Origin of the sequence: Paraburkholderia sp. RAU2J (assembly GCF_003634845.1) — a bacterium.
Lineage (GTDB): Bacteria > Pseudomonadota > Gammaproteobacteria > Burkholderiales > Burkholderiaceae > Paraburkholderia > Paraburkholderia fynbosensis.
The window spans coordinates 2,351,782-2,582,467 of sequence record NZ_RBXG01000001.1 but is presented as its reverse complement, the minus strand read 5'-3'; the positions used below and the strand labels follow the sequence as shown (position 1 = coordinate 2,582,467).

At 62.7% G+C, this 230,686-nt stretch carries 196 protein-coding genes, 4 tRNA genes, 3 rRNA genes and 7 pseudogenes (2 of these 210 running past the window's edge); 87 read left to right on the top strand and 123 right to left on the bottom strand.

Going from position 1 to position 230,686, the window contains the following annotated elements; all coding sequences use genetic code 11:
* Positions 1-401: pseudogene (locus tag B0G69_RS41770) on the top strand (IS66 family transposase); its annotated part reaches 676 nt to the left of the window's first position; the annotation flags it as partial.
* 372 nt (positions 402-773) lie between these two features.
* On the opposite strand, the gene rrf reads toward B0G69_RS41770, so the two are convergent.
* The 6 genes from rrf to B0G69_RS11810 form a co-directional block, all read right to left on the bottom strand.
* A 5S ribosomal RNA gene (gene rrf / locus B0G69_RS11835) occupies positions 774-887 on the bottom strand.
* 201 nt (positions 888-1,088) lie between these two features.
* Positions 1,089-3,969: ribosomal RNA gene (locus tag B0G69_RS11830) — 23S ribosomal RNA — on the bottom strand.
* 384 nt (positions 3,970-4,353) lie between these two features.
* Positions 4,354-4,429 (bottom strand) — tRNA-Ala (locus B0G69_RS11825).
* Positions 4,430-4,483: 54 nt separating this feature from the next.
* Positions 4,484-4,560, bottom strand: a tRNA-Ile gene (locus B0G69_RS11820).
* A 66-nt stretch (positions 4,561-4,626) separates the two neighbouring features.
* A 16S ribosomal RNA gene (locus B0G69_RS11815) occupies positions 4,627-6,159 on the bottom strand.
* The 16S, 23S and 5S rRNA genes sit together here with 2 tRNA genes alongside, the layout of an rRNA operon.
* A gap of 469 nt (positions 6,160-6,628) precedes the next feature.
* Positions 6,629-7,744, bottom strand: coding sequence for an AI-2E family transporter (locus B0G69_RS11810; RefSeq protein ID WP_121317131.1), 1,116 nt, complete (start codon positions 7,742-7,744; stop codon positions 6,629-6,631).
* 260 nt (positions 7,745-8,004) lie between these two features.
* Between B0G69_RS11810 and B0G69_RS11805 the strand changes: the two genes are divergently transcribed.
* The 4 genes and pseudogenes from B0G69_RS11805 to B0G69_RS11790 all read left to right on the top strand — a co-directional run bounded on the left by B0G69_RS11805 (position 8,005) and on the right by B0G69_RS11790 (position 11,924).
* Positions 8,005-9,219: a DUF2863 family protein gene (locus tag B0G69_RS11805; RefSeq protein WP_121317129.1), complete on the top strand. Its 1,215-nt coding sequence runs from the start codon at positions 8,005-8,007 to the stop codon at positions 9,217-9,219.
* Positions 9,220-9,434: 215 nt separating this feature from the next.
* A pseudogene (locus tag B0G69_RS11800) lies at positions 9,435-10,312 on the top strand (response regulator transcription factor).
* 112 nt (positions 10,313-10,424) lie between these two features.
* Positions 10,425-11,099 carry an energy-coupling factor ABC transporter permease gene (locus tag B0G69_RS11795; protein WP_121317125.1) on the top strand — a complete coding sequence of 225 codons (675 nt, stop codon included), beginning with the start codon at positions 10,425-10,427 and terminating at the stop codon, positions 11,097-11,099.
* A gap of 168 nt (positions 11,100-11,267) precedes the next feature.
* Complete coding sequence (locus tag B0G69_RS11790) at positions 11,268-11,924, top strand: hypothetical protein (protein WP_121317124.1); 657 nt, start codon at positions 11,268-11,270, stop codon at positions 11,922-11,924.
* 109 nt (positions 11,925-12,033) lie between these two features.
* Here the strand turns inward: B0G69_RS11790 and B0G69_RS11785 are convergent, their stop codons facing one another.
* Positions 12,034-13,188 (bottom strand): M14-type cytosolic carboxypeptidase, encoded by a 1,155-nt coding sequence (locus B0G69_RS11785; RefSeq protein ID WP_121317122.1) that lies wholly within the window; start codon positions 13,186-13,188, stop codon positions 12,034-12,036.
* Positions 13,189-13,223: 35 nt separating this feature from the next.
* Positions 13,224-14,006: a peroxide stress protein YaaA gene (yaaA, locus tag B0G69_RS11780; RefSeq protein WP_121317119.1), complete on the bottom strand. Its 783-nt coding sequence runs from the start codon at positions 14,004-14,006 to the stop codon at positions 13,224-13,226.
* A 57-nt stretch (positions 14,007-14,063) separates the two neighbouring features.
* Between yaaA and B0G69_RS11775 the strand changes: the two genes are divergently transcribed.
* Positions 14,064-14,561: a putative toxin-antitoxin system toxin component, PIN family gene (locus B0G69_RS11775; protein WP_121317117.1), complete on the top strand. Its 498-nt coding sequence runs from the start codon at positions 14,064-14,066 to the stop codon at positions 14,559-14,561.
* 150 nt (positions 14,562-14,711) lie between these two features.
* The gene (locus B0G69_RS11770; protein ID WP_121319330.1) at positions 14,712-15,884 is read left to right on the top strand and encodes a pyridoxal phosphate-dependent aminotransferase; all 1,173 of its coding nucleotides are present in this window, start codon (positions 14,712-14,714) and stop codon (positions 15,882-15,884) included.
* A gap of 118 nt (positions 15,885-16,002) precedes the next feature.
* On the opposite strand, the gene B0G69_RS11765 is transcribed toward B0G69_RS11770, so the two are convergent.
* Positions 16,003-16,650, bottom strand: a complete 648-nt coding sequence (locus B0G69_RS11765) for a glutathione S-transferase (RefSeq protein ID WP_121317115.1) — start codon at positions 16,648-16,650, stop codon at positions 16,003-16,005.
* Positions 16,651-16,788: 138 nt separating this feature from the next.
* Between B0G69_RS11765 and B0G69_RS11760 the strand changes: the two genes are divergently transcribed.
* The 6 genes from B0G69_RS11760 to B0G69_RS11735 all read left to right on the top strand — a co-directional run bounded on the left by B0G69_RS11760 (position 16,789) and on the right by B0G69_RS11735 (position 23,275).
* On the top strand, positions 16,789-18,357 hold the full coding sequence (locus B0G69_RS11760; RefSeq protein ID WP_121317113.1) for a 3-hydroxyacyl-CoA dehydrogenase: 1,569 nt from the start codon (positions 16,789-16,791) through the stop codon (positions 18,355-18,357).
* On the top strand, positions 18,354-19,142 hold the full coding sequence (locus B0G69_RS11755; RefSeq protein WP_121317111.1) for an enoyl-CoA hydratase: 789 nt from the start codon (positions 18,354-18,356) through the stop codon (positions 19,140-19,142). Before B0G69_RS11760 ends, B0G69_RS11755 begins: the two co-directional genes overlap by 4 nt.
* Positions 19,143-19,186: 44 nt before the next feature.
* Positions 19,187-19,903: a histidine phosphatase family protein gene (locus B0G69_RS11750; RefSeq protein WP_121317109.1), complete on the top strand. Its 717-nt coding sequence runs from the start codon at positions 19,187-19,189 to the stop codon at positions 19,901-19,903.
* 20 nt (positions 19,904-19,923) lie between these two features.
* The gene (locus B0G69_RS11745; RefSeq protein WP_121317107.1) at positions 19,924-21,030 is read left to right on the top strand and encodes a phosphotransferase; all 1,107 of its coding nucleotides are present in this window, start codon (positions 19,924-19,926) and stop codon (positions 21,028-21,030) included.
* 124 nt (positions 21,031-21,154) lie between these two features.
* Positions 21,155-22,414, top strand: coding sequence for an acyl-CoA dehydrogenase family protein (locus tag B0G69_RS11740; protein ID WP_121317105.1), 1,260 nt, complete (start codon positions 21,155-21,157; stop codon positions 22,412-22,414).
* A gap of 159 nt (positions 22,415-22,573) precedes the next feature.
* A complete protein-coding gene (locus tag B0G69_RS11735; protein WP_121317103.1) occupies positions 22,574-23,275 on the top strand; it encodes a glutathione binding-like protein in 702 nt (233 codons plus the stop codon).
* A 143-nt stretch (positions 23,276-23,418) separates the two neighbouring features.
* On the opposite strand, the gene B0G69_RS11730 is transcribed toward B0G69_RS11735, so the two are convergent.
* From B0G69_RS11730 to B0G69_RS11585, 30 genes are all read right to left on the bottom strand, one after another.
* A complete protein-coding gene (locus tag B0G69_RS11730; protein ID WP_121317101.1) occupies positions 23,419-23,895 on the bottom strand; it encodes a MaoC family dehydratase in 477 nt (158 codons plus the stop codon).
* Entirely contained in the window at positions 23,892-24,350 is a 459-nt protein-coding gene (locus tag B0G69_RS11725; RefSeq protein ID WP_121317099.1) for a MaoC family dehydratase, read from the bottom strand. The genes B0G69_RS11730 and B0G69_RS11725 overlap by 4 nt, the downstream gene beginning before the upstream one ends.
* A 35-nt stretch (positions 24,351-24,385) precedes the next feature.
* Complete coding sequence (locus tag B0G69_RS11720) at positions 24,386-25,513, bottom strand: acyl-CoA dehydrogenase (RefSeq protein WP_121317097.1); 1,128 nt, start codon at positions 25,511-25,513, stop codon at positions 24,386-24,388.
* Positions 25,514-25,523: 10 nt separating this feature from the next.
* On the bottom strand, positions 25,524-26,720 hold the full coding sequence (locus B0G69_RS11715; RefSeq protein WP_121317095.1) for an acyl-CoA dehydrogenase family protein: 1,197 nt from the start codon (positions 26,718-26,720) through the stop codon (positions 25,524-25,526).
* Positions 26,721-26,768: 48 nt separating this feature from the next.
* Entirely contained in the window at positions 26,769-27,191 is a 423-nt protein-coding gene (locus B0G69_RS11710) for a DUF1178 family protein (RefSeq protein ID WP_121317093.1), read from the bottom strand.
* Between the two features lie 256 nt (positions 27,192-27,447).
* The gene (locus B0G69_RS11705) at positions 27,448-27,972 is read right to left on the bottom strand and encodes a DNA-binding protein (protein ID WP_121317091.1); all 525 of its coding nucleotides are present in this window, start codon (positions 27,970-27,972) and stop codon (positions 27,448-27,450) included.
* Between the two features lie 54 nt (positions 27,973-28,026).
* Positions 28,027-28,272, bottom strand: a complete 246-nt coding sequence (locus tag B0G69_RS41765; RefSeq protein ID WP_121317089.1) for a hypothetical protein — start codon at positions 28,270-28,272, stop codon at positions 28,027-28,029.
* Between the two features lie 332 nt (positions 28,273-28,604).
* Positions 28,605-29,189 carry an NUDIX hydrolase gene (locus B0G69_RS11695; RefSeq protein WP_121317087.1) on the bottom strand — a complete coding sequence of 195 codons (585 nt, stop codon included), beginning with the start codon at positions 29,187-29,189 and terminating at the stop codon, positions 28,605-28,607.
* 43 nt (positions 29,190-29,232) lie between these two features.
* Positions 29,233-29,529: a DUF2818 family protein gene (locus tag B0G69_RS11690; RefSeq protein ID WP_006052890.1), complete on the bottom strand. Its 297-nt coding sequence runs from the start codon at positions 29,527-29,529 to the stop codon at positions 29,233-29,235.
* On the bottom strand, positions 29,529-31,001 hold the full coding sequence (nuoN, locus tag B0G69_RS11685; protein WP_121317085.1) for an NADH-quinone oxidoreductase subunit NuoN: 1,473 nt from the start codon (positions 30,999-31,001) through the stop codon (positions 29,529-29,531). Before nuoN ends, B0G69_RS11690 begins: the two co-directional genes overlap by 1 nt.
* Before the next feature lie 25 nt (positions 31,002-31,026).
* The gene (locus tag B0G69_RS11680; protein ID WP_121317083.1) at positions 31,027-32,517 is read right to left on the bottom strand and encodes an NADH-quinone oxidoreductase subunit M; all 1,491 of its coding nucleotides are present in this window, start codon (positions 32,515-32,517) and stop codon (positions 31,027-31,029) included.
* A gap of 14 nt (positions 32,518-32,531) precedes the next feature.
* Positions 32,532-34,598 (bottom strand): NADH-quinone oxidoreductase subunit L, encoded by a 2,067-nt coding sequence (gene nuoL / locus B0G69_RS11675; protein ID WP_121317081.1) that lies wholly within the window; start codon positions 34,596-34,598, stop codon positions 32,532-32,534.
* Between the two features lie 17 nt (positions 34,599-34,615).
* Entirely contained in the window at positions 34,616-34,921 is a 306-nt protein-coding gene (gene nuoK, locus B0G69_RS11670; protein ID WP_013339863.1) for an NADH-quinone oxidoreductase subunit NuoK, read from the bottom strand.
* Between the two features lie 21 nt (positions 34,922-34,942).
* The gene (locus B0G69_RS11665; protein WP_121317079.1) at positions 34,943-35,629 is read right to left on the bottom strand and encodes an NADH-quinone oxidoreductase subunit J; all 687 of its coding nucleotides are present in this window, start codon (positions 35,627-35,629) and stop codon (positions 34,943-34,945) included.
* 203 nt (positions 35,630-35,832) lie between these two features.
* Positions 35,833-36,321, bottom strand: a complete 489-nt coding sequence (gene nuoI / locus B0G69_RS11660; RefSeq protein WP_012432383.1) for an NADH-quinone oxidoreductase subunit NuoI — start codon at positions 36,319-36,321, stop codon at positions 35,833-35,835.
* 15 nt (positions 36,322-36,336) lie between these two features.
* Entirely contained in the window at positions 36,337-37,401 is a 1,065-nt protein-coding gene (nuoH, locus tag B0G69_RS11655; RefSeq protein ID WP_121317076.1) for an NADH-quinone oxidoreductase subunit NuoH, read from the bottom strand.
* On the bottom strand, positions 37,402-39,735 hold the full coding sequence (nuoG, locus tag B0G69_RS11650; RefSeq protein WP_121317074.1) for an NADH-quinone oxidoreductase subunit NuoG: 2,334 nt from the start codon (positions 39,733-39,735) through the stop codon (positions 37,402-37,404).
* A gap of 127 nt (positions 39,736-39,862) precedes the next feature.
* Entirely contained in the window at positions 39,863-41,191 is a 1,329-nt protein-coding gene (nuoF, locus tag B0G69_RS11645) for an NADH-quinone oxidoreductase subunit NuoF (RefSeq protein ID WP_121317073.1), read from the bottom strand.
* Positions 41,188-41,673: an NADH-quinone oxidoreductase subunit NuoE gene (gene nuoE / locus B0G69_RS11640; protein ID WP_121317071.1), complete on the bottom strand. Its 486-nt coding sequence runs from the start codon at positions 41,671-41,673 to the stop codon at positions 41,188-41,190. The genes nuoF and nuoE overlap by 4 nt, the downstream gene beginning before the upstream one ends.
* A gap of 131 nt (positions 41,674-41,804) precedes the next feature.
* Complete coding sequence (locus tag B0G69_RS11635) at positions 41,805-43,058, bottom strand: NADH-quinone oxidoreductase subunit D (protein ID WP_121317069.1); 1,254 nt, start codon at positions 43,056-43,058, stop codon at positions 41,805-41,807.
* 9 nt (positions 43,059-43,067) lie between these two features.
* Positions 43,068-43,670, bottom strand: coding sequence for an NADH-quinone oxidoreductase subunit C (locus B0G69_RS11630; RefSeq protein WP_121317067.1), 603 nt, complete (start codon positions 43,668-43,670; stop codon positions 43,068-43,070).
* Between the two features lie 21 nt (positions 43,671-43,691).
* Positions 43,692-44,171 (bottom strand): NADH-quinone oxidoreductase subunit B, encoded by a 480-nt coding sequence (locus B0G69_RS11625; RefSeq protein WP_006052903.1) that lies wholly within the window; start codon positions 44,169-44,171, stop codon positions 43,692-43,694.
* 63 nt (positions 44,172-44,234) lie between these two features.
* Positions 44,235-44,594, bottom strand: a complete 360-nt coding sequence (locus tag B0G69_RS11620; RefSeq protein WP_007175615.1) for an NADH-quinone oxidoreductase subunit A — start codon at positions 44,592-44,594, stop codon at positions 44,235-44,237.
* A 163-nt stretch (positions 44,595-44,757) separates the two neighbouring features.
* Positions 44,758-44,842 (bottom strand) — tRNA-Leu (locus tag B0G69_RS11615).
* Between the two features lie 114 nt (positions 44,843-44,956).
* Positions 44,957-45,352, bottom strand: a complete 396-nt coding sequence (gene secG / locus B0G69_RS11610) for a preprotein translocase subunit SecG (protein ID WP_121317065.1) — start codon at positions 45,350-45,352, stop codon at positions 44,957-44,959.
* Positions 45,353-45,433: 81 nt separating this feature from the next.
* Positions 45,434-46,216: a triose-phosphate isomerase gene (gene tpiA / locus B0G69_RS11605; RefSeq protein ID WP_121317063.1), complete on the bottom strand. Its 783-nt coding sequence runs from the start codon at positions 46,214-46,216 to the stop codon at positions 45,434-45,436.
* A gap of 122 nt (positions 46,217-46,338) precedes the next feature.
* Complete coding sequence (locus tag B0G69_RS11600; RefSeq protein WP_121317061.1) at positions 46,339-47,355, bottom strand: NAD(P)H-quinone oxidoreductase; 1,017 nt, start codon at positions 47,353-47,355, stop codon at positions 46,339-46,341.
* A 200-nt stretch (positions 47,356-47,555) separates the two neighbouring features.
* Positions 47,556-49,703 (bottom strand): polyribonucleotide nucleotidyltransferase, encoded by a 2,148-nt coding sequence (pnp, locus tag B0G69_RS11595; RefSeq protein WP_121317059.1) that lies wholly within the window; start codon positions 49,701-49,703, stop codon positions 47,556-47,558.
* Between the two features lie 365 nt (positions 49,704-50,068).
* Positions 50,069-50,341 carry a 30S ribosomal protein S15 gene (rpsO, locus tag B0G69_RS11590; RefSeq protein ID WP_121317057.1) on the bottom strand — a complete coding sequence of 91 codons (273 nt, stop codon included), beginning with the start codon at positions 50,339-50,341 and terminating at the stop codon, positions 50,069-50,071.
* 200 nt (positions 50,342-50,541) lie between these two features.
* Positions 50,542-51,867, bottom strand: coding sequence for a branched-chain amino acid ABC transporter substrate-binding protein (locus B0G69_RS11585; RefSeq protein WP_121319328.1), 1,326 nt, complete (start codon positions 51,865-51,867; stop codon positions 50,542-50,544).
* 185 nt (positions 51,868-52,052) lie between these two features.
* Between B0G69_RS11585 and B0G69_RS11580 the strand changes: the two genes are divergently transcribed.
* From B0G69_RS11580 to B0G69_RS11570, 3 genes are all read left to right on the top strand, one after another.
* Positions 52,053-52,604 carry a hypothetical protein gene (locus B0G69_RS11580; protein ID WP_121317055.1) on the top strand — a complete coding sequence of 184 codons (552 nt, stop codon included), beginning with the start codon at positions 52,053-52,055 and terminating at the stop codon, positions 52,602-52,604.
* A gap of 233 nt (positions 52,605-52,837) precedes the next feature.
* Positions 52,838-53,473 (top strand): carbonic anhydrase, encoded by a 636-nt coding sequence (locus tag B0G69_RS11575; RefSeq protein ID WP_121317053.1) that lies wholly within the window; start codon positions 52,838-52,840, stop codon positions 53,471-53,473.
* Positions 53,474-53,573: 100 nt separating this feature from the next.
* Entirely contained in the window at positions 53,574-55,154 is a 1,581-nt protein-coding gene (locus B0G69_RS11570) for a SulP family inorganic anion transporter (RefSeq protein ID WP_121317051.1), read from the top strand.
* A 157-nt stretch (positions 55,155-55,311) separates the two neighbouring features.
* Here the strand turns inward: B0G69_RS11570 and B0G69_RS11565 are convergent, their stop codons facing one another.
* The 6 genes from B0G69_RS11565 to B0G69_RS11540 all read right to left on the bottom strand — a co-directional run bounded on the left by B0G69_RS11565 (position 55,312) and on the right by B0G69_RS11540 (position 62,428).
* Entirely contained in the window at positions 55,312-56,859 is a 1,548-nt protein-coding gene (locus tag B0G69_RS11565) for a 2-isopropylmalate synthase (RefSeq protein WP_121317049.1), read from the bottom strand.
* Positions 56,860-57,223: 364 nt separating this feature from the next.
* A complete protein-coding gene (pssA, locus tag B0G69_RS11560) occupies positions 57,224-58,096 on the bottom strand; it encodes a CDP-diacylglycerol--serine O-phosphatidyltransferase (protein ID WP_121317047.1) in 873 nt (290 codons plus the stop codon).
* 23 nt (positions 58,097-58,119) lie between these two features.
* Positions 58,120-58,758, bottom strand: coding sequence for a phosphatidylserine decarboxylase (locus tag B0G69_RS11555; protein ID WP_042327503.1), 639 nt, complete (start codon positions 58,756-58,758; stop codon positions 58,120-58,122).
* Positions 58,759-58,899: 141 nt separating this feature from the next.
* Complete coding sequence (gene ilvC / locus B0G69_RS11550) at positions 58,900-59,916, bottom strand: ketol-acid reductoisomerase (RefSeq protein WP_006048219.1); 1,017 nt, start codon at positions 59,914-59,916, stop codon at positions 58,900-58,902.
* A gap of 145 nt (positions 59,917-60,061) precedes the next feature.
* Positions 60,062-60,553, bottom strand: a complete 492-nt coding sequence (ilvN, locus tag B0G69_RS11545) for an acetolactate synthase small subunit (RefSeq protein ID WP_025602412.1) — start codon at positions 60,551-60,553, stop codon at positions 60,062-60,064.
* A gap of 111 nt (positions 60,554-60,664) precedes the next feature.
* Complete coding sequence (locus B0G69_RS11540) at positions 60,665-62,428, bottom strand: acetolactate synthase 3 catalytic subunit (protein WP_121317044.1); 1,764 nt, start codon at positions 62,426-62,428, stop codon at positions 60,665-60,667.
* Between the two features lie 364 nt (positions 62,429-62,792).
* On the opposite strand from B0G69_RS11540, the gene B0G69_RS11535 reads away from it, so the two are divergent.
* The 10 genes from B0G69_RS11535 (at position 62,793) to B0G69_RS11490 (ending at position 70,530) form a co-directional block, all read left to right on the top strand.
* Positions 62,793-63,356, top strand: coding sequence for an RNA polymerase sigma factor (locus B0G69_RS11535; protein ID WP_121317042.1), 564 nt, complete (start codon positions 62,793-62,795; stop codon positions 63,354-63,356).
* Positions 63,353-63,778, top strand: coding sequence for a DUF3619 family protein (locus B0G69_RS11530; protein ID WP_121317041.1), 426 nt, complete (start codon positions 63,353-63,355; stop codon positions 63,776-63,778). The genes B0G69_RS11535 and B0G69_RS11530 overlap by 4 nt, the downstream gene beginning before the upstream one ends.
* Positions 63,779-63,794: 16 nt before the next feature.
* On the top strand, positions 63,795-64,553 hold the full coding sequence (locus tag B0G69_RS11525; protein ID WP_121317039.1) for a DUF3106 domain-containing protein: 759 nt from the start codon (positions 63,795-63,797) through the stop codon (positions 64,551-64,553).
* An 11-nt stretch (positions 64,554-64,564) separates the two neighbouring features.
* Positions 64,565-65,086 (top strand): RDD family protein, encoded by a 522-nt coding sequence (locus B0G69_RS11520; RefSeq protein ID WP_121317037.1) that lies wholly within the window; start codon positions 64,565-64,567, stop codon positions 65,084-65,086.
* A 272-nt stretch (positions 65,087-65,358) separates the two neighbouring features.
* Complete coding sequence (locus B0G69_RS11515) at positions 65,359-66,300, top strand: UDP-2,3-diacylglucosamine diphosphatase (protein WP_121317035.1); 942 nt, start codon at positions 65,359-65,361, stop codon at positions 66,298-66,300.
* A gap of 41 nt (positions 66,301-66,341) precedes the next feature.
* Complete coding sequence (locus B0G69_RS11510; protein ID WP_121317033.1) at positions 66,342-67,373, top strand: glycosyltransferase family 1 protein; 1,032 nt, start codon at positions 66,342-66,344, stop codon at positions 67,371-67,373.
* Positions 67,374-67,392: 19 nt separating this feature from the next.
* Complete coding sequence (locus B0G69_RS11505) at positions 67,393-68,031, top strand: diacylglycerol kinase (RefSeq protein ID WP_121319326.1); 639 nt, start codon at positions 67,393-67,395, stop codon at positions 68,029-68,031.
* Between the two features lie 312 nt (positions 68,032-68,343).
* A complete protein-coding gene (locus B0G69_RS11500) occupies positions 68,344-69,069 on the top strand; it encodes a TetR/AcrR family transcriptional regulator (RefSeq protein WP_121317031.1) in 726 nt (241 codons plus the stop codon).
* A gap of 2 nt (positions 69,070-69,071) precedes the next feature.
* Positions 69,072-69,656, top strand: a complete 585-nt coding sequence (locus tag B0G69_RS11495; RefSeq protein WP_121317029.1) for a TIGR00730 family Rossman fold protein — start codon at positions 69,072-69,074, stop codon at positions 69,654-69,656.
* A gap of 127 nt (positions 69,657-69,783) precedes the next feature.
* Positions 69,784-70,530 (top strand): SDR family oxidoreductase, encoded by a 747-nt coding sequence (locus B0G69_RS11490; protein WP_121317027.1) that lies wholly within the window; start codon positions 69,784-69,786, stop codon positions 70,528-70,530.
* A 124-nt stretch (positions 70,531-70,654) separates the two neighbouring features.
* Here the strand turns inward: B0G69_RS11490 and B0G69_RS11485 are convergent, their stop codons facing one another.
* The 15 genes from B0G69_RS11485 to B0G69_RS11415 all read right to left on the bottom strand — a co-directional run bounded on the left by B0G69_RS11485 (position 70,655) and on the right by B0G69_RS11415 (position 86,703).
* Positions 70,655-71,311, bottom strand: coding sequence for a DUF924 family protein (locus B0G69_RS11485; protein WP_121317024.1), 657 nt, complete (start codon positions 71,309-71,311; stop codon positions 70,655-70,657).
* On the bottom strand, positions 71,304-71,717 hold the full coding sequence (locus B0G69_RS11480) for a group II truncated hemoglobin (RefSeq protein WP_121317021.1): 414 nt from the start codon (positions 71,715-71,717) through the stop codon (positions 71,304-71,306). Before B0G69_RS11480 ends, B0G69_RS11485 begins: the two co-directional genes overlap by 8 nt.
* A gap of 27 nt (positions 71,718-71,744) precedes the next feature.
* Positions 71,745-74,243, bottom strand: a complete 2,499-nt coding sequence (locus tag B0G69_RS11475) for an FtsX-like permease family protein (protein WP_121319324.1) — start codon at positions 74,241-74,243, stop codon at positions 71,745-71,747.
* Between the two features lie 89 nt (positions 74,244-74,332).
* A complete protein-coding gene (locus B0G69_RS11470) occupies positions 74,333-74,944 on the bottom strand; it encodes a DUF4126 domain-containing protein (protein ID WP_121317019.1) in 612 nt (203 codons plus the stop codon).
* A gap of 330 nt (positions 74,945-75,274) precedes the next feature.
* Positions 75,275-75,595 carry a quaternary ammonium compound efflux SMR transporter SugE gene (gene sugE / locus B0G69_RS11465; RefSeq protein ID WP_121317017.1) on the bottom strand — a complete coding sequence of 107 codons (321 nt, stop codon included), beginning with the start codon at positions 75,593-75,595 and terminating at the stop codon, positions 75,275-75,277.
* Positions 75,596-75,705: 110 nt separating this feature from the next.
* Complete coding sequence (kdpE, locus tag B0G69_RS11460; RefSeq protein WP_121317015.1) at positions 75,706-76,404, bottom strand: two-component system response regulator KdpE; 699 nt, start codon at positions 76,402-76,404, stop codon at positions 75,706-75,708.
* Positions 76,397-79,279 (bottom strand): DUF4118 domain-containing protein, encoded by a 2,883-nt coding sequence (locus B0G69_RS11455; RefSeq protein ID WP_121317013.1) that lies wholly within the window; start codon positions 79,277-79,279, stop codon positions 76,397-76,399. The genes kdpE and B0G69_RS11455 overlap by 8 nt, the downstream gene beginning before the upstream one ends.
* A 120-nt stretch (positions 79,280-79,399) precedes the next feature.
* Positions 79,400-79,978, bottom strand: coding sequence for a potassium-transporting ATPase subunit KdpC (gene kdpC / locus B0G69_RS11450; RefSeq protein ID WP_121317011.1), 579 nt, complete (start codon positions 79,976-79,978; stop codon positions 79,400-79,402).
* A 36-nt stretch (positions 79,979-80,014) separates the two neighbouring features.
* A complete protein-coding gene (gene kdpB, locus B0G69_RS11445) occupies positions 80,015-82,126 on the bottom strand; it encodes a potassium-transporting ATPase subunit KdpB (RefSeq protein WP_121317009.1) in 2,112 nt (703 codons plus the stop codon).
* Between the two features lie 77 nt (positions 82,127-82,203).
* The gene (kdpA, locus tag B0G69_RS11440) at positions 82,204-84,009 is read right to left on the bottom strand and encodes a potassium-transporting ATPase subunit KdpA (protein ID WP_121317007.1); all 1,806 of its coding nucleotides are present in this window, start codon (positions 84,007-84,009) and stop codon (positions 82,204-82,206) included.
* Entirely contained in the window at positions 84,006-84,098 is a 93-nt protein-coding gene (kdpF, locus tag B0G69_RS11435) for a K(+)-transporting ATPase subunit F (RefSeq protein WP_121317005.1), read from the bottom strand. The genes kdpA and kdpF overlap by 4 nt, the downstream gene beginning before the upstream one ends.
* Complete coding sequence (locus tag B0G69_RS11430; RefSeq protein WP_121317003.1) at positions 84,095-84,208, bottom strand: potassium ABC transporter ATPase; 114 nt, start codon at positions 84,206-84,208, stop codon at positions 84,095-84,097. Before B0G69_RS11430 ends, kdpF begins: the two co-directional genes overlap by 4 nt.
* Positions 84,209-84,390: 182 nt before the next feature.
* Positions 84,391-85,365, bottom strand: coding sequence for a quinone oxidoreductase (locus tag B0G69_RS11425; RefSeq protein ID WP_121317001.1), 975 nt, complete (start codon positions 85,363-85,365; stop codon positions 84,391-84,393).
* A 74-nt stretch (positions 85,366-85,439) separates the two neighbouring features.
* Entirely contained in the window at positions 85,440-85,829 is a 390-nt protein-coding gene (locus tag B0G69_RS11420) for a methylglyoxal synthase (protein WP_121316999.1), read from the bottom strand.
* A 94-nt stretch (positions 85,830-85,923) separates the two neighbouring features.
* Entirely contained in the window at positions 85,924-86,703 is a 780-nt protein-coding gene (locus B0G69_RS11415) for an SDR family oxidoreductase (RefSeq protein WP_121316997.1), read from the bottom strand.
* Positions 86,704-86,964: 261 nt separating this feature from the next.
* Here B0G69_RS11415 and upp point away from each other — a divergent pair, with 261 nt between their 5' ends.
* Positions 86,965-87,615: a uracil phosphoribosyltransferase gene (gene upp / locus B0G69_RS11410; RefSeq protein ID WP_121316995.1), complete on the top strand. Its 651-nt coding sequence runs from the start codon at positions 86,965-86,967 to the stop codon at positions 87,613-87,615.
* Positions 87,616-87,682: 67 nt separating this feature from the next.
* On the opposite strand, the gene B0G69_RS11405 is transcribed toward upp, so the two are convergent.
* Entirely contained in the window at positions 87,683-88,105 is a 423-nt protein-coding gene (locus B0G69_RS11405; protein WP_121316994.1) for a type II toxin-antitoxin system HicB family antitoxin, read from the bottom strand.
* Positions 88,106-88,889: 784 nt separating this feature from the next.
* On the opposite strand from B0G69_RS11405, the gene B0G69_RS11395 reads away from it, so the two are divergent.
* The 8 genes from B0G69_RS11395 to rng all read left to right on the top strand — a co-directional run bounded on the left by B0G69_RS11395 (position 88,890) and on the right by rng (position 96,507).
* Positions 88,890-89,618, top strand: a complete 729-nt coding sequence (locus tag B0G69_RS11395) for a YebC/PmpR family DNA-binding transcriptional regulator (RefSeq protein WP_121316992.1) — start codon at positions 88,890-88,892, stop codon at positions 89,616-89,618.
* A 296-nt stretch (positions 89,619-89,914) separates the two neighbouring features.
* Entirely contained in the window at positions 89,915-91,213 is a 1,299-nt protein-coding gene (gene purD, locus B0G69_RS11385; protein WP_121316988.1) for a phosphoribosylamine--glycine ligase, read from the top strand.
* A 238-nt stretch (positions 91,214-91,451) separates the two neighbouring features.
* A complete protein-coding gene (hemF, locus tag B0G69_RS11380) occupies positions 91,452-92,375 on the top strand; it encodes an oxygen-dependent coproporphyrinogen oxidase (protein WP_121316987.1) in 924 nt (307 codons plus the stop codon).
* Positions 92,376-92,428: 53 nt separating this feature from the next.
* Positions 92,429-93,145, top strand: a complete 717-nt coding sequence (locus B0G69_RS11375; RefSeq protein ID WP_241991360.1) for a nicotinate-nucleotide adenylyltransferase — start codon at positions 92,429-92,431, stop codon at positions 93,143-93,145.
* Positions 93,146-93,149: 4 nt separating this feature from the next.
* Complete coding sequence (rsfS, locus tag B0G69_RS11370) at positions 93,150-93,608, top strand: ribosome silencing factor (RefSeq protein WP_121316985.1); 459 nt, start codon at positions 93,150-93,152, stop codon at positions 93,606-93,608.
* A 66-nt stretch (positions 93,609-93,674) separates the two neighbouring features.
* Positions 93,675-94,145: a 23S rRNA (pseudouridine(1915)-N(3))-methyltransferase RlmH gene (rlmH, locus tag B0G69_RS11365; RefSeq protein WP_121316983.1), complete on the top strand. Its 471-nt coding sequence runs from the start codon at positions 93,675-93,677 to the stop codon at positions 94,143-94,145.
* Positions 94,146-94,398: 253 nt separating this feature from the next.
* Positions 94,399-95,028 (top strand): Maf family protein, encoded by a 630-nt coding sequence (locus B0G69_RS11360; RefSeq protein WP_121316981.1) that lies wholly within the window; start codon positions 94,399-94,401, stop codon positions 95,026-95,028.
* A 9-nt stretch (positions 95,029-95,037) separates the two neighbouring features.
* Positions 95,038-96,507: a ribonuclease G gene (gene rng / locus B0G69_RS11355; protein WP_121316979.1), complete on the top strand. Its 1,470-nt coding sequence runs from the start codon at positions 95,038-95,040 to the stop codon at positions 96,505-96,507.
* 190 nt (positions 96,508-96,697) lie between these two features.
* Here the strand turns inward: rng and B0G69_RS42935 are convergent, their stop codons facing one another.
* The gene (locus tag B0G69_RS42935; protein ID WP_121316977.1) at positions 96,698-97,183 is read right to left on the bottom strand and encodes a nuclease-related domain-containing protein; all 486 of its coding nucleotides are present in this window, start codon (positions 97,181-97,183) and stop codon (positions 96,698-96,700) included.
* Entirely contained in the window at positions 97,180-98,031 is an 852-nt protein-coding gene (locus tag B0G69_RS11345; protein ID WP_121316975.1) for a hypothetical protein, read from the bottom strand. The genes B0G69_RS42935 and B0G69_RS11345 overlap by 4 nt, the downstream gene beginning before the upstream one ends.
* A 264-nt stretch (positions 98,032-98,295) precedes the next feature.
* On the opposite strand from B0G69_RS11345, the gene B0G69_RS11340 reads away from it, so the two are divergent.
* From B0G69_RS11340 to B0G69_RS41750, 4 genes and pseudogenes are all read left to right on the top strand, one after another.
* A complete protein-coding gene (locus tag B0G69_RS11340) occupies positions 98,296-99,309 on the top strand; it encodes a hypothetical protein (RefSeq protein ID WP_121316972.1) in 1,014 nt (337 codons plus the stop codon).
* Between the two features lie 9 nt (positions 99,310-99,318).
* Positions 99,319-99,735, top strand: coding sequence for a DUF4279 domain-containing protein (locus B0G69_RS11335; RefSeq protein WP_121316971.1), 417 nt, complete (start codon positions 99,319-99,321; stop codon positions 99,733-99,735).
* A 15-nt stretch (positions 99,736-99,750) separates the two neighbouring features.
* Positions 99,751-100,674: a hypothetical protein gene (locus B0G69_RS11330; protein WP_121316969.1), complete on the top strand. Its 924-nt coding sequence runs from the start codon at positions 99,751-99,753 to the stop codon at positions 100,672-100,674.
* A 296-nt stretch (positions 100,675-100,970) separates the two neighbouring features.
* Positions 100,971-101,141, top strand: a pseudogene (locus tag B0G69_RS41750) (integrase); the annotation flags it as partial.
* Between the two features lie 42 nt (positions 101,142-101,183).
* Here B0G69_RS41750 and B0G69_RS42695 read toward each other — a convergent pair.
* Positions 101,184-101,441, bottom strand: a pseudogene (locus tag B0G69_RS42695) (nuclease-related domain-containing protein); the annotation flags it as partial.
* A 141-nt stretch (positions 101,442-101,582) separates the two neighbouring features.
* Between B0G69_RS42695 and B0G69_RS11315 the strand changes: the two are divergent.
* Positions 101,583-101,996 carry a DUF4279 domain-containing protein gene (locus B0G69_RS11315; protein WP_121316967.1) on the top strand — a complete coding sequence of 138 codons (414 nt, stop codon included), beginning with the start codon at positions 101,583-101,585 and terminating at the stop codon, positions 101,994-101,996.
* Between the two features lie 711 nt (positions 101,997-102,707).
* Here the strand turns inward: B0G69_RS11315 and B0G69_RS11310 are convergent.
* Positions 102,708-105,458 (bottom strand): LuxR C-terminal-related transcriptional regulator, encoded by a 2,751-nt coding sequence (locus B0G69_RS11310; RefSeq protein WP_241991307.1) that lies wholly within the window; start codon positions 105,456-105,458, stop codon positions 102,708-102,710.
* Positions 105,459-107,003: 1,545 nt separating this feature from the next.
* Here B0G69_RS11310 and B0G69_RS11305 point away from each other — a divergent pair.
* Positions 107,004-107,963 carry an EAL domain-containing protein gene (locus B0G69_RS11305; protein ID WP_158608934.1) on the top strand — a complete coding sequence of 320 codons (960 nt, stop codon included), beginning with the start codon at positions 107,004-107,006 and terminating at the stop codon, positions 107,961-107,963.
* Positions 107,964-109,623: 1,660 nt separating this feature from the next.
* On the opposite strand, the gene B0G69_RS11300 is transcribed toward B0G69_RS11305, so the two are convergent.
* The 7 genes from B0G69_RS11300 to B0G69_RS11265 all read right to left on the bottom strand — a co-directional run bounded on the left by B0G69_RS11300 (position 109,624) and on the right by B0G69_RS11265 (position 124,637).
* Complete coding sequence (locus B0G69_RS11300) at positions 109,624-112,842, bottom strand: ATP-binding protein (protein ID WP_241991306.1); 3,219 nt, start codon at positions 112,840-112,842, stop codon at positions 109,624-109,626.
* A gap of 92 nt (positions 112,843-112,934) precedes the next feature.
* Positions 112,935-113,600: a response regulator transcription factor gene (locus B0G69_RS11295; RefSeq protein WP_121319320.1), complete on the bottom strand. Its 666-nt coding sequence runs from the start codon at positions 113,598-113,600 to the stop codon at positions 112,935-112,937.
* Between the two features lie 1,682 nt (positions 113,601-115,282).
* Positions 115,283-116,605, bottom strand: a complete 1,323-nt coding sequence (locus B0G69_RS11290) for an HlyD family efflux transporter periplasmic adaptor subunit (RefSeq protein ID WP_241991305.1) — start codon at positions 116,603-116,605, stop codon at positions 115,283-115,285.
* Entirely contained in the window at positions 116,602-118,710 is a 2,109-nt protein-coding gene (locus tag B0G69_RS11285; protein ID WP_121316957.1) for a type I secretion system permease/ATPase, read from the bottom strand. The genes B0G69_RS11290 and B0G69_RS11285 overlap by 4 nt, the downstream gene beginning before the upstream one ends.
* Entirely contained in the window at positions 118,707-120,131 is a 1,425-nt protein-coding gene (locus tag B0G69_RS11280) for a TolC family outer membrane protein (RefSeq protein ID WP_147440722.1), read from the bottom strand. Before B0G69_RS11280 ends, B0G69_RS11285 begins: the two co-directional genes overlap by 4 nt.
* Positions 120,132-122,299: 2,168 nt before the next feature.
* A complete protein-coding gene (locus tag B0G69_RS11270) occupies positions 122,300-123,565 on the bottom strand; it encodes a BNR repeat-containing protein (protein WP_121316950.1) in 1,266 nt (421 codons plus the stop codon).
* Between the two features lie 61 nt (positions 123,566-123,626).
* Positions 123,627-124,637 carry an IS30 family transposase gene (locus B0G69_RS11265; protein WP_241991359.1) on the bottom strand — a complete coding sequence of 337 codons (1,011 nt, stop codon included), beginning with the start codon at positions 124,635-124,637 and terminating at the stop codon, positions 123,627-123,629.
* A 594-nt stretch (positions 124,638-125,231) separates the two neighbouring features.
* Between B0G69_RS11265 and B0G69_RS11260 the strand changes: the two genes are divergently transcribed.
* From B0G69_RS11260 to B0G69_RS11250, 3 genes are all read left to right on the top strand, one after another.
* Positions 125,232-125,690, top strand: coding sequence for a CopG family transcriptional regulator (locus B0G69_RS11260; protein WP_121316948.1), 459 nt, complete (start codon positions 125,232-125,234; stop codon positions 125,688-125,690).
* 84 nt (positions 125,691-125,774) lie between these two features.
* Entirely contained in the window at positions 125,775-126,893 is a 1,119-nt protein-coding gene (locus B0G69_RS11255; RefSeq protein WP_121316946.1) for a PHB depolymerase family esterase, read from the top strand.
* 29 nt (positions 126,894-126,922) lie between these two features.
* Positions 126,923-127,111, top strand: a complete 189-nt coding sequence (locus B0G69_RS11250; protein ID WP_121316944.1) for a hypothetical protein — start codon at positions 126,923-126,925, stop codon at positions 127,109-127,111.
* 148 nt (positions 127,112-127,259) lie between these two features.
* Here B0G69_RS11250 and B0G69_RS11245 read toward each other — a convergent pair whose 3' ends face one another.
* The 3 genes from B0G69_RS11245 to B0G69_RS11230 all read right to left on the bottom strand — a co-directional run bounded on the left by B0G69_RS11245 (position 127,260) and on the right by B0G69_RS11230 (position 128,785).
* On the bottom strand, positions 127,260-127,559 hold the full coding sequence (locus B0G69_RS11245; protein WP_241991304.1) for a mechanosensitive ion channel family protein: 300 nt from the start codon (positions 127,557-127,559) through the stop codon (positions 127,260-127,262).
* Positions 127,560-127,603: 44 nt separating this feature from the next.
* Positions 127,604-128,113 carry a GAF domain-containing protein gene (locus B0G69_RS11240; RefSeq protein WP_121316942.1) on the bottom strand — a complete coding sequence of 170 codons (510 nt, stop codon included), beginning with the start codon at positions 128,111-128,113 and terminating at the stop codon, positions 127,604-127,606.
* A gap of 246 nt (positions 128,114-128,359) precedes the next feature.
* On the bottom strand, positions 128,360-128,785 hold the full coding sequence (locus B0G69_RS11230; protein ID WP_121316938.1) for a TOBE domain-containing protein: 426 nt from the start codon (positions 128,783-128,785) through the stop codon (positions 128,360-128,362).
* Positions 128,786-129,054: 269 nt separating this feature from the next.
* Here B0G69_RS11230 and B0G69_RS11225 point away from each other — a divergent pair, with 269 nt between their 5' ends.
* The 4 genes from B0G69_RS11225 to B0G69_RS11210 all read left to right on the top strand — a co-directional run bounded on the left by B0G69_RS11225 (position 129,055) and on the right by B0G69_RS11210 (position 133,219).
* Complete coding sequence (locus tag B0G69_RS11225) at positions 129,055-130,692, top strand: SH3 domain-containing C40 family peptidase (protein ID WP_121316937.1); 1,638 nt, start codon at positions 129,055-129,057, stop codon at positions 130,690-130,692.
* Positions 130,693-130,862: 170 nt separating this feature from the next.
* Entirely contained in the window at positions 130,863-131,336 is a 474-nt protein-coding gene (locus B0G69_RS11220) for a VOC family protein (RefSeq protein WP_121316936.1), read from the top strand.
* 58 nt (positions 131,337-131,394) lie between these two features.
* Positions 131,395-131,871 (top strand): VOC family protein, encoded by a 477-nt coding sequence (locus B0G69_RS11215; protein WP_121316935.1) that lies wholly within the window; start codon positions 131,395-131,397, stop codon positions 131,869-131,871.
* Positions 131,872-132,010: 139 nt separating this feature from the next.
* The gene (locus B0G69_RS11210) at positions 132,011-133,219 is read left to right on the top strand and encodes an MFS transporter (protein ID WP_121316934.1); all 1,209 of its coding nucleotides are present in this window, start codon (positions 132,011-132,013) and stop codon (positions 133,217-133,219) included.
* 411 nt (positions 133,220-133,630) lie between these two features.
* On the opposite strand, the pseudogene B0G69_RS11200 reads toward B0G69_RS11210, so the two are convergent.
* Both B0G69_RS11200 and B0G69_RS11195 read right to left on the bottom strand, forming a co-directional pair.
* Positions 133,631-134,149 (bottom strand): annotated as a pseudogene (locus tag B0G69_RS11200) (DUF308 domain-containing protein); the annotation flags it as partial.
* 182 nt (positions 134,150-134,331) lie between these two features.
* Positions 134,332-135,255: a recombination-associated protein RdgC gene (locus B0G69_RS11195; RefSeq protein ID WP_121316932.1), complete on the bottom strand. Its 924-nt coding sequence runs from the start codon at positions 135,253-135,255 to the stop codon at positions 134,332-134,334.
* A gap of 232 nt (positions 135,256-135,487) precedes the next feature.
* On the opposite strand from B0G69_RS11195, the pseudogene B0G69_RS41740 reads away from it, so the two are divergent.
* Both B0G69_RS41740 and B0G69_RS11185 read left to right on the top strand, forming a co-directional pair.
* Positions 135,488-135,712, top strand: a pseudogene (locus B0G69_RS41740) (ester cyclase); the annotation flags it as partial.
* A gap of 80 nt (positions 135,713-135,792) precedes the next feature.
* The gene (locus tag B0G69_RS11185; protein WP_121316931.1) at positions 135,793-136,113 is read left to right on the top strand and encodes a hypothetical protein; all 321 of its coding nucleotides are present in this window, start codon (positions 135,793-135,795) and stop codon (positions 136,111-136,113) included.
* A gap of 98 nt (positions 136,114-136,211) precedes the next feature.
* On the opposite strand, the gene B0G69_RS11180 is transcribed toward B0G69_RS11185, so the two are convergent.
* Positions 136,212-137,057: a glycosyltransferase family A protein gene (locus tag B0G69_RS11180; protein ID WP_121319316.1), complete on the bottom strand. Its 846-nt coding sequence runs from the start codon at positions 137,055-137,057 to the stop codon at positions 136,212-136,214.
* 425 nt (positions 137,058-137,482) lie between these two features.
* Between B0G69_RS11180 and B0G69_RS11175 the strand changes: the two genes are divergently transcribed.
* Positions 137,483-138,778: an O-antigen ligase family protein gene (locus B0G69_RS11175; protein ID WP_121316930.1), complete on the top strand. Its 1,296-nt coding sequence runs from the start codon at positions 137,483-137,485 to the stop codon at positions 138,776-138,778.
* Between the two features lie 272 nt (positions 138,779-139,050).
* Here B0G69_RS11175 and B0G69_RS11170 read toward each other — a convergent pair whose 3' ends face one another.
* The gene (locus B0G69_RS11170; protein ID WP_241991303.1) at positions 139,051-140,130 is read right to left on the bottom strand and encodes a glycosyltransferase family 4 protein; all 1,080 of its coding nucleotides are present in this window, start codon (positions 140,128-140,130) and stop codon (positions 139,051-139,053) included.
* Between the two features lie 212 nt (positions 140,131-140,342).
* On the opposite strand from B0G69_RS11170, the gene B0G69_RS11165 reads away from it, so the two are divergent.
* Complete coding sequence (locus B0G69_RS11165; protein WP_121316929.1) at positions 140,343-141,380, top strand: glycosyltransferase; 1,038 nt, start codon at positions 140,343-140,345, stop codon at positions 141,378-141,380.
* 135 nt (positions 141,381-141,515) lie between these two features.
* Here the strand turns inward: B0G69_RS11165 and msbA are convergent, their stop codons facing one another.
* The gene (msbA, locus tag B0G69_RS11160) at positions 141,516-143,318 is read right to left on the bottom strand and encodes a lipid A export permease/ATP-binding protein MsbA (protein WP_121316928.1); all 1,803 of its coding nucleotides are present in this window, start codon (positions 143,316-143,318) and stop codon (positions 141,516-141,518) included.
* Positions 143,319-143,631: 313 nt separating this feature from the next.
* Here msbA and B0G69_RS11155 point away from each other — a divergent pair, with 313 nt between their 5' ends.
* Positions 143,632-144,402, top strand: a complete 771-nt coding sequence (locus B0G69_RS11155) for a glycosyltransferase family 2 protein (protein ID WP_121316927.1) — start codon at positions 143,632-143,634, stop codon at positions 144,400-144,402.
* Between the two features lie 88 nt (positions 144,403-144,490).
* Here the strand turns inward: B0G69_RS11155 and dnaE are convergent, their stop codons facing one another.
* Positions 144,491-148,048, bottom strand: a complete 3,558-nt coding sequence (gene dnaE, locus B0G69_RS11150; RefSeq protein ID WP_121316926.1) for a DNA polymerase III subunit alpha — start codon at positions 148,046-148,048, stop codon at positions 144,491-144,493.
* A 42-nt stretch (positions 148,049-148,090) separates the two neighbouring features.
* Entirely contained in the window at positions 148,091-148,267 is a 177-nt protein-coding gene (locus B0G69_RS40995; RefSeq protein ID WP_158608933.1) for a hypothetical protein, read from the bottom strand.
* Positions 148,268-148,440: 173 nt separating this feature from the next.
* Between B0G69_RS40995 and B0G69_RS11145 the strand changes: the two genes are divergently transcribed.
* Both B0G69_RS11145 and gluQRS read left to right on the top strand, forming a co-directional pair.
* Positions 148,441-149,304 carry a sulfurtransferase gene (locus B0G69_RS11145; RefSeq protein ID WP_121316925.1) on the top strand — a complete coding sequence of 288 codons (864 nt, stop codon included), beginning with the start codon at positions 148,441-148,443 and terminating at the stop codon, positions 149,302-149,304.
* A 31-nt stretch (positions 149,305-149,335) separates the two neighbouring features.
* Positions 149,336-150,223, top strand: a complete 888-nt coding sequence (gene gluQRS / locus B0G69_RS11140) for a tRNA glutamyl-Q(34) synthetase GluQRS (protein WP_121316924.1) — start codon at positions 149,336-149,338, stop codon at positions 150,221-150,223.
* A gap of 117 nt (positions 150,224-150,340) precedes the next feature.
* Here gluQRS and B0G69_RS11135 read toward each other — a convergent pair whose 3' ends face one another.
* The 6 genes from B0G69_RS11135 to purT form a co-directional block, all read right to left on the bottom strand.
* Positions 150,341-151,822, bottom strand: coding sequence for a DEAD/DEAH box helicase (locus B0G69_RS11135; RefSeq protein WP_121319312.1), 1,482 nt, complete (start codon positions 151,820-151,822; stop codon positions 150,341-150,343).
* 394 nt (positions 151,823-152,216) lie between these two features.
* Positions 152,217-153,653 (bottom strand): aldehyde dehydrogenase family protein, encoded by a 1,437-nt coding sequence (locus tag B0G69_RS11125; RefSeq protein WP_121316923.1) that lies wholly within the window; start codon positions 153,651-153,653, stop codon positions 152,217-152,219.
* 117 nt (positions 153,654-153,770) lie between these two features.
* Complete coding sequence (locus B0G69_RS11120) at positions 153,771-155,423, bottom strand: acetolactate synthase large subunit (RefSeq protein WP_121316922.1); 1,653 nt, start codon at positions 155,421-155,423, stop codon at positions 153,771-153,773.
* A gap of 253 nt (positions 155,424-155,676) precedes the next feature.
* Positions 155,677-156,045 (bottom strand): MliC family protein, encoded by a 369-nt coding sequence (locus B0G69_RS11115; RefSeq protein WP_121316921.1) that lies wholly within the window; start codon positions 156,043-156,045, stop codon positions 155,677-155,679.
* A gap of 129 nt (positions 156,046-156,174) precedes the next feature.
* Positions 156,175-156,387, bottom strand: coding sequence for a DUF6726 family protein (locus B0G69_RS11110; protein ID WP_121316920.1), 213 nt, complete (start codon positions 156,385-156,387; stop codon positions 156,175-156,177).
* A 157-nt stretch (positions 156,388-156,544) separates the two neighbouring features.
* Positions 156,545-157,759, bottom strand: coding sequence for a formate-dependent phosphoribosylglycinamide formyltransferase (gene purT, locus B0G69_RS11105; protein ID WP_121316919.1), 1,215 nt, complete (start codon positions 157,757-157,759; stop codon positions 156,545-156,547).
* A gap of 293 nt (positions 157,760-158,052) precedes the next feature.
* On the opposite strand from purT, the gene B0G69_RS11100 reads away from it, so the two are divergent.
* Entirely contained in the window at positions 158,053-158,592 is a 540-nt protein-coding gene (locus B0G69_RS11100) for an META domain-containing protein (protein ID WP_121316918.1), read from the top strand.
* 300 nt (positions 158,593-158,892) lie between these two features.
* Positions 158,893-163,293 carry a DNA translocase FtsK gene (locus B0G69_RS11095; RefSeq protein ID WP_121316917.1) on the top strand — a complete coding sequence of 1,467 codons (4,401 nt, stop codon included), beginning with the start codon at positions 158,893-158,895 and terminating at the stop codon, positions 163,291-163,293.
* A gap of 166 nt (positions 163,294-163,459) precedes the next feature.
* Here the strand turns inward: B0G69_RS11095 and B0G69_RS11090 are convergent, their stop codons facing one another.
* Positions 163,460-164,794, bottom strand: a complete 1,335-nt coding sequence (locus B0G69_RS11090; RefSeq protein ID WP_199731183.1) for a lactonase family protein — start codon at positions 164,792-164,794, stop codon at positions 163,460-163,462.
* A 219-nt stretch (positions 164,795-165,013) separates the two neighbouring features.
* Here B0G69_RS11090 and B0G69_RS11085 point away from each other — a divergent pair, with 219 nt between their 5' ends.
* Positions 165,014-165,166 (top strand): DUF3096 domain-containing protein, encoded by a 153-nt coding sequence (locus B0G69_RS11085; RefSeq protein ID WP_007175701.1) that lies wholly within the window; start codon positions 165,014-165,016, stop codon positions 165,164-165,166.
* A 268-nt stretch (positions 165,167-165,434) separates the two neighbouring features.
* Here the strand turns inward: B0G69_RS11085 and B0G69_RS11080 are convergent, their stop codons facing one another.
* The gene (locus B0G69_RS11080; RefSeq protein WP_121316915.1) at positions 165,435-165,680 is read right to left on the bottom strand and encodes a hypothetical protein; all 246 of its coding nucleotides are present in this window, start codon (positions 165,678-165,680) and stop codon (positions 165,435-165,437) included.
* 229 nt (positions 165,681-165,909) lie between these two features.
* On the opposite strand from B0G69_RS11080, the gene B0G69_RS11075 reads away from it, so the two are divergent.
* Entirely contained in the window at positions 165,910-167,799 is a 1,890-nt protein-coding gene (locus B0G69_RS11075) for a glycoside hydrolase family 15 protein (RefSeq protein WP_121316914.1), read from the top strand.
* Between the two features lie 180 nt (positions 167,800-167,979).
* Positions 167,980-169,257, top strand: coding sequence for a polyhydroxyalkanoate depolymerase (gene phaZ, locus B0G69_RS11070; RefSeq protein WP_121316913.1), 1,278 nt, complete (start codon positions 167,980-167,982; stop codon positions 169,255-169,257).
* Positions 169,258-169,367: 110 nt separating this feature from the next.
* Here the strand turns inward: phaZ and B0G69_RS11065 are convergent, their stop codons facing one another.
* Entirely contained in the window at positions 169,368-170,000 is a 633-nt protein-coding gene (locus tag B0G69_RS11065; RefSeq protein WP_121316912.1) for a TetR/AcrR family transcriptional regulator, read from the bottom strand.
* 239 nt (positions 170,001-170,239) lie between these two features.
* On the opposite strand from B0G69_RS11065, the gene rsxB reads away from it, so the two are divergent.
* From rsxB to B0G69_RS11050, 3 genes are all read left to right on the top strand, one after another.
* A complete protein-coding gene (gene rsxB / locus B0G69_RS11060) occupies positions 170,240-171,094 on the top strand; it encodes an electron transport complex subunit RsxB (RefSeq protein WP_121319310.1) in 855 nt (284 codons plus the stop codon).
* A 20-nt stretch (positions 171,095-171,114) separates the two neighbouring features.
* Complete coding sequence (gene nth, locus B0G69_RS11055) at positions 171,115-171,759, top strand: endonuclease III (RefSeq protein ID WP_121316911.1); 645 nt, start codon at positions 171,115-171,117, stop codon at positions 171,757-171,759.
* 109 nt (positions 171,760-171,868) lie between these two features.
* Complete coding sequence (locus B0G69_RS11050) at positions 171,869-172,303, top strand: DUF1841 family protein (protein ID WP_121319308.1); 435 nt, start codon at positions 171,869-171,871, stop codon at positions 172,301-172,303.
* A gap of 148 nt (positions 172,304-172,451) precedes the next feature.
* On the opposite strand, the gene B0G69_RS11045 is transcribed toward B0G69_RS11050, so the two are convergent.
* Positions 172,452-172,835, bottom strand: coding sequence for a c-type cytochrome (locus B0G69_RS11045; protein ID WP_121316910.1), 384 nt, complete (start codon positions 172,833-172,835; stop codon positions 172,452-172,454).
* A 60-nt stretch (positions 172,836-172,895) separates the two neighbouring features.
* Entirely contained in the window at positions 172,896-173,264 is a 369-nt protein-coding gene (locus tag B0G69_RS11040) for a c-type cytochrome (protein ID WP_121316909.1), read from the bottom strand.
* Between the two features lie 492 nt (positions 173,265-173,756).
* Here B0G69_RS11040 and B0G69_RS11035 point away from each other — a divergent pair, with 492 nt between their 5' ends.
* From B0G69_RS11035 to B0G69_RS11015, 5 genes are all read left to right on the top strand, one after another.
* The gene (locus B0G69_RS11035) at positions 173,757-174,599 is read left to right on the top strand and encodes a MoxR family ATPase (protein ID WP_020065319.1); all 843 of its coding nucleotides are present in this window, start codon (positions 173,757-173,759) and stop codon (positions 174,597-174,599) included.
* 97 nt (positions 174,600-174,696) lie between these two features.
* A complete protein-coding gene (locus B0G69_RS11030; protein ID WP_121316908.1) occupies positions 174,697-175,872 on the top strand; it encodes a VWA domain-containing protein in 1,176 nt (391 codons plus the stop codon).
* Positions 175,873-175,922: 50 nt separating this feature from the next.
* On the top strand, positions 175,923-177,143 hold the full coding sequence (locus tag B0G69_RS11025; RefSeq protein ID WP_121316907.1) for a benzoate/H(+) symporter BenE family transporter: 1,221 nt from the start codon (positions 175,923-175,925) through the stop codon (positions 177,141-177,143).
* 289 nt (positions 177,144-177,432) lie between these two features.
* The gene (tal, locus tag B0G69_RS11020; RefSeq protein WP_121316906.1) at positions 177,433-178,386 is read left to right on the top strand and encodes a transaldolase; all 954 of its coding nucleotides are present in this window, start codon (positions 177,433-177,435) and stop codon (positions 178,384-178,386) included.
* 250 nt (positions 178,387-178,636) lie between these two features.
* Positions 178,637-179,056, top strand: coding sequence for a VOC family protein (locus tag B0G69_RS11015; RefSeq protein ID WP_121316905.1), 420 nt, complete (start codon positions 178,637-178,639; stop codon positions 179,054-179,056).
* 23 nt (positions 179,057-179,079) lie between these two features.
* Here the strand turns inward: B0G69_RS11015 and B0G69_RS11010 are convergent, their stop codons facing one another.
* The 6 genes from B0G69_RS11010 to B0G69_RS10985 all read right to left on the bottom strand — a co-directional run bounded on the left by B0G69_RS11010 (position 179,080) and on the right by B0G69_RS10985 (position 185,405).
* Positions 179,080-180,204, bottom strand: a complete 1,125-nt coding sequence (locus B0G69_RS11010) for an FUSC family protein (protein ID WP_199731181.1) — start codon at positions 180,202-180,204, stop codon at positions 179,080-179,082.
* A gap of 162 nt (positions 180,205-180,366) precedes the next feature.
* Positions 180,367-181,917, bottom strand: coding sequence for a sodium:solute symporter (locus B0G69_RS11005; RefSeq protein WP_121316903.1), 1,551 nt, complete (start codon positions 181,915-181,917; stop codon positions 180,367-180,369).
* Positions 181,917-182,156: a DUF3311 domain-containing protein gene (locus B0G69_RS11000; RefSeq protein WP_121316902.1), complete on the bottom strand. Its 240-nt coding sequence runs from the start codon at positions 182,154-182,156 to the stop codon at positions 181,917-181,919. Before B0G69_RS11000 ends, B0G69_RS11005 begins: the two co-directional genes overlap by 1 nt.
* A 592-nt stretch (positions 182,157-182,748) precedes the next feature.
* On the bottom strand, positions 182,749-183,672 hold the full coding sequence (locus B0G69_RS10995) for a spermidine synthase (protein WP_121316901.1): 924 nt from the start codon (positions 183,670-183,672) through the stop codon (positions 182,749-182,751).
* 504 nt (positions 183,673-184,176) lie between these two features.
* Positions 184,177-184,701 (bottom strand): DNA-deoxyinosine glycosylase, encoded by a 525-nt coding sequence (locus tag B0G69_RS10990; protein ID WP_121316900.1) that lies wholly within the window; start codon positions 184,699-184,701, stop codon positions 184,177-184,179.
* Positions 184,698-185,405, bottom strand: coding sequence for a chorismate lyase (locus tag B0G69_RS10985; RefSeq protein ID WP_121316899.1), 708 nt, complete (start codon positions 185,403-185,405; stop codon positions 184,698-184,700). Before B0G69_RS10985 ends, B0G69_RS10990 begins: the two co-directional genes overlap by 4 nt.
* Positions 185,406-185,574: 169 nt before the next feature.
* Here B0G69_RS10985 and B0G69_RS10980 point away from each other — a divergent pair, with 169 nt between their 5' ends.
* Together B0G69_RS10980 and B0G69_RS10975 are read left to right on the top strand one after the other, a co-directional pair.
* Complete coding sequence (locus B0G69_RS10980) at positions 185,575-186,078, top strand: OmpA family protein (protein ID WP_121316898.1); 504 nt, start codon at positions 185,575-185,577, stop codon at positions 186,076-186,078.
* Positions 186,079-186,285: 207 nt separating this feature from the next.
* The gene (locus B0G69_RS10975; RefSeq protein WP_121316897.1) at positions 186,286-186,558 is read left to right on the top strand and encodes a hypothetical protein; all 273 of its coding nucleotides are present in this window, start codon (positions 186,286-186,288) and stop codon (positions 186,556-186,558) included.
* A 130-nt stretch (positions 186,559-186,688) separates the two neighbouring features.
* Here the strand turns inward: B0G69_RS10975 and htpG are convergent, their stop codons facing one another.
* Positions 186,689-188,587, bottom strand: a complete 1,899-nt coding sequence (gene htpG / locus B0G69_RS10970; RefSeq protein ID WP_121316896.1) for a molecular chaperone HtpG — start codon at positions 188,585-188,587, stop codon at positions 186,689-186,691.
* A 126-nt stretch (positions 188,588-188,713) separates the two neighbouring features.
* Complete coding sequence (locus B0G69_RS10965; RefSeq protein WP_121316895.1) at positions 188,714-190,168, bottom strand: PLP-dependent aminotransferase family protein; 1,455 nt, start codon at positions 190,166-190,168, stop codon at positions 188,714-188,716.
* Positions 190,169-190,443: 275 nt separating this feature from the next.
* Here B0G69_RS10965 and B0G69_RS10960 point away from each other — a divergent pair, with 275 nt between their 5' ends.
* The 6 genes from B0G69_RS10960 to B0G69_RS10935 all read left to right on the top strand — a co-directional run bounded on the left by B0G69_RS10960 (position 190,444) and on the right by B0G69_RS10935 (position 198,230).
* Complete coding sequence (locus tag B0G69_RS10960; RefSeq protein ID WP_121319306.1) at positions 190,444-191,172, top strand: VOC family protein; 729 nt, start codon at positions 190,444-190,446, stop codon at positions 191,170-191,172.
* A gap of 76 nt (positions 191,173-191,248) precedes the next feature.
* The gene (locus tag B0G69_RS10955; RefSeq protein ID WP_121316894.1) at positions 191,249-192,445 is read left to right on the top strand and encodes a PLP-dependent aminotransferase family protein; all 1,197 of its coding nucleotides are present in this window, start codon (positions 191,249-191,251) and stop codon (positions 192,443-192,445) included.
* Between the two features lie 52 nt (positions 192,446-192,497).
* On the top strand, positions 192,498-192,962 hold the full coding sequence (locus B0G69_RS10950) for a RidA family protein (protein WP_121316893.1): 465 nt from the start codon (positions 192,498-192,500) through the stop codon (positions 192,960-192,962).
* Positions 192,963-193,171: 209 nt separating this feature from the next.
* On the top strand, positions 193,172-194,074 hold the full coding sequence (locus tag B0G69_RS10945; protein ID WP_121316892.1) for a PhzF family phenazine biosynthesis protein: 903 nt from the start codon (positions 193,172-193,174) through the stop codon (positions 194,072-194,074).
* Positions 194,075-194,524: 450 nt separating this feature from the next.
* Positions 194,525-196,879 carry an EAL domain-containing protein gene (locus B0G69_RS10940; protein WP_121316891.1) on the top strand — a complete coding sequence of 785 codons (2,355 nt, stop codon included), beginning with the start codon at positions 194,525-194,527 and terminating at the stop codon, positions 196,877-196,879.
* Positions 196,880-197,021: 142 nt separating this feature from the next.
* Positions 197,022-198,230: a chromate transporter gene (locus B0G69_RS10935; RefSeq protein WP_121316890.1), complete on the top strand. Its 1,209-nt coding sequence runs from the start codon at positions 197,022-197,024 to the stop codon at positions 198,228-198,230.
* Positions 198,231-198,372: 142 nt separating this feature from the next.
* Here the strand turns inward: B0G69_RS10935 and B0G69_RS10930 are convergent, their stop codons facing one another.
* The 3 genes from B0G69_RS10930 to B0G69_RS10920 form a co-directional block, all read right to left on the bottom strand.
* Positions 198,373-198,831, bottom strand: a complete 459-nt coding sequence (locus B0G69_RS10930) for a CopD family protein (RefSeq protein ID WP_121316889.1) — start codon at positions 198,829-198,831, stop codon at positions 198,373-198,375.
* Positions 198,832-199,097: 266 nt separating this feature from the next.
* Positions 199,098-201,419 (bottom strand): DNA topoisomerase IV subunit A, encoded by a 2,322-nt coding sequence (parC, locus tag B0G69_RS10925; protein ID WP_121316888.1) that lies wholly within the window; start codon positions 201,417-201,419, stop codon positions 199,098-199,100.
* A 75-nt stretch (positions 201,420-201,494) separates the two neighbouring features.
* Positions 201,495-203,480, bottom strand: coding sequence for a DNA topoisomerase IV subunit B (locus B0G69_RS10920; protein WP_121316887.1), 1,986 nt, complete (start codon positions 203,478-203,480; stop codon positions 201,495-201,497).
* A 54-nt stretch (positions 203,481-203,534) separates the two neighbouring features.
* Between B0G69_RS10920 and B0G69_RS42690 the strand changes: the two genes are divergently transcribed.
* On the top strand, positions 203,535-203,666 hold the full coding sequence (locus B0G69_RS42690; RefSeq protein ID WP_277873537.1) for a hypothetical protein: 132 nt from the start codon (positions 203,535-203,537) through the stop codon (positions 203,664-203,666).
* Between the two features lie 331 nt (positions 203,667-203,997).
* On the opposite strand, the gene B0G69_RS10915 is transcribed toward B0G69_RS42690, so the two are convergent.
* Complete coding sequence (locus B0G69_RS10915; RefSeq protein ID WP_121316886.1) at positions 203,998-205,935, bottom strand: ATP-binding cassette domain-containing protein; 1,938 nt, start codon at positions 205,933-205,935, stop codon at positions 203,998-204,000.
* Positions 205,936-206,194: 259 nt separating this feature from the next.
* Positions 206,195-206,596 (bottom strand): DUF4399 domain-containing protein, encoded by a 402-nt coding sequence (locus B0G69_RS10910; RefSeq protein ID WP_121316885.1) that lies wholly within the window; start codon positions 206,594-206,596, stop codon positions 206,195-206,197.
* 326 nt (positions 206,597-206,922) lie between these two features.
* Here B0G69_RS10910 and B0G69_RS10905 point away from each other — a divergent pair, with 326 nt between their 5' ends.
* Positions 206,923-207,114, top strand: a complete 192-nt coding sequence (locus B0G69_RS10905; RefSeq protein ID WP_042327611.1) for a rubredoxin — start codon at positions 206,923-206,925, stop codon at positions 207,112-207,114.
* 644 nt (positions 207,115-207,758) lie between these two features.
* Here the strand turns inward: B0G69_RS10905 and B0G69_RS40625 are convergent.
* The 6 genes and pseudogenes from B0G69_RS40625 to B0G69_RS10875 all read right to left on the bottom strand — a co-directional run.
* Positions 207,759-207,992 (bottom strand): hypothetical protein, encoded by a 234-nt coding sequence (locus B0G69_RS40625; RefSeq protein ID WP_147440721.1) that lies wholly within the window; start codon positions 207,990-207,992, stop codon positions 207,759-207,761.
* Positions 207,993-208,012: 20 nt separating this feature from the next.
* Positions 208,013-208,435: a hypothetical protein gene (locus B0G69_RS40620; protein WP_147440720.1), complete on the bottom strand. Its 423-nt coding sequence runs from the start codon at positions 208,433-208,435 to the stop codon at positions 208,013-208,015.
* A gap of 555 nt (positions 208,436-208,990) precedes the next feature.
* On the bottom strand, positions 208,991-209,530 hold the full coding sequence (locus B0G69_RS10890; protein WP_121316882.1) for a PAAR domain-containing protein: 540 nt from the start codon (positions 209,528-209,530) through the stop codon (positions 208,991-208,993).
* 8 nt (positions 209,531-209,538) lie between these two features.
* Complete coding sequence (locus B0G69_RS10885; RefSeq protein WP_241991302.1) at positions 209,539-210,111, bottom strand: hypothetical protein; 573 nt, start codon at positions 210,109-210,111, stop codon at positions 209,539-209,541.
* 222 nt (positions 210,112-210,333) lie between these two features.
* A complete protein-coding gene (locus B0G69_RS10880; protein ID WP_121319304.1) occupies positions 210,334-211,086 on the bottom strand; it encodes a DNA adenine methylase in 753 nt (250 codons plus the stop codon).
* Between the two features lie 8 nt (positions 211,087-211,094).
* Positions 211,095-211,579: pseudogene (locus B0G69_RS10875) on the bottom strand (site-specific integrase); the annotation flags it as partial.
* A gap of 213 nt (positions 211,580-211,792) precedes the next feature.
* Between B0G69_RS10875 and B0G69_RS10870 the strand changes: the two are divergent.
* Positions 211,793-211,867: transfer RNA gene (locus B0G69_RS10870), tRNA-Arg, on the top strand.
* A gap of 195 nt (positions 211,868-212,062) precedes the next feature.
* Here the strand turns inward: B0G69_RS10870 and B0G69_RS10865 are convergent.
* Entirely contained in the window at positions 212,063-213,088 is a 1,026-nt protein-coding gene (locus B0G69_RS10865; protein ID WP_121316880.1) for a 3-hydroxybutyryl-CoA dehydrogenase, read from the bottom strand.
* A complete protein-coding gene (locus B0G69_RS10860) occupies positions 213,088-214,191 on the bottom strand; it encodes an NAD/NADP octopine/nopaline dehydrogenase family protein (protein ID WP_121319302.1) in 1,104 nt (367 codons plus the stop codon). Before B0G69_RS10860 ends, B0G69_RS10865 begins: the two co-directional genes overlap by 1 nt.
* A gap of 219 nt (positions 214,192-214,410) precedes the next feature.
* Between B0G69_RS10860 and B0G69_RS10855 the strand changes: the two genes are divergently transcribed.
* Positions 214,411-215,439, top strand: coding sequence for an AraC family transcriptional regulator (locus tag B0G69_RS10855; RefSeq protein WP_121316879.1), 1,029 nt, complete (start codon positions 214,411-214,413; stop codon positions 215,437-215,439).
* Entirely contained in the window at positions 215,423-216,484 is a 1,062-nt protein-coding gene (locus B0G69_RS10850; RefSeq protein ID WP_121316878.1) for a LysR family transcriptional regulator, read from the top strand. The genes B0G69_RS10855 and B0G69_RS10850 overlap by 17 nt, the downstream gene beginning before the upstream one ends.
* Before the next feature lie 18 nt (positions 216,485-216,502).
* Here the strand turns inward: B0G69_RS10850 and B0G69_RS10845 are convergent, their stop codons facing one another.
* A complete protein-coding gene (locus tag B0G69_RS10845) occupies positions 216,503-217,597 on the bottom strand; it encodes a porin (protein ID WP_121319300.1) in 1,095 nt (364 codons plus the stop codon).
* Positions 217,598-218,021: 424 nt separating this feature from the next.
* Here B0G69_RS10845 and B0G69_RS10840 point away from each other — a divergent pair, with 424 nt between their 5' ends.
* On the top strand, positions 218,022-219,446 hold the full coding sequence (locus B0G69_RS10840; RefSeq protein WP_121316877.1) for an MFS transporter: 1,425 nt from the start codon (positions 218,022-218,024) through the stop codon (positions 219,444-219,446).
* A gap of 181 nt (positions 219,447-219,627) precedes the next feature.
* On the opposite strand, the gene B0G69_RS10835 is transcribed toward B0G69_RS10840, so the two are convergent.
* The 4 genes from B0G69_RS10835 to B0G69_RS10820 form a co-directional block, all read right to left on the bottom strand.
* Positions 219,628-220,707: an acyltransferase gene (locus B0G69_RS10835; protein WP_121316876.1), complete on the bottom strand. Its 1,080-nt coding sequence runs from the start codon at positions 220,705-220,707 to the stop codon at positions 219,628-219,630.
* Positions 220,708-220,887: 180 nt separating this feature from the next.
* Entirely contained in the window at positions 220,888-221,595 is a 708-nt protein-coding gene (locus B0G69_RS10830) for a glutathione binding-like protein (RefSeq protein ID WP_121316875.1), read from the bottom strand.
* Positions 221,596-221,894: 299 nt separating this feature from the next.
* The gene (locus B0G69_RS10825; protein ID WP_121316874.1) at positions 221,895-222,116 is read right to left on the bottom strand and encodes a hypothetical protein; all 222 of its coding nucleotides are present in this window, start codon (positions 222,114-222,116) and stop codon (positions 221,895-221,897) included.
* Between the two features lie 248 nt (positions 222,117-222,364).
* The gene (locus B0G69_RS10820; RefSeq protein WP_121316873.1) at positions 222,365-222,556 is read right to left on the bottom strand and encodes a CsbD family protein; all 192 of its coding nucleotides are present in this window, start codon (positions 222,554-222,556) and stop codon (positions 222,365-222,367) included.
* A gap of 176 nt (positions 222,557-222,732) precedes the next feature.
* Here B0G69_RS10820 and B0G69_RS10815 point away from each other — a divergent pair, with 176 nt between their 5' ends.
* From B0G69_RS10815 to B0G69_RS10795, 5 genes are all read left to right on the top strand, one after another.
* Positions 222,733-223,053, top strand: a complete 321-nt coding sequence (locus B0G69_RS10815) for a hypothetical protein (protein WP_121316872.1) — start codon at positions 222,733-222,735, stop codon at positions 223,051-223,053.
* A 280-nt stretch (positions 223,054-223,333) separates the two neighbouring features.
* Positions 223,334-224,614, top strand: a complete 1,281-nt coding sequence (gene dcm, locus B0G69_RS10810; RefSeq protein ID WP_121316871.1) for a DNA (cytosine-5-)-methyltransferase — start codon at positions 223,334-223,336, stop codon at positions 224,612-224,614.
* A 68-nt stretch (positions 224,615-224,682) separates the two neighbouring features.
* Entirely contained in the window at positions 224,683-225,129 is a 447-nt protein-coding gene (vsr, locus tag B0G69_RS10805) for a DNA mismatch endonuclease Vsr (protein ID WP_121319298.1), read from the top strand.
* 183 nt (positions 225,130-225,312) lie between these two features.
* The gene (locus tag B0G69_RS10800) at positions 225,313-225,816 is read left to right on the top strand and encodes a YbhB/YbcL family Raf kinase inhibitor-like protein (RefSeq protein ID WP_121316870.1); all 504 of its coding nucleotides are present in this window, start codon (positions 225,313-225,315) and stop codon (positions 225,814-225,816) included.
* 123 nt (positions 225,817-225,939) lie between these two features.
* Positions 225,940-227,382, top strand: a complete 1,443-nt coding sequence (locus B0G69_RS10795; RefSeq protein ID WP_121316869.1) for an MFS transporter — start codon at positions 225,940-225,942, stop codon at positions 227,380-227,382.
* Positions 227,383-227,541: 159 nt separating this feature from the next.
* On the opposite strand, the gene otsA is transcribed toward B0G69_RS10795, so the two are convergent.
* From otsA to B0G69_RS10775, 4 genes are all read right to left on the bottom strand, one after another.
* Entirely contained in the window at positions 227,542-228,972 is a 1,431-nt protein-coding gene (gene otsA, locus B0G69_RS10790; protein WP_121316868.1) for an alpha,alpha-trehalose-phosphate synthase (UDP-forming), read from the bottom strand.
* A gap of 231 nt (positions 228,973-229,203) precedes the next feature.
* Positions 229,204-229,416 carry a hypothetical protein gene (locus B0G69_RS10785; RefSeq protein WP_121316867.1) on the bottom strand — a complete coding sequence of 71 codons (213 nt, stop codon included), beginning with the start codon at positions 229,414-229,416 and terminating at the stop codon, positions 229,204-229,206.
* 150 nt (positions 229,417-229,566) lie between these two features.
* Positions 229,567-229,803, bottom strand: a complete 237-nt coding sequence (locus B0G69_RS10780) for a hypothetical protein (RefSeq protein WP_121316866.1) — start codon at positions 229,801-229,803, stop codon at positions 229,567-229,569.
* A gap of 112 nt (positions 229,804-229,915) precedes the next feature.
* On the bottom strand, positions 229,916-230,686 hold the 3' portion of the coding sequence (locus tag B0G69_RS10775; protein WP_121316865.1) for a sigma-54 dependent transcriptional regulator. It continues 630 nt past the right edge of the window; the window shows 771 of its 1,401 coding nt (coding positions 631-1,401); the start codon falls outside the window, past its right edge; the stop codon is at positions 229,916-229,918.

The following is a 230,686-nucleotide window of genomic DNA, read 5'->3' as shown; positions in this document are numbered from 1 at the left end:
GTATCGGCGCGCTATGCAGGATTGAGGACGCGATCGGGGGCAAACCTGCCATGCGCATCGTCATGAACACGCGCGGCCGCTATTCGATCGATTCTATGCGTGGCTCGCATCTACGCTGGAAACGCTCTCGCGCAAAACCAACACGAGCCGAACCATTCTTTGTGCGCTGAACCGGGGGGAAGTGCCCATGCGCTGTTGCGATAACGGTCGGCTCGAAATCGACAACTGCCAGTCGAACGCACGGTTGCAATCTGTAACTCGTTGGTACCGCAAGGATTAACGGCATCCATCCAGAGGCGTATCCGCGCTTCGTGCTTGCACGTATCGCAGGTCGCCCGGTTAACCGCGTTGACGAACTAGAGTTATGGGTCATCGCCGATCGGCTCCGCGTCACAGTTTGACGATCTCAATCGCAGTCAAGACATTGCTGGATACGCGTTTACGGAACTGGAGCAGTCCGGCGATTACAACGGTTTCTGGCGCAAGGGAAGTAGTGACCGGCACACGGCAACGTGTGAGGTGTCGCCGCTTGTATTGTGCTGCCGGGCGCGTGATGGGGCGGGTGATGTGATTGGCGGGGAGTGTACTCGCCGCCATTTGGAACGGTTGGCTTATGCGGATGCGCTGAGGATAGGGGAACGCTGAGGTGCCGTCCGGAGCAACGTGCGAAGCGCCTGCCCGGGCCGTTGTCCTCTATTCCGTCCGGTGCCCTGCCGCGCCGTAAACGCAGAAACCCCACCTTTTGGGGGTGGGGTTTCTGTTGCTGCTGGGGAGCCTGACGATTACCTACTTTCACACGGGCAATCCGCACTATCATCGGCGTGGAGTCGTTTCACGGTCCTGTTCGGGATGGGAAGGGGTGGGACCGACTCGCTATGGTCATCAGGCATGACTTGTTGTCGTGTCGCCTCTGGGGGCGGCACAACCAATCGGGAAGAAGTAGTGTCTGGTGATGCTCACCAGAGGAGGCGGGCTGTGTTGTTCGAGGCACAACACTGATCTCAACCTGGGTGTCTGTTGCCCCCTTCGGGGGTGGGATGTCCATAAGTGCCGAAGCACTGACGGTCATCGCAAAACACACCTGTTATAGGATCAAGCCTTACGGGCAATTAGTATCAGTTAGCTTAACGCATTACTGCGCTTATACACCTGACCTATCAACGTCCTGGTCTTGAACGACCCTTCAAGGGGCTCGAAGCCCCGGGGATATCTCATCTTAAGGCGAGTTTCCCGCTTAGATGCTTTCAGCGGTTATCTCTTCCGAACATAGCTACCCGGCGATGCCACTGGCGTGACAACCGGTACACCAGAGGTTCGTCCACTCCGGTCCTCTCGTACTAGGAGCAGCCCCCTTCAAATATCCAGCGCCCACGGCAGATAGGGACCAAACTGTCTCACGACGTTTTAAACCCAGCTCACGTACCTCTTTAAATGGCGAACAGCCATACCCTTGGGACCGGCTACAGCCCCAGGATGAGATGAGCCGACATCGAGGTGCCAAACACCGCCGTCGATATGAACTCTTGGGCGGTATCAGCCTGTTATCCCCAGAGTACCTTTTATCCGTTGAGCGATGGCCCTTCCATACAGAACCACCGGATCACTATGACCTGCTTTCGCACCTGCTCGACTTGTCGGTCTCGCAGTTAAGCACGCTTATGCCATTGCACTATCAGCACGATTTCCGACCGTACCTAGCGTACCTTCGTACTCCTCCGTTACACTTTGGGAGGAGACCGCCCCAGTCAAACTGCCTACCATGCACTGTCCCCGACCCGGATCACGGGCCAAGGTTAGAACCTCAAACAGACCAGGGTGGTATTTCAAGGTCGGCTCCACGCAGACTGGCGTCCACGCTTCACAGCCTCCCACCTATCCTACACAGACCGGTTCAAAGTCCAATGCAAAGCTACAGTAAAGGTTCATGGGGTCTTTCCGTCTAGCCGCGGGGAGATTGCATCATCACAAACACTTCAACTTCGCTGAGTCTCGGGAGGAGACAGTGTGGCCATCGTTACGCCATTCGTGCAGGTCGGAACTTACCCGACAAGGAATTTCGCTACCTTAGGACCGTTATAGTTACGGCCGCCGTTTACCGGGACTTCAATCAGGAGCTTGCACCCCATCATTTAATCTTCCGGCACCGGGCAGGCGTCACACCCTATACGTCCACTTTCGTGTTTGCAGAGTGCTGTGTTTTTATTAAACAGTCGCAGCCACCAGTTTATTGCAACCCCTTCACCCTTCTGGCGCAGGCCAGTCAGGCTACCGGGGCGTACCTTATCCCGAAGTTACGGTACCAATTTGCCGAGTTCCTTCTCCCGAGTTCTCTCAAGCGCCTTAGAATACTCATCTCGCCCACCTGTGTCGGTTTGCGGTACGGTCCTGTTAAACTGAAGCTTAGAGGCTTTTCTTGGAACCACTTCCAGTTGCTTCTTCACCGAAGTGAATGGCCTCACACCCTTGAATTGCGCGCCCGGATTTGCCAAAGCGCCTTCTCCAATGCAAGGACCGGGACTTCCAACACCCGGACAACCTTCCGCGATCCGTCCCCCCATCGCATTTAACAATGGTGCAGGAATATTAACCTGCTTCCCATCAGCTACGCATTTCTGCCTCGCCTTAGGGGCCGACTCACCCTACGCCGATGAACGTTGCGTAGGAAACCTTGGGCTTACGGCGAGGGGGCCTTTCACCCCCTTTATCGCTACTCATGTCAGCATTCGCACTTCCGATACCTCCAGCACACTTTCCAGTGCACCTTCGCAGGCTTACGGAACGCTCTCCTACCATGCACATAAATGTGCATCCGCAGCTTCGGTATATTGCTTAGCCCCGTTACATCTTCCGCGCAGGACGACTCGATCAGTGAGCTATTACGCTTTCTTTAAAGGATGGCTGCTTCTAAGCCAACCTCCTGACTGTTTTAGCCTTCCCACTTCGTTTCCCACTTAGCAATATTTGGGGACCTTAGCTGGCGGTCTGGGTTGTTTCCCTCTTGACACCGGACGTTAGCACCCGATGTCTGTCTCCCGTGATTGCACTCTTCGGTATTCGGAGTTTGCTATGGCGTAGTAATCCGCAATGGACCCCACAACCATGACAGTGCTCTACCCCCGAAGGTGATACACGAGGCACTACCTAAATAGTTTTCGGAGAGAACCAGCTATTTCCAGGTTTGTTTAGCCTTTCACCCCTATCCACAGCTCATCCCCTAACTTTTCAACGTTAGTGGGTTCGGACCTCCAGTACGTGTTACCGCACCTTCATCCTGGCCATGGATAGATCACCTGGTTTCGGGTCTACACCCAGCGACTGAACGCCCTGTTCGGACTCGCTTTCGCTACGCCTGCCCTAATCGGTTAAGCTTGCCACTGAATGTAAGTCGCTGACCCATTATACAAAAGGTACGCCGTCACCCCCTTGCGAAGGCTCCGACTGTTTGTATGCATGCGGTTTCAGGATCTGTTTCACTCCCCTCCCGGGGTTCTTTTCGCCTTTCCCTCACGGTACTGGTTCACTATCGGTCGATCACGAGTATTTAGCCTTGGAGGATGGTCCCCCCATCTTCAGACAGGATTTCACGTGTCCCGCCCTACTTCTCGTACACCCAGTTCTTCCTCGCTGTTTTCGCTTACGGGGCTATCACCCGCTATGGCAGCACTTTCCAGAGCCTTCAGCTAACAGTGAAGATAAAGAGTACAGGCTGGTCCCATTTCGCTCGCCACTACTCTGGGAATCTCGGTTGATTTCTTTTCCTGCGGTTACTTAGATGTTTCAGTTCACCGCGTTCGCTTCGCATGACCTATGGATTCAGTCATGGATACTCCATTCGGAGTGGGTTTCCCCATTCGGACATCTTCGGATCAAAGCTCGTTTGCCAGCTCCCCGAAGCTTTTCGCAGGCTACCGCGTCCTTCATCGCCTGTGATCGCCAAGGCATCCACCACATGCACTTGTTCGCTTGACCCTATAACGGGTGTGTCTTGCGGCCCGCGTTAGCGCTTTAGCGCTTACGCGGGGCTCATCCCCGAAGGGGACAAGGTTCCCGAAGGACTCTCCAGTTCACATTCCGCTACAGGTTGAGTATTCGTGTTGCGCCGTATTCCAAAGCAATCTTTCGATCACTTAAAAAATACATTGATACAATCACAACCCTGATTCACCTACCCGCACACCCATCTCCAGGTGTGCTTTCGTGAATCTCTTTACTACTTCTTCCTGATTGTTAAAGAACGACAGCCGATCGCGCAATCCGTGATTGCGTATCGCTCTGACTGGCTCAATCGCCAATGCTTGTTTCACTACACCGCCAACTCCCGTTAGCGCATGCAGACAAACCAGCATTGAGGATTGGTGGAGGATGACGGGATCGAACCGACGACCCCCTGCTTGCAAAGCAGGTGCTCTCCCAGCTGAGCTAATCCCCCAGTCATGCAGATACCCCAGAGGTTTTTAGCCGGTCAGCTCACCAGACAAGACTTTGGTGGGTCTGGATGGATTCGAACCATCGACCCCCGCCTTATCAAGACGGTGCTCTAACCGGCTGAGCTACAGACCCCTGAGTCTGTCTTTTTCACAGCCGATAAGCGTGAGCGCTCAACACTTCTGACGCGCTTAGCTCGAGAAAGGAGGTGATCCAGCCGCACCTTCCGATACGGCTACCTTGTTACGACTTCACCCCAGTCATGAATCCCACCGTGGTAAGCGCCCTCCTTGCGGTTAGGCTACCTACTTCTGGTGAAACCCACTCCCATGGTGTGACGGGCGGTGTGTACAAGACCCGGGAACGTATTCACCGCGGCATGCTGATCCGCGATTACTAGCGATTCCAGCTTCACGCACCCGAGTTGCAGAGTGCGATCCGGACTACGATCGGTTTTCTGGGATTGGCTCCACCTCGCGGCTTGGCAACCCTCTGTTCCGACCATTGTATGACGTGTGAAGCCCTACCCATAAGGGCCATGAGGACTTGACGTCATCCCCACCTTCCTCCGGTTTGTCACCGGCAGTCTCCCTGGAGTGCTCTTGCGTAGCAACTAGGGACAAGGGTTGCGCTCGTTGCGGGACTTAACCCAACATCTCACGACACGAGCTGACGACAGCCATGCAGCACCTGTGTTATGGCTCCCTTTCGGGCACCCCGGCCTCTCAGCCAGGTTCCATACATGTCAAGGGTAGGTAAGGTTTTTCGCGTTGCATCGAATTAATCCACATCATCCACCGCTTGTGCGGGTCCCCGTCAATTCCTTTGAGTTTTAATCTTGCGACCGTACTCCCCAGGCGGTCAACTTCACGCGTTAGCTACGTTACCAAGTCAATGAAGACCCGACAACTAGTTGACATCGTTTAGGGCGTGGACTACCAGGGTATCTAATCCTGTTTGCTCCCCACGCTTTCGTGCATGAGCGTCAGTATTGGCCCAGGGGGCTGCCTTCGCCATCGGTATTCCTCCACATCTCTACGCATTTCACTGCTACACGTGGAATTCTACCCCCCTCTGCCATACTCTAGCCCGCCAGTCACAAATGCAGTTCCCAGGTTAAGCCCGGGGATTTCACATCTGTCTTAGCGAACCGCCTGCGCACGCTTTACGCCCAGTAATTCCGATTAACGCTTGCACCCTACGTATTACCGCGGCTGCTGGCACGTAGTTAGCCGGTGCTTATTCTTCCGGTACCGTCATCCCCCCAGGGTATTCGCCCAAAGGATTTCTTTCCGGACAAAAGTGCTTTACAACCCGAAGGCCTTCTTCACACACGCGGCATTGCTGGATCAGGCTTGCGCCCATTGTCCAAAATTCCCCACTGCTGCCTCCCGTAGGAGTCTGGGCCGTGTCTCAGTCCCAGTGTGGCTGGTCGTCCTCTCAGACCAGCTACAGATCGTCGCCTTGGTAGGCCTTTACCCCACCAACTAGCTAATCTGCCATCGGCCGCCCCTTGAGCGCGAGGTCCCGAAAGATCCCCCGCTTTCCTCCGCAGAGCGTATGCGGTATTAATCCGGCTTTCGCCGGGCTATCCCCCACTCCAGGACACGTTCCGATGTATTACTCACCCGTTCGCCACTCGCCACCAGACCGAAGTCCGTGCTGCCGTCCGACTTGCATGTGTAAGGCATGCCGCCAGCGTTCAATCTGAGCCAGGATCAAACTCTTCAGTTCAAACCTGTTACTGTTTTTCGGTCTCTTTCGAAACCGGTCGCTCACTCAACGTACTGACGAAGTGTCCGACCATCTCCCGATGGTCAAACCTTCCTTTCATTACTGTGTGAGACTTGATACTTCCGCTTTTACAGCAGATTCCGCAGAATCCACCGTCGCGTCACGCATCAAGCGCCCACACTTATCGGCTGTTAATTTTTAAAGATCGACCCGCTCACGCACAGCACCCACTTCAACCACCCGGCACTGCGTCGTTCTGCGTCGCTGCATCCGCAGCAGAGAAACGAGATTATGGAGAACTTTCGCAGCAGCGTCAACAGGTTTTTATCACTTGCCCAACCTGCCCACCGCGCTGGAAGCCTTGCCACTGCTGGCTTTCCCGCTTCTCCGTGCCCCGGCATCCGAAGCACGAAAGAGCGGAATTCTAGCGAGCCCCAGGAGGACTTGCAAGCGTTATCTCAAACTTTGTTCAAGGCGTCTTTTCTATGCGGCGCGGTTCCTCGACCGCAGGCTCCTTCAGATCGGGCGCCAACGCACGCGCACCCGGCGAGCCGATCGTCCAGTCGTGGAGCACGGTGTACGCAACCGCCAGTAAAGTCGGTCCGATGAAAACGCCGAGGAAACCGAACGCCAACGCGCCGCCCAGGATACCCAACATCACCAGAATGAGCGGCATGTCGCTGTTCTTGCCGATCAGAATCGGCTTGATCACATTGTCAGACATGCCGACTGCCAGCACACCCCACACCACCAGAAAGATCGCCCAGCCGGTCTCGCCGCCGTGATACAGCCAGATCGCAGCAGGCAGCCACACGATCACCGGACCGCCCGGTATCACCGACAGGAAAAATGTCGCCAGTCCAAGCAGCGCCGGCGCCGGCACCCCCGCGATCCAGCAACCGAAACCAGCCAGAACCCCTTGCACGAGCGCGGTACCAAGAATCCCGTAGACCACCCCCTTCACCGTGCTGCCCGCCAGCGCCAGCAGATAGTCGGCGCGCTCGCCGGCGATGCGCCGCATGCCCGCATTGAGCCACGCAGCTGCACCCTCTCCGCCCGTATAAAAGAAGAAGGCGAGCACGATGCTCAACGCCAACAGCCCCAGACCGTGCGTCACAGCAATCGCCGCCGCCAGAATCCACTTGCCGGCCGGCGCAGCGAGCGTGCGCAACTGCGCGATCAGTTCGGAATTGCTACTGGTCAGATGCTCCCAGAAGGCCAGGATATTCGAACCAATCAGCGGAACCCGACCGACCCATGGCGGCAGATCAGGCAAGCCATCCTCGAAGAGCCTTTGCACCAGCGAAACGATCTCGTGAACGTGCGCGCCGAACGCAAAACCCGCATAGACGAACGGCCCCAGCACAACCACCAGAATGATGAGCACGATCAAAGTGGCGGCCCATTTGCGCCGCCCGCCGAGCGCGGCGGCAAGCCGCCGGTAAAGCCCCCACGAGCTATAACTGAGAATCGCACCCCACAGCAATGCGGTCGTGAAAGGCGCCAGCACCAGCAGCGAACCGCCCACCAGAATAATCAGCGCGAATACAGCGGCAAGACGTTCGATCAGCTGGTCTGATTTCACGACGAATCTCCTCTTGCGCCAAACCACGGCGGCAAATTGACCTACGCTTGTCAGGCGCCCCACTGAACGCCGTCAGTATAGAAGCGAGTCCCGCCCTCGGGGGTGTCTTATACCATCCGGCTAAGTCGATGTGCGGCTCGCGCGACAGACTGATTTTTCGTGTGGAAACGTCCTAATCCATCCGGCATTGCCGGCCAAGCAATATGACGGCATAGAAAAGACTAGAATATAAGGTTCTCTGCCCCCCAATTTCCGGATTTATGCGCTCGCGAATCGCCAAACGTCTCCCCCCCGACGCCGACAAGCTGGTCGGTCTCTCGCTCGCGCTTTTCGCGTCGGGCAGCCGCACTGAGGACCGCTTCTGGGAAGCAAAGCTTGATGCACTGCTCGCCAGGATCGTCCGCAACGCCAATCAGACCACGCTTGACGCCGCGCTCGATCATCTGCAGCAGAATCATCCCGATGCCTATGGCGCGCTCGCCGATATGGCGGAAACCCACAGCGAATCGTTCGTGATCGAACATGACGGCGTGCCTTATGAAGCGCTGTTGATCGCGGCGCCCGTGCTCGCCTGGACCCGCTACATGATTCCGTCCGGCCCACTCAAAGCCGAGGCGGCCGACGCGCTGCGCGCACACCTGCAAGCGCACGTGCTTGCCGCCAACACCCGCGTCGCGATGGCACCGTTTCTGTACAGCATCGACCAGTTGCCGCGCCATCACGTCGAAACGTGGCGCCTCGCCCAGCAACTGGCTCAGGCGGCGATGGGCGGCGGCAACGTCAAGCTCAATTTCACCGAACTGCCGGAAACCTCGCCGATTCTGGCCGACCCGCGCTTCCTGCTCGCCATCGTCGCAGCGCCGGTGGGCGAGCCGACGTTCCGCTGGCAGGAAGAAGAGCACGGCAGCCGGATCGAGCGCGGCCAATGTCTCGAACAATGGACGACCCAGGGCGGCGCCAACCTGTCACTGGTGCTGCCGGGCTGCGAATTCGAGTGTCTGTTGCCGGATGCGTACTACTCGGCCTGCCGCGACGCTGACGAAAGCGTGCGCCCTCACACGGTGCGGACCGCCGTGCGTTATCTATTCGACACAATTGGAGCGGCACCGCAGGAATTGCGCGCGGTTGTCGCGGGCTTCGGCGAACGCCGCATCGACGAATACCGCGTCGGCTTTACGCGCCGGGGCAGCAATGACGTGATTTACGGCGTCGTGTGGCCGCTGTACGGCCGCGAGAACGGTGAACCTGGCATCGACGAAGAACCGCAAGAGAGTTCAGCGTCCGATGATCCGCTCGAGGAAATCGTCGCGCTGCTCAAGGAGACCGGCGTGACCGACGTGCGTCGCCATGCGGGACGCTTCGAGCCGGAATATTGCGATGACTGCGGCGTACCGCTTTATGCGGATCCGCTCGGCGAAATCGTCCACGCCGAAATGCCCGAGGACGCGGATCCCGCGCAGCCGCATTTCCACTGAGCATAAGCGCGGCCGTGCCGCGCGTTGCCCGAGAGAGAAAAAGCCCCGCTCAGCGGGGCTTTTTGTTTGGTGGCGCATGCTTCTTATGCCTTTCGGACAGGCCGTCAAACGGAAGGGAATTTGTCATCATAGAGACGGCGACGCATTGGATGCGTCTGGCTCATACACCGGACGGATACGTCGCGCCACTTCGCCCGATTCATCTGGAGACATGCATGAGATTCTCGATACTCAACTCAAACGCTGAACGACGTGATGGACTCAAAGCATTACTGCGGCAAATCGACCGACTGGCGCGCTTTACCGAAGCCCAGGATTGGCGCCAGATCGAACGCACCTTCAAGCGTCACCGGCCCGATCTGCTCGTGATCGACTGGCAGGACTGGATGTCGATCGCGGATGCCCGCGAACTGCTCAGCCACTACCCCGATCTGCGCGTCGCAGTGCTAACCGACGACATCTCGCCCATCATCGTGCGAGCGCTCATGGACGAAGGCGTGCTCGGTGTCGTGCCGCGCGATACCGATCCGTGTCTGATTGTGCGCGCCTTCGAAATGGTGCTGCTCGGCGGCCACTACGTGCCGCCCGGCGCGCTCGCCCTCGATCCCCCGCTGCCGCCCGATACCGCCATCCGCGAATTCGACGCGAAGAATCCACCGCCACGCCGCAACCGGCTTTCCAGTGGACTGTCGCCGCGCCAGGAGCAGATCATGCGCTGCGTCCATATGGGCAGCACCAACAAGATGATCGCGCGCACCCTCGGCATCAGCGAGGGCACGGTCAAGATCCATCTGACCAGCATCTTCCAGCAACTCGGCGCGCCCAATCGCGCCGCCGCGGTCGCGCTTTACAACGGCTGGCTGACGAACCATCTGCAGGTCTTACGCAACAACGGCGAAGGCTCGACTCGTCCGCTGATGGGACAAGCCGGCGTCATTCCGCTGCGGCGTCACAAACGGCGGCGCTTCCAGTATCCGTTGCCGGCTGGCGACACAAGCGCCCCGCTGCCGATGGCGGCCGAGCCCAACACGACCTACGGCGACGCACCGGCCGCGGACTAACGTCGCAGCCGCTCGCACGCGGTTCGGCATGACGATCGTGACCACGTGCGCAGCGGCCTGAAGACACCCTCGACGGCAGCGTTTGTATCGGCTGGCATGGAATCCGCTCACACCTTTTCTCGTCCAACGAGTAATATGAGACACATGGGTTTCCTCTACACACCGCTTCCGTTCTGGGTCGCTGTCGGTGGCTGGATCGCCACCGCGATAGTGGTCGCGCTCGCGCTGTGGAAAAATCCTTTCAAACGACTTCAGGACGGCACACTGCAGCATGTCTGGCTTGCGATCATCGTCGCTGTGTCGGTGCTGTGGGCGAGCAATGCCTGGCTCGACGACGGCACCGTGATGCACCTGCTCGGCGCCACGCTCTTTGTCACGCTATTCGACTGGGCGCTGGCAGTGATCGCGATGGCCGTCGTCACGGGTCTTGCCGCCGTGATCTTCGATGCGCCCTGGCAGGGCATCGCACTAACTTTCCTCGTGTACGGTGCGGTGCCTGTCGGCATCTCGACTCTGCTCCAGCGCATCAGCATTGCCTGGTTGCCGCGCAACCTTTTCATGTTTATCTTCGGCCAGGGTTTCGTTTCGCCCGCAATTGCCGTGTCGCTCACCGCAGCCGCGGCGCTTGGCGTCCACATCGCGCTTGCCGATGGTTCGACGATGGTGGTGCCCGCCGGCTACGTGTTCAGCGTGTTTCTGCTTGCCACCGGCGAGGCCTGGTTCACGGGCATGTCGACCGCGTTGATTGCGGTGTACCGCCCTGCGTGGGTCACCACGTATGATGTGCGCCGATACCGGTTGGGCGGCCCGCGCACCTGACACCGGCGAATGTCTAACGGATTTAGGCAGCGCTCGGCCGCGTAGGCATATCGGGCCTACCGAAGTCGCGCACCAGCCCAGGACAAAATTATTTGTGTCAGGATTGAACTCCCCGCTCCCGGCGGGCATCTTACTTGCCTCATATCCTCTTCGCGTCTAAAGAACTAGATGGATCGCACCAACGTACCGCGCCGATTGCTGCGCCTGGTCGGCCGGTTGGCGACAGTTGCAGCGAGTCTTTCGCTCATCTGCGCCGCTCCCGCATTCGCCGATCAACTCGAACAGCACAACGACCTCGTCAACAAATTTGTCAATGATCTGCACGCCGACCCGCTAGTCGCGGACTGCGCCGCTCACGGCGACTTTGTCGCCGGCACTTCGACCGCCTTCGACCATGTTGATTTTCCACCCAGCTCGTTCGACAGCGCGCACGCGTCGGTCACGCCCTGGAACGATTCGTTCGATGAAGGCAAGCAGCGCGTCAAGGTCGAGAACATCGTCACCGTCGAAGGGATCGGTGTCCGTCAGAACGGGGAAGGCGACCCTACCGCACTGAAATTCCGCTGCGGCTATGTCGGCGCCCAGATGCTCGCATTCAGCTGGAACGATCCTGTGCCACCGGCTCGCGCCCGCAGCGCGGAGCCGTCAGGATCGCGAGCCGCGTCGGGCAAGCACAAGAGCACCACGGGCAAGCACTCCGCGAGCGGCAAAACGACGAAGAAAGCGATTTCGAAGCCGTCCAAGACAAGCTCGGGCAAGTCGTCGAAAGCGACGTCGAGCAAGTCGACCGCCAAAAAAACGACGGTGAAGAAGAAAACCCAATGACGGCGCCGCCGCGGCATCGATTCATCCGCCCGCGCCGCCACGGATAGCGGCGGCCCAATGAAAAGGAGGCGCACACGTCACCGTGTGCGCCTCTTTTTTTCAGCGTCGTTCAGGCAAACGTCTCCACGTGCCGCAAAATCGCCTGCAACATCGCGGCGCCAAGCGACGCGCTGCGCTCGCCGTTCCAGCCCACCCGCTCGTCGGGCAGATTGGCGTTGTCCTTGAACGGCATCTCCAGCGTCAGCGACAGGCAACCGAATTCGTTACCGATGTACTTCGACGCAAGCTTCAGCGCATCCTCGCGATACTTGCTCGCGGCATAGCCGTACTTGTCCTGGAAGTCAGGGCTCGCGTGCTTGAATGCTTCGATGAACGCTTTCTGGTCCTGACCTTGCCGTTCGGTGAAACCCGGCAGCATTTCGGAACCGGCCACGAACACATAGGGCAGCGCTTCGTCCCCGTGGATGTCGAAGAACAGGTCGCATCCCGTCGCGTGAATCGCGTCGCGCACCAGCAGCACTTCAGGACTGCGCGCGGCGTCCGGCTCCATCCACTCGCGATTCAGGTTCGCACCGGCCGCGTTGGTGCGCAGATTGCCGTGCACGCTGCCGTCCGGATTCATGTTCGGCACGATGTAGAACACCGCGTGATCGTAGAGTTTGCGCGCAACCGGATCGCCCGCCCAATCGCCCCAGCCCACGAGGCGTTTGACGAGACCTTCGATAAACCACTCGGCCATCGTCTCGCCAGGATGCTGGCGCGCGATCAGCCAGATCTTCTTCTTGGGCGTGTCGCCGGTTTGCGGCGTGCCGAGCGTGAGCAGCGACATCGGCCGGCCTTCGACGCTCGTGCCCAGTTCGGTGAGCGTGGCCTGCGGCATCTGCTGCACGGCGCCGAGAAACTCCGAATGACGCTCTTCGCTATACGGCTCGAAATACGCGTAGTAGATGCGATCGAAATCCGGCGTGTGATCGATCGTGAGCACGCGGCCGTCGTACGAGGTCGGCACGCGAAACCAGTTCACCCGGTCATAGCTCGCCACCGCCTGATAGTCGCGCCAGCCTTCGGCGAACGCGCACGCGGCGGCATTCTCGAAAGTCATCACGCAGCGCGTGCCCGCCGCGCCCGACACGCGGAAATAGAACCATTGCGCAAACTCCGCGTGGCTGTCCGGCCGCACGCGCAGACGGATATTGCCGGCGTCCTCGCAGGACAACACTTCAATTGCGCCGGCGTCGAAATTGCTCGTAATCGATAACGTCATGATGTTCTTCCCTGCCTCCCTGCACGGTGCAACGCTTATTCAGCGACGCGGCGGCGGAACACGTAAGTGGAATCGTTCGAAGCCGCGGCGTCGAACCCGTAGCCTTCGGAGTCGAATGCCTTCAACTGCTCGGGCCGCTCGAGGCGGTTTTCCACCGCGTAGCGCGCCATCAGGCCGCGCGCGCGCTTTGCATGGAAGCTGATGATCTTGTAGCGGCCGCCTTTCCAGTCTTCGAACACCGGCGTGACGACGGGCGCGTCGAGCAGCTTCGGCTTGACCGATTTGAAATACTCGCCCGACGCGCAATTCACCAGCACGCGCGACGCCTTGGCGTTCTTCTTCATTTGCGCGTTCAACGCCTGCGTGATGCGCTCGCCCCAGAACGCGTACAGATCCTTACCGCGCGGATTGGCGAAACGCGTGCCCATTTCGAGCCGGTACGGCTGCAGCAGATCGAGCGGACGCAGCAGGCCGTACAAGCCGGACAGCACGCGCACGTGATTCTGCGCATAGTCGAGGTCGGCCGACGAGAGCGTCTTCGCGTTGAACCCTTCGTACACGTCGCCGTTGAATGCGAGCACTGCCTGCTTGGCGTTGTGCGTGCCGAACTGCGGCGACCATTCGGCGTAACGCTGGAAGTTGAGGTGCGCGAGCTGATCGGAAATGTCCATCAGCGAAGCGATCTGCGCGGGCGACAAACGGCGCAATCCGCCGATCAGTTCGGCCGCGTCGTCGACGAAATCGGGGATCGTGTGTTTGCTGACGTGCGGCGGGGTTTCGTAGTCGAGCGATTTCGCCGGCGACAGAACGATTATCATAGAGGCTTGCAGGCACGCCGTGCCTGGCGGTCAAAGACGAAAGCCAGATTGTAACGAATGCCCGGTTCCCATGCCTCACACGGCGCTTTGCGCGTCGTCCTCGATTCCAATGTCTGGATCGATATTCTCGTGTTCGACGACCCGCACACGCGGCCGATCGCGGCCGCACTCGAAAGCGGCGCGCTGGCCGCGCTGATCGACGCGCGCTGCCTCGCCGAACTCACCTTTGTGCTCGACTATCCGCAATTCGTGCATCGGAACGTGGACAAGGCCGCCGCGCTCGCGGTCGTCGCACGTCTCGCGCAACTCGTCGAACCCGCTGCGCCCGCGGAGGACGCCAAGCCCCTGCCCAAATGCAAAGACCGCGACGACCAGAAGTTTCTCGAGCTCGCGCATGCCGCGCAGGCGGACTGGCTGGTGTCGAAAGATCGCGCGGTGCTCAAGCTCGCGAAGCGGATTGCGCGTGATTTCGGCTTCCAGATCGCGCAGCCGGCGCCGTTCGTTGCCGCAATCGGCGCTTCGATGCGCGCCGTCGGCGAGCCGGCCCCCGCATGACCCCGGCGGCATGACACCCTGGCCAAACGGCCAACGCGCAGCCCGTGGCGCGCACAGAGCGCCGCGATTCCCTACAATCAGGCTTCGTCCTTGTCGACGCCTCCGTTCGTCGATTTCGCCAACCCACTCGCCCACGCTCCGGACAGCGCCATGAATGCACCGCACGATACGCCCATGAGTCCCTCGTTTCCGTCTCGCCTGCCGAACGTCGGCACGACGATTTTCACCGTGATGAGCGCGCTCGCCGCCGAGAAAGGCGCCGTGAATCTGGGCCAGGGCTTTCCCGACTTCGGCTGTGACCCGCGCATTGTCGACGCGGTCGCGAACGCGATGCGCGATGGCCACAATCAGTACCCGCCCATGACCGGCGTCGCACCGCTGCGTCAGGCGATTTCGGACAAGATTGAGAACCTGTACGGCCGCCGCTACGACGCCGCGAGTGAAATCACCGTCACGGCAGGCGCCACCCAGGCATTGCTCACCGCGATCCTCTGCACCGTCCATCCCGGCGACGAAGTGGTCGTGATCGAGCCGACCTACGACAGCTATCTGCCGTCGATCGAACTGGCCGGCGGCAAGCCCGTCTTCGTCACGCTCGAAGCGCCCGACTACGCGATCCCGTTCGACAAACTCGCCGCTGCGATCACACCGAAAACGCGCCTGCTGCTGATCAACACACCGCACAATCCGACCGGCACGGTGTGGCGCGCCGAAGACATGCGCAAGCTCGAAGAGATCGTGCGCGGCACCAACGTACTGATCCTGTCCGACGAAGTGTATGAGCACATGGTCTATGACGGTGCGCCGCACGAAAGCGTCGCGCGTTATCCGGAACTCGCGCAGCGCAGTTTCGTGGTGTCGAGCTTCGGCAAGACCTATCACGTGACGGGCTGGAAAGTCGGCTACGTGGCGGCGCCCGCCGCGCTCACCGCCGAGTTCCGTAAAGTGCACCAGTTCAACGTGTTCACGGTCAATACGCCGATGCAGATCGGTCTCGCCGACTACATGAAAAACCCGGCGCCGTATCTCGACCTGCCGGCGTTCTATCAGACAAAGCGCGACTTCTTCCGCGCGGGCCTCGCGAATTCGCGCTTCAAGTTACTGCCGTGCACGGGGACCTACTTTCAGTGCGTCGACTATTCGGCGATCAGCGATCTGCCCGAAGCCGAGTTTGCCCAATGGCTGACTGGCGAGATCGGCGTCGCGGCCATTCCGGTCTCAGCCTTCTATCACGAGGCGCACGAATCGGGCGTGGTGCGCTTCTGCTTTGCCAAACAGGAAAGCACGCTCGCCACCGCGCTCGACCGGCTGGCGCGACTCTAGGATGTTCCGCGCGATGCTGCGAACGAACCCATGTTCCCCGCCATCGCGCGCCGCGGCCAACGCGTGTGTTGCCGCTTGCATCGCATGCATCGGCCCATTTCAGCGGCGGCGCCTGCGCTCACGCGGAGCGCGTCGCCGCGATATACGCCTTGCGGTCTTCGGTCACGCGCTGCGCGGCCGGCCGGGCGCCGACCGTCTTCACATAGCTCTTCCAGTCGATGCCCGCGTCGAGCAGAAAATCGCGGCCGTAGATGGCCTGCGTCGCCATGCCCACGAGCGGCAAGCTCACATACCCTGCCGTGTCCGCGACGCCGAAGCGCTCGCCGCGCAAATACGGACCGAACTTCGCGATCCGCCCGAAGCCGGCGATGTGATGCGCGAGCAACTTCTCGACACGCCCTTTGGTCGCATCGCTCACCGTCCCGCCGAAGAACGCTTCCTTGTAGAGATTGCGCACGGTCAGTTCGAGATGCACGTCGACGAACATGATCATCTCGCGCTCCTTGGCCGCCTGCCACGGGTCAGCGGAGAAAATCGCCTTATTGGGAAAGCGCGCGGCCAGATACTCGACGATGCATTGCGATTCGCACAGATCGCCGTCTTCGGTTTGCAGGTAAGGCACCTTGCCGAGGGGCGAATGCGCGAGCACGGCCTCGTCCTGGCTCGGCAGCACCAGCACCTCTTCGAACGCAATGCCGTGTTCGAGCAGCACGAACTTTACTTTGTTGTAGTAGTTGGACAGCGCGAAACCGCAGAGCTTGATCATCGGGTGTCTCCTTGCTTCGAGTTGCATGAGACCGCCTGTCACTGCCGACGCGACAGCCAAACCAACGGCCTTCGAACAATCATCCAGTAAATTGCACGATCGTGCTATTCTAAAATAACCATGGAGTCGAGCCTCACAATGAACTCTCGCAATTTCAGCATCGAGACTATCGGCGTTGTCGGCACCGGCGCAATGGGCCGTGGCATTGCGCAAATCGCCGCGCTCGCGGGTCTCAAGGTGCGCCTGTACGACAGCAACCCCGCCGCCGTCGGCGCTGCGCGCGATTATCTCGCCGAGACTTTCGCCAGGTTGACGGCTAAAGGCAAGCTCGACCAGGCACGCTCGCTCGCCGCGCTGGCCAACGTGAGCGGCGCGCAGGCGATTGGCGAGCTGGCGGGCTGCGACCTGGTCGTCGAGGCGATCGTCGAAAAGCTCGATGTGAAGCAGGCGCTCTTTCGCGAACTCGAAACCGTGGTGAGCGGCCGTTGCGTGCTGGCCTCCAACACATCGTCGCTATCGATCACGGCGATTGCCGCCGGTTGCACCGATCCGTCACGCGTGGTTGGCTATCACTTCTTCAATCCCGTTCCGTTGATGAAGGTGGTCGAGGTGATCGACGGTCTGCGCAGCGACCCCGCGGCGGGCGACGCGCTTATGGATCTCGCGCGCCGCATGGGCCACACGCCGGTGCGCGCGAAGGACATGCCCGGCTTCATCGTGAATCACGCGGGCCGCGGCATGAACACCGAGGGCTTGCGCGTGGCAGGTGAAGGCGTCGCGAGTTTTGCGGAGATCGACCGCATCATGCGCGAACAGGCGGGCTTTCGCCTCGGGCCATTCGAATTATTGGACCTGACCGCGCTCGATGTCTCGCATCCCGTGATGGAGTCGATCTACCATCAGTTCTATGAAGAGCCGCGCTTCACGCCGTCGCCGATTACCGGCACGCGGCTCGCCGGCGGACTGCTCGGCCGCAAGACGGGTGAAGGCTTTTATCGCTACGAGGACGGCAAGCAGCAGGTGAGCGCCGAAGCGCCCGCACCGACGGCACTGCCGCCCAGCGTATGGATCAGCAAGCGTTATCCACAAGCTCATGAGGCCGTCGTGCAACTCGTCGGCCAAGCCGGCGTGAAGCTCGACGACGGCGCCACACCCGCATCGGACTCGCTGATCGTCGTGACGCCGTTCGGCCACGATGCGACGACGGCCGCCGTCGACGAAGCGCTCGACGCGAGCCGCGTGGTCGCCATCGACGCCCTCTTCCCGCTTGTCGGCGCACAGCGCCGCACGCTGATGACCACCCCGGCCACCACACGCGCCGCACGCGACGCCGCGCATGCGTTGTTCGCCGCCGATGGCGTGCCCGTCACCGTGATTCGCGACTCGACGGGCTTCGTCGCGCAACGCGTGGTGGCGACGATCGTCAACATCGGCTGCGACATCGCGCAAAAGCAGATCGCCACGCCCGAGGACATCGATCTCGCCGTCACGCTCGGTCTCGGCTACCCACGCGGCCCGCTTGCGCTCGGCGACGCACTCGGCGCCAGCACCATCCTCACGATCCTGCGCAACATGTTAAGCGTGCTCGGCGACCCGCGTTACCGTCCGTCGCCCTGGCTCGCACGGCGCGCGCAACTCGGTCTGCCGCTCACGCAACGCGACGCAGCGGACATTCAAACGAAGACGCAAAAGGAGACCCTCGCATGAGCGCCGAACTGCTGACCTCGCGCCCGACCGAAAGCGAATCGACGCTGGTTCTCACGCTGTCGAACCCCGGCGCGCGCAACGCGCTTCATCCGGACATGTACGCGGCCGGCATCGAAGCGCTCGACTCGGCAGAGCGCGATCCGTCGCTCCGCGCAATCGTGATCACCGGCGCCGACAACTTTTTCTGCGCGGGCGGCAATCTGAACCGCCTGCTCGAAAACCGCGCGAAAGATCCGTCCGTACAGGCGGAGAGCATCGATCTGCTCGGCCAGTGGATTTCGGCGCTGCGTCTGTCGTCGAAACCGGTGATCGCCGCGGTCGATGGCGCCGCCGCTGGCGCGGGCTTCTCGCTCGCCCTCGCGTGCGACCTGATCGTCGCCGCGGACGACGCCAAATTCGTGATGTCGTACGCACGCGTGGGCCTCACGCCCGACGGCGGCGGTTCGTGGTTTCTCGCCCAGGCACTGCCGCGCCAATTGGCCACCGAAGTGCTGATCGAAGGCAAGCCGATCGGCGCCGTGCGTTTGCATGAACTCGGCGTCGTGAACAAGCTGGCCAAGCCGGGTGCGGCGCGCGATACCGCGGTTGGCTGGGCCGACGAGCTCGGCAAGATCTCGCCCAATTCGGTCGCGCGTATCAAGGGGTTGATCGGCGCGGCCGGCACGCAACCGCTCGCCGAGCATCTGGTCGCGGAGCGCGACAGCTTCGTCGCTTCGCTGCATCACCGCGAAGGGCTCGAAGGGATTTCCGCGTTTCTCGAAAAACGTGCGCCGGTCTACAGATGACCTGCGAGTGAACCGCGATTGAACGAGGAGTGAATCCAGCGACCATGCCTGACTACCAACTGCCCAAACGCCGCCGCATCTTTCTGATGCGGCACGGCGACGTCACCTACTTCGACGACTCCGGCCGTGCGATCGATCCCGAGACCGTGCCGTTGAACGCGAACGGCCGCGAGCAGGCGAGCGCGGCGGGCCGCGTGTTCGCCGGGCAACAGGTGCGCTTCGATCGTGTGATCGTCAGCGGTTTGCCACGCACGGTGGAAACCGCTCAGCGCGTGCTGGCCGAAACGGGCCAGCAGATCGAACTCGAGGTCGAGCCCGCTTTGCAGGAGATTCGCGGCGGCAAGCTCGGCAGCATTCCAATGCAGGACCTGGAGGCCGCGTTTCTCGGCGTGTTCGACGGCATCGTGCCGGAAAGCACGCGCTTTCTCGACGGCGAAACCATCGGCGCGTTGTTCGACCGCGTGCTGCCGGCAGTCGCGGCGCTGCGCGAAGACAACTCGTGGGACACCATGTTGCTGGTCCTGCACGGCGGCGTGAATCGCGCGATTCTGTCGCACGCGATCACCGCGGGCGGGCGCACGTTCTTCGGCCACCTGGCGCAGGCCACCGGCTGCATCAATGCGCTCGATGTCGGCGCGGCGCCGCGCGACTGGGTGCTGCGCGCGCTCAACTATTCACCGCCGTCGCCGCTGCATCGCGATGTCCGCAACACCACGATGGAAATGCTCTACGCACAATTCATTCAATACAAGCGTAGCTGAACCCGATCTGGAGGAGACACATGGCGCAAGCCACACCGACTGGCGAACCCGCACACAAGCCGGACTATTCGGCCTTCGAGGGCACGCGCCCGCTCAACGAGCGGCAGCGCTTCGACACCGACGCGCTCGCCGCATGGCTCACCCGGCAGGTGGACGGATTTGCCGGACCGCTCACGCTCGAGCAATTCGCGGGCGGCCAGTCCAATCCCACGTTCAAGCTCGTTACGCCGTCGCGTTCGTATGTGATGCGCGCGAAGCCAGGGCCTGCGGCGAAACTGCTGCCGTCCGCGCACGCCGTCGAACGCGAGTACCGCGTGATGCGCGCGCTCGCCGACACCGACGTGCCGGTCGCGCAAATGCTCGCGCTGTGCGAGGACGAAAGCGTCATCGGCCGCGCGTTCTACGTGATGGAGTTCGTCGAGGGCCGCGTGTTATGGGACCAGTCGCTGCCCGGCATGACGCCCACCGGGCGCGCGGCGATCTACGACGAAATGAATCGTGTGATCGCGGCGTTGCACAGCGTCGATGTCGAGGCCGCAGGTCTTGCCGACTACGGCAAGCCGGGCAATTACTTTGCACGGCAAATTGGCCGCTGGAGCAAACAGTACCTGGCGTCCGAGACCGAACCGATCGACGCGATGCAGCGCCTGATCGACTGGCTGCCGCAGCATATGCCGGCCGAGACCGGTGGACGCGCATCGGTCGTGCATGGCGACTACCGGCTCGACAATCTGATCTTCCATCCGCACGAACCGCGCGTGCTCGCGGTGCTTGACTGGGAACTGTCCACGCTCGGCGATCCGCTCGCCGACTTCGCCTATCACTGCATGGCATGGCATGTCGATCCGGCGCAGTTCCGCGGCATCGCCGGTCTGGATTGGGCAGCCTTGGGTATTCCCGATGAAGCGCAGTATGTCGCGCGTTACTGCCAGCGCACTGGCTTCGAGATTCACGGCGACTGGAATTTCTATCTGGCCTACAACATGTTCCGCATCGCCGCGATCCTGCAAGGGATCATGAAGCGCGTCGTCGATGGCACCGCGGCCAGCGCGCAGGCGCTCGATGCGGGACGTCGCGCGAAGCCGATGGCCGAGCTTGCGTGGCGCTATGCGCAGAAGGTGCGCTGACTGAATTCGCGCGCGGGGCCGGGTGTCCGGGGCGAGGCTGCGGGGCGTACGCTCCGGGCCAGGCGTCCCGGACCACGCGCTCCGAACCCCCATCATCCGCTGTCCGTTATCCGCGAGGTCCTAGATGAATTTCGATTACACCCCGAAGGTTCAGGCGTTGCGCGAAAAGCTGCTCGCCTTCTTCGACGAGCACATTTATCCGAACGAGCAGGCGTTCTATGGGGAGATTGCGCGCAATCGCCAGAACGGCAACGCATGGGTGCCGACGGATCTGATCGAGCAACTCAAACAGAAGGCACGCGACGCCGGCTTGTGGAACCTGTTCCTGCCCGACTCCGTGCGCGGCGCCGGGCTGACGAATCTCGAATACGCGCCGCTGTGCGAGATCATGGGCCGCGTGCCCTGGGCGCCCGAAGTGTTCAACTGCAACGCACCCGATACCGGCAACATGGAAACGATCGAGCGCTACGGCAGCGAGGACAACAAGCGCGAGTGGCTCGAACCGCTGCTGCAAGGCCATATCCGTTCGGCGTTTCTGATGACGGAGCCGGAAGTGGCGTCGTCGGATGCGACCAATATCCAGACCAGCATCGTGCGCGATGGCGATTACTACGTGATCAACGGCCACAAGTGGTGGTCGTCGGGCGCGGGCGATCCGCGCTGCAAGATCTACATCGTGATGGGCAAGACCGATCCGGACGCGCCGCGCCATCAACAGCAGTCGATGATCCTCATCCCCGCCGACGCCACCGGCATTACCGTGCACCGCCCGCTGACCGTCTTCGGTTACGACGACGCACCGCACGGCCATATGGAAATCACGCTCGATAACGTGCGCGTGCCCGCCACCAACATGCTGCTCGGCGAAGGCCGCGGCTTCGAGATCGCGCAAGGCCGGCTCGGGCCGGGGCGCATCCATCACTGCATGCGCTTGATCGGCCTCGCCGAGCGCGCGCTCGAACTGATGGCGAAACGCTCGCTGCAGCGCGTCGCGTTCGGCAAGCCGGTCGCGGCGCAAGGCGTCACGCAGGAACGCCTCGCCGAGGCGCGCTGCATGATCGAGCAGGCGCGCCTGCTCACGCTGAAAACCGCCTACATGATGGACACGGTCGGCAACAAGGGCGCGCGCGGCGAGATCGCGATGATCAAGGTGGTCGCGCCGAACATGGCGTGTCAGGTGATCGACTGGGCGATCCAGGCGCACGGCGGCGGCGGCGTCAGCGACGACTTTCCGCTCGCGTATGCGTACGCGTCGGCCCGCACGCTGCGCTTCGCCGATGGTCCCGACGAAGTGCACCGGAACGCCATCGCCAAACTCGAACTCGCGCGTCATATGGATGCGGGCGCGGCCGCTCGTGTGGAGATGCCGGTCACGCGGGTTTGAGCGCGCGCGCGATTGAGCCGGCGTCAATGCACGGCTCGAAGGGGTCGTAGCGTCGAGTGTGATTCGCGGCGGCGCAAGCAGCATCGTGCGAACTATGCTCTAATTTTCGTCAATGGCGGCGCCTTGTTTCGGCGCCGCTTTCACGAACAAGGAGCCAGGATGATCGACGTCTATAGCTGGGCGACCCCGAACGGCCACAAGGTCCACATCATGCTCGAGGAGACGGGCCTCGCGTATACCGCACACGGTGTGAATATCGGCGCGGGGGACCAGTTCAAACCCGAATTTCTCGCCATCAGTCCGAACAACAAGATCCCGGCGATCGTCGATCCCGACGGCCCGAAAGGCGCCGACGGCAAACCTTTCGCGCTGTTCGAGTCGGGCGCGATCCTGATTTATCTCGCCGAGAAAGCCGGCAAATTCCTACCGGCCGATCCAGCCGCGCGCTATTCGGTACTGCAATGGCTGATGTTCCAGATGGGCGGCCTGGGTCCGATGCTAGGGCAAACGCACCACTTCCGCCTCTACGCGCCCGAGCCGATCGAATACGCGATCAACCGCTACACGAACGAGACGCGACGCCTGTATGGCGTGATGGACACGCAACTCGGCAAGACGCGGTACCTCGCGGGCAACGACTATACGATCGCGGACATCGCGGCGTTTCCGTGGACCCGTTCATGGAAAAATCAGGGCATCGACCTCGATGCGTTTCCAAACGTGAAGCGCTGGCATGAGGAGATTGCGGCGCGGCCGGCGGTGATGCGCGGCGTCGAAGTGCTGGCGTCCGCCCGTGTACCGCTGATGGACGACAAGGCTAAAGAGATGCTGTTCGGCGCGACGCAGTACGCGAAGCATTAGTCATTTCCGCTGCACCGGCAGGGGCATTGCCGTTTCTTCGGCTCAGCCAATTGCTCATTGCTCATCGCTCACTGCTGCGAAAAAAGCGCGAGCCGGCATGCATGCCGGCTCGCGCTTTTTTACGACATGTCCGCGCTGAAACGCTAAAAGTAATGCCGCGTGATGAACTCTGCCACACACACCGGCCGTTCGCTGCCCTGCCGCTCCAGCGTCACGCTCCATTGGACTTGCACGCCGGCGTTATCGACATCCGTGACCGCCTCGACCGCGAATTTCGCGCGCAGTTGCGAGCCGACCAGTACCGGCGATGTGAAGCGCACGCGGTTCAGGCCGTAGTTGACGCCCATGCGTTGTTCGATCGCGACCGTCTTGCCGAGCAGAGCCGGAATCAACGACAACGTCAGAAAACCATGCGCGACCGGACCGCCGAACGGCGACTCGCGCCGGGCGCGTTCCGGGTCGACATGAATCCATTGATGGTCATCGGTGGCCTCGGCGAAACGATCGACCTTGGCCTGATCGACGATCAGCCATTCGCTAACCAGCGGCTCCGTGCCGATCAGCGCACGCAAAGCCGCCGCATCAGGCAGGGCCGCCGCAGGCGCCGCGACGGCCGTCATACCGCGGCTCCCGGACGACGTAGTCCAAACATGCCCTTCGAGCGCACCGTGATCACCGTTTCGCCATGCTGATTGATTCCCTCCCAGCGCGTCGACACGATGCCGCGATCCGGCTTGCTCTCCGATACACGCTTGTCGATCACGACGTTCATCATCGTGATCGTGTCGCCGACACGCACCGGTTTTAACCAGCGAATCTCGTCGATACCGGGCGAGCCCATCGACGTCGAGCCCGCCAGCACGTTGCGCACCAGCATGCCCATCATCACCGAACAGGTGTGCCAGCCGCTTGCCACCAGCCCGCGAAACGGCGACTCGGCCGCCGCCACCTCGTCCAGGTGGAACGGCTGCGGGTCGAACTTCTGCGCAAACTCGATGATCTCTTCACGCGTGAACGTGTGCTTGCCGACTTCCGTGGTCGTGCCGGCGTCCATGTCCTCGAAACTCAATCCCATCGTCGCACCTCTTTTTATCCGGTTGAATGGGTTGATCAGGCTTCGGCCGTGATGAAGCCAGGCAGCGCGGCGAACCGCGCGAGATGATGATCGACATCGCCCAATGTGGTTTCGATGATGGCGAGGCGCTTGAACAGATGCGCCGCGGCCACTTCGTTCGTGACGCCCATGCCGCCATGCAACTGCACCGCCTGTTGCCCGACGAAACGCGCGGCCTGACCGACCCGCACCTTCGCGGCGGAAATGGCGCGGCGACGCTCATCCACGTCTTCGCTCGAATAGCGCATCGCGGCCAGATAGGTGATCGAGCGCGCCTGCTCGGCGTGGATCAGCATGTCGACCATGCGATGCTGCAACGCCTGGAAGCGCGCGATCGGCTGGCCGAACTGCTGCCGCGTCTTCGTGTAGTCGACCGTGGCGAGATTCAGCGCGTCGAGCGCGCCGATCGCCTCTGCGCACAGCAGCAATGTGCCGTAGTCCGCGATGTGTTCGAGCGCTGCCGCGCTTGCATGTTTGCCGGCGAGCCGACGTGCGGGCGTGCCGTTGAACTCGAGCGTCGCGGCGCGTTGCCCGTCGATCGTGCGGTAATCCGTGACCGCGACGCCGGCCGCGTCGCGCGCAACGACAAAGAGCGCGATCTCGCCGTTCAGACGGGCCGGCACGATCCACGCATCCGCTCGTGCCCCGTGCAGCACGACCGATTTCGTCCCGGTGAGGGTGTGCTGCTCGCCCTGCCCGCTTGCTGTCGTCTTTAGTTCGAACAGGTCGTAGCGCGTGTGCGGCTCGTGAAATGCCACGGCCAATTTGAGCTGGCCTTGCGCCGCGCGTTCCAGCAGCGATGCGTCTTCCCCCTCGCCCGTGCCCGCGAGGCGCAGCGCCTCGATGCCCACCGCGGTCGCCCAATACGGCTCGACGACCAATGCGCGGCCAAGTTCCTGCATCACCACCAGCATGTCGATCGGACCGCCGTTGAAGCCGCCCTGCCTTTCCGGCACCGGCAGCGCGGTCAGACCCAGTTCGGTAAAGGCCGCCCAGTGCGTATCCGACACGCCGGACTCCGAGCGCACGATCGCCTGGCGCGCTGCGAACCCATAGTTCTTATCCAGATAGCGGCGCAGCGCGTCGGCGAATTGCTGCTGCTCGTCGTTGAAAGTGAAGTCCATGCGCCGCTCCTCAAAGTCCGAGAATCATCTGCGCGATGATGTTCTTTTGAATTTCGTTCGAACCGCCGTAAATCGACGTCTTGCGGTAGTTGAAGTAGTAGGCGGCCAGCGGCGCGGCATCGTCGTCGCCAGCGAGGCTGTGCTCGCGCTCGCCTTCGAGGAACGGCACGTCGAACGGTGCCGCGAGCGGCCCGACGGCATCGAACATCAGTTCGGTCAGCCCCTGCTGCACTTCCGTGCCTTTGATTTTCAGCATCGACGCCTCCGGTCCCGGCCCACGTCCGCCGGCCTCATTGGCGACCACGCGTTGCACGGTGACTTCGAGGGCCATCAACTCGATCTCGAGACTCGCGACTTTGGCAGCGAATACCGGGTCCTGCAGCAGCGGTTTGCCGTTCTTTTTCTGATTCAGCGCAACGCGTTTCAGGAATGCGAGTTCGCGCTTCGACGAACCGACGCGCGCAATGCCCGTGCGCTCGTGGCCGAGCAGATACTTCGCATAAGTCCAGCCGCGATTCTCTTCACCGACCAGATTCTCGACCGGCACTTGCACGTCTTCGAAAAACACTTCGTTGACTTCGTGATCTTCGTCGAGCGTGATGATCGGCCGCACCGTGATGCCCGGCGTCTTCATGTCGATCAGAAGGAAAGAGATGCCCTCCTGCTTCTTCGCGCCGCTGTCGGTGCGCACGAGGCAGAACATCATGTCGGCGTACTGACCCAATGTGGTCCAGGTCTTCTGACCGTTGACCACGTAGTGGTCACCAACGCGCTCGGCGCGTGTGCGCAACGACGCCAGATCGGAACCGGAGCCCGGCTCGGAATAGCCTTGGCACCACCAGTCCGTGCCGTCGAGAATGCGCGGCAAATAGTGGCGCTTCTGTGCGTCGTTACCGTATTTCATCAGCACCGGCGCGACCATCGACACGCCGAACGGCAGCACCGAAGGCGCGCCGATACGCGCGCACTCTTCTTCCCAGATGTGCCGTTGGGTCGCGTCCCAGCCCGGGCCGCCGTATTCCCGCGGCCACGCAATCGCCGACCAGCCGCGGGTGCCAAGCAGCTTGTGCCAGCCTGCGAAGTCTTCGCGGCCAAGACGCTTGTGATTGAGTACTTTGTCGCCTAGCTCGCGAGGCAGGTTCGCTTCGAGCCAGGCGCGGATGTCGGCGCGGAATGCGTCGTCAGCGGGGGAATAGTCCAGATTCATGCGTCGTGTCTCCTGGCCGCCACCATCCGCCGCCACGGAGCCACTGCGCTATTGCAGCGGTTCCTTCAGAGCAGCCGGGACCGGAAGCGGCATCACTTCGATGCCTTCTTCGACCAAGGCACGCGCGTCTTCAGGTGTCGTGACACCGCGAATGTTGCGTGCCGGCGCTTCGTTGTAGTGAATGCGCCGCGCTTCCTCGGCGAAGCGGTCGCCCACGTTCTCGGTCTTTTCCAGTACCTCGCGCAACGCACGCATGACACGCGCCTGCATTTCGCCTGCGCCCGCCGGCTTTGCGTCGGTCGCGCCCGACAGATTCAGGCGCGGGGCCGACGGCAAACGGCTGACTTCATTCGCACCGCAGATCGGACATTCGACGAGCTTGCGGGACTGCTGCGACTCGAAGTCATCAGCCGAAGCAAACCAGCCTTCGAACCGATGGCCATGCGGACACTGTAAATCGAGGACCTTCATGTGGAATCAGGGCTTGCGTGCCAGTTTAGCGCAAAACGGAATTTTGTGAACGGTCGTTCGAAAATTATTACGGACGCCGCATCTACGTCAGATGCTGCGGATAAATCCGACGCGGTGCGCGATTTTAACGCTTTGTGCAAAGGGCTGCCGAAGGCAAGCTGATGTATGAGACGGAAGCCAGCCCGGACATAAAACGGAGTCGCCACAGTATTCGGCCTCCGCGGTCTTCACGCGCTAGCCGCCGCCGTCATGGCTTCTATGACACGAGACTCGCGAGCTCGCAGTTGAGCCGTGGTTCGAGTTGATGCGCTTGCCTGGCAAGGTTGATCTGCTTCGCCGATTTTGCGACGTCCGACACGTCGGCCTTGATGTCATACCCACCGCGCTCGGACAGCCACTCAAGAATGTCCGACAGATGCCATACCGATGCACTGCCCTCGTGGACCGGTGGCGGGAAGTCGATTGAGTGGCTCAGCATCAGCTTGCGCATGTTTTGCCGCGACACGCCTGCAACCTCGGCAACGTCAGTGAGACCGACGAAATCAGGACCCGCTTCGACGAGCCGCGCTGACGGCACTACTCGTTTGATATCTTTGAGCGCACTGACCAATGCCTCGAACGCAGACCCCGCTTCGCGAGAAAAAAGCAGCGCGATGCGGCCAGGTTGCCCCACGCCCACTGTTGCGTCGTCGCACCCTGCTTCGCCCAGACGTTCGACGATCTCGTCGGAATCGCAATCCTCCGCCGCGAGCCGGTACTTCAAGGTGAACACATATTCCATACGTTACTCCTGCGTCATTCAGCCTTAACCCTTCCCTGTCGAACAGCCATGCCGCTACCGGCGAGCCGAACAGTTGTCGACGATGCGCCGCAAGTGCCTTGCGTGGTTGCCGGGATTCTTTGGCGTACTCCAGACACTCGATATGCAGAACTCTCCGCAACGACATTCCGCGTCGTTGTAAGGACAGTAGATTTTTCCCCACGCGTGGCCTTTACCACCGCGTTGAACCCGCCAGCCGTGTTGCTCCGCATGGGCCAATGCGGCCTCGATCTCTTTCTTGGCGTGCGTTCCTCTCACCATCGACACCCTCCCAATTTAGCTGCTTCCAATGAGGTTGTCAAATGACAACCTCATTGGAAGCCAACCCAGCCTCGCCCGCATGCTTCGTTATCCAAATCAAACAGGGCGCGCCCGCCATCCCTCGGAAGATCCATACTAGTGCTACGGTAAGCGCTTGGCGAGACAGCCGGATGGCATAGGAAAGCGGCACCTTTTTTCAGATGCGCAAAAAACCCTCGCTCGATATCGCGGCGCCTACCAAACACAAAGCCCCTGCCGGTCATGGACCGACAGGGGCTTCTCCAGCAGACTTCAAACCGACGCGCGCCACACACGCATCGCGCCTGACAGCGTCACTCCGGCGCCGCCATCGCCCACTCGCCCGAGAGCACCTTCTCCAGCCAGAACGTGCCGATGATCGTCTTCACATCGGTGATCTTGCCAGTGCGGACCCACTCGGACATCTCGGCCACGGTCGCGGTGAAGAGCTCGAGGAACTCGCCTTCGTCCAGCTTGCGCTCGCCCGCCGTCAGACCGCGCGCGATATAAATGTCGATAAACTCGGTCGAATAAGAAATGATCGGGTGAATGCGCGTCAAATACACGTATTCACGCGCGGTATAACCGGTTTCCTCTCGCAGCTCGCGTATCGCGCACGCCAGCGCACCCTCGTTCGGATCGAGCTTGCCGGCCGGATACTCGACCATGACCTTGCCCATCGGATAGCGGTACTGGTTTTCCAGCAGCACGCGGCCGTCGTCGAACAAAGGAATCACCATCACGGCGCCCGGATGCTGCACATATTCGCGGGTCGCGTGCTTGCCGTCCGGCAGTCGCACGGTATCGCACTTGAGCGTCAGAAACGGCCCTTCATGGACCGTCTTGCTGTCGACACAGGTCTCGGTAAGCGCGGCGTCGTGATTGGGAAGTTCAGCCATATGCGGACCTCGGGACAGCTTGGTGCGCGACGGCGAGACGCCGTCAGCGGCGTTTGACGAGATATTGGAAGGTAAAGCCAGGGAAGGCGAACACGACGAACAGGGCGAACGTGATCGCATAAAACTGCCAACCCTGTTCGAAGCGGTTCCCCGCGCGCGCCTCGAGCAGAAAACCGAGCGCGCCGACCACGAAGTACAGCACGATCAATTCAGCGATTCGGACCCACGCGCTCTTCTTCGCCGCTTTCAACGGCACCGCGGCGAAGAGACGCTGATTCAGGAAAGGCAGGTTGGCGCCGACGAGCGCCAACAGCACGATAAACCAACCCGCAGCCGACATCAGAGCAGCAGCGTGTGCTGGATAGCCTGCAGGCAGGCGCGCAGCAGCGGGTCCGGGACGATACCGAGCACCAGCACCGCGACACCGTTGAGCGCGAGCAGCCCACGCGTGCCGGTGTCGGCGACGATCGGCGATTTGTCTTGCGGCTCGTCGAAGTACATCAGCTTGACGATACGCAGGTAGTAGAACGCGCCGAACAGCGACGTGATCACCGCCAGCACCGTCAGCCAGGTCAGGCCGGCGTTCATGGTTGCCTGCAGCACCGCGAGCTTCGCGTAGAAGCCGACCGCGGGCGGAATGCCAGCGAGCGAGAACATCATGATCATCATCACGAACGCGAACACCGGGCTGCGCTGATTCAGGCCCTTGAAGTCCTCGAGCGTGTCCGCTTCGAAATCGCGGCGCGCCAGCAGCATGATGACGCCGAAGGTGCCGAGCGTCGTGATCAGGTAGACGATGCTGTAGAACATTGCCGAGCCGTACGCGCTCGCGGCGCCCACGGTCTTCTGGTCGACCACGCCGGCCAGCAGACCGAGCAGCACGAAGCCCATGTTCGAGATCGCCGAGTAAGCGAGCATGCGCTTGACGTTGCGTTGCACGATACCGGTGATGTTGCCGACGATCAGCGACAGCGCCGCCAGAATCACCAGCATCTGCTGCCATTCGACCGCGAGCGGCAGCAGGCCCATCACGAGGAAGCGCAGACCCCACGCGAATGCCGCCACCTTCGGGCCGCCGCCGACGATCAGCGTCATCGCCGTCGGAGCGCCCTGATACACGTCAGGCACCCACATGTGGAACGGCACCGCGCCCATCTTGAACGCCACGCCCGCCACGATGAAAATCACACCGAACAGCAGCACGCCCGGATCGTAATGGCTCGAGCCGATCGCCTTGAACACTTCGTTCAGGTCGAGCGAGCCGGTCGCGCCGTACAGCATCGAGATGCCGTACAGCAGGAAACCGGAAGCCAGCGCGCCGAGCACGTAGTACTTCATCGCAGCTTCGTTCGACTGCGGCACTTCGCGGCGCAGCGCGATCACAGCGTAGAGTGACAGCGACATCAGTTCCAGACCGAGATACAGCGTCAGGAAGTTGTTGCCGGAGATCATCACGAGCTGGCCGAGCAGCGCGAACATGCCCAACAGGAAGAAGTCCCCGCGGAACAGATTGCGATCTTCGAGGTAACGGCGCGAATAAACGATCGATACCGCGTAGCCGAGCGACACCACCGCCTTCATCACGCTGGCGAACGGGTCCACCACGTACATGTGGCCGAAGAAATAGTGCACTTGCGGGTCGAACGCATTCACCGCAAACCAGACGCCGGCAACCAGCGAAGAAAAGAATGCGATGAAATACGTGGTACGGCGACCGTCCTGGCCGACGAACGTGTCGTTGAGCCACGCGACGACAACGGCGAGCATCACCAGTGCGTCGGGCAACAGAGCAGTCATAGGGGCGTTTTGCATGGTCTTTAAATTCCTCCGCTCGGCGTTACTGAGGCAACGGCAGCTTTGACTGCGCAACGTGGGAGAGGAGGTTTTCCACGGATACGTGCATCACATCGGTAAAGGGCTTCGGATACAGGCCCATGAACAGCGTCAGTGCGGCGAGCACTGCCAGCATGAAAAATTCGCGGCGGTTGATGTCGAGCAGGCTCTTCACATGATCGTTGGCGATCGCGCCGAAGTACACGCGCTTGTACATCCACAGCGTGTAAGCCGCGCCGAGAATCAGCGTGACCGCCGCGCCGCCCGCGATCCAGAAGTTGTACTGGACGGCCGCCAGAATCACCATGAACTCGCCGACGAAACCGGAGGTGCCCGGCAAGCCGCAGTTGGCCATCGCGAACAGCATCACGAACGCCGCGAATTTCGGCATGACGTTGACGACACCGCCGTAATCGGCGATCTGACGCGAGTGCATACGGTCGTACAGCACGCCGATGGTCAGGAACATCGCGCCCGACACGAAACCGTGCGAGATCATCTGCACGATCGCGCCTTCCGCGCCGAGCTGATTGAAGATGAAAAAGCCGAGCGTGACGAAACCCATGTGCGCGATCGACGAATACGCGACCAGCTTCTTCATGTCGGCCTGCACCATCGCGACGAGACCGATGTAGATCACCGCGATCAGCGACAGCGTGATGACGACCGGCGCCAGAAAGTGGCTCGCGTCCGGCGTGATCGGCAACGAGAAGCGCAGGAAACCGTATGCGCCCAGCTTCAGCATGATCGCGGCCAGCACGACCGAGCCGCCCGTCGGCGCTTCCACGTGCGCGTCAGGCAGCCACGTATGCACCGGCCACATCGGCACCTTCACGGCGAAGGCCAGGAAGAATGCTATGAATATCAGCACCTGAGGCGTCATTGCGATCTGTGCGTGCTGCCACGTGGCGAGATCGAACGTGCCGGTCTCGTTGTACAGGTAGAGCAACGCGACCAGCATCAGCAGCGAGCCCATCAGCGTGTACAGGAAGAATTTGAACGCCGCGTACACGCGGTTCGCCCCGCCCCACACGCCGATGATGATGTACATCGGGATCAGCGTCGCTTCGAAGAACACATAGAACAGCATGCCGTCGGCCGCGCTGAACACGCCGACCATGATGCCCGACAGGATCAGGAACGCGGCGAGGTACTGCGCGACGTTCTTCGTGATCACTTCCCACGCGGAGATCACGACGATCACCGTGATCAACGCGGTCAGCACAACGAACCACATCGAGATGCCGTCGACACCCAGGTGGTACGAGATGTGGAAGCGCTCGATCCAGCTCGCCTGTTCGACGAACTGCAGATCGGCGGTGCTCGAATCAAAACTCGTGATCAGCGGGATCGTCACGATGAAGCTAACGACCGAGCCGATCAGCGCAATCCAGCGCGCGGGAGCCGGGTTCCGGTCGGAACCGATAGCCAGGACCAGGAGACCGACGAGGATCGGTAACCAGATCGCGATGCTGAGGATCGGATAAGTGTGCATGAGTGTCCCTCGCCTTATTTGCCGCCGAGCGTTACAAACAGGGTCAGGAGCCCCAACATGCCGATAATCATGGCAAACGCGTAGTGGTAGATGTAGCCGGATTGGAGGAAGCGGATCACGCCGGCAAACCAGCCGATAAAGCGTGCGCTGCCGTTGACGATGCCGTCGATCACGACGACGTCGCCTTCCTTCCAGAGACCACGGCCAATTGCCACGGCGCCCCGCGCAAACACGACTTCGTTGATCTTGTCCATGTAGTACTTGTTATCGAGCAACGTGTAGATCGGGCCGAATGCGCGCTTGATGACAGCCGGCAGATCCGGGCGAACCAGGTACAGGAACCACGCGACCACCACACCCGCGAGCGCGAGCCATACCGGCAGACCCGACACCGAGTGCAGACCCATCGACGCCCAGCCGCGGAACTCCTCGGCCATCTCGTGCAGCGCCGGATGGTTTTCGCTGATGTAGATCACCTTGTCGAACGCCACGCCATGCTGGAAGAAGTCACCGAACAGCATCGGACCGACGCCGATCGCACCGATCACCACCGACGGAATCGCCAGCAGCACCAGCGGCAGCCACACCACCCACGGCGTTTCATGCGGCTCGTGCGCGTGGTCGTCGTGACCATGACCGTGATCGTCATGGCCATGAGCGTGATGCCCATGCGCCGCGGCTTCCGCGCCCATCGGCGATTCCGGATGCTTCGGACCGCGGAAACGCTCCTTGCCGTGGAACACCATGAAGTACATACGGAACGAATACAGCGCAGTGACGAACACGCTCGCCACCACCGCGAAGTACGCGAAACCCGAGCCCGGCAGATGCGACAGCTTCACGGCGTCGATGATCGAGTCTTTCGAGTAGAAGCCCGAGAAGAACGGCGTACCGATCAACGCCAGCGAACCGACCAGCGACGTGATCCACGTGATCGGCATGTACTTGCGCAGGCCGCCCATGTTGCGGATGTCCTGATCGTGGTGCATGCCGATGATCACCGAGCCCGCGCCGAGGAACAGCAGCGCCTTGAAGAACGCGTGCGTCATCAGGTGGAACACGGCGACGGAGTAAGCCGACGCACCAAGCGCGACCGTCATGTAACCGAGCTGCGACAGCGTGGAATAAGCCACCACGCGTTTGATGTCGTTCTGGACGATCCCGAGGAAACCCATGAACAACGCGGTAATCGCGCCGATGACCATGACGAACGACAGTGCCGTGTCCGACAGCTCGAACAGCGGCGACATGCGCGTGACCATGAAGATACCCGCCGTCACCATGGTCGCCGCGTGAATCAGTGCGGAAATCGGCGTCGGGCCTTCCATCGAATCCGGCAGCCAGACGTGCAGCGGGAACTGCGCCGACTTACCCATCGCGCCGATGAACAGGCAAATGCAGGCCACCGTCAGCAGACCCCAGTCCGTGCCCGGGAAGCTCAATGCCGCGAGTTCGGTGCGCTTCGCGAACACGTCGCCGTAGTTCATCGAGCCGGCGAACGCGAACAGCAGGCCGATACCCAGCAGGAAGCCGAAGTCGCCGATGCGGTTCACGATGAACGCCTTCATGTTCGCGTAGATCGCGGTCGGACGAGTGAAGTAGAAGCCGATCAGCAGATACGACACCAAACCCACCGCTTCCCAGCCGAAGAACAGCTGCAGGAAGTTGTTGCTCATCACGAGCATCAACATCGAGAACGTGAACAGCGAGATGTACGAGAAGAAGCGCTGGTAGCCGTCCTCGTCGGCCATGTAGCCGATCGTGTAGATGTGCACCATCAGCGACACGAAGGTCACCACGCACATCATCATGGCCGTCAGCGAGTCAACCAGGAAGCCGATCTCGAACTGCGTCTTGCCGATCGCCATCCATTGATAAACGGTCGCGTTGAAGCTCGCGCCGTCCAGCACCTGGAAGAACACGATCGCCGACAGGATGAACGAGATCGCGACACCGAGGATCGTGACCGAATGCGCGCCCGCTCGCCCCACCGCTTTGCCGAACAGCCCTGCAACCAGGCAGCCGGCGAGCGGTGCCAGCGGGATCGCCAACAACAGGTTTTCATTGAGTATCGTGGACATAACCGCTTTTCCTGAAATTAACCTTTGAGCTGATCGAGATCCTCGACATTGATCGTGTCGAGGCTACGGAACAGGGTCACCAGAATTGCGAGACCGATCGCCGCTTCCGCGGCTGCAACCGTCAGCACGAAAAAGACGAAGATCTGGCCATGCACGTCGCCCAGGTAATGCGAGAACGCGACGAAATTGGTGTTCACCGCGAGCAGCATCAGTTCGATCGCCATCAAGATGATGATGACGTTGCGGCGGTTCAGGAAAATGCCGACGACGCTAATCGCAAACAGGATCGCGCCGAGGACAAGGTAATGGGCAAGGGTCAACATGATTTTCTATCTCCTGTCCGCTCAGCTGTTCTTGGCAGAGGCCTGTTCGGCCGCTGCCGCCGCTGCGGCGGCTTCTTCTGCCGCGACGGTTGCCGCGGTTTTTTCCGACGCCATCTTCACCACGCGCACACGGTCCTGAGCACGCACCTTGACCTGCTCGCTGACGTTCTGGCGTTTGCTATCTTTCTTGTGGCTCGTGGTCAGTGCGATCGCCGCGATGATCGCCACCAGCAGCACGAGGCCGGCGATTTCGAACGCGAAGATGTAGTCGGTGTAGATGACCTTGCCGATCAGGCGGGTGTTCGACCAGTCGCCCATACCGTTCGCGGCCGCCGTGGTGTCACGCAGCGCGGTGCCGGTTGCGCCGTAGCCGTGCCACAGGATCAGTGCGGTTTCGATCACGATGATCGCGCCCACCAGCGTGGCCATCGGCACAAAGCGTTTGAAGTCTTTGCGCAGTACGTCGAGATTGATGTCCAGCATCATCACGACGAACAGGAATAGCACCATCACCGCGCCGACATAGACCAGCACCAGCAGGATCGCAAGGAACTCGGCCTCCAGCAGCATCCAGATCGCGGCTGCGTTGAAGAACGCCAGCACCAGAAACAGTGCGGACGACACCGGGTTGCGCGAGGTGATCACCTTCAGCCCCGAGACAACCAGGAGCAGCGCGAAGATGTAGAACAGTACGGTCGTGAATTCCATGATTACCGGTTCATCGTTAGGCCATCGTCAGGCATTGTTCTTTGGCACGCGTGGTTAGCAAAAGCGGACGATACCGCCAGAACTGCCGCACAGGTGCGCCGTGCCGCGGCGTTCAGGCCGCGGCGTCCGGCCCGACAACAGGCCGTGTTACTGCTTTTACTGCTGCATTTACTGCCGCGCTTATCCCTTAACCGGGAAACGCTTCAACGATACGGTGCGTCGGCTGCCTTGTTCGCAGCGATCTCCGCTTCGTAGCGATCGCCGACGGCCAGCAGCATGTCCTTCGTGAAGTACAGGTCGCCGCGCTTTTCGCCGTGATACTCGAGAATGTGCGTCTCGACGATCGAATCGACCGGGCAGCTTTCTTCGCAGAAACCGCAGAAGATGCACTTGGTCAGGTCGATGTCGTAGCGCGTCGTGCGACGGGTGTTGTCCGCACGCGTTTCCGATTCGATCGTGATGGCGAGCGCCGGGCACACCGCTTCGCACAGCTTGCAGGCAATGCAGCGCTCTTCACCGTTCTCATAGCGGCGCAGCGCATGCAGACCACGGAAACGCGGCGAGATCGGGGTCTTCTCTTCCGGGAACTGCACGGTCACCTTGCGCTGGAACGTATAACGTCCGGTCAGTGCGAGGCCCTTGAGCAATTCCGTGAGGAAGAAGGTCTTGAAAAAATTTTGGATTGCGGTCATGGGTTCATCCGCCCTTTATTTCCAGATGTTCAACGGCGACATGATCCAGAAGCCGACCACCACCAGCCACACCACGCAGACCGGAATAAAGACTTTCCAGCCGAGACGCATGATCTGGTCATAGCGGTAGCGCGGGAACGTGGCGCGCGCCCAGATGAACACCGACAACAGCAAGAAAACCTTGAGGACGAGCCAGAAGATGCCCGGGATGAACGACAGAAACCCGAACGGAGCGCTCCAGCCACCAAGGAACAGCGTTGCAGCCAATGCCGAGATCACGATCATGTTGATGTACTCGGCGAGGAAGAACAGCGCGAACGCCATCCCCGAGTAATCGATCATGTGGCCCGCGACGATTTCCGACTCGCCTTCCACCACGTCGAACGGGTGACGGTTCGTTTCGGCGATGCCCGAGATGAAGTACACGACGAACATCGGCAACAGCGGCAGCCAGTTCCACGACAGGAAGTTCAAGCCGTGCGACGCGAAGAAGCCTTGTTCCTGCGAACCGACGATGCCCGACAGGTTCAGCGTGCCGGCCGTCATCAGCACGACGACGAGCGCGAAGCCCATCGAGATTTCGTATGACACCATTTGCGCCGCGGCGCGCATCGCGCCGAGGAACGCGTACTTCGAGTTCGACGCCCAACCGGCCAGAATCACGCCGTACACGCCGATCGACGAGATCGCCATTGCATACAGCAGACCCGCGTTGATGTCGCCGAGCACCGCGCCCGCCTGGAACGGAATCACCGCCCAGACCGCGAAGGCCGGCACGACCACCATGATCGGCGCGATCAGGTAAATCCAGCGGCTCGCCTGGGCCGGCTGAATCACTTCTTTCAGCAGCAGCTTCAGCACGTCGGCGATCGGCTGCAGCAAACCTGCGGGGCCGACGCGGTTCGGGCCGAGACGCACGTGCATCCAGCCGATCAGCTTACGTTCCCAAAGAATCAGGTAAGCCACGCACAGCAGGATCGCGACGGCTACCACCAGGATGCGCACTAGCGCCCACACCGTGGGCCATGCCACACCGAGAAGCTGGGTGCCGCCCGAGTTGATCGTATCGAACAAGCTCATTTACGCCTTCTCCACCACCAGTTCACCGAACAGGCTGCCCAGCGCTGCACCGGCAGGCGTAGCCGCCGATACGCGGACGACCGTCTCCGCAAGATTCGCGTCGCGCACGGCCGGCAACTGCACCGATTGCTCGCCCTGGCGCACGCGCACTGCGTCGCCTTCCTTCAAACCCAGTTTGTCGAACAGCGCGGCCGGCAGGCCGACCGAGTTCGCCGCGCGTGCCGCCGCCGTGAGGTGCAGCGAATCCGCGCGACGCGCCAGCGCGTCGGCGTGATAGATCGGTACGTTGGCGATGCGCTCAAACTTGCCTTCGGCCGCGTTTGCCGCCTTGGCACGCGCCACTGCAACACCCGTCCTGTTCGACAGACGTGAGCTCAGATCGCCGTCGCCGAGAGCGGCCACGCGCACTTCTTCTGCCGTGTCGAATTCGAAGCCCGGTACGCCGAGCAGGCTGCCCAGCACGCGCAACACTTTCCATGCCGGACGCGTGTCGCCCAGCGGGCGCACGACGCCGTTGAAAGTCTGAGCCGTCCCTTCGGCGTTGACAAACGTACCGGCTGTTTCGGTGAACGGCGCGACCGGCAACAGCACGTCGGCGTATTCGGCGCCAATCTGGAACGGCGACATCACCACGACCATTTCAGCCTGCTTCAGCGCGGCAAGCGCCTGTGCCGGGTTGGCCGTGTCGAACTCCGGCTCGACGTTCAGCAGCACATAGCCCTTGCGCGGTTGCTCGAACACTTCGCGAGCGTTCAGACCGCCTTCTCCCGGCAGCGCGTTCACGAGATGCGCGCCGACCGTGTTGGCCGCTTCCGTGAGGAAGCCGAGCGTCGCGCCCGTTGCGTCCGCGATCCACTGTGCGGCAGCGTGAATGACCGCGAAGTCCGGATGACGGACCGCGACGTTACCGAGCAATACGAGACGGCGTTCGCCAGTGGCTAGCGACTTCGCGACCTGCCTGCTGGCGTCCGTAGGCTGCGTGCCGGCAAACGCTTCAGGCAGTGCAACGCCGTTGGCTTCCGCAATCGCGCCCGCGATACTGGCCAGCGCGTCCAGCCAGGCCGACGGGGCCGCGACCACGCGTTGCGCTTGCGGAATCAATGCGTCTTCGCTGCTGGCTTGCACGAGCGTGAGCTTCGCGCCGTTCTTCGCCGCCTGACGCAGACGCGCTGCGAACAGTGGATGATCGCGACGCAAATCCGAACCGATCACGAGCGCCGCATCGACGTTCGACAATTCGGCGATTGCCGTACCCAACCATGGCGCGCCGTTGGCCGGTGCGGAGAAATCCGACTGACGCAGACGGAAATCGACGTTCGGCGTGCCGACCGCTTGCGCGAGCTGCTTCAACAGGAACAGTTCTTCGACCGTGCTGTGAGCGCTGCCGAGCGCGGCCAGCGCGCTCGCGCCGTGGTCGCCCTTGATGCCCTTCAGGCCCTTGACCACGTACTCGAGCGCGGTCTGCCAGTCGGTTTCGACCCAGTTGCCGCCTTGCTTGAGCATCGGGTGCGTCAGACGCTCGGGGCTGTTCAGGGCTTCATACGAAAAGCGGTCCTTGTCCGAAATCCAGCATTCGTTGATGGATTCGTTTTCGAACGGCAGAACCCGCATCACGCGATTGTTCTTCACCTGCACCACGAGGTTCGCGCCGACCGAATCGTGCGGGCTCACCGACTTGCGGCGCGACAGCTCCCACGTACGGGCGCTGTAACGGAACGGCTTGCTGGTCAGCGCACCGACCGGGCACAGATCGATCATGTTGCCCGACAGTTCAGAGTCGACCGTCTTGCCGACGAACGAGGTGATTTCCGAATGCTCGCCGCGGCCCAGCATGCCCAGTTCCATCACGCCGGCAATTTCCTGGCCAAAGCGGACGCAACGCGTGCAGTGGATGCAACGCGACATTTCTTCCATCGAGATCAGCGGGCCGACGTTCTTGTGGAACACCACGCGCTTTTCCTCGCTATAACGCGACGCCGACTTGCCGTAACCCACGGCCAGATCCTGCAACTGGCACTCGCCACCCTGGTCGCAGATCGGGCAATCCAGCGGGTGGTTGATCAGCAGGAATTCCATCACGGCTTGCTGGCCCTTGACGGCCTTGTCCGACTTGGTGCGCACGATCATGCCCGCCGACACCGGCGTCGCGCATGCGGGCACGGCCTTCGGCATCTTCTCGACATCGACCAGACACATCCGGCAGTTGGCCGCAATCGACAGCTTCTTGTGATAGCAGAAGTGAGGAATGTACGTGTCGACCTTATGCGCAGCCTGGATCACCATGCTGCCTTCAGGCACCTCTACTTTCTTGCCGTCTATTTCAAGTTCAACCATGATGGTCAATCTTCCTTAACCTGTTACCGCTCAATCGTTCGCCTGTTCATCGCCGTGTCAGGCGATGAATCCCGCGGTTGACGTGTTCGTCTGGTGGTTATCTGGTGAGCCAGCCCAGCTGACCAACTCAAGCGGCCACTGTTTCCGTCGCCGCCGCCGCGCCGGCATGACCGCCGGTGAGGCAATGCTTGTGGGCGACGTGATATTCGAATTCGTCCCAGTAGTGCTTGAGCATGCCGCGAACCGGCATGGCCGCCGCGTCGCCGAGCGCGCAAATCGTGCGGCCCATGATGTTTTCCGCGACCGAGTTCAGCAAATCGAGATCCTCCGGACGGCCGAGCCCATGCTCGATACGATGGACGACGCGGTACAGCCAGCCCGTGCCTTCACGGCAAGGCGTGCATTGACCGCACGACTCTTCGTAATAGAAATACGACAGACGCAGCAGCGAGCGCACCATGCAGCGCGTTTCGTCCATCACGATGACCGCGCCCGAACCGAGCATCGAGCCGGCCTTGGCGATCGAGTCGTAATCCATGTCGGTCTGCATCATCATCTCGCCCGGAATCACCGGTGCCGACGAACCGCCAGGAATCACGGCCTTGATCTTCTTGCCGCCGCGGATGCCGCCGGCGAGTTCCATTAGCGTGGCGAACGGCGTGCCGAGCGGAATTTCATAATTACCCGGACGCTCGACGTCGCCCGACACCGAGAAAATCTTCGTTCCGCCGTTGTTCGGCTTGCCGATTTCGAGGTAAGTCTGCGGACCGATCGCAAGCAGGAACGGCACTGCCGCGAACGTCTCGGTGTTGTTGATCGTGGTCGGCTTACCGTACACGCCGAAGCTCGCCGGGAACGGCGGCTTGAAGCGCGGCTGGCCTTTCTTGCCTTCCAGCGATTCGAGCAGCGCGGTTTCCTCGCCACAGATGTAGGCGCCGTAACCGTGATGCGCATGCAGTTCGAACGAGAATCCCGAACCCATGATGTTCTCGCCGAGGAACCCGGCGCGGCGCGCTTCGTCCAACGCCTGTTCAAAGCGTCGATAGACGTCGAAGATTTCGCCGTGAATATAGTTGTAGCCGACCGTGATGCCCATCGCGTACGCGCCGATGGCCATGCCTTCGATCAGCGAGTGCGGATTGAAGCGCAGGATGTCGCGGTCTTTGAACGTGCCCGGTTCGCCTTCGTCCGAATTGCAGACGAGATACTTCTGCCCCGGGAACTGACGCGGCATGAAGCTCCACTTCAGACCGGTCGGGAATCCTGCACCGCCACGGCCGCGCAGACCCGACGCCTTGACGTCGGCAATCACCTGCTCGGGCGGAATCTTTTCTTCCAGAATGCGGCGCAGCTGGGCGTAACCGCCGCGCGCCACATAGTCTTCGAGATGCCAGTTGTCGCCGTTCAGGCCGGCGAGAATCAGCGGTTTGATGTGACGATCGTGTAAAGACGTCATTTCGAAAGTTCCTCGAGCAGCTGGTCGATCTTCGCGCGGCTCATGAAGCTGCACATGCGATGGTTGTTCACCAGCATCACCGGCGCGTCGCCGCACGAACCCATGCACTCACCTTCTTTCAGGGTGAACTTGCCGTCGGGCGTGGTTTCGCCGAAGTCGATGCCGAGCTTCTGCTTCAGATAATCAGCGGCGCTGTCGGAACCGCCGTCCGGGCCGAGCTGGCACGGCAGGTTCGTGCAGAGCGTGATCTTGTGCTTGCCGACCGGCGAGGTCTCGTACATCGTGTAGAAGGTAGCCACCTCCTGCACGGCGACCGCCGGCATGCCGAGATAGTCCGCGACGAACTCCATGAGTTCGGGCGACAGCCAGCCATGCTCTTCCTGAGCAACGGCCAACGCCGACATCACGGCGGACTGTTTCTGATCGGCGGGATACTTCGCGATCGCACGATCGATTTCTTTCAGGCCTTCAGCTGAGATCATTTTCAGACACGACTCTTTCAATTCCTACCGAACGAAAACCCGTCGCTCATTCATGCTGCGACAGACCCGGCGTTCCTTTGCTTGACGCGTGTCCCCGGTGCAATCTGAAGACACGCGCCGATGAATACGTCCTAGCGATCCACTTCGCCGAACACGATGTCCTGAGTGCCGATGATCGTCACGGCGTCGGCGATCATGTGGCCGCGCGCCATTTCGTCCAGCGAGGACAGGTGCGCATAGCCCGGTGCGCGAATCTTCAGGCGATACGGTTTGTTGGCGCCGTCCGAAATCAGATAGATGCCAAACTCGCCCTTCGGATGCTCGACCGCCGCGTAGGCCTCGCCTTCGGGAACGTGGAAGCCTTCCGTGAAGAGCTTGAAGTGGTGAATCAGCTCTTCCATGTTCGACTTCATGCCGACGCGCGACGGGGGCGCAACCTTGTGATTGTCGATCATCACGGGGCCTGGATTCTTGCGCAACCACTCAACGCACTGTTTCACGATGCGTATGGATTGGCGCATTTCTTCGACACGCACCAGATAGCGGTCATAGCAGTCGCCGTTCACGCCGACCGGAATGTCGAAATCGAGCTTGTCGTAGACTTCGTACGGCTGCTTCTTGCGCAAATCCCATTCGATGCCCGAGCCGCGCAGCATTGCGCCGGTCATGCCGAGCTGCAGTGCACGTTCCGGGCTGACCACGCCGATGCCGACCAGACGCTGCTTCCAGATCCGGTTGTCGGTGAGCAGCGTTTCGTATTCGTCGACGCACTTTGGGAAACGCGTGAAGAAGTCGTCGATGAAATCGAGCAGCGAACCTTGACGGTTCTCGTTCATCTTCGACAATGCCTTCGCATTGCGGATCTTCGAAGCCTTGTACTGCGGCATCGCATCGGGCAAATCACGATAGACACCACCCGGACGATAGTAGGCCGCGTGCATCCGTGCGCCGGACACTGCTTCGTACACGTCCATCAGGTCTTCGCGTTCGCGGAACGCATACAGAAACACCGCCATCGCGCCGACGTCGAGCGCATGCGCGCCGATCCACATCAGATGGTTCAGCACGCGCGTGATCTCGTCGAACATCACGCGAATGTATTGCGCGCGCACCGGCACGTCGATGCCGAGCAGCTTTTCGATCGCCATCACGTAGCCGTGCTCGTTGACCATCATCGACACGTAGTCGAGACGGTCCATGTACGGCACGGACTGGATGAAGGTTTTGGTTTCGGCGAGCTTTTCAGTCGCGCGATGCAGCAGCCCGATGTGCGGATCGGCGCGCTGGATGACTTCGCCGTCGAGTTCGAGCACGAGACGCAGCACACCGTGCGCTGCCGGATGCTGAGGGCCGAAGTTGAGCGTGTAGTTCTTGATCTCTGCCATGGCGTTCTCTTAGTGTTTCAGACCGCCATAGCGATCCTCGCGGATCACGCGCGGCGTGATTTCCCGCGGCTCGATCGTCACAGGCTGATAGACGACGCGCTTCTCTTCCGGGTCGTAACGCATTTCGACGTAGCCGGAGACAGGGAAATCTTTACGGAACGGGTGACCAATGAAACCGTAGTCGGTCAGAATGCGGCGCAGGTCCGGGTGGCCTTCGAAAACGATGCCGTACAGGTCGAATGCTTCGCGCTCGTACCAGTTGACCGAATTCCAGATTTCGACGGCGGACGGCAGGATCGGCACTTCGTCGTCCGGGGCGAACACGCGCAGACGCAAACGCCAGTTGTTCTGCACCGACAACAAATGCAGAACGGCTGCGAAACGCGGGCCGTCGTAAGCGCCGTCGGCGTAAGTCTGATAGTCGACGCCGCACAGGTCCACGCATTGCTCGAAACCGAGCGAGCGGTCGTCCCGCAGACGCGTTGCCACGTTGAGGTAGTCGCTTGCCTTCACGACGATCGTCAACTCACCGATCGCTTCGGTGGTGCTCAGCAGGAGGCCGCCAAAGGCCGCCTCGAGGTTCGCTTTCAGGGTCTCGAGTTTGCTTGCCATATTGTGGGGGAGGCGTTGGCCTTATTGACGGGCGATGGTGTTGGTGCGGCGAATCTTGGCCTGCAACTGGATCACGCCGTAGACCAGCGCTTCAGCGGTAGGCGGGCAACCCGGCACATAGACGTCGACCGGCACGATCCGGTCGCAGCCGCGCACTACCGAATACGAGTAGTGGTAATAGCCGCCGCCATTCGCGCACGAGCCCATCGAGATCACCCAGCGCGGCTCGGCCATCTGGTCATAAACCTTGCGCAGAGCGGGCGCCATCTTATTGCACAGCGTGCCGGCGACGATCATCACGTCCGACTGACGCGGACTGGGACGAAACACCACGCCGAAGCGGTCGAGGTCGTAACGGGCAGCGCCCGCATGCATCATCTCGACCGCACAGCACGCAAGACCGAACGTCATCGGCCACAACGAGCCGGTGCGCGTCCAGTTGATCAGTTTGTCTGCCGTGGTGGTGACAAACCCTTCCTTCAAGACCCCTTCGATACTCATTTGCTTTCCACTCCAGACGGGGCGGCAAGCCTTGGCCACCCACGCAAACCGGCGATTAATCCATCATTCCCAGTCGAGGCCGCCCTTCTTCCAGATATAGGCAAAACCAAGCAGGAACTCGAGCAGGAAAATCATCATTGCCATGAAGCCCGGCCAGCCGATGTCACGCAAGGCCACGCCCCACGGGAACAGGAACGCGGTTTCAAGGTCGAAAATGATGAAGAGAATGGCGACGAGGTAGTAGCGCACGTCGAACTTCATGCGCGCATCTTCGAATGCTTCGAAGCCGCACTCGTACGGTGCGTTTTTCTCGGTATCAGGCTTGTTGGGACCAAGGATCTTACCGATACTGACCAGCGCTACGCCTAAACCGGTGCCTACAATGAGGAACAACAAGACGGGGAAATAGGCTGCGAGGTTCAAGACTATCCTCAATCGGTTGGTTCTAAAGTGCCGCCAAGAGCATAGCACTCCTGACGCGAAATCACTTCCGAAACGCACATGCCGCAAGCCCAACGCAAGCCGTGCCCTGAAAGTGAAAATGCCAGCCGAAGCGAAGCAAGCGGCTGGCATTTAGATAACATTTTGGTGCCGACGGCGAGACTCGAACTCGCACAGCTTTCGCCACTACCCCCTCAAGATAGCGTGTCTACCAATTTCACCACGTCGGCACTGCATGCAATCCGGGAAAACAACTTGTAAAACCCGCGAATCGCTTCAAGACTTGGATTGTAACTTGTTTAAACAGTTTGTTCAACGCACAAAAGGCGCTTTGAACGAAAATTTTATTTCGGCACACCGGTAGCCGGAACGGACGCCGGCGAGGCAGGCGATGCCGGCAGTGCAGCCGAGCCAGCGACCGGCGCGGAAGCGCCGGGCGTGGCCGTCGGCGCAGCCGGTGCGGTCACCGCCGCGCCCAGCAAGCCCGCGGAAGGTTTCGACCGATACGCGCCAAGATAAGTGAGCGCGAGCGTCGTGACAAAAAACACTGCGGCGAGCACGGCCGTCGTCCGCGACAAAAAGTTGGCCGAACCGGTTGCACCGAACAGGCTGCCCGATGCGCCGCTACCGAAAGCAGCGCCCATATCGGCGCCTTTGCCGTGCTGCAGCAAGACAAGGCCGATGACCCCAAGAGCCGACAACAGCTGAACGACGATAATCAATGTTTTCAAATACAGCATCACACTCACCTGAGTCTTATTTAACCGCGCCACACACAGTGTGTTTCGCGGGATGGGGTCATCCTCGACAAGGCGCCCTGCTTAACCGGCGACGCTGGTTGCAGCCGCCGCCTTGCAGATCGCCAGGAAATCCTGGTCCTTCAACGACGCGCCGCCGATCAGGCCGCCGTCGATATCCGGTTGACGGAACAATTCTTCCGCGTTTTCCGGCTTTACGCTGCCGCCATACAACAGCGGCACATCCGCCACCGCCACGCCCTTTGCCGCCAGACGCCCGCGCAGAAACGCATGAACTGCCTGCGCCTGGGCCGAGCTTGCGCTCTTGCCGGTGCCGATCGCCCAGACCGGTTCGTACGCGACGACCAAACGGGCCGCCTCCTGCACCGACAGCTTCGCCAGCACTTCATCCAGCTGGGCGCCGACCACCTGCTCGGTCGAACCGGCTTCGCGCTCTTCGAGCGTTTCACCGACGCACACGATCGGCGTCAAACCTGCTTCCAGCGCGCGCTGCGTTTTCACCGCGACCAGCTCGGCGCTTTCGCGATGATAGGCACGGCGCTCCGAGTGACCGACGATCGCGAACGTCGCGCCGAAATCCGTCGCCATGGGTGCCGCCACTTCACCGGTATAGGCACCATGCGTGAACGCTGACACGTCCTGCAGGCCCCACACGACCCGACTGCCTTCCAGCAACGATTGAGTCTGCGCAAGATACAGACTCGGCACACACACGCCCACGCGCACGTCGGCCGGCAGATCGCCCGCGCCTTGCGCCACAGCCTGCAACAGCGTGGCATTCGCAGCGAGACGCCCGTGCATCTTCCAGTTACCGACTACCAGTTTGGCTCGTTGTTGTTTCGACATCGTCTCGTCTAGTCTTGGCGGGCGGACTTTGTTTGCGCTTACAGTCCGCCGTTCGGATTCATTCGGCGTGCGCAAAACGCGCAATTTTACTGCGTGGGGTGGATCGGGTCAAACCGACCGTGTCAAGCGCCCTCACCCCAAGCCAGTACGATCTTGCCGACGTGCGTGCTGCTTTCCATCAGTGCATGCGCGTCAGCGGCCTGCGCGGCCGGAAACACGCGGTGCACGACAGGCTTGATACGGCCCGCTTCGAGATGCGGCCACACCTGCTCTTTCAGTCGCGCGGCGATCTTCGCCTTGAATTCGATCGGCCGTGGACGCAGCGTCGAGCCGGTCACGGTCAAACGGCGGCGCAGCACCTCGTTCAGATTCAGCTCCGCCTTCGCGCCACCCAACAAAGCGATCACGACGATGCGACCACCGTCGGCGAGCGCCGCGAGTTCGCGCGGCACGTAGCTGCCCGCCACCATGTCGAGCACCACGTCGACGCCACGATCGTTGGTCAGCGACTTGATCACTTCGACGAAATCTTCCGTCTTGTAGTTGATCGCCCGCTCGGCGCCCAGCGCCTCACATGCACGGCACTTTTCATCCGACCCGGCAGTGGCGAACACGCGAAAACCGAGCGCATGCGCAATCTGGATCGCCGTCACGCCGATGCCGCTCGAGCCGCCCTGCACCAGCAGCGTTTCGTTCGGCGCGCCCTCGCCCTTGCCGAGTTGCGCGCGATCGAACACGTTGCTCCACACCGTGAAGAAAGTCTCCGGCAGCGAAGCCGCCTCGACGTCCGACAAACCCGCCGGCACCGGCAAGCACTGCAACAGCGGCGCGGCCACATATTCCGCGTAACCGCCGCCCGCCAGCAAGGCACACACACGGTCGCCGATTTTCAAACCAAACGGGTTGTTCTTTTCGTCGATCGCACCGCCGACGATCTCACCCGCCACCTCCAGCCCCGGCAGATCCGACGCACCGGGCGGCGGCGCATAGCCGCCCTTGCGCTGGAACACATCCGGACGGTTGATGCCGGATGCCGCCACCTTGATCAGCACCTCACCCGCTTTCGGCTGCGGCGTGGGTCGTTCCGCCAGCTTGAGGACGTCCGGCGCACCGAATTCGGTGATTTCGATCGCTTTCATCTGCGTCAACTCCAAGATTGGATTGCGTTGCATACCCGTTGCTCACCGCGACGGACGCGAATCGTCCGACCTACGGCAAAGCGCCCGACGCAAACAGAGTACCCGCTTGTCGCCATTTGCACTCATCTGCAACGCAATCCACCCTGCATGAAAAACGGCCGGCGCGCATTCGCGCTGCCGGCCGTTGCTCCGCTACCGCATTACTGCGGCGTCGGCTCGCCTTGCGGCGCGCCGTCCGCGGCGTCGTTCAGCAATGCCTTGGCCGACAAACGCACGCGGCCCTTCTCGTCCGTTTGGATGACCTTGACCTTGACCTGCTGGCCGTCCTTCAGATAGTCGTTGATGTCTTTGATGCGCTCGTTGGCGATTTCAGAGATATGCAGCAGACCGTCCTTGCCCGGCAGGATGTTCACGATCGCGCCGAAATCGAGCAGCTTGAGCACGGTGCCTTCGTACACCTGGCCCACTTCGACTTCCAGCGTGATGTTCTCGATACGCTTCTTCGCTTCGGCCATCCCTTCGCTGCTCGTGCTCGCGATGGTGACGACGCCGTCGTCGGAAATATCGATCGTCGTGCCGGTTTCTTCGGTCAGCGCGCGGATCACCGAACCACCCTTGCCGATCACGTCGCGGATCTTTTCCGGGTTGATCTTGATGGTGATCATGCGCGGTGCGAACTCCGACAACTGCGTGTTCGCGCCCGACACCGCCGAGGTCATCTTGCCGAGGATGTGCATACGGCCTTCCTTCGCTTGCGCGAGGGCGACCTGCATGATTTCCTTCGTGATGCCCTGGATCTTGATGTCCATCTGCAGCGCGGTCACGCCTTGCTCGGTACCCGCCACCTTGAAGTCCATGTCGCCGAGGTGATCTTCGTCGCCGAGGATGTCGGTCAGCACGGCAAAACGGTTGCCTTCGAGGATCAGGCCCATCGCGATGCCGGCGACGTGTGCCTTCATCGGCACGCCGGCGTCCATCAGCGCGAGGCAGCCGCCGCACACCGAAGCCATCGACGACGAACCGTTCGACTCCGTGATTTCCGACACGACGCGGATCGAGTAGCCGAATTCGTCGGCGCTCGGCAGGCACGCAGCCAGCGCGCGCTTGGCCAGACGGCCGTGACCGATTTCACGGCGCTTCGGCGAACCGACGCGGCCCGTTTCGCCGGTCGCGAACGGAGGCATGTTGTAGTGGAGCATGAAGCGTTCGCGGTACTCGCCTTCAAGCGCGTCGATGTTCTGCTCGTCGCCCTTCGTGCCGAGTGTGGCAATCACCAGCGCTTGCGTTTCGCCGCGCGTGAACAGTGCCGAGCCGTGCGTACGCGGCAGCACGCCGGTACGGATTTCGATCGGGCGCACGGTGCGCGTGTCACGGCCGTCGATACGCGGCTCGCCGTTCAGGATCTGCGTGCGGACGATCTTCGCTTCGATGTCGAACAGCACGTTGCCGACGGTGGCCTTGTCGGCTGCCGGCGTACCGCTTGCCGCTGCGTCTTCTTCGAGCTTCGCCGACGTCGCTGCGTAGACTTCCTTCAGCTTGGCCGAACGCGCCTGCTTGTCGCGGATCTGGTAAGCGGCGAGCAGGTCGGCTTGCGCCAGTTCCGTCACGCGTGCGATCAGCGGCTCGTTCTTCGCCGCCGGTTGCCAATCCCATTCCGGCTTGCCGCCTTCGCGGACCAGATCGTGGATCGCGTCGATCGCGATCTGCATTTGCTCATGGCCGAACACCACGCCGCCGAGCATCACTTCTTCGCTCAACTGCTGCGCTTCCGATTCCACCATCAGCACCGCGCGCTCCGTACCGGCGACGATCAGGTCGAGCGCCGATTCCTTCATTTGCGAACGCGTCGGGTTCAACACGTATTCGTTGTTGATGTAGGCCACGCGTGCTGCGCCGACCGGGCCGTTGAACGGCAGACCGGACACGGCGAGCGCCGCTGACGCGCCGATCAGCGCGGGGATGTCGGCGGGGATTTCCGGGTTCAGCGACAGGACGTGGATCACGACCTGGACTTCGTTGTAGAAGCCTTCCGGGAACAGCGGGCGCAGCGGACGATCGATCAGGCGCGAGGTCAGCGTTTCGCCTTCCGACGGACGGCCTTCGCGGCGGAAGAAGCCACCCGGGATCTTACCGGCGGCGTAGGTCTTTTCGAGGTAGTCGACGGTCAGCGGGAAGAAGTCCTGGCCCGGCTTGGCCGTCTTGGCGCCGACCACGGTTGCCAGCACGACGGTGTCTTCGACGTCGACGATCACCGCACCGCTCGCTTGGCGAGCGATTTCGCCGGTTTCGAGGCGAACGTTATGTTGTCCCCACTTGAACTCTTTGACGATCTTATTGAACATAGTCATTGCTTTCCTCATCGTAATGCCGCGCGGACCAGAAGCGGCGCGGCAACGCCAGACCGGCGCCACATGGGAAGAGTAGTGTTATGCCATTCCAGAGAACCACGCGCTGCGTCGGGTACATGCGTGAACCGCTGGAATGACACAAAGCTCCGCCCTGGGGCCCGGCCGTGTTTCTTTTTTGCTGCTTGCTCTACTGCTTTAACTACTGCCTGGGTTACTGCAAATACTGCTCTTGCCTGCCCCCGCTGCATGAACCGGCACGCCACTGCGGACGACAGGCGATGCGCATCACGTGAAGCGCATCGTGCAAAAACAAAATGCCTGTATCAGTGAACCTGACACAGGCATCTTGCTGAACGACTGGCCGATTACTTACGCAGACCCAGCTTCTCGATCAGGCTGCGGTAACGATCCGCGTCCTTGCTCTTCAGGTAGTCGAGCAGCTTACGACGGCGGCTCACCATGCGCAGCAGACCGCGGCGGCTGTGGTGATCTTTCGCGTGTGCCTTGAAGTGAACGGTCAGTTCGTTGATGCGGGTCGTGAGCAGCGCGACCTGAACTTCGGGGGAGCCGGTGTCGTTAGCTGCGCGTGCGAATTGCGCAACGACTTCGGACTTCTTGCTTGTTTCAACTGCGGACATGTCTATTTCCTTGAGAACTGGACAGGCGGTCACGGAAGAAAGGCCGTGCCGTGGATTACCCCGCATGCAGGACAGAATCACACCCCTGCCTCACAACGGGACGCGTATTGTAGCACAGCGCGAACCAGCCGCGAACCCAGCCGAGCCGGGCGAACCGTACCCAACCGCGTGCGCGCGACGCCCTAGCACGCCCGCCGGCGTCAGGGCCGCCGCATCTTGCAAACGGTCGGCGCGACGGTGCGCTCGGGCGGCAACGCCAACACCGTGCGAAAGCCGTAGCCGGAGCCTTCGTTGTCGAAGCGCACGCCCGGCGTGCCGGCTTTGTCCATCTCCATCACATACAGGGGCTGAATCAGCTGATGGTCGTCGGCGCGCATCCACGATGCGTGAAAGCCGTTGTCGAAGCGCAGCCCCTCCAGCGCGCGGGCGACGGCTGTGGGATCGGCGCTGCCGGCCCGGTTCATCGCCGCGGCAAGGGTTTCGATCATCAAGGGCATGCGCAGCACCGGGTAGTCGTCCTGCGCGGCGGAGAAACGGGTCCGGAACGCGGCGTACCAAGCGTCGGAAGCGGCGCCGCCCGCGTTCGGGTGCCAGTCGGCGACCGCAATCACGTGACCGACGCCCGCGTCGCCCAGCGCCGCTGGCGCCCCGAGGCTGTTGCCGTAGAAGGTGTAGAACTTCGTGTCCAGCCCCTGCTCACGCGCCGCCTTGACGAGCAGCGTCAGGTCGTTGCCCCAGTTACCGGTGATCACCGCGTCGGCACCGCTCGCGCGGATTTTCGCCATGTAGGGCGCGAAATCCTTGACGCGGCCGATCGGATGAAACTCGTCGCCGACCACCGCGATATCCGGGCGCTTCGCCGCCAGCGTTGAGCGCGCGAGGCTGCTGACGTCGTGGCCGAAGCTGTAATCCTGATTCAGCAGATACACCTTCTTCACCGCCTTGTCGCGCTGGATCACGTCCGCCAGCGCGTCCATGCGCATGCCTGCGTGCGCGTCGAAGCGGAAATGCCAGAAGCTGCAATTGGCGTTGGTGAGCGCGGGGTCGTCGGCGGAATAATTGAGGAACAGCGCGCGGTTGCCCGGCTCGCGGCTGTTCTGCTTGTTGATTGCGCCGATCAGCGCGGCGGCGACCGCCGAACTGTTGCCCTGCATGACGTAGCCGATATGGCGGTCGGCGGCCGCGCGCAGTTGCGTGAGCGCATCTTCGGCGCTGCCCTTGCTGTCGAGTACGACCAGTTCGAACGGGTGAGCGCCGTCGGCGAGCTTTACGCCGCCCTGCGCATTCACCTGCTCGACGCCGAAGCGCAGATTGCGCTCGACCGCCGCGCCCGCGTTCGCGAACGGCCCCGACATGCCTTCGATAAGCGCGAGCCGGATCGGCGCACCGGCGGGCTTCGTCGCCGCGTTTGCGGTCGAATTGGCGCCCGGGTTCGCCGCCGTCTGGGCCGCCGCATAAGCCGCCGCGGCCATCGAAATCGCCGCCAGCGCCGCTGCCGCCCGCCGTTGCCACATCGCCATCGTCATTGCCCCGCCTGAATCGTCGAAGCGCGGATCATAGGACGTACCGGACGGAATAAGCAAGCCGGCACAGCCGTTATCGCACCAGGCGCACGGCGTGCGCGCGAAGCGCAGATCCTTTGCCACAGCGCGTGTCAAAATGATGCGTCTCGATGATAAAAACCGCTACTCAAACACCATCGGAGGAATTCATGTTGAACCGTCATCACGCCACAGCGGCCCCGAGCGCAGCGCCGGCCGCCGGACGTCTGCGCCGCGCGGCGCTCGTCTGCCTGAGCGCGTTGACGCTCGCCGGCTGCGCGCAGCCCTGGCAGCAGTATCAACAGGGAGCGGACGAATCGACCATCGTCGCGCGCCTCGGCCCGCCGCGCGAAGTCTACGACCTGCCGAACGGCGGCAGACGCCTGATGTGGCCAACCCAGCCGATGGGCGAAACGACCACCGCCGCCGACATCGACGCGGCCGGCAAGATCGTCAACGTGCGCCAGGTGCTGCAACCCAACGAGTTCTATCGGGCCGAAATCGGCAAATGGACCAGGAGCGACGTGCTGGTGAATTTCGGCCGCCCGGTCGAAACCACGTATTTCCCGTTGATGAAGCGTGAAGTCTGGACGTATCGCTACCTCGAAGACAACGTCTGGTACATGATGTACAGCTTCTATTTCGACGAACAGGGCATCGTGCGGCTCACGCAGAAAACGCCTGACCCGTTGCACGATCCGGGCCGCCGCAACATATTCTGAGCGCTTGCCCGAACGCTATGCGCGAGCATCTACGAAGCCGCCTTCCCCGAGGCGGCTTTTTTTATTTATTTATTGTGCATACCCGCGAATTTTGTTCGGGCACAGCCGATTTATTTTTTGATAGAAAGGCATTCGTAAGCATGAATTTGGCGCCGGCTCCCTGAAGAGCAGCAGGGCACAGCCCCGTGATCCGGCACCGAATGGGTGCTCTCTCACTTACGGAGCCGCTATCGATGAACCGTCCCAAACGTCTGCTGGTCGCCAACGTTGCATGGGCGCATGAAACCGCCGCGCGCAACCCCGGTTTTTTTCGTGATCTGGTGCGTGGCCAGAACCCTCATGTGCTGTGGATCGGCTGCTCGGACAGCCGCGTGCCCGCCGAAACCATCACGCATTGCGAGCCCGGTGATCTGTTCGTCCACCGCAACATCGCCAACCTCTTTCATCCCGGCGACGACAACTCCGCGAGCGTCCTCGAATACGCGGTGCGGGTGCTGAAGGTCGGCCATGTGATCGTCTGCGGCCACTACGGCTGCGGCGGCGTGCGCGCCGCGCTGTTGCCGCCGGACCCGGGGCTGCCGCACGTGAATCGCCGGATCGCGCCGCTCTGCGCGCTGGCGAAGACGCATCGCGAGGAACTGCATGGCCATGCGAGCGAACGTGAGCGTGTCGATCGCCTCGCCGAACTGAACGTGCTCGAACAGGTACGCCGGCTGCGCGCGAGTCCGATCGTGCTGGAAGCCGATCCGGCGCCGCTCGTCCACGGCTGGATCTTCGCGCTCGACGACGGGCGCATCAAGGTCCTCACGTCCGGCTATGAAGCCGACGACGCGACGACCTGCACGACCGCCGCCCATAGCGCCGCCTAGCGCACAGCGCAGTGCGCCGCGTCGTTCGAACCGCCGCTGGAACCGAAGCCGGTCCAGCCCTTTCCGGCCATCTGCCGCCATCCCTTACCGCACCGACACCATGAACCTTCAGGCTTTTTTCTCCACGTTTCAGCGCGATCTGCTAGCGGGCACGGTCGTTTTTCTGGTGGCGTTGCCGCTCTGTCTGGGCATCGCCAATGCCTCGGGTGTCGAACCGTTCGCCGGGCTGGTATCGGGCATCGTCGGCGGGCTGGTGGTGGCCGTGCTGAGCGGCTCGCGCCTGAGCGTGAGCGGACCGGCGGCGGGTCTCGTCGTGATCGTCGTCGACGGTATCGCGCAACTTGGCAGCTTTTCCGCCTTCCTGCTGGCCGTGCTGCTGTCCGGCGCGATCCAGTTCGGCTTCGGCATGCTCAAGGCCGGCCGGTTCGCCGCCTATGTGCCGTCGCCGGTCATCAAGGGCATGCTCGCGGCCATCGGCGTGCTGTTGATCGTCAAGCAATTTCCCCTCGCGCTTGGGTGGGTCGGCGCTCACGCGTCGTCCGCAGCGCAAGCCGCAGCTCAGGCGGCCGGCACGGTCGCGACACGGTTCGGCTCGATCTCGCTGACGGCCGGCTTGATCACGTTGCTGTCGCTCGCGATCCTGGTCGGCTGGGAAACCCGCGCGCTGCGTCGCTTCGCGCTGGTGCGCCTCGTGCCGGCGCCGCTCGCGGTGGTGCTGCTGGGAATTGGCGCGACGTTGCTGCTGAGTCTGCTGGCGCCGTCGCTCGCGCCGCCTGCCGAACATCGGGTCGCGCTGCCTTCATTGGAATCGTTCGCGGCGCTGCGGCTCGCGCTCGAATGGGCCGACTTCGGGCCGCACTTCGCACAACTCGTCAATCCCGACGTCTGGCGAGTCGCCATCACGCTCGCGATCGTCGCGAGTCTTGAAACGCTGTTGAGCCTGGAAGCGGTCGAGCAGATCGATCCCGAACGACGCGCCGCGCCGCCGGATCGTGAGTTGAAGGCACAAGGCGTGGGCAATCTGATCGCGGGCGCGATCGGCGGCCTGCCGATCACGTCGGTGATCGTGCGCAGCTCCGCCAACGTGCACGCGGGTGCGCAGAGCCGGCTGTCGGCGATCATTCACGGCGTCCTGCTGCTGGTCAGCGTGTTTGCGCTGACCAGCGTGATCAATCTGATTCCGCTCGCCTGCCTTGCGGCGATCCTGATCTTCACGGGGCTGAAGCTCGCCAAACCGTCGTTGTTCGTCGCTATCGCAAGGCAGGGGTTCGCGCCGTTCGCACCGTTCATCGTCACGCTGCTCGGCGTGCTTGCGACCGACCTGCTGATCGGCATCGTGCTCGGCATTCTGTGCAGCGTGCTGCTCGCGCTGTATGCGAACCTGCGCAGTCCGCTCGTGCTCGCGCAACATGGCGATCACTATCTGCTGTCGTTCCGCAAGGATGTGTCGTTTCTCGGCAAGGTGCCGCTCAAGCATTACCTGCAGCAGATTCCCGACGGCGCGACCGTGATCGTCGACGCGACGCGCGCCGATTTCGTCGACCACGATGTGCGCGAGTTGCTCGACGCGTTCGTCGTCGATGCGCCGCGCCGCGGGATCGCCGTCGACGTGCGGCATCAGGTTCAGGCGCAGGCTCGCGCGGCACGCGGCTGGTCGATGCGGCGCACGGCGGCGGAATAGTTGGCGGGACATCCAGATACACGCAAAACGCCGCGCTGATGGCGTCATGGCATGCGCACAGCAATCCCGGCGCACCCAAACAAAAGCCCCGCGCCTGCAACGGCACGGGGCTCTGCTTCGGCATAGACGGTCACGCCATCAGCGCGCCGCGCTCGCGTCACTCCGAGCGTTGCGGATTCAACTTGTCGACATTCGAATACAGCTTGTTGAGCGCCGAGATATAAGCCTTCGCGGAAGCCGCGACGATATCCGGATCGGTGCCCACGCCATTGACGATGCGCCCGCTCTTCGACAGGCGCACGGTCACCTCGCCCTGTGCCTGAGTGCCGGTCGTGATCGCGTTGACCGAGTACAGCAGCAGTTCCGAGCCGCTGCCCACTTCCGTTTCGATCGCGTTGAGCGTGGCATCGACCGGGCCGTTGCCACGCGCCTCGCCGGTGATTTCCTTGCCTTCCACCGAGAACACGACCTTCGCGTGCGGCTGCTCGCCGGTTTCCGAATGCTGCGAGAGCGCCACGAACTTGTAGTGCTCCTTCTGCTGCGCTTCGGCCGATTCTTCAGTGACGATCGCGATGATGTCCTCGTCGAAGATTTCGGCCTTGCGGTCGGCCAGTTCCTTGAAGCGCGCGAACGCGGTGTTCAACTCCGCCTCGCTGTCGAGCGCGATGCCGAGTTCCTGCAAGCGCTGCTTGAACGCATTGCGGCCCGACAGCTTGCCGAGCACGATCTTGTTCGCGCTCCAGCCCACGTCTTCGGCGCGCATGATTTCGTAGGTGTCGCGCGCTTTCAGCACGCCGTCCTGATGAATGCCGGACGCATGCGCGAACGCGTTCGCGCCGACCACCGCCTTGTTCGGCTGCACGACGAAACCGGTGATCTGCGACACCAGCTTCGAGGCCGGCACGATCTGCGTCGTGTCGAGGCCGAGTTCGAGGCCGAAGTAATCCTTGCGGGTCTTCACCGCCATCACGATTTCTTCGAGCGAGGTATTGCCTGCGCGCTCGCCGAGACCATTGATCGTGCACTCGACCTGGCGCGCACCGCCGAGCTGTACACCGGCCAGCGAGTTCGCCACCGCCATGCCGAGGTCGTTATGGCAATGCACCGAAAACACCGCCTTGTGCGAGTTCGGAATGCGCTCGCGCAGCGTCTTCACGAGTTGGCCATACAGTTCCGGCACGCCGTAGCCGACCGTGTCCGCGATGTTGATCGTGGTCGCGCCTTCGGCGATCACCGCTTCGAGTACGCGGCACAGGAAATCCATGTCCGAGCGGCTGCCGTCTTCCGGCGAGAACTCGACGTCGTCCGTGAATTTGCGCGCAAAGCGCACCGCCAGCTTCGCCTGCTCGAACACCTGGTCGGGCGTCATGCGCAGCTTCTTTTCCATGTGCAGCGGCGACGTCGCGATGAACGTATGGATGCGGAAATGATCGGCCGGCTTGAGGGCGTCGGCAGCGCGCTGGATGTCCTTGTCGTTCGCACGGGCGAGCGAGCAGATCGTGCTGTCCTTGATCAGCCCCGCGATCGTCTGGATCGAATCGAAGTCGCCGTTCGAACTTGCCGCGAAGCCGGCTTCGATCACGTCCACTTTCATCCGTTCGAGCTGCTTGGCGATGCGGATTTTCTCTTCCTTCGTCATCGACGCGCCGGGCGATTGCTCGCCGTCACGCAGCGTCGTGTCGAAAATGATCAGTTTGTCGGACATGTCGGGGCTCCTCAGGAGTCTTCAGATGGGGGATCGGATAGTGGAGTTCGGGTGTTTTGCGTGCGCTGGAGACGCTCGGCCGCAGACGCGGCACACGGAGGGCGAAATGATTGTCGACGATCAGCGCGGCAGCCGCGCCGGCACTCGCACGTGGGGACGGTGTGCCGGCTTGCCGAGGCTCGCATTGCGACTCAAATGCGAGCCTGAACGCACGTTATCCGACGACTATAGCGGCATTCCCGCCGCCACGCAATTGGCGTCGGACCTGCCTTGGAAGCGTCGCCAGACGGGCCTGGCAAAGGAAAACGGCACCCCGAAGGATGCCGTTTTTGCATGTCGTGGCCAGCTGGAAAGCCGCAGGCCGTTACCTGTCGTGCGCCACCGAGCGCGCTGGATTCGCCCTGCCCCGCAACGCCTGGTAGCCCCAGAACACATAGCCGGACAGACCATACAGCACGAAGAGGCCGAACAGCATCAGCGGCGGATCGGACGACACCAGCACGAACGCGACCACGACCAGCAGGATCACGCCGAACGGCACGCGATGCCGCACGTCGAGTGCCTTGCCACTATAGAACGGCGCATTCGACACCATCGTCACGCCGGCGTAGATGGTCAGCACGAACGCGACCCACGGCAGCCAGACCAACTTCAGCGGCACGCGGTTGTCGGTGGCGAGCCAGACGAAACCGGCGATCAGCGCCGCCGCAGCCGGGCTCGGCATGCCCTGAAAGAAACGCTTGTCGACCACGCCGATGTTCGTATTGAAGCGCGCAAGCCGCAACGCCGCGCCCGAACAGTAGACAAACGCCGCAAGCCAGCCCCAGCGGCCGAGGTCCTTCAGAATCCACTCATACATGACGAGCGCGGGCGCGACACCGAACGACACCATGTCCGACAGGCTGTCGAACTGCTCGCCGAATGCGCTTTGCGTATGCGTCATACGCGCGACGCGACCGTCCATGCCGTCGAGCACCATCGCCACGAAGATCGCGATGGCCGCGATTTCGAAGCGCACGTTCATTGCCTGCACGACGGCAAAGAAGCCGCAGAACAGCGCCGCCGTCGTGAACGCGTTCGGCAACAGATAAATGCCGCGCTTTCTCAGGAACTGCTGACGCTGCGCGCGCCGGCTCTCGACGGCAGGCGACTCCGCCACCATCGGCTTGTTGCGGCGGAACGGACGCGGCAGCGGCCCGCCGCTATTACGGGGTCGACGCGGTTTGAATGCGGCCATTCGAAAACCTCCTGTGTGCCGCTTTAGAGTTCAGCGAGGATCGTGGACGATGCGGACACCTTCTCGCCGATCGACACACGCGGACGGCTGCCCACCGGCAGATACACGTCGACGCGCGAGCCGAACCGGATGAACCCGTAACGCTGGCCACGGGTAAGCGGCTCGCCTGCCCTGACGTAGCAAAGAATACGCCGCGCGATCAAACCGGCAATCTGCACCGACGTCACCGTCTGGCCGCCGGCCATTTCGATCACCACCGCATTGCGCTCGTTCTCAGTCGAAGCCTTGTCCACCGCGGCATTCAGATAGGCGCCCGGGAAGTATTCGACCTTGGAGATCGCGCCATCCACCGGCGAACGCTGCGAGTGGACGTTGAAGACGTTCATGAACACGCTGATCTTCAGCGCTTCACGATTCGCGTACGGATCGTGCGCGGTTTCGACTGCGACGATGCGGCCGTCGGCCGGGCACAGCACGGCGTTCGCCTGGGTGGGAATCGGGCGGGCCGGATCGCGGAAGAACTGCACGATGAAAATCAGGATCAGCCAGAACAGCCATGCAATCCCGAACCCCGCGAAGGCGTGAACCAGTAATGCAACGACAGCCGCGATGGCGATGAACGGCCAGCCTTCTCGCGCGATGATCGGATGAGGGTAATTCATGGATGGCTTCTGTATTTTTGTAAAACCGTAGGATAGCAAAAGCCGCCCAGGGTTCAGCACCCTTGGACGGCTTTTTGATTTGTCCGGCCGCTGCGGCACTGCATCAGCAGCACACCGCGCCGGACTCAAGCAGCAATTCGCTTAGTTCTTCGACTGGTCGACCAGCTTGTTCTTCGCGATCCACGGCATCATCGCGCGCAGCTTCGAGCCGACCTGTTCGATCTGGTGCTCGGCCGTCAGACGGCGGCGCGATTGCAGCGTCGGTGCGCCTGCCTTGTTTTCGATGATGAAGCTCTTTGCGTACTCGCCCGTCTGGATGTCGGTCAGCACGGCCTTCATCGCCTTCTTCGTTTCAGCCGTCACGATACGCGGACCCGTCACGTACTCGCCGTATTCGGCGTTGTTCGAGATCGAGTAGTTCATGTTCGCGATGCCGCCTTCGTAGATCAGGTCGACGATCAGCTTCAGTTCGTGCAGGCACTCGAAGTACGCCATTTCCGGCGCGTAACCCGCTTCCACCAGCGTTTCGAAGCCGGCCTTGATCAGGTCGACCGTACCGCCGCACAGAACAGCCTGCTCGCCGAACAGGTCGGTTTCCGTTTCTTCGCGGAAGTTCGTTTCGATGATCCCGGCACGGCCGCCGCCGTTCGCCGCTGCGTACGACAGCGCGATGTCACGTGCTGCGCCCGACTTGTCTTGCGCGACAGCGATCAGGTGCGGCACGCCGCCACCTTGCGAGTAGGTGCCGCGAACCGTGTGGCCCGGCGCCTTCGGCGCGATCATGATCACGTCGAGGTCGGCACGCGGAATCACTTGACCGTAATGCACGTTAAAGCCGTGCGCGAATGCCAGCGCCGCGCCTTGCTTGGCATTGGCGTGCACTTCCTTCGCATAGACTTCGGCGATCTGCTCGTCCGGCAGCAGCATCATGACGACGTCCGCGCCCTTGACGGCTTCCGCCACTTCCTTGACTTGCAGGCCGGCGTTCTCAGCCTTGCTCCACGATGCGCCGCCCTTGCGCAGACCGACCGTGATGTTCACGCCGCTTTCCTTCAGGTTCAGCGCGTGCGCATGGCCTTGCGAGCCATAGCCGATGATGGTGACTTGCTTGCCCTTGATCAGGGAGAGGTCGGCGTCCTTGTCGTAGAAAACTTTCATGTCGGTTCCTTGGCTAAATTCGATGAATCAGTGAAATGCAAATACTGCGAATAGTGTGTTGCTGGCCGGGTTCGTGATGTACTGCCGGACCTCGATCGAAACGTTTGGTCACGGCGCCCCAGGCACGACACCCGGGCGCCGCGCGTCAGACCTTCAGAATGCGCTCGCCGCGCCCGATGCCCGAGCTGCCCGTACGGACCGTCTCGAGAATCGCCGTGGAATCGAGCCCTTCGATGAAAGCGTCGAGCTTGTCGCTCGCACCCGTCAGTTCGATCGTGTAGGTCTTTTCGGTGACGTCGATGATGCGGCCGCGGAAAATATCCGACATCCGCTTCATTTCCTCACGTTCCTTGCCGACCGCCCTCACCTTGATCAACATCAGCTCGCGCTCGATGTGGGCGCCCTCGGTAAGGTCGACCACTTTCACCACCTCGATCAGGCGGTTCAGATGCTTCGTGATCTGTTCGATCACGTCGTCCGAGCCAATGGAGACGATGGTCATGCGCGACAGCGAACGGTCTTCGGTCGGAGCCACCGTCAAGGTTTCAATGTTGTAGCCGCGTGCCGAGAACAGACCCACCACGCGTGACAACGCGCCCGGTTCGTTTTCCAGCAGGACGGAAATGATGTGTCTCATGATTCGCTTCTTCCAGATGTTTGTCGATGTCTGCGAGCCGCCTCGCGCCCCTTCGTCCGCGTTCGCCCTTCGTGAAGGCGCGCGTGACGAAGCCGGCGTCGGAAACGGTCGCTATAGATCTTCCGAACCCATGAGCATCTCGGTGATGCCCTTGCCGGCCTGGACCATCGGCCAGACGTTTTCGGTCGGATCGGTCTGGAAATCGAGAAACACCGTGCGATCTTTGAGGCGCAGCGCTTCCTTCAACGCCGGCTCGACGTCGGCCGTGCGTTCGATACGCATGCCGACGTGGCCGTACGCTTCGGCGAGCTTCACGAAGTCCGGCAGGGCATCCATGTACGAATGCGAATAGCGCTTGCTGTATTCGATCTGCTGCCACTGGCGCACCATGCCCAGATAGCGGTTGTTCAGCGAAATGATCTTCACAGGGGTGTCGTACTGCTTGCAGGTCGACAGTTCCTGGATGCACATCTGGATCGAACCTTCGCCCGTGATGCAGAGCACGTCGTCGTCCGGGTGCGCCATCTTCACGCCCATCGCCGCCGGCAGGCCGAAGCCCATCGTGCCGAGGCCACCGGAATTGATCCAGCGGCGCGGCTTGTTGAACTTGTAGAACTGCGCGGCCCACATCTGGTGCTGGCCGACGTCGGAACACACGAAGGCATTGCCGTCGGTCAGTTCCCACGCCTTTTCCACCACGTACTGCGGCTTGATGATGTCGCTCTTGCGGTCGAACTTCAGGCAGTCTTTCGCGCGCCAGGCTTCGATGTCCTTCCACCAGTCGGCGAGTGCCTCGGTGTCCGGGCCATGCTCGGCCGTCTGCAACTGCTCGATCAGTTCTTTGAGCACTTCCTTCACGTCGCCGACGATCGGAATGTCGACCTTGACGCGCTTGGAAATGGAAGAAGGATCGATGTCGATATGGATGATCTTGCGCGGACGCGACGCGAAGTGCGTCGGGTCGCCGATCACGCGGTCGTCGAAGCGCGCGCCGATCGCGATCAGCACGTCGCAGTGCTGCATCGCCATGTTGGCTTCGTACGTGCCGTGCATGCCGAGCATGCCGAGGAATTTTTTGTCGCTCGCGCGGTAGCCGCCCAGACCCATCAACGTGTTGGTGATCGGGTAGCCGAGCAGGTCGGCGAACTGATTCAGCTCACGCGATGCATCCGCGAGAATGATGCCGCCGCCGGTGTAGATGTACGGACGCTTGGCCGACAGCAACAGCGAGACCGCCTTGCGGATCTGGCCGGAGTGGCCCTTGGTCACCGGGTTATACGAGCGCAGCGAAACGCTCTTCACGGGTTCGTACTGGCAAGGCGCTTTCGACACGTCTTTCGGAATGTCGATCAGCACCGGGCCGGGGCGACCAGTACGGGCGATATAGAAAGCTTTCTTGACGGTGGCGGCGAGATCGCGCACGTCCTTCACGAGGAAGTTGTGCTTCACGCAAGGACGCGTGATGCCGACCGTGTCGCACTCCTGGAACGCGTCCTGGCCGATCGCGGCAGTCGGCACCTGGCCGCTGATCACCACCATCGGAATCGAATCCATGTAGGCGGTGGCGATGCCGGTCACCGCATTGGTGACGCCGGGGCCGGAGGTCACGAGGCACACACCGACCTTGCCGGTGGAGCGCGCATACGCGTCGGCGGCGTGGACCGCGGCCTGCTCGTGGCGTACGAGGACGTGCTGGAACTTGTCCTGCTTGTACAGCTCGTCGTAAATGTAGAGTACCGAGCCGCCGGGATAGCCCCAGATGAACTCGACGTCTTCGTCGGCCAGTGCCTTCATGAGCACGGTGCCGCCAATAGAGTCAGCTTCCTGATGGGGAGTCGTATCCGACGTGGAGAATTCCGCGCTGGGCATATTCATTTATTCACCTTTCGAATTTTCGGCAAAAAATTGATCGGGTGCTCTCTGCCGGGCTTGTGGCTCGGGTTCAAGCGGCGCGTCCAGTTGACAGGTGAGCTTCTTGGGCCACACCTCAATTGAGACAAGTCACTTATGTTGCGAACCAGCGACGATATCTGCAGACGCCTGCGCGGTCAAGCAAATATTGCCTTGGCGCCCTGTCCCCGAATCTCGATATTGACCAGAATTGACCGAAATCCTGTCATGCAGATGCAAGGTGAGCCACGTTTCGCCCCGAGCCGCGCAAAAGTTTGTTAGCATCCGCGGGCTTTACGACATTTTTCGACCGATTACGCGCACGCTCGCTGCGCCGACCCCCAAACGGATGGCATCAGACAAGGAACTCGCCGATTTTCTGGCGGGCGTCGAAAGGCGCGCATTCAAGCAGACGGTCTACGCCGTGCGGGACGACGACGCCTCGCTCGATATCGTGCAGGACGCGATGATCAAGCTCGCCGAAAAATACGGCGACCGTCCGCCCGCCGAGTTGCCGCTGCTGTTTCAGCGTATTCTGCAGAATGCGATGCACGACTATTTCCGTCGTGCCAAAGTACGCAATACGTGGGTTAGCCTGTTCTCGTCGCTCGGCAATGCCGACGACGACGAATTCGACCCGCTGGAAACCTTCGAGGCCCAGCAAGGCTCGGCCGGGGCCGAGAGCAACGAGCGGAAACTCGAGCGCGAGCAGATCCTGCAGTCGATCGACGACGAGATCCAAAAATTACCGGCACGTCAACGGGAGGCGTTTCTCATGCGTTATTGGGAAGATATGGATGTCGCCGAGACTGCCGCCGCGATGGGCTGCTCCGAAGGCAGTGTGAAGACGCACTGTTCGCGGGCCACCCACACGCTGGCGCAAGCGCTCAAGGCCAAAGGAATCACCCTATGAGCTCCCTCGAAACCAAAGAACTCGAGTTCGCGCGCCAGGTGCGCCGCGCGCTCGACGAAAACGCCGCCCGCATTGCCCCCGCCACCGTCGATCGACTCGCCGCGGCGCGCCGTGCCGCGCTCGCCCGCAAGAAGCCCGAAGCCGTCAGCGCGCCGGTGCTGGTGCCCGCTTTCGCCGGCATGCCGTCCGGTCTGCCGCAAGTCGAAGTCCCGCAGCGCCGCCGTTCGCCGCTGCGCCGCTTCGCGCTCGCGTGGCCGCTCGCCGCGCTGGTCGTGAGCCTCATCGGCATTGCCTACTGGGAAGACCAGCAGCGCACCGCCGAACTCGCCGATATCGATGCCGCCATGCTTAGCGACGACCTGCCGCTCAATGCCTATCTCGACCACGGTTTCAACGCGTACCTTTCACGCGCCCACCACTGAGCGGGAGATTTTTCGGGTGAGTTACAAGCGCGGCCTGGCCGTTGTTTTCGGATGTGCGATCGCGGCCCTGGTGTCGTTCGCCGCGACGTATCCGCGCTTTTACCCGAGCCCCTCGCCCGTCAGCGCACACTCGGCCGGCGGCAACGCCACGGCCAGGACGCCCGCTCCCACCCTCGCCGTCGAATTGCCGAGCCTGCCCGGCAGCAAAAGCCCGATGGCGTGGTCGCGCCTCACCTCGGCCGAACATCTCGCGCTCGCGCCGTTCGAAGCCCAGTGGGATTCGTTCAGCGACGAACGCAAACGCAAGTGGATCAAGATCGCGTCGCGCTATCCCAAGATGTCGCCCGATGCGCAAAAGCGCCTGCATGAGCGCATGAGCGAATGGGTGCGCATGACGCCCGACCAGCGGCGCGTCGCACGCGAGAATTATCAGGTGTCGAAGGAATTGCCGCGCGAGGCTCGTCAGAACGCGTGGAAGGCCTATCAGCAGTTACCTGAAGAACAGAAGCAGCGGCTGGCCGCGAGCGAGCGCAAACGGCGGCCGAGCGTCGTCAGCGCGCCGCCGTCGGCGCGCAACGAAATCAAGGGTCTCGACCGGATCGTCAATGCGCGCGAGCGCGGCGCAAGCAGCGTAGCGGCGGCGAGCGCCGTTGCGGCCGCATCGTTGCCGGTGCCGGCCGCCGCGCCCGCGATTCCGGCCGCGGGCAGCTTCGTGCCCGCCACGCCGCTGCCGGTGTCACCGGCCGAGGCGCCGTCGCTCTTCAACGGCTCCTGATCCGGCTCCCCGTGTCCCAGACGCTCACCACCTCGACACCGCCCGCCGATGCATCCCGCATCGCCCCCACCGTTCGACGGCGCCTCGCCGCGCTGCTCTACGAAGCGCTGATCCTGTTCGGCGTGATGTTCGTCGCCGGCTATCTGTTCAGCACGCTGACGCAGCAACGCAACGGGCTCACCCATCACAACCTGCTTGCCGCATGGATCGGCCTCGTGGTCGGTCTGTACTTCGTCTGGTTCTGGACTCACAGCGGCCAGACCCTGCCGATGAAAACCTGGCGCTTGCGGGTCGTCGCCGCCGACGGCGCGCCGCTGTCCACGGGACGGGCGATCGCCCGTTACGTGCTCGCGTGGCTGTGGTTCCTGCCGCCGCTCGCGCTGCATCCGCTGCTCGGGCTGCGCCTGCCGCAGACGCTGGCGATCGCCGGCATCTGGTTCGTGCTGTGGGCCGCGACCGGCCGCTTCGACCCGCAGCGTCGGTTCCTGCACGACCGGCTCGCGGGTACGCGCGTGATTGCCGCCGCACGCTGAGCGAACGGCGCACTCACCCTCCGGGCGGCTGTGTCTGTCCGGCATGCCCGGCAGTCCATGAAATAGCCGTTCACGCAGTCACCTCCCGCCTGGCCGCGCAAGCGAGGCCAAGCATGCCAACCACGCTCTTCTGCCGCGCACCCTAAGCGCATCGCTCCGCCGCGCGATCCACACCTCACCCCACGCCGTAGTAATAAGAACTTCTCATGACTGTCACGGCACGGTCACGCGCGCCCGGCTCAATACGGGCACCGCAACTCGACGCGTGAGCCATGGACCCCAAAACGTCCGCGACTTCCCTGTTCCGCCAGACCGGCCCGAGCGTCGACACCGTCGCGTTCCGCCCGGACCCCATCCCCACTCACCACGGCTTGCCGTTGCCCGTGGCGCCGCCTCTCGACGCGCACGCCGCCCATCCCGAAGACGAGCACGCCGACCCGCACCGTTACCGCACCATCTGGCTGTCCGACATCCATCTCGGTTCGAGCGGTTGCCAGGCGCCCTATCTGCTCGACTTCCTGCGTCATAACGAGTCGGAGTATCTGTACCTCGTCGGCGACATCATCGACGGCTGGCAGTTGAAGAAGGGCTGGTACTGGCCGCAGGCGCACAACGACGTCGTGCAGAAGGTGCTGCGCAAGGCCCGCAAAGGCACCCAGGTCATCTACGTGCCCGGCAATCACGACGAAGCCGCGCGCCAGTTCTGCGACCTCGCATTCGGCGACATCCACGTGCGCGGTGAAGCGTTTCACACGACGCTCGCTGGCAAGCGGCTGTGGATCGTGCATGGCGATCTGTTCGACGGCGTGATCCAGCACGCGAAGTGGCTCGCGTATCTCGGCGACACGCTCTACACGATGATCCTCGTCCTGAACCGCTGGTTCAACCGCATCCGCAGCAAGCTCGGCTTTCCGTACTGGTCGCTGTCGCAGTACCTGAAGCATCAGGTGAAGAACGCGGTGAACTTCATCTCGTCGTTCGAAACGGTGATGACCGACGAAGCGCGCCGCCGCGGCTGCGACGGCGTGGTCTGCGGACACATTCACAAAGCCGAGATGCGCGACATCGACGGCGTGCTGTATTGCAACGACGGCGACTGGGTCGAAAGTCTGTCGGCACTCGTCGAGACCTATGAAGGCGAACTCAAGGTGATCTACTGGACCACGCTGCGCGCGCCGCAAGCCGGCACGCAGAAGGCCCGGGCGACCGCGTAGTCCCCCTAACTTCCTTTGGACCCGAATCGAGGAACAAGCCGATGAAGATCATGATCGTCACCGACGCATGGGAACCGCAGGTCAATGGCGTCGTGCGCACGCTGAAGAACACCACGCGCGAGCTCACCGCGCTCGGCCACCACGTCGATCTGCTGACGCCGCTCGAATTCAAAACCATTCCCTGCCCGACTTATCCGGAGATCCGTCTGTCGCTGCTGCCGCGCCGCAAGCTGCGCGAGCGCATCGACACGTTCGCGCCCGACGCGTTGCACATCGCCACCGAAGGTCCGCTCGGCATGGCCGCACGTGCGTATGCGCTGCGTCACAAGCTGCCGTTCACGACCGCCTATCACACGCGCTTTCCGGAATACGTGCAGGCGCGTTTCGGCATACCGCTCGCCGCGACCTACAAGTTTCTGCACTGGTTTCACAAGCCATCGCTGGCCGTGATGGCGCCCACGCCGGTGGTCAAGCAGGACCTCGAAAAATTCGGCTTCACGAATGTCGTGCTGTGGACCCGCGGTGTCGACCTCGAGATCTTTCATCCGATGGACTCGAAAGTGCTCAACTCCGCGCGGCCGATCTTTCTGTACGTGGGACGCGTGGCGGTCGAGAAGAACGTCGAGGCGTTTTTGAAGCTCGACCTGCCCGGCTCGAAATGGGTCGCCGGCGAAGGACCCGCGCTCGGCGAGCTGAAGTCGCGCTATCCGCAAGCGAATTATCTCGGCGTGCTCACGCAGGCGGAACTCGCGAAGGTGTACGCGGCAGCCGACGTCTTCGTGTTCCCGAGCCGCACCGACACCTTCGGGCTCGTGCTGCTCGAAGCGCTCGCATGCGGCACGCCGGTGGCGGCCTATCCGGTCACCGGTCCGATCGACGTGCTGGGCGACGGCGGCGCGGGCGCGATGCACGAGGATCTGCAAGAGGCCTGTCTCGAAGCGCTGAAGATCGATCGCCATCATGCGCGCGCATGGGCGGAGCGCTTCTCGTGGGCGGCGGCTTCCGCGCAATTCGCCGCGCATCTGAAACCACTGCCGCATGCGTCGTATCATGAGGAAAGCGCCGCCGCCTGACGCGGCGCGCGAGCCCTCCATGCGAACCAGCCAATCCACCCAGGCCACGCTGAGGCGTGCGTCGAACGGCGCGCTGCGCGCCGTCAATGCCGAGCGCGATGTCGGCCACGACGTCAAACACGACCCCACCGGCATCGAGCCGTTCGACGATGTCGGCGAACCCGGCGCGCCGGATCATGCGGACGCTGCGCACGATTCAAACGGCATCGACAGCACCGCACACGAGCCGCTCAGCCCCGACGATCCGCTCACGCCCCTGCCGTTCAATCCGTACAAGGGCAACCGCGGCCTCACCCGCGCATGGCACGCGATGAAAAATTCGCTGGCCGGATTCCGTGTCGCGATCCGTGAGGAAAGCGCGTTTCGCCAGGAACTCACGCTCGCCGCGATCCTGATTCCGTGCGGCCTGCTGGTGCCGGTCGAGCCGGTGTCGCGTGTGCTGCTGCTCGGCTCGGTGCTGCTGGTGCTGATTGTCGAGCTGTTGAATTCGAGCGTGGAGGCGGCGATCGACCGGATCTCGCTCGAACGCCACGAGTTGTCACGCCGCGCGAAGGACCTCGGCAGCGCGGCCGTGATGGTCGCGCTCGGCATGTGCGTGATGACGTGGGCGCTGCTCGTCGGACCGCTCGTCGCGCGTTGGCTGCGCGCATGGCTATGACAGCGCGCCGCGTAGCGGCCGCAAGCGTTTGAAACGCTGTCCCACCGCCATCGCAGCCTGTTTCTGTTGCGCGCCAACCCTCGCCGAGGATGAAAACCCTGACGATCCGCTTGGTATAAGAACGCTCGGTTTATAATCGTTTGATAGTCTCATGAGACAACGCCGGGCCGCCCGGCGTTGTCTTGCTCCCGCGGGGGCCCTGTCGCCGAGCGGCAGGTTTGCAGGCGCTCATATACCAACCGCAACCGGGTGGACCACGCAGCAGCGGCACGCCGCCGCGCGATCATCCCGGCATAACCAGGGCCGGACGACATGGAAGCCAAACCTCCCCGCCGCACGCGCGAACGGATTCTCGAACTGTCGTTGAAGCTGTTCAACGAAATCGGCGAGCCGAACGTCACGACGACGACGATCGCCGAGGAAATGGAAATCAGTCCAGGCAACCTGTACTACCACTTCCGCAACAAAGACGACATCATCAACAGCATCTTCAGCCAGTTCGAGCAAGAGATCGAAAAGCGTCTGCGCTTCCCCGAAGACCATCGCGCGACTATCGACGAAATGTGGTCGTACCTGCAGTACATGGTCGATTTCACGTGGCGCTACCGCTTCCTGTATCGCGACCTGAACGACCTGCTCGCACGCAACCGCACGCTCGAAACGCACTTCAAGCAGATCATCAGCCACAAGGTGCGCTTTGCGAGCCAGTTCTGCGAGCAGCTCGTCGCCGACGGCGAGATGGTCGCCACGCCGCAAGAAATGCATGTGATCGCCACCAACGTCGGCGTGATCGGCACGTACTGGCTGTCGTATCAATTCGTGATGAATCCGCGCAAGTACAACGAGCAGGAAGCGATTCGCGCGGAGCTGCATCAGGTGAGCGTGCAGATCGTGTCGCTGATGGCGCCTTATCTGCGCGGCCGCTCGCGGCAGCTTTTCGACGACCTCGTGTCCGGCAAGCTGCCCAAGCGCGAGTTCTACGATTACCTGCCGCCCAAGGAAGGCGCCGCGCCCCGCAACGAATCGAAGGACGTGTGAGTATGAAGTCGGTGTGTGTGTATTGCGGCTCCTCCAACGGAGCCAAGCCGTTGTATACGGAGGCGGCGCGCGCATTCGGCCGCGCGCTGGTGCAGGCTGATCTCGCGCTGGTCTACGGCGGCGGCAAGGTCGGGCTGATGGGTGTGATCGCCGATACGGTGATGGCCGAAGGTGGCCGCGCGATCGGCGTGATTCCCGAGCTGCTGGTCAACAAGGAAGTCGGCCATAACGGGCTGACCGAACTGCACGTGGTGCCCGACATGCACCATCGCAAGAAGATGATGGCCGACCTGTCGGACGCGTTCGTCGCGATGCCGGGTGGCGCGGGCACGCTCGAAGAGCTGTTCGAGGTCTTCACGTGGGCGCAGCTCGGCTATCACCAGAAAGCGGTGGCAGTGCTGAATATCGACGGCTTCTACGATCCGTTGATCAAGCTTCTGCAGCACACGGTCGACGAAGGCTTCATGCGCCAGACCTATTTCGACATCCTGCAGATCGATGCCGACCCGGCCGCGCTGATCGGCAAGCTGCAACGCTATCAGCCGCCCGCAAGCGACAAGTGGGCGATCAAGCGCGACGCGGTCTGACGCGACCCGGTCTCACGCGACGCGTTTGATGGCAGGGGCACACCGATTGATTCCCGCGCGCGCACCCGGGCGCTCGTCCCACCGGCTGCGCCGTTCGCGCGGCCCTCACCCGAACGATGAGGTTGCGATGACGAAAGCCGTTCTGATCACCGGTGGCAGCCGCGGCATTGGCCGCGCGAGCGCGTGTCTGCTTGGCGCGCGCGGCTGGTGCGTCGGCGTGAATTACGCGCGGAATCTGGCCGCCGCGGAGGCCACCGTCGCCGAAGTCGAGCGCGCCGGCGGCCGCGCCGTGGCGATCGAAGGCGACGTCGCGAACGAAGCCGACGTCATCGCGATGTTCGACACGCTCCAGCAGAAGTTCGGCCGGATCGATGCGCTCGTCAACAACGCGGGCATCGTCGCGCCGTCGAGCGCGCTCGCCGACATAGACCTCGCGCGCCTGAAGCGCATGTTCGATGTCAACGTGCTCGGCGCATACCTGTGCGCGCGCGAAGCCGCGCGGCGCATGTCGACCGATCGCGGCGGCGCGGGCGGCGTGATCGTCAATATCTCGTCGGCGGCGGCGCGCCTCGGCTCGCCGAACGAATACGTCGATTACGCCGGCTCGAAAGGCGCGGTCGACACGATGACGCTCGGCCTCGCCAAGGAACTCGGCCCGCGAGGCGTGCGCGTGAACGCGGTGCGCCCCGGCCTGATCGACACCGAGATCCACGCCAGCGGCGGCAAGCCCGAGCGCGCCGCGCAACTCGGCGCGACCACGCCGCTCGGCCGCCCGGGCAGCGCGGATGAAGTCGCTGAAACGATCGTCTGGTTGATGAGCGACGCGGCATCGTACGTGACCGGCGCGTTGATCGACGTTGCCGGTGGACGCTGAGTCGCTTGACGCGCGCATACCCGCGCCGTGGTTTGGCCGTGTTTTTTGCGCGCGGGCTTCGGCGAGCGGTTCCGGCGACGTTAAGCCGACCGGCCACGCGGTTGACGAGGCGCAGTTCGCGGCCTTAGAACGACGAGCCGGGTTCGCGCAGAAACGCGCGCTCCTCGTCCGTCGACGAGCGCCCGAGCACCCCATTGCGATGCGGAAAGCGCCCGAAGCGCTCGATGATTTCCGCATGCCGCACGGCGAACCGGTAGTACGACTTGCCGCCGGGTTCCGCTTCCAACAGTTTGAACAAACGCAGCGATTCGCGCTGGCTGGCGAGCGTCTCGTCGTGTTCGAACGGCAGATAGGCGAACGCGCGATGATGCACGGTCGGCAACAGGCGATCAGCGCCGCTTGCGATCATCTGTTGCGCGATGCGCAGTGCTTTCTGATCGGCGGCGAACGCTCGCGGCGTGTTGCGGTGGCAATTGCGCGAGAACTGGTCCAGCACGATGATCAGCGCCAACGCGCCGAGTGGCGTGGCCTGCCAATGGTCGGGCGAGGTGGCGCTTGCAATGTCGCCCGATGCATCAACCGCCGCGTCAATCAAGGCGCCAAAGCGTTCCCGCAACATCGCATCGAATGCTTCGTCGCGGGAAAACCAGCGTTTGTGCTCCTCGCCGAAGTGCGGTGCATCCGGCGCATCGAACCAGCAGTCGAGAACCGCGCGCGCTTGCGGCGCGAGGCCCAGGTAGTCGGCGGACGTCGAGTATGTCGCGCCGGATGCGTCAGCCATTGCGGTTGCGCATCCAGTCGGCGGTTTCGAAAAACGAACCGAGCAGACGCTCGCGCAGCGCTTCGGCGAGGCCGATATCCTCCATCGCCCATGCCATGCATCTGAGCCACTGATCCCGCTCGCTCGATGCGATCGCAAACGGCAAATGCCTTGCGCGCAGACGCGGATGGCCAAAGCGGCTGATGTAGTGATCCGGGCCGCCGAGCCAGCCGCACAGGAACCAGAAAAACTTGTCGCGCGAACCCTCGAGCGATTCCGGATGCAAAGCCCGAATGCCGGCGAAATCCGCTTCCAGATCCATCAGGTCGTAAAACCGGTCGACCAGTTCGCGTACGCGCGCTTCGCCGCCTACCAGATCGAAGGCCGTCGGCTGCGCCGCGGACACTTCGTCGTTCAAATCGCTCATAACCTGCTCATCAACGGATAAGAAAAATCACGCATCCCGCAGCGACTGCAACGCGGGCCGCGCCAACACATGCCGCAAGCTCAGCCAGCCGCCGACACCGGCACAGGCGACGCCCGCGGCGATCCCCGCCGGCAGCAGCCACGGATTGAAGCTCAGATAGAACTCGAACACCCGCGTGGCCAACACCCAACCGATGATCTGCGCGCCCACAGCGGCCATCGCCCCGGCCAGCGCGCCCACCGCGACGAACTCGGCAATCTGCACTGCGCGCACCTGGCGATGCGACGCGCCGAGCGCGCGCAGCAGCGCGGATTCTCGCATACGCTCGTCGCGCGTGCCGGCGAGCGCCGCGTACAACACCAGCACGCCTGCCGCCAGCGTAAACGCGAACAGGAACTGCACCGCGCCGATCACCTGCTGCAACACGCGCTGAATCTGTGCGAGGATCGGACCGGTGTCGATAGCCGTGAGGTTTGGATAAGCGCCGATCAGGCCGTCGATTGTCGTCTGCTTTTCCTGCGGCAGATGAAAGCTCGTGATGAAGGTGGCCGGGAAATCCTGCAACGCGGCGGGCGGCATCAGCACGAAGAAGTTGACCTTGAATGACCCCCAGTCGAGCTTGCGCACGCTCGTCACCGGCGCGTCGATCTGCAAGCCGGTCACGTCGAAGCGCAGCACGTCGCCGGGCTTCACGTTGATCAGCTTGGCGAGCCCCTGCTCGATCGAGATCTGCGGTGTCTTCGTGTCGCCGTACCAGGTGCCGGCGGCGATGCGGTTGTCGTCGGGTAACTCGGTCGTGTACGACAGATTGAATTCGCGGTCCACGAGGCGCTTCGCGTCGTTGCCCTTGAACGAATCCGGATTGACCGGCTTGCCGTTGATCGCCGTGAGCCGCCCGCGCACCATCGGCGAGAGCACCGTGCCCGGCACGCCGTGCGTGTCCAGATAGTGCGTGACCGCGTCGCGCTGGTCAGGCTGGATGTCGATGATGAATTCGTTCGGCGCATCCGGCGGCGTCGACTTGCGCCAGCCTTCCACGAGGTCGTTGCGCGTCATCGCGATCAGCAGCAGGCACATGAGGCCGATGCCGAGCGCGGTGATCTGCAACGCGCTCGCGCCGCTGCGCCGCTCCAGCGACGCCAGCGCATAGCGCCAGCCGATTCCCGCGTTCACGCGCTCGCTGCGCACGAGGCGCGCCGCGCCCCACAGCGCGAGCCGCGCGATGCACGCGAACACCAGCAGTCCGCCGGCAAACCCGCCCGCAACGATCCCGCCGAGCTTCAACTCGCCCGCCGCGACGATCAGGAGCGCGGCGAACAGCACGATGCCGAGCACGTAGGCGGCCCACGCGGTGCGCCCCGCTTCGCCCCACTCACGGCGCAGCACGCGCACCGGCGGCACGCGCGTGAGCGGCAACAGCGGCGGCAGCGCGAAGCCGAGCAGCAGCACGAGGCCAGCCGCGATGCCCTGGAGCGCGGGCCAGACGGTCGGGTACGGCAGCGCGACGTCGATCAGACTGCCGAGCCACCTCAGCAACGCGAGATGCCCGAGATAACCGAGCGCGACACCGAGCGCGCCGCCGATCACACCAAGCCCGACGAACTCCAGCGTGAACAGCGCGCGCAGCGCGGCCTGGCTCACGCCGAGACAGCGCATCGCCGCGCAGCCGTCCAGATGCCGGCGCATGTAGCGGTGCGCGGCCATCGCAATCGCCACGGCCGCGAGCAGCGCGGTGAGCAGCGACACGAGCGTGAGGAAATGACTCGCGCGATCGAGCGTCTGGCGCACTTGCGGCTGGCCGTCCTGCAATGATTCGAGCGCAACGCCGCGCATCTTGCCGTCGTCCACCTTGCCGTGCGCGAACTGTGCGAACTTCGCCACCGACGCGTCCGCGCCCGCCACCAGCAGCCGGTAAGTCACGCGGCTGCCGAAGGTGATGAGGCCGGTCGACTGCACTTCGTCGGCGCGCAACATCAAACGCGGCGAGAAGTTGACGAACGAAAAGCCGCGGTCCAGTTCGCGGGTGATCAGCGCGCCGATCGTGAAGCTGCGATTGCCGACTTTCACGGTGTCGCCCACATGGACCTTCAGCGCGTCGAGCAATGCCTGATCGACCCAGACGGTGCCGGGCGCGGGAATCGATTGCGCGGGATGGTCCGGCGCGCCGGGCGCCGCCGCGATCCGCAACGCGCCGCGCAACGGATAACCCGGCGACACCGCCTTGATCGCGGCAAGGCGCGAGACCGGCTGCGCGCCGGACGCGCCGGTCGAATTGATCATGCTGGGGAAGATCGCCGTGCTGGCGGTGTCCAAACCGAGCGCTTTGGCTTGCGCGGCGAATTGCGGATCGACCGGATGATCGGCGCGCACGATGAAATCGGCGGCGATCATGCGCCGCCCGTCGCGCTCGAGTCCCTGATGCAAGCGGTCGGCCAGAAAGCCGACGCTCGACAACGCCGCGACGGCCAGCACCAGCGCCAGCAGCAGCATCGTCAATTCGCCGGCGCGCCAGTCGCGCGCCGTCATGCGGATGGCCTGACGCAGCAGATCTCTGCCGCCGAACCGGCGTGCGGGCGTCGGGTTAGCGCGCGCCAAGGAACCCCGTATCGTATCGCTCAATCGTGCCTGCTCCTGGCAAAACGCGACACCATGTGCGTGGCCATGCCGCGAAAGCCGCCCTGCACGCCGCGCCAGAGCCGCGGCAGCGCCCAGCCCGCCAGCACCAAAAAGCCCACCATCAGCACGAGGAACACGAGCGGCACGAACAGCGCGAGCAGCATGCCGCCGAACACGAGACCGTCCTCGGCGGTCGAGGTGACCACATTCGACACCGGCTCAGGCGACAGATTGATCAGCGCGCGCGTGCCCGCCTTCGCCAGATGCGCTGTGCCCGCCAACGTGCCGCCCGCGAGCGCGGCGACGGTCAGCAGCGCCGGATCGGCATGGCCGAGCGCGCCGGCCGCCAGCACGGCGCCGGCCGGAATGCGGATGAACGTATGGACCGCGTCCCAGAGCGAATCGAACGCGGGAATCTTGTCGGCGAGGAATTCGGTGAGCGTCAGCACGGCGGCCGCGCCGATTACCCACGGCGAGGACAGCGCGGACAGCGTATCGGGAAGATGGATGAAACCGAGGCGTTCGAACACGCCGGCGAGCAGAACCGTCAGATAGAGGCGCAGACCGCTGCCCCACGAAAGGCCTGCAGCAAGCGAAAGTGATTCAAGCATGGCCGCCTCCAGGCGCGCTGTGCGTGCCGGACGCGTCGGCGGGCCGGGACAGGAGAAGCCCCACACCGAAGTCGTCAGACCCGCGCCAAGCCGGCCGCGCCATGGAGGCCGCGGGCAATGTCAGGTTGGATTCGGTTTCATTATAGCCACCTTAATTCGTCGGACGTAGAGCGGCGAATAATCGGCGGCGCCGGTGTGGCCGCGGGGCAGACGCCGGTGCGCTCACCCAGGCTCACCCAGGCTCGGCCAGATTCCCCCCTTCCCTTCACCCGGCTTTGTCGCGCGGGACCGGCCAGCGGGGCTCCCACGCGCGAGCTCGCAGCCGGGCCTTCAATGCCCCGACGACAGCTTCAGCCCGATCAAGCCAATCACGATCAGCGCCGCGCTGGCGACGCGCGCGACGCTCAGCGCCTCGCCCATCATCACGACGCCGAAGATGAATGCGCCGACCGCGCCGATCCCCGTCCACACGGCATAGGCCGTGCCGAGCGGCAGCTGGCGCATCGCGACGGCGAGCAGCGCGAAGCTGCCGAGCGCGGTCACGATCGTGAACACGGACGGCCACAGCCGGGTGAAACCTTCGGAGGTTTTGAGGCCGGCCGCCCACGCGACTTCGAGCAAACCGGCAATCAGGAGAAGCAACCAGGACATGAGACAGCTCCATGAAAAAATGGGGCCGTCCCCGTTCGTAGCAAAGCGTAAGGTCGTCCTTACAGAGCGTAATTATATCGAAGCGACGTGCGCGCCGCTTCGCGGGCGGCTCACACTGCGCCCACCAGCCGATAACCGACGCCGGTTTCCGTGATGATATGTTCCGGCTGCGCCGGATCGCGCTCCAGCTTGCCGCGCAGATGCGCCATGTAGATGCGCAGATAGTGATGGCTCTCGACATGCGAGGGCCCCCACACGTCGCGCAGCAGTTGCCGGTGCGTCAGCACGCGCCCGGCATGGCGCACGAGCGTCGCGAGCAGCCGGTATTCGATCGGCGTCAGATGGACCGCGGCGCCGTCGCGCGTGACCTGGCGCAAGGCGAGATCGACGATGACCGCGCCGAAGTGCACCTGCGGCGACTCGTTCGCGCCGCCATGATTGCGCCGCCGCATCTGCGCGCGGATGCGCGCGAGCAGCTCGGACACGCCGAAGGGCTTGGTCAGATAATCGTCCGCGCCGGCGTCGAGCGCGGCGACCTTCTCGCTCTCCTGGGTGCGCGCCGACAGCACGATCACCGGCAGTTCGCTCCAGCCGCGCAGTTCGCGGATGACGTCGAGACCGTCGGTGTCGGGCAGGCCGAGATCCACGATCACCAGATCCGGCTTGCGGGTCGCGGCTTCGACCAGACCCTGCTTGCCCGTTTCGGCGTCGTGCACGACGATGCCCTCGCCTTCCAGCGCGGTGCGTACGAAACGGCGAATCTGCTTTTCGTCTTCAATCAGAACAACGGTGATGCTCGGCTCACTCATGGGTCGGCTTGGCCAGCGGGTTGAGGGTGGCGGCGCGCTCGGCGCCGGTGTGAGGGTCGGCGAGGAGATCGGCATGCGCCGGCGGCTCGGCGCCTTCGTCTTCCAGCGCATCCGGCGCGTCGGGCGGCGTGTGCGCCGGCAGCGTGAACCAGAAGCGCGCGCCTTCGACGCGGCCGTCCGCTGCGAGCCGGTTGAGCGCGCCGATTGTACCGTCGTGCGCCTCGACGATCGCGCGGCAGATCGCGAGCCCCAAGCCGATGCCCGGCTTGGCCGACTCCTTCTCGCCGCGCGTGAATTTCTCGAACACGCGCGCTTCCATGCCGGCGGGCAGACCGGGGCCGTCGTCGTCGATGGTGACGCGCACGGACGGCATGCCGTCCGCGTCGATGCGTTGCGCGCCGATCGTCAACGGCGTCCCCGGCGCGGTGTACTTGGCCGCGTTCTCGAACAGGTTCGAGAAAAGCCGCTCCATCAGCACGGCGTCGAGATCGAGCAGCGGCAGATCGGCGGGCAGCCTGACCTGCACCGGATGACCCGCCAGCACGCGTTTGCACGCACGCAGCGCCGCGCCCACCGTTTCTTCGAGCAGCGTCCACTGCCGGTTCAGTTGCAGACTGCCCGCCTGCAGGCGCGCCATGTCGAGCAGATTGGTGACGATGCCGGTCATGCGCAGCGCTTCCTCGTGAATCGCGTCGACGAGGTCGTCGGCCGGTTGCATTGGCGCACCTGCGTCAGTGGGGGTCTTGCGCGTTTGCGCCAGCATCGACGAAAAGCCGACGATGGTGGTCAACGGCGTGCGCAGATCGTGCGAGATGGCGGAGAGCAGCGAGTTGCGCAGGCGCTCCGACTCCATGTTGACGAGCGCATCGCGCGCGATGTCGACGTAATGCACCCGCTCCAGCGCCAGCGCGATCTGCGCGGCGAACGCGTCGAGCATGCGTTGCTGCTCGGGCACGTCCAGCTCGCGCTCGTCGCGCAGCACGACCGCGAGCACGCCGCGCGTGCGCATCGGCGCCTTCAGCGGCAGATACAGCGCGGCAGCGGCGGGCAAAGTGTCGGTGCCGTGACCGGCCGGCTTCTGCTGATCGTAGACCCACTGGCCGACGTCGAGGTCGAGCAGTTCGCCTTCGAGCGTGATCGCCGCGTCAGGGTCCTCGATTTTCTGTTTGACGTGATCGACGCTATCCGGCAACAGGATCGCGACGCGCGCGCCGAACACCTCGCTCACGTGCCGGCTGCCAATCGCGACGATCTGCTCGGTGGTCAGCGCCGCCGCGAGTTCGCGCGCCATCGCGTACATGGCGCCGGTGCGTTGCTCGCGGCGTCGCGCGACGCTCGCCTCGCGGCGCAGGCTCGAAGTCAGATGGCTGATCACGAGCGAGGTCAGCAGCATGCCGAAGAAGGTCAGCAAGTACTGCGTATCGGACACCGACAGCGACATGCGCGGCGGCACGAAGAAGAAATCGAACGCGGCCACGCTCAGGAACGACAGCACGACGCCCGGCCCGCGCCCCAGCTTCGCCGCCGTGAAGATCACGCCGAGCAGATACAGCATCACGAGGTTGGCCAGATCGATACGGTCGATCAGCTGGCTCGACAGCAGCGTGACGGCCGCACAGATCAGCAGCGCGAGCCCATACGCACGCGGCGGCGAACGGCGTTCGCGCGCCTCGCTCAGCGCCTCGCGCCATGCGTTCGCGGTGGTATTCAACAAGCGCCGCGGCTCACCGCCATCACGTTCCGCCGACGCGCGAATCAGCGTGAGATCAAGCTCGCCCGCCCGTTCGGCGATGCGCTCGCCGAACGGCCGGCGCAGCCAGCGCCTCGGACCCGTGCGCGACGAAGCGCCCGCCACCAGCTTCGACACATTGCGCGCCTGCGCATAGCCGGTCAGCGCAGCGACCGCATCGGCGCCCGCGAGCGTTGCGGTTTCAGCGCCGAGTTCAGCGGCGAGCTTCAACGCGTTCAACGTGCGTTCGCGGCGCGCATCGGACAGACGTTGCAACGCCGGCGTTTCCACATAGACGGCGAGCCAGTCGGCCTTCAGGCTGGCGGCGAGGCGCGCCGCCGCGCGCACCAGCGCGGGCGCTTCCGGGCCCGGCCCCACGCACACCAGCAAGCGCTCGCGCGCCTGCCAGACGCGCTGGATCGAACGGTCCGCGCGATATTCCCGCATCTGCGCATCGACGCGGTCCGCGGTGCGGCGCAACGCCAGCTCGCGCAGCGCGATCAGATTGCCCTTGCGAAAGAAGTTGCGCACCGCGCGCTCGGCCTGCTGCGGCAAATACACCTTGCCGTCGCGCATCCGGTCGAGCAGCTCCTCGGCGGGCAGGTCGACCAGCGTGACTTCGTCAGCGCGATCGAACACGCGGTCCGGCACCGTCTCCCACACGCGAATGCCGGTGATCTGGCCGACCACGTCGTTCAGGCTTTCGAGGTGCTGGACGTTGACCGTCGTATAGACGTCGATGCCCGCGTCGAGCAGTTCGTGGACGTCCTGCCAGCGCTTCAGATGGCGCGCGCCCTGCACGTTCGAATGCGCCAGTTCGTCGACGAGAATCAGCTGCGGCTTGCGCGCGAGCGCGGCGTCGAGATCGAACTCGCCGAGCTTGCGGCCGCGATACTCGATATGCGCGAGCGGCAGCACGTCGAGGCCGTCGAGCAGCGCGGCGGTCTCGCTGCGACCATGCGTTTCGGCGATGCCGACCACGACGTCCGCGCCTTCGTCATGGCGGCGGCGCGCGGCCTGCAGCATCGCGTAGGTCTTGCCCACGCCGGCCGACGCGCCGAAGAAAATCTTCAGCCGGCCGCGCAGACGTTTTTCTTCATCGCGCTGCAGCTTGTCGAGCAGTTCGTCAGGATCGGGGCGGTTCATGCTCAGTGGTTTTCATAGTCGTGCGAGCGGCGCTACCCGCATGGTGGCACGGTCGCCGCCGGCCCGCAAATAGCGGCTCGGCCGGGGTGCCGCGAAGGAAAATAACAATGGCAAAGGCCTTTAGCCGCGTGTCATTTCGTCGAGCGCCAGATTCAGTTTCAGCACGTTCACGCGCGGCTCACCGAGAATGCCGAACTGGCGGCCGGTCGTATAACGGTCGACCAGCGCCTGCACGTCGTTCGGCGCGAGCTTGCGCGCGGCCGCGACGCGCCCGATCTGATAGTCCGCGGCCGCCGGGCTGATCTCCGGATCGAGACCGCTGCCCGACGAGGTCACCAGATCGACCGGCACCGGGTTCGACATATCCGTGCCGGCCGCCTTCAACGCGTCGAGACGCCCCTTCACTTCGTCGAGCAGCGCCGGGTTGGTCGGCCCGAGGTTCGACCCGCTCGAACCCTGTGCGTTGTACGGCATCGGGCTGGTGGCCGACAAACGGCCCCAGAAGTACTGCGGCGCGTCGAACTGCTGGCCGATCAGTTGCGAGCCGACCAGCTTGCCGTTCTGTTCGATCAGGCTGCCGTTCGCCTGATCGTGGAAAGCGGCCTGACCGAAGGCGGTCATCACCGCGGGGTAAGCGAGACCCGTGAACACGGTGAGCACCGCGAAGATCACGAACAACGGACGAAACAGATTTTTCATGATGAATGATTCCTTTGCTTTCGAAGCACCCGGGCTTCAGACCCAGCCGAACGCGGCCAGCACCATATCGATCAGCTTGATGCCGATGAACGGCACGATGATCCCGCCCAAACCGTAGACCAGCAGATTGCGCCGCAGCAGGATCGCCGCGCCCAGCGCGCGATAACGCACGCCCTTGAGCGCGAGCGGAATCAGCAGCACGATCACGAGCGCATTGAAAATCACCGCCGACATGATCGCCGAGGCCGGCGTGGCCAGGTGCATCACGTTCAGCGCGTTCAGCGCCGGATAGGTGGTCGCGAACGCGGCCGGAATGATCGCGAAGTATTTGGCGACGTCGTTGGCGATCGAGAACGTGGTGAGCGAGCCACGCGTCATCAGCATCTGCTTGCCGATCTCGACGATCTCGATCAGCTTGGTCGGATTCGAATCGAGGTCGACCATGTTGCCAGCCTCTTTCGCGGCCTGCGTGCCGGTGTTCATCGCCACCGCGACGTCGGCCTGCGCAAGCGCCGGGGCGTCGTTGGTGCCGTCGCCGGTCATCGCGACCAGCCGTCCTTCGGCCTGGTGCGCGCGAATCGTCGCGAGCTTCGCTTCGGGCGTCGCTTCGGCGAGGAAATCGTCGACGCCGGCTTCGGCGGCGATCGCCGCCGCGGTCAGGCGGTTATCACCGGTCACCATCACCGTCTTGATACCCATCTTGCGCAACTCGGCGAAGCGCTCCTTGATGCCGCCCTTCACGACGTCCTTCAACTCGATCACACCGAGCACGCGCGCGTTCTGCCCGGTGAGCTTCTCGGCCACGACGAGCGGCGTGCTGCCGCGCCGCGCGATCTCGGCTACCGCGTTGCTGACTTCGTCCGGGAAGCGGCCGCCGTTACCTTCGACGTAGTGCTTCACCGCGTCGGCCGCGCCCTTGCGGATTTCGCGGCCCGGCGCGCCGGCGCTGTCGTTGGGCGGCAGGTCGACGCCGCTCATCCGCGTTTGCGCGGTGAATGCGAGGAACAGCGCATGCAGCGCGGCCATGTCGCGTTGGCGGATGTTGAAGCGCTGTTTGGCGAGCACGACGATGCTGCGGCCTTCCGGCGTTTCATCGGCGAGCGACGAGAGCTGCGCGGCGTCCGCGAGCGCTTCTTCGGTCACGCCCGGCGCCGGCACGAACTGCGATGCCTGACGGTTGCCGAGCGTGATCGTGCCGGTCTTGTCGAGCAGCAGCACGTCGACGTCGCCGGCGGCTTCCACCGCGCGGCCCGAGGTGGCGATCACATTGGCCTGCATCATGCGGCTCATGCCCGCCACGCCGATCGCCGACAGCAAACCGCCGATGGTGGTCGGAATCAGACACACCAGCAACGCGACCAGCGCGGTGATCGTCACCACGTGGCCCGCTTGCGCGGCCTGCACCGAGAACATCGAGAACGGCAGCAGCGTCGCGGTGGCAAGCAGCATCACGATGGTCAGCGCGACCAGCAGGATCGTCAGCGCGATTTCGTTCGGCGTCTTCTGACGTTTCGCGCCTTCGACCATCGCGATCATGCGGTCGAGGAACGCCTCGCCCGGATTCGCCGTGACGCGCACGACGATCCAGTCCGACAGCACGCGCGTGCCGCCCGTCACCGACGAAAAGTCGCCGCCCGACTCGCGGATCACCGGCGCGGATTCGCCGGTGATCGCCGATTCGTCGACCGACGCGACGCCGTCGATCACTTCGCCGTCGGCCGGAATCACGTCGCCGGTTTCGACCAGCACGACGTCGCCCTTGCGCAGATCGGACGCCGTCAGAATGCGGATCGGCGACTTCGGATGCGGCTCGTTGAGCTTCTTGGCCATCACGTCTTTCTTCGCGCTGCGCAGCGACGCAGCCTGGGCCTTCGAACGGCCTTCGGCGAGCGCTTCCGCGAAGTTCGCGAACAGCACGGTGAACCACAGCCACAACGTGACCGCGAGAATGAATCCCGCGGGCGCCTCGGCCTGGCCGCCGAGCGCGGCGACCCACAGAATGGTCGTCAGAATGCTGCCGACGTACACGCAGAACATCACCGGATTGCGAAACTGTGTGCGCGGCGTGAGTTTTTTGAAGGAGTCCACGATCGCCGGACGCAGCAGCGCCGGGTCGAACATGGACCTCGTTGCATTATGTTCAGTCATTGAATCCTCGAATACCGTTATCGCGTAACGTGTGCGTGGTCAATCGTTGGCCGCCCGTGTCACGTCGATGGGCCGCCTCAATGCGCGCCCATCATCATCAGATGCTCGACACCCGGACCCAGCGCGAGCGCCGGCACATAAGTCAGCGCGCCGACCAGCAACACCGTGCCGAGCAGCAGCACGACGAACAGCGGGCCGTGCGTCGGCAGCGTGCCGCCGGTCACGCCGATGCGCTTCTTCGCGGCGAGCGAGCCGGCGATCGCAAGGACCGGAACGATCGTGCCGAAGCGGCCGAACCACATCGCGATCGCGGTGAGCCAGTTGTAGAACGGCGTGTTCACGGAAAGCCCGGCGAATGCGCTGCCGTTGTTGTTCGACGCCGAGCTGAACGCGTAGAGGATTTCGGAGAAGCCGTGCGCGCCGGGATTGAAAATGCCGGCCCTGCCCGCGCTGCTCAACACCGCGATCGACGTGCCCACCAGCACCAGCAGCGGCGTGAGCAGCACGACGATCGACACCATCTTCATCTCGTATGCCTCGATCTTCTTGCCGACGTATTCGGGCGTGCGACCGATCATGAGGCCCGCGACGAACACGGCCAGCATCGCGAACACGAGCATCCCGTACATGCCGGAGCCCACGCCGCCGAAGATCACTTCGCCAAGCTGCATCAGCAGCATCGGATAGAGGCCGCCGATCGGCGTCAGCGAGTCCTGCGTATTGGCGACCGCGCCGCACGACGCTGCCGTGGTCGCGACCGTGAAGATGCCCGACTGCGCGATGCCGAAGCGGGTTTCCTTGCCTTCCGCATTGCCGCCCGACTGCAACGCATTCGCCGACTGGTCGATATGCAACGCCGTGAGCGCCGGATTGCCGCCCTGCTCCGCGCCGATCTCGCCGAACACGCAGACGCCGAAGCCGATCGTCATCGCCGCGAGCACGGCCACGCCCTGCTTGCGGTCACCGATGACGCGGCCGAACACCAGCGCGAGCGCGGCGGGGATGAGCAGCATCGAGAAGATCTCCAGGAAGTTCGAGAACGGCGTCGGGTTTTCGAACGGATGCGCCGAGTTGCCGTTGAAAAAACCGCCACCGTTGGTGCCGAGCAACTTGATCGCTTCCTGCGACGCCACCGGGCCCATCGCGATGGTCTGAGTCTTCACCGGCGTATCGACCGTGACCGGGTTGCCCTTCGCGTCCTTTACCGGATTGCCTTGCGCATCGAGTTTCGGCGCGGCGTAGGTGGTGGTTTGCAGCGTCGGCACGTCCTGATAGGCCTTGAAGTTCTGGATCACGCCCTGGCTCATCAGCACCGCGGCGGCGATCATCGACATTGGCAGCAACACGTACAGCGTCACCCGCGTGATGTCGACCCAGAAGTTGCCGATGGTTTGCGCGGTGTGACGCGCGAAGCCGCGGATCAGCGCGATCACGACCACGATGCCGGTCGCTGCAGAGAGGAAGTTCTGCACGGTCAGCCCGAGCATCTGCGTCAGATAGCCGACGGTCTGTTCAGGTGAATAATCCTGCCAGTTCGTGTTGGACACGAAACTCACCGCCGTGTTGAACGCGCTGTCGACCGACATCGCGCCGAACTGCTGGGGGTTGCCCGGCAGCCAGCCTTGCGCGCGCAACAGCACGTAAAGGAAAGCCACGCCGAGCACGTTGAACGCGACCGTGGCGATCGCGTAATGTTTCCAGCCCATTTCCGTCGAAGGATCGACGCCCGCGATGCGATACAGCAAACGCTCGAGCGGACCGCCCCAGCGGAGCACGCGCGAGCTGCCGTCCATCACCGCGCCCAGATAACGGGCCATCGGCACCGCGGCGGCCAGCAGCACGACGATGAACAGGCCCGCCTGCAGGACATTGTTCGAGTTCATTCAATGTCCTCCGCGCGCAACAGCGCATAGACCAGATAAACAAACAGCAACGCGGTGGCCGCGCCGGACAACCAGAGGGTCCAGGTCATGACCGCGCTCCCTGGCCGCGACGGAACTGCATCAACTTCTCGCAGCCGCCGATCAACGCAAAGGTCAGCGCGGCAAACAGCACCAGCCCCCCGACATAGAACACATCCATTTTTGTTCTCCACTCACGGACTTTGGATAGATGCAACGGTATGCCGTGGCGCGTAAAGGACGGGTCAAAGGTAACGGTGCGCGTATAAAGATCGCGTAAACGGACAAGGCCGCTCCATCCCGTGATGGAGCGGCCTTGCTTGTTGGACCGTGTCGAGACGGCCGCGCCCTGCTAACCGGCGCTTACGGCAGCAGCACCGTCGAGCCCGTGGTGCGGCGTCCTTCGAGGTCCGCGTGCGCCTGACCGACGTCCGCCAGCGCGTAACGCTGGTTGATGCTCGTCTTGACCTTGCCCGACGCGAGCACGTCGAACAGTTCCGCCGACATCGCCTCGTAATCGGCACGCTTGGCGATATAGGTGAAGAGCGTCGGGCGCGTGAAGAACAGCGAGCCGCGTCCGGCGAATTCCGACGAATCGAGCGGCGGCAGGGGCCCCGATGCATTGCCGAAGCTCACGAACATGCCGAGCGGCGCCAGACAGTCGAGCGAGCCCGTAAACGTGTCCTTGCCGATCGAGTCGTACACCACCGGCACGCCCGCGCCGTTGGTGATCTCGCGCACGCGCTTCGTGAAATTCTCGCGCGTGTAGACGATCGCATGGTCGCAGCCATGCGCTTTCGCGATCTGCGCTTTTTCATCGGAGCCGACCGTCCCGATCACGGTCGCGCCGAGCGCCTTGGCCCACTGGCACGCGAGCAGACCCACGCCGCCCGCCGCGGCCTGAATGAGGATCGTGTCGCCGGCCTTCACGGGATACGTGCGGCGCAACAGATATTGCGCGGTCAGGCCTTGCAGCATCGCCGAGGCGGCCTGCTCGTCGCTCAGCGCGTCGGGCACCTTGACGACCTGCGAGGCCGGCAGCACGCGCTCCTGCGTATAGGCGCCGGGCGGGCGCGCCACGTAGGCGACGCGGTCGCCCGTTTTCAGGCCGCTCACGCCCGGGCCGACCGCGCTGACCTCGCCGGCGGCCTCCATGCCGAGGCCTCCCGGCAATGGCAGCGGATACAGGCCGGTGCGGAAATACACGTCGATATAGTTCAGCCCGACCGCCGTCTGCCGGATGCGAATCTCGCCGGCGCCGGGCTCGCCCACTTCGATGTCGACCCATTTCATCACTTCCGGGCCGCCGGTTTTGTCGAATCGGATTGCTTTGACCATCACGTCTCCTTGAGGGCAGGTGTTATTCAAACGTTGTTCGCGTGTCGTTCAGATCACCGCGCGTGCGTGCGCCGTCAGACCTGCTGCGTGAGACGCATGGTCAGCACGTCGAGCACCATGCGCGCGGTCGAGATGTTGGTCGCGCACGGAATGTTATGCACGTCGCACGCGCGCACCAGCGCGTTGATGTCCGGTTCGTGCGGCTGCGGCGTCATCGGATCGCGCAGGAAGATCACCATGTCGACCCGCCCTTCCGCCAGTTGCGCGCCGATCTGCAGGTCGCCGCCGTGCGGGCCCGACAGCATTCGCTCGACCGTCAGGCCGTGCGCGTCGGCGATGCGCCCGCCGGTCGTGCCGGTCGCGATGATGTCGCAGCGCCGCAGCGTATCGACGTATTCGCCGGCCAGTTTGACGATGTCGTCCTTCTTGTGATCGTGCGCGATCAGCGCAATGCGGGTGGTCATGACGTAAGACTCCTGAAACCGTTGTTGTGATTGTCGTCGTTGTGATGATGCTGGGTGGCAATGCCGGCGCCACTGCTGCGGCATTGCCACACGTTCAGAACGTGCCCGGATACGCGCCGCCGTCGATCAGCCAGTTCTGTCCGGTGATGTACCCGGCATGCACGCTGCACAGGAACGCGCACGCGCGGCCGAATTCGTCGCGGTTGCCGAAGCGGCCGGCGGGGATCGTCTTCATGCGCTGCTTACGCGCGTCGTCGACGGAAATGTTTTGCGCCTTGGCCTGTGCCTCGAACGTGACCGCGATGCGGTCGGTGTCGAACAGGCCCGGCAGCAGGTTGTTGATCGTCACGCCGGTCGGCGCGACCTTGCGCGCGAGCCCCGCGACAAAACCGGTGAGCCCCGAACGCGCGCCGTTCGACAGGCCCAGCACGTCGATCGGCGCTTTCACCGCCGAACTCGTGATGTTGACGATGCGGCCGTAGCCACGCGCGCTCATCGAGTCGATGGTCGCGCGGATCAGCTCGATCGGCGTGAGCATGTTGCTCTCCAGCGCGCGGATCCAGTCCTCGTGCGTGAAATCGCGGAAGTCGCCAGGCGGCGGGCCGCCCGCGTTGTTGACAAGGATGTCGGGCTGCGGACAGGCGGCCAGCGCGGCAGCCCGGCCGGCGGGCGTGGTGATGTCGCACGCCACCGTTTTCACTTCGACGCCGCTCTGCCTGCGAATCTCGGCCGCGGTCGCCTCCAGCGTTTCGGCGGTGCGCGCGACGATCGTCAGGTTGACGCCCTCGGCGGCCAGCGCTTGCGCGCAACCGCGTCCCAAACCCTTGCTGGCCGCGCAAACCAGCGCGGTGCGTCCTGCGATTCCCATGTCCATGGATGCGTCCTCGTGACGTTGTGCCGGCGCATCGGCGCGCCCGGCGTTGCAAAGTTCTCCCCGATTCTAGAAGAATCAGTGCTGGACTGGGCCGGGCGCTGCGCTTGCCGATCGCAATCTCCGGTATCTGCGAGCGGCACTCTTTCGGTAAACTTGCGCCGTGGCGCGTCCGCCGGCCAGCCGCATTGCGGCGGGCGGCGCGCCGAACCGATCTCCGATCGCCCCCGATTTGATCTCTCTTGCGCCGCTTGCGCCCCCGCCATGACCCAGGACAGCCGCTTTCCCAATCTTTTCATCCTCGATCACCCGCTGATCCAGCACAAGCTGTCCCATATGCGCGACCGGGACACCTCGACGCGCACGTTCCGCGAGCTGCTGCGCGAAATCACGCTGCTGATGGGCTACGAGATCACCCGCAACCTGCCGATGACCACGCGCCGCATCACCACGCCCCTCGTCGACATCGACGCGCCGGTGATCGCCGGCAAGAAGCTCGCGATCGTGCCGGTGCTGCGCGCGGGCATCGGCATGTCGGACGGCCTGCTGGAACTGGTGCCGTCGGCGCGGGTGGGCCACATCGGCGTGTACCGCGCAGACGATCACCGCCCGGTCGAATATCTGGTGCGCCTGCCGGACCTGGAGGACCGCGTGTTCATCCTGTGCGATCCGATGGTCGCGACAGGCAACTCCGCCGTGCACGCGGTCGACGTGCTCAAGCGCCGCAACGTGGCCGCCGAGAACATCATGTTTCTCGCGCTGGTGGCCGCGCCCGAAGGCGTGCAGGTGTTCCAGGACGCGCATCCGGACGTCAAGCTGTACGTCGCCTCGCTCGATTCGCACCTGAACGAGCACGCGTACATCGTGCCGGGTCTGGGCGACGCCGGCGACCGGCTGTTCGGCACGAAGAATTGAGGGTAGGTTGAAAAAAAGCGCTGGCGGCGCAGCGCACGCGACGAGCGGCATTCGTGTGGCTGCCGGGCTACGCGGGCACGAGGGATAACTCGAGCCGCTTGCCAAGCGCTGCCAGCGCGCACGCAATCGTGTCGATCTTGGTGGCATGGCCGAGATCGATCACTCGCTGAACATCTTGTGGCCGTGTGTGAAGGCGCCGCGCCAATTCGGAGGCTGTCACTTTTTGCGCGAGCATTTCGTTGAGCAGCAACACTTTCGCCGCGAGACTGGCGGGCAGTTCGATCAACTCTTCGCCGCGCCGTGGTTTGGACGGCAACGGAGCCTGACGCTTGTCTTCAAAGTAAAAGTCCATCGCCGTCGCCAATGCGTCGGCAGCCATGTCGCGCGCTTCTTCGAGCGTGCCGCCACAGGTCAACGCCTCCGGGATATCGCGAAAGGAAACAGTAAAGCCGGCCTCGTCTGCTTCAATGCGGGCGGGATAACGAAACATAGGTATTCTCCGTGGTCCCTTGACGGGAAAAGCCCAAGCGGTGAAGGCGCGGTGAAGCCCCGCTCGGGGCTTGCGTCTATTTGCATATCAGTTGCTTGAGAATTGCTCCACGAAGCGGCTCCGAAATCTCGTGAGCGGGATGCCTCGGCAGCGTGGTCTGCCGACCGTTCAGATATACCTTCAAAAGCTTGCTGCCTTGCTCAACAGTCGCCCTTGGTCAGCGAGCCAACGCCGGAACCCGCTTTGCTTCACCGGCCCTCCTGCGTCCAGGAACACACGCCAAATATAAACATAAATGTTTATATTCTCGATACCAGAGAAAGCATCCGATGACGCGAAGCGGACCCGGCACGCCAGAAAACGGCGCCTGTCGCCTACTTTTGCCTGCGCCACCCTCTGCCGCCCCTCTGCGGCGTGATAAAATTCGAATCCGCTCAAAGAACGGCTCAACCTGCGTCACCGTCTGCACCGCCGCTTCGCGCATCGCGCCTTTGACGCGGCACTCGCCAGGCTAGTGCCGGGTTTGCCGCACGCCAGCCGCCCCGCTTCATCCGCGCAGCCACCTCTGGTCCGCCAAGGCGGGCGCAAGAGCCGGCTGAAGACGGTTCGACACGGGCGGCCAGCTGGGAACGGTCGGCTGCAAGCGGCAAGTCCGGACAGGCAGCCGCCGGGCGGTCCCACACCAGACGCTTTGACATCGAGGCGCGCGCAACGCAAGCGCCCGACATCGCAACGACAATTGCACTATGCGTGCGCCCCGCTGGCGCGCGCGACGGAGAAAGGTATGGCGGGTCATTCGAAATGGGCCAACATCAAGCATAAAAAAGCAGCGGCCGATGCCAAGCGCGGCAAGGTCTGGACGCGGCTCATCAAGGAAATCCAGGTCGCGGCGCGCATGGGCGGCGGCGACATCGACTCGAACCCGCGTCTGCGGCTCGCCGTCGAAAAGGCGTACGACGCCAACATGCCGAAGGACAACGTCAACCGCGCGATCCAGCGCGGCGTGGGCGGCGTGGACGGTGCGAGCTACGAGGAAATCCGCTACGAAGGCTACGGCATCGGCGGCGCGGCGGTGATCGTCGACACGATGACCGACAACCGCACCCGCACGGTCGCGGAAGTGCGTCACGCGTTCTCGAAGAACGGCGGCAACATGGGTACGGACGGCTCGGTGTCGTTCATGTTCGATCATGTCGGCCAGTTCCTGTTCGCGCCCGGCACGCCGGAAGACAAGCTGATGGAAGCCGCGCTCGAAGCCGGCGCCGACGACGTCGTCACGAACGAAGACGGCAGTATCGAAGTGCTGTGCCCGCCGAACGATTTCCCGAAGGTGAAGACCGCGCTCGAAGCCGCAGGCTTCAAGGCCGAGTTGGCCGAGGTCACGATGAAGCCTCAGACGGAAGTCGAGTTCACGGGCGACGACGCCGTGAAGATGCAGAAGCTGCTCGACGCACTGGAAAATCTGGACGACGTGCAGGAAGTCTATACAAACGCCGCGATCGCCGACGAATGAGCGTGCTCCGGCAGCGCGCGGCGCGCGGGTTCGTCCTGATCGAACCCGAACCCGGCGCCGCGCTGCCGGCTGGCCCTCGCGTTGCCGCTTATTGCTGTTTTTTGCCGCTGAACGGGCGTTTTGAACACGGGTGCAGCGTTGCGCGCCCGCCAGGCCATCGTCACTCGGGCTCGTCCCGGCTTCGGTCCGCGGGCTTCCTGGCCGGCGCAGGCCGACCCGGCGCGAATCTCGCTCTTTATTGCACGGCTGAGCTTTCCGCTTCAGCCGTTTATGGTTTTTAAGTCTCGGGGATTCACATGAAGTTACTCGTCGTCGGTTCCGGCGGTCGCGAACATGCACTCGCATGGAAGCTCGCGCAATCGCCGCGGGTTCAGCTCGTCTACGTCGCGCCGGGCAACGGCGGCACCGCGCAGGACGAGCGTCTGCGCAACATCGACATCACCGAGCCAGCCGCGCTCGCCGATTTCGTCGAACGGGAACAGATCGCCTTTACGCTGGTCGGGCCGGAAGCGCCGCTCGCGGCCGGCATCGTCAACCTGTTCCGCTCGCGCGGTCTGAAGATTTTCGGGCCGACCAAAGAGGCCGCCCAGCTCGAAAGCTCGAAGGACTTCGCGAAGGCGTTCATGAAACGCCACGCGATCCCGACCGCCGAATACGAAACCTTCGCCGACGTCGCCGCCGCGCATGCGTATCTGGACGCCAAGGGCGCGCCGATCGTCATCAAGGCCGACGGCCTCGCCGCCGGCAAGGGCGTGGTGGTCGCGCAGACGCTGGAAGAAGCGCATGCCGCGGTCGACATGATGCTGTCGGACAACAAGCTCGGCGATGCCGGCGCGCGCGTCGTGATCGAGGAATTCCTCGCCGGCGAGGAAGCGAGCTTCATCGTGATGGTCGACGGCAAGCACGTGCTGCCGCTCGCGTCGAGCCAGGACCACAAGCGTCTGCTCGACGCCGACCAGGGTCCGAACACCGGCGGCATGGGCGCGTACTCGCCCGCACCGATCGTCACGCCGCAACTGCATGCCCGCGTGATGCGCGAAATCATCCTTCCGACCGTGCGCGGCATGGAGAAGGAAGGCATCCGCTACACCGGCTTCCTGTACGCCGGTCTGATGATCGACGCGCAAGGCAATCCGAAGACGCTCGAATTCAACTGCCGCATGGGCGACCCCGAAACGCAGCCGATCATGGCGCGTCTGAAGGGCGACTATTCGAAGGTGGTCGAGCAGGCGATCGCCGGCACGCTGGATACGGTCGAACTCGAATGGGACCGCCGCACCGCGCTGGGCGTCGTGATCGCCGCGCACAACTATCCGGACACGCCGCGCAAGGGCGACCGCATCAACGACATCCCCGCGGAAACCTCGGATTCGGTCACCTTCCACGCCGGCACCACGCTCGCCGACGGCAAGCTGACGACCTCGGGCGGCCGGGTGCTGTGCGTGGTCGGTCTGGCGGACTCGGTGCGCACCGCGCAATCGGTCGCATACGAGACGATCAACCAGATCTCGTTCGACGGCATGCAGTATCGCCGCGACATCGGCTACCGTGCGCTGAACCGCAAACACGACACGCGGACCGAGGGCAAGCAGTAAAAGCCACCACCCCACTCGCCCGCCGGCGGCGCCAACGGCGCTACACTGCGGGCGCGACCCAGCGGGTTTTGCGCGCCCACCGCAGCCGCTGGGCCGGGCGAGGCGAAAGGCCGCCGCCCGACGCGAAAAACACCGTACGCCGCGCCTTCGCAGGTTTTCTCCCTGACGCAGGCCCGGCCGTCGCCTTTCCCGAAGAACCCGCGGTACGACGAGCGTGCCGCCCCCAGCATCCGCATTCATGACTGATTCGAGCTACGACACACAGGCCGTGCGCAACTGGCTGCAAGGCCTGCAAACGCATATCGCTGACACGCTCGGCGAGTTTGACGGCACGCCGTTCGCCACCGACGCATGGCAGCGTGGCCCGGGCGAAAAGCTGCGCGGCGGCGGCTATACGCGGATTCTCGAAGGCGGCAAGTTCTTCGAACGGGCCGGCATTGGTTTCTCGGACGTCGCGGGCGACGCGTTGCCGGGTTCGGCAAGCGCGGCGCGTCCGCAACTGGCCGGGCGCGGCTTCGAAGCAATGGGTGTATCGCTCGTGCTGCACCCGCACAATCCGCACTGCCCGACCGTGCACATGAATGTGCGCCTGCTGATCGCAACCAAGGCCGGCGAAGAGCCGATCTTCTGGTTCGGCGGCGGCATGGACCTGACGCCGTACTATGGCTACGAGGAAGACGCGCAGCATTTCCATCGCACCTGCCGCGACGCGCTGCAGCCTTATGGCGCGGACCTTTACCCGAGTTTCAAGCGCTGGTGCGACGAGTATTTCTTCCTGAAGCATCGCAACGAAGCGCGCGGCATCGGCGGGATTTTCTTCGACGATTTTTCGGCGCCGGGCTTCGATCAATCGTTCGCGATGGTGAGGAGCGTCGGCGATGCGTTCCTCAAAGCCTACCTGCCGATCATCGAAAAGCGCCGCAACATTCCGTACGGTGAAGCGGAGCGTGAATTCCAGGCATACCGGCGCGGCCGCTATGTCGAGTTCAATCTGGTCTTCGACCGTGGCACACTGTTTGGACTGCAGAGCGGCGGACGCACGGAATCGATCCTGATGTCGATGCCGCCTGTGGTGAACTGGCGCTACAACTGGCATCCCGAACCGGGCACGCCGGAAGCGCGTCTTTACAGCGATTTTCTCGTACCGCGCGAGTGGGTGTGACGCGCATTGCGCGCACCACGCCCTTCCACGCGGCCACGACAAAGGATCTTCACCTGAAGCCGAACGCTCATCCCGTTGCCCTGCCTCGCCGGATCGGTCTGCTAGGCGGGACCTTCGATCCGATCCACGACGGCCACCTCGCGCTCGCGCGGCGTTTCGCCGAGGTGCTGCAACTGACCGAGCTGGTGCTGCTGCCGGCCGGCCAGCCGTGGCAGAAAGCGGACGTGTCACCGGCCGTGCACAGGCTCGCGATGACGCGCGCGGCCGCCGGCACGCTGGCGCTGCCGGGCGTGACGGTACGCGTCGCGACTGACGAAATCGATCACGACGGCCCGACCTATACGATCGACACGCTGCAACGCTGGCGTGAACGCGAAGGTGAGGACGCATCGATCGCGCTTCTGATCGGCGCGGATCAACTCGTGCATCTCGATACATGGCGCGACTGGCGGCGCCTGTTCGAGTTCGCGCATATTTGCGCGGCCACCCGGCCCGGTTTCGACCTCGCGTCGATTCCACCGGCGGTCGCTCAGGAAATCGACGCGCGCCGTGCCCGCGCCGACGTTCTGCAAGCCACGCCTTGCGGCCACTTGCTGATCGATACGACGCTTGCGTTCAACGTCTCAGCCACCGACATTCGCGCGCATCTGCACGAGCAGGTGAGCCAGCGGCTCGCCCTCGCGGGCGGCGAACAGCAAGACCAGGCCGCGAGCCATGTCCCCACCGCGGTGTGGGACTATATTCTTCAACATCATCTGTACCACCGGTAACCCTATGGATATTCGCAAACTACAACGCGTGATCGTCGACGCTCTCGAAGACGTCAAGGCGCAAGACATCAAGGTGTTCAACACCAGCCACCTGACCGCGCTGTTCGATCGCGTGGTCGTCGCGAGCGGCACCTCGAACCGGCAAACCAAGGCCCTCGCGTCGAGCGTGCGCGAAAGCGTGAAGGAAGCCGGTGGGGACATCGTCAGCACCGAGGGCGAGGACATCGGCGAATGGGTACTGGTGGATTGCGGCGACGCGATCGTCCACATCCTGCAACCGGCGCTGCGCCAGTACTACAACCTCGAGGAAATCTGGGGTGACAAGCCGGTGCGCATCAAGCTGTCCACGCCCGATCCGTTCGGCGGCGCGCGTTCGAGCGAGCCCGACGACGAGGACGAAGAAGACGAAGACACACCGGCCGTGAAGAAGCCCGCGCGCAAGAGCGCGGCTCGTCGCAAGTAAGCCGGCTTTGCTGGCTGGCAACTCGTAGACCTCGGTTCGCGATTTCCTTCGTTCATTGCCTCGCTGATGAAACTGCACATCCTCGCCGTCGGCCACAAGATGCCGGACTGGATCGCCACCGGCTTCGACGAATACGCCAAGCGCATGCCGCCCGAGCTGCGCATCGAACTGCGCGAGATCAAGCCCGAGCAGCGTTCGTCCGGACGGTCGGCGGAAAGCGTGATGGCCGCCGAGCGGCAGAAGATCGAAGCGGCGTTGCCGAAGAACGCCCGCATCGTCGCGCTCGACGAACGCGGCAAGGATTGGACCACGATGCAGTTGGCCAACGCCCTGCCGACCTGGCGGCAGGACGGCCGCGACGTGGCCTTTCTGATCGGCGGTGCCGACGGGCTCGATCCCGATCTGAAGGCGCGCGCCGATATGCTGTTGCGCGTGTCGAGCCTGACTTTGCCGCACGCGATGGTGCGCGTGCTGCTCGCCGAACAGCTTTACCGCGCGTGGACCATCACGCAAAATCATCCCTATCACCGCGTGTGAGCGGACGCGGTGGCCGAGCGGGCGCGCGGTTTTGGCGCGTTGCCGTTGAGGGCATGTTGCCGGGCCCGTTGCAGGTCTTCGTTGCCGTCCTGGTTATCCGCGTCGGTCGACGTGCATGGCCGATCGTTTGCGTCGACTCGTGCTCCAGAATGCGTGATCGATGCACCCGATCGACGCCCGCCCCGCGCGCCCGTCGCGCGATCATCTCCCGTTCCTCACACATTCCCAGCCATCCGCTTCATCGAGACCGTTCATGCCCACGCCCGCCGCCTCGCTGCATCCGCTCGTCTATCTCGCATCGCAAAGCCCACGCCGCCAGGAGTTGCTGCAACAGCTCGGCGTGCGTTTCGAACTGCTGCTGCCACGCCCCGATGAAGATGCCGAAGCGCTCGAAGCCGAGTTGCCCGGCGAATCCGCGCACGACTACGTGCAGCGCGTATGCATAGCCAAGGCACACGCCGCACGTGCGCGGCTGGTGGCCGGCGGCCATGCGGCGCGGCCGATTCTCGTGGCCGATACGACCGTCACGATCGACGACGCGATCCTCGGCAAACCCGTCGATACCGACGATGCCGTCGCGATGCTCACGCGTCTCGCGGGCCGCGCTCATGAAGTGCTGACCGCCGTTGCCGTGATCGACGCCGAGGGCGCGTTGCTGCCCGCCGCGCTATCGGTGTCGAAGGTGCGCTTTGCTGCAGTGCACGCAGACGCGATCCGTCGTTATGCGGCGAGCGGCGAGCCGCTCGGCAAAGCCGGCGCCTATGGCGTGCAGGGACGCGCCGCGGAGTTTATCGAACATATCGACGGGTCCTATTCAGGTATCATGGGTTTGCCGCTTTTTGAAACCGCTGCCCTCCTGCGTGCAGCGCGCATCGACTTCTAAAATAACACCATGAATGAAGAAATCCTGATCAATGTCACGCCGCAGGAAACGCGAGTCGCGCTCGTCCAGCAAGGCGCCGTCCAGGAACTTCACGTCGAACGAACGCTGTCGCGCGGACGTGTCGGCAATGTCTATCTCGGCAAGGTCGTCCGCGTGTTGCCGGGCATGCAATCCGCCTTCATCGACATCGGTCTCGAACGCGCCGCGTTTCTGCACGTAGCCGATATCTGGCACCCGCGCATTGCCGGCGAGCCGCAACATCAGGCGCCGCATCAGCCGATCGAAAAGATCGTGTTCGAAGGCCAGACGCTGATGGTGCAGGTCGTGAAGGACCCGATTGGCACCAAGGGCGCGCGGCTCTCCACGCAAGTGAGCATTGCCGGGCGCACGCTCGTGTATCTGCCGCAGGAGCCGCATATCGGCATCTCGCAGAAGATCGAGAGCGAGGCCGAGCGCGAAGCGGTGCGCGCGCGTCTGACCGCCGTGCTGCCCGCCGACGAGAAAGGCGGCTACATCGTGCGCACGATTGCCGAAGATGCGACTAGCGAAGAGCTTGCCGGCGACGTCGCGTATTTGCGCAAGACCTGGGCGACGATCATTTCGCAAGGTCAGCGCATGCCGCCGACCAGCCTGCTGTACCAGGATCTGAATCTCGCGCAACGCGTGCTGCGCGATTTCGTCAACGATGAAACCTCGCGCATTCAGGTCGACTCGCGCGAGACGCATCAGATGCTCGCCGATTTCGCGGCGGAGTTCACGCCGGCCGTATCGTCGAAACTGCATCACTACACCGGCGAGCGGCCGCTCTTCGATCTCTACAACATCGAAGCCGAGATTCAGCGCGCGTTGTCGCGCCGCGTCGATCTGAAGTCGGGCGGCTATCTCGTGATCGACCAGACCGAAGCGATGACCACCATCGACGTGAACACCGGCGGTTACGTCGGTGCGCGAAACTTCGACGATACGATCTTCAAGACCAACCTCGAGGCCGCGCACACGATCGCACGGCAATTGCGGCTGCGCAATCTGGGCGGCGTGATCATCATCGATTTCATCGATATGGAAAACATCGAGCATCGCGACCAGGTGCTCGGTGAGTTGAAGAAGGCTTTGTCGCGCGATCGGACGCGAGTGACGGTGAATGGCTTCTCGCAACTCGGGCTGGTGGAGATGACGAGAAAGCGCACGCGCGAGTCTTTGGCACACGTGCTGTGCGAGCCGTGCCCGGTTTGTCAGGGTAAGGGGCAAGTCAAGACGCCGCGAACGGTTTGCTATGACGTGCTGCGCGAGATTCTGCGCGAGTCGCGGCAGTTTAATCCGCGCGAGTTTCGTGTGGTGGCGTCGCAGCAGGTGATCGATCTGTTTCTTGAAGAAGAGTCGCAGCATCTCGCGATGCTGATTGATTTCATTGGCAAGCCGGTATCGTTGCAGGTGGAGTCGAATTTGAGTCAGGAACAGTACGACATTGTTTTGATGTAAGGTAATTGACGTTTGTTTACGTTCATCAAAACCCCCGAAAAGCCTTTGCTGTAGGTCGTTTCAGGGGAAATCGACTTAATCGCCGTTGATCGCCGCACAATGGAAGCGCGCCTCTGATGGACAGCTAGAAAGCGCATTGTTCCGGAGTAACGATCTTGGCCCGAATCCTAAGCAACCTTCTCACCGACATTCAGATCCGCAAGTGGGTGCGCGCAGGCGTGGCCGTGGCGAAGTCGGACGGTGGCGGATTGACCTTTGCTCTTTCGACCGCCGGCGCCGCAACATGGGTGCTGCGCTTCAACCACGGCGGCCGGCGGCAAGAGGTGGCGTCCAGCAATCTGCCGTCGCCGGCGAGGATCGCCTGCGCACACAGCCACGCCTGATCGTATGAGTCTTGGATAGCGGCAGCGAAGTCCTTACGCAACTGGCCGTCGTTGCCGCGGCGTGCCTCCAAGGTCAGCCTCTTCGATTTTGCTTGAACGATGATCAGCCGATCGCCGAAAACCACGAGCACGTCGATTTCGCCGATGGTCGTCCCTTTGCTTTGGGCCAGATGCACATTGCTGTGTACGCGTTCCATTCCGAACACGCTCGCTAGGCGCCGAGCGGCGAACGCCTCCGTCAATGCGCCTCGGTGTTGCGCGGCGGTTGCCTGATAGGCCTTGTCGGCCATCATTCAATAAAACGGAGACTCATACAGGGACCGCAGATGCTGTAGTGCTGAAACAGAAGCACCCTGTCGCCGCCAGCAGCCAGTAGCGGCGTCGCGTTCAGCGCGTTGAAATCCCCCAGCGACTGGAACTGGGTGTTGTTGCCGCGTAATGGAAACGCTTCGAGGAACGCTCGTACTTGCTCAATAGGCAGGCCGGATCGGAGCGCGATCTCGTCCGGCGACTGCTCGAAGGCTGAGAGCCAGCTCAACGGCGAGACCCCTGATTTCTTCATCGCGTTGAAGGCCTGGGTCACCTTTTCGTCAACTAGCGCACACATCGTACGGGCGATCGTCTGCGCTTGAATGACGGAGAACCCCTTGATTTCGACTAGCCAAGGATTGTCGGCGCTGTATTTCTCCGAGACTAGTTCCCGATACTGGAAACTGTAGGCCGACTCGCCACCGTAAAAAATGGGTTCTCGCAGAGCTTCACCACGCCGGATGTCGACGTCCCGCTGTCCGGCCTTGCCGGCATCCATCATTGCTTCCCGAATCGGAAATCCCACGGCCTCGTGCAGTTCCTCCATGAGGCGGTCGGTACGATCGACGGATCCCTGCAAGATGCTCGCAGTAGGTTGCGAAAACTCGATTGGCCCCCGCACGAGCAGCCCAAGGATCGTGGTGATTTCCGTGCGAATGAGACGCTCCCGGCCGAAAAGTCTCTCCAGGTCCGAGGCTTTCATCGCGTTCGCATAGGTCACCAGGTTATCGCGATAGCAGATTTGTGCGATTGCGTGAACGTAGCCTGGCGCGCGCGTGAGAGCAGCCAGATCAACAAATACCTCCGCTTCGCTGCGAGGAGTTTTCTTCATCCGCTCAATTCTCCAAGAACATCGACGGCAAGCAACTACTTTACGGTGTCATGCCCTGCGAGGTCCATGGTCGATTTACGGCGACGGACAGGGTAAAGGGCAATACGCCGGTTCCCGGCTGGGCAGCGCGATTCCTTGATATGGAGAACCAGATAACGCGCATCGCTGCGCTGACAACCCACCTATGGCATGACGGCCATATCCCAAAAACATAGCGCGGCAATCATCTGCTAGGTTTACGCCGTCACAAACAGAGATCTCCATATGTCTTGGAACACGCTTGAAATTCCGCTGGAGTGCGGCTGGCAATGCACACTGCATCCCGCCAGCCAGTATCACAGCATGGAGCGGGAACGGCGCAGTCGCCTGTCCTGGGATCGAGACAGCCGCCGCTCGCGAGGCGGGTCGTCGTCGTTCATGAGCGATGACAGGCGCGACGAAGAAGAGGACGCGCGCAGGCAGCTTGAACAGGACCAGCGGGATTTCAACCGGTATTTCCGGCCACGCCTTGACCTACGGACGATTACGGGCGGTCAGGCTCTACGCGCAATCCAGACCTATGCGCGCGATGCGCTGAACCTCGCGCACTGGAACCTGCCGACCGACAATGCCGGCATCGAGCGCGTGCTCAGGCAGGCCGTCGCGGACGAGCGCCTGGTGCCGGTGGTCCACCGCGATCGGCACTCCGGGCTGGCCCGTGTGTGCAGCCCCAGCCCGGCACCGCTGCGCTGGCCGGCGTCAGGGGGTGGAGGTGAACCCTACTGGAGTCGCTCACCCAATCTGTTCCCTCCCGGCACCACCTCATTCAACGGCGAGCCGGTCCTGTCCGGCCCGTACGATCCCGCTACCATCGAGGTGAGACGGATAGCCGCGCGCGCCGCGATGTCCAGCAGCAGTAGCGGCCGAGGCTTCGACCTGCTCGGCGTGGTCGAGTCGGTGGCCGGAGCCGCGCTTGGTGACAGCGACAGCACAGACGACGAGGCTGAGGTCGCAGGCGCGGAAACGACCAGCGACACATCTACACCACTCGGCGATGTGCAGCCGTTCGAGTACACGCCGGATGCGGTAAGCGGTGACGTGGAGGAGCTGGCCGGTACGACCAACGAGAAATACGCCCGGAAAATGTTCGGCTACGACAGTTCCACCTTCCGCGAAATGATCCACAGATTCAAAAAGACCAACGGTATCGGGCCGAATGATGACCTTGAGTTTGAAGAAAACGGAGACGTGTATTTCAACGGGGACTACCTTGACAACTTTCATGGCTACGACAACTGAGGGGCGGGAATGACGGACAGACTTGTTGCATCGGCGAGCTTCACGATAACGGGCGATCATGTCTTGCCAGAATGGTGGACGGGGTATTTCGGCGTGTCGCCAGACGTGGCAGTGACCAAAGGGGAGCCGCTTCACGATCCGACAGGGCAGGGCCGCACGTTGATGCGGCGGACGGGTGTATGGGGAATTGATAGCGAAAAGGCAGTGCGCAGTGATAGCCTGGAGCCGCACCTACGCTACCTAATTCAACGCTTGGCATTGCCACGGGGCGACTTGAAAGCACACATTGAAAGCGCGGGAGCGAAAGTGCGCTTTTTCTGCTATTGGGTCAACGAATCAGGTGACCGTGTGCCCGACGTGCCTGACGACATTCGCGCGATGATGGAAGCCGTGGGCGGCACCATTGAGATTGACGAATACCGCTAGAACTCTGATTCATCAATGGCACATATGAACCTGCTTTCGCTCGAATCCTTCGAAACCTGGGCCCCTCCCCTTATCACGACTTTGGAGCGTAACCATAATGTCCTTCTAGACTGGGAAACCGATGGTCATCAATATCCGGCGCCGGCCTTCGATAGAGCAATAACCGAGGTAGGCGAAACGCTAAAAAGCTACTCAATTCGGGGCTGGCACTGTACCCGTCTGACTGACGCGGAAGTTGCAGCGATTCTCTCGAATGGTGCGCACCTGCCAAACGCCGAAACCCTCAATCAGAGGGTAGATATGATTGTTGCGGCCGGGTTGCTTTCGGCAGAGATAGCCGAGCGCCTGAAGGCGAAAAACCAAGCGGGCGATAGTAATCGAGCCGGCAAACTATGGTTCTGCTTTTATGCTCCGAAACTTGCCGGTGAAGGTGGAATCGGCCGCTTTTTCCGTCATTGGGGCGGTGAGGCTCTGTACAACTATCATGAGGACAACTGTGTCACGTCGCCGCCCCTGCGCGTAATCGGGACCCCGCGCGTCGTCGTTGCGGAAATTCCTATCGCGTTTCTGTCAAGCACGTTTGGGCTTGCCACCCATGTGACACGACGCTTCCTGACTGAGCGCGGGCATGATGTCGAACAGGCGGAACGACAAGAGGGTTATGTTGTCCGGCCTCTGCCGTCGAGCGCGATTCGCGAGGTCGTCACGCTTCACAGCTCCGAGTTCAGCAGGCTGACTGGCTGCGACGACTGGAGAGAGCCACCCTTGTCGCGCGCCCGCCGCACTAGGCGAAGATATTTTCAGTGGCCCCACTCCCACTTTCTTTTTTGGTGGGTTGGTCGGTGCTACCACCGACAAAGCCACCAAACCCTTACGGACCGGGCAATTTTGGTGGGATACCGCCTCCGTTCCCGTCGCCGAGATGGCGATCCCCGGTGACTACCGAATAACAAAAGCGCTCTTCCTATGGGTAGCTAGATGGGTAGCTAGCATGATAAATCGCAAACATTTCGCCACTAGTTTTATGATAAATAACGATATTTTCGAATGCACAGGAGCAGTACGATATTGTTTTGATGTAAGGTAATTGACGTTTATTTACGTTCATCACCCCCCGGAAAGCCTTTGCTGTAGGTCGTTTCAGGGGAAATCGACTTAATCGCCGTTGATCGCCGCACAATGGAAGCGCGCCTCTGATGGGTAGCTAGAAAGCGCATTGTTCCGGAGTAGCGATCTTGGCCCGAATCCTAAGCAACCTTCTCACCGACATTCAGATCCGCAAGTGGGTGCGCGCAGGCGTGGCCGTGGCGAAGTCGGACGGTGGCGGATTGACCTTTACTCTTTCGACCGCCGGCGCCGCAACATGGGTGCTGCGCTTCAACCACGGCGGCCGGCGGCAAGAGGTGGCGCCCAGCAATTCTGCCGTCGCCGGCGAGGATCGCCTGCGCACACAGCCACGCCTGATCGTATGAGTCTTGGATAGCGGCAGCGAAGTCCTTACGCAACCGGCCGTCGTTGCCGCGGCGTGCCTCCAAGGTCAGCCTCTTCGATTTTGCTTGAACAATGATCAGCCGATCGCCGAAAACCACGAGCACGTCGATTTCGCCGATGGTCGTCCCTTTGCTTTGGGCCAGATGCACATTGCTGTGTACGCGTTCCATTCCGAACACGCTCGCCAGGCGCCGAGCGGCGAACGCCTCCGTCAATGCGCCTCGGTGTTGCGCGGCGGTTGCCTGATAGGCCTTGTCGGAACGTTATCTTTCATGATGACGGGAGCGTCGAATTCAATGGTCAGATGCTAGACGACAATATCCACGACTATGCCCCATAACCAGAAGCCAACCGATATGCCCCACGCACTTGCTCACGCGACGTTCATCATTTCCGGCGATTCCGTCAACCCGGAGTTTTGGACATCCTATTTCGGCGTGCAACCCAATCGCTCTATCACGAAGGGACAGCCTTACCAGCTCCCATCGGGCAAGCTGAGCCCGCATCCCGGCAAATTCGGCCTTTGGGCCGTTGAGAGTAAAGTCGCGGTACGCAGCGATTGCCTCGGCCCGCATTTGCAATACATCAAGAACTATCTTGTCTTGCCCCGCGCCGATTTGCACGACTTGGTGCGCGAGCAAGGGGGCAAGATGGCCGTGTGGTGCTACTGGATGAACGAGACCGGCGACCGCGTGCCGGATGTGCCTGACGACATTCGCGCGACGATGGAAGCCATGGGCGGCACCATTGAGATTGACGAATACCGATAGAATTCTGATTCATCAATGACACATATGAACCTGCTTTTCGCTCGAATCCTTTCCACACTTATAGTTGCTTTGGGTCACTGATACCCGGTCACGGGTGAGCCGGAATACCAACACACTGAGCAGCACAAACGGACAGCCGGCACAGACCGACAAGAGAAAGCCGACCCGCGATGGTCGGCTTTTTTATTTGCTTTGAGCTACTGAGCATAGCCGGCCTATCTCGTCAACAACTTCCCTTCTCGATCCGCCAGGTCTACGCCGCCATAAGCTACGGGACCTATCTGTGAGCAGTTCTGAACGTAAAACAGACGCGTCGCAGTGGGAGATAATGTACAGCAAGGATGGATACGAAGGCGGCCGCATCTTCTCACCTCCGAACCGATGCAAGCGGCTGCAGAAGGCAAGAAGTTTTCCGAACGCGCGTACGCCGATGTATCAGCCTGGGATGCCGCGCTCGTCCAGCGCGTCCGCTCGTTTTCGGGGCGAAACTTCATTGGCACCAGCGATTGGGGAAGGATGGCGCCGACCTTGAGGGCATACAGACATTGCAGACCTTGCAGTCCACGGTTCGCGGCAAGAGTGTCGTGTTAATCGCCGAGCAATCCCCCATTGAGTGCGATAAAGATAGGGCGGAGAACCCTACACCCCTCGGCGATGCGCTCCTCGCCTGAGCCCACCTGATCAGCAGGAGATCGTTTTTCGGGGGCAAGGTCACCGCTCTAACTGGTCGCACGGTGTTCCCCCACCCTGAGATCCAAGAACGCTCTGCACAGCTTCGATCCGTGAGCCTACATTGAGCTTTTCAAAAATGTTCTTCAAATGCCACTTGACTGTCTCGGGCGCTAGTTTCAGTGATCGACCGATTTCCTTGTTCGAAAGACCGCGCGCTACGTAGCGGACTATTTCAAATTCTCTTGCACTGAGAACATCCGGCGACGTCGTCACCAGCTGAACTGGTTCCTGAGACGCAGGTGGCACATTGTCGAGTTCATCGAAAGCTGCCAGCAATCGATCGATATATGCCATTTGTGAAGTAGAGATATTCCCTGAGGATCGGCGAAACCGCTGCAGCAACGTGCGCATCGGCGGCCCTTCATCTACGAAGCTATTAACCATGCCAATCGCTTCTCCAACCCGCAATGCGTGGTCGAGTGCAGCAAGCGCATCGCCGGAAGCGTTACATTGCTCGAACGCGCGGGCTAGGAGCAAGGAAACGATAGCCTCCGAATAGCGCCAACCCATAGCACCCAGCTTATCAAGCAGAAGCGTAAGAAAAATAACGGCCTTGTCAGCAAGATCCTCCGCAATGAGAACCCTCGCCCGCACGAGGCAGTAGCTTGTCCAGGTTTCCAAAGCGGCCCCCGTGCGCCCTTCCCACATCTTTGGCAAGCTCAGGCTTAGTTCTCTGGCGATCTGGCTGGCCCGCGCAACGTTGCCCTCGTCCAGAAGCAACTTCACAATTTCAGCATCGCACGCCACCCTGAGTCGTGGCCATCGTCGGGTGATGGCGACTTGCCGACTGCCTTCGAGAACCGTCAATGCGCAATCTGTCTCTCCGCTGCGGCACATCAGCCGTGACACAGAAAGCGTATGTTGCACCAGCGCACCTAGCGGCGCCGCATCCAATGCGAGGGTCGCGCGACCCGCGACTATCTTCCTTGCTTGCGGAAGTTCGTTGCACTCATAGTAAATCGATGCCAGGCAACCGGCCAGCCAGGTTGCGCCGGCCGATGACGCGCCCAGAACATTTTCGGCACGCTCAAACGTCTCCTCGAAAATCTGCCGTGCTTCAGACAACTCGCCATGTAAAAGGGCAGCAAGACCGTACATAGCGCCTCGAAACATATCCGAGTAGGTCGATCCTTGACAATATTCCACCCGGTCCTCGGCGGCATTCCATATGCGACGTATTTGGCCAAACTCTCCCCTATACATCAAACCAAAGAATTGCGCGGCTTGTACGTAACACTTTACCCATGGTGCCGACGGTGTCGTTGAGGTCTCTACGGCATGCACGAGTTCAAGCACATGCTCGCTATCGTCACTATTGCTGGCAATTAGCGCGCTGATTGCGCTAATCTCCGCACCTGCAACTTCTGCGTTCATGTCGCCTTGACCGCGAAGCCCACGATTAAATTCCTCAACAAGAGCATCAATTTCCCTCGTGGCGCGTGTCGTTTGAAGCGACAATGCGAGCGCCCACGCTTTCGCGAGGCGCAAACGTAATCGTCGCTGGAGAACATCCGGTGGAAGTTTCCCAATCCAGCCGAGCAGTGTGTACGGATCACCGCGCTCCAACATCTCCATTGCACAATGCTCAGCCCACTGCGCCGCCTGCTCGAATTCGCCCGCAGCCAAAGCGTGTGTGACTGCCTGGGGCCAGAGACGTGCACCAGCAAACCATTGGCACGCGCGTTGATGCAGCACGGAAACCTTTTGCGGCATCAGATGAACAAGACGCCGTCGAAGTGCATCGGACAGCAGCACGTGACAGCGATACCAATCCCGCGTCTGATCCAGCGGCTGGATAAAGACGCTATGCCGTTCGAGCCATTCAAGCTTTTGCCCGCTTCCGCCCTCGCCGCCCATGATGGCATCGCATACGGGAGCAGTGAGCCGATCAAGAATCGACGTGTATAGCAAAAACTTAAGCATCACCGGCGGCAAATGCGCGAGCACCGTATCGTTCAGGTAGTGGTCGATTCCAGAACAGGTTCCTGCAAGGTTATTGGCGATCTTGGCTGCATCACCCATCTGACCTGCCGCAAGAGAAACCAATTGCAAGCCGATCACCCACCCTTCAGTCGCCTGATTCAAAAGTTCAATGCTACTTTGGTCAAGCGGCACCATGCCTGCCTGAGCGAAAAACTCCCTTGCATCGTGCACCGAGAATCGGAGATCGTCGACACCGATACGCATTAGCTTCTCGGGTGTTCTGAGTTGACCAAGTGTCAAGCCTGGCTCACCGCGCGCGCCCAGTAACACATGCATGTTTTCGGGTGCATAACGCAACAGCCGGGAAACAGTGGCAAGAACAGACTCCGTGTTCAGGCGGTCGACGTCATCCAGCACGAGGAAAACGCTCCGGCCGTACGCAGCAATCCCGTTCAGAAGTACTGAGATGACTGTCCTGATAGGCGTGCCCGCATCGTTATCCAGGAGCTGTTGCGCCTGCTGGGCGATGCTATCGGACGTTCTGGAAAATGCAGCTACCAGATATGCGCCGAACTGCTGAGGATCGTCGTCTTCTTCGTCAAGACTCAGCCATGCAACAGGATGCTTTTTTTTCAACGCCACTTCTCGCCACTCAGCAAGCAATGTTGTCTTGCCGAAACCCGCTGGTGCGGTCACGACGGTCACGCTGCGAGATGGTCTCTCATCAAGCTGACTGAGCAACGCAACACGTCGCACATAGCCTGACGGAATGCGTGGCGGGATCATTTTAGTCTGGATCAACGACATGTTCCATTCGCGACCAGTACCGTCTGAACATGCGCCCATGAAATATCCCTCTCCTTTCCCATCGACTGGCCGTGGGAAACTTCCATTGTTTCCCACGGTACTTTTTATGCGAGTGCTAAGCCCGTACGCGGCGGCCTTGTATTTTTACAATAAAGCACGAGCGAAGTAACAATCCGTCGATTTTTGGGATACGTTTATCGAGATAACAATCGACGAAAGCGCTACTACTCAAGCCACTCACTATCGTAGTCGATTAGCATGCCGAAATCTCCTTCAATCACACCCCCCAACTCCCTCGCGGTTGCCATGACGCGACATCTCACACGAAGAGGCTCGTCCTGATCGTTGCGTCGCGACCGGCTCCGCTCACGGACGAGCGCCAATGCGACAGATTCTGGTGAGGAGTCCGCAGAGCAAAATCCAGCTTCCCGACCCGTCAAGAAAAGCAGCTCTTCCGGACGACACCGGATCTCGCACCGTATTCGCACTTTCAGAGTGAGGTCGGCAAGGAATAGCTTCTAGCGGTTGATGTTTCCAGCAGTGCCGAGAGTTCCTTCAGGGCATCGTCCCGCAGGCGTAGGTCGTTTTTTGTGGCAGCAAGGACCGCACGAACGAAGGTCCACATATACAAAAGCCGCAAGCTTTACGACGCGCCTTTGCCCCAACACCGAGCGGTAGCATCAATCGTGTGCGCATGCGCCGACGGCCAATCTGATGTCGCTTGCGACGCATCAGTCGCGCCGACACCCGCGCTCAGAGAGACGGAGATTCCGATGATCAGTTCGTTGATTCCGCGCATCAGCGACGCGTCCGCTCCGCTTACTAGATGCGTCCGGTAACACCCGCCCGATCGCGCGACGCCAACAATTCGTACCTGCTGAGGGACAGGCAATGCATGCATACGATCGACCATTACGCTGCGCACAGCAAGTTCCGCTTTGTTGAGCATGCCACCAAGAACTTTTATACAACTTGATCTGATTCAGGCGCACATCGAACGCATTCGACCGCCGCGCTCGCCATTTTCGCCTGGAGTGCAGGCGAGTGCGTCCGTCGGTTCACATCGTCATTTTCCTGATTTCCTATCGGAACTATCGCCAGCTCAGGCCTCGAGGATAGCATTCATCCGGCCGTCCGAATTTACGCGGCCGCGGTCAATCCGCTTGGATATGTGTCAATAATTCACAATACACTCCAGGAGACTGCGTATCATTTTTCAAGAAGATTCGCGAGTGCGAAGCTTTCTACCATTAGTCTATTTTCGTCCATTTGATAGTTCGTCATCAATGATTCCGTTTGGTTTAGTGGTTCTTTCCGCGATCACGGGTCGATTACGGAAAGACGGATGAGGGCCGTCGGTCTGGCCTCTTTGACTGCCGCGCAATCCTGTCAACGTGGTCGCGTCTAATGTGACATTGCTCTGCGAAGATGGAGTTGGGCCTGCCGCAGCGGGTATAACGCGCGGGACCAGGTCAATTGCTCCAATGACCGACAGACTGGTTTGACCTTGCTTCGAGGTACTTTGACCGGATGGGGGCTACGCAAATGCAGGAAACGAACGCGAAAATCTCTTATGAGCAGTTGCTCGACGACTTGCAAACTTCCTCCGCGCTGATTGGCGAGTCCAGGTCGGGTCTATTAGGTCATTCCTTGACTGCTTGTGTCAAAGTACTAGATCCCTCTCCTCCGGGGACGCTTACGGATCGTACTGAGGTCGATCACCTCGACATCGTCGATCAGCTTGAGCGCGGATTGGAACGAAACGAATTCATGCTCGTTTTCCAGCCAAAACTGCGAGTGCCAGAGGAAAGACTATCTGGTTTTGAGGCCTTGTTGCGCTGGCGTCATCCCGTCCACGGTATCTTGACACCTACATCGTTCATCCAGACCGTAGAAAGCTCCGGCCTATCGGGGCGTTTTACCGATTTTCTTTTGGAAAAATCCGCAGAGACGCTCTCTGACTGGGCTGCATGCAAATACACTACGCTGTCGCTCACAATCAGTCTTTCGCACCAAGAATTAACGCGAGGGAATCTGCCAGGAAAGTTGCTCGCGTTGCTCGCTTCTCATGCCGTTGAACCGGCAAAACTGCAAGTGCAGCTGACGGAGTCCACCGAATCCGGGCCGCTCGATGTACTTTTGGCTGCAGTCGATTCAATACGTGAAACGGGCGTTCAAGTTGCGATTGGCGACTTCGGAGCTGGAGGCTGGCCACCATCCATCTTGCATCGGCTGGCAGTCGATGTTCTAAAGATTGACCGATCATTGATTAGCGGCGTTCCCGGAAGTTCAGAGGCAACGAACGTCCTGGAAGTACTTGTTCGACTTGGTCAACGCCTTGGGAAGCAGATCGTTATCGATGGTATCGAAAACGAAGCGCAGCTCACTTGGACAAAGAGCATGGCAAATGTCGACTGCCAAGGTTCCTATATTTGCATGCCAGTTCATGCAGCGCAGATCGATGATCTTGTCGAGGGGCACGGCCTCGCAATGAGTTCACGATAGATCTGACTGTGGTGACGCTCGCGGCCGTTCAGAAGTAGTATTCATATCGGGATGACCTCCTTGCGACACAAGGTTTCAGTTTTTCCGCTCGTGGATTCTAAACGGTACGTTGAAGCGCGCCGCATCGATAGGTACAGATAGTTCAGTAGCCAGTTGAATTTCCTGCAGCCCTCCTTCCGGTTTAAACCGATTCCATGACAATTTTGTATGACATCATACAGGTGAGAACATTTCATATAAATTCGATATAAAAAAGAAATCCACAGGCCTAATCTGTGGTTCAACATCCCTTCCACGCACAGAGATATCTATGAGCCCATCCAGCCTGATTGAGGTGACGAATTTGCACAACCGCGCCGGTCTTTCGCGTCACAGTCACTTCCGCCTGCAACCGTTTCGCCTTACCGCTTCGCTGCGAAAGCTGTTCGCTATCCTCTTACACAACAGACTTTCTGATTGATTGTTTACGGCTACCGTTGCGTGGCCGCCGAAAATTGGTTACCAATCCAGCCTTGACGGTACTTGCTCATGAACTCCTTACACGCCCTGATAGTGCTATCTGCAATGTTGGTTTTGTATTGCACCGTTGTTGCGTGGTTTGACTAGCAGGTTGCTGAAACGTTGTTGCGGCGACGTATGCCATCCGTTTCAACAAAACTGATTCTTGAGCTGTCACCGGATTTGCGTGTCATGCGGCGACGTCCCTAGCTGCATCATAGTAACTGTCAACACATCCTGTATTTGACGTACCGAAGTATTTTCCGCCACTGCATCGTGCTCGGCCATCAACCCGCGACTCGACACTCAATGGCGGCTGACTTACATGCGAATATCTAATCACAGACCCCTTGGTTGAAACGGATTTACTGATGGTTGTCTCGGGTAGCATCCTAGCTCATTCCTGATCGAGTCATGTGATGCCAGAGGGGCGTGATAAGTTTGGCAACGCTATTCATCGGCTGTCTGCTGGACATGTCAGTTAAACCGCAAGAGTATGTGTGCGGTCTCTACTCGGCCTGCGAAGCATAACTCTCCCATGGACAAGATTCTCATTCATGCGACGTGCAGGTCCGTAAGGTCTGTTTGACAACTCCACGCTCAATGATCCGATGCACAAGGTCCGATTAGCGGCGATACGGACATGACGTTTGCTGACGATTGAGCAATCGTTCGTCATTCATGCCTGGAAGGCGGGTGAAGTCGTATTTCATCCAGTCAAACGGCTGCATTTCGATTGATGGGTTGTTGGAATGATCATGGAATTGAATACCGCCCGGACCTCAGCGAAGTGCGCTCGGCCTGCACGTCGCAGAACGCAAGAGCCTTTGCTCTGACATCCGGTTGACGCCACTGACCCAGTTCGGGCCCGCGTTCGGGTATTACAACGAGCGCCATTCTCCTGGCGCGAGTTCGGCGGCAGGGCCGATCATCACAGATCGTCGCACAGGGACCCATTGACCGCATAGATATCAGCGCAGGATCGGTGTAATGGAACCAATCGACGATCACCATGGTGGCGCCACCAGCGCCGTCCAGTGGAGGTAGTTTTAACTTTGCCAAGTGGGCACGCTTTACCCGTTTTTTGAGCGAATCGCCCATGACCAACCGACGGTTCGACTCCTCTGAATATCGTCAGGCGCCGGCGGTAGAGGAAATCTGATCATCCGCACGGCAACACACTTAACTTGCAATAATGCTCGCCTGAAGAGCGCATTTCTACGAGGGCATCGGCAATTGTCAACGCCTGCCGTTCAATGTCGGCAGTCCAAACCTCCGTCTTGGAGATAGTTGCGCGCAGGTCCTGACAACGTTGGAGAAGCAGCGACGGTCCTAGCACCGAGAGCCCCCCCGCCACCCCGTGCGCCCACCTTCGAAGCTGCGCGACACTTTGCGCCTTGACTACTGAATCCAGTTTCGCGACATCCAAATTTGTCTGCTCGACAAATGCCGCCGAATAATCGGTCGGCACAGCGGGTAATCTGGGTACGACCGCCTTGGCGTCTGTCAGGGCATCGCGACCATCTGGATTTGCCGCGGCATCGAGAACCCTCGTCAGTATCGACAGGGATACCGGCTTGGTGAGGTAGTCAGAGAATCCCCGAGCCCTGCCTTCAGCGATGTCGTCCGGATGAGCGCTCGCGCTGACGGCATAAATCGGCGTTGAGACGCTTTTGTTCCGAACTGCATCAATCAACTGAAATCCGTTCAGGACAGGCATATCGATATCAGTCAGCACGATGTCCACCGACCGTTTCGAAAGCATCGACAGCGCCTCGCTGCCATTGACGGCCTCGATGACGTTTGCACCCAAGGTGCTAAGCTGGTCACGCAACAAACCCCGATTCAATAGATTATCTTCTGCAATCAGCACGGTCAATTTTTCGAAATTACGTCTGGCAGGCCCTGCTTCTTTTGCCTTTTTTGTGAGCGTCCGATCAAGGACAGCGGACTCCAGCATCTGCGTAGCCGTCCTGATTCCTGAGAGGCTGTAGACTGAAACTGCCACGCCACCGTTGTCGCTCGGAATCGGCACCAGAGGACCATCCTGCCCCACCCACACGATACTGGCCGGATTTCCCCACCACCGAATGACATCAGCCGGGTCAAACTCATCCGCGACAAGCAGATAATCATAGCGACCATGATTAACGGCGTGACGTGTATCTGTAAAAACAGTCACGGTGGCCGCCTCCGGATCAAACAGATTTGTCAGCCATTCCCTATATTCGTTAGCATGGCAAATAATAGCCGGATTGTAGTTCTGCAAAGTCCAGTCCGCTCCATTTGGCGTGCCGTCCATCGAACGAAGCGGAAGCGTAACCGCGACGCGGGTTCCCACTCCGACGGTGCTTTCCATCATGACGAACCCTCCCATCAACTCGCAAAGCCTTGCGGTAATGGACAGCCCAAGTCCGGTTCCTCGCGCCTGCCCAAGGCGATTGCTATCCCCTTGCATAAACGGCTGGAATAGTTGCGTTTTGAGCTCGTCCGGTATGCCGATGCCCGAGTCGGCAATGCTGATCGCTAGCGACGAGTCAATCCACTGCACCCGTACTACAATCTTTCCGGACTGCGTAAACTTGAAGGCGTTGCTCAAGAGATTTGTCACGATCTGCGATACACGTATCGGATCGAAAAGCAATCTTGAAGGCACGGCTCGATCCAGAACAACATAGAATTTCAAGCCTTGCCTGACGGCGAGATGCGCATGCGAAAGGACAATGCGACCTATGAGATCTGTCACAGATCCCCATGTTTTATTAAGCCTCAATTCCCCCACATCGATTTTCGAAAAGTCCAGTACATCATTCACGACGTGCAACAGCCCAGCAGCGGAGATCTGCATGGCATGCAAACGCGCCTCCTGCTCTGGTACAAGCGGTCCGAGCTTGAGCAGTTCGATGTTACCGACGAGCGACGCCAGCGGTGTGCGAATCTCATGGCTCATGGAAGCAAAAAAACTCACTTTTGCTTTCGCGGCGACTTCTGTGGTCCGCTTGGCTTCACGGAGCGCCTGTTCGGCGAGAACATGTTGAGTCGTATCGGCGATCGCGCAAAACAGGACATCTTCACGGTTGAGGATCGCGGGTGCGTAGGTAATCTCCAAGTGCAGGCTGTTAAGCCCCTCCCTCTCGATAGGGAATGAGAACTGGAAGATCTTCGCGCCTTCCGCTAGGGAGAAAGAGGTGTTATCGATGCCCTGTTTTTGAAATTCCCGGCTCAGTGCTGCTGGCAGTTTCATATTCGTGTTCGCGATTCTCAGTACATCACGAGCGATCTTGTTTGCCAGCACGATTTCCGAGCCGTCTTTCCGGACAATGCACAAACCGACAGGCGTGGCATGCACCAGAAGGTGATTGAGCAATTCGCTTTCAAGCGCGCGAGCGGCCTCCGCATAGGTCCGAGTCAAAAACTGATAGTTCCAGTAACGGAACATGGCAAGCAGGAGAATCACCAGCGCTACTGTGGTGGAGAGCACCAGAATAAGTCCGCATCGCATCTCAACGATCTGTTGGCGCAACGGCACAATGCGAAGGATATGCCCGAAACCAAACATCGGCGCCGGCCGTCGCATCACCCAGCCATCGCTGGGAATCCAATGGAAGTGGCCATACTGAAGCGTGCTCGCGCCTGTCCTTGTGTCTATCTCTGCCGCCTGTTCCGGCGTAACGTGTCCGATAGCTACTGTCCCGCTATTCGTCACTACGACGGGATCGGAAATCGAGGTGTCGTCGGTGCCAGGTTGAAGAACGTCTTTCAGATCTAGCGTGGTCACCACCATGGCGTAAAGCGCGCCATCCTTGAGGACAAGAGACGCCCCAATCATCCGCGACAAATCGCTTCCCGTTGTTTTGGGCGATCGCAGCCAGACGATGCGCTTTTCACGCGCAGCGATGAGCGGATCCAGTGCCAGGGAACGATATTTTTCAAGGACCGCGTCGACCACTTCCCGGGCTCTTCCCTTCGATAACGAGTTGTAGGCACGTGATGGCTGTGGTTGAAAAGCGTGCCCATATATCGCGTGCCCATCCGTCAGAATCAACTCGAAATTGAGTTTCGAACCTGCCGCCAGAAAAAGCTGCGCTGCCGCCGCGCAACTCGACATGAGGATCGACCGCGGCCCTTGCATGGGAACGCCAGCGACACACTTGTCGTCGGCGTGGTGGGGTGTCTCAGGCAGGAGAACGCCGCTTGCCCGAAGCGCGATGATCACGCTGACCGTCGTGAGCAGGTTGTTTCGTTCCTGCAGCTCGTGGGCGAGATTCTGTATGGCTAGCCGCGTAGCCCTTTCCTCCTGGTCGAGCGAATCAGCCAGTCGCCCTGCGATCGTCACAACGGCTGCGGCAAACGCGCCGATAATCAACAGGATGATTACCATCGAAAAAACGCGCCGCTCCCGCTTTAAATTTCTTTCTATCGAATGGAAGGCATGTAGAGCAGGATCCCATGCACTCCTGGACATCAATCGCATCAGGTCAGTCCCTGCTCTTGCGCATACTTCACCAGATCCGCGTTAGTCTCCACATGTAACTTGCGCATGGCCGAACGCTTTTGCGTAGCCACCGTGGTCGCTGTGCGATTGAGCTGTTGGGCGATCTGCGTGACAGACAGCCCCATACCAAACAGGCGAACAACCTCGAGTTCCTTCGGGGAGAGGTCCGGAGCCCTGAGAAATCCTTCCGCGGTATTGCCATCCTGAACGAGCCACTGGGTAATGCCTGGAGATAGAAATGTGCGTGCGTTCAAATCCGAACGCACCGTGACGCAAGCCTGCTCGATTACTGCCGATTCCTCGTCCTTACCCACGATGCTCGCGACGCCCATCTTGCAAAGCTTTTGCAATACTCCGCCGTTAGTGAGCATTGTAAAAACAATGATCGGCGTAGAAGGGTAATTCCGCCTGAGTCTCGCGATAAGGCGAAGTCCGTCTTCGTCGGCGGTGCCCCTCTGCATCGAGAAATCCGTAACGATCAGATTGCATTCGACTCCCGTGAGTATTTCCAGAAGCTCAGTCCCGGATTTAACGATCGCGGCGATTTTGAAGCCGGGAATCGCGTCGATTGTTTGGGCAACGGCCCTGCGAACGACCGCATGATCGTCCGCCACCACAACGTGGACAATGCGCGTAGAGTTCATAAGGATGACATACCGATTGAAAATGCAATTGATTTCGTCGGATTGATGTTCTTCATCATCGTATTCCGCCAGAACGTGCCAAACAGGCCGTCGAATTTGCCCCTTCGGCAACTCCGCGGAGCGCAATGGTGCCTGCGACGGGAGCGATTTCATGAGCGAGTACCGCCTGCAAGGAGACACCGCAAGTCGCGCGCAACGATGAACGTTCCGGCGACTGTGCAATCGCAGACCCTATATGCGACATGCCAGCTATCGGATCAGGCGTTTCATCTGCACATGTATAGGGAATCATTTCGGCGGGGACGAGACAATCTGAAGGATGCGGTAGACGGTCTATCCTGACATTCGATAAGTCGGCCAGCATTTCAAGCCGACTATGGTTGCCAACCCGCCGACGAACATGGCGCCAATGCGAAGCATGGCACCGCAAGGAGCGACGCGGCGAGTCACCACGATAGCAGGACTGCACAGCGCGGCACCTGCCCACACGCGCTTTGCCTGCAAAAGTTACCGGGCAAATTGGCAATTCAGCAGAAAGTCGCATGCGGGAACCTTGTGCATACTGATCGATCGTCCCGATTCGGGGCTTTCAGCATCCCGCCAGATGAATGACAACGTCGGTCGGACCTGCGGGCATCAATAGGTTAAAGCATGAGCGGATTCAAGAAATAGCGCTGCGTCGATGCCATAGTCGATAGGTAGCCGTGAGAGGCCTGCGTACGTTACAGGCTGTTGAGTATTTCTTATCCACCAGTGAAGATCGCCAGCGAGCCGAAGTCACGCGGACACATACGGTGCGAAAGTAACTTCAAACGTCTTTCTTACCGAGATCTTTCACGCATCAAATGAACCGTACTATTGTGGCGTATGTCGAATTAATTTTTGTCACGAAATGTCAATTTTTCGTCGGCACCGACACGCTCCTACCGAACATGCGGTCTGGACACGATCGACTGTAAGGCGAAATCACCCGTGGAGAAAAAGCATTAGCCGAACGCGTGAAGCCCACTGTCGATCATGGGTTGTGTAGCGGCAGGAACTGAACCGCGCCGAGTTTTGTGGAGGCTCCAACTTTTGAGAGAATGGAGCCATGAACTAGAAGGCAACCGGGTTTTCCCCGGAAGTGCGGGAACGCGCAGCTTAAACCGACCGGCCTCCACGATTCCCGCCGCGATTCGGCTCATCGAGCAAGGAAGAGCCGTGGACGGCAACCCGCACGCGTGCGTTCACGTTCGCCAATGGAAGCAAAGTCGTTGTCAGGGCGCATGAACCGATGCTAACGGACAGCGACGGTCTCACGTTCAGGCGGTTCCTGACGGTGCCCGTTGTGACGTTGGTCAGCACCGCTGGCAAGGTCGTAGTCGGGTTCAGTGTCGGTGGCGGTGGCCCACCGGGGCTGCCGGGTGAGCGGGTGGAGTGGTTGGCGGACTCCCTAGCTCGATAGCGGTCGCAAGGAGCTATCACACTGATATGCACGGCACAATTGAATTCCATCGCGGGAAAGCGATGACAGTGATTGAGGGACCCGGAATTTTTCATCTCCCGCTTTCACGCGACTGCCGCGACAGCGTGGAAAAACGCTTTAGCCCGTGAATTGCGGATCAACAATCTCGGACTGCTTAAGCCAACGCAGCTACCGTAAAAAGACAACCGCCCGGCAGAGACGGGCGGTCCTGATGATATTACCGCTCGCGCAACGCTTCTTTCCCCCTGTTCAACGGCTTCATCAGATAGGCGAGTACGCTTTTGCGTCCGGTCTGGATGTCCACCGTTGTTACCATCCCCGGCACGATTGAAAACATCTTCCCGGCCTTGTTCACGAGATGGTCGGCGTCCGTACGAATGTAGACGCGGTAATAGTAAACATCCCGTTTGACATCGTCCTGAATTGTATCCGGCGAAATTACAGTCACCTTCCCCTTCAAGCCGCCGAAGATCGAATAGTCATACGCGGTAATCTTCACCGATGCGTCCTGCCCAGGATGCAGGAAGGCAACATCGCGTGGTGAAATACGTGCCTCAACCAGCAACTTGTCATCCAGCGGCACGATTTCCATCAGCTTCCCGTTCGGCGGAATAACACCGCCCAAGGTGGTGATCGCAATATCTTTCACGATACCTCGAACCGGCGACGTAAAGGTCAAACGGGTAAGCGCATCCTCGCGCCCTCGCGTAACTGAGCGTTGCGTTTCAACTTCGGCATTCGCCTTTGCAAGTTCCTCCCGAGCCTTGACCAAGTAGTCATTGCGCAAGTCATTCTGCTTGCCTTCCAGCTCATTGATCTGCCGCTTAAGCCGCAAGACTTCCACCGCACTCGCGGCGCCCTGCGCCACCAGTGGCTCGGTCAGAGAAAGCTCGCGGCGCACTAGTACAAGAGTCTGTGATAGATCGTTGAGGCTGCTGGAAAGTCCATCACGCCGCGAACGATAGAGCGCGGTCTCGCTTCGAACCAGATTGGCATCTTCCTGAACGTGCTCGGGAAATGTCAGCGGCGTACCATTCACTTCGGCCGCAAGCCGGGCTGCCATTGCCTCTGACGCACGCAGCTTCGATTCGCTTTCGTCGACGGTCGATTCGGTTCGTGTGCGATCCAGTTGAGCCACCACCTCGCCGGCGTTCACGATATCGCCTTCCTTGACCGGCAGCTTCACCAGGATTCCCCCCTCCAGCGACTGAATGACCTGCTCTTTGGACGTCGGAACGATCTTGCCTGTCCCACTGGAGACCTCATCCAGGTTAAAAAACGCCGCCCACGCCAGAAACGTGACGATCAGCCCCGCGATCAACCATGTCACCAGCGACGACTTTGGCAATGGCGAATCAGACCGCGCAGCAATGGGATGCGCCGCAGGCACCGAGCCCGGCAACTTCGTCGCCATGCGGCGCGGACCACCCGTTACTTCACCATGCGCCGTCAACTGTGTCCGGTTAGCCGCGTCAGCCGACGGTCGGTTTCCTTCCGGTTTCTTTTTAATCCCGTCAGGCCGATTTTCAACTTCGCTCATCTGGACAGTGCTCCTAGTACTTTTTCCTTGCTGCCGTCCATCACGATCTGCCCGGCATCCACAACGATGACCCGATCAACCATCCTGAGCACCGACATGCGGTGGGTCGCTACGACAAACGTGCGAGGACCAAGCCACGCTCCCAATTCTTCGATGACGTGGTGCTCGCTCATTTCATCGAAGCTCGCCGTTGGCTCATCGAGCAGCACGATCGACGGCTCCCGCAACAAGGTCCGCGCCAGCAGCAGCGACTGGCGCTGGCCGCCGGAGAGCCCCAATCCCCCTTCAAGGACCATCTCATCCAGACCATTGGGACGCGACTCGACGAATGCCATCGCACCGGTCATGCGGAGCACCTTCAGCACTGCCTCGTCTGTGGCAAGCGGCATACCAAGCACAATGTTGTCTCGGACCGTTCCATGGAACAGTCGGGAGTTCTGGGTCAAAAGACCCATGTCTCGTCGCACGTCAGCTGGATCAATCAGTCCCAGCTCCGTGCCGTCCAACGTAATGCGTCCCTGTTGGGGCGCTTGCAGTCCAGCAAGCATTTGCAACAGCGTCGACTTGCCCGCGCCCATGCGACCGAGCAGTGCAATCTTCTCCCCTTTGCCGATATGCAGCCGTGCGATCGACAGCGCCGGCGCCTTATCGTCCTTGCCATACTGGAAGCGCGCGCCCTCGATCAAGTATTCGCCGCGCAGCGAAGACCGCTGAACCAGTTTCGACCGGTCCGGCTGATCGACCGGACGTGCCATCAGCTCATCCAGGCCATTGCGGGCTACCTTAGCCTGCTGCCACCGCGCAAAGAGAGAAGAGAGTTGGGCCAGCGGCGAAATCATCCGTGACGCGAGAATCGACGTGGCCACGAGAGCGCCCGTTGTCATTTCGCCTTTCATCACCAGAAAGCTTCCGCACAGAAGCACCAGCGCGTAAGTAATGCTCTGCACTTCCTGCGTCCACGTCATGAGCAGGCTGGTCAGAAAACGCTGGCGCATGCCAACACCCGCGGCCACGCTGTTGACGTTATTCCACTGATTCTGGAAACGTGGTTCCGCACGAAGCAACTTGATGTCTTCAATACCTTGCACAGCTTCCACGAGCATCGCGTTCCGCAACGCCGACTCGCGCATGCCCTCATTGGAAAGACGAGCCAGCGGACGTTGGATCAACAGCCCAGGGACGACGAGAAGGGGCACGGCTGCCAGGGCTACGAAAACGAGCGAGCCGCCGACTGCCCACAACACAACCAGAAATAGGACAAAGAAAGGCAGATCGGCGAGCGCTCCAACCGTCGTCGACGTCAGCAATTCGCGCACCTGATCGAGCTCACGAACCTGGGCAATGAAGCTTCCTGTGGACTTCGAGCGGGCATCGTTCCGTATCCTTAGCGCGTGCCCAAACACGACGTCAGATATCTTCAGATCGGCGCGCTTTCCGACGACATCGGAAATATGGGTCCGTGCTACGCGGAGGCCAAATTCAAATGCAATCGCAATCATCACTCCGCCAAACAGTACCCATAGCGTGGGTTCCGACTGCGACGGAACCACGCGATCATAGATCTGCATGGAGAAGGTCATGCCGGCCAGCGCAAGCAGGTTGGCAAAGAGCGACGCCAGGATGACGTCACCGTAGCGGCGCCAGTCGCGCAGAGCGATCTCCCAGAACCAGTTCGCCCGGTACGGTCGGATATAGTCATCCACCCGCGCATCCGCAACCGAATTCTGGGGCCGAAGGATCGCGATGCGCTTTGCGCGCGAGCGAACGTCATCGATCGACATCGCTGTTTCAAGCCCGATATCACCACTGATCAGCACACCAAATTTCCCGTGCCCGTCGGATGTGTGCAACACCCCCACGGAGCCGTCATGGCATTCAATAACGAGAGGCAAGCGCCACGGGTCAAGTTGATCAACAGAGAACGGGCATAGACGCAGTTCAAGTCCTGCCTGTCGGGACATATGCTCAAGTACCTGATCGATCGGCGCGCCCTGTTCCCAGGCTAACGAAACGCGCACGCTCTCGGCAGAGGCCGAGAGTCCGTAGTGGCGTGCAACGGCAAGCATTGCATCCAGCCAACGTGTATATTGAATTGGCAGACTCATGGAAGCACATCCATCCCTTGCACAACGGTTTTGTTAAGGCCATAGAACTCACGACCGGCTCCTGTAGCGGCAACGTAGCCAACCAAGTTGATCCAGAAATCATGCTTGACTGACTCCTCGTCAGAGACTGCCTGGAAAAACTCCTGCTCCGCGTTGAGAAGATCCAATATCGAACGCGTACCAAGCTTGTATTGTTCGCGATAAAGATTCCGTGCTTCCGTAATGCTTCGCTTGCGCCTCTCCAGGACGCCGAATCGGCCTTTAGCACCAATCGCGAGTTCTCTGAAGCTGCGCGCGTCGTCGCTACCGTTGAGGCGCGCGACCTGAACCCGCGAACGTGCAGAAGCGAGCGCATTATCCGCTGCCTTTATCTGTGCGCTTAGTGCACCACCCTGGAAGACCTTCCAGGACACGTCGAGCATGATCGACCTATAAGATCCATCGGGCACATAGGTGGACGGATTGACGCCGCTAAGACTTTTGTTTTGCGAGATATCAAGCGTAAGTGTGGGCCAGCGCTGCGCCTTGGCAACGTCAAGCTGTGCAATAGCCGACTCCATGTCTGCTTTGGCGGCTAGCACATCCGGTATGCCGTCCGTATTTGGATCTGGATTCAGCGCCACCAGCGCGGCCTTATCTTCCGGAAGCGATGCGATCGTGCCGGCGAACCGACCACCGAGCAATGTACGCAAATGTTCAAAGGCCTGCGCTTTTTGCGCGCTTACCTGCAGCAGGTCCGCCTGCGCACTCTGGACTCGCGATTCAGCCTGGATAGGATCAGAGCGCGTACTGACTCCTGCGTCAGCCCGACGCTGCGACATAAGAAGCACTTTCTCAACAGCCGTAACCTGTTCCTTCGCAATCTGCTCCAGCACCTGATAACGGTGTGCGTTGATCACTGCCCCGGCGGTTTGCTGCGCGATCGTATCGATCTGCTTGAGAACGGTGGCCTGTTGGCGGCTTACGCCGGCCTTCGCCTGGTCAACAGCGCCAGATACCTTGCCAAAGTCGAACAGCATCTGGGAAACCGAAACGCTCGTGGTATTGCCCGTACCCGTCAAGGTGGAATTGCCACCGCCAAGCCCTGCCGTGATCTGGGGAAAGTATCCTGCGCGCGCAACGTCGATGGCGCTGGTTGATTCAGCCAGTGTCGCAATCGTGTCGGCAATTGATGGATGACGGCTAACGGCGATGGCGACAGCGTGGTTTAAATCCAATTCTCGATCTAATATATCGGCATCCAGATTAACTTCCGCCTGATCGCCAGCAATCTGCTTCTCGAGTGCTGCGGGGTCGAGCCGGTTGGCACCCCAGTCAAACTTGCCAGAGGGAGCACGAGGCTGACCCGGAGCCTCCGCCATAACAGGCCCGGAGCAAAGAACGAAACACAGGCATGCTGCACCCGACAAATTCAATTTCACAAAAACTCCTTACCGATGCGTCGCCAGGAAATCGTCAAACACGTGGCGCAAAGACTCAATAGCAACGGGCTACTCTGTTGTAGTAAAACTGAGGTAGGACAAAGCGGTCGAATTCTCGAGAACCTCTTTGATCGAGCTATCAGCAGGAGAAGATATCCCGTAGATGCCTGGGCGTCGGGGCAAAAGTTGTGTTGCCGCCACTGGGCTCGCCTAATTGTCTTTGATGCTGCTGAGGGACATGTATTCATGTCGCCGCGTGTGGTTTCCAATATCTCAACACTCAGTCAGAGCGTGGCTCCTTGCATGCCCCTGACGCCCACCCGCTCAATATAAATCGCGAAATGCTTATGTGAAGCCCACGTCCGCCAATCGCATTGTTACTCTATTCCGGAGCACTCTCTATAGAACGCGTTCGATTTCTCAGTCCGAAGTACGTTATGAACCTTGCCTGTGGTCTGCCGATATTCAAGCTGTCCAGCCTGCCGTAGCGGCCAGAGCGAAAAACGACAGGCGCCATGCGCGCTTGCAGTGGCGCGCGGCGATGCGCCGGATTGCCTGATGTAGAAAGAACCTTCGATGAGATGTCGTGTGCGACACAGAGGTTTGTTTAGCGCACGTCGCATGCACCGACTCGTGCACGACGCTACGCGCCAACGCACAATCATATAGCCGGTGTCGTAAGCTTTATCGGCCACGACGTTTTCAGGTTACGGGTTCAGGAAGAACCACAGCATCCCCGGATTGTCCCTACAATTTTCCTTGCGGCTCGCGCTGCGAACTACGCGATGCTGCCACAGCAACTCCTGGCATTCGTCGCTTTCGCACTGGCTACCGCAGTCCAAATAGGCATCAACGACGCTCCTTCGTTTCTCCCCTCCCTATTCCGCGGGCCGCGAAGCCGAAAAATAAGGCGACCAGGCTCATGCAGAGAACGAAGACAATATCCATCGCAACCAGCCACCAATCGAGCTCTCTGAAATACCATATGCAAAACAGTACAACACAAAACATCGTAAAAAATAGCGACAGCAGAAACAATATCGAGTTGTCCAACCAATTGCAAACAGCGACTATCTGCCCTCTGCGCGTCGATTTAATCGATGTTGCACAGACTTTCATCTACAAAACTTCCATAGGCCACTTCGATCTCCGTGGGTCAAACAGGACAATACCCTCGGCCACCCATCTCACCGCGTAGTCAACGACTGACCCACTCATTCAACAAGGGTCAGCGCGGCACAATATGTTTTCATTCGAAATATTTACTGAAGAACTTCTCACCAAATAGCCAGTGGTTCAATGTACCTCACTGCGCCCGGAATTGACATCGAAGGAATTCGAAATCATGAGGTCAGCTGCACGGCGCAGGCCCTGTCTGGTGGATCACATGACCAGAAATAATGGAGGACCAAATCATCCAGCAATACAGATCTCCGGTCGCTCGCTCAGCGCGACATTGCCCGACATGGTCCGACTTTGCATGACCCGGATCCAAGCACTCACTTTCGATGCGAATCTGCCGGCTGACTTGGAGTGCGTCGGGGAACACTACATTGGCACGCCGCAAACGAGCGTTCGTATGAAGAAGATCACAGTAAGGGGCGCCGCACGGGCTTTTGGGTAGCCTGATGGTCCCGCGCGAGGCGACCGAACCGGTTCAAGCTGCAAAAGCTTCGCTGTACCACACTCCCTCGGTCGCAACAGTGTAAGTCCTTTGCCTCACTCCAGCTTGATCACCTGCAGTTCCATGTCGTTATCGCGTCCGGCCTGCGCAGCGTCTTCGCCGTGTATCCACGATTCGCAAATGCCACCTCGACGGTTTGTCTCGTTACCAACCGGACCTGGCCCCCAGCTCTGCCACTTGCGCGCGCCTGTTCATTCGTCCGCGTTCGCGCACCATCAACAACTACCCCAAATTATCGCCCGCAATGTGGACCCTGCCACCGCGTTTGCGCTTGCTTCTGTCATTGCCCGAACCGCACGCTGGCTGCTTTCGCAGGCTGACTGCATCTGTGGGGCCGTCCAGGATGGCCCCACTGATTGCCCCTGCAGTGCGTGCGCTACACGTATGATCGAACACAGGTCAAGACAATGTTCTCGAAGCTGGCCGCGTAGAACCTGCGATTCGCGCAGCCAGGTGCGGCCTGGCGGATGCACGTAGCAGAAATTCACCGATCGCTGTTCGGCACCAGATAAAGACCCGAAACAAACCGGCATCCCGCCGACGACCCTGCCGCCTGACATTCTCGCGGCCGGTCGTGATTGTCTGGCGGGAGCGAACCCCACACAAGCGAATACGAGGGTGGCGATCCTCCATTATCTGCAACAGATGCGCGCGTAAAACGGAAAGGAGCTGGGAAGCTGGGAACCGGAACCGCTGCCTTCCACGGGGTTGCTGCGGAAATCTGGGTCGCATTCATCCCGCTGGCGTCAAATGCATATGTCTGCGTTCCATCCCATAAGCTGTAAAACGTTTCTGTCAGCACGTGGCCGGTGCGCGAGACGCCGGAGAATGATATTTTTGCGTCGATCGAACCCGTTCCGGCAAACTCCCAGCGTTGACTCCAGTGCGTAACTGGACCGATATGCCAATGCGTACCTTTCAGAGAGGCATGAAAGATCTGCGAATGGCCATCGGCGTCGTACTTCTGATATGAAATGATGGGCTCATCGCGAAGGCCGAATCCAAGCTTGATGTTATTGAAAAGTCCGGCCTGGGTCGGAACGCGATCGACCAACGTCTCGCTTGACGGCGTCAACGGAAGTTTGACTCGGGTCCCTCGTGCATTGAACCAGTTGACCAGATCGGGAGACCGCGCATAAGAGACGTTGAAGTTCGTCCTTGCATCTGGTGTTTTCCGCCAGACCCAGGCAACATGAAACACGCCCTTGCTGTCACGCTCGAATACAGTCGGATAGGCGCTCGACGAATCCGCGCCCGATCCGCTCGCGAATAGCGGCGTGTTAAACAACCTCCGCCATTGGTTTCCATCGAATCTATCGATGACATGATTGCCGTTGCCGCTTGCGCCCTCCCTATAAACAAAGTACAACTTGCCGTCTTTTGTCTTCAGGAAGGCAGGATACGTCACTCTCGATTCGTCCGATCCCGTCAGAGTGCGTTCTAGCGCGACAGTCGACACATCTCCCACAGTTTTCGTGCGAGCGTACACCAAAGGGGTGCCATGCTCATTTCCCGAGACATGCACGAGCCCGTTGCCGTCAATCGCCAAGGAGATGTAATTGTGCGCGTCCCACCCAGCGAATCGGCTATTGAGTCGCTGCTTCTTTATCGAGCCATCGGTTAGGTCAATCTGCGCCACCGACAGGTAGCGATCTACATCGTAATAGCCTACGTAGATTTTTGAACCGCTCTGCATCGCCGAAAACGCTACTCTTGTACCGGCCCATACACCGTCTATCCGCAGTGGCATAAAGCGCGCGTTTTTCGTAGCGAAAACCTGGCGGTTTCAAGAGTGAAGCGCAACAGCGGGTTTAATGTTTAGAGCGTTGAGGTTGACTTGCTGAAGCAAGGGTCGCGGCGAAGACCTCGAATGGCGAATGGAAAGCATGAGTTGCACGAGGTCGGCTGTTCAGACTGTCGGCGATAGCGTCAAGTTCGTCCTGACTGTAGACCGAAAGGTCCGTGCCTTTGGGCAGATACTGGCGCAGCAGCCCGTTGGTGTTTTCGCAAGTGCCGCGTTGCCAGGGACTGTGCGGGTCGCAGAAGTACACCTTCACGCCGGTTGCGGCGGTGAGTTCTTTATGCCGCGACATTTCTTTGCCCTGGTCGTAGGTGAAGCTCTGCCGTAATGGCGCAACAATCGAATTGAGTTTGGCGGAGAAGCCGGCCAGCGCTGAAGCAGCGGTGGCATCTTCCATCCTGGCAAGCAGCACCAGACGGCTGGTCCGTTCGACCAGTACGCCTACCGAGGACTGGTTGCCGGCACCCTTGATGAAGTCGCCTTCCCAGTGCCCAGGCAGCAGTCGGTCTTCGATTTCGGGCGGCCGCACATGAATACTGACCATGTCGGGAATCTGTCCGCGCCGGTCTGTGCCCCGTGTACGCGGCATGCGCGTGCTGTCGCCATGGCGCAGGCACGCAATGAGCTGACGGCGCAGTTCGCCGCGCGGCTGGGCATAGATAGCCGTGTAGATGGTTTCGTGCGAAACCTGCTGGGTCGGGTCAGTCGGATACATACGCTTCAGTGTGCCCGATATCTGCTGGGGTGACCATTTCCACTCGAGCAGAGTGAGAACGATGCGCCAGCAGACGCTTTGCAGGCAAAGCTTTGTGGGGCTGCGACCCGCGCTGCGGCGTGCGGCACTGAGCGCTTCGGCCGACACGGACGCGTAGCCAGCAGGCAAGCTGTTTCGCGCCAGTTCACGGCTAACGGTGGCTGGCGAGCGCCCAAGTATCCGGGCCATGGCCCGGATACTTGAACCCTGCAGATGCAGGCTTGCAATGGTCAGACGCTCTTCAGGCTGAAGTTGCTGGTACTGAATTCTCGCGCATCGCAACACCTTCTACGAGACAAGTGTTGCACTTCAGATTTGAGGCCGCCAAGGGATTCGATAACTCCGGCCACTTCTTCGGCGGCGCCCACTGCACGAATGAATTTACCGCAGTAACCATCGCACCGACTCGACGGGACAGTCTGGACCCGACACCAGGCCCAGGGCAACGATCATCGGCAAGCACGTTGAACGGTTGATTTCCCCAGGCGGGAGTCCCGGTCGCCGCCTGATTCTCGCGATTGCGCCGAGCCGTGCAAACCGACCCGGACATGCAATACGTCCTCATCGATGAACCCATCATTGAGCAGGCGCCTGGTCATCACGTTCGATGCCTTTGTCACTTCTCGTGCTGAACTCGAACGAACGCGTCGATGCCAACGCAGTAGCCGGCATTCGCTACCACGGCAGGCCCCGCTTCGTAGGCTTCGACCATGCCCAGCATCATGCCGCGGTTTCGTCAATATGGCCCCGACGGCACTGCTGCAACAGATCTCCCCGACGCTGCGCCGGCCCCTCTGACCCTCAATTTCCCATTTGACGCCCATCGATCGAGAGGCGTATAACCATCCCATTGGATGTTATATGGATGGCGTCAGGAAGCCCACTGGAGTCAACGTGCCCAAACTCAATCTCGTCGACAGCTCCCGCCCCAAAGGCGGCGAAACCGAGAAAATCACCATCAACCTCGGCCCGATCGACCTCGGCCAGATCGATCTGCTGGTCGAAGAAGGCTTTTACACGAATCGCACCGACCTGATCCGCACGGCGATCCGCAATCAGCTTGCCGTGCACGCGCAGGTCGTCACGGAAACCGTGACGCGCCGCGCGATGGTGCTCGGCTTGCAGCACTTCTCGCGACAGGATCTCGAAGCTGCTCAGGCCGCGCACGAGCAGTTCGACATTCACGTACTCGGCCTCGCCAGCATCGCCGCCGATGTGCCACCCGAACTCGCGGCAGCCACCATCGCGTCGGTCGTCGTACTGGGTGCATTTCACGCGTCGCCGGCGGTCAAAGCGGCGCTTGCCGGCCGCATCAGCTAGGGGTTTCGCTCGACTCATCGCATCGCTGAACTCGGCATGTCGCCGGTTCACTCATGCCACCACACAAAGGCAATGCAACCCACCATGAACATGAACGAAGATTTCCTGAAGTCGATGAAAGACGCCTTCGATCTGCTGCGTACGAAAGGTCCCCAGGAAGCGACCGCCGCGGTTCAACGCGCGCTCGCGGGCGCCAACGCTCAGGGGCGCCACGCACAGACAGCGCAAACGCAAGCGACGGCAAGCGATTGGACGCGAGCCTGGACCGACGTTCAAACCGGGACACACGCACAGGCGCGGCCACACCGCCACGCGCGCCCGCACGCCCCTGCCCCCTACACAATCGACGCCGACACACCCGGCGCCTTCAGCGCTCACACTTTCAGCAATAGTGCGGGCCAGCGTCAATACAAGCTGTACGTGCCGGCTGTCTACAACCAAGAACCGATGCCCTTGATCGTCATGCTGCACGGCTGTACGCAGAATGCCGACGACTTCGCGGCCGGCACGCGCATGAACGAAATGGCAGAGCGTCACGGCTTCATCGTCGTATATCCGAATCAATCGCAAGCGGCCAATCATTCGAAATGCTGGAACTGGTTCAAGCCTGCCGATCAACAGCGTGAGCACGGTGAACCGTCATTGATCGCGGGCATCACGCGCGAAGTGATGACGCGCTATCGCGTCGATGCCGCGCGCGTGTACGTGGCGGGTCTATCGGCGGGCGGCGCGATGGCGGACATCATGCTGAAGACCTCGCCCGATCTGTACGCCGCCGCCTGTGTGCATTCCGGGCTCGCCTACGGATGCGCGAAGGACCTGCCCTCCGCGCTCGCCGCGATGAAGGGTGGCAAGCCGTCGCGCGCCCGCATGCGTGCCGCACCGCAGCGCCCGCTGATCGTGTTTCATGGTGATGCGGATACGACGGTACATCCGTCGAACGCCCTTGAGCTCGTTGCGAGCTTCGAGGCAAACGCCACGACGGTCGCCCCGCCGCCGGCGGCGGGTGCGTCAGGAAATGGACGTACTGCGACGTTGCAGCGACTCGTCGCGGAGAACGGCGTCGAAGCGGAGTATTGGTCGATACACGGCGCGGGGCACGCATGGGCCGGCGGCAGTCAGCGCGGCTCGTACACGGACCCGGCCGGGCCGGACGCCACAGCGGAAATGCTGCGATTTTTTCTCGCTCATCCACGGGCGTAACAAGCGGCGCAGGCGCGACGAGCAAGCGCTTGAACACAGCGCTTCGCTTCGGCTCACCTCAGGCACCGACCCAGCTCGAGGTTCGTGAAGCGCATATCGCGGACGTGGCGTGTTTCGCGCCATCCGCAGTCGAAGTCGACGCGGTAATCGCCTCACTCGCCGACGCTTACATCAGGACGCGCATGTGCGACGCCGAGTCGGCACATAACCGCCTGTAAGCAACTTTAGGCACGCGCGAGCCAAAAACAGCAGGAGGTTCGTGGACCCCGCACCACAACCGCTGGCGCCTTTGTCGCTCAAGGCACTCGAAGCGGACCGCGCGAGAGCGCGCCTCGTATGCCGCGCTCCAACCGCGCGCCACTGTCCTCAGGCCGCCACCGGGCACCCTGCCTGTTCAAGCGCCGCCTGTGCATGCGCCTGCAAATCGCCGCCGGCGAGCGGCACGTCCGGCGTACGCACCCATGCGGCGATGCGCAGTGTCGCACCGCCGTCGTCCGGATAACCGGCGACTGTGACGACCGGCGCAAGCGTCGCGCCGCTCAACACACGCGGGTCGTCGGCGATCAGTTTCTTCAGTTCGCCGATCGCAGCATCGACGTCCTTGCGCTCGGCCAGTTCTACTTCGACCTCGATGCGCTGCGTGCCACCGCTGCTGTAGTTGATCACCGGATTGCCCTACTCCCTGCACACGCGCCCATATACCCCGTCGCTCAGGACCCAGCCGCCGCGCGCGGCAACGCCGCTTCGATGAACACCGCACACAACGCTTCCATCCCCTTCGCGTCTTCCGCATCGAAGCGCGCGACGACCGGGCTGTCCACATCCCACACGCCGATCAACATGCCGTCCGGCGCGACGAGCGGCACGACGATTTCGGATTGCGACGCCGCATCGCAGGCGATATGGCCGGGAAACTCGTGCACGTCGCGCACGACCTGGGTTTGACGGGTCTGCGCGGCCGTGCCGCACACGCCCTTGCCAAGGGCGATGCGCACGCACGCGGGCTTGCCCTGAAACGGTCCGACAACCAATTCGCGGCCATCGTGAAAGTAAAAGCCCGCCCAGTTCAGATCGCTCAGCGAATGAAACACGAAGGCGGAAAAATTTGCGGCGTTGGCGATCCAGTCGGTTTCGTCGGCGAGCAGCGCGCGCGCCTGGGCAACCAGTTCGTCGTAATGCGCGGCTTTGGACAGAGGCGAGGCGGAGGAGACTTCGAACATGACGGCGTCCGTGATGAAAGCGGGAAGAGAACAGCAAGGGTGTGCAGTTTAAAGCAAGCGGGCGGTTAGTTCAGGGTGCGACGCGTCACTGCGCGGCGCGATGCCGTGTCGTGTCGTGTCGCTGCGTACCGTGCCCCGCCGAGCTTGCCGCGCCTTGCATGGCGCGCGCCGCCCACACGCGTCAGCCTCGCCAGTTTCCCGCCGATCACAAGAAACCCGCACCGCGCCGGACCTTCGATCACCGACTTACTGATCGACGCCAATAATCACGCTCGACGCCTTGAAAATCGCGGTCGCCGCTTTACCGCTCGCGAGGCCGAGCCGCCCGACGCTCTCGTTGGTGATGATCGCCGCGATCTGCGCGCCGCCCGCGCTGATCGTGACTTCCGAGTTCACTGCACCCTTCGTCACCGCCGACACCGTCCCGGCGATGCAGTTGCGCGCCGACACCTGGTTCTTCGCGACGTCGACCATCACGATCACCGACGACGCCTTCACCAGCGCAAACGCCTTCTTGCCGGCTGCGAGGCCGAGCGAGGTCGCGCTGCCATGCGTGATGATCGCGACGATCTCCAGACCGTCCTGAGTGCGCAGCGTGACTTCGTCGTTCACGGCGCCGTGTTTGACTTCGGCCACTTCGCCGGCGAATTGATTGCGCGCGCTGGTTTGCATGTCGTGCTCCTTGGTTGATCAGGGCGCCTCGCACTAACATTGCGAGGCGGGGATTCAGGTATGAAACGGCTAGTGGGATGCTGGCCGGCTGCGGCCCGGCGCATGAGGTGCGCTCACGTGTGGCCGCGCTGAGCGCTCCGAATCAGCATGAAAACACAGAAGCGTCGTGCATGAGCATGCATAACGCAGCGCCGGCACAACACCGCGCAATACGGCGCGCGTCGCGAACACCTTATCATCGTGTCCTTCGATCCTCCACGCCGAGCCCCATGTCCGTTGCCGTCCTGTCCCGCTTCGCCGCTTCATGGCCGAACGCGTGCCGCGCCGCCGCGCTGTGCGCCGCTCTCACGACGCTCGCCGCATGCAGCACCCCGCCGCCGCGCGCCGCGCACGCACCGGTCGATACCGTTACGCTGTTTCCGCTCGCCGGTTACGACCAGGACGTCGATCACTGGCTCAAACCGGACGACGCAGGCTATGACCAGCCGTTCCTCAGCGCGGCGGATCAGCAGGCGCATTTCAAGGCGCTCTACGCGCGCTACTTCGGCACCGGCGCGAACGCAGCATCGCCGTGGAATCCGGCGTACGTAAGCACGCGCGTGTATCGACAGCAGGGCGTGGACATTGCGGCATTGCAGCAGCGCCGCATCGCCAGATTCGACAACACCGGCAGGAGCGGCGCTGCGCTCGGCTATGGCGAGAACTTCCGCCCGCACGACAAGGCATGGATCGAGGCGATCGCACAGAACATGAACGTCGGGCAGTTCACGCAAGCGCCGGCCTATCAACCCGGGCGCCGTGCAATTGCCACCACCAACCTGATGGTGCGCGAACTGCCGACCACCGATCCCTCGTTCTACGACCATCGTCTGGCCGGCGAAGGCTATCCGTTCGACAACCTGCAGATTTCGGCCACGCGACCGGGCACGCCGCTGTATGTGCTGGGCAGCAGCGTCGACGGCGCGTGGCATTACGTGCAGACGCCCGACGTCCAGGGCTGGGTGCGTAGCGACGGCGTCGCGATGGCCGACGACCACTTCATCGACGCATGGCGCGCCGCGGCCGGCAAATCGCTCGGCGCGGTGACGCTCGCATCGGCGCCCGTGCGCGACAGCCGCGGCATGTTCCGCTTCGACGCGCCGGCGGGCACGATGTTGCCGTTGCTGCCGTCGTCGTCCTCCTCGCCGGCGCGAATCGAGCGGCAAACGTCCGCCGACGGAACGATCAGCGAGACCGGCAACCAGGCCGCGAGTGTCACCTCGCCCCCCGCGATGCGCGAAGTGCTCGTCCCGGTCCGCGATGCCGATGGCCGCGCACTCATCCGCACCGCCACGCTGAGCGAAGCGCAAATCGCACCCATGCCGCTCGCCGCCACACCGCGCCATCTGGCGATGCTGATGAAGACGCTGATCGGGCGCCCGTATGGCTGGGGCAACAGCGGGCTCTACAACGACTGTTCGTCGGAACTGCAAAGCATCTTCGCCGCATTCGGCGTGTGGCTGCCGCGCCATTCGTCGACGCAGATGAGCGCGGGGCACATGATCGACCTGTCCGCCTCCACGCCTGCGCAGCGGCTCGACTATCTCGCCCGGCACGGCGAGCCATTTCGCACGCTGATCTACATCGGCGGCCACGTGATGTTGTACATCGGCAATACGGCGCGCGACGGCGTCACGGTGCCGGTCGTCTATCAGGACGTGTGGGGCTTGCGGCCGGCCGACAACAGCCGGCGCGCGGTGATCGGCGGCTCGGTGATCCTGCCGCTCTTCGAGCACATCCCCGAGGACGCCACGTTGCAATCGCTAGCGGCCACGCGCACGTTCCAGATCAGCATTCTCGGCACGCCGGACGCCGTTCTGCCACCGCCGTCATCCGTGCCGCCGGATGAAGACAATCCGGCCGGTTGAATGGCTTCTGACGGGTTCTGGCGGGTTCCGGCGCAACTCGCGGCCCCACCCCGAAAATATTTTTTCCGGAGTGTCGATTCAACCGCCCTGGACTCGTCGTAACGTTGAAGACCTGGCGCACGCAGCCAGTCTTTCAACTCGCGAACCTGTTACTTCAAGGAGTCACCGTCATGACCAGCGCCGCCGTCAAACCGATCCCCGACGGGATGCACTCGCTCACCCCGTATCTGATCTGCGCCAACGCCGCGGAAGCCATCGCGTTCTACACGAAGGCCTTCAACGCCGTCGAACAGTTCCGCCTGCCGGGGCCGGGCGGCAAGGTGATGCACGCCTGCCTGAAGATCGGCGACTCCATGCTGATGCTGACCGACGAGTGGCCCGACCATCAGGCATTCGGCCCGAATACGCTCAAGGGCACGCCGGTCACGATTCACCACTACGTGCAGGACGTCGACGCCAGCTTCAACCAGGCCGTCGAGGCCGGCGCGACCGTCCTGATGCCGGTCGCCGACATGTTCTGGGGTGACCGCTACGGCCAGTTGCAGGACCCGTTCGGCCATCGCTGGTCGCTCGCCACGCACACCCGCGATCTGAGCGCGGAAGAAATCCAGCAGGCCATGGCCACGATGAAATGCGACGGCTGACGCGTCAGTAAAGCGAAAGCAGCGCAAGCCCGATCCGCCTGGCAGGAGGAGAACCGTCATGCAAAAGATAGCGCCGTGCCTGTGGTTCGACGGCAATGCGGAAGACGCGGCCCGCTTCTATACGTCCGTGTTTTCCGCTTCGCGCATCGCCACCACGATGCATTACACGGACGCCGGACCGGGCCCGGAGGGCGACGTGCTGGTCGTCACGTTCGAGATCGAAGGCCAGGAGTTCATGGCCCTGAACGGCGGCGCGCAATTTCCGTTCACCCCGGCGATTTCGCTGTTCGTGCATTGCAGTTCGCAGGCGGAGGTCGATCACTACTGGTCGAAGCTCCTCGACGGCGGTAAGCCGTGGCAATGCGGCTGGCTGCAGGACCGCTTCGGCGTGTCGTGGCAGATCGTGCCCGATGCGCTCGGCGATATGCTGCGCGATCCGGACACCGCGAAAGCAAGCCGCGTGATGAAAGCGATGATGCAAATGGTCAAGCTGGATGTCGCGCAACTGGAGCATGCGTATCGCGGTACAGCGTAAGCAGTCCTCGCGCCGCCCACCGGCCACGTCACACCGCCCACGCGGTGTTGCGGCCGACGGGCGGCGCGGCTCGCTGCGCGACTGGCGCAGTCATCTTTGATAGCATCGGTGTCGACCCATAAACGACGGAACATCCACGGTGCGCGTCAATCATCAGGCTTTCTTCTGCTCGCTGTTTGTCGCGCGTCTCGCCGATCAGATTCTGCTGTTTCTCGTTCCGCTCGTCGTGTTCCAGACGACGCGCCAGGTCTCGTGGTCGGGCCTCGCGTTCTTCATCGAAACGCTGCCGCGTTACCTCGTGTTCCCTTTCTTCGGCGCGCTGTGCGACCGCATTGCGCCGCTCAGACTGATGCGAGTCAGTCAGACCGTGCGGGCCCTGACGTGCTTCGGCGGCGTGCTCGCGTACCTGCTGTTTGGCGGGATCGGCTGGCTGATCGCGCTCTCGGCGATCTGCGGCGTGTTGACGAGCCAAGGGCTGGTGGCACGCGAGGTGATGCTGCCGCAAATCTTCAGCACACAGCAGTTTCAACGCGTGCTCGCCTACTCGCAACTCGCCGACCAGTTGGGCTTCGTCCTCGGCCCGATGCTGGCCGCGCTGCTGCTCGGCTGGTGGCGTTGGGAATGGGTGGTCGGCGCCACCGGCGTGCTTTTCGCCGCCGCCGATGGCGCGCTGCTGCTGTGGCGGCGCACGAGCGGCTTCGAGCCCGGTCATCCGCCGCCCGGTCTCGCGGGCCACTGGACCCGGCCGCTGCGCATCGCGCTGCGCCATGTGCTGGTGTTGCCGGGTCTGAAGAAGCTCGTGCTGCTCGCAGCCGCCGAAAACCTCGTGATCGGCGTGACGCTCGCCACGTCGGCCGCGATGGTGACCGGCTATCACGCGCAATCGAACCACTACTATGCCGCGCTGCAATCGGCCGGCGCGGTCGCCACGGTGCTGATCCTGTTGACCATCGCGCGAACCGCATGGCCGGCGAGGATGCTCGGCCGGGTCGCGTTCGCGGCGATCTGCGCGGGTGGCGTGATCGCCGGTGCGAGTGCCGCGCCCCGCGGTTACGCGCTCGGCTTCCTGCTGATCGTCGGCTTCGACAAGATGTTCAACGTCTACATTCGCGGCGCGCGCCAGCGGATCATTCCGCCGGAGGACTACGGCAAGACGACCGGCGTGGTGATCCTGCTGAACAACCTGACGCAGCCGCTCGCCGGTCTGCTGGTTGGTGTGTTCTCGGCGCGCACGCAAACCGGACCGTTGATCCTCACGCTGTCGCTGGCGATGGGCGGCATCGGCGCGGCGGTGTCGCTCGGCTCTTCGTTGCTGCGACGCAAGCGCGCGCTGGCACTGGGTGAATGACGCGCATTCCAATTAATGGCATGCGCAGCGACGCAATCGACACGTATTTAATTCACGAATTTTATTCGGACTATTCAGCATTTATCTGGGCGGCAGCACGCCGCGCTCCATGACGAGCGGCGCCAACCGGTTGCAGTCCGGCCTGTATCAGGACGCCGCGCATTCGCTCGCCTGGGGGTCGAGCGCGCTCGGCACGACTCCGATTTCGTTGACGCTCGACAAACCATTGACCGGCTCGAGCGCATCGGCGACGGTGAATTTCTACGGTCTCGTCACCGCCAACGTCAGCACCACTTATTCGCAGACCCTGAGCCAAACCTCGCTGAACTTCGGCTTCTTCCTGCTGATCGCGCCGGGCTGCGCCGCACTGACGACGAGCGCCGGCAGCTTCGGTTTCACGGCCAGCGCGACCGGGTTCGACGCGAGACGCCGTGCACGTGTGCTCAGCAGAATCAGATTCCAGCCGCCGAACATCAGCCCGAGGCCGAGACAGTACGGCACGGTGCCCACGTAGTGCGTCGGGAACGGTTGGAAGAAGAAAATCGCCAGCGCGATTTCGAGGCTGCCGCCGATGATCGCGAGCCGCCATGTGCGATAGCGGACCACCCGCGCCGAGACGATCTGCAGCAAGCCGTCGGCCAGAAACAGCATGCCGAAGATCATCGACAGAATGAAATGGCCGTGGTGGTGGCCGGCGAGAATCAGCGCTGCGGCAAAGCTGAACGCAAAGCCCTTCACGTAGCGCAGCGTGCGTTGCCCGCCCATGCCGGTCCACGCGACGGCCAGCGTGCAGAGTCCTTCGAGCAGCAGCAGTATCGCGAACGGCGTGATCGGAAAATAGAGCGCGTTATCGAGCGCGTCGATGAATATCACCACGCCGAGCAGGGCACTCAGCCAGCCGATGATCCAAAACGATCGCCAGCGAAGCAGGCACGCTGCGCGAGATCACAGCCGGACTGATTCGCGAGCTTGTCGCGCACCGCCCTGCAGCGCGACGGCCCGAGCGTGAAGACCCGATTGGACCACGCCGGATTCAGATACCGCTGATCCAACGGGTCGATGCCAGCGCGTCAACCCACGACGCGCCGGTCCTTGCCGAACCACCAGGCGGATCAGGCCGCCGCAGCCTGCGGGAGCGCGTCGCCCTGCTCACCGCCCAATGCGTCGAGCAGATCGGTCAACAGGCGGTCGAGTTCGGCGGTCATCAGCGTGACGTCGGAATCGAAACGCTCGTCGTCGTTCTGCGCGGTCGGGTCGCTCGCTTCCTTCAGCACGTCGAGCGGCGCGATGCGCTTGATCGTCAGCGAAGGCGTCAGCACGAACGACACGCGGTCGTTCCACGTCATCGCGAGGCGCATGCACTGCTTGCCCGCTTCGATATGGCGGCGCATATCTTCGGTATCCAAAGTATGTCCGACGTAGCGTACGGTGGCGTTGCCTTCAGTGGGCGAGCGCAGCTCGGTGTCCTGGTCGAGCGTGAAGCCCGCCGGGCCTTCGCCGCAGAGGAGCCATCCGGTCATCGCCGCGACCGGCGACTGCGTGACGCGCACCGTGCCGAGCGGCAGTTGATCGATCGACTTCACCAGCAGACCGCGCACTTCGTCGGCGACCGTTTGTGAAGCCGCGTCGATCACGAGCCAGCCGTTCTTGCAGTCGATCCACACGCGCGTGTCGCGGCGAATGCTGAACGCGCGCGGCAGCAGTTCGTCGGTGACCTGCTCCTTCAGTTCGCGCATCTGCTTGCGGCCGGGTTTGAAGCCCTGCTGTTCCTCGAGTTCGAGCGCGCGCGCCTTGGTCACCTGCGTGACGACCGACGCGGGCAGGAGTTTCTTTTCGGTGCGGAACACCAGCAGCATCTGGCCGTTGAGCGCGTACACCAGCGAATCGTTGTCGCGCGGCGACGCCCAGCCGTGGCTTTGCATCTCGACGCTATTGCCGGGGGCAAACGCGTGCGGCGCGAGCCACTTCTGCATCTGTTCGGGGGTGACGGACCACGGAGCGGGAAGACGGTGCAACTGAAGGTTTTTGAACCACATGGGCGAGGTCGTTTCCGGGCAAAGCGCGCCATTCTATATGACGGACGCACGCGGGCGTCGGGGCGGACCCGCTTGATCCGGCCAGGATTTTCAAATTGAAAGTGGAAATCCTTTTGACCGTCAGGCCGATTATTAAATCGTGGTGGTCAGCCGGAGCATCTGTTTCATCCACTTACACTTCTCTGGAGCACCCATGTCCATCTCACCGGTTTCGTGCCTCCTTCGTCACGTCATGCTGGCCATCGGACTCGCCGCCACCCTGAGCGCTTACGCCGCGAGCGATGCCGCCCTGCCCGCGCCGCACCACTTCGCCGTCGATGCCGCATCAGCGCAAAACAATGCCGTTGCGCAGGCCGCGCGCCGCTACGCCGCGTTCTGGAACACCGGCGACGAAGCCTGCGCGAAGCTCGCGCTGTCGCCGGCGTTCATCGACCGCACGTTGCCGGACGGCCGGGTTTTGCCGTATCCGTCTTCGAGCGCGTTTCGCTCGCGGATCACCTAGACTTTTTGGTAGACACGACGAAGACGGAGGCGGCCATGGCCGATGAAACCGCACCCTGGCAAATGGTGGAATACGAGGGCTTCGAAATACACGTGGCGCCGCTGCCAAAGACCCCGCCCGACGAAACCAGGCCGTCAGCCGCGGCTGATAACCGCTACACGTATGTCGGCTATGTCTGTCATCCGGGCGCCGATCCGGCGATTCCCGGCCATGCCGTGCCGTTCCATGCGGACGGCGAGGAGAGCTTCGCCAGCAAGGACGACGCGCTCTTCGAAGGGATGCATGTGGGACGCAGCATCGTCGACGGCACGCATCCGGATCTGACGGTGTTGCCGCTGGTGACGGGCGGCGTGTGACGGACTGGCCGTAGCGGCGTGGACTGCTGCGGGCCGACGCCTAGCCCGCGAGGTTCGGGCGCGCGTCTGAGTGCCCGCTCACGCACGACAAGACGCCGTCAGCTGAACGCCCGCTTGATCCGCGATTTCAACAGCGCGCGGCGCAGGCGCCCGGTGCGCTCGGGCTCGCTCACCGCCGCGCCGCCCTCGACAGCCGTGCCGCGCCGCAGATAGTAGCGGTCGAACGTGGCTTGGGTCATGCCCCACTTGTTCAGGAACTGACGGCGCCCGTCGTTCTTGACGACCTTGCCGGTGCTCTTCTGCTGGAAGTGATACACGAGACTGTCGCCGACGCCGAGGAAGACGCGGCAGCCGGCGTCCCACAATTTCATCGAAAAGTCGTTGTCGCTGCTCATGCCGGGACTCAATTCGCTGCTATAGCCACCCACCTTGTGCCACCAGTCGCGATGCACGAGCGTCGGCGGCCATGTCGCGCCGCGCCAGTCGGCGCGCGCCATGCCGGGCGCGGCGGCGACCAGTTCGTCGGCGCGGAAAGTCTCCACGTCGCGGCCGAAGTTGCGCACCACCACGCACGGATTGCCGGAATCGACCGGCTCGACCATCGTGCCGGACAGCATGAACAGGTTGTCGGCGGGCATCTGGGCGAGGCGTTTGACGAGCGCGTCGTCCCAGCCGGGGCAGCAATACATGTCGTCGTTCATGTAGACGATGTAATCGTGTGTCGCGCGCGCCGCGGCGATATTCACCGCGTGGCAGATGCCGATGTTGCCGGGCGACGCGGTATGTTCGATGCCCTCGTCGCGCACCCAGGCGAGCGTGCCGTCCGAACCGTCGTTGACGTGCACGATGATCTGATGCGCGTGCGTCGAATGACGCCGCAGGCTCTCGATCACGAGGCGCAGGTAAGGCAGGTTGTTCCAGGTCGGGATGATGATTGAGAACATCGATTCGGTCCGTTGAGCCGGGTGCGGGCACGACATGCGCCGCGCGCCGGCCATGAGTTTCGCGGGATTGTACCGCCGCGGCGCGCCCGTACGACAAATAGCCGGGCGCCGGCCGCCGGGCCGCGGCCACGTGGGGCCGCTTACGCCGAGCGCAGAGCGCTGCGCGCAAGCTCACGCAGACCGCCACGCCAATCGCCACAAGTGCCGCGCCGCCTTGCGCTCGCGCCCTTTACCCGCCGATTTCCTGCGCCGTGTCGTGGGCCCGCCTTGCCGCACCTTTCCGCGTGCAAACTGCAAGCATTTTGCAAGGAGGGGCACGGTTATAATCCCGTTCGCTCTACCGTCTTGAAAAACGTCTCTCAATGGTCCGGCTCCCCCTGCAACTCCACCACCGGAACGGTAGTGTTCATACAAATCGTTGCCCTATGATTTTTGCTTCCAGTCTGGTCTGGCTCTGCACAGCCCTGCTGTTTCTCGCGCCCGCGGTCAATCTGATGTGGCGCGGCGGCACCGGCTACTGCTTTTTCGCAATTCTCGCGCTGGCGCTCGGCGCCGCCGTCGTCAACCGGCGCATGCCGGGCTATTTTTCGGCGCTGCGCACCTATCGCTGGTTCACCATCGGCATGCTGGCGCTAGTCGTCGCGGTCGCCGCGCAGCAATTGCTATTCGGCTACTGGCTGCCCCGGCAATTCGACGCGCTGTCGCGCTTCGTGCTCGCGCTGCCGATCTTCCTGCTGCTGCGGCAATTGCCATCGCGCAATCTGCGCATGATCGGCTGGGGCTGCGCGGCCGGCGCGCTGGCGGTCGGGCTCTGGGGGATCATCGATCAGCCCCCTGGCGGCTGGACCGATGCGAATCGTCTGAATAATTCCTACACGAACGCGATTCCGTTCGGCGATACCGCGCTGCTGCTCGCTTTCCTGTCGGTCTTCACGCTCGGCTGGGACAAGCCGCGCGACTGGCGCGTGCTGGTGCCGCGTGTGCTCGCGCTGGTGGCGGGCGGCTATGCGTCGTATCTGTCGGGCACGCGTGGCGGCTGGCTGGCCGTGCCCGTGTTCGTGGTGCTGCTCGGCATGCAGTACCAGTGGTTTGCGCACAAGAAGCGTCTGCTGATCGCGACGCTGGCGATCGTGCTCGTGGCCGGCACGCTACTGTCGACCGAGCGCATCCAGAAGCGCCTGAGCGAAGTGTCGACCGACGTCTCGATGATGCACAAGGGCGAGGATTACACCTCGGTGGGTCTGCGCCTGCAGTTGTGGAACGCGTCGCGGCTGATTTTCATGCATCACCCGGTATACGGCGTCGGCAAGGGACATCTGGCCGAAGAGCTAGGCGTGATGGCGCGGCGCGGCGAAGTGAAGGCCGAGATCGTCAACGAGCGCGCCCATAGCGACTTTTTCTCGGCGCTCGCCGAGATGGGCGCGATCGGCGTGGCGGGCCTGCTGCTGTTCTACTATGGGATCTCGGTCTATTTCTGGCGGCATCGGCATTCGGCCGACCCGGCGATCCGCGCGGCCTCTTACGCGGGCCTCGCGGTCGCCACCAGCACTGTGATTTTCGGGCTGACCATCGACGTGCTCGTGCCGATCATGGTCACGGTGCTGCTCGCGTTGCTGGTCGCCACGCTGCTCGCGGTGGTCGATGCAAGAAAGCGCGAACTGCAGAGCGCGCTGGCGCCGGCCTTACATGCGGCTCGCCGCGCTGGCGGCGTCAAGGTCTGAAGGCGGACGGGGTTTCGTGAGCGGGCGCCCGGCGGGGCCCGGGCCGGCTTGCTCCCACCTCTGCCGATCCGGCGTTTTCCCGCACCCGCGCCTGCACGCTGGCCGCGCCCGCCTTCGGCGCGAGGCGTGCCTCAGAGGCATCAAGGCCCGAGGTCGTGCGTGAGTCGCGCCAGCGGGCGCCCGGCGGATTCGGACCGGCTTGCTCCCCTTACCGCCAATTCGGCGTGCTCCCGCGCCCGTCGCTGGCCCAGCCGCACATCAGCTGATCAGTTTCACCGCGTGAACAGCTCATAAAGCGCGGCAACATGCGCATCGACGCTCGGGTCGTACACCAGACTCTCGAGCGGCCGCGCGATCCGCGCGCCGCCTGCGCGCACCCGCTCCACCGCCTGTCCGATCGCGCGCTCGAAACTCCCGCCAGACTGCCTCGAGAACGCGATCTTCGCCGCGCCGGTGACGGTCTCCGCCGAGCCGACGTTGTCCGCGATCACGAGCGGCGTGCCGCACATCACCGACTCGACGCCGACGAGACCGAACGGCTCGTACGCCGACGCGACGACCGTGAAGTCGGCGGCCGCGAACAGCTTCTCGATCTCCTTGCTGTAGCCGACGTAGCGAATCGTCTCACTGGTCTTAGGCACCGGCCGGCCGGCGACGACAAGGCACACCGGCAACGTGGTCCGCGTGAAAAACGCCTCCAGCAGCGGATAGCCTTTGCGCTCGTGACTGGTCGACGAGAACACGAAGATCACACGGTCTTCAGGCAAGTCGAGCTGGCGGCGCACCGCCGCGCGGGCTTCGTCGGTGAGCGGCTGGAAGCGCGCGGTGTCGACCGGCGGATAGATGACGTCGATACGCTGCGCCGCCACGCCGTAAAAGTGCTGCAGCTCGCGGCTCATCAGTTGCGAATGCGCGATGATCGACCGCGCCTGCGTGTAGACGCGCCGCTCCATGTCGATCTGCCACTCATCGCTGCGGCGCGCGCTGCGCCCGGCGGCTTCAAGCGAGCCCGGATGCGTGCCGCCGCACAACGCCACATCGGCTTGGGTAGAGTGATTGATCGAAAACACGCAGGCGGGGCGGTGCCGTTTGAGCCGCTGCTTCAGCCGCCAGTCGAACGCGAGATTGCGCAGCTTGCGCGGCGCCCAGCGCACGTTCAGCGGCTGCGCGTCGATCCATGCCGCTTCGGGCAGGCTTCGGTCGATTTCGCGGGCGAACAGCGTCGGACGCAAGCCCATCCGATGCAGGCCGGCGATCACGTCGCGCGTATAGCGTTCGGCGCCGCCGCTGTTTTTCAGCGCCTGGGTGGTCAGCGCGATGTCGGTGAGTGGGCGGCGGGTCGGGTCGGACAAGGATCGGATCTCGGTGAAGGGCGCACGCGGCGCACATGCGGTGTCAGGCGGGTTGCACACGGGCATGGACACGCAGCGCCACGCGGGCCGGTTGGTCGTAAGCAGCGGCAATTGTAAAGGATGCCTGCCGCGGCGCTGCGGATCGAAGCCGCAATCCCGCAGCCGCGTCTGCACCGATTAAAATCTAGCCCAATCGCAACCGCTCCCACTCCATGACCGATAGCCTGCCGCCTCACCCGTCCCCCGCGGCGCCCCACGCCACGCCGGGCACCGAACGCCCGCTGGTCACGATGCTGCTGATCGCCTACAACCAGGCCGGACAGATCGGCGATGCCGTGCGCAGCGCGCTCGCGCAGACCTATCAGCCGCTCGAAATCATCATCTCGGACGACGCGTCCAGCGACGCGACCTTTACTGCGATCGAAGCGGCGCTCGCCGGCTACCACGGTCCGCATCGGGTGATCACGCGGCGCAACGCGGCCAACCAGGGCATCAGCGCGCACCTGTCGCAAATCGCGCAACTGGCGCACGGAGAGCTGCTGTTCGTCGCCGCGGGCGACGACATGTCGGCGTCGACCCGCTGCGAGCGGGTGGTCGACTTCTGGCTCGCGCACGAGCGCCGCCCCGATCTGATCGCCACCGACCTCGCCGACATGGACGAGGCAGGCCAGCTTCACGAGCGGCTGAGCCCTACCGAACTCGACGCCTATCGCAGTTTCGACGACTGGCTGGCGGGCCGCCCATGGCTGATCGGCGCGGCGCACACCTGGTCGCGGCGGCTGTTCGAGCGCTTCGGGCCGATGCTGCCGGGCGCCGCGGCCGAAGATCAGATCATGGTGCTGCGCGCTATCCTGTCGGGCGGCGCCATGAGCCTGCGCGAGCCGCTGGTGCGCTACCGGCGCGGCGGGCTGTCGCGCAAACGCCGCTATGGTTCGGTGGATGAGCTGATCGCGCGGATACGCCAGAGCAATCGTTACGGACTGGCGGAACTGGCGCAGTTGCAGCGCGACGCCGGGGTGGCCGGGGTGGGCGAACGCATGCGCGCGGCGATGGCGCCCAAGCTCGCGCGTGAGCAGTTCATCCACGCGATGTTCGAGGCAGGCAGTCTCGGCGAGCGCATCGGTTTGCTGATGCGCAGTGCCGGCGTGAAGCTCGGGCTGCGCATTCGGATGTTTCTGTATGCGAGCTGTCCGGCGGTGTACGCGCCGGGCATCTGGCTCAAGCGCGTGGTGCGCAAAGACCGTCGCTGAAATCGCGCGTTGCAATTGCGGTGCGCCGCGCGACGGACGATGCCGGCCGAAATGTGAAAAGTATTTCCCCGTTCAACGGGGCGATGAAGACGCGACGCTCAGCCACCAGACCGGGCGTCGCTCGAACCGGTCTGATCAGGCCGCGTTCTGCTGGAACTGGATGCGGTGCAGATGCGCATACAGCCCATCCTGCTTCAGCAACTCACGATGGCTGCCGCGCTCGACGATGCGCCCTGCTTCCAACACGAGAATCCGGTCGGCGCGTTCGATTGTCGACAGACGGTGCGCAATGACCAGCGTCGTGCGGCCCTTCATCAACGTTTCCAGCGCGGACTGCACGTGGCGCTCGGATTCGGAATCGAGCGCGGAAGTGGCTTCGTCGAGAATCAGGATCGGCGCGTCCTTGTAGATCGCGCGCGCAATCGCCAGACGCTGCCGCTGGCCGCCCGAGAGCATCATGCCGTTGTCGCCGACCAGGGTCTCGATGCCGTTCGGCATCGCCTCGACGGTGTCCCACAGGTTGGCCGCGCGCAGCGCCGCCCTGACCTTCTGCGCATCGGCAGTCTGGCCGTACGCGACGTTGTTGGCGACCGTGTCGTTGAACAGCACCACGTCCTGGCTCACCATCGCGATCTGGCCGCGCAGCGCGTGCAGATCGTATTCCGGCAGCGGCACCCCGTCGACCAGAATCTGGCCGCCGGTCGGATCGAAAAAGCGCGGCAGCAGATTCACCAGCGTGGTCTTGCCGCTGCCCGACGGCCCCGCGAGCGCGACCATTTCGCCCGGCGCTACCTTGAACGACACGTGATCGAGCGTGTGGCGTTTATGCGTGGCGCTCGTGCCGTTGGTGCTGTAATTGAACGACACATCGCGGAACTCCACCTCGCCGCGCGCGCGCTGGAGCGGCTTGCCGCCGCCTTCCGGCTCGGAGGGCTCGTCGATCAGACCGAAGATCAGCTCGCAGGCCGTCATGCCGCGCTGCAGCGGCTGGTTCACGTCCATCAGATGCTTGAGCGGCGAAATGATCAGCAGCATCGACGTGACGAACGCGACGAAGCCGCCCACCGTGGTCTGGTCCGACGACGACTGCACCACCGCGATCGTAATCACGACGGCGAGCGCGATCGACGCGAGGAACTGCGTCAACGGCTGTGCGAGACCACCGGACACCGTCATGCGCATCGCGTAGCCGCGCAAGCGCTTGCTCATCGTCGTGAAGCGGTCGATCTCGTACTGCTCGCCGTTATGCACCTTGACGACCTTGTAGCCGCCGACCGTCTCTTCGACGATGTACGACAGCTCGTTGGTCAGCAACTGATGTTCGCGGTTCAGGCGCCGCAGACGGCGATTGATCTTGCCGACCAGCCAGCCGATCCCCGGCAGCAGCACCGCGACGATCAGCGTCAGTCGCCAGTTCAGATAGAACAGATAGCCGAGCAGGAAGATCACCGTCAGCGAGTCGCGCACGAGCGTCACCATCACGCTCAGCAGCACGTTGAGAATCTGGTTCACCTCGAACACGATCGCGTTGATCACCGTGCTCGCGGTTTCGCGCTGGAAAAACGCAACGCTCGTGTGGATCATCCGGTTGAACATCTTCAGACGCAGGTCGAGCAGGATCTTGTTCGACACGTATGCGAGCAGATAGCCGGACGCGTATTGCGACACGCCGCGAATGAGCGCGAGGCCGATCACCGCGACCGGCACGAACCACTTGGCGCTGTCGCTCGCGTGCGCGCCGAAGCCTTTGTCCAGCAGGGGTTTGAGCAAGGCGGGGATGGCGGCGTCGGTGCCGGCGCTGACGGCCATCGCGACGATCGCGCCGACCACCACCCACAGCAGCGGCTTGATGTACGGCCACAGGCGCCGGAAGACGACGGCCGGCGACGACGCCTCACCTGAACCGATGGGTTTGCTTAACGTTGGCTTCGCGCTCAAGGAATCCTCTGTGAATGCGGGACAGCAACCGCGCAGCGCACCGGACGGGCGTTGCGCGGTTATCAAAAAAGAGCATTGTAATCGGTTGGGGGTGGAGGCCGGGGGGAGTGGATGGGTTTGGGGTGTGGTGGCCATTGGACGTGACAACTGGCAAAGCCAGGCGCGCGACGGCCGACGCTCCACGCGCCGCGCCCAGCGCTTGGGTGTGGGGCCGGATGAGCGAGGCTGTGTATACTCGCGAGACTCGTTTGCGCCACTAGCCTCCATCATTCCGCGTTCCTCGCCACTCGAACCCAGCCCACGCAACTCAGGTATGCAAGAAACCACCCTCGGCGTCGCCATCATCACCCGAAACGCGGCGGGGCGGCTGGCCGAATGCCTGCAAGCCGTGGCCTTTGCCGATCAGATCGTCGTGATCGACGGCGGCAGCACCGACGGCACCGCCGACATCGCCCGCGCGCACGGCGCCCGCGTGATCGAACAGACCGACTGGCCCGGCTTCGGTGCGCAAAAGAACCGCGCGGTCGACGCGCTCAGCACGAGCTGGATTCTGTCGATCGACGCCGACGAGATCGTCTCGCCGGAACTGGGCGTGGCGATCCGCGCGGCGCTCATCGCACCCACCGCCGACGTCTACGCGGTGGACCGGCTGTCGAGTTTTTGCGGCCACTGGATACATCACAGCGGCTGGTATCCGGACTGGATTCCGCGTCTGTTCAAACGCGGGGCCGCGCGTTTCTCCGACGACCTCGTGCACGAGCGACTCGTGTTCGACACGCCCGCGCAACGTCTGACCGGCAAGCTGATGCACTACTCGTACGAGGACTTCGAAGGCGTGCTGCGCAAGCTCGACGCGTATTCGACGGCGGGCGCGCAGCAACGTCACGCGGCGGGGCAACGCGGCAGCTTCGGCAAGGCGCTCGGGCGCGGCGCGTGGGCGTTCTTGCGTACCTATCTGCTGCGGCGCGGTTTTCTGGATGGCCGCGCCGGCTTCATGATCGCGGTGTTCAACGCGGAGACGGTTTACTACCGGTTTTTGAAGCTGGCGCGTTTGAGCGAAGAGACGCGGCGCGGCAGGGGGTGAAGGAAAGGCGGCGCGGGGTAATGGCGCTCAATGCGGACCGGCGTCTGTCCGCCCGAACTGCGCGGACCGCGCGGACTCAACCCGGACCTCAATAAACGATCTCGATCGAGCTTCCCGCAAACTCGCCACGCAACGCGGCGAGCAGTTCGTCAGTCGGCTTCACACGCCAGGCATCGCCCAGACGCATTTCACCTTGCGCATTTTCGCTGCGATAAACCACCTGTACAGCCAGGCCGTTCGGGATCTGCACCGCCTGACGCTGACGGCCATTGTCGTTGCCATAACCGCCGCCGTTGCCGCGCGATGATGCTGCCGGCGCGGGAGCCGCCTGCGGCTCGTCCTTGCCGGCGCTATGCGCTTCGAGCACGCGGCGCAACGCCAGCGCATCCGCATTGCCGTTCATCTGCACCTTCACGGCTTCCGCGTAACGGCAGCGCGCGCGGCCCAGGTCCATGACCGTGTCGACGGTAAAGCGGATGCCGCCCGTGAACGCGTCGTTACGCGCCTGGCCTTGCACCACCAGCAGTTCGTCTTCCTTGAAGAGTTGCTTGTGCGCTTCGAAGGTCTCGTTGAAGACCGTCACTTCGCACTGGCCGGTGCCGTCGTCGAGCAGCGCGATCAGCATCTTGCCGCGCTGGGTCATCTGCGTGCGCAGCGACGCGATGACACCCGCGACCAGCTTGTCGCGCCCTTCCTTCAAGTCGCCGATCTTCTGGCGCACGAAGCGGCGCACTTCGTCCTTGTACGCGTCGAACAGGTGGCCCGACAGGTAAAAGCCGAGCGCGGCCTTCTCTTCCTGGAGTTTCTTCTTTTCCGGCCATTCCGGCTCGTCGACCAGTTCGTGACCCTGCGACGGCGCGTCGCCCATGTCGAACAGACCCGCCTGCAACGCATTGGCGCTCGCCTGCTCGGCCGCTTCCATCGCGAGCGAGACCGACGCGATCAGTTGCGCGCGATTCGCATGCAAGGTGTCGAACGCGCCCGCGCGAATCAACGCTTCAATGGTACGGCGATTGACGATACGGCGATCGACCCGGTTGCAGAAATCGAAGATGTCGATGAACGGCCCTTCTTCGCGCGCGCGCAGGATCTCTTCGATCGCGTTCTGGCCGCTGCCCTTGATCGCGCCCAGCCCATAACGGATTGTTTTCGAGCGCTTGCCGTCGGCTTGCGCGACCGGTTCGAAGCGATACGCGGACAGATTCACGTCCGGCGGCAACACGGCCATCTTGTTCGTCAGACAGTCTTCGAACAGGATCTTGACCTTGTCGGTATCGTCCATGGCGAGCGACATATTCGCCGCCATGAATTCCGCCGGATGGTGCGCCTTCAGCCACGCGGTGTAGTACGCAAGCAGCGCATACGCGGCAGCGTGCGACTTGTTGAAGCCGTAGCCCGCGAATTTCTCCATCAAGTCGAAGATTTCGTCGGCCTTCTCGGCGGTGAGCCCGTTCTTCGCAGCGCCCTGGCGGAACAGTTCGCGATGCTCGGCCATTTCCTCGGCCTTCTTCTTACCCATCGCGCGACGCAGCAAGTCGGCGCCGCCCAGCGAATAGCCGCCGATGATCTGCGCCATCTGCATCACCTGCTCCTGGTAGACCATGATGCCGTAGGTCTCTTTCAGAACAGATTCGACGCGCGGATCCGGATACTCGACCACTTCGCGGCCGTGCTTACGCGCGCAGAAGCTCGGGATCAGGTCCATCGGGCCGGGACGGTACAACGCGACCAGCGCGATGATGTCCTCGAAGCGGTCGGGCTGCGCGTCTTTCAGCATGCCCTGCATGCCGCGGCTTTCCAGCTGGAACACCGCGACCGTATTCGCTTTCTTGAGAACCGAGAACGACGCCGGATCGTCGAGCGGCACCTGGCCGAGCGACCAGTCCTGCTTCGACGGATCGAGCCGGCGGATATAGCGCTCGGCCCAGTCGAGAATCGTCAGCGTGGTCAAGCCCAGAAAGTCGAACTTCACGAGGCCGACCGCTTCGACGTCGTCCTTGTCGTACTGGCTGACGACGCCGCTTTCGTCGCCCTGTGTGTAGAGCGGGCAGAAATCGGTCAGCTTGCCGGGGGCGATCAGCACGCCGCCCGCGTGCATGCCGACGTTACGCGTCAAGCCTTCGACGCGCTGCGCGAGTTCGATCAGCTGGTGCACTTCGTCTTCGTTGTCGAAGCGCTCCTGCAACAGCGGCTCTTCCTTCATCGCGTCGGCGATCGTGACGTGCTTGCCCGGCTTGAACGGAATCAGCTTGGCGATCCCGTCGGTGAACATGTAGCCGAGATCGAGCACCCGGCCGATATCGCGCACCGCCGCTTTCGCGGCCATCGTGCCGAACGTCGCGATCTGCGACACGGCGTCCGCGCCGTATTTCTCCTTCACGTACTGGATCACACGATCGCGGCCGTGCTGGCAGAAGTCGATGTCGAAGTCGGGCATCGACACCCGCTCCGGATTCAGGAAACGCTCGAACAGCAGGTTGTAGCGCAGCGGGTCGAGATCGGTCACGCCGAGCGCGTAGGCGACCAGCGAACCTGCGCCCGAGCCCCGGCCCGGCCCGACCGGCACGCCGTTGTTCTTCGCCCAGTTGATGAAGTCCGCGACGATCAGGAAATAGCCCGGAAAGCCCATCTTGATGATCGTGCCGCACTCGAATTCGAGGCGCTGGTAGTAGGTTTCGCGCTGCGCGGCACGCTCGGCCTCGTCCGGGTACAACTGTTCGAGACGCTTTTCGAGGCCCTCTTTCGACAGCTGCACGAGATAGTCGTCGAGCGACATGCCATCGGGCGTCGGGAACAGCGGCAGCTTCGGCTTGCCGAGTTCGAGCGTGAGATTGCAACGCTTTGCGATCTCGACGGTGTTGGCGAGCGCCGACGGAATATCCGCGAACAGCGCGGCCATTTCCTCCTGCGTGCGGAAATACTGCTCGGCCGTGAAGCGCTTCGGGCGGCGCGGATTCGCGAGAATGTCGCCCTCGGAAATACATACGCGCGCTTCGTGCGCAGTGAAGTCGTCGGGCGTCATGAACTGCATCGGATGCGTGGCGACCACCGGCAATTTCAGCGATGCCGCGAGCGCAACCGCCTGCTGCACGTATTGCTCGCCGCCCGGCTGGCCGCAACGCTGCAACTCGATGTAAAAGCCTCCCGGGAACACCTTCGCCCAATGCAGCGCGTTGCGCTTCGCCGCTTCCTCGTTGCCGGCCGCAAGCGCGAGGCCGACGTCGCCATGCTGTGCGCCCGACAACGCGAGCAGCCCAGCGCCCAGCCCGGATTCGAGCCAGCCGGCTTCGAGTTCCGCGCGGCCGCGATACTGGTTCGTGAGCGATGCCTTGCTGAGCAGTTCGCACAGATTCAGATAGCCGCGCCGGTCCTTGACCAGCAGCAGCAAACGGGAAGGCTTGTCGCGGTCGTCCGGATTGGTGATCCAGACGTCGCAGCCGGCAATGGGTTTGACCCCTTTGCCGCGGGCTTCCTTGTAGAAACGGACGAGGCCGAACGCGTTGCCGAGATCGGTCAGGGCGAGCGCGCCCTGGCCGTCTTTGGCCGCGGCCTTGACGACGTCGTCAAGACGCACGATGCCATCGGCAATCGAGAATTCGGAGTGAACGCGGAGATGAACGAAGCGGGGATCTGACATGGGCGACATTGTAACTCCACCCTTCCGCCGTGTTCAGCGCAAAACCACGCGTTAGCCGTCCGGCTTAAGACGCGAACGCGGCAGCGCCACGGCGCGGGCGTTTCGCAGCATGACGCGCCGCTTCAGCGGCAGGCTCGACATGCGGTGACGACAGGAGACGGCACCACGCGGCACCACGCGGCACCACAAATTGCCGGCCGATTTGAGCTGGCGCAATCGGCTGGCCATTCGGCAGAGTCCGGGGAAACGCCGGGTTGAGGGATAATAGCGGTTTCGCCCTTTTCGACGTGGCCGCGACACCCTGGCTTCGCCCACCTGTTCCGGGCCCCACGCGGCGGCTCATCGCCCCCCGCGCTTCGCCACGCCGGCCACTTCATACCGCTGCTTACCGCTGAACACACATGAGTATCGTCAATCTCGCCGCATATCATTTCGCGACCATCGAAGACACCGCCGCCTGGCGCCCGCTCGTCACTGAACGCTGCAACGCGCTCGGCCTGCGCGGCACCGTTCTGCTCGCGCCGGAAGGCATCAACCTGTTCGTCGCCGGCGCGCGCGAACACACCGACGCCTTCATCGACTACATCCGTCACGATGCGCTGTTCGAGGGCAAGTTCGCGAACCTGCAATTCAAGGAAAGCCTGTCGGACAAGCAGCCGTTCACGCGCATGCTGGTCAAGCTCAAGCGCGAAATCATCACGATGAAGAAACCGGCGATCCGTCCGGAACTCGGCCGCGCGCCGTTCGTCGACGCCCCCACGCTGAAGGCCTGGCTGGACCGCGGTCACGACGATGAGGGCCGCCCGGTGGTGATGCTCGACACGCGCAACGCATTCGAAGTGGACGTCGGCACGTTCGACGACGCGCTCGACTACCGCATTACGAAATTCAGCGAGTTTCCCGAGGTGATCGAGAACAATCGCGCCGATCTCGAAGGCAAGACGGTGGTGTCGTTCTGCACCGGCGGGATTCGCTGCGAGAAGGCCGCGATCCACATGAAGGAAGTCGGCATCGAGAACGTGTACCAGCTCGAAGGCGGCATCCTCAAGTACTTCGAGGAAGTGGGCGGCGCGCATTATCACGGCGACTGCTTCGTGTTCGATTACCGCACCGCGCTGAATCCGCAATTGCAGCCTACCGCGACCGCGCAATGCTTCGGCTGCCGCGCCGTGGTCACGCCCGAAGCGCAGCAATCGCCGCTGTACGTTGCAGGCAAGAGCTGCCCGGCGTGTCATCCGGACAGCAAGGCGGCGCGCGCGGCGTGATGGTGGCGGCGCACGAGAACGCCACCCGGCCATGACCTATCGCGGACGCTTTGCACCGTCGCCTACCGGGCCGCTGCATTTCGGCTCGCTGGTCAGCGCGCTGGCAAGCTGGCTCGACGCCCGCGCGCATGAGGGCACCTGGCTCGTGCGGATCGAAGACGTCGACCGGCCGCGCACCGTGCCGGGCGCCGCCGACGACATTCTCGCGACCCTCGCGCGCTTCGGCATGCAGGCCGACGAGGCACCCATCTGGCAAAGCCGGCGCACGGCGCGCTACGAGCAGGCGCTGGAGCAGCTGAAGCCGACCGGTCTGATCTATCCGTGCGGCTGCACGCGCAAGGAAATCGCCGACTCGCTGCTGCACGCGCACGCGCGCAACACCACCCTCGCGTACCCCGGCACCTGCCGTCACGGTCTGAACGGCAAACCGGCGCGCGCCTGGCGGCTACGCGTGCCTGACGGCGCTGCTGCCGTGATCGCGTTCGACGATCGCTGGCAGGGCGAGCAGACGCAAAACCTCGCCACCGAAGTCGGCGACTTCGTCCTGAAGCGCGCGGACGACCAATGGGCGTATCAGCTGGCGGTGGTGGTCGACGATGCGGACGCGGGCATCACGCACGTCGTACGCGGCGTGGATCTGATGGATTCGACGGCGCGGCAGATTTATCTGCAACGCTGTCTCGGTGTGTCGACGCCGCGGTATCTGCATGTGCCCGTCGTGACGAACGAACTCGGCGAAAAGTTGAGCAAGCAGAATGGCGCCACCGCGCTCGACAGCGACAGGCCGCTCGAATCGCTCAGCGCCGCGGCGCGCCATCTGGGACTCGGCGATCTGAACGGCCAGGCCCACACGACGCTGGAGGGCTTCTATGCCGCCGCCACCACGGCATGGGCCCGGCGAATGGGCGTCACAAAATAAAAAGCGCTTCGCAGTTGAAACCGCGAAGCGCTTGAAATGCTTGAGACGTTTAAACCACCGAAGCGTCTGAAGAACCTTGCAAGGCGTCGAAAAGGCGCTAACCCTTCCGCGCCAGCATCACGACGACGAGGTCGACTTCCTCGGCATCCCAAACCCGCCCAGCAATGCCGCCAACGGCTGCTTCGAGCCCGACTTCTGCGGCGCGGCCGTTGCTGCCGCTTCTTCGATCTTGCGCAGCGAAGACGGCGACGGCTCATACGGCTTGAGGAAAAAGTCATCCACCGGCTGCGCGCGATGGTGATGCGGCCGGTCGAACGAGCCCGATGACGGCGCGCCCGTACGACGGCGGCTGCCGCGCTCGTCGCGACCCTCACGGCCATCGCCGCTGCGCTCGCGGCGCGGCGCGCGCTCTTCGTGGTGATGACGCACCGGCGCTGCAACGGTCAGGCGTTGCACATCGAGAGGCCGCTTGATCAGCTTCTCGATATCGGCAAGCTGCTTGCGCTCGTTCGGGCTGCACAGCGACAGCGCGTCGCCCGACGCCCCGGCACGCCCGGTACGGCCGATCCGGTGCACGTAATCTTCCGCGTTGAACGGCAGGTCGAAGTTGATCACTGCGGGCAGTTCAACGATATCCAGCCCGCGCGCGGCGACGTCGGTCGCCACCAGCGCTTCGATCTCGCCGCGCTTGAACGCGTCGAGCGCCTGCATACGCTCGTTCTGCGAGCGGTCGCCGTGAATCGCGGTCGCCACCACGCCGTCGCGTTCGAGGCTGCGCGCCAGCCGGCTCGCGCCGATCTTGCTGTTGCAGAACACGAGCACCTGCTTGAGGCTGCGCTCGCGGATCAGTTGCACGACCGCGCCGGTCTTGTCGCCCTCGGCGACTTCGTAGACGACCTGCGTGACGTTGGTCGCGGTCGAGTTGCTGCGCGCGACTTCGATAGTCTGCGGGTTGCGCAGATACGTGGCCGCGAGCTTCTTGATTTCGCCCGAGAAGGTGGCCGAGAACAGCAGCGTCTGACGTTCCTTCGGCAGCAGGTTCAGGATGCGCTGCAGGTCCGGCAGGAAGCCCATGTCGAGCATCCGGTCGGCTTCGTCGAGCACGAGGATCTGCACCTGGCCCAGGTTGGCGGTTTTCTGCTGCACGTGATCGAGCAGACGGCCCGGCGTGGCGATCAGGATTTCGACGCCGCGGCGCAGTTGCTCGGACTGCGGATTCATATCCACGCCGCCGAACACCACGGCGCTGCGCAGCGCCGTGTGCTTCGCATATGACTGCACGTTGGCGGCGACCTGGTCGGCGAGTTCGCGAGTCGGCGTGAGGATCAGCGCGCGCACCGGATGGCGTGCGGGCGATGCGCTCGTGCTCGCCTGCGGCAGCAGCCGCTGGATGATCGGCAGCGAGAAGCTCGCGGTCTTGCCGGTGCCGGTCTGCGCGGCGCCCATCACGTCACGGCCGGCCAGCACGACGGGAATCGCCTGCGCCTGGATCGGCGTTGGCGTGGTGTAGCCCGATTCTTTGACGGCTTTCAGGATGTCGGGCGCGAGACCGAATTGATCAAAAGTCGCAGTGCTGGGCGTGACGGCTGTGTCGGACATGGTGGCTTTCGCTAAAAATGCGCTTGGCGCGGTGCGCGCGGCAGCGGTCGAAACCGCAGAGGGCATCAGGATGAAGGCGGAGCCACGGCGTTCCGCACGGGACCCGTCAGTGCTTCGGGAAAACTGCGGCCGGCTCCGGCCGGCGGAAACACCCGCCGGAAAGGCCGGTATTGTAGCACTTCAGCAAAAACACTCATGGCGCATGTGGCGGCTTTCTGCTTACGTCGCCGAAAGCTCGTCGCGAGGGCTCGTCGCGCGAGCGCCGGCGGATCGCCGCCGGGCGGCCGCCCGCCTCGCTCGCGAGCGTAGTGCGCGCAGGCGACAATTGCGTGACAGGAGAGGCGTGCGCGACCGGTGCCTGCCCTACCCCGCTCACTCCCCAGCGCCACGCCCCTCACCACGTCTCGCGCATCACCATCAAACGCATCTCCGTCATATCTTCGATCGCGTAGCGCACGCCTTCGCGCCCCAGCCCCGAATCCTTCACGCCGCCATACGGCATGTTGTCGACCCGGAACGACGGCACGTCGTTGATCACCACACCGCCGACTTCCAGCGCGTCCCACGCGCGATGCGCGTGCGCGAGCGAATCGGTGAACACGCCCGCTTGCAGACCGAAGTCGCTGTCGTTGACCGTCGCGAGGGCGGCCTCGAAATCGTCGAAGCGCTCCAGGATCGCGACCGGACCGAAGGCTTCCTTGCGGTACAGATCGGTGCCGCGCTTCACGCCTTCGAGCAGCGTGGCCTCGAACATCGCGCCGTCGACCTTGCCGCCCGCGACGATTGTCGCGCCCGCCTGCACCGCGCCGTCCATCCAGCCAGCGAGGCGTTTGGACTCCGATTCGGAGATCATCGGCCCGACGAAGGTCTTTTCGTCTTTCGGATCGCCCATCACCAGCGACTTCGTTTTCGCGATCAGCTTCTCACGCAGCGCGTCGTACACCTTCGCGTGCACCAGAATCCGCTGCACGCCGATGCAGCTCTGCCCCGACTGATAGAACGCGCCGAACGCGAGCCGCTCGACCACGTAGTCGAGCTTGCCGCCCTGATCGCCGTCGACGATCGCGGCCGCGTTGCCGCCCAACTCCAGAATCACTTTCTTCTTGCCGGCCTTCGCCTTGAGATCCCATCCCACCGCCGGCGAACCGGTGAACGAGAGCAGCTTGAAACGCTCGTCGGTAGTGAACAGATCGGCGCCATCGCGATGCGCGGGAAGGATCGAGAACGCGCCTTTGGGCAGATCGGTTTCCGCGAGAATCTCGCCCATGATCAGCGCGCCGACCGGTGTACGGCTCGCCGGCTTCAGCACGAACGGCACGCCCGCGGCAATCGCCGGCGCAACCTTGTGCGCGGTCAGGTTCAACGGAAAATTGAACGGCGAGATGAACGAGCACGGCCCGATCGGCACGCGCTTCACGTAGCCGTGATAGCCCTTCGCGCGCGGTGAAATCTCCAGATTGACGATCTCGCCGTCGATCCGCACGCTTTCCTCGGCAGCCACCTTGAACGTGTCGATCAGGCGCGTGACCTCGCCTTTCGAATCGTTGATCGGCTTGCCCGCCTCGATGCACAGCGCGAGCGCCAGTTCGTCATAACGTTCGCGAAAGCGCTTCACGCAGTGTTCGAGCACCGCCTGACGCTTGAACGGCGGGAACGCGCGCATGGCGGGCATCGCATCGACGGCGTGGCCGATCGCCTTGTCGATCGCTGCCGCGTCGGCCATCGCGACGCGGGTCGCCACTTCGCCGCTGAATTTATCGGTGACTTCGAGATCGGTGTTGGCCGCCACCGCCTCGTTGGCGAGGTAGTACGGGTAAGTCTTCTTCAACATGACGCGTTCTCCTTGATCCGATGCCTGACGGCAGCAGGAAGCTGCAAGAGCAGTGTCAGTAGTAGCGGCGGCACCGCGCGCAAGCGCCATGCCGCCCGCTTCCGGTTCAGACGAAACTCACAGTTGCGCGGACAGCCGCTTGATCTCGCGGTTGAGCACGCGCTCGTTGTCCGAGTAGTCGATCGGCACATCGATCACGTGCACGCCGGGCGTCACGAAACATTCGCGCAGCAACGGCGCGAACTCCGCGGCCGATTCGATCCGATGCCCCTTCGCGCCATAGCTCTGCGCATAGGCGACGAAATCCGGATTGGCGAGCGTCATGCCGTAGTCGGGGAAATTCATGTTCTCCTGCTTCCAGCGGATCATCCCGAACGCGTCGTCGCGCAGGATCAGGATCACCAGATCGAGCTTCAGACGCACCGCCGTTTCCAGTTCCTGCGAATTCATCAGGAAGCCGCCGTCACCGCACACGGCCATGACCTTGCGATCCGGGTGCACGATCCTCGTGGCGATTGCCGACGGCAAGCCCGCGCCCATCGACGCGAGCGCGTTGTCGAGCAGCAGCGAATTCGGTTCATGCGCGCGGTAGTAGCGGGCGAACCAGATCTTGTACATGCCGTTGTCGAGACACACGATGCCGTCCACCGGCGTGGTCTCGTACACGTCGTTGACGATCCGCACCGGGTACATCGGGAAGCGGTCGTCGTGCTGACCTTTGACCAGGTGCGCCTCGAAGTGCTGCTTGATCTCCTTGAAGCGCGTGAAGTCCCAATGCTCCTGACGCTCCTTGAGGCTTTCCTTCAACTGCCACACCGCGTTGGCGATGTCGCCGACCACTTCGATCTGCGGGAAATACACCGTGTCGACTTCCGCGCCGAGAAAGTTGACGTGAATCACCGTCTTCTCGCCCGCTTCGCCGCTGCGCATGAAGAAAGGCGGCTTCTCGATCACGTCGTGGCCCACGTTGATGATGCAGTCCGCGTGCTCGATCGCGCGGTGCACGAAGTCGCCGTCGGACAGCGTCGCATTGCCGAGCCACATCGGATGCGATTCGTCGATCACGCCCTTGCCCATCTGCGTGGTGAAGAACGGTATGCCGATCTGGTCGACGAACTCGCGCAGCATCTTCGTGGTGGTCTTGCGGTTGCCGCCCGCGCCGATCATCAGCAACGGATGCTTCGCGCCGATGATCGCCTCGACCGCGCGCGCCACCGCTTTTTCCTCGGCGACGGGGCGGCGGCTGAAGCTCTTCGGGATCGGCTTGCCGTCGCCCTCTTCGTGCGCGACGTCTTCGGGCAATTCGAGGTGCGTGGCGCCGGGCCGCTCTTCCTCGGCCTGCCGGACCGCCTCGCGCACCGCCGCCGGAATGTTGCTGATCGACACGATCTGCCGCGTGTACTTGGTGAGCGGCTCCATCATCCGGACCACGTCGACGATCTGGAAATGGCCCTGCTTGCTCGACTTGATCGGCTTTTGTCCGGTGACCATCAGCATCGGCATGCCGCCCAGCTGCGCATACGCCGCGGCGGTCACGAAGTTGGTCGCGCCGGGGCCGAGCGTGGCGAGACATACGCCGGTGCGGCCGGTGAGGCGTCCATAAGTGGCGGCCATGAAGCCGGCCGCCTGTTCGTGGCGCGTGAGGATCAGACGGATTTTCGAGCGGCGCAGCGATTCGAGCAGATCGAGATTTTCTTCACCGGGGATGCCGAACACATACTCGACACCTTCGGCTTCCAACGATTTGACGAACAGGTCCGATGCTTTCATTGAGGTCTCGCTTGATGATACGGACGCGGGCCGTGAGCCCAACCCTCGGGCTCCGGAAACGGACGATCGAAGACGACGACGGCCGCGCAGACAGCGCGCGGCATGGCACGACGGCACGGCGAATGCCATGCCGGACAGCTTACTACTCGAACGGAAATGATGCGCGCAGGCGGAACATGCGGCGCGGCGAGGATGACGTGAGGCAGGCAAAGGAGAAGCGGCGGCACGGACACGGAGGGCCGCCGCATCATGCCTAGCGGACGATGGTGACGCAGTCGGAGAGAACCGGCGGCGCATTTTCGCCGTTCGTCGCGTCATATAGATCGGCGCGCGGACCCTTGGTCCACCACGTGTAGCTGCCGGCCTGGTATTTCGCGCCGGACGCCGACATCGTATTGACGAACAGCAGCGGTTTGCCATTCACCGGCACGAGCGCGAAGCTCTGGCCGTTCGCGGTGTTCCAGTAAGTGACATGCAGAATCTTGCCGGTCGCGCAGGTGTATTTGTGCGTCTGGCGGTTTTTGGTCTGAATCTGCGAGACCTGCAACGGCGCGGCCCATGCATGGCCGTCGAGCGCGGCGAGGCTCGCCGCTGTGATTGCTGCAACCAGCCATGTCTTCATCGGATGCCTCGCTTGTTGCTGGTTTGCTATGGCGTTTGATGTGGCGTTTGATGCGGCGTTTGTGGCGACATTCCCAACCGGACGGAATGCGAATCGCACGCCGCATTGCGTGGCGCGATGACCAGACGCTCAAGGATCGATCACCGCCGCGCATGCGTCGGTCGGCGCGGCGGCGACGTGCCCGACCAGCGGCACGATCTTCAGACCGGCCGACGCGACCCGGCACGGCGCGGCCGCGAGGCCGCAGCCCGCGAGCCCGGCACATAGCGCGAGCGCCACGCCGAGTGCCCCGAGACGGCCGGTCATGCCGCACTGCGTGATCTTGCGCGAGTCAGGCGCCATACATACCTCGATCCCGATGAGCTCGACGAGCTTCCATCATTCTGTTTAGAGCGCCCGGCAAGCACGGCCGGCGCGTAAATGGTGTCGTGCGGGGTGTCGTGCATGCGGTTCGCATCTCGACACGCGTGAGCGCAGCTTCGCGCACGGCACCCCGGGCTTATTTCGCCGACACCGGCCGCACCGCCGCCGCGGCCTGCTTCGCGCGCGAGCGTGCCTGGTCGAGGCTCTCGCCGGTGGCGAGCGCGACGCCCATGCGGCGCTTGACGAAACTCTCCGGCTTGCCGAACAGGCGCAGGTCCGCATTGGGCACCGCCAACGCCGCCGCGACGCCTTCGAAAGCAATACCGGTTTCGTCCAGCCCGCCATAAATCACCGCCGATGCCCCCGGCGCCCGCAGCGACGTATCCACCGGCAAGCCGAGGATCGCGCGCGCATGCAGCTCGAACTCGGAGAAGCGTTGCGAGCACAGCGTGACGAGCCCCGTGTCGTGCGGACGCGGACTCACTTCCGAGAACCATACGTCATCGCCGCGCACGAAAAGTTCCACGCCGAAGAGGCCGCGGCCGCCGAGCGCGGCCGTCACCTTGTGCGCCACTTCGCGCGAACGTTCGAGCGCGAGCGGGCTCATCGGCTGCGGCTGCCAGGATTCGACGTAGTCGCCCGCCACCTGCACGTGGCCGATCGGATCGCAGAAATACGTGCTGACTGCGCCGCTCGCCGGATCGATCGCGCGCACGGTCAACTGCGTGATCTCGTATTCGAAGTCGATAAAGCCTTCGACGATCACGCGGCCGTGATTCACGCGGCCACCCGCCATGGCGTATTGCCAGGCGGGTTCGACGTCGGCCTCGCTCCTGAGCACCGACTGCCCCTTGCCCGACGACGACATCACCGGTTTCACGACGCACGGATAGCCGACCTTGGCGATGCCGGCGCGCAGTTCGTCGAGCGAATCGGCGAACGCGTATGGCGAGGTCGGCAAGCCGAGCTCTTCCGCGGCGAGACGGCGAATGCCTTCGCGGTTCATCGTGAGTTGCGTGGCGCGCGCGGTCGGGATCACCTCGGCGAGACCGTCGGTTTCGATCGCGGCGAGCGCGTCGGTGGCGATCGCCTCGATCTCGGGAACGATCAGATGCGGGCGCTCCTGCTCGACCAGCGCGCGCAGCGCGGCGCGGTCGGTCATGTCGATCACGTGCGCGCGATGCGCGACCTGGTGGCCCGGCGCATTCGGGTAACGGTCGACGGCGATCACTTCGACACCCAGCCGTTGCAGCGCGATGATCACCTCCTTGCCGAGTTCGCCGGCGCCGAGCAGCATGACGCGCGTGGCGGAGTCAGAAAGGGGCGTGCCGATCCGTTGGCCGATCTGCATGGGGTCTCCAGAAAAAGTCAGGATGAAGGTGGGATTGGTGAGAACACGATGTTAACATGCGGGCCCCTCGCCGCGGCTTGCTCGCGGCGGCCGCATTGTCCTGTCATTGTTCGTGCGCGAAAGGTGCATGAGGCGTGCATGAGGGGTGCATGAAGCGCGCACGAAGGACGCGGCAGTGCCGCGCCCGTGCGCCGCCGCCATCTCACTAAAATTTTCGCACGCCGTTGCGCTCGCGTGCGGCCAGCTTAGTGCGTTACCCTTACGCCTTCGCCAGTTTGAAGAGGAACGACGCCATGCTCCAAAGCTCCTCCGCGCGACGTGTTGCGCGCTTCACCCCGTCCGTGCGCGCGGCCATCGCCGCGCTGAGCGTCGCCGCGCTGCTGGGCGCCTGCGCGATCCCGAAACATCCCGACTCGGCCGCTGCGGCGCCCGATCCCTACAATCCCGCCGCCGTGCAGCTGCTCGACGACACGAGCTGGGTGCTGAGCGCCTGGAAGCAGGCCGACGGCACGGCGCGCGCGGTTCCGTCAGCCGACCAGGGCGGACCGCTCACGCTCACGCTCTCCACTTCGAAGGGTCAGCGTTACGCGAGCGGTTTTTCCGGCTGCAATCGCTTCATGGGCACATACGCGCTGAAGGACGGCAAGCTCAGCTTCGGTCCGCTGGCCGGCACGCGCATGGCGTGCATGTCGCTGGGCGGCAACATCGAAGGTGCGTTTCTCGACGCGCTGACGCGCATCGAGCGCACCGGCGTGCAGATGCGCGAGCCGCAGCAGATGCAGATCACGCTCGATAACGGCGACACGCTGACCTTCGATCGCAGCACCAAATGAAAGGTGCGCCAGAGGGTGCCCGAGCCGGCAGCCGGCTCGCCTGCCCGCGACGTGAAGCAGTGGTACGCGCACGGGCGACTCGACGCACCAATGAACGCATGCACCCGCATCCGGGCCGCCTCGCGCGGGTTGCGCCCGGTGTTGCGCCGGCAGTTCATTTTCGCCGATGGCAGGCCGCGCGCCGGTCTGCTCTCCCTTGGGACGCAAGCATACTTGCGTCGGCCTTCGAAGCCTCGTGCTTCGCCGGTTTAAACTCGACGGATTGCGTTTTTGCGCGTCCGTCATTCGTTGATGTCTAGCATGCACACGGTAGTTTTCGGCTGGTTCGGCGGGTCGGCCGTCTGGTTCATTCCTCTTTTGTGGCGCCTCGTGAAGTCGGTGCTGCCGGGCGGCGCAGGCTTGCGCGGCCCCGGCACGATCCGCCTGTGGCTCGGCTTCGTCTGCGTGATGGTGGCGAGTTGCACGCTCGAGGCGTCGCTGCTCGACGTGGCAGGTCTCAATGGCCTCGGCCATGCGCTCGCTGCGGGCTTTGGTCATCTGCTCGGACATATCGGCACACCGCTCGCGGCGCTCGCCCTGCTTCTCATCAGCCTGCCCTGGCTGATCGACTTCCGCTGGCGTGATTTCGCCGCGTGGGCGGACGGCGCGTTCGGTCTCGGCCTGTCGCGCGGACTGGCCAGGCGCGATGAGGAAGCGCGCCGGCATCGCAGCGTCGATGACGGGTTGTCTTCGCACGTTTCGCCGGCCACCAATACGATGGCGCCGAAAACCAATGGGCGCTACACGCGTCCGACCGTGTGGCGGCCGCCGGCGAGCGGACGCGGCGCGGCGTCCGGCAAGGATGCGGCGGCGCGCGGTGCTGGGTCGAGTTGGCGCGCGGGTGACGTGACGCCGCGCAGCCAGGCGACGCAGGTCGAGCCGGTGCTGCGCACGGGCGCGGCGACGCCGCCGCGGCAGGCGTCGATTCAGAAGTCGGCGCTGAATGCGGATAAGGCGCCATTCATGCCGGCTGAGCCGGTCGCGCCTGCCGGGTGGTTGCGGGAGACCGCGTCGTCGCGTGCGGGGGTGCCGGTGGGGGCTGGGGCGGCGGGCATTTCAGGCGCCTCTGCGGTACCTCGCGATGGCGCGTTGCAGGTCGGCCGACGCTCGGCTGGCGAACAACGGTCGGTGGGATCGGTTGATTCGGGGGCGGGTTTGGCGACGGCGGCGGGTGTGGCGGGTGTCCCCGGTCCTGCCGCGTCGGGCGCGGCAGGCGCGTCGGCGAGGGCCGCGCACGGCGTGGCGGCAGCCACGGCTGCAAGCACTGTGGCCGGTTCGATGATGAATACCGCGGCCGGCGCGAGCCATTCGGCGGCAATGCAGCGTGCAGCGGCTCCGCCCGACCGCGCTGCCGCGACCCGTCAACCGTTCCCGGCTGCCCCGCTTGCGAACGCGGTCACGCCACCATCGGCTACGCCTCGGACGGCACCGAGTTACACGCGGCCCATGGCGGCGGCGCAGAAAGTTTCGCCGCCCGCCAGCGTCCAGGAAACGCTGCGCAGCATCGCGGAAAATGCCGCGCGCTGGACCGATCTGGCCGGCGTCAGCCTCGCGCGCAGCAGCGGCGCGGAAGGCGCGAAGATGACGGCTGCGGCGCACGCCGCGCCGTCGGTCGAGGTCGACTGGCCTCGCGAGGATGCACGCCATGTCGCAGCGGCTGGGACGGCTTCGTCGACGCGTGCGGATGAGCCTTTGCGGGAGATTGCCGAGCCTGCGGTTGAGCAGCCTGTCGCGCAGTCGTTTGAGCAAACGCCCGTTGAAGCGGCGCCCGTCGAATCACCGGGGATGGAAGCCGCAGTCGATGCGCCAGTCGAGACGAATGCAGAGCCCGTCGTGCATTGGCCCATCGAGCCGCCGATCATTCACGCGTCGCTGACGGCTGCGCCCGCGCCTGCTGTGTCTGCGCATGTGGTGTCTGCGCATGTGGTGTCTGAGCCTGCTTTGGTCGCGCCTGCTGCGCCCGCTCCAGTTTTGTCCACGTCTGCTGTGACGGCACCTGCTGCGTTGATGCCTGTTAGGTCGGCAGCCGCGGCGCCTGTCCCCGCCGGGTCTGCTGGGTCTGCTGGGTCTGCTGGGTCTGCCGGGTCTGCTGGGTCTGCCGGGTCTGCCGGGTCTGCCGGGTCTGCCGGGTCTGCCGGGTCTGCCGGGTCTGCTACGTCTGCGCCCGCTGTGTCCGAGCCTGCTGTACCCACGTCGCCCCCCGCTGCGTTCACACCTGCAACACCCGCACCGCCTGCGCATGCATCCGTCACGGTTGCCCCGCAACACGCGACGCCGGCAGTGACGCCCACGCCATTCCAGATCTTCGCGGCGCAGTTGGAAACGAGCGACGAACAGCCAGCACCGGACAATTCACCTTTCGAAGACGACCCGGCGCAATCGACCATCCACATCGACAGCCACGCGCACCCGATTGCCGAGTTCACGCAACCGGTCAGCGAACGGGTAGAGTCCGCGCAAACCACCGCGCCTGGCGTCACAGCGTCCACGAATGACACTGTCGCGGCGCGCGCGGAAGAGCCCGCTCCGGTCGTCGAGTCTGCCGCCGTTCCTGCAACGACGCTGCACCCGCCCGTACCGGCCGCAGAAGTGTTTGCCGATAGGACGCTCACGCCTTGGCAAACCAAGGTCGACGCCATCGCGACACAGCACGACGTGACGGCATCGGTCGTGCCGCCGGCGAGCCACACAAGCGTTCCAGCTGAAACCGCCCCGACATCTCACGACATCCCGTCGATGCACGTCGCAAGCGCGAACTCGATCGAAGCAGCAACACTGGGCCAATCAGAAACGGCGGACCTCCCTGCCCCGCTAAACGTAGCGCAAGCGGGAAGCACTTTCGCACCTGAAACGACGGCAACGACCGCAGCGACCGTCGCAGCGAACACCACCCCGTCAGCCGCGGCACACAGCATCGAGCAGCAGGCCTCGAACGTGGTTCGCTTCTCAGGTTTCGCGGCTCAGGCCGCATCGTTGGCACCAGCCACCGGTGTCGACGAAGCGGCCAGCGCGGAAGAATCCGCTATCGCTGCCCGCACGATCGAACCGCCCGTCGCGTCAGTACCGTTCACACCATCGGCAACCCCGCCAACTCCGCCTGCGGAACCCGCCGTCCAGCGTCCCCCGCTGCGCGGCCACGTCCCGGCCAACGGCTTCGAATTCCATGCGCCCGCTGCGTCGATGGTCGAGCTGCCCACGCTCGATCTGCTCGAGCGCGCCCACACCGACGTCGAACCGGTCTCCGAGGAAAAGCTCATCGAAACCGGCCTGCTGATCGAGCAGCGTCTGCAGGAATTCAAAGTGCCGGTCACCGTGGTCGGCGCGTCGGCGGGTCCGGTCATCACGCGCTTCGAAGTCGAGCCCGCGCTCGGCGTGCGCGGCAGTCAGATCGTCGGCCTGATGAAGGACCTGTCGCGCGGTCTCGGCCTCACCTCCATCCGCGTGGTCGAAACGATTCCCGGCAAGACCTGCATGGGCCTCGAATTGCCGAACGCGAAACGCCAGACGATCCGTCTGTCCGAAATCCTCGAAGCAAGCGTCTACCAGAACTCGCATTCGCAACTCACGCTCGCGATGGGCAAGGACATCACCGGCCATCCGGTCGTCGCCGATCTCGCGAAGGCGCCGCACATGCTGGTCGCGGGCACGACCGGTTCGGGCAAGTCGGTCGCGATCAACGCGATGATCTGCTCGCTGCTCTACAAGGCGACGCCCGAGGAAGTGCGCCTCATCATGATCGATCCGAAGATGCTGGAGCTGTCGGTGTACGAAGGCATCCCGCACCTGCTCGCGCCGGTCGTCACCGACATGAAGCTCGCGGCCAACGCGCTGAACTGGTGCGTCGGCGAAATGGAGAAGCGCTACCGGCTGATGTCCGCGGTCGGCGTGCGCAATCTCGCGGGCTTCAACCAGAAAATCCGCGACACTGAAGCGAAGGGCAAGAAGCTCGGCAACCCGTTCTCGCTGACGCCCGAAGCGCCCGAGCCGCTCGCGCCGCTGCCGCTGATCGTGGTCGTGATCGACGAGTTGGCCGACCTGATGATGGTCGCGGGCAAGAAGATCGAAGAGCTGATCGCGCGGCTCGCGCAGAAGGCGCGCGCGGCCGGCATCCACCTGATTCTGGCCACACAGCGGCCCTCGGTCGACGTGATCACCGGGCTCATCAAGGCGAACATTCCGACGCGCGTCGCGTTCCAGGTGTCGTCGAAGATCGACTCGCGCACGATTCTCGATCAGATGGGCGCCGAGTCGCTGCTCGGTCAGGGCGACATGCTGTTCCTGCCGCCGGGTACGGGCTACCCACAACGCGTGCACGGCGCATTCGTCGCCGACGAGGAAGTGCATCGGATCGTCGAGTATCTGAAGCAGTTCGGCGAGCCGCAATACGAGGAAGGCATTCTCGACGGCCCGGCCACCGATGGCGGCGCGGCGCAGGACCTGTTCGGCGAATCGCCGGATGCGGAAGCCGATCCGCTCTACGACGAAGCGGTCGCGTTCGTGGTGCGTACGCGGCGGGCGTCGATTTCGTCGGTGCAGCGGCAGTTGCGCATCGGCTATAACCGTGCGGCGCGCCTCGTCGAGCAGATGGAGACGGCGGGACTCGTGTCGGCGATGAGCATCAACGGCAGCCGCGAAGTGCTCGCGCCAGGGCCGGCGGAATAGCGGGCCGGCGGGCGGTTTCTCGCCGGTTTGCAAGGGGCGGCTGATCGGCCGCCGATGGCTGCGAGGCGAGTTGCCGAGCCGGCCGCAAGGCAAAAGAACGGGCCGCTCCAAGCGGCCCGTTCTTCATTCCACCCACACGTTCAAATCAAGCACGACACTCTGCCTTTCACGACGGCGACACCAGCTTGAAGTCCACCGGCGCGCCGAGTTCGAAGTGCTGCTTCGGCATCGGATCGAGCAGGCCGCTTTGACGATCGCGCTTGAACACGTACACCGTATCGCTGTTCTGATTGCCGACGATCAGCCAATTGCCGGTCGGATCGATCGCGAACTCACGCGGCGACTTGCCGAGACTCGATTGATGCCCGATCTTCTTCAGATGCCCATTCGCGGGATCGACCGAGAAGATCACGATCTCGTTCGCGTCACCGCGATTGGACGCATACACGAAGCGCCCGTCCGGCGACAGATGGATCGCCGCCCCGCCGACCGCCCCCTTGAAGCCCGGCTGCGTCATAGGAAGCGTTTGCACCAGCTTGAGCTTGCCGTCGGCGTAGTCGAACGTACTGACCGAGGCGTTCAGTTCGCTCGTCAGATACGCATGCTTGCCGTCCGCGCCGAAGATCAGATGACGCGGCCCCGTGCCCGCCTTCTGCTGGGTATAGCCCCAATCGGTCGGCGTGAGCGGGCCGTGACTGTCGCCCGGCGTGTAGCGGTACGAGTACAGCTTGTCGGCGCCGAGGTCCTGCGCGAAGAGATAGCGCCCATCCGGCGAAAACACCGTGGAGTGAACGTGCGAGTTGTCCTGACGCCCCTTCACCGGACCGCCGCCCTCGTGATGCACGGTAAGCACCGACGTGCCGAGCTGGCCGTCGCCCTGAACCGGTAACACCGCGAAGCTGCCGCCCGGGTCGGCCGCCACCGAGTAGTTCGCGCTCAGCAGATACTTCTCATCCGGTGACAAACTCAGATAGCACGGATCATTGCCATCCGACGACACCTTGTTGAGGAACGTCAGTTGCCCCTGCGCGGCGTCGAAGCGAAACGCGCTGACGCCGCCGCGCTGCGTGGCCGGGCCATTGTCGCCGGGCAGTTCGTTGACCGCATAGACGAAGCGGCGGTCACGGCTCACCACGAGGAACGACGGATTGACCGTCTGCGCCACCGACACGCGCGTGGCCGCGCCCGTCTTCGTGTCGAAACGATAGACGTAGATGCCCTCGCTCTTGCCGCTGGTGTAAGTGCCGACCAGCATGTTGTAGACGCCGTCCGCGGGGACCGGGCCGGAACCTTGCGCATACGCGTGCGACGCAACAATCGAGACCATGAGCACGAAACCTTTTATTATCGAGCGGGCAGCGCATAGAGGCGCAGGCCGCCCGGTGTGTCCTATCCCGCAAGCAGCGGCGGCGGGCGAAACGGCGGGCGAAACGGAAGGCGGGAAAACAGATGAAGCGCGACTCGAAATGGCACGCACGGCCGCCCGGCGACGACGAAGCATAGAACCTCCTCCACATCGGTTATTGGGTCGAAGCGGTTGTAATGATGTCGCTGGTCTGCCGCGCGGTGAATCTAGCGTTGTTCTTATCGAGGCAAGTATAAAAGCGTTGGGTCGGATCATGCAGTGAATCCGGCTGCCGGCACGCATCGGCAGCCATTGTCCCGCGTCGCGGGACGTTTCTTTAATCGCGTCTTACGCATTTCACACTACGGAGTCTTCATGAACGTCACACTCAGCCTGGGCCCGCTCGTTTCGTTGATCGCCGGCATTCTGATTCTCGTGATGCCGCGCCTGTTGAACTACATCGTCGCGCTCTATCTGATCATCATCGGCATCATTGGGATCTTCGGTGTGGGGTCGTCGCACTTCTGAGTGGCTGGCAATCGACGTGCGGCCGGGCGCAGGCCTGGCTGCGCATCGTCAATGCGCAAGGAAGGCGCGACGAAGCACACGCGTGTGGCGACGACCGTCCGCACGCGCGACGCAAAGCTGATGTGTGGGAAATGCAGCGTCGCCAACGCTCTCGCGCCGCATCACGATGCAGCTTCGCGGCAATGCCTTAGCAGATCTTCAAGCCGCACGCATGGAGCGCCGCCGCTCGCACATCGGCCGCGCGGCTTGCACGCCCGGTCGCCGAGCGTCAACCATTCGAAAGCTGGTCGAGCCGCAAGCGTCCCTGCAACGACAGCGCGCCGACGGCATAATGGCCGTCACCTTCCTGATAGCGCCGGAAGCAGGCCCGTTCGACCAGAAACGCGGCAGCGGCGAGCATGCCGTTGCGGCTTAGGCCCAGCCGGCCATGATCGAGCGGCAACATCGAATCGCCGGCGAGTTGGCTGGCGGCCGAGAGTATCGTGATGCAATCGGTTTTCGTCGGGTTCAGCATGGCATTCGTCCTCGGAAACGGCGCCTGTGTGCGCCATGGGCAAGGCCGACTCGCTGCCCGGATGGGCTCCGGGGCTCGGCTCGAAATCCGATTGTAGGCACTGATTTGACAATTACCAACCCGCGTTTTGCCGCATTGTGCGATGAACCAATGCGCATCGCGCGAGTCCGGTAGTAACCATGACCCAGCGCGACGGCCTCGCCGCGCGTCATCACTGACACGCTCCTCTATGCCCGCACACATCGAAGACTATGCGCTCATCGGCGACGGCCATACGGCCGCGCTCGTCTCCCGCGAAGGTTCCGTCGACTGGCTCTGCTGGCCGCGCTTCGACTCCGGCGCGTGCTTCGCGGCCCTGCTCGGCACGCCCGAGAACGGCCGCTGGCTGATCTCGCCGGTATCGGAAGACCCTGAAGCCGCACCGACCATCACGCGTCGCTATCGCGGCGAAACCCTGATCCTCGAGACCGATTTCGAAACGGCAGAAGGCGCCGTCACGCTGATCGACTTCATGCCGCCGGGCAACGGCTGGTCGGAGATGGTGCGCATCGTCGTCGGCAAACGCGGCACCGTGCGCATGAAGATGGAACTGGTGCTGCGCTTCGACTACGGCTTTTCGATTCCGTGGGTCGACAAGCTCAAGCACGACAGCGGCATCAAGGCGATCGTCGGACCGGACAATGCGGTGCTGCGCACACCGGTCGAGCTGCGCGGCGAAGACATGAAAACCGTCGCCGACTTCACCGTCAGCGCTGGCGAACGGGTGCCGTTCTCGCTCGCCTACGCGGCCTCGCATTTGCGCATTCCGCCCGCGCGCGATCCGCACACCTCGCTCGCGCGCACCGAGAATCACTGGCTCGAATGGTCCGCGCGCGGCACCGTCGAAGGTCGCTGGGCCGACGCGATCCGCCGCTCGTTGATCACGCTGAAGGCGCTTGCCTATGAGCCGACCGGCGGCATCGTCGCGGCGCCCACCACGTCACTGCCGGAGCAGCTCGGCGGCACGCGCAACTGGGACTACCGCTACTGCTGGCTGCGCGACGCCACCATCACGCTACTCGCGATGATGCGCGGCGGCTACTACGACGAAGCGCGCGCGTGGCGCAGCTGGCTCGGCCGCGTCATGGCCGGCGCGCCCGAGCAGTTGCAGATCATGTACGGGATCGCCGGCGAGCGGCGGCTGCCGGAATTCGAAATCGACTGGCTGCCGGGTTATCAAGGCGCGAAGCCGGTGCGCATCGGCAACAACGCGGTCGGCCAGCGCCAGCTCGACGTGTATGGCGAAGTGATGAACGCGCTGCATCTCGCGCGCGTCGGCGGCCTGCAGGCGGACGACACCGCATGGAACGTGCAGCGCGCGCTGCTGAAACACCTCGGCACGATCTGGCAGGAGCCCGACGAAGGCATCTGGGAAACGCGCGGCGGCCGCCAGCATTTCACTTTCTCGAAGGTGATGGCGTGGGTCGCGTTCGATCGCGCGATCCGCTCGGCCGAAATGTTCAAGCTCGACGGCCCCCTCGACGAATGGCGCGCCACCCGCGCGCAGATTCACGCGGAAGTCTGCGAGAGAGCGTGGAATACCGAGCTCGATGCGTTCTCGCAGTACTACGGCAGCGACCAGCTCGACGCGAGCGTGCTGCTGCTGCCGATGGTCGGCTTCCTGCCGCCGCACGATGCGCGCATCAAGGGCACCGTGGCGGCGATCGAGCGCGACCTGATGCGCGACGGCTTCGTGATGCGCTACCGCACCACCGAATACGACGACGGCCTGCCGCCCGGGGAAGGCACGTTTCTCGCGTGCTCGTTCTGGATGGTGGACAACCTCGCGCTACAAGGCCGTATCGACGAAGCCATCACGATGTACGACCGGTTGCTCGCGCTGTGTAACGACGTGGGCCTCCTCGCCGAAGAGTACGATCCGGCGGAGAAGCGCCTGGTCGGCAATTTCCCGCAGGCGTTTTCGCACGTGGCGCTCGTGCATACCGGCCTGAATCTGATGAAGCACGAACAGGAAATGGCCCAGGCAACCGGGCATCCGGGCCATAACGGCAGCAGCTCCGCAACACTGAAGGCTGAGGCAACCCCCGATAGCGGCGCGGCAACATCGCCAGTAGCATGATTTAATGACGTTTGCGTGCTACCCGCACGCAAATTGCTGCATTGCACAAGTGCGCTTTGTTCGATATGATCGATCAACCTGTCGGCCGAAAATCAATGTGCCAACAATCAAAACGGCCCGCCGCAACGCCTCACGCGTGTTTGCGAAGCCCCATGCGAACCGCTTAAAAACGGAGCACCCATGCTCTATCAACTGCACGAATTCCAACGGGCGATGTTGAGCCCCCTCACCGCCTGGGCCCAGGCCGCGTCGAAATCGTTCGCGAATCCTGCCAGTCCATTGGCCTATGTGCCGGGCGCAACCCGTCTGTCGGCCGGCTATGAACTGCTGTACCGGCTAGGAAAAGATTACGAAAAACCCGAGTTCAATCTTCACCAGATTGTTAAAGATGGTCACAACATTCCGATCATCGAGCAGATCATCGTCGAGAAACCGTTCTGCCGTCTGATGCGCTTCAAGCGTTTCGCCGACGACAGCGACGCCGTCACGCAGTTGAAGGACGAACCGGTCGTACTGGTCTGCGCACCGTTGTCGGGACACCACGCCACGCTGCTGCGCGACACCGTGCGGACGTTGTTGCAAGACCACAAGGTGTACCTGACGGACTGGATCGACGCGCGCATGGTGCCGCTCGAAGCCGGCGAGTTCGGTCTGAACGACTACGTCGCCTACATTCAGGAATTCATCCGTCACATCGGCGCGAAAAATCTGCATGTGATCTCGGTGTGTCAGCCGACGGTGCCCGTGCTGGCGGCCATTTCGCTGCTGGCGAGCCGCGGCGAAGACACGCCACGCACCATGACGATGATGGGCGGACCGATCGACGCGCGTAAGAGCCCGACCTCGGTCAATTCGCTCGCCACCCAGCACTCCTACGAGTGGTTCGAGAACAACGTGATTTTTACGGTGCCGCCGAACTACCCGGGTGTGGGCCGTAAGGTTTACCCGGGCTTTCTGCAGCACACCGGCTTTGTCGCCATGAATCCGGAACGTCACGCGGCCTCGCACTGGGACTACTACCAGAGCCTGCTGCGCGGCGACGAAGACGATGCGGAAGCGCATCGCCGCTTCTACGACGAGTACAACGCCGTGCTCGACATGGACGCGAACTATTACCTCGACACGATCCGCGTGGTGTTCCAGGAATTCCGTCTTGCCGAAGGCACGTGGGACGTCGCCGGCGAGCGGGTAAAGCCGGGGGACATTACGAAGACCGCGCTGTTCACCATCGAAGGCGAACTGGACGACATCTCCGGCGACGGTCAGACCTATGCCGCGCACGAGTTGTGCACCGGCATTCCGGAGAGCGCCAAGCGCCACTTCACCGCGGAAAAATGCGGCCATTACGGCATTTTCTCGGGCCGGCGTTGGCGCACGATTATTTATCCGCAGTTGCGCGACTTCATCCTCGAGCACAACAAGGCGCCGAAAGTAGTGAAGGAAAAAGTCGAAGCCTGAGCGAAATACGCACGCGGCATACGTCGATAACGACGGCCTCTTCGGAGGCCGTTTTCGTTTGCAATTCCGCTGCCGTACCGTGTACGCCGCGTGCGCGCCGACTTGTGCGTCTACTTGCGCAACAGATACGCGAGCAGCAACTCGGTGTTCATCTGTATCACTTCACTGCGTTCACCGGCGCTATTGAAATCGCGGCCGAGCGTCGCTTCGAGCGTGAAGCGGTTGGACACGATGTAATAGCCCATGCCCGACAGCGTCACGTAAAAGCGCAGCGGATCGACATTGGCGCGAAATAGCCCCGCACGCTGTCCACGTTCGAGAATGCCGCCGAGCGTCGCGACGATCGGCGAGATCATTTCGCGGATACGCGTCGACTTCTGCATGTAGCGCGCTTCATGCAGATTCTCGTTGTTGACCAAACGCAGCAGTTCGGGATGATCGCGGTAGTAGTCCCACACGAAATGCGCGAGACGCGTCACGGCCTCGACCGGCGCGACGCCGTTCAGTTCGAGTGTGCGTTCCGCTTCGTTGAGCGCACTGAACGCGTGCTCGAGTACCGCGGTGAAAAGCTGCTCCTTGCTACCGAAGTAGTAATAGAGCATGCGTTCATTCGTTTCCGCGCGGCGGGCGATCTGATCGACGCGTGCGCCGAATAGCCCACCATTTGCAAACTCTTCGGCCGCCGCAAGCAGAATGCGGCGCCGCGTGCCTTCAGGATCTCTTTTGATTTTCGGCTGATTCATGGTGGCATCGTCTTCGTGAGCCGCGTTATCCGGATCGCGCCGCCGGCCTCTCCTCGGGCCTTGCACCGACAGCGTTGAACGGGCGCGCCATGGTTGGGGAACACACCCTTTTCTGCGGTCTTTCGAAAAAGCGCTTCGATTATGGCACATGGATTGCGAATGGCAATTGGGGAAATCGGCGATAATGTGCTATTTAGTTCAGGCTGTATGGCAGCAAGGCAAGCCCCCGCGTCGTGACCGTGACAGACATTAAAATACTTGCGGATCGCATAGAAGATCTGCTGCCCCAAACGCAATGCACGAAGTGCGGATATCCCGCATGTCGTCCCTATGCCGAGGCCATTGCGAACGGCGAGGCCAATTACAACCAGTGTCCTCCCGGCGGCGCCGAAGGTATTGCACGCCTCGCCGCGTTGCTCGGCAAGCCGGTAATTCCGCTCAATTCCGCCAACGGTATCGAACGCGCGCGTCCGTTGGCGGTTATCGACGAACAGGTTTGCATCGGCTGCACGCTGTGCATGCAGGCCTGTCCGGTCGACGCGATAGTTGGCGCACCGAAACAGATGCACACCGTGATTGCCGATCTCTGTACCGGCTGCGATCTGTGCGTGCCACCGTGCCCAGTCGACTGCATCGCGATGCCGTCCGTCACCGGCGACGCGACCGGCTGGAACGCATGGACACAGAGCCAGGCCGACGCCGCGCGCGCGCGTCATAACCGTCGCGAAGCCCGTCTGGCGCGTGAGCGCGAAGCGGCCGAAGCGCGTGCTGCCGCGCGTCACGCCGGCGGTGCGGGCGCGACGCTCGCTCCGGACGTGACGCAAGCGGCTCAAACAATGCAAGCCGGCACCGCTACGGCGCCAGCGGCGCCCACCGTTGACGACGCCGAAGCGAAGAAACGCGCGATCATCCAGGCCGCGCTCGAGCGCGCTCGCAAGAAAAAGGAAGAACTGGCCGCCAAAGGCCAAGGCCCGTTGAACACCGAACGCGTCAGCGCCGACGTGCAGGCGCAGATCGACTCCGCCGAAGCGCGCCGCCGCCGTCTCGGCCTCGCCGCCGACGACGACACCGACACGCCGTCCAACCCGCGCTGAACGCACCCGTCACGCTCCGCATGAACGCGAACAAACGCCGCGCCATCTACGAAACGCTACAGAGCCTCAACCCGCATCCGACGACCGAGCTTGAGTACACCTCACCGTTCGAACTGCTGATTGCCGTGCTGTTGTCGGCGCAGGCCACGGACGTGTCGGTCAACAAGGCGATGCGCAAGATGTTCCCGGTCGCGAACACGCCGCAGCAGGTGTTCGATCTCGGCGAGGAAGGCGTGGCCGCCTACATCAAGACGATCGGGCTGTACCGGACCAAGGCGAAGAACGTCATTGCGACTTGCCGCATTCTGCTCGACCAGTACGGCGGCGAAGTGCCAGAGGATCGTGAAGCGCTCGAAAGTCTGCCGGGAGTGGGCCGCAAAACCGCCAACGTGATTCTGAACACCGCGTTCGGCCATCCGACCATCGCGGTCGACACGCACATCTTTCGGGTTGCCAATCGAACCGGGCTCGCGCCCGGCAAGGACGTGCGCGCGGTCGAAGCGGCGCTGGAGAAATTCACGCCCGCCGAGTTCAGACACGATGCGCACCACTGGCTGATCCTGCATGGCCGTTATGTCTGCAAGGCGCGTCGCCCCGAGTGCTGGCATTGCGTGATCGAGCCGCTTTGCGAGTTCCGTCCGAAAACGCCACCGCCGGATCTCTGAGCCGCCTCGCGAGGCGCGGCGAGCCGCCAGCAGCGCGCGCCGCCGCGGCGTAAAATAGCGGCCTGCGCGCTTGCCTCGCGCGTCCCCACTCAAACGCACCGGTTCCATGATGTTCAATCCCAGCCGCGACGAAGTCCGCCTCTTTTTCACCGACACCTGGCGCAAACAGCGTCAAGGCGAGATTCTGACGCCGCTGGAGGCGATCGCCGCCGACTGGATCGTCGAGCACCCCGAATATCACGCGGACCTCAGCGATAGCGGCGCCGCCCAGGCGCAGGATTACTCGCCCGAACGCGGCCAGACCAATCCATTCCTGCATCTGTCGATGCATCTGGCGATCAGCGAACAGTTGTCGATCGACCAGCCACCGGGCATTCGCGCGGCGCACGAGCGGCTCGCGTCGCGCCTCGGCTCGACTCACGACGCGCAGCACGCGATCATGGAGTGCCTCGGCGAAACCATCTGGGAAGCGCAGCGCACCGGCACGCCGCCGGATACGGACGCCTATCTGCAGCGCATCGAGCGGCGCGCGACGCGTGACTGAGCGTGACTGAGCGTGACTGAGCGTGACTGAACGCGACTGAACGCCAAACCGCGCCGCCGCTCCCAAAACAAAACACCCCGCCAAGGCGGGGTGTCGTTCGAATCCGGGAAGCAGCGCGGCGATGGCGCTCAACCATGACGCGGCGCGCTTACTTCTTCTGCACCAGATCGCCGTCCAGCGATTCGATATAAGCCGCGAGATCTTTCATGTCGCTCTGCGACAGGCTCTGCACCTGCGCCTGCATGATCGCGTTGTTGCGGCCGAGGTGCGGATTGCCCGTGCCCATCTGGTATTGGCGCAACGCCCAGTAGATGTAGTCGGCGTGCTGGCCCGCAAGCTTCGGATACTCCGGGCTCACCGGCTTGTTCAGATTGACGCCGTGGCAAGCCGCGCAGTTGTGGCTGTCGGACAGCACCTTGCCGTTGCCTGCGTCGGCGGCGTGCGCGAGATTCGCTGCAGCCAGACCGATCACTGCCGCCGACGCGCAAGCAGCCTTGAACACCGTATGGAGTGCCTGTTGGGGCTTAATCATGAATTCTCCTATCCCGCGAATAATTGATAGCCGGGTGACTGGATGGACGGCCGCGGCCGATCACTTGTCGGGATTGTTTTTCGAAGAGGCATTTTGCGCCGCGTAGTAAGCGGCGATGTCGGCAATGTCCTGATCCGACAGCGAGACGGCGATGGCATGCATCGTGTCGAAATGGCGGTCGCCCTTCTTGTAGCTGCGCAACGCGTTTTCGAGGTAGGCCTGATTCTGGCCGCCGAGCATCGGCACACGGTAGACCTCAGGATAAGCCGTACGGTATTGGGGGATGCCGTGGCAGCCGATACACATCGCGACCTTGGCCCGCCCTGCCTTCGCGTTACCAACGACATCCGCTGCCTGGGCGCTGACCGCATAGCCCGCGAGCACCGACAGCGCTGCGATCACGACGTGTTTGCCGACGAATTTATTCATAGCATGTAACCTGGCATGAGGGGAACGGGCGCCCAAAAAGGCAACGGCCCGCGCCGTTCTTCTTATAGGGTAGCCACGCAGGCCAAAAAAATCGGGCTAATTGTACCGCGACGCTGCGCAGAACGTCCACCGCGCGGGGCCAGCGGCCCGCCCGCCGGCAGCAAAGCCACGGCCGGTGCCGCTTTACTCCGGCACGCCGGCCACGCAAGGCCTGCCGGGTGCCCGAGCGTACGGTCCGCGCAGTCCGGGGCACCGGCTCAAACACCGGCAAGCACAGCTCAGGCTCGCACCAGCCCCACCAGGCGGATCCCAAACGAACACCAAACGAGCACACGGCCCACCCGTGCGCAACACACGCATCAAGCATGCGACGCCCGTTTTGGCCGGCCGCGCATCGGGCTGAACCTCGGCTGACACCATACGCGAGCCGGTTTCAGGCCAACAGGGCTTCTGACTTATACTGGGTTTTTTCCCGATCAAGAGCATCTCGCCATGCGTTTCGAAGGCTCATCGCAGTACGTCGCCACCGACGACCTCAAGCTCGCAGTCAACGCCGCGATGACGCTGAAGCGCCCGTTGCTGATCAAGGGCGAACCGGGCACGGGCAAGACCATGCTCGCCGAAGAGGTCGCCGCCGCGCTCGGCATGCCGCTGCTGCAGTGGCACATCAAGTCCACCACCAAGGCCCAGCAGGGCCTGTACGAATACGACGCGGTGTCGCGCCTGCGCGACTCGCAGCTCGGCGACGAGCGCGTCAAGGACATCCGCAACTACATCGTCAAGGGCGTGCTGTGGCAGGCGTTCGAGTCGGACGAGCAAACCGTGCTGCTGATCGACGAGATCGACAAGGCCGACATCGAATTCCCGAACGACCTGCTGCGCGAACTCGACCGCATGGAGTTCTACGTGTACGAGACGCACGAGTTGATCCGCGCCAAACAGCGCCCGCTCGTGATCATCACGTCGAACAACGAGAAGGAGCTGCCGGACGCGTTCCTGCGCCGCTGCTTCTTCCACTACATCAAGTTTCCCGATCCGGCCACGATGCAGCAGATCGTCGAGGTGCACTACCCCGGCATCAAGAAGGAACTGCTCGCCGCGGCCATGCAGAGCTTTTTCGAACTGCGCAACGTGGCGGGGCTGAAGAAGAAGCCGTCCACCTCGGAGCTGCTCGATTGGCTCAAGCTGCTGCTCGCCGAAGACATTCCGCCCGAAGCGCTGCGCTCGTCCGACCAGAAGCAGATCATTCCGCCGCTGCACGGCGCGCTGCTGAAGAACGAACAGGACGTGAGCCTGTTCGAACGGCTGATTTTCATGAACCGCAACAACCGTTGATCGGGCGAGCCACGTCGAAGGGCGAGCGCCGGGTCGATCCCGGCCCGCGGACGCCCGACGCGCCGCACCGGTCATTCGCCGCTGGAGGGGACACCGCATGCTGATCGACTTCTTCTACTCGCTGCGCGCCGCCAAACTGCCGGTGTCGGTGAAGGAATATCTGACGCTGCTCGAAGCGCTCAAAGCCAACGTGATCGCGCCGTCGCTCGACGAGTTCTACTACCTTTCGCGCATCACGCTGATCAAGGACGAGCAGTATTTCGACAAGTTCGATCAGGCCTTCGGCGCGTATTTCAACGGCGTCGCGAAAGCGTCGGAACTGGCGTTCGACGTCCCGCTCGACTGGCTGAAGAAGAAGCTGCAACGCGACCTGTCGCCGGAGGAAAAAGCGCAGATCGAGGCGATGGGCGGCCTCGACAAGCTGATGGAACGCCTCAAGGAACTGATCGACGAACAGAAAGAGCGCCACGAAGGCGGCAGCAAGTGGATCGGCACGGGCGGCACGTCGCCGTTCGGCAACGGCGGCTACAACCCGGAAGGCGTGCGCATCGGCGGCGACGCGGCGGGCAACCGCACGGCGGTAAAGGTGTGGGAAGCGCGCGCGTATCGCGACTACGACGACCAGGTCGAAATCGGCACGCGCAACATCAAGGTCGCGCTGCGCCGTTTGCGCCGCTTCGCGCGCGAAGGCGCCGCCGAAGAACTCGATCTGCCCGACACGATCCGCAGCACCGCCGCGAACGCCGGCTGGCTTGATCTGAAGATGGTGCCGGAGCGGCACAACAAGGTGAAGGTGCTGATGCTGCTCGACGTGGGCGGCTCGATGGACGATCACATCAAGCGCACCGAAGAACTGTTCTCCGCCGCGAAGGCCGAGTTCAAGCATCTCGAGTTCTATTACTTCCACAATTGCGTGTACGACTTCCTGTGGAAGAACAACCGCCGCCGCCACGCCGAGCGCATGCCGACGTGGGACGTGCTGCACAAGTTCACGCCCGACTACAAGCTGATCTTCGTCGGCGACGCGACGATGAGCCCCTACGAAGTGCTGCAGCCGGGCGGCTCGGTGGAATACAACAACGCCGAGGCGGGCGCGGTGTGGCTGCGCCGTCTCGCGGATCATTTCCCGCATCACGCCTGGCTCAATCCCGAGCCGGAAGGTTTGTGGGCGTACCGGCAATCGGTCAGCGCGATCCGCGAAGTGCTCGGACACCGGATGTACCCGCTCACGCTCGCCGGGTTGGAAAGCGCAATGCGCATGCTGAGCAAATGACGCTGTCGTACCGCTGCCACTGATTACCCCAACTCTAAAAAAGCATCTGCATGAGCCTTTCTTCATCGCCCGGGTTGCCCCCTGCCGCGACACCGCCCCGGCGCCTCAACCCGCTCGCCGATACTTCGCTCTCCACCGTCGTCGCCGGCTTCGTCGCGATGATGACGGGCTACACCAGTTCGCTCGTGCTGATGTTCCAGGCAGGCGAGGCCGCGCATCTGAGCGACGCGCAGATTTCGTCGTGGATCTGGGCGCTGTCGATCGGCATGGCCGTGTGCACGATCGGCCTGTCCCTGCGCTTTCGCGCGCCGATCGTGATTGCGTGGTCGACGCCCGGCGCGGCGCTGCTGGTGTCGTCGCTGCCGTATGTGGCGTATGCGCAGGCGATCGGAGCATTCATCGTCTGCGCGGCGCTGCTCACGCTGGTCGGCCTGACCGGCTGGTTCGACACGTTGATGAAGAAAATCCCGGCCGGCATCGCCTCGGCCTTGCTGGCGGGCATTCTGTTCGAGATCGGCATCGAGATTTTCCGCGCCGCGCAGTTCCAGACCGCGCTCGTGCTGACGATGTTCTTCACCTACCTGATCGTCAAACGGCTCGCGCCGCGCTACGCGATCGTGACGACGCTGATCGTCGGCACCGGGGCCGCGGGCGGGCTCGGGCTGCTCGATTTCAGCCACTTTCACGTCGCGCTCGCGCATCCGGTGTTCACGCTGCCAGCGTTCTCGGTGGCGGCCAGCGTGAGCATCGGCATACCGCTGTTCGTCGTTGCGATGGCATCGCAGAACGTGCCGGGCATCGCCGTGTTGCGCGCGGACGGCTACACCACACCGTCCGCGCCGCTGATTTCGACGACCGGCATCGTATCGCTGCTACTCGCGCCGTTCGGCTCGCACGGCATTAATCTTGCGGCGATCACGGCGGCGATCTGCACCGGCCCCGAAGCGCATGAAAACCGCGACAAGCGTTACACCGCCGCGGTTTGGGGCGGCGTTTTCTATCTTCTCGCCGGCATCTTCGGCGCAACCATCGCCGCGTTGTTCGCGGCGTTGCCGAAGGCCCTGGTGGTGTCGGTCGCGGCGCTCGCGCTGTTCGGCTCGATCATGGGCGGCCTGACCAACGCGATGCAGGACGTGAAGCAGCGCGAGGCGGCGCTCGTGACCTTCATGGTGACGGCCTCGGGGCTCACGCTGCTGTCGATCGGCTCGGCGTTCTGGGGACTGGTGGCAGGCGTGCTGACGCAACTGGTGCTGACCGCCCGGCGCGCGTGACGGTTCGGCGTGACGGTTCGGCGTGACGGTTCGGCGTGACGGTTCGGCGTGACAAATTGGCTCGATGGGGCCACATCGCCGAAAATCCCGTGAACGGATCGCCGAAGCCAAGTGTCAACACCCGATCAGGCGATCCGCCATAGAATAGAAGTATCCGGCAGTGTTTCCCGGCAACATCACGGGGACGCTGCAGCGTGACCCGCGGCCGCCGGCGCCGATTCCGTCCCGTCAGCCCGGCGGCGATCTCATTTCTCCTTAACCACGGCGCGCGCGCCCTGAAGGCCCGAACATGACAACCGCACTCGATCAACTCAAGCAATACACCACCGTCGTCGCCGATACCGGCGACTTCCAGCAGCTTGCCCAGTACAAGCCGCAGGACGCGACCACCAACCCGTCGCTGGTCCTGAAGGCCGTGCAGAAAGACGACTACCGCCCGCTGCTCGAAAAGACCGTGAAGGCGCACGCGTCGAAGCCGGTCGGCGCGATCATCGACCAGTTGCTGATCGCTTTCGGCACCGAAATCCTCAAGATCATCCCGGGCCGCGTGTCGACCGAAGTCGACGCACGCCTGTCGTTCGACGTCGAGGGCTCGATCGCCAAGGGGCGCGAGCTGATCGCGCTGTACAAGGACCACGGCATCGGCCGCGAACGCGTGCTGATCAAGCTGGCCTCCACCTGGGAAGGCATCCGCGCGGCGGAAGTGCTGCAGAAGGAAGGCATCCACTGCAACATGACGCTGCTGTTCTCGCTCGCCCAGGCTGCGGCCTGCGCCGAAGCGGGTGCGCAACTGATCTCGCCGTTCGTCGGCCGCATCTACGACTGGTACAAGAAGAACGCCGGCAGCGCGTGGGACGAAGCGAAAGACGGCGGCGCCAACGATCCGGGCGTCAAATCGGTGCGCCGCATTTATGCGTACTACAAGAAGTTCGGCTACAAGACCGAGGTGATGGGCGCGAGCTTCCGCACGCCGGGTCAGATTCTGGAACTGGCCGGCTGCGATCTGCTGACCATCAGTCCGGATCTGCTGCAGAAGCTGCAGGACAGCACCGACAAGGTGGAACGCAAGCTGTCGCCGGAAATGTCCAACGACGCGAACATCGAGCGCGTGCCGGTCGACGAAGCGTCGTTCCGTTTCCTCGTCAACGACGAGGCAATGGCGACCGAAAAGCTCGCCGAAGGCATCCGCGCCTTCGCCGCGGACGCGGTCAAGCTGGAAAAGCTGATCGAAGCGCTGCGCTGAGCTTTGCCTCGCGCACCGCGTGATTCACGCGGCTGACGCGGCCAATCGAGCGGCCCTGGACCTCGCGGTTCAGGGCCGCTCGCCGTTTGCGGGCCGGCGCCATCGTTCGCGGCCGCCCGCGTCACCGTTTCCCCTACGCAATAACGTCACAATCGGCGCGAGGACGGACGACTACAATCGATTCCACGCCCGCTCCCCGGCGCCGCTGGCTCCGGGCTGACGATGCGCACACCTGTTCCGGGAGACGATCATGGAAGTTCAGCCCTACGTGTTTTTCAACGGACGTTGCGAGGAAGCGCTCGCGTATTACTGCGAGAAGCTCGGCGCCGAAGTCACGTTCAAGATGCGCTTCAAGGAGGCGCCGCCGGATTCGGGACACCAGCCGCGCCCCGATCTCGAAGAAAAAATCATGCACGCGAACGTGCGGATGGGCTCGACCAGCTGGATGGCGTCCGACGGCAATGGCGATCCCGCAGCCAGTCCGATGAGCGGCTTCAGCCTGTCGCTGACGGCCGACGATGCCGCATCCGCCGAACGCTACTTCAACGCGCTCGCCGACGGCGGCCAGACGGTGATGCCGTTTCAGGCCACCTTCTGGAGCAAGGGCTTCGGGATGGTGGTGGACCGCTTCGGTCTCATGTGGATGGTGACGGTGCCGGACAAGCCTTAAAGCGTCGGCGGCGGCGGCGCGCCCTACCCCTTCAGCAAACTGCGCGAATGCCGCTCGATATTCCAGTTCGGCTCGGTCTCCAGCAACAGCGCGCGTAGCCGCTCGACCTGCTCCGCAAGCCGCTGCCCGAGCCAATACGGCCCTTGGAGATCGGGCGGTAGCCCGAGCGCCGCGTCACCGGACGTCTGCCCGAGCGGCGAAGCGGCCGGAATGCCGAACTGCGTCGCGCGTCCAAAGCGCAGTCCGCGTGCGATCGCCAGCAGAATCGCGCGCACCGCACGGACCTCGACGCCGCATCGCGCGGCATACGCGGCGCGCGCCGCGGCGTCGGCGTGCATCAGCGGACCGGTCGCGAGCAATTCCAGCGCGCTGAGCACCGAGCGATGCAGCCGCTGAATCTCTTCGAGCTTCGCCTGCGGCACGTCGATTTCCTTTGCCACCGACGGCATCAGCGAGCGCAACTGCACCAGCCGCTGGTTGATTTGCAGAAAGCGCTTGACCTGCTCCTCTTCGCTGATCGTCTCTCCCTCCAGCAGCCGCGCGTAAATCGACGCGCATTCGCGCAGATTGGCCGCAAGTCCGTAGCGCCACGAATACGTCGCGTGCAACGGCAGCGCGAACGAAAACGCCAGCGCGATCACGATGCCGATCAACACGTTCAGCGTGCGCCACAGGCCGACGTCGATCAGATTGTCGCCGTGACCCGCGACGATGCACATCGTGATCGCCGTCAGCAGCCCGACATAGCCGGACGAGCCGATCGCGAACCAGGCGCAGATCGACGCGATGATCGCCATCAGCACATAGGTGAGCGGCAGCGAGCCGACCAGATTCTGCTGCACGATCAGCAGCAGCCCGATCGACGCCCCGAGCAGCGTCCCCGCCGCCCGCTCCGCCGCCTTCTTGCGGATATTGCCGTGATGCTGCAAGCCGCCGATCACCACCAGCAGCGTCACCGACGCCCAGATGCCGTGCGGTATGTCGATACCGCTGGTGGCGAGAATCGAGAACAGCATCGCGAGGCCCACGCGCAGGCTGTGCAGCACCTTCGCGTGGCGATAGCGGTAGTAAGGCGACGTCACCGCGCGCACCATCCGGCTAAGCGCCGAGCGGCGTGGAATCACGGTATGGGAATCGGCAGATGCCATGGCGGCGCGACCCACGCTTGGAAGGACAGTTTCGCTATCCTGCCCTGGAGTGCCTCGTAAAGACAAACGCCCGCAAACTTTTGTCTGCGGGCGCTGCGGTTTTCAGGCGTATCGACCACCACGCCCGGCCGAACCAGGCGTCACGGCGCCATGCCGTTGTGCTCAGCCTTCGACCACGTCCAAATAATCTTCCGGACGGGTGCGGTCTTCGCCGCGCTGCATGCCGAACGCGCGCACCAGCAGGCTCACCACCACCGACACCACCAGGTTCACGATCAGCGACCACACCGCCGCATAGCCCGGGATCGCCATGCCGAACAGGTGGATCGTGAAGATCGAGCTCGCCAGCTTCAGCGAAACCGCCATCCACGTGCCGGTGCCGATGCCGACCGCCCAGCCGATCAGCAGGCCGCGGTAGTCGAGCACGCGCGTGTACAGGCCGAGCACGATGGCGGGCAGCGTCTGGATGATCCAGATGCCGCCGAGCAGCTGCAACTGGATCGCATACGTGAGCGGCAGGCCGAGAATGAACGCGACCGCGCCGACCTTGACGATCAGCGAGACCAGCTTCGCGACGTTGGTCTCCTGCTCATGCGTCATGTTGCGGTTGACGAACTCCTTGTGCACGTTGCGCGTGTACAGGTTGGCCGCCGCGATCGACATGATCGCCGCCGGCACCAGCGCGCCGATCCCGATCGCCGCGAACGCCACGCCGACGAACCACGACGGGAAGAAGTGCAGGAACAGCGCCGGCACCGCGAAGTTCGGGCCGAATGCCTTAAAGTACGGCACGAATTCCGGCATGTCCTTCACGCCGGCCGCGAGCGCCATGAAGCCGAGCAGCGCGAGCAGGCCGAGCACCAGCGAATAGGCCGGCAGGAGCGCCATGTTGCGGCGGATCGTGTTACCCGACTTCGACGACAGCACCGCCGTGATCGAATGCGGATACAGGAACAGCGCGAGCGCCGAGCCAACCGCGAGCGTCGCGTAGGCGCTATAGCCGTTCAGGCTCGACACGTCCGGGGATTTCAGCAGCAGCTTGGCCGGCGGCACCACGCTGAAGATATGGCCGAAGCCGCCCAATTGCGGCGGAATCACGATGATCGCAGCGAAGATCGTGATGTAGATCAGGATGTCCTTGACCACCGCGATCATTGCCGGCGCGCGCAGGCCCGATGTGTACGTGTATGCCGCGAGGATCGCGAACGCGATGATCAGCGGCAGATCGCCGACGAAGCCTTGGGTGTCGAAACCGAGCGCGCCGATCACCACTTCGATACCGACCAGTTGCAGCGCGATGTACGGCATGGTCGCGACAATGCCGGTCACGGCAATCGCCAGCGCGAGCATACGGCTGCCATAGCGGGCCGACACGAAGTCCGCCGACGTCACGTAGCCGTGACGTTTGGCGATGCTCCACAGTTTCGGGAACACGACGAACGCGAACGGATAGATCAGGATCGTGTACGGCAGCGCGAAGAAACCGGTGGCGCCTGCACCGAACACCAGCGCCGGCACGGCGATGAAGGTGTACGCGGTGTACAGGTCGCCGCCCAGCAGGAACCACGTGACGATGGTGCCGAAGCGCCGGCCGCCGAGGCCCCACTCTTCCAGATGGGCGAGATCGCCGCGCCGCCAGTGGGCCGCGACGAAGCCGAGAATGGTGACACCGATGAAAAACAGGACGAAGACAAAGGTTGCGATGGCGTTCATTATTGCGCGCCCCCTTCCGAACGGCCCGTGTAGCGCGATTTGGTCTTGAAGTACACGAGCGCCGTGATGACGGCGCTGATCAGCACCCACAGGAGCTGATACCAGTAGAAGAACGGGAAGTCGAACAACTGCGGTTCGATCCTGTTGTATGACGGCACCCAGATCATCGCGATCCAGGGCAGCAGCAGCAACCAGAGCCAGTGCTTGCTGGCTTTGTTCGCGTCGGCGTCGTGAGCCATGACGTCTCCTCTTTCCTATTTTTGAATTGTTGGCCCGTGTCTTTGACGGGAGGTGGATCCCACAGCGGATGGCCACGGGCGCCCCGAAGAAAGCTCCGAAAGAGTATAGGAGCCGCGAACGCGCGGTCAAGCAGGGACGACCCGAGGCGGGAGCGTGCTGTGAGACGGGGACATTCGCGATGGAGCAAGACTCGGAGTCAGGCGCGCGGGTGCGGCGCTGACTTGAGAGGAATGGCCAAGGATGGGAGCGATGCTTGCTCGGCGGGGGCTTGCTGTATGCGGGGCGTGCTGTGCAGGCATGGCGGCGCGAGGAGCTGACGTGTGGCGCTGCGTGCTGGTGTGGGCGTTGTCGCCGCGTAGGGGCTGCTGGAGCGTCGCAGCGGTCGTCGATCAAAAGAGATCGCCTGCGGCTGTGATCGGCGTGCTGCGGGGCCTTCAGCTTTGCCTGGGCGTTGCTGACAGGACACACCCGGAGCAATCAAAGTGCCCGGGCTACGCCGAATCTCCGACTCTCGTCCAGCCCCCCGAAGCATTCCCCAGGCGGCCGGAACGCCAGGAGCCGGCACCTGCCCGGCCCCGCGCGCTCGCACACTCAGATAGAAAACGACATGCCCTTCTGCCCCGTCGCTTCCTGCAGACCCTTGATCCACTTGCGCGCCGGCAAGCCGAGTTCCGCTTCGATCAGCTTCGCGCGCGTTTGCAGCGCGGTGAACGGCACGTCGAGCGCCGGACCCGAGAACGCAATCGCGATGCGGTTGCCGTCATGCACTTCCGGCAGCGCGACTACGCGGCCGTCGAACGCTTCGTTCAGACGCTTCATGTTGCGCACGAAGCTTGGATGATCGCCGAACAGATTCACCGTCACCACGCCCGCATCGGTCAGACACGCGCGCACCGCGCGATAGAAGCCGACGCTGTCGAGCACCGGGCCGCGCGCGGTCGCGTCATAGACGTCGATCTGCAACGCGCCGATCGTGCCGTGATTGGCGCGGTCGTTGACGAAGTCCCACGCATCGCTTTCGTGCACGGTCAGACGCGCATCGTCGTGCGGCAGTTCGAACATCGTGCGCGCGGCCACCACGACCGCCGGGTTCACCTCGACCGCCTCGATCTTCGCGCCCGTCAGGAAGCGGTGCGCGAATTTGGTCAACGAAGCCGCGCCCAGACCCAGCTGGACGATGCGCTTCGGCGTTTCGATGAATAGCAGCCAGGCCATCATCTGCTGTGCGTATTCGAGTTCGATGTGGTCCGGCTTGCGCAGACGCATCGCGCCTTGCACCCATTCCGTGCCGAAGTGCAGAAAGCGCACGCCGCCTTCTTCCGAGAACGTCACCGGGGCGAAGCGCGGCTTGCGCGGCGCTTCGATTTGCGGCGCGTCGTGCAGATCGTCGTCGAGCGCGGCGCGCTTGTTGCGCGTGGTGGTCTGCGCGGTTTTCTGTTTGCCGGCGAGCGCGTCGGTGTCACGGTTGCGGAAGGCGCGCGCCTCGGCCGAAGCGCGCTTGATCAGTTTCGTCATGTAAGGATGTCGCGCCAGAGACGCCATTTTTGGTCGAACGAGAGCATAGCATTCGCCGAGGCTCCGGTTGCCGATCCAGCGCGGTGTCGACGGGCCAACGGAACGCGGAGCGCTCGCGCGTCCCCCTACGTCTGCCCGCTTCGCCGCGCATCGGACCCAAGACCGAGCTTATGCGTGGATCTGGCCGGCAGCCGCTGCTTCGCGACGTGACCCGCCAGGGCGACAAACGCGGCGGCGGCCCTGTCGGGCAGCGTGGACGGACTCACGCCCGAGGCTACCGACAGCGGTCGCGAAAGATACGCCGACCGTCGCGGCGAGCTTGCCGTGCGCCATCACCGAGGGCGTCGGGAAAGTGACGAGCATCGCGCCCGCATGCGGATATGACCGGCCAGGCCGGTTCGCGGCCGCGTGCTGGCGTCACTTCGGCTATTCGCCGAGCGATGTGCGAAGGCGCGAGCCGGTGCCCGACGAGCCGTCGGCCTGAATTTTCTTCTGTTCGTTCGACTACCGCAGCCGCGCAGACTCGCCGTCCTCATGCAGGCAATCGTGGATTTTCAGCCAGATTTCGAGCTTGGCCGCATACGGTATCGTCGCGTGCGCGGGGCTGCTCGATGGAAGCCTGAGCATGCGATACCCGCTCACGCGCTCGCCAAGGGCACGCTCGCCGATCTTCGCCGCCGTGCCACCATTGAACGCGACGCAGGCAAGCTCGGGCAGCGTCCCGATAAGGCTGATCAGATCGTTGCTCGCATGATCGCGAATGTTGCTGTCGAGACTGCCGGAGCGGCGCGCCTCAGCGACCACGTCCCATAGTCCGATGCGGTGTTCGAGAAGCGTGCGCAAACGGTCGTCGTATTCCATCGCGCTCAGCTTTGCGCCGATGACATCGCCGACCAGATGCCAGAACCGGTTCTGCTTGTGCGCATAGTACTGCCCATGCGCCAACGACATCTCACCCGGCAAGCTCCCCAGAATCAACACTCTTGTACGAGCGTCGACGACCGGCGCAAAGCAGCGTTTGAACGTCATGAGCGCTGGCCCTCGTCACGGCATCGCGCGAGTGGTCGGCCGTGTTCGCGCTGGCGTGCAAAGGCGGTATGCGTGGCGTGCCCGACGTCCTCGCGTGAAGCGAAACCGCGTTCTTCGCGCGAAGCCACGGAAGCCACGGAAGCCGCCACACATTCCCACAACGCCGGCAACATACACTCCGTCACCATCAAAGGCGCGCCATGCCGCTCGAACACCGAGCGCCGCGCGACGAACGCGTGCGGCGCACGCGCCACCCCAGCGCCAATTTCCCGCGCCGCGAGCCGATACAGCGGATGACGCGCCCCCACCCTGCGGCTCACCAGCGACGAGCGCGCAACGCTGCTGTCGCTATACAGCAGCTCCGCGAGCGGGCGCGTGCGCAAGCGCCGCGTCGCCTGCCACACGCCGACGCTCGCCGCGCGCGGCGTCACGCTATGCGCCGCGACGAACGGCACGCCAGCCACCGCGAGCACCACTTCGCGCACCCACACGGGCGCACGCGGCGCGAGCCCGAGCGCGGCGGCCTCGTCGGCCCACGGGAGCGCGACGCCTTCGCGCGTGACGCGCACCGCGACCGGGCCGAGCGCGCGCAGATGCGCGGTCAGCGAACCACCTCGGGTCAACCAGTCTTTCTGGGCGGCGCTAAAGCCGGGTGAGGGCGCGACACGCCAGTGGGCGTCGGCGGCATCGAAACGGATAGACATGGTGTCGGATTATAACGGCCTCGCCATCGGCGAGATTCTCACGCAACGGAGTGTCACCGCGTGACGCGCGCCCACCCACGTATCGCTTTCGGAAGTATCTGATTTCTCCTCTTCGCGACGCACGATAAAACCTCCGTGCTTCAACCAAAACATCAAGGAGAAAGAAGAGATGAAAACATTCCTGGGCACAACCGCATGCGCCATGTCGGCGTTGCTGATGGCAGGCTGCACCGCCCCGCTCGATCGCGACAAGGAAACCTCGCTGAACAAGGCGGTCGGCATCGAAGTGACGCGCACTGCGGACGGCGTCGCGGTGAAGCTGCCCGAAACCGCGTTGTTCGATTTCAACCAATCCGACGTGCGCGCCGATTCGGGCGCGGTGGTCGATCGCTCCGCCGTGCTGCTCAAGCGCAGCCGGAAGCCGGTCATCGTCGAGGGCTATACCGACAATGTCGGCACGCTCGAATACAACCAGCAGTTATCCGAAGCGCGCGCGACCTCGGTGGGCTATGCACTCGTCGCACGCGGCGTGGCGCAGGATCGGATCCGCACGAAGGGCAACGCGTATAACCACCCGGTGGCGAGTAACGATACGCCCGAAGGCCGTGCGTTGAATCGCCGCACGGAGATCATCGTGCGCGGCGAGAGCCTCGATACGTTGATGGGTAAATAAATAGCCTGGAAATAGCGAATGTGGATCTTCAAGCTTCTTAGTTCATGAGCATCGACATAAGACAAACCAGGACTTTCATATTCGACATCCCGATCTCAATTTAAGGTCGTTGATTAATTATGTTTAGCTAACCATAATTAATTCAGGCCGACGCCGACTGAAACTTCGGCCCGTCGGCCGCTTCCATAAAACACACGAGGAGTCACATTGAACGTCGGAAATCATGCAGAAACTTCTGCGCGTATCGCTCATCTTGCGGCGCTCGTTTTGCGGCGCACCGATGCTCCGCTTCACGAGAAAGAACTGGCCGGCTCGGCACTAGCGCAGCACCACACGTCGAAGCAAACCAGCAACGCCATCGGCAGTCTCGCGGCCAAAGTGCTCGCCGACAACACGTCCAGCCACGAGGCAAAAGAACTGGCCGGCTGCGTGCTGGCGCAAGTGCGTCATCTGGGGACAACGGCTAGCACCGCTCGATGAATCGTCGCTGACCGTTCGGGCTGACACCGCCGAGCCGCCATCGTACCGCCGCGCAGGGCAAAAAGAAATGCGCTGCCGAAGCAGCGCATTTCTCAACAACAAGCGTCAGTGCGACGCCGTCGGCTCAAGCTCAATTTGCGCGAGCCAGCAGAAGCGCATTGGTGCGCTTCACGAAGCTCGCCGGATCTTCCAGCGCGCCGCCTTCGGCGAGCAAGGCTTGATCGAACAACAGGTGGCACCAGTCGTCGAAGTTCGCGCTGTCCGCGTGCAAGCCCTTCACCAGCGCATGTTCCGGATTCACTTCGAGAATCGGATGGAACGACGGGGCTTGCTGACCTGCGGCCTTTAGCATGCGCTGCAGGTAGCCGCTCATTTCGCCATCGTCGGCGATCAGGCATGACGGCGAGTCGGTCAGACGGAATGTCAAGCGCACGTCCTTCGCTTTGTCCTTCAGCACGTCCTTCATCTTCTCGACGAGCGGCTTGAACGCTTCGCCTACCTTCTCCTGCGCCTGCTTTTCTTCGTCGTTCAATGCGCCCAGATCGAGATCGCCGCGCGCCACGCTTTGCAGCGGCTTGCCGTCGAATTCGGTCAGGTACGAGAGAATCCACTCATCGACGCGATCGGTCAGCAGCAGCACTTCCACGCCCTTCTTGCGGAACACTTCGAGGTGCGGGCTGTGGGTCGCGGCCTGCCAGGTATCGGCGGTGACGTAGTAGATCTTCGTTTGCTCGGGCTTCATGCGCGCGACGTAGTCGGCCAGCGACACCGTCTGCTCCGGCGTTTCCGTATGCGTGGACGCAAAGCGCACGAGCTTCGCGACGCGCTCGCGATTCGCAAAATCTTCGCCGATGCCTTCCTTCAGCACCTGGCCGAATTCCTTCCAGAAGCCGGCGTACTTTTCGCGATCGGCTTCGTTTTCCGAGTTGGCCAGTTCTTCGAGCATCGACAGCGAGCGCTTCGTCACGCCTTCGCGAATCGCCTTCACGTCGCGGCTTTCTTGCAGGATTTCGCGCGACACGTTCAGCGGCAGATCGCTCGAATCGACCACGCCCTTCATGAAGCGCAGATACGTGGGCAGCAGTTGCTCGGCGTCGTCCATGATGAACACGCGCTTCACGTACAGCTTCAGCCCGCCGCGCTGCTCGCGGTTCCACAGGTCGAACGGCGCGTGGCTCGGCACGTACAGCAGTTGCGTGTATTCGCTGCGGCCTTCCACACGGTTATGCGTCCACGCGAGCGGGTCCTGATGATCGTGCGCGAGATGCTGGTAGAACTGCTTGTACTGCTCCTCGGTGATATCGTTCTTCGCGCGGGTCCACAGCGCGCTCGCCTGGTTGACGGTCTCGTCCTCGTCCTTCGTGACCATCGCGCTCTTTTCCGCGTCCCACTCTTCTTTCTGCATCAGGATCGGCAGCGCGACGTGGTCCGAGTACTTCTGGATGATCGACTTCAGACGATGCGCCGACAGCAGCTCGTCCTCATCGGCACGCAGATGCAGCGTGATGGTGGTGCCGCGCGCGGCGCGCTCGATCTGCTCCACCGCGAAGTCGCCCTCGCCCGCGCTGACCCAGCGCACGCCTTCCGAGGCCGGCAAGCCGGCGCGGCGCGTTTCGACCGTGATCTTGTCCGCGACGATGAATCCCGAATAGAAGCCCACGCCGAACTGGCCGATCAGCGCCGCATCTTTCTGCTGGTCGCCGGAAAGCTTGCCGAAGAATTCCCGGGTGCCCGAGCGCGCGATCGTGCCGAGGTTCGCGATCACTTCGTCGCGGCTCATGCCGATGCCGTTGTCGTCGAGCGTGACGGTGCGCGCGTCCTTGTCAAACGACACGCGAATTCGCAGGTTCGGATCGTTCTCGTACAGCGCGCTATTTTCGATCGCTTCGAAACGCAGCTTGTCGGCCGCGTCGGACGCGTTGGAAATCAGTTCGCGCAGAAAGATTTCCTTGTTGCTGTACAGCGAATGGATCATCAGTTGCAGAAGCTGCTTCACTTCTGCCTGAAAGCTCATGGTTTCTTGTGCCATGGTCGGACTTCCTCTCTGTTGCGAATGGGGTTCAGGTCAGGCGGGATACTCGGGAGCCCGCGCCGTTCGGTGCGGGCTGCCGGGCCACCAGATCGACCGCCTAGCTGGGGACGATCCGGCACGGTTTCAAGAGGCGCGCCGCGCGACGCTGTCGAGATAGCGGCACAGAAACGTCGCCAGTTCCGGGTCGCCGCAATTGGCGATATTGAAGCGCATCCACGTCGTCGGCGACTGCTGCGGCGAAAACAGGCTGCCGGGCGTCAGCAGGAAGCCGCCTTCGTGACCGGCGGCCGCCAGCGCACCCGCGTCGACGCCCGTATCCACCCACAGGAACATGCCGGCCGCGGGCGTCAGAAACAGCTTCATGCCGGTCTTTTCCAGCATCCGCACGGACTTTTCGCGCACGCCGTCGAGCCGCGCGCGCAGCCGCTCGACATGCCGCCGATAGTGGCCCTCGGTCAGAATCTTGTACAGCACGCGCTCGTTGAGCTCGGGGCTCGTCATGCCGACCAGCATTTTCTGGTTGCTGACCGCCGTCGCCACCTCCGGCGCACACGCGATGAAGCCCACACGCAGATTCGGCGCGAGCGTCTTCGAAAAGCTGCCGAGGTAGATCACGCGCTTTAACTGGTCGAGGCTCGCGAGGCGCGTACCCGGATGGCTCGGCGGGCACAGATCGCCGTAAATATCGTCTTCGACGACGATGAAATCGTACGCTTCGGCGAGGCGCAGAATGCGGAACGCCTGGGCCGCCGTCAGCGACGTGCCGGTCGGGTTTTGCAGCACCGAGTTGATCACCAGCATTTTCGGCCGCCACGTCTGAACGAGCGTTTCGAGCGCGTCGAGATCGGGGCCGTCCGGCGTATACGGCATGCCGACCAGCCGCGCGCCTTGCGACGCGAAGCAGCCGAACATCTGAAACCAGGCCGGATCGCCGACGATCACCGCTTCGCCGGGCTTCACGTAGACGCGCGAGATCAGATCGATCGCCTGCGTGACACCCGACACCATCACGATCTGCTCCGGCGACGCGCCGATCTCCAGCTCTTCGAGGCGCGTCTGCAATTGCTGGCGCAGCGGCAGGAAACCCTGCGGCGTGCCGATGCCGAGCATCTGCGCGCCGCTTTGCCGCCCGAGCGTGCGCAATGCGTTGGTAATCAGTTCGCCGTCGAGCCAGCGCGCTGGCAGATAACCGAGACCGGGGCTGCGCTCGGGGCGCGTGCCGGTGTACAGCATGTTGCGCAACAGCCAGACCACGTCGATCTTGGCCGGCGCGGCCACGCCCTCGCCAGGCGGGCGAATTTCCATGAGCGGCGCACCGGCGAGCCGCTCACGCACGTAGAAGCCGGAGCCGCGCCGCGACTCCAGATACCCTTGCGCCACCAGCCGCTCATACGCCTCGACCACCGTGAAGCGCGACACGCCCTTGTCGAGCGCGAGCTTGCGGATCGACGGCATGCGCATGCCGGGGCGGAACACGCGTTCCTCGATACGGCGGCGCGCCCACTGCACGAGCTGCTCGACCAGCGTCAGCGCTGAGGTATCGTGCGGGGCGGGAATCTGGGCAAGCGAGACGGACATGGCGGGCTCCAACTGTACCGAACAGTATCGGATCGATTGTACCGTTACTGTGCCGGTCGCCACCGTTACATTTGAGTTCAACAAAGGAGGGTGATGCAGCGCCAGAGCGGGTGGACAACGGTTCCGCCGCTCGCAAACGATCCGGCAACCCCGGTCCGACGCTATCCGCATGGCCCGGCGATCCGGCAAACGGTTATGCTTACGGCCCCGGCAGCAGCGCCGTCACATCTGGCGCGCACCGGCTTACCGCAGAAAACCGTTTTCCTCGCTCCGTCATGACAGCTCATCCGCTCCGTCTCGATCATCTCGTGATTTCCGCGCGCACCCTCGACGAGGGTACGCAGTACGTCGCCGATACGCTCGGCGTCGCGCCGGCCGGCGGCGGTGCACATCCGCTGATGCGCACCCACAACCGGCTGCTCAATCTGTGGGGCGGGGTCTATCTGGAAGTGATCGCGATCGATCCGCACGCCGCGCCGGCGGCCGCTCCGGCCGTTTCAGCCGCCCCCGCCGCCGCATCCACCGACGGCAGCGCGCCGCGCCCGCGCCTGTTCGCCCTCGACGACCCGGCGACGCACGCGCGGCTCGAAAACGGCCCCTACCTGTCGCACTGGGTCGTCCGGGTCGAGCGGCCGAAGCAGCTGACGACGTGGCAAGCGCAGTATCCGCAGCGCATCCCGCCCATCGTGCCGATGACGCGCGGCGATTTCAGCTGGGGCCTGTCGGTGCCCGACGACGGTGCTTTCCCGGCCTGGCATGGCGCGGGCGACGGCGTGCTGCCCTCGCTGATCCAGTGGGACTCGCCGCGCCATCCGTCGGATGCACTGCCGCCCACGGGCATCGCCCTGAAAGCGCTAAAAGCCGTGCATCCGCAAGCGGATCTGGTGCGCGCGCACTTGCAGTGGCTCGGCGCCGCGCATCTGCTCGAACTGCGGCCCACCGACGGCGCTGCGGCGCTCGTCGCCGAATTTGAAACACCCGATGGTCTCCGGACCCTTAAATAAGCAGCGCGCGCGGGTCGCCGACTCGCGCGATAATTGAAGTTTTGACCGGTTCCAGAAATACCAAGCAGAGGAGAGCATGGACCAAAGCGACCTGAAAGCCCCGACGTGGCAATTGTCCGAACGCGCGCGCAAGCTCACAAGCTCCGCGATCCGCGAGATCCTGAAGGTCACGGAGCGGCCCGAAGTCATTTCGTTCGCCGGCGGCCTGCCCTCGCCGGCCACCTTCCCCGCCGAGCGCATGCGCGAAGCCTCCGACCGCATTCTGCGCGACGCGCCCGCCGCGGCGCTGCAATACAGCGCGACCGAAGGCTACGCGCCGCTGCGTGAATGGATCGCGCAGCGCTATTCGGTCAACGGCGCGCAGATTCGTGCGAGCCAGGTGCTGATCACCACCGGCTCGCAGCAGGCGCTCGACCTGCTCGGCAAAGTGCTGGTGTGCCCGGACAGCCCGGTGCTGGTCGAAACGCCGACCTACCTCGGCGCGCTGCAATCGTTCTCGATGTACGAGCCGAGCTACGTGCAGGTGGCCACCGACGAACAAGGCCTGATCCCCGAAGCGCTCACGGCGGACCTGACAAAGGGCGCGCGTCTGCTGTATGCGCAGCCGAACTTCCAGAATCCGACCGGCCGCCGCCTGCCGATCGAACGCCGCCGCGCGCTCGCCGAGTTCGCGAAGACCGCGCCGTTCCCGGTGATCGAAGACGATCCGTACGGCGCACTCGACTACGCGGGCGAACCGCTGCCCACCATGCTGTCGATGGCGCCGGAACACATCGTCTATCTCGGCTCGTTCTCGAAGGTGCTCGCGCCGGGCCTGCGGGTCGGCTTCATCATCGCGCCCGAGGAATTGATCTTCAAGCTCGTGCAGGCGAAGCAGGCCACCGATCTGCACACGCCGAGCTTCACGCAGCGCATCGTGCACGAAGTGATCAAGGACGGTTTCCTCGACACGCACGTGCCGACCATCCGCGAGCTGTATCGCAACCAGTGCGACGCGATGCTATCCGCGCTCGAGCGCAACATGCCCGCAGGCGTAAGCTGGAACCGTCCGGAAGGCGGCATGTTCATCTGGGTGAATCTGCCCGCGCAGATCGACAGCATGAAGCTGCTCGAAGAAGCCGTCGCGCAGAACGTCGCGTTTGTGCCGGGTGGCCCGTTCTTCGCGAACGAAGCGCAACACAACACGCTGCGTCTGTCGTTCGTCACGGTGCCGCCGGCAAAGATCGACGAAGGCATCGGGCGTCTCGGCGCGCTGATCCGCGCGAAGCTCTGAGCACACGCGGCGCGGCCCGCGTGAGCGAATCCCACTACTGATCGAGGACACCATGGCTCAAACGAATGTGTACGACAAGCTGAAGGAACTGGGCATCGAACTGCCGGTCGCCGGCGCACCAGCAGCCGCGTATGTGATGAGCGCACAAAGCGGCAACACGGTGTACCTGTCCGGCCACATCGCGAAGAAAGACGGCAAGGTGTGGACGGGCAAGCTCGGCGCCACGCTCGGCACCGACGAAGGCAAGGCCGCCGCGCGCTCGATTGCCATCGACCTGCTCGCCACGCTGCATGCGCATGTGGGCGATCTGAACCGCGTGACGCGCATCGTCAAGCTGATGAGTCTCGTCAACTCGACGCCCGAGTTCACCGAACAGCATCTGGTCACCAACGGCGCGTCCGAACTGGTCGCCGACGTGTTCGGCGAGCGCGGCAAGCACGCGCGCTCGGCATTCGGCGTCGCGCAGATTCCGCTCGGCGCGTGCGTCGAGATCGAGATGATCGCTGAAGTCGAGTAACGAATGCGCATGAGCAGCCGCGCGGCGAAAGCCGCCGCGGCAATCCAGCGGGCATAAGCCGGCGGTTCGCCGGGTAGTCCGTTCAGAACGCGTCGCGAGGTGCCTGTCACCCGCGGCGCGTTTTGCATTTGTGCAAAGGTGGATCGTTGGCGCGCCAGCGGATAGAATCCGCGAACCTTACTCAATCGTTTGATTCGCTGGACCGCGCCATGCCCGCCCATACCGTCCGTTTCAAACAGGTCGACGTGTTCACGTCGGTGCCGTTCAAAGGCAATCCGCTCGCTGTCATATTCGACGCCGATGGGCTCGATGCGGATCAGATGCAGGCCATCGCCCACTGGACCAATCTGTCCGAAACCACCTTCCTGTTGCAACCGACCGACCCGGCCGCCGACTATCGCGTGCGAATCTTCACGACGCATGGCGAATTGCCGTTTGCGGGCCATCCGACGCTCGGCACCGCGCACGCGCTACTCGAAAGCGGCTATCAGCCGAAGCAGGCCGGCAAGCTGGTTCAGCAATGCGGCGTGGGACTCGTCGAACTCGAAGCATTGAGCGGTCCGGACGAGACCACACAAAACGCATGGGCATTCGCCGCGCCGCCCGCGCGGGTCACACCGCTCGCCGCGGATCGCCATGCCGAACTCGCTACGGCCTTACGTAGCGATGCGATCGATTTCAGCGCGACGCCCTGCGCGGTCGACAACGGCGCACCATGGCTCGTGGTGCGTTTGAATTCGGCGCACGATTGTCTCGCGCTCGACCCGGACGCCGCCGCACTCGCTGAACTCGTGCATTCGGTCGACACGCACGGACTCGCGGCGTACGGCCCGCATGACGCCGACGGCCCCGCCACCTTCGAGGTGCGCTGCCTGATGGCCGGCGGTGGTTTCGGCATCGGTGAAGACCCGGTGACCGGCAGCGCCAACGCCGCGCTGGCCGGCCTGTTGAGCGCGCAGCAACGTCGTCCGGGCACGCGCTATTCGGCGCGCCAAGGCACCGCGCTGGGCCGCGCCGGTCAGGTTTCGGTGCATTACGACGATGCGCGCGGCAAGACGTGGATCGGCGGCTCGTCGGTGACGATCGTCGACGGTACGTTCCGCTTGCCGTGAGCGACACGCGCTGAACCGGCTCGAACGCGACGCGCCCCAGCTTCGTGCTTGACCACAAGCGCCGCATGGTTTTAACGATTGATGCGCACTGCATTGCGACGAGCGGCCCCTCAGAGACCTGGCACACCTGAACACCGATTCCGATGAAACTGTCCAAACGATCACGAAGCCGCAGCCGCAAGGCCGGCCGCTCCCCTTGCACAATCAGCCGAACCGGACCGCTCGCCGCGGCAGCGTATACCCGATGCCCCGACGCTTCCTTAATCCAGTGGCATTAAGTAATATCGAAACGTACCCCGCTGACCTGTGGTCGGTCAGGTCAGGCACGGCACCACGCCGCCTCCTGCGCAGCAGTTCCGGCACCTTGGTCACCATGCAGCCATCCATGAAATCAGCGCAGTCGATGCTCGCGTGTTTGCAGTCGGTCGGCACTCAGGCACGGGCCGCGCGATGAGCCAATCCCGCTTCTCCGAGCCGCGCGAAGCCAAACCTCGCCGTGATCCCGCCGTCTCGCGCCGGCGGGCTCTGCTCGTCATCCCCGCGCTCGGCGTGCTGGTCCTGATTCTGCTTTGGGCCGTGATCTTCGCGCGTCTGTCGGTCGAGAAGGAAGCGACGTATCGCGAAACCATGGCCTCCGCTGCGATTCTCTCCGCAGCGTTGGAGCAGCATACGATCAAGGCGATTCACCAGGTCGATCAGATCACCCGCTTCGTCAAATACGAGTTCGAGAAAACGCCGGATCATTTCGATCTCGCCAGCACGGTCGAGAAAGGTGTCGTGCAAAGCGAGACGCTGGTGCAGGTGTCGTTGATCGACGAACACGGCAAGCTGAACGCCAACACGGCCGAACTCAATCCCAAACACATCGATCTGTCCGATCGCGAGCACTTCAAGGTCCACGAACACGAGAACGACGACCAGCTGTTTATCAGCAAGCCCGTGCTCGGCCGCATCTCCGGTCACTGGACCTTGCAGATGACGCGCCGTCTGAATCATCCGGATGGTTCGTTTGCGGGCGTCGTCGTGGTCTCCGAAGACCCCAGCTATTTCACCAGCGATTTTTACAACAACGCGGCGATCGGTCATGAAGGCGTGATCGCCGTGATTTCGGACAACGGCGCCGTGCTCGCGCGGCGCACCGGCAGTACCAACAGCACCAACGGCGCGTTCTCGGCGAGCGGCACTTATCCAACCTCGGAGCATGTGTCGGGCACCTATGTCGATTCGATCGACAACGTCACGCGTATCGTGTCGTACCGGCACATCGACGGTTATCCGCTAGGCGTACTGGTGGGTCTTTCGCAAGCCGAAGAATTCGCGGACTACAACCACACCCGCAACGTCTATCTGATGATGGCGGGCTTCATCTCGTTCGCGATGCTGAGTTTCTTCGCCGTCGCGACCGGGCTGATCGGCAAGCTGCTCGGCCGCGAGCGAGAGATGACGCATCTGGTCGAATACGATCTGCTCACCGGCCTGCGCAACCGCTATGCGACGCTGCAAACGCTGCGACACGACGTGGCGCAGCCGGCCAACCTCGGGCGCCTCGCGATTCTGTTCATCGACCTCGACAACTTCAAGACCGTCAACGACACGCTCGGCCACAACGCCGGCGACATCGTGCTGCAGATGACGGCCTCGCGGCTCGCGTCCGCAGTCGGCGAGGACGGCGCGTTGAGCCGCATCGGCGGCGACGAGTTCGTCGTCGTGATCAAGGGCGACGACGTCGAGAAGCGCGCGGTCGCGCTGGCCGAAGCTGCCGCCGACGCGTTCGCGAAACCCTTCGAAGTACGCGGGAGTTCGTTCGTGCTGCATGCGAGCATCGGCATCGCGCTGTATTCGGTGGCCAACGAGAGCGAAATCGATCTGCTGAAGAAGGCCGACCTCGCGATGTACAGCGCGAAGGACGCGGGCAAGAACTGCTATCAGTTCTATTCACCGCACCTGTCGCATCGCGCGGATCATTTGATGAAGTGGGAGCAGCAGTTGCGCGTGGCGCTCGCCGAAGGGCAACTGTTTCTCGCCTATCAGCCGAAGATCGATCTGATGCTCCGCTGCATCACCGGTTTCGAAGCGCTGGTGCGCTGGAACCATCCGCAGCACGGTTTGATTCCCGCCAACGATTTCATTCCAGTCGCCGAATCGACCGGCCTGATCGTGCCGATCGGCGACTTCGTGATCGAGACCGCGTGCCGGCAACTGGCGCTCTGGCAGCAGCAGGGCTACGACACGCTGTCGCTCGCGGTGAACATCTCGGCGGTGCAGTTCTGGCGCGGCGACCTGTACGAAACCGTCTCGCACGCGATCGAGGAAACCGGCATTTCCGCGCGCCGCCTCGAACTCGAAATCACCGAGACGGCGATGATGGAATATCCCGAACTCGTGTCGGAGAAAATCTTCGCGTTGAAGCGCCTCGGCGTGCGCATCGCGCTCGACGACTTCGGCACCGGCTATTCGTCGCTGTCCTATCTGAACCGCTTCTCGGTGGACACGCTGAAAGTGGACCGTTCGTTCATCCAGGCCATTCCCGGCGATCGCAGCGTCTGCGTGATGGTCACCGCGATCGTCAATCTGGCGCGCTCGCTCGGGCTCACGGTGGTGGTCGAAGGCACCGAGACCGAAGAGCAGATCGCCTGGCTCGCCGCGCTCGGTCATATCGAGGCGCAAGGCTTCCTGTTCTCGCGCCCGGTCCCGGTCGAGGCGATCCCCGCGCTGCTCGAACGCTTCGGCGTATGCGGAATGACCGGACGCCGCGACGCGCAGGAAACCGACGACACAAGCAGCGTGTCCAGCACCAACGAATGAGCACGCTGGCCGCACGGCCACGGTGCACCGCGGCGTCGAAAAACGGGCTACATTCACAGTGAACCACGACGCCGCAGCGCGTCGCCTCATACAACGATGATCCTAAAGGACGGGTGCCCGCGAGCCGGACGTCCGCGGCGCCATGCAGACGATCATGAGCCAGGATGCAGTCAAACGAGGGGAACGGCAACCGCTATGGACGCTGTTCAGGGTCGTGTTCGCCTTGTCGGCGTTGTCGTGGGGTGGCCTCGCGCTGATGGCGCAACTCGAACACCACTACGTCGAACGTGAGGGACGGCTCTCGCGCGTCGCCTTCTCCGATCTGATCGCGCTCGCGTGGATGGTGCCGGGGCCCGTGGGCTGCAACGTCGCCGTGCAATTGGGGCATGCGCTGCGCGGACGCGCCGGCGCGTGGGTCGCGGGCATCGCCAGCGTGCTGCCCTTCTTCATGCTGATGACGCTGTTCGCGATCTTCTACCGCACGCCGCTCGTGCGCGCCGCGGCTTCGCAAACTTTGCTCAATCACTTCAGCGTCGTGCTCGCCACGCTGATCGCGCTCACCTGGTATAAGCAGACGCGCGCACTGGTGCGCGGCAGGCTCGAATGGATCGCGGCGGTGCTCGGCTGCGTGGCGCTCGTCTATGCACGCAGTCCCGCCGCTTATGTGGCGATGCTCGCGGCGGCTTTCGGCGCGGGCTGGGTCGTGAGCCCGGTGCGCAACGCGCGCCTCGTCGTGTCGCTCAGGCGCGGCGACTGGCAGATGCTGGCCGCCTTGTGCGTGTTGCTCGCGCTGTTCGCGCTACCGCTGCCGCATCGCTACGAACTGGCGCTGTTGTGGCCGCGCCTCGCCGGCGCCGGGATGACGCTGTTCGGCGGCGGCTTCTCGGCGCTGCCGGTGCTCAAGACGCTGTTCGTCACGCCGGCGATCGGCGTATCGGATAACGACTTCACGCTGGCGTTTTCGCTGTCGCCGTTGTCGCCGGGACCACTGTTGAACGTGGTACCGTTCTTTGGCTATCTGGTGGACGGCTGGGTGGGTGCGCTGATTGCGACGCTCGCGCTATTCGTGCCGTCGGGCTGCCTCGTCGTGCTCGCGCAGCGGCATCTGCATCAGTTGAAGACGAATCCGCGCTTCGAGCATGGCATGCGGATTCTGCGCGCGGCCACGACTGCGTTTCTCGCCGTCGCCGTGCTGCGCATTGCCGCGCATGTGCCGTTCAAACCGGTCTATCTGCTGACCGCGCTGTTCTCCGGCATGTGCTTCGCGAAGCTCAAGGTGCCGGTATACGTGGTGTATGCAACGGTGGCGGTGGTTTGCGGGTTGTGGCTGGCTTATGGCGCGCTGCCTTGAGCGGCAGCGGCGGCAGCGGCGGCAGAGATAAAGAGCGTGGCGGTCAAGGTGATCGACGAGGTGACCAACGAGGTAATCCGCGACGCCATAATCGAAGCGACAGCCGAAGCGACCATCGCGACCGCCCCGGCAAGCCCTGCCCTCAGAACCCGCGCGACAACACGGCGACGCCGATCGTCACGACGCCGAGCACGATATTGATCAACACCAGACGTCGTACCGTGCCCACCGCTTGCGCGCCGTCCGGCCATTTCTGCGCCTGCACCGCGCGGCGGATGCGCGGGAAAACGGCAAAGCGGATGTGGCCGAAGATCAGCATCATCACGATGCCGAGGCCCGCCATCGCATGCAACGGCCACGTGGCGTGACCACCGCCGAACTGCATGAGCAGAAAGCCGCCGGTCAGGAGAATCACCAGCACGGCGGCGGCGACCCAATTGAAGAAGCGGCCGAACACCGACTCCCACAACGGCAAGCGCAATTGCGGCGACAGATCGGCAATGGCCGGACGCAGACAGAAATGCGCGAAGATCATCCCGCCCACCCACACCGCGACCGCGAGCAGATGCAGAAAGAGTGCGAGTTCGATAGCTTTGTTCATGTTGTTTTCCTCTCCCGACGACGACACCGCACCGCTTAGGACGATTGATACCGGCAGCGGCCACTGAGCGCGTTCGACCGCGCGTCATGCACGCAGTTCCGCACGCCCGAGGTTTTGCCGTCGATTTTGTAGTTGTTATTGCAGCGCGCCCGATGCCGCGACGACGCCGCTCCCCCGACCCTGCTACTTCGCACGCACTTTTTTACTGCGCACGGCGGGCGCCTGCATGCTAGCAGACGTCCGCCGTGTTTAAACGTCAAGCTTCATCAAGCCAGCACCGGACGCATACCGTCGAGCTTCATCTTGCTCTCCGGCGCGCGTCCCTTGCGCGCGCGCTTGCCGACATGCGGCGCGAGCGCGGCAGGGCCGAGCTTCTCTTCGTCCATGCGGCCGCCACGGCGCGTACCGATCAGCACCACACCCGCATGGTTGATCGCCAGTGCCTGCAGCAGCGTTTCGTTGTCGTCGAGCGCCATTAGCGTGACGCCGCGCCCCCCGCCCGAGAGGGTCTTCATCTCGTCGAGCGCGAACACCAGCAGACGCCCGCCCGACGACAGACACGCGATGTGCGTCGCATCCGGCAGCATCGGCATCGGCGCGAGCGGCGCGGCGCCGGCGTCGATCGTCATGAACGACTTGCCCGCCTTCACGCGGCTCACCATGTCGCCGACCTTCGCGACGAAGCCGAAGCCGTTGCTCGATGCGAGCAGCAACGCCTGATCCGCGGACGCCGCGTAGTAATGCATCAGGTGGCTGCCCGACTCCAGTTCGATCAGCGACGTGACCGGCACGCCGTCGCCACGCCCGCCCGGCAGCAGCGCCACCGCCACCGAATAGACTCGGCCGTTGCTGCCCCACGCGACCAGCGTGTCGGGGGTGCGGCACTGGAAGGCCGCATAGAGGCCGTCGCCTGCCTTGAACGTGAAGCCTGCCGCGTCGAGACCGTGGCCCTTCAGCGCACGCACCCAGCCCCTCTGCGACACCACCACGGTGACCGGTTCGTCGACCACGCGCGCTTCGAAGGTCGCGCGCTTTTCCTGCTGGATCAGCGTGCGGCGTTCGTCGCCATACTGTTTCGCGTCGGCTTCGATTTCCTTGATGAGCAGACGCTTCATCGCCGACTCGCTGCCGAGCAGTTCTTCGAGCTTGGCCTTCTCGTCGCGCAGTTCGGACAGCTCCTTCTCGATCTTGATCTTTTCGAGCCGCGCCAACTGACGCAGACGGATTTCAAGAATGTCCTCGGCCTGGCGATCCGACAAGCCGAACGCGGCCATCAGCGCGACCTTCGGTTCGTCCGACTCGCGAATGATGCGGATGACTTCGTCGATATTCAAAAAGACGATCATCCGGCCTTCGAGGATGTGAATCCGGTCGTCGACCTTCGATAGGCGATGCCGTGTGCGGCGCGTGACCGTCGCGAAGCGGAACGCGATCCACTCGTGCAGGATTTCGCTCAAACCCTTTTGACGCGGACGGCCATCTCCGCCCACCATCACCATGTTCAGCGACGCATTCGATTCGAGGCTCGTATGCGCGAGCAGCGAATTGACGAACTCGGTCTGGTCGATACGGCTCGACTTCGGCTCGAACACGAGGCGCACCGGCGCGTCCTTGCCGGATTCGTCGCGCACCGCGTCGAGGAGCGCCAGCATGGTCTGCTTGGTCTGCAGCTGCTCCGGCGTGAGCGTCTTCTTGCCGAGCTTGATCTTCGGGTTGGTCTGTTCTTCGATTTCTTCGAGCACCTTCTGCGCGGCCGTATTCGGCGGCAGTTCGGTGATCACGAGTTGCCACTGGCCGCGCGCGAGCTCTTCGATCTTCCAGCGCGCGCGCACTTTCAGGCTGCCACGGCCGGCTTCGTACGCCGCGGAGATTTCCGCTTCGCTCGAAATGATCTGGCCGCCGCCCGGGAAGTCCGGACCCGGAATGTGCTGCATCAACTCGGCATGCGACAGCTTCGGATTGCGAATGAGCGCCACTGCCGCGCCCGCGACTTCGCGCAGATTGTGCGATGGAATTTCCGTCGCCAGACCCACCGCGATACCTGACGCGCCGTTGAGCAATACGAACGGCAAACGCGCGGGCAGCGTCTTCGGCTCCTGGAACGAGCCGTCGTAGTTCGACATGAAATCGACCGTACCCTGGTCGATTTCGCCAAGCAGCAGTTTCGCGATCGGCGTGAGACGCGCTTCCGTGTAACGCATCGCCGCCGCGCCGTCGCCGTCGCGCGAGCCGAAGTTGCCCTGCCCGTCGATCAGCGGATAGCGCATCGAAAAGTCCTGCGCGAGACGCACCAGCGCGTCATAGGCGGACTGGTCGCCGTGCGGGTGATACTTGCCGAGCACGTCGCCGACCACGCGCGCCGACTTGACCGGCTTCGCATTGTCGGCGAGTCCCATCTCGTTCATCGCGAACAGGATGCGGCGCTGCACCGGCTTCTGGCCGTCGCACACATCCGGCAGCGCGCGGCCCTTGACCACGCTGACCGCATACTCGAGGTAGGCGCGCTCCGCATAGTTGCCGAGCGTCAGAAAGTCGCCTTCGGGGGGCGCCGGCTCGTTGAAAAGGTCGAGAGTGTTATCGTCGTCCATCTAGATTCCGTATCCGTGTTTGGCTTGAAGTTTTCGTGCGAACCCAGAGCGCTGGGCAGATTAAAGAACCTGCGCTCAGATGTCCGCTTCCACTTCGTTGCCCTTTTCTTCGAGCCAGCTGCGCCGCGACGCCGCTTCGCCCTTGCCCATCAGCATCGTCATGCGCGCGACCGTGGCGTCGTAGTCGAGATCGCCCAATGCGACCGGCTGCAGGCGCCGCGTGTCGGGGTTCATCGTCGTGTCCCACAGTTGTTCCGCGCTCATTTCGCCGAGACCCTTGAAGCGGCTGATCGACCATTGCGATTCGCGCACGCCGTCCTTGGTCAGCTTGTCGAGGATCGCTTCGAGTTCGCCTTCGTCGAGCGCGTAGAGCTTCTGCGCCGGCTTCTTGCCGCGCGCGGGAGCGTCCACGCGGAACAGCGGCGGCCGCGCGACACACACATGGCCGCGTTCGATCAGTTGCGGGAAATGCTTGAAGAACAGCGTGAGCAGCAGCACCTGGATGTGCGAGCCGTCGACGTCAGCGTCCGACAGAATGCAGATCTTGCCGTAGCGCAGATTCGACAGATCGACCTTGTCATCCGGGCTATGCGGATCGACGCCGATCGCCACCGAGATGTCGTGCACCTCGTTGTTCGCGAACAGGCGGTCACGCTCGGTTTCCCACGTGTTCAGCACCTTGCCGCGCAGCGGCAGGATCGCCTGATATTCCTTGTCGCGGCCCATCTTCGCCGAGCCGCCCGCCGAGTCGCCCTCGACGAGGAACAGTTCGTTGCGGCCGATTTCCGTCGATTCACAATCGGTCAGCTTGCCCGGCAACACGGCTACGCCCGAGCTCTTGCGCTTCTCGACCTTCTGGCCTGCGCGCGTGCGCGCCTGCGCCTGCTTGATGACGAGGTCCGCGAGTTTCTTGCCGTGCTCGACGTGCTGATTGAGCCACAACTCGAGCGCCGGCCGCGCGAACGACGACACCAGCTTGACCGCATCGCGGCTATTCAGGCGTTCCTTGATCTGCCCTTGAAACTGCGGATCGAGCACCTTCGCCGACAGCACGAACGACACCCGCGCGAACACGTCTTCCGCGAGCAGCTTCACGCCCTTCGGCTGCAGGTTGTGCAATTCGACGAAGCTCTTGACCGCCTGGTATAGACCGTCACGCAAACCGGATTCGTGCGTGCCGCCCGCGGGCGTCGGAATCAGGTTGACGTACGACTCGCGCATCAGCGTGCCTTCCTCGCTCCACGCGACGACCCATGCGGCGCCCTCGCCCTCGGCGAACGTCTCTTCGCTCGCGCGCGAGTTTTCGACGTAGCGCTCGCCTTCGAACAGCGGGATCAGCAGGTCGCTGCCGTTCATGCCTTCGAGCAGATAGCCGCGCAGACCGTCTTCGTATTTCCAGCTTTGCTGCTCGCCGGTCTTCTCGTTGATCAGCGTGACTTCGACGCCCGGCAGCAGCACCGCCTTCGAGCGCAGCAGGCGTTGCAGTTCGCCGAGCGGCAGGTTCGGCGAGTCGAAGTATTTCGGATCGGCCCATGCGGTGACGCGCGTGCCGGATTTCTTGTCGCCTTTCGTGGCGGGCCGCACTTCGAGCTGCTTTGCGACGTCGCCGTGGGCAAAACTCAGTTCGGCGACTTTGCCGTCGCGCCATACGGTAACGTCCAGCCGCGTGGATAGTGCGTTGGTGACCGACACACCGACGCCGTGCAGGCCGCCCGAAAACGTGTACGCGCCGCCGGCGGCTTTGTCGAACTTGCCGCCCGCGTGCAGGCGCGTGAAAACGATTTCGACGACCGGCACGCCTTCTTCGGGATGCAGGCCGAACGGAATGCCGCGGCCGTCGTCTTCGACCGACACCGAATGGTCCGCGTGCAGCGTGACCGTGATTTGCCGGCCGTGGCCGCCGAGGGCCTCGTCCGACGCGTTGTCGATGACTTCCTGAATGATGTGCAGCGGATTCTCGGTGCGGGTATACATCCCGGGCCGTTGCTTGACCGGCTCCAGGCCCTTCAACACCTTGATCGACGCTTCGCTATACGCGGCGTTTGGCTTTTTCGTAGACATGGTTGACTCGGGTGCGTCGGTTCATCGTTGTCCACAGGTCCTGTGGACAGGTCCGTGGACAATGCGTTGAGTTTTCAAAAAAAGCAAAACGAAACAACGGGGTTAGGTGGGGTGCCCGCGGTGCGGGCAAGCTGTTTTGTCGCGCGGCTTTCCGTTGGCGCGCTCGACGGCGTTCATCGCGCATGAGCACGCCGGTGCGAACACGGGGGAAGCCTGTTCGCGGGGTATTTTACTGATTTCGATAACGGCGGCAATTCACGATGCGCAGGATTGGCCGTCCGGATAAGGCGCGGCACGCGCGACGGACCAACCAGAAGCACACGGCGCGGCAGTTCCGTGGCCAAAGCGTGACGGTTATCGGAGCCTCGCGCAAGCTGCATTTTCTGCGGCCCTTATGCCGCGCTTTCTTTCTGTTGCGCCGTCAAGGCAGTGCACCGCCCACTGGAGCGCATCGCGTTATGTCGCCGCGCTGTGCTGCGTTCCGCCGCGCAGCCCCCGAGCCCGCGCGGCCTTTGCTTCACTTACGCCGCTTTTCCAGCTCGTCCCAGCGTTCGAGCGCGATCAGGAGTTCTTCGTCGATCGCCGCGTAGCGCCCGGTCAGACGCGTGCCTTCCTGCGCGTCTTTGGCGAAGATCGAGCCGTCTTCGAGTTGCGCGCCGATGGTCTTCTGCTCGGTTTCGAGCGCGGCGATCTTCTCCGGCAACGCGTCCAGCTCGCGCTGCTCCTTGAACGACAGCTTCGCCGCGCGCTGCGCATTGCGGCCCGCGGCATTGTCTTTGGCCGGCGCCGCGTCTTTGGCCGCGTCCTTGCCGGCCTCTTTCTGCGCATCCAACGCCATCTGCTGCGTGCGGTCGCGCTGGAGCTGCCAGTCCGTGAAGCCGCCGACATACTCGCGCCACTTGCCCGCGCCTTCCGACGCGATCACCGAGGTCGCCACGTTATCGAGAAACGCGCGGTCGTGGCTGACCAGCAGCACCGTGCCGTCGTACTCAGTGAGCAGTTCTTCGAGCAGTTCGAGCGTGGGGATGTCGAGGTCGTTGGTCGGTTCGTCGAGCACCAGCACGTTGGCCGGCCGCGCGAACAGACGTGCGAGCAACAGCCGGTTGCGCTCGCCGCCCGAGAGCGACTTGACCGGCGAACGCGCGCGCTCCGGCGCGAACAGGAAGTCGCCGAGGTAGCTCATGACGTGCTTCTTCTGGCCGTTGACTTCGACCCATTCGCTGCCCGGGCTGATGGTGTCGGCGAGGCTCTTGTCCAGATCGAGCCGCGCGCGCATCTGGTCGAAATACGCGACCTCCAGGTTGGTGCCCACGCGCACCGTGCCCGAGTCCGGCGCCAGTTCGCCGAGGATCATCTTCAGCAGCGTGGTCTTGCCCGCGCCGTTCGGACCGACGAAGCCGATCTTGTCGCCGCGCATCACCGTGGCCGTGAAATTGTCGACCACCGTGCGCGAGCCGTAGCGCTTGGTCACGTCGGTCAGCTCGGCGACGATCTTGCCGGACTTCTCGCCCTGGCCGACGTCGAGCTTGACGTTGCCCTGCACGTTGCGGCGCTCGGCGCGCTGCTGGCGCATTTCCACGAGGCGCGCGATCCGGCCGACGCTGCGCGTGCGGCGCGCTTCGACGCCCTTGCGGATCCACACTTCTTCCTGCGCGAGCAGCTTGTCGGCCTTGTCGTTTTCGACGCGCTCGATTTCGAGTTGCTGCGCCTTGCGCGTCTGGTACGCCGAGAAATTACCCGGATACGACAGCAGACGCCCGCGATCCAGTTCGACGATGCGCGTGGCGACGCGGTCGAGAAACGCGCGGTCGTGGGTGATGAAGAGCAGACCCGCGCGCAGCGAGACCAGCAGCTCTTCGAGCCAGCGGATGCCGTCGAAGTCGAGGTGGTTGGTCGGCTCGTCGAGCAGCAGCACGTCGGGCTGCACGACCAGCGCGCGCGCCAGCGCCACGCGCTTTTGCATGCCGCCCGACAGCGAGCCGACTCGCGCCTCGCCGTTCAGGCCGATCTGCTGCAGCGTGGTGGCCACGCGGGTGCTCCAGTTCCACGCGTCCGCCGCATCCAGCGACGATTGCAGCGTGTTCATGCGCGCCATCAGCGCGTCGTGCCCGGCGCCTTCCGGCTCGTCGGCGAGCTGGTTGGCGACCACGTCGTATTCGTCGAGCAGCGCGCGGGCGTGCGTGAGGCCGGCGGCGACCGCGTCGAAGACGGTGTCGTCGGTGTCGAACTCGGGCTCCTGCGGCACGTAGACCGTGCTCAGATTCTGTTGACGCGAGACGAGGCCGTCGTCGGGCTTCGCCAAGTCGGCGACGATCTTCAGCAGCGACGACTTGCCCGCGCCATTGCGTCCGATCAGCCCAACGCGTTCACCCGCTTCGAGAGAGAAATCCGCGTGATCGAGCAACGCGACGTGACCGAACGCCAATTGGGCGCCGGTAATGGAATAAAGCGACATGGAGAATTGGAGAAGACAGCGATGAGTCGGAACTGCTCATTGTACCGGGCGCGCGGCCGGGTGCCTGTATGCCGGAAGAGATAGGCCGATTGGGCGCCCGCGGGAGACAAGCCCGCCGGGGGCAAACGCCTGGGCGATTCGGCGGCTCAATCACGGCAAGGCCTGGCGCGATGATCTGCACAAGCCGCGTGATGGCCGGCTGGCGCGGCCCGCCAGCCGGTTACCGCTGCACGAGTCCAGCCGGCCGGGCCGGCGCGGCTTACTTCACGTGCACCGTGATGGTCTTGCTCATGTCCGGCCCATACGAGCGATGCGCGCCGTCGCCGAATTGCAGCGTCAGCGTATGGTCGCCCGGCGGCAGCGTCACATCGGTTTCGGTCTGGCCCTTGCCGAAGTGCAGCGACTTGTCGTTGGCCGGAATGACTTCGCCTTTGGGCAGCGGCTTGCCGTCGATCAGCAGATGGTGGTGGCCCGTGCCTTCCGCCATCGTGCCGGCCGGCGCGATCTTCATGCCTTCCACGCCGAATACGACGTGCACGGGATTACTGACGGTCGCCCCGTCCTTCGGCTGCACGAAGGACACGCCGGCGGCCTGCGCCGCTCCCGATACCGCCAGCAATCCGGCCAGGGCGGCACCGGCCAACCATTTGTTCGTCAACATCGTTGTTCTCCTTTACCAGGGAAACGAAAGTCCTGCATGGACGCTGCCGACGACGGTGATGCCCCATCGCATGGGACCGATCGTCGCATTCCGTGCGAGACGCCTCACGCGCATGTCCAATCGAATAGCTGCGGATCAGAGCATACACGCTGTAGCTCGTGCGGTCCGTTCAGTGGGGTCGGAGATGTCTCAGACGCGTTGCGGCGGCGCCGCACCGGTAGTTCGCGGTCGGATTGACAAATTCCGGTAATATTGCGGGTCGCCGCGCTGCCCAAAAAAGGGGCAGACTACGCGGGCCTTTGCATTGAACTAGAGAAGAGTGCGTCGTGAGCGAAGTCATTGAAGTGATTGAATACAAGAGCTGGGTCTGCCTGATTTGCGGCTGGATCTACAACGAGGAAGAAGGGCTGCCCGAAGAAGGCATCGCGCCGGGCACGCGTTTCGCCGCCATTCCGGAAGACTGGCGCTGCCCGCTGTGCGATGTGAGCAAGGCGGAATTCGCGGTGGTGGAGTTCTGAGCCGGCTCGATTCATTCGGCGGGGCGAAATGAATGCGCCCTTGCGGTGAAACGTCCGCGGCGATGCGTACGGCCCAGCAGGCAAAATGCCGCTGGGCCGTTTCATTTTCTGGCTGGGCTGGGCGTTTACGAACAGCATCAGGAGGTCATCCACGCTCTAGCGAAACGATGACTCTTCATCCGGATCTGGTCGTGATGATTCACGACCTGATCCTCCGCGAGGAACCGGGCCTCTCCTAAGTGCGTCCGACCGACGGAGCTATTGCGTGAGGCGCATGAGAAGGAAAGCAAGTTCCTGATGGATAGATACGAGGAGTATGAGAGTGGTGAGCGAGAGAGCCGAGCCGCTCAGAGGGAGATGCAGGCACACGCATTTTGCGCATCTGTTTGTGTCTCTTTTTTAACCTGGAAGCTATTCGAATCACACGATTTCGAACTGGGTGGCGACTTACTGCAATACTAGCATCCCAATTTAGAAACGAAGGTGGATTACGACTGCCGCCTGACTGAGCCGCCCGGCTCTCCTTCACCGATTATTTGCGGTGACCTTTTTCAACGAGAGCCATCGCAACGAACAGAAACCTTCCTAGCGGCCGCACTGTGAAGATCGCATGACCCAACGCGGTCGAATTGGGACGCCCAAAGTCATTTTGCATCAAGCGCTTGGCGGTTTGATTTGATGCCATGCTCTGGTGCCTTCTTAAGTCCTCCGTTCAAGCAAGCAAAAATTGGCATACGCCCCGCAGTCAAACTCGTAACGTCGCGCCCAAGAAAATCTGTTTTAATTTTCCAAGATCCGAGCATCACGCAGGCGGCTTGATCAATACCCCGGAACCGGACAGTCTCAGTCAAAGGGGATGGGCGAATGTTAGCTCCCATGCACAAGACGCCCGCCTCCCTTATCTGCTGATAGCGTTCAAAACGTCATGAAGAAAATTATTTTCGTTTTTTCTTACGTCGTAAACACACTCCGCATATATCGCATCGTACATATTTAACAACGGGGCAGACGAGTCAGGTGCCCATCCTGACGGCGCCTGCATTTTTAGCTTGCAGAACTGTATTTCGCGATTTTGCGTGGCACTATAAGCCGCGAGTCTAGCTGAATTAGGATTTCCCTTTGGGATTGTCTTCGCAATTTTCTGATACGTCGCTTTGCTATCTGTAACGAGTTCGTTCGTCAATGCCCCGTAACACTCGACGTCTCCTTGCCCACCACCAAGGTGATTCAAACATTCCGAGTCAACAGCTGGCGCTGCGTTTGCATGCGCAAAAAATAAACCAGCAACAAGCGGAAGGATCTTTCTAATGGCTTGCATCATATATTCCGTGGGAAAAGAGATTGGCCTCTGTGACGCGCCTAGCGTGATGGTGAGAATCCGATCTGTAAGACAAGATGAAGTCGGGGGTTCCGTCATAATCACCAGAATTTACCTGCTGCGCAATACCATCGGCTCCTTGGCCCGGACCACAATTAAAGACTATCGAGACGAGGGCATCGTACTCGTGCTGAAATAGCGGGACATTTACTTTTGTCTTGACCGCATGCTCTATCCTACGTAAATCTCGCCGGAACAAATCCCGTGCACGTGTAAGGCTGATAGTGTCGCCGAGGTGCAGATGGTCTTCAGGAACGATTAGATGTCCGCAACCGACTGTGGGCAGGCCGACGTTGTCTGGGTAGACCTGCAAAATCATCCCTTCCGTAACATGGCGGTGCCGAAAATTTATGCCATTCAAGACACCACTTTCCCATACGGCCAAGAATGTCAGGCATTGATTAGTAGCTTGCCAAGGTTTGCCCGTCCTCGGGGTACATGCCGTTACGCAAGAGTTTGGATCGGTGTTCGTCAATACGGTAGCAAGTGGTTGAGACATCAAGCCTCCTGTCTATGGCCTAAGTGAATGGAAATATGCTGCGCACCGTTTGTCTGGTAACGCGCCGTGCGCCCCTGTGAATCTGTCGTCCCGTGCAGTACGTCGCCCGGCCTGATGATCGTGTAGTAGGTATTAGGCAGCGGAGTCCCTACGCTGTCTGTCAGCGTGAACTGTTCGTCGTATAGGGCGTCTGCTGCCGCCTGCAAGATGCGTGTACCGTTGGACGTATATCCCATCGCTGCGAGTTCGCCGGAATCGAAGGACATTGACGAAGTATTTTGCGATGCAATCAGCCTCGGTGGCGGCTCGCACTTGCAAAGGCAAATATCGTTTTCGAGCGCGACCTGCTTGCCCCTCAGCACCATCGGACGATAGGGTGGGATGTTGCAGATATAGCCGGTTGTCTTGCAGGCATGGCAATACACCTGCGCGCCGTGATAAGCCAATGGTTTTCCATGATTCGTGCAGGACTCTTCTCCCTGAATTACTACGCCACCGGCAGTTGTCTTGTCGCCCAGCACAATGAAATAGCGCTTCATGCGTCCTCCTAAATGTCTACGAACGTCCACTCGCCCGACTCCGGGTCGTATACGGCGCATTGGTCCATCGATGTCTTGCCGACGTCATCGACGTGAACCGTCTTCGGCATCCTGGCCAGCGCCTGATCTTGGGCGTCAGCGATCTGTGCGGCCGACCAGTGATCCATTTCAGCGAGCGTCTCCGCGAAATTCGACAGGCCGGCTCTCAGATAGACATCCATGATCCGCTCGGGCACGCGTTCGGAAAACCGGATGCTGAAGTGGTCGCGTTGGTCCTCTGGCACCTCGAATGTGTCACCGGTATAGACCATCATCGGATGACCGTGCCGGTCCACGAGCAGGCGTTTGCGGTCGGCCGCGTAAGCGTAGTTCACGGAGATCGACAGGCCACCGTTCTGTTCGATGAATTGACGGGTGTCGACGCACCGCAGATCAATCGGCCAGAAATGATCGTCGCCGCTCAGGCCCCGCGATCCCATGACCGCGTCAAGCGGGCTCAGGTAGGTGCAGATGAGGCGTTCGCCATCCGCCCGCTGGCAGAGCATCTGCATGTGGCTGCAGTAGGTCTCGCGGGCTGGCATTGCTGGTGCGTTGAGCGGTTTATGCACCATCGCATGCAGGCGAAGCGACGAGTGAAGAAAGTACGGACAGTCGTCATGCGATCCGTGATCCATATCGGTTTGCCGGGATGTTAAAAAAATACATCGTAACGGCCCATTGGCAGCCCGGCGACGGCCTGACAAAATTTGACGATTCTGACTCTTCTCGACTTGCGCGACCAGCGTGGCGCGTGTAGCGGTCGACTAGAAAAGACCGCCGGTCTGCGTACCAGGCTCCCAGTTCGTGATCACCAGCTCGCGGCTGGAGGACGGGCCACCGTTCGTGTTGTTCACGCTGTACTTGATATTCAGCCGGAGCATGGGAAAGCCCTCGAATGCTCGCCGGATGTCCGGGTGATCGTTGATGCTCACCATCATCTTTCCCTTGCAGGAACGCATCAACGACGCCATCCGTTCGTAGTTCTCAAACGGGAAGTCAACGCCGTAGCCTTCGGTCTGCCAGTACGGCGGATCGCAATAGAAGAAGGTGTGCGGGCGGTCGTACCGCTCGACGCAGGTGTGCCACGGCTGGTTTTCGATATGCACGCCTGCGAGCCGCAGATGCGCGGCCGACAGATTCTCCTCGATACGAAGGAGGTTCACCGAGGGTACGGTCGTCGCCGTGCCGAACGTCTGGCCGTCAACCTTGCCGCCGAAAGCATGCTGCTGCAGGTAGTAGAAGCGCGCGGCGCGCTGGATATCGGTGAGGGTTTCCGGGAGCGTCTGCTGGTGCCATTTGAACACCTGCCGGCTCGAAATCGCGTACTTGAACTGACGCACAAATTCTTCGAGATGGTTCTGCACGACACGGTACAGATTCACCAGCTCGCCGTTGATGTCGTTGATCACCTCGACGGGGGCTGGCATTGGCCGCAGGAAGTACAGCGCAGCACCGCCGCAGAATACTTCCACATAGCAGTCGTGCTGCGGAAATAATGGAATGAGTTGATCGGCCAGACGGCGTCGATGAGTCGCAAATGGTGGAGAGTGGGCCGCGCCGCGCCGATGGCATCCGGCAACGTGAGGCCGAGCAGTGATGCCATGTGGCACAGGACCGTCCCGAGCTTCGAAATGTCCATGTCCACGGTATAGCCGCCGGCGCGCGCCTTGCGACGGTCCTGTGCAAATTTCACTATCTGCTGCGTCGTGAGCTTCGATGCAAAGTGACTTTCGAACGCGTCCTCAAGGCGCTGGAGGATGTAGTGCTCATTCGATTTTGGCGCGACCGCACGTCCCGAGTCGTCCCGCGCGTCGCGGTACTTCCGGACGAGCTCGCCGACGGTCACAGTCGCCGGGTCGACGGCATTCAACCCCCGATCGATCTCGACCTCCTTCTCCGGTGCCCATGCCTCGGCACCACCTTTCGTCCTGAACGTTTTGCTATACTCTGCCCTCGCTGGCGTACCTGGGCACGCCAGCGACTGCCTATTTGCAGGATTGAAGCCGCGATTCCCCCGTCTCAGAAACTGTAGCAGTGCCAGATCACTTTTCGGTGCTACAGGGTCAATTTGTAGCAAAAGTGTAGAGGAGACGGGGATAAACTAGGGCTCACAGGCTGTCATGGCGCTTCATTTAGGGTGAAGCAGAAATGCCGGAAACGCCCACGGGACAAGGCGGAAGCCAGTAGCAGCAAGGCTCCGATCCTCCCATTGCAAGTATCCATCTCCCTGTAGTTCAATGGATAGAACAAGTGCCTCCTAAGCGCTAGATACAGGTTCGATTCCTGTCAGGGGGACCAACTCGCTTTCCAGCGTTTTCCAAGTTTGCCTCGAAAAGCCCCGTATGCGTTGCGCTGCGGGGTTTTTTGCTGCCGTTCTTTGCTGCCGTTCATTACCCACGCACACCCGCCGGCGCAGAACCGAGGGAAGCCCATCTCGCGCTGCTCCACGAGTTCCCGCCTCCAAGTCATCGACGGCCCCCCGGAGGCAGTCATTCAGGACGCAGGCGCCGGATCCGGCGTACGCGGAAGCGCAGCGTTGAAGACAGGCGCCAATCCCGTACTGTCCAGCCCGCGCATGAACTCGGCGATCCGCTGGTGCAAATAAGCCTGCACGTCGACATTCCCGTATTCGTAAAATCCGCGGGAGTCGCGTAATCCATCGCGGCCATCGCGCATGTTATCGACCACCCGCTGCGCCGGCAAAAAGCGCGGATCGATTTGCCGGGCCAGATAATGCGATGCGTAATACAGAATGTCGCAACCACCCCAGTCGATAAATTCGAGCAGGCCCAGAACCGAAAATCGCAGGCCGAAGCCGGTGCGAATCGCGGTGTCGATATCTTCCGCGCTCGCCACACCTTCTTCGACCATCCGCGCAGCCTCGTTCATCGCCAGCGCCTGAATACGCGGCACGATATACCCTGGTGATGGCCCACACACCACCGGCACCTTGCCGACCCGCTTAAGCAGTGCGACGACACTTTGTACGGCGCTGTCCGTGGTCTGCGCGCTACGGCTGATCTCCACCAGCGGCATCAGATGCGCGGGATTCAACCAGTGCGCATTGAGTACGCGCTCCGGATGCGCAACGATACGTTGTAACTCCGTAACCAGAAACGTCGACGTAGTCGATGCGATCAAAGTCGTGGCGTCGACATGCTCGCAAAGCCAGTCGAAGGCGGCCTGTTTCGCTTCGATGACTTCCGGCACCGCTTCGAATACGATCGCGCTTTCGCCAAGCGCTACCCGCGCGCCCTCGCGATCCACCACGACGATGCGCGCCAGCGCTTCTTCGGCTTGCGCATCGGTGATACGCGCGAGGCTCACCAGCGTGCGCATTTGCCGCGCAATCTCGCCGCGTGCTGCGGCCGCAAACGCTGCACGCGCGTCGGCATGGCGCGTCTTGAAGTCGATCAGCGTGACGCCCAGGCCGGCATAGGCGAAAGCCAGCGCCATGCCTTGTCCCATGCGTCCGGCCCCGAGAATATGCACCTCCCGAATCGGATCGGAGCCGCGCATCACGCGATGCCTCGCTTCAGGAGCGTGGTCAGCGCATCGCGCGACAGGGACGCGATGCCCAGTTGCTCGAACGTGCGTCCCTCGCCATAAAGATCGCGCTCCGAGACCGCAGACGCGATATTCAGCAGGCCCTCGGCGACCGGCGTCGCCACGCCCGCCCAACGCCCGGCCGACACCAGTAGCGACAAACCGAGCCGCGTATCTTCGAGCATGTACCGATGCGTCTTCAGATCGATATCCTCGCGCCAGTCGCCGCTGTCGGTCAGCTTGCCGTGCGCACCGCGCCCGTACATCCACTCGTCGCCGTCCGGCGCGTAGTGATCGGCGAGCGGGAAATGCGGCGCGCCATAGCCGAAGGCTTCGCGCACCGCCATACGTTCCGCGTCGAGTGCGTTCGTCACACGGCGGATCGACGGTTGCGTGCCTTCATTGTGAATGTCCCATGCGTCGAAATGCTCCAGCGGGCCCGCATTCATCATGATCAGCGGCGGATGGATCACCGGTCCCGCGTTCATCAACGCACCGCTTAGCGCATCCTCGATCCGTTCGACGCACGGATAAGCCGCCTCGAGCACCGCCAACGCCCAATCCGAAAACGCTCCGGGAAACACGCCAGTCGGCAGGCGCGTGGCGTACGCACTGATCACGACGCGATCGTCGCCATGCTTGCGGGCCAGGTACGGCAGCGTCCCCGTTTCGGCGAACGCGGCTCGGGCGGCGTTGCCGCTCTCGTGCATCGCCTTCGCGAACACGTAGCTGCCAAAGGTGCCCGGCGGCAGGAATACCACCTGATCGTCGGCAAGGAGCGGCGCAAGCTGGACCGCGAGCGCCTCGTGCGTCGTCGAAGGCAACGGAATGACGATCAGGCTCGCGCCCCGCACGCCGTCGTCCAGCCGCTCGACGATCCGCACCGCGCCCTGCCCGTCGCCCACCGGCACCTGGCGTTCGCCGCGAAAATCCTTCACACGCAGTGCGCCGCGCTCGCGCAACTGCACGGCCGACGCCGTATCGCGCCGCCACCATGTCACACGATGCCCCTTCTCCAGTAAATCGACCACCGCCGCATAGCATCCGTGACCGCCGCCCAGTACGCAGACATTCATCGTCATTCCCCCTGTTTCGATAACTGTCAGATTACGTGGCCGGCGAATCTGCGGCGCTTCATCTCGCGCAATCCGCATTCAAATCCGGCAACTCATTGCACAACGAAACAATGTTGTCCGCGACGCGGCATCCGGGTCGATCCGTTCTTGCACGATTAAATTGAACGACGCATCATCCCCGGGGCACCTGCCTGGCGCTATACGTTTCGAGGCCCCTGAATGGAAATCGCGATTTCACGCAAACACCGCAACCGTCTTGTCGCATCGCATGGCCGCGAGGATGTCGAACGCGAGGTGTCGCAGGTGCTTTGTCCGCACAGGATGGAAGTGGCCGGGCACGGGCCGTTGAACGCTGAGTTGTACGGCGTGGCGCTGCACCAGACGAGCTTGCTGGAGTTGCATTACGGCAGCGAAACGCAAATCGACGCCGGCGATCTCGGCGATCACTATCTGTTCCGCACGACACTGAGCGGACAATGTTCGCTGCAGTCGGACGGCGAGCGAGTCGCATTGCGCGCGGGCGGCCTCAGCGTGTCGTCCCCGCAACGCGCGAGCCGTATTGTTACCGATCGGGAATGCCGCAACCTGTTGTTGAGAATCGAGCGCCGCGCACTCGAAGTCAAACTCGCGGACATGCTGAACGACAGCATCAGGCAGCCGCTCATCTTTGACCTCGCGGTGCCGGCCGCGCACCCAGGCGCCGCCATCTTTCTATCGACGCTGCGTTATTTGTGCACGCTCTGCGATCAATTCGACGAACCCGCGCATGAGCGCATGTTCGGCAACGACTTCACCCAGTGGCTCGCCTCCGTGCTGCTGAGCCAGTTGCCCCATTCGTACAGCGCCGCGCTCGCCAGGGCGACCTCGGCACCGTTACCGGTGCATGTGCGCCGCGCGCGCGATTACATTCACTCGCATCTCGACGAGCCGCTGCGGCTCGACACGCTGGCGCGCGAAGCCGGCGTATCGCCTCGCACGCTGCAGAACGGCTTCACGCAATTTCTACAGATCTCGCCAGGCGGCTATATCCGCGAACGCAGGCTGGAAGCCGTGCATCGCGCGCTGCGGGCGGCGCCGGATCGCTCGGTGACGGATATCTTCGTCGAGCACGGCGTGCACAGCTTTGGGCATTTCGCCAAGGCCTATACGCGGCGCTTCGGGTGTTTGCCGTCGGCCACCCGCACGGCAGCGCAAGTGCAATTGATCCCCCGTCAGCTTCACGTTGCTCGCCATGTCAGCGCAGAGTGACCCGTCCGTGCCGCTGCTTCATGCCAGCGAACTGTTGCCTCTGAGCGCAACGGACCCCAGCGACACACTGCGCGTACAGGATCTCGATCTGAATCTGCTGAAGGCATTTCACGCCGTTCACGTCGAAAAGAATGTGGGCCGGGCGGCGCTGCGACTCGGCATCACGCAGCCTTCGGTCAGTCATGCACTCAGCCGATTGCGCCTGGTATTTCGCGACGCGCTCTTCGTGCGCACGCCGGGCGGCGTCGAGGCGACGCCGCGTGCACAACGGCTCGCCGGTTCGATCGACCGCGTGCTGCGGATTCTGCAAGAGATGCTCGATGAGAGTGCGCAATTCAGTGCGTCCACGTCGCGGCGCGTTTTCCGTCTGCATATGAGCGATTTCGCCGAAAGCGCATTCCTGCCGACGCTGATGCGCGAACTCGATACGCGCGCGCCAGGCGTCGTCATCGAAACCCATCAGATCGACGACAGCCAGTTCAACGTCGCGCTCGAATCCGGCCGCATCGATTTCGCACTCGGCTATTTTCCGCATGCGTCGAGTCACTTTCATCACAGCGAGCTGCTGCACGAACGCTATGTGCTGCTGACGCCGCGCCGCGTCGCCGAGCGGCTCGCTCTCGACGAGCACTTTACGCTGAGCGCGAATGCGCCTGCCGGCCTGCGATTCATCGCGGTCACGTCGCATTCGCAGGCCACCGAACTGCTCGAACGCAACGGCCTCGCGTCGCGCGTGCGAATCGCGGTGCCGAATTTCATGGTCGTCCCGGCGATACTCAGCCGCTGCGACTACGCGCTGATTCTGCCGCGCACGGTGGCACGCGCGTTTTCGACGCTCGGCGATTACGCCGTGTTCGAAATCGACGACGCCGGCATGTGGCCCGTCAATGCGTACTGGCATCGCCGTTTTGACGCAGACCCCGGCCATCGCTGGCTACGCGGCCTATTGATGGAACTGTTCCGCATCGGCGCACGCGAGCCTTTCGACAGTTGGCTCGGCACACCGACCGAGGTTCCGGGCGAGACACCGCCCGACGCGTCATAACGCTGTACGGCGGCCTGCTCAGAACGACGTGAGGATGCCGGCGACCACCGAACTCGCGGTCGCTCCGGGCTTGGCGACCGGCATGCCGCCGCCTGCCGCCCCGTTGACGGTGAACGATGCGTGCTCGCCGTTGCGAACCATCGCGGCGCCCGTATAGAGCACCGTGCGTTTGGACAGCGGGTAATCGACTCGCACACCGAACGAGTCGGCATTGCCTTCGCTGTCCGTGACCTTGCGGTAATGGCCGTAGCTCAGCAACACGAGCGCGCGTCCGAGCGGAACCGTCGCGTCGAGTTCGAACAGGTCATTGTGCGGATTCGAATACGCCGCGGTGACGGCCGTCGCGACGTCCGGGCCGCCGCGATGCCGCATATAGATAAACGCCGGCTTGATGAAGCCAAAGTCGTACGAGATCCCACCCAGCGCGTAATTCCCCGCTGCCGTCTGACTGCTTGCATTCAACGCTGCGGCACTCGCGGGGCTGAAAGTCTGTTGCATGTAGTCGAGATCGACGGACAAAGCGCCCTGAACATAATTGAGCGACGCGCCATAGGTATCGCCGAGCGTCGATGGCAAATTGGATGCACCGTTCGCGCCACGCGCGGCAATCGCCTTCAGCACCACCCCGCCGATACGCGGCGACACATAGCGTATCGAGTTGTTCACGCGCAGAAATGCGGGTCCGACGAAGTTATTCGCGGCATTGCCCCACGCAAGACCCGCGCCGTTGCCGGGCAAGCTGTACGTGATGAACGACGTATGCAGCACCGTGTAATTCACGCCGGCTTGCATTGTGCCAAACGGCCCCGTCAAACCGACCCACGCTTCCCGGCCGAACAGGGCGCCGTTGTTGCCGAGTGCGCCGGTGGCCGAATTAAAGCCGTTTTCGAGCTTGAAGATCGCGCGATAGCCGCCCCCGAGATCTTCCGTCCCCTTCAGGCCGAACTGGGTGGCGAAGATATCGCCGCTACCCATCCGCACCGCATGCGAGGGACCGAAGTTCGTCAATTCGATCGACGTATCGACCCGTCCGTACAAGGTCACGCTCGATTGCGCTAGCACGGGTGCCGCTGCCACGCAAAGCAGCGCCGCGCTCCACTTCCAGTTGGTCATTCCTGTGATCCCGGCGAGAAATTGTTTTTTTGTGCCGTGCATTCCTGTGGACACGGCGCGACTGCTCTCCGTGATTCATCGTGTGTTTCGATGAATCAGAAAAACGAGGCGAGTCTAGAAAGACCAATTTCGACCGTCGATCAATTCACCGATATAACACTTATAGATAGCGCGCATAACTCGTCGCGCGCACCGCGCTCCATGGGTTCGAGCCTTGTGGGGCGCGGGCCGGCGACCTGTCTCCTGGGGAAAGCTTTAGCCGGTTAGGGAGAAGCGGCAATGTCGCTGAAGGCATTGCGCATATGTTCCGGAAATTTGTTTACGTACGCTGCATTTCCGGACCGCCCGGTGGTGGCCCTTCACGCTGCGTGACAGCGCACGTCGCCGTCCCTCACGGCTGAACCCCGAATACTGGAGAAACCGAATGGCCACATCAACGAGCAGCACGCCCGTGAGCAGGCGCTACACGTATGAATGGTACGTGGTGTTGATTTGCATGCTTGCGTATGTATTTTCCTTTGTCGACCGCCAGGTGCTCGCGCTGATGATCGAGCCGATCAAGAAGGACCTGCATCTGAGCGACACGCAGTTCAGTCTTCTGCAAGGCTTTGCGTTTTCACTCTTCTACGCGGTGATGGGCATGCCGCTCGCGTATCTCGCGGACCGCTTCGCACGGCCGCGCATCATTGCGACGGGGATTGCGCTATGGAGTCTCGCGACGGCCGCGTGCGGCGTCAGCCAGAACTTCGCGCAGATGTTCCTGGCACGGCTGAGCGTCGGGGTCGGCGAAGCGGCGTTGTCTCCCGGCACCTATTCGATGCTGAGCGACTACTTTCCCAAGGAGAAACTCGGCCGCGCGGTGGGCATCTATTCGCTCGGCTCGTTTATCGGCGGAGGAATGGCGTTTCTGATCGGCGGCTATGTGATCAACCTGCTCAAGCAGGTGGCCACCACGACCGTTCCGCTGCTCGGCGACGTGCGCTCATGGCAACTGACGTTCCTGATCGTCGGCCTGCCCGGCTTTCTGGTGGCGCTGCTTTTCATTCTGACGGTGCGGGATCCGCAACGCAAAGGCCTCGTGCGAGACAGCGCAGGCGAGGCGAAGCGCGTGTCGATGATCGATTCGCTGCGATTCATCCGCGAGCACGGCAAAACCTTCGCATGCCACTACCTGGGCTTCTCGTTCTACGCGATGACGCTGTTTTGCCTGATGAGCTGGACGCCCGCATTCTATATTCGCCATTTCGGACTGTCGCCGGTCGAAGCCGGCTACACGCTCGGCGCGATCCTGCTGATCGCGAATACCACCGGCGTGTTCTGCGGCGGCTGGCTCAACGACTGGCTGATGACGAAGGGCCGTACCGACGGTCCGATGCTGGCGGGCACGATCGGCGCAATCGGTATGCTGGTGCCCGCTGTCGTGTTCACGCAGGTGAGCAGTCTGACGGTGTCGCTAGGCTTGCTCGTGATCGCGATGTTCTTCGCATCGTTCCCGATGCCGACTTCCACCGCCGCCATGCAGACCCTCGCGCCCAATCAGATGCGCGCGCAGATTTCAGCGGTGTTCCTGCTGATTTCAAATCTTATCGCACTGGGAATCGGCACGACGCTGGTGGCATTGCTGACCGATAAGGTATTTGGCTCGCCCAAAATGGTGGGCATGTCGATGTCGATCGTCAACCTGCTTGCAACGCTGCTCGCGATCGGACTGCTATGGTTGGGCTGCAAGCAGTTCCGCCTGAGCGTCGCGCGCGAAGCAAATGGAACGGCGCGGGCACATGTCGCGAAAGTTTTGGGCGACGAGGATCGGACCGGTGCGAGCGCAGCGTTCAAAACGACCGGGGTTTAGGACGCGCAGAAGTGGACATGCGCGCGCTTTGCCGCGCATGTCCCGTGACTCAAGGGGCGGTTCCCAACCTCATGCCATGTGATGACCGGTTTGCTCCGGCCTGCGATCGCGCTGATGATGAGTGAATTCCGTCAGAGAGCCAGCCCATCAGCCGCTTCGTCGCTCGGCGAGGCCTCGCACCTCACCGCTTCACTCCCACCACCCCACGCCCGGCCTGCGGCATGGCCATCCATCTCGCGACAGCGCGACTCGCAGGCCGCTCGATCCATCGATACGAAGCGAGACCAATCACGACCGACACCACCACAACTACCCCACACATCAGATCACCCGGTACGCGATGCTGCGCATCGAGCGCCTGCAAAAGCCTGACGAGGACCGGTATCGAGAAAAGATGCGTCAGGTACAGCGAATAAGACGAATCGCCGATCCGTTCAAGCCACGCGCTCCAGCGCAGCTTGTTCTCGAACGCAAGCCCGGCCACCACCACGGCCAGCGCCGGCAAACCGAAAACCAGAAAGCGGTTCGCATCCGTGAGGGTCGGCGCGAATGCGGCGCCAGCGGCGGCTGTCGCAAACAGCAGGACAACGGCTGCGGCCGCCGGCACCGTGCGCCCCGACGCGTACAGCGTGCCGACGCAACAGCCGAACACAAATTCCAGCACCAGCGGGTTCGTGTAGAACGCAAACGCGACACCTTCGCGAGGCAGCAGATGCAACGCCGACGTGAGCATCAGCAATGCGCCGACAGCGAGCAGGCGGTGACGCGTCGCACACATCGCCACGGCGAACACGACGTAAAACCACATCTCGTAGTTCAAGGTCCAGCCGACGCCGAGCACGGGCGCGGCGATGCCCGTCCAGCTCATCGACGGCAGAAATACAAACGAGGAGAACGCGTGCCACGCCGTGACATGCGCGTGATCGAATGCATCGGAAGCCCCCGGCACAATGGCGACGAGCGTAATGAAAAACGCCGTGAGAATCCAATAAAGCGGAACGACCCGCGCGATGCGCGCAAACATGAACGACCTCGCCGACGCCAGGCCGGACGGCACGCCGTGGGTCACGAGCGCCATCACGAATCCGGAGATCACGAAAAAGACGTCGACGCCGATTTCGCCATAGCGCGACACATGTGGGAAGACATGCGCCGGCCAGCCGTGCGAAACCACGATGCCGTTGGTATGAAAAGCGACAACGCCGAGCGCGGCGAGCGCGCGCAAAGCCTGGATCGATCGATACTTCCTGATACTTGCCATTCCCTTGCGCTCGACGTATTGAGTAAGGGCGTCATCGTAGCCCAGACAATCGCAGCACGTGTCGACGAGCGGTTCGGATGATTCAGCCTGGCGCGTTCCACACTCGCGCAAGAAGGCGCCCCGCCGATCGAGAGCGAGCCGATGGCGGCCCGCTCGAGCGCCACCCGCCGCATCACCTCACTACGACGGCCGCTTCGGAATGTTCAATCCCTTCGCCACCGCCGGCCGCGCAACGAACGCCGCCAACACACGCGTCACATTCGGAAAATCCTGAATGCCCACGAGTTCGCCCGCTTCGTAAAAACCGGCCAGGTTGCGCACCCACGGAAAAGTGGCGATATCCGCGATCGAGTACTGGTCGCCCAGAATCCAGTCGCGTCCTTCGAGCCGGTGGTTCAACACGCCGAGCAAGCGCCTCGACTCGCCGACGTACCGGTCGCGCGGGCGCTTGTCCTCGTACTCCTTGCCAGCGAACTTGTGGAAGAAGCCGAGCTGCCCGAACATCGGTCCGATGCCGCCCATCTGGAACATCACCCACTGCATCGCTTCATAACGGCCGGCGGCGTCTTGCGGGATCAGCTGGCCGCTCTTGTCCGCGAGATAAATCAGAATCGCGCCGGATTCGAACAGCGGCAGCGGCTTGCCGTCGGGTCCCTTGGGATCGAGGATCGCGGGAATCTTGTTGTTCGGATTGAGCGACAGAAACTCCGGCGTCATCTGATCGTCCGTATCGAAACGCACCAGATGCGGTTCATACGGCAAGCCGGTCTCTTCGAGCATGATCGAAATTTTCACGCCGTTCGGCGTGGGCAGCGAATAGAGCTGAATCCGGTCCGGGTGCTCGGCGGGCCATTTCTTCGTGATCGGGAAAGCGGATAAATCGGTCATGTGACGGTGTCAACCTTGTACGAAAGTCGTGCGATTGGGAGCCCGATCGGGCGTGCGGCAAGCGGCATCAATAAACGGCCGGCTTCGATGACGCTCACGCGCGTGCCGCGATCGCGGGACCGCCAAATATAAACCGACGCGACGCAACGCGTGCGGGAGCGCCTCGGTGGGCCGAAGCGTGAATCGGAACGCGCTACGCTTTTCCCAAACTCACCACGCGGACCTGCCGGCCGGAATCGCCGCCGCGACTCACGAACAGGCCCGAGCGCAAGAAGCCAGCTTCGCACGCCGCCGCCCCTTCACCACAAATCCTTGGTCGCCGTGCCCGCGCGAAGGTTGAATCCCTCACGCCACAACGCCGCGCCAACCGTCAGCAGCAGCGTCTTCTGCTCGTCGTCAAGCAACGCCCACGCCGTCGACAACCACGTGGCGAAACTCGCGCAGGTGGATTCGAGGTCAACGGGCGCTTTGCCCTCCAGGTACTGCCGTTCGAACATCGAAAGTACTTTTTCGGGTGTCATTGGCGCTGCCTCCATGTGGGATGCGCCAAGTCTAAAGGCGCCACCCCGCGCGCGGAATGCTCCGCGCCACCGATTGCGGGTTACTCCCAGGCAGTTGCGTTCGAACATCCGGGCAAGCGGAATTGACAGGCCGCCCTCCTCCAGGCGCGAGAACGCAGCCACGCGAAAGCAAACGCGAAGAGGCGCCGAAGCGCCTCTTCCCCGCCGCAATGATGCCGGCGGTCATTCAGAAACAACCGCAAGCCGCATTACGGCATGTTGCGCTTCGCATTGTCCTTCCTGTCTTCCTTCGCATCGCCGTAGGCTTTCTGCACCTTGCCCGCACCTTGTTGCAAGTCGCCCTTCACTTCCTTGGCCGGATTGTTCGTGACCTTGCCGACGGCTTCGTTGACCTTGCCCTTGACCTGTTCTCCCACACCCTTTACCTGGTCCTTGTTCATGTTCGGCTCCACTGTCTGGAATGCCGGCGCGACATTACGCCAGTACCGATATTGAGCAACGGGTGTGCCCACGCTGCGCGCCGGACCGATGGGTCTGCCAGCATGGCCGCAAAAAATATTTGAAGAAATGCCTAAAGTTCCGCCGCGGCATGCCGTAAAGGGGCCATGGAGGAGCTATGGATCACACACCCAATACGCTTTCAGGATCATCCCAGTCCACGCTGATCGATGGAGACATTGCGCACATTGCGCGCGTAATGCGGACGTCTTTACACGGCGACCTGGCCGGTCCGATCCTGCCCCCCACCTATTGGCGCAAGCGTCTGCACGCGTTGCTCGACACCGGCCATCTTTCCCACGCGCAACTGTGCACGGTCGACAGCCTCCTGCTGCAACTCGACCAGTTCGAAGCTCAACCAGCATGGGATACGCTCGCTCCCGCCACCGCCGCGCTATACGCGCCGCCCTATCCCGACAGCGCCAGCGGTCATCACTAACATCCAGTCGAACCGGCACGCCTGCGCCTGACACGCGGCCCCGCCGACTGCCCCCGCGCGATCAAAACCCGCGAGCGCGCGATCCGGGTCGCAGCGTCGACACACACCGCAATACTGGACTCCGCGTCCGGCTCCCAGCCGGCCCGTATGACGGCGGCACCGCGCTTTAGCCGCCGACGCTCTCCGCATCCGCGAAAATTCCGCCCCGGAATCCCGAAAATAGCGAAAATGGGACGACCTTAGGTCATAATGTCCGCAAAAATTCCCAGCAAGGACGCCTGTGACCCTCGCCGCACCGCTCAACCTGCTCCGGCAGGCGCGCGCCCGCTTCACTCAACGAGAAATCGCCGCGCACGTCGGCAAGGACATCAAGACGGTGCGCCGCTGGGAAAAAGGCGAAACACCGTGCCCGGCGATGCTCGAGCCGGCCCTGCGTGATCTGTTGCAGCAAGGCGCGCGAACCAGCAGCGGCACGGCCGGCGACGCGCAATTCCGTTTCATCGATCTGTTTGCCGGTATCGGCGGAATTCGCATGGGCTTCGAGGCGCACGGCGGCGATTGCGTGTTCACGAGCGAATGGAACGACTTTTCGACGAGAACGTACCGCGAGAACTATCCCGGCGGCGGCGACCACGCGCTGATCGGTGACATCGTCGCCTTCCCCGCCGAAGAGGTGCCGGGTCACGACGTGCTGCTGGGCGGCTTCCCCTGCCAGCCGTTTTCGATTGCCGGCGTCAGCAAGAAGAACGCGCTGGGCCGGCCGCACGGTTTCGAATGCACGACGCAAGGCACGCTCTTTTTCGACGTCGCGCGGATCATCGCGGCGAAGCGCCCCGCCGCGTTCCTGCTGGAGAACGTGAAGAACCTGCTGTCGCACGACAAGGGCCGCACCTTCGACGTGATCCTGCAAACCTTGCGCGACGAACTCGGCTACGAAGTGCACCACCGCGTGATCGACGGCCAGCATTTCACGCCGCAGCATCGGGAGCGGATCATCATCGTCGGCTTTCGCGGCAAGACCGCGTTTTCCTGGGACGACCTGCATCTGCCGGAACAGGGCCCGCGGCTCGGCTCGATCCTGCATCGCACGGATGGCAGCGAACCGGTGCTGCCGTGGGATCACGACCGCTTCTTCGACCACACCGCGCAACGCGTGCAGCCGAAGTACACGCTCACACCGAACCTGTGGACGTATCTGCAGAACTACGCGGCCAAACACCGCGCGGCGGGCAACGGCTTCGGCTTCGGCATGGCCTATCCGGACAGCGTGACGCGCACGCTGTCGGCGCGCTATCACAAGGACGGCTCCGAGATCCTCGTGTACCAAGGCGAAGCGCTACGCCCGCGCCGCCTGACACCACGCGAATGCGCGCGCCTGATGGGCTTTCCCGACACCTTCAGGATTCCGGTCAGCGACACCCAGGCCTACCGGCAATTCGGCAACAGCGTCGTCATGCCGGTGATGCGCGAAGTGGCGCGCATCATGCTGCCGCACGTGCAAACCCTGCTCGCCGAGGACAACTCGCATGGCTCGAAGCAAGCCCTTTCGCTGTACGCGTGAACCGCGCGTCGCCGTGACGGCCCGCCGGCGTCGCGGCGATGTCGCATCCAGGTCCGGGCACTGACGCGATGGTCGATATCGTCGACAGCGCGACGCGCAGCCGGATGATGTCCGGCATTCGCGGCCGCAATACCAAACCGGAAATCCTGATCCGCAGCCTGCTGCATCGCCAGGGGTTTCGCTTTCGTCTCGATGCGCGTGATCTGCCGGGCCGCCCCGACATCGTGTTGCCGCGCTATCGCGCAGTCGTGCTGGTGCACGGCTGTTTCTGGCACGGCCACGACTGCCGTCTGTTCAAATGGCCGCAAACGCGGCCGGAGTTCTGGCACGAGAAGATCGGCCGCAATCGCAGCAATGACGACAAGGTACGCCACGCGTTGCTCAACGACGGCTGGCGTGTGGCGGTGGTGTGGGAATGCGCGTTGCGTGGCGCCAATCGCGACATTGCGGGCGTGTTGCAACGGCTCGTCGACTGGTTGAAGAGCGACTCGCCGAGCTTCGAGGAACGCGGCTGAAAGCCGCCTGTCGCCGGGCTGTCACCTGCCCGGCCAGGGCGAATCTCGCAGCCGCTGGTGATACACTCGACAGGCTACCTCGGAGCCTTTTTGTGCGCCGTTGCGGACGGTCCGCCGCACCTCGTGCAGCACGCAATCGCACGCTCCGACTATCCCAGAACCAATCAACAAGGGAGGCACATCATGGCTGATTTCCGTCTCTGGTCCGACGACTTTCCCACCAACGGCTTCATGCCGAAATCGCACGAATATCACGATAAGGCGTTCGGCGTGGACGGTGAGAACATCTCGCCCGCGCTGCAGTGGGAGGCGCCGCCGCCGGACACACAAAGCTTCGCGCTCACCGTGCACGACCCCGACGCCCCGACCGGCAGCGGCTTCTGGCACTGGGTCGTGGTGAACATTCCGGGCGACGCCCGCTCGCTGCCGCGCAACGCCGGCAAAGCGGATGGCTCGCTGCTGCCGCAAGGCGCGCTGCAGGTGCGCAACGACTACGGCACGGTCGGCTTCGGCGGCGCCGCGCCGCCGCGCGGCGACCGGGCGCATCGCTACATCTTCCGTCTGCATGCATTGAAGGTGCCGCATCTGCCGATCAACGCGGACACCACCAACGCCGTGGCGCGCTTCATGACCCATCTGAACGAACTCGACTCCACCACCCACACGGGCCTGTACGAACTCAAGTAACGCACGGGACGCGCAACCGGCTCGCGTTCGCGGCGCCGGCAGCGCGTCTTACCGCGCACGGCGAGCCGCGCGCGCGGTTCGTCGGCGGACCGCCGGGCCATCCCACTACAAATCGAACAATCGATGCACGCACAATCCTCGCGCAACGGCACCTCCTCGCCGGGCGCTGCAGCCGACGCCCCCGCCGCGTCGCCCGAGACCGGTGCCGAACTCGGCCTGCCGCTGCCACAACGCTACTGGGCGATGCTGGTCATCGCGCTCGGGCTCACGCTCGCGGTGCTCGACAGCGCGATCGCCAACGTCGCGCTGCCGACGATCGCGCGCAACCTGCACGCGAGCGCGGCCGGCTCGATCTGGGTCGTCAACGCCTATCAGCTGGCGATCACCATTTCGCTGCTGCCGCTCGCCTCGCTCGGCGACCGCATCGGCTACCGGCGCGTCTATCTGAGCGGCCTCGTTCTGTTCACGGTGTCCTCGTTCGGCTGCGCGCTGTCCACCTCGCTGCCGACCCTCGCGTTCGCCCGCGTGATCCAAGGCTTCGGCGCGGCGGGCATCATGAGCGTGAACACCGCGCTGGTACGCATGATCTATCCGCCCGCGCAGCTCGGCCGTGGCGTCGCGATCAACGCGATGGTGGTCGCGGTGTCGTCGGCGGTCGGGCCGACGGTGGCCTCCGGCGTGCTCGCGGTCGCGTCGTGGCCGTGGCTGTTCGCGATCAACGTGCCGATCGGGATCGCGGCGATCGTCGGCGGCTTCAAGGCGCTGCCGATGAACCCGGGCCACGACTCGCCGTACGACTACCTGAGCGCCGTGATGAACGCATTCGTGTTCGGCCTGCTGATTTTCGCGGTCGACGGACTCGGCCACGGCGAGCGGTACGGCTATGTCACGGTCGAAGCAATCGGCGCGCTCGTGATCGGCTACTTCTTCGTGCGCCGTCAGTTGACTCAGTCGGCGCCGCTGCTGCCGATCGATCTGCTGAAGATTCCGGTGTTCGCGCTGTCGATCGGCACCTCGGTCTGCTCGTTCTGCGCGCAGATGCTGGCCTTCGTGTCGCTGCCGTTTCTGCTGCAGGAAACCTTGGGGTTATCGCAAGTCGAAACCGGTCTGCTGATGACGCCGTGGCCCGCGATCATCATTCTCGCGGCGCCGCTTTCCGGCGTGCTGTCGGACAAGGTGTCGGCGGGCTGGCTGGGCGGCATCGGCCTCGCCGCGCTGACGCTCGGACTGCTGCTGCTCGCCACGCTCGGCCCGCATCCGGACGCATGGCAGATCTCGTGGCGCATGGCGTTGTGCGGCGCTGGCTTCGGCATCTTCCAGTCGCCAAACAACCGCACCATCCTCTCGGCCGCGCCGCGTGAGCGCAGCGGCGGCGCGAGCGGCATGCTCGGCACCGCGCGCCTGACCGGGCAGACGCTCGGTGCGGCACTGGTCGCGCTGATCTTCGGCATTGCGCCGCAAACCGGGCCGATCGTGGCGCTGTATGTGGCGGCGGGCTTCGCGGCGGTCGCTTCGGTGGTTAGCACGGTGCGCGTCATGCAACCGCGCAGCACGCCAGCCGTTTGACACAGCGTTTCCCTCACGCATCGCACGCACAAACAGAAAGAGCGCGGATCACATGATCCGCGCTCTTCTATTTCGTTCGTTCTCCGATCTTGATGTTAATCCCGCCTGGACGTGACAGCCTGGGTGCCTCCCTCAAGACCGAAAGAGGCGCCGATCCGGCTACGACGAAGACGCCGTCACGTCAGCGAGCTTTACCGCTTTGGCCGTCACCGAAGAGGCGGTCGCGACGTTGCGCAGATCCGCGAGGAAGGTGTCGCGCCATACCGATAGATTGTTCTCGCGCATCGGCGCCATCATGTCGGCGTGACGCGCCTGGCGCTCGGCGAGCGGCATCGACAGTGCGCGTTCCAGCGCTTCGGCCATCTGCGACAGATCGAACGGATTGACGACCAGCGCGCCCGGCAACTGCTCGGCGGCGCCGGCGAATTGCGACAGCACCAGCACGCCCGGATCGGCCGGGTCCTGTGAGGCGACATACTCTTTGGCGACGAGATTCATGCCGTCGCGCAACGGCGTCACATAGCCGACCTGCGACTGACGGAACAGCGCCATCAGCAGATTGCGCTCGTACTTGCGATTCAGATACTGGATCGGCGTCCAGTCGAGCTGCGCGAAACGTCCGTTGATGCGGCCCGCTTCGCCCTCCAGCGTCTGACGGATGCGCTGATAGGTCTGCACGTCCGCGCGCGTCGGCGGGGCGATCTGCACGAGCGAGACCCGGCCGTGCCAGCCCGGCGCATTCAGCAGCAGTCGCTCGAACGCCTGGAAGCGCTCCACCAGCCCCTTCGAATAATCGAGGCGGTCGACGCTCATGATCAGCTTGCGCCCGCGCATGCCGTCGCGCAGGCTGCGTACCGGCTTGCGGTCGGTGAACTGCTCGGCGGCTTTCGCAATGGCGTCCGGATAGATGCCGATCGGATACGCGCCGACCTTGAGGAAGCGGTTATACGCGTGCACCATGCCGTCTTCGCTGGAGGTGCCGTGCTGCCCGCGCTCGATATAGTCGACGAACGACTGGCGATCCGCCTCGGTCTGAAAACCGATCACGTCGTAGCTGCACATCGCCTTGACCAGTTCTTCGTGCGGCGGAATCGTGCGCAGCACTTCCGACACCGGAAACGGAATATGCAGGAAAAAGCCGATCGGATTCTTCACACCGAGTTCACGCAGGCAGCGCGCGAACGGCAGCAAGTGATAGTCGTGGACCCAGATGATGTCGTCGGGCTTGAGCAACTCCTTGAGCTGCTTCGCGAGCGTCGCATTGACGCGCTGATAGCCCGCGTATTCCTGGCGGTCGTAGCGCGAGAGATCGTTGCGATAGTGGAAGGTCGGCCACAGCGTCGCGTTGGAAAAACCGCGGTAGTACTGGTCATAGTCGCGCTTGGTGAGGCCCACGGTCGCGTAGGTCACGTTGCCCTGTTTTTCGATGACCGGAGCGGACGGCTCGCTCACCGTTTCGCCGCTCCAGCCGAACCAGACCCCGCCGGTTTCCTTCAACGCGTCCAGCACGCCGATCGCCAGCCCGCCTGCTGCGGGGCGTCCTTCCTGGATCGGTGCGACACGATTCGATACCACGATCAGTCTGCTCATTGGTTCTCCACCTAGTCAGTTGTTTCGTTGCATGCGGACATGTGCCGAAAGGTGCACGCAAGTCGCGTGCCGATTTTGAAAGATGCGGAAATAAAAATGTATGCAAATGTGACGGGCAAGTAGAAACCCGCGAGCAATTCGCATTACAAAGGAATTTTTTGCTGTATTAACCGACGAAACCGGAACAGACGCTCCGACCGTCAAAATCGTTCGAATGGAGTTCGAACGAGCTCACGCATCCTGTTCCGAGCCCAGATCGCGCTGATAATCCAGCCCTTCTTTGCGTGCGCCGCCCTGGTTGTGCTCGCCGTCGGGCGGCGCATCGGGCGCCACGCGGTTCTGCGCGGCCGGGTCCGGCGACACCGCGGGCTCGGTCTGGCTGGCGCCTGGCCGGGCGTCGCGCTTCGAATGGCGCGCTGAGCGTCGCAATGCGGGATGTCTCATGATCGTTGCCTCCGGAGAAGCGCGCCGCTATTCAGCGGCATCCATACAGTTTAGGGGGCGCAAAGGTAAATTACCGGTAAAAGATGCGCCCGGTTTGTAACAAATACACAAATTTGATGCGCCGGACGGGTACCCGGTGTAGCGGACGTGTCAGAGTTGCATCCGCTGCGTCAGGGGGCCGACAGCTTGCGGCGTCTGCGTGGGCTGCGGTGGCGGATCACCGATCGGCGGAGCGACGGGCTCGATCGGTTCGATCGGCTCCGGAGCCGGGCTGGGGATGGTGTCGGGCTCGGCCGGGTTCGGCGGCGGCGATGGCGGTTCGATCGGCTCGGGACGGTGAGCGTGCTTCGAAGGGGGAAGCGCGGGAGCGGCGGCGTAGTCCGGCATGTCGGTTATCCTCGTTTTGCGTTCCTTCGGATCGCAGCAAGGCCTGTGCCGTTACGACGCCCTCCCGACGGGCTGGGCGATGTGGGGTGCGGGCGGGGCCTGGCCCCGCCCGTCAAGCGTCCGCGCCGCCCAGAGCGCGCGATTCGTCGGCGGCATCGCCTTCTTCACGCGCGTCGTTGCCGTACTCGACCAGCCGGTTGTACAGCGTCTTAAGACTGATGCCGAGAATCTCCGCGGCGCGCGTCTTCACCCCGCCGCATTGTTCGAGCGTGGCCAGAATCAGCTGACGGTCCGCCTCGGCGAGCGACGTGCCGAACGGAATCGTAATGGCCGTGCCGGCAGCGGGCTTCGACAACGTGATCTGCAACGGCACCGTCGCCGTGCTGTCCGAATCCGCGCCCGACATGATGTGCGCGCGCTGCACGTAGTTCTTCAGCTCGCGCACGTTGCCGGGCCACGGATACGACATCAGCATTTCCTTCACGGCGGCGGGGAAGTGCTTCTTCGTGCTGTGGCGCTCGTTGAGTTCGTCGAGGAAAGCCTGCGCGAGCAGTTCGACGTCCTTGCCGCGGTCGCGCAGCGGCGGCAGGCTGATCGGAAACACGTTCAACCGATGGTAGAGGTCGAGGCGCAGCTTGCCTTCCAGCACTGCCTGCTCGGGGTCACGGTTGGTGGCCGCGATCAGGCGCACATCGGTTTCGATTTCCTTGGTCGTGCCGACCCGCATGAACATGCCGGTTTCCAGCACGCGCAGCAGTTTCACCTGCAGCTCGATCGGCATCTCGGTGATCTCGTCGAGGAACAGCGTGCCGCCGTTCGCGCGCTCGAAATAGCCCTTGTGCTGCCGGTCCGCGCCGGTGAACGAACCGCGCTCGTGACCGAA

Excerpts from the sequence above, each read along its gene's own strand:
- B0G69_RS10830 (WP_121316875.1), bottom strand. The coding sequence starts at position 221,595 with ATGACCGATTTATCCGCTTTCCCGATCACGAAGAAATGGCCCGCCGAG.
- B0G69_RS41765 (WP_121317089.1), bottom strand. The coding sequence starts at position 28,272 with ATGGTGAGAGGAACGCACGCCAAGAAAGAGATCGAGGCCGCATTGGCC.
- B0G69_RS11630 (WP_121317067.1), bottom strand. The coding sequence starts at position 43,670 with ATGGCAAGCAAACTCGAGACCCTGAAAGCGAACCTCGAGGCGGCCTTT.
- B0G69_RS10935 (WP_121316890.1), top strand. The coding sequence starts at position 197,022 with ATGCAGACGATCATGAGCCAGGATGCAGTCAAACGAGGGGAACGGCAA.
- B0G69_RS11015 (WP_121316905.1), top strand. The coding sequence starts at position 178,637 with ATGGAAGTTCAGCCCTACGTGTTTTTCAACGGACGTTGCGAGGAAGCG.
- nuoH (WP_121317076.1), bottom strand. The coding sequence starts at position 37,401 with ATGAGCTTGTTCGATACGATCAACTCGGGCGGCACCCAGCTTCTCGGT.
- B0G69_RS11790 (WP_121317124.1), top strand. The coding sequence starts at position 11,268 with ATGGATCGCACCAACGTACCGCGCCGATTGCTGCGCCTGGTCGGCCGG.
- B0G69_RS11485 (WP_121317024.1), bottom strand. The coding sequence starts at position 71,311 with ATGGCTGACGCATCCGGCGCGACATACTCGACGTCCGCCGACTACCTG.
- B0G69_RS11115 (WP_121316921.1), bottom strand. The coding sequence starts at position 156,045 with ATGAAGACATGGCTGGTTGCAGCAATCACAGCGGCGAGCCTCGCCGCG.
- B0G69_RS11285 (WP_121316957.1), bottom strand. The coding sequence starts at position 118,710 with ATGAGTCTGCCAATTCAATATACACGTTGGCTGGATGCAATGCTTGCC.
- B0G69_RS11010 (WP_199731181.1), bottom strand. The coding sequence starts at position 180,204 with ATGGCATCTGCCGATTCCCATACCGTGATTCCACGCCGCTCGGCGCTT.
- hemF (WP_121316987.1), top strand. The coding sequence starts at position 91,452 with ATGACTGATTCGAGCTACGACACACAGGCCGTGCGCAACTGGCTGCAA.
- B0G69_RS11535 (WP_121317042.1), top strand. The coding sequence starts at position 62,793 with ATGGCATCAGACAAGGAACTCGCCGATTTTCTGGCGGGCGTCGAAAGG.
- B0G69_RS10835 (WP_121316876.1), bottom strand. The coding sequence starts at position 220,707 with ATGGCAAGTATCAGGAAGTATCGATCGATCCAGGCTTTGCGCGCGCTC.
- B0G69_RS10965 (WP_121316895.1), bottom strand. The coding sequence starts at position 190,168 with ATGTCCGTCTCGCTTGCCCAGATTCCCGCCCCGCACGATACCTCAGCG.
- B0G69_RS11005 (WP_121316903.1), bottom strand. The coding sequence starts at position 181,917 with ATGAACGCCATCGCAACCTTTGTCTTCGTCCTGTTTTTCATCGGTGTC.
- B0G69_RS11110 (WP_121316920.1), bottom strand. The coding sequence starts at position 156,387 with ATGGCGCCTGACTCGCGCAAGATCACGCAGTGCGGCATGACCGGCCGT.
- B0G69_RS11490 (WP_121317027.1), top strand. The coding sequence starts at position 69,784 with ATGACGAAAGCCGTTCTGATCACCGGTGGCAGCCGCGGCATTGGCCGC.
- B0G69_RS11310 (WP_241991307.1), bottom strand. The coding sequence starts at position 105,458 with ATGTCGTTGATCCAGACTAAAATGATCCCGCCACGCATTCCGTCAGGC.
- tal (WP_121316906.1), top strand. The coding sequence starts at position 177,433 with ATGACAACCGCACTCGATCAACTCAAGCAATACACCACCGTCGTCGCC.
- B0G69_RS10985 (WP_121316899.1), bottom strand. The coding sequence starts at position 185,405 with ATGTCTATCCGTTTCGATGCCGCCGACGCCCACTGGCGTGTCGCGCCC.
- B0G69_RS11805 (WP_121317129.1), top strand. The coding sequence starts at position 8,005 with ATGCGCTCGCGAATCGCCAAACGTCTCCCCCCCGACGCCGACAAGCTG.
- B0G69_RS11120 (WP_121316922.1), bottom strand. The coding sequence starts at position 155,423 with ATGAAAGCATCGGACCTGTTCGTCAAATCGTTGGAAGCCGAAGGTGTC.
- B0G69_RS10865 (WP_121316880.1), bottom strand. The coding sequence starts at position 213,088 with ATGCGCGGCTCCGATCCGATTCGGGAGGTGCATATTCTCGGGGCCGGA.
- B0G69_RS11035 (WP_020065319.1), top strand. The coding sequence starts at position 173,757 with ATGCGTTTCGAAGGCTCATCGCAGTACGTCGCCACCGACGACCTCAAG.
- B0G69_RS10890 (WP_121316882.1), bottom strand. The coding sequence starts at position 209,530 with ATGAAGCGCTATTTCATTGTGCTGGGCGACAAGACAACTGCCGGTGGC.
- nth (WP_121316911.1), top strand. The coding sequence starts at position 171,115 with ATGAACGCGAACAAACGCCGCGCCATCTACGAAACGCTACAGAGCCTC.
- B0G69_RS10990 (WP_121316900.1), bottom strand. The coding sequence starts at position 184,701 with ATGACGTTCAAACGCTGCTTTGCGCCGGTCGTCGACGCTCGTACAAGA.
- B0G69_RS11185 (WP_121316931.1), top strand. The coding sequence starts at position 135,793 with ATGGCCGATGAAACCGCACCCTGGCAAATGGTGGAATACGAGGGCTTC.
- B0G69_RS11795 (WP_121317125.1), top strand. The coding sequence starts at position 10,425 with ATGGGTTTCCTCTACACACCGCTTCCGTTCTGGGTCGCTGTCGGTGGC.
- B0G69_RS11470 (WP_121317019.1), bottom strand. The coding sequence starts at position 74,944 with ATGCTTGAATCACTTTCGCTTGCTGCAGGCCTTTCGTGGGGCAGCGGT.
- B0G69_RS11765 (WP_121317115.1), bottom strand. The coding sequence starts at position 16,650 with ATGATCAAGCTCTGCGGTTTCGCGCTGTCCAACTACTACAACAAAGTA.
- B0G69_RS11315 (WP_121316967.1), top strand. The coding sequence starts at position 101,583 with ATGCCCCACGCACTTGCTCACGCGACGTTCATCATTTCCGGCGATTCC.
- B0G69_RS10820 (WP_121316873.1), bottom strand. The coding sequence starts at position 222,556 with ATGAACAAGGACCAGGTAAAGGGTGTGGGAGAACAGGTCAAGGGCAAG.
- B0G69_RS11075 (WP_121316914.1), top strand. The coding sequence starts at position 165,910 with ATGCCCGCACACATCGAAGACTATGCGCTCATCGGCGACGGCCATACG.
- B0G69_RS10995 (WP_121316901.1), bottom strand. The coding sequence starts at position 183,672 with ATGACGAAACTGATCAAGCGCGCTTCGGCCGAGGCGCGCGCCTTCCGC.
- tpiA (WP_121317063.1), bottom strand. The coding sequence starts at position 46,216 with ATGTCGAAACAACAACGAGCCAAACTGGTAGTCGGTAACTGGAAGATG.
- B0G69_RS10960 (WP_121319306.1), top strand. The coding sequence starts at position 190,444 with ATGACAGCTCATCCGCTCCGTCTCGATCATCTCGTGATTTCCGCGCGC.
- B0G69_RS11420 (WP_121316999.1), bottom strand. The coding sequence starts at position 85,829 with ATGACCACCCGCATTGCGCTGATCGCGCACGATCACAAGAAGGACGAC.
- B0G69_RS10780 (WP_121316866.1), bottom strand. The coding sequence starts at position 229,803 with ATGCCGGACTACGCCGCCGCTCCCGCGCTTCCCCCTTCGAAGCACGCT.
- nuoF (WP_121317073.1), bottom strand. The coding sequence starts at position 41,191 with ATGACGTCTTTACACGATCGTCACATCAAACCGCTGATTCTCGCCGGC.
- B0G69_RS11360 (WP_121316981.1), top strand. The coding sequence starts at position 94,399 with ATGCCCACGCCCGCCGCCTCGCTGCATCCGCTCGTCTATCTCGCATCG.
- B0G69_RS11425 (WP_121317001.1), bottom strand. The coding sequence starts at position 85,365 with ATGGTCAAAGCAATCCGATTCGACAAAACCGGCGGCCCGGAAGTGATG.
- nuoN (WP_121317085.1), bottom strand. The coding sequence starts at position 31,001 with ATGCAAAACGCCCCTATGACTGCTCTGTTGCCCGACGCACTGGTGATG.
- B0G69_RS11195 (WP_121316932.1), bottom strand. The coding sequence starts at position 135,255 with ATGTGGTTCAAAAACCTTCAGTTGCACCGTCTTCCCGCTCCGTGGTCC.
- B0G69_RS11690 (WP_006052890.1), bottom strand. The coding sequence starts at position 29,529 with ATGTCGGCTGCGGGTTGGTTTATCGTGCTGTTGGCGCTCGTCGGCGCC.
- B0G69_RS11580 (WP_121317055.1), top strand. The coding sequence starts at position 52,053 with ATGTTGAACCGTCATCACGCCACAGCGGCCCCGAGCGCAGCGCCGGCC.
- B0G69_RS10920 (WP_121316887.1), bottom strand. The coding sequence starts at position 203,480 with ATGTCTACGAAAAAGCCAAACGCCGCGTATAGCGAAGCGTCGATCAAG.
- B0G69_RS11240 (WP_121316942.1), bottom strand. The coding sequence starts at position 128,113 with ATGTTCGAAGTCTCCTCCGCCTCGCCTCTGTCCAAAGCCGCGCATTAC.
- B0G69_RS11165 (WP_121316929.1), top strand. The coding sequence starts at position 140,343 with ATGACCGATAGCCTGCCGCCTCACCCGTCCCCCGCGGCGCCCCACGCC.
- gluQRS (WP_121316924.1), top strand. The coding sequence starts at position 149,336 with ATGACCTATCGCGGACGCTTTGCACCGTCGCCTACCGGGCCGCTGCAT.
- nuoL (WP_121317081.1), bottom strand. The coding sequence starts at position 34,598 with ATGTCCACGATACTCAATGAAAACCTGTTGTTGGCGATCCCGCTGGCA.
- B0G69_RS10850 (WP_121316878.1), top strand. The coding sequence starts at position 215,423 with ATGTCAGCGCAGAGTGACCCGTCCGTGCCGCTGCTTCATGCCAGCGAA.
- B0G69_RS11215 (WP_121316935.1), top strand. The coding sequence starts at position 131,395 with ATGCAAAAGATAGCGCCGTGCCTGTGGTTCGACGGCAATGCGGAAGAC.
- B0G69_RS11715 (WP_121317095.1), bottom strand. The coding sequence starts at position 26,720 with ATGAATCTGGACTATTCCCCCGCTGACGACGCATTCCGCGCCGACATC.
- B0G69_RS11415 (WP_121316997.1), bottom strand. The coding sequence starts at position 86,703 with ATGGACATGGGAATCGCAGGACGCACCGCGCTGGTTTGCGCGGCCAGC.
- B0G69_RS11455 (WP_121317013.1), bottom strand. The coding sequence starts at position 79,279 with ATGAACCGCCCCGATCCTGACGAACTGCTCGACAAGCTGCAGCGCGAT.
- purT (WP_121316919.1), bottom strand. The coding sequence starts at position 157,759 with ATGCAGATCGGCCAACGGATCGGCACGCCCCTTTCTGACTCCGCCACG.
- B0G69_RS11045 (WP_121316910.1), bottom strand. The coding sequence starts at position 172,835 with ATGATTAAGCCCCAACAGGCACTCCATACGGTGTTCAAGGCTGCTTGC.
- B0G69_RS11340 (WP_121316972.1), top strand. The coding sequence starts at position 98,296 with ATGTCTTGGAACACGCTTGAAATTCCGCTGGAGTGCGGCTGGCAATGC.
- B0G69_RS10800 (WP_121316870.1), top strand. The coding sequence starts at position 225,313 with ATGGCTGATTTCCGTCTCTGGTCCGACGACTTTCCCACCAACGGCTTC.
- B0G69_RS11405 (WP_121316994.1), bottom strand. The coding sequence starts at position 88,105 with ATGTTTCGTTATCCCGCCCGCATTGAAGCAGACGAGGCCGGCTTTACT.
- B0G69_RS11530 (WP_121317041.1), top strand. The coding sequence starts at position 63,353 with ATGAGCTCCCTCGAAACCAAAGAACTCGAGTTCGCGCGCCAGGTGCGC.
- B0G69_RS40625 (WP_147440721.1), bottom strand. The coding sequence starts at position 207,992 with ATGGGAGCTAACATTCGCCCATCCCCTTTGACTGAGACTGTCCGGTTC.
- B0G69_RS11255 (WP_121316946.1), top strand. The coding sequence starts at position 125,775 with ATGAACATGAACGAAGATTTCCTGAAGTCGATGAAAGACGCCTTCGAT.
- B0G69_RS40620 (WP_147440720.1), bottom strand. The coding sequence starts at position 208,435 with ATGATGCAAGCCATTAGAAAGATCCTTCCGCTTGTTGCTGGTTTATTT.
- B0G69_RS11345 (WP_121316975.1), bottom strand. The coding sequence starts at position 98,031 with ATGAAGAAAACTCCTCGCAGCGAAGCGGAGGTATTTGTTGATCTGGCT.
- B0G69_RS11565 (WP_121317049.1), bottom strand. The coding sequence starts at position 56,859 with ATGTCCGACAAACTGATCATTTTCGACACGACGCTGCGTGACGGCGAG.
- B0G69_RS10785 (WP_121316867.1), bottom strand. The coding sequence starts at position 229,416 with ATGAGACATCCCGCATTGCGACGCTCAGCGCGCCATTCGAAGCGCGAC.
- B0G69_RS11730 (WP_121317101.1), bottom strand. The coding sequence starts at position 23,895 with ATGACGGCCGTCGCGGCGCCTGCGGCGGCCCTGCCTGATGCGGCGGCT.
- B0G69_RS10845 (WP_121319300.1), bottom strand. The coding sequence starts at position 217,597 with ATGACCAACTGGAAGTGGAGCGCGGCGCTGCTTTGCGTGGCAGCGGCA.
- pnp (WP_121317059.1), bottom strand. The coding sequence starts at position 49,703 with ATGACTATGTTCAATAAGATCGTCAAAGAGTTCAAGTGGGGACAACAT.
- B0G69_RS11725 (WP_121317099.1), bottom strand. The coding sequence starts at position 24,350 with ATGGGATTGAGTTTCGAGGACATGGACGCCGGCACGACCACGGAAGTC.
- B0G69_RS11095 (WP_121316917.1), top strand. The coding sequence starts at position 158,893 with ATGCACACGGTAGTTTTCGGCTGGTTCGGCGGGTCGGCCGTCTGGTTC.
- B0G69_RS11305 (WP_158608934.1), top strand. The coding sequence starts at position 107,004 with ATGCAGGAAACGAACGCGAAAATCTCTTATGAGCAGTTGCTCGACGAC.
- B0G69_RS11395 (WP_121316992.1), top strand. The coding sequence starts at position 88,890 with ATGGCGGGTCATTCGAAATGGGCCAACATCAAGCATAAAAAAGCAGCG.
- B0G69_RS10815 (WP_121316872.1), top strand. The coding sequence starts at position 222,733 with ATGGATCACACACCCAATACGCTTTCAGGATCATCCCAGTCCACGCTG.
- B0G69_RS11065 (WP_121316912.1), bottom strand. The coding sequence starts at position 170,000 with ATGAATCAGCCGAAAATCAAAAGAGATCCTGAAGGCACGCGGCGCCGC.
- otsA (WP_121316868.1), bottom strand. The coding sequence starts at position 228,972 with ATGAGCAGACTGATCGTGGTATCGAATCGTGTCGCACCGATCCAGGAA.
- B0G69_RS11770 (WP_121319330.1), top strand. The coding sequence starts at position 14,712 with ATGAATGCACCGCACGATACGCCCATGAGTCCCTCGTTTCCGTCTCGC.
- B0G69_RS11740 (WP_121317105.1), top strand. The coding sequence starts at position 21,155 with ATGAATTTCGATTACACCCCGAAGGTTCAGGCGTTGCGCGAAAAGCTG.
- B0G69_RS11100 (WP_121316918.1), top strand. The coding sequence starts at position 158,053 with ATGCTCCAAAGCTCCTCCGCGCGACGTGTTGCGCGCTTCACCCCGTCC.
- B0G69_RS11720 (WP_121317097.1), bottom strand. The coding sequence starts at position 25,513 with ATGGACTTCACTTTCAACGACGAGCAGCAGCAATTCGCCGACGCGCTG.
- B0G69_RS10930 (WP_121316889.1), bottom strand. The coding sequence starts at position 198,831 with ATGAACAAAGCTATCGAACTCGCACTCTTTCTGCATCTGCTCGCGGTC.
- rpsO (WP_121317057.1), bottom strand. The coding sequence starts at position 50,341 with ATGTCCGCAGTTGAAACAAGCAAGAAGTCCGAAGTCGTTGCGCAATTC.
- B0G69_RS11680 (WP_121317083.1), bottom strand. The coding sequence starts at position 32,517 with ATGCACACTTATCCGATCCTCAGCATCGCGATCTGGTTACCGATCCTC.
- B0G69_RS11500 (WP_121317031.1), top strand. The coding sequence starts at position 68,344 with ATGGAAGCCAAACCTCCCCGCCGCACGCGCGAACGGATTCTCGAACTG.
- B0G69_RS11295 (WP_121319320.1), bottom strand. The coding sequence starts at position 113,600 with ATGAACTCTACGCGCATTGTCCACGTTGTGGTGGCGGACGATCATGCG.
- B0G69_RS11330 (WP_121316969.1), top strand. The coding sequence starts at position 99,751 with ATGGCACATATGAACCTGCTTTCGCTCGAATCCTTCGAAACCTGGGCC.
- B0G69_RS10840 (WP_121316877.1), top strand. The coding sequence starts at position 218,022 with ATGGCCACATCAACGAGCAGCACGCCCGTGAGCAGGCGCTACACGTAT.
- B0G69_RS11080 (WP_121316915.1), bottom strand. The coding sequence starts at position 165,680 with ATGCTGAACCCGACGAAAACCGATTGCATCACGATACTCTCGGCCGCC.
- B0G69_RS10980 (WP_121316898.1), top strand. The coding sequence starts at position 185,575 with ATGAAAACATTCCTGGGCACAACCGCATGCGCCATGTCGGCGTTGCTG.
- B0G69_RS11290 (WP_241991305.1), bottom strand. The coding sequence starts at position 116,605 with ATGAGCGAAGTTGAAAATCGGCCTGACGGGATTAAAAAGAAACCGGAA.
- dnaE (WP_121316926.1), bottom strand. The coding sequence starts at position 148,048 with ATGTCGCCCATGTCAGATCCCCGCTTCGTTCATCTCCGCGTTCACTCC.
- B0G69_RS11000 (WP_121316902.1), bottom strand. The coding sequence starts at position 182,156 with ATGGCTCACGACGCCGACGCGAACAAAGCCAGCAAGCACTGGCTCTGG.
- kdpE (WP_121317015.1), bottom strand. The coding sequence starts at position 76,404 with ATGAGTGAGCCGAGCATCACCGTTGTTCTGATTGAAGACGAAAAGCAG.
- rng (WP_121316979.1), top strand. The coding sequence starts at position 95,038 with ATGAATGAAGAAATCCTGATCAATGTCACGCCGCAGGAAACGCGAGTC.
- B0G69_RS11585 (WP_121319328.1), bottom strand. The coding sequence starts at position 51,867 with ATGACGATGGCGATGTGGCAACGGCGGGCGGCAGCGGCGCTGGCGGCG.
- pssA (WP_121317047.1), bottom strand. The coding sequence starts at position 58,096 with ATGGCCGCATTCAAACCGCGTCGACCCCGTAATAGCGGCGGGCCGCTG.
- B0G69_RS11145 (WP_121316925.1), top strand. The coding sequence starts at position 148,441 with ATGAGTATCGTCAATCTCGCCGCATATCATTTCGCGACCATCGAAGAC.
- B0G69_RS42935 (WP_121316977.1), bottom strand. The coding sequence starts at position 97,183 with ATGATGGCCGACAAGGCCTATCAGGCAACCGCCGCGCAACACCGAGGC.
- B0G69_RS11030 (WP_121316908.1), top strand. The coding sequence starts at position 174,697 with ATGCTGATCGACTTCTTCTACTCGCTGCGCGCCGCCAAACTGCCGGTG.
- B0G69_RS11760 (WP_121317113.1), top strand. The coding sequence starts at position 16,789 with ATGAACTCTCGCAATTTCAGCATCGAGACTATCGGCGTTGTCGGCACC.
- ilvC (WP_006048219.1), bottom strand. The coding sequence starts at position 59,916 with ATGAAAGTTTTCTACGACAAGGACGCCGACCTCTCCCTGATCAAGGGC.
- B0G69_RS11090 (WP_199731183.1), bottom strand. The coding sequence starts at position 164,794 with ATGCTTCGTCGTCGCCGGGCGGCCGTGCGTGCCATTTCGAGTCGCGCT.
- B0G69_RS11155 (WP_121316927.1), top strand. The coding sequence starts at position 143,632 with ATGCAAGAAACCACCCTCGGCGTCGCCATCATCACCCGAAACGCGGCG.
- kdpC (WP_121317011.1), bottom strand. The coding sequence starts at position 79,978 with ATGAAAAATCTGTTTCGTCCGTTGTTCGTGATCTTCGCGGTGCTCACC.
- B0G69_RS11750 (WP_121317109.1), top strand. The coding sequence starts at position 19,187 with ATGCCTGACTACCAACTGCCCAAACGCCGCCGCATCTTTCTGATGCGG.
- B0G69_RS11570 (WP_121317051.1), top strand. The coding sequence starts at position 53,574 with ATGAACCTTCAGGCTTTTTTCTCCACGTTTCAGCGCGATCTGCTAGCG.
- B0G69_RS11430 (WP_121317003.1), bottom strand. The coding sequence starts at position 84,208 with ATGGATGTGTTCTATGTCGGGGGGCTGGTGCTGTTTGCCGCGCTGACC.
- nuoG (WP_121317074.1), bottom strand. The coding sequence starts at position 39,735 with ATGGTTGAACTTGAAATAGACGGCAAGAAAGTAGAGGTGCCTGAAGGC.
- B0G69_RS11025 (WP_121316907.1), top strand. The coding sequence starts at position 175,923 with ATGAGCCTTTCTTCATCGCCCGGGTTGCCCCCTGCCGCGACACCGCCC.
- ilvN (WP_025602412.1), bottom strand. The coding sequence starts at position 60,553 with ATGAGACACATCATTTCCGTCCTGCTGGAAAACGAACCGGGCGCGTTG.
- rlmH (WP_121316983.1), top strand. The coding sequence starts at position 93,675 with ATGAAACTGCACATCCTCGCCGTCGGCCACAAGATGCCGGACTGGATC.
- B0G69_RS11635 (WP_121317069.1), bottom strand. The coding sequence starts at position 43,058 with ATGGCAGAGATCAAGAACTACACGCTCAACTTCGGCCCTCAGCATCCG.
- B0G69_RS11505 (WP_121319326.1), top strand. The coding sequence starts at position 67,393 with ATGCGAACCAGCCAATCCACCCAGGCCACGCTGAGGCGTGCGTCGAAC.
- phaZ (WP_121316913.1), top strand. The coding sequence starts at position 167,980 with ATGCTCTATCAACTGCACGAATTCCAACGGGCGATGTTGAGCCCCCTC.
- B0G69_RS11515 (WP_121317035.1), top strand. The coding sequence starts at position 65,359 with ATGGACCCCAAAACGTCCGCGACTTCCCTGTTCCGCCAGACCGGCCCG.
- B0G69_RS11695 (WP_121317087.1), bottom strand. The coding sequence starts at position 29,189 with ATGGCTGAACTTCCCAATCACGACGCCGCGCTTACCGAGACCTGTGTC.
- sugE (WP_121317017.1), bottom strand. The coding sequence starts at position 75,595 with ATGTCCTGGTTGCTTCTCCTGATTGCCGGTTTGCTCGAAGTCGCGTGG.
- B0G69_RS11270 (WP_121316950.1), bottom strand. The coding sequence starts at position 123,565 with ATGCCACTGCGGATAGACGGTGTATGGGCCGGTACAAGAGTAGCGTTT.
- B0G69_RS11755 (WP_121317111.1), top strand. The coding sequence starts at position 18,354 with ATGAGCGCCGAACTGCTGACCTCGCGCCCGACCGAAAGCGAATCGACG.
- B0G69_RS10915 (WP_121316886.1), bottom strand. The coding sequence starts at position 205,935 with ATGTCGCTTTATTCCATTACCGGCGCCCAATTGGCGTTCGGTCACGTC.
- B0G69_RS10855 (WP_121316879.1), top strand. The coding sequence starts at position 214,411 with ATGGAAATCGCGATTTCACGCAAACACCGCAACCGTCTTGTCGCATCG.
- B0G69_RS10860 (WP_121319302.1), bottom strand. The coding sequence starts at position 214,191 with ATGAATGTCTGCGTACTGGGCGGCGGTCACGGATGCTATGCGGCGGTG.
- B0G69_RS11480 (WP_121317021.1), bottom strand. The coding sequence starts at position 71,717 with ATGAGCGATTTGAACGACGAAGTGTCCGCGGCGCAGCCGACGGCCTTC.
- B0G69_RS10795 (WP_121316869.1), top strand. The coding sequence starts at position 225,940 with ATGCACGCACAATCCTCGCGCAACGGCACCTCCTCGCCGGGCGCTGCA.
- nuoK (WP_013339863.1), bottom strand. The coding sequence starts at position 34,921 with ATGTTGACCCTTGCCCATTACCTTGTCCTCGGCGCGATCCTGTTTGCG.
- B0G69_RS40995 (WP_158608933.1), bottom strand. The coding sequence starts at position 148,267 with ATGGCCAGCCGATTGCGCCAGCTCAAATCGGCCGGCAATTTGTGGTGC.
- B0G69_RS11335 (WP_121316971.1), top strand. The coding sequence starts at position 99,319 with ATGACGGACAGACTTGTTGCATCGGCGAGCTTCACGATAACGGGCGAT.
- yaaA (WP_121317119.1), bottom strand. The coding sequence starts at position 14,006 with ATGATAATCGTTCTGTCGCCGGCGAAATCGCTCGACTACGAAACCCCG.
- B0G69_RS11745 (WP_121317107.1), top strand. The coding sequence starts at position 19,924 with ATGGCGCAAGCCACACCGACTGGCGAACCCGCACACAAGCCGGACTAT.
- B0G69_RS10910 (WP_121316885.1), bottom strand. The coding sequence starts at position 206,596 with ATGTTGACGAACAAATGGTTGGCCGGTGCCGCCCTGGCCGGATTGCTG.
- B0G69_RS11600 (WP_121317061.1), bottom strand. The coding sequence starts at position 47,355 with ATGAAAGCGATCGAAATCACCGAATTCGGTGCGCCGGACGTCCTCAAG.
- B0G69_RS11220 (WP_121316936.1), top strand. The coding sequence starts at position 130,863 with ATGACCAGCGCCGCCGTCAAACCGATCCCCGACGGGATGCACTCGCTC.
- upp (WP_121316995.1), top strand. The coding sequence starts at position 86,965 with ATGACCCAGGACAGCCGCTTTCCCAATCTTTTCATCCTCGATCACCCG.
- nuoE (WP_121317071.1), bottom strand. The coding sequence starts at position 41,673 with ATGATCTCAGCTGAAGGCCTGAAAGAAATCGATCGTGCGATCGCGAAG.
- B0G69_RS11775 (WP_121317117.1), top strand. The coding sequence starts at position 14,064 with ATGCCCGGTTCCCATGCCTCACACGGCGCTTTGCGCGTCGTCCTCGAT.
- secG (WP_121317065.1), bottom strand. The coding sequence starts at position 45,352 with ATGCTGTATTTGAAAACATTGATTATCGTCGTTCAGCTGTTGTCGGCT.
- B0G69_RS11785 (WP_121317122.1), bottom strand. The coding sequence starts at position 13,188 with ATGACGTTATCGATTACGAGCAATTTCGACGCCGGCGCAATTGAAGTG.
- B0G69_RS11300 (WP_241991306.1), bottom strand. The coding sequence starts at position 112,842 with ATGGTAATCATCCTGTTGATTATCGGCGCGTTTGCCGCAGCCGTTGTG.
- B0G69_RS10955 (WP_121316894.1), top strand. The coding sequence starts at position 191,249 with ATGGACCAAAGCGACCTGAAAGCCCCGACGTGGCAATTGTCCGAACGC.
- B0G69_RS10945 (WP_121316892.1), top strand. The coding sequence starts at position 193,172 with ATGCCCGCCCATACCGTCCGTTTCAAACAGGTCGACGTGTTCACGTCG.
- B0G69_RS11510 (WP_121317033.1), top strand. The coding sequence starts at position 66,342 with ATGAAGATCATGATCGTCACCGACGCATGGGAACCGCAGGTCAATGGC.
- B0G69_RS11050 (WP_121319308.1), top strand. The coding sequence starts at position 171,869 with ATGTTCAATCCCAGCCGCGACGAAGTCCGCCTCTTTTTCACCGACACC.
- nuoI (WP_012432383.1), bottom strand. The coding sequence starts at position 36,321 with ATGACCGCAATCCAAAATTTTTTCAAGACCTTCTTCCTCACGGAATTG.
- B0G69_RS10950 (WP_121316893.1), top strand. The coding sequence starts at position 192,498 with ATGGCTCAAACGAATGTGTACGACAAGCTGAAGGAACTGGGCATCGAA.
- kdpB (WP_121317009.1), bottom strand. The coding sequence starts at position 82,126 with ATGACTGAACATAATGCAACGAGGTCCATGTTCGACCCGGCGCTGCTG.
- parC (WP_121316888.1), bottom strand. The coding sequence starts at position 201,419 with ATGGACGACGATAACACTCTCGACCTTTTCAACGAGCCGGCGCCCCCC.
- B0G69_RS11260 (WP_121316948.1), top strand. The coding sequence starts at position 125,232 with ATGGATGGCGTCAGGAAGCCCACTGGAGTCAACGTGCCCAAACTCAAT.
- B0G69_RS10825 (WP_121316874.1), bottom strand. The coding sequence starts at position 222,116 with ATGACACCCGAAAAAGTACTTTCGATGTTCGAACGGCAGTACCTGGAG.
- B0G69_RS11230 (WP_121316938.1), bottom strand. The coding sequence starts at position 128,785 with ATGCAAACCAGCGCGCGCAATCAATTCGCCGGCGAAGTGGCCGAAGTC.
- B0G69_RS11180 (WP_121319316.1), bottom strand. The coding sequence starts at position 137,057 with ATGTTCTCAATCATCATCCCGACCTGGAACAACCTGCCTTACCTGCGC.
- B0G69_RS11575 (WP_121317053.1), top strand. The coding sequence starts at position 52,838 with ATGAACCGTCCCAAACGTCTGCTGGTCGCCAACGTTGCATGGGCGCAT.
- B0G69_RS11475 (WP_121319324.1), bottom strand. The coding sequence starts at position 74,243 with ATGACGGCGCGCGACTGGCGCGCCGGCGAATTGACGATGCTGCTGCTG.
- B0G69_RS10885 (WP_241991302.1), bottom strand. The coding sequence starts at position 210,111 with ATGCCAGCCCGCGAGACCTACTGCAGCCACATGCAGATGCTCTGCCAG.
- B0G69_RS11085 (WP_007175701.1), top strand. The coding sequence starts at position 165,014 with ATGAACGTCACACTCAGCCTGGGCCCGCTCGTTTCGTTGATCGCCGGC.
- B0G69_RS11710 (WP_121317093.1), bottom strand. The coding sequence starts at position 27,191 with ATGAAGGTCCTCGATTTACAGTGTCCGCATGGCCATCGGTTCGAAGGC.
- kdpA (WP_121317007.1), bottom strand. The coding sequence starts at position 84,009 with ATGAACTCGAACAATGTCCTGCAGGCGGGCCTGTTCATCGTCGTGCTG.
- B0G69_RS11225 (WP_121316937.1), top strand. The coding sequence starts at position 129,055 with ATGTCCGTTGCCGTCCTGTCCCGCTTCGCCGCTTCATGGCCGAACGCG.
- B0G69_RS11625 (WP_006052903.1), bottom strand. The coding sequence starts at position 44,171 with ATGAGTATCGAAGGGGTCTTGAAGGAAGGGTTTGTCACCACCACGGCA.
- B0G69_RS11555 (WP_042327503.1), bottom strand. The coding sequence starts at position 58,758 with ATGAATTACCCTCATCCGATCATCGCGCGAGAAGGCTGGCCGTTCATC.
- htpG (WP_121316896.1), bottom strand. The coding sequence starts at position 188,587 with ATGGCACAAGAAACCATGAGCTTTCAGGCAGAAGTGAAGCAGCTTCTG.
- B0G69_RS11495 (WP_121317029.1), top strand. The coding sequence starts at position 69,072 with ATGAAGTCGGTGTGTGTGTATTGCGGCTCCTCCAACGGAGCCAAGCCG.
- B0G69_RS11040 (WP_121316909.1), bottom strand. The coding sequence starts at position 173,264 with ATGAATAAATTCGTCGGCAAACACGTCGTGATCGCAGCGCTGTCGGTG.
- kdpF (WP_121317005.1), bottom strand. The coding sequence starts at position 84,098 with ATGACCTGGACCCTCTGGTTGTCCGGCGCGGCCACCGCGTTGCTGTTT.
- B0G69_RS11175 (WP_121316930.1), top strand. The coding sequence starts at position 137,483 with ATGATTTTTGCTTCCAGTCTGGTCTGGCTCTGCACAGCCCTGCTGTTT.
- B0G69_RS11665 (WP_121317079.1), bottom strand. The coding sequence starts at position 35,629 with ATGGAATTCACGACCGTACTGTTCTACATCTTCGCGCTGCTCCTGGTT.
- purD (WP_121316988.1), top strand. The coding sequence starts at position 89,915 with ATGAAGTTACTCGTCGTCGGTTCCGGCGGTCGCGAACATGCACTCGCA.
- B0G69_RS11735 (WP_121317103.1), top strand. The coding sequence starts at position 22,574 with ATGATCGACGTCTATAGCTGGGCGACCCCGAACGGCCACAAGGTCCAC.
- rsfS (WP_121316985.1), top strand. The coding sequence starts at position 93,150 with ATGGATATTCGCAAACTACAACGCGTGATCGTCGACGCTCTCGAAGAC.
- B0G69_RS11125 (WP_121316923.1), bottom strand. The coding sequence starts at position 153,653 with ATGTTGAAGAAGACTTACCCGTACTACCTCGCCAACGAGGCGGTGGCG.
- B0G69_RS11705 (WP_121317091.1), bottom strand. The coding sequence starts at position 27,972 with ATGGAATATGTGTTCACCTTGAAGTACCGGCTCGCGGCGGAGGATTGC.
- B0G69_RS11540 (WP_121317044.1), bottom strand. The coding sequence starts at position 62,428 with ATGAATATGCCCAGCGCGGAATTCTCCACGTCGGATACGACTCCCCAT.
- B0G69_RS11135 (WP_121319312.1), bottom strand. The coding sequence starts at position 151,822 with ATGTCCGACACAGCCGTCACGCCCAGCACTGCGACTTTTGATCAATTC.
- B0G69_RS10940 (WP_121316891.1), top strand. The coding sequence starts at position 194,525 with ATGAGCCAATCCCGCTTCTCCGAGCCGCGCGAAGCCAAACCTCGCCGT.
- vsr (WP_121319298.1), top strand. The coding sequence starts at position 224,683 with ATGGTCGATATCGTCGACAGCGCGACGCGCAGCCGGATGATGTCCGGC.